Raw genomic sequence first — 230686 nt, forward strand, 5'->3', positions numbered from 1 at the left:
TGCAAAAAGTATGGCTAGACCAACAATTCTACCGCCCCGTTCAGGTTGAGTTTTACGACCGCAAAGGCGCATTGCTGAAAACCCTCTCGTTCGAAGACTACAAACAATACCTAAACCAATACTGGCGCGCACACACCATGTCGATGCAAAACCACCAAACAGGCAAAAGTACGGTATTAACCACGACAGATTTAGCGTTCCAGACCGGTCTTAAGGACAAGGATTTCCAAAAAAACACACTTAAACGTGCAAAGTAAGGCAAGAATATGAAAAGGATTGTGTTAACAGGAACGCAGTTATCTTTAACCTTGGCAGCGACCGTTGGGCTAATGCAGGTGTCGTTGCCATGTGTGGCGGCAGGTTTTAGCTCTGAGTTCGTAGAACAGGTCACCCCACAGCTAGCAGGGCAGGTTAACCTTGAACACAGGCAGTTCTTCAGTGACGGCTTACAAGGGCAGGATAAAGGGCAAAGCTCACTGGTGTTGCAACCGGAGTTTTACTGGGAGCAACAAGAGGGCAATGGCAGCTTTACCTTCACGCCGTTTTATCGCCTAGACAGCGAAGACGATGAGCGAACTCATGGCGATGTTCGTGAAGCTCTATATCTCAATTATTGGGACGATTACGAACTGCGCGCAGGTGTTGGCAAGGTATTCTGGGGTGTGACTGAATCAGCGCATTTAGTGGACGTAGTAAACCAAACCGATGCCATTGAATCGGTCGATGGCGAATCGAAATTGGGTCAGCCTATGGTGCACTTTACGTCCATCAAAGACTGGGGAACCATCGATGCTATGTTACTGCCGTATTTTCGTGAACGTACCTTTGCAGGGGAAGACGGTCGGTTAAGAACGCCCGTACCCGTTTCAGACGATGCGCTTTACGAATCATCGAAAGAAGAAAAGCACGTTGATGTGGCACTGCGTTATAGCCAAATGTACGGCGATTGGGATGTCGGTTTAAGCTACTTAGGCGGCACCAATCGCGACCCTTATTATCGTGTAGAAGGCAATGAGCTCAAGCCGTATTACGCGCAAATGCAGCACTTCGGGCTCGATGTGCAAGGCATTATGGGCGACTGGTTATGGAAGCTTGAAAGCATTTATCGCGACAGTTACGACAACCACACAGGTGTTGCGACAGGCTTTGAATACACATGGGTTGGGGCGCTTGAATCGTATTGGGATATTGGCTTTATTGCTGAATATCTGTACGACAGCCGAGGCAACAATGCCCAAAGTGTCGGTCAAAACGATGTGTTTCTTGGAGCGCGCTTCGCCTTGAACGATGAAGACGGGACCGAGGTGTTAACGGGCATTACTCAAGACTTAGATAACAGCGATGTCTACAGTGCAAAGCTCGAAGCCTCAAGCCGTATTAACAACAACCTCAAGTGGCGATTAAACGCGTGGTTGTTTGAGAACGAAACCCCAGAAGACTTGTTGTTCTTCGCGCGCAAGGACGACTTTGTCGAGATGGCATTGGAATATTATTTTTAGTCTTTACAAAAAGTTAGTATTTCCAAAAGGTTAGGTATTTCCAACAAGTTAGCATTTCCCGAAAAGCTAGCATTGGTTTCGTGAGGCGTTCTTGTTAAAGGGAACGTCTCAAATTTAAGATGAGCCATATTTAGAATGTTCAAAGTCGTATTTTTATAAAATGGATCAAACAATCGAATAGTCCCACAGGTAAAATGGTTATATTTTTCGAGCATCTATAACCTCCGAATATGCATGTGAAACGTGCTGGTGGTATCGGCCCTAAGGGATATATGAATTCATTCAATTGGGATAATAACTTTGAAACAGGCATTGGTGTTGTAGACGAACAACATCAATACCTTGTTGGTTTTATCAACCACTACGGAAACCTGTTGTCAGAGAATACTATCTCTATAGACGACATGAGCGTCGCTTTACTCGATCTCACACGCTATGCCGAATTTCATTTTAAAGAAGAAGAATCTTTAATGAGAGATTGCGGTGTATACGATTTACACATTGAAGAACACATCAAAGTTCATCGCATGTTTATGCGAGATATCTACAGCATGCAAGCATTCATCTTGGAAGAAGATCAGACGTCAGCACGACAGTTACTTGATTTCCTAATCCATTGGCTTGCATACCACATCCTCGGTATCGACCAAAACATGGCTCGACAAGTGGCCGCGATAGAAAAGGGGGCAACACCCCAACAAGCGTTTGAAGCAGAAGAAAAGCAAAAAGACTCGTCAACCATCCCTTTACTCGCTGCTCTTAACGGCTTATTTGAACAAGTCTCTGAGCGCAACAAGCAGTTGTTACGCTTCAACCAGTTACTCGAAGAAAAAGTCGAGGAGCGTACGGCAGAGTTAAAACAAGCGAACAAGAAACTTGAAGAACTGTCGTTAACAGATTCACTCACTAAATTACCTAACCGTCGCAGTGCTTTTAAACAGTTAGCGGTACATTGGCAAGACTCGAAAGAACTTGGCATGCCTTTAGTGTGCATTATGATTGATGCCGACCACTTCAAGCGCATTAACGACACCAGTGGCCACGATGCAGGTGATTTGGTGTTACAAACCCTCGCGCGTGAACTGAAAAATGCGTTTCGCAATGACGATATTGTGTGTCGATTAGGGGGCGATGAGTTTCTCGTTATTTGCCCAGATACCGATCTTAAAGGCGGTATGCACATCGCGGAAACGACTCGACAGAAAGTGTCTGAATTAGAGGTTGAAACCAGTAATCAAGTTTGGATTGGCAGTATTAGTGTCGGTGTGGCTGAAATAACCCAAGAATTCGGGTCCATGCATGAGTTGGTTAAAGCCGCCGATGAGTCCGTTTATTTAGCGAAAAACGCAGGTAAAAACAGTGTTTGCTCGATTCAGATATCGAACTCAGTTCATTTAAAATCTAGAGCGCAGTTCCATTCAGATTTAGAGCACGGTTCACTTTAGACTTAGACTTAGAGTTTAGTCCACCTCAGATCTAGAACGTAGATCGTTTTTAATTTAGAACATAACTCACGTCAGATTTAGAACACAGTTCACGTTAGTTTTAGAGCTCCGCTCGCTTCAAATCTAGAACCTAGCGACTTTAAATCTAGAGCCTAGCCGCTTTAAATTTAGAATCTAGCTCACCTTCAAATAAAGAAGTGGAACCAGTAATTGTTCCACTTCTTCTTATTCCTCATTAATATCCTGTTAAATTTGCCGTGTTTTTAGTCAATAACTTGCTCTTTTAGCGATTCAATTTGGCATTGGTAGCGTGTTTGATTACTATGTGTAGCTATCTAAAAAAACTAATCATCCGATACGGACACTACCAACTGGTAGATGAGGAAATGATGCAACATCTAGAAGAGATCATTGCTAATGCAACGACTGCTATTGATACAGCAGATTCGTTAGTCGCACTTGATGAAGTGCGAGTTCAGTATTTAGGTAAGAAGGGTGAATTAACTCTTCAACTACAAAGCCTAGGTAAACTTCCACCTGAAGAGCGTCGCACTGCTGGTCAAGAGATCAACAAAGCGAAAGGTGCTGTTCAACAAGCGATCGCAGCTCGCAAAGACGCACTTCAACGTGCAGAGCTTGAAGCGAAACTAGCTGAAGAAACTATCGATGTGAGCCTACCAGGTCGTCGCATTGAGAACGGTGGTCTTCACCCAGTGACTCGCACCGTTGAGCGTATCGAACAGTTCTTTGGTGAGCTTGGCTTTAGCACTGAGTCTGGCCCTGAGATCGAAGATGCATTCCACAACTTTGATGCACTAAACATCGCAGACGATCACCCAGCTCGTACTGATCACGATACTTTCTTCTTCAACCCTGATCTAATGTTACGTACGCACACTTCTGGTGTTCAAATCCGTACGATGGAAAACGGCAAACCGCCATTCCGCTTCATTGCTCCGGGTCGTGTTTACCGTAACGACTACGATCAAACTCACACGCCAATGTTCCACCAAGTGGAAGGTATGTTAGTTGATGAGAACGTAAACTTCGCACAACTTAAAGGCATTCTTAACGATTTCCTTTGTAACTTCTTTGAAGAAGAAGTTGAAGTGCGTTTCCGTCCTTCATTCTTCCCGTTCACAGAGCCTTCAGCTGAAGTTGACGTGAAACGTAAAGATGGCAAATGGCTAGAAGTTCTAGGCTGTGGCATGGTTCACCCTAACGTACTTCGCTCTGTTGGCATCGACCCTGAGAAATACTCTGGTTTTGCATTCGGTATGGGTGTAGAGCGTCTAACGATGCTTCGTTACGGCGTAAATGACCTTCGTGCGTTCTTCGAGAACGACCTTCGTTTCCTTAAACAATTCAAGTAATCTGGGGCAGTCAAAACTATGAAATTCAGTGAATCTTGGCTACGCGAGTGGGTTAAACCTGCAATTAACAGCGAAGAGCTAGCTCACCAAATCACTATGGCTGGTTTGGAAGTTGACGATGTAGAACCTGTTGCGGGTGTTTTCACCGGCGTTAAAGTAGGTAAAGTGGTCGAGTGCGGTCAGCACCCTGACGCAGACAAACTACAAGTTACAAAGATCGACATTGGTGAAGAAGAACTTTTAGACATCGTATGTGGTGCATCTAACTGTCGTCTTGGCCTAACTGTAGCAGTAGCAACAGTTGGCGCAGTACTTCCTGGTGACTTCAAAATCAAGAAAGCAAAACTACGTGGCGTTCCATCGCACGGCATGCTTTGTTCTTTCTCTGAGCTAGGTATCGACGTAGAGTCTGACGGCATCCTTGAGCTGCCAGAAGGCACAACGCTAGGTATGGACGTACGTGAGCTTCTAGAGCTTAACGACGTAACTATCGACGTAGACCTAACAGCAAACCGCGCAGACTGCTTCAGCATCCGTGGCCTTGCTCGTGAAGTTGGCGTACTAAACCGCGCAGACGTTACAGAGCCAACAGTTGAAGCTGTTGCAACAAGCATTGAAGACACAGTATCTGTTGAAATCAAAGCAACGGATGCTTGTCCACGTTACCTTGGCCGTGTAGTTAAGAACGTAAACGTGAAAGCGGAATCTCCAATCTGGATGCAAGAAAAACTGCGCCGTTGTGGTATCCGTTCAATCGACCCAGTTGTAGACATCACAAACTACGTGATGCTAGAGCAAGGCCAACCAATGCACGCATTTGATCTTGCTAAGATCGAAGGCGGTATCGTGGTTCGTCTAGCAGAGCAGGGCGAAAAGCTAACACTTCTAGATGGCAACGAAGCTGAACTAAACAGCAACACACTTGTTATCGCTGACCAAAACAAAGCACTAGCAATCGCTGGTATCTTTGGCGGTCAAGATTCAGGTGTTACGACTGAAACAACAGACGTACTTCTTGAAGCTGCATTCTTCGCACCGGATCACATCCGCGGTCGCGCTCGTGCTTACGGTCTTCACACTGATTCTTCTCTACGTTTCGAACGTGGTGTTGATTCAACACTTCAAGCAGCAGCAATGGAGCGTGCAACACAGCTTCTAGTTGAAATTTGTGGTGGTGAAGTTGCGCCAGTAAACGGCAGCGAATCTGAAGCTGATCTTCCTAAAGCAAACGTAGTTGCTCTACGTCGCGCTAAGCTAGACAGCCTACTAGGTCACGAAATCCCATCTACAGACGTAGTGGAAATTCTTACTCGCCTAGGTTGTGAAGTAGAGACGACTGAAGCTGGTTGGACGGCAACGTCTCCATCTTGGCGTTTTGATATCGCAATCGAGCAAGACCTAATTGAAGAAGTAGGTCGTATCTACGGTTACGATAACATTCCAAACCAAGCGCCTAAAGCGGCACTTAAAATGAATGACCACAAAGAAGCTAACCAACCGCTTAAGCGCGTTCGTGACCTTCTTGTAGACCGTGGCTACCACGAAGCAATCACATACAGCTTCGTAGAACCAGAACAGCAAAAGCTTGTTGTACCTGGTGTTGAGCCGCTAATCCTGCCATTCCCAATCTCTGCGGACATGTCAGCAATGCGTCTTGGCCTAATCCAAGGTCTTCTAAACACAGTTGTTCACAACCAGAAGCGTCAACAGTCTCGCGTTCGTCTATTCGAATCAGGCCTACGTTTCATCCCTGAAGCAACTGCTGAAAACGGCATGCGCCAAGAAATGATGCTTGCGGGCGTTATCTCTGGTACTCGTGGCGAAGAGCACTGGGACATTGCAACTAACACTGTAGATTTCTTCGATCTTAAAGGTGACCTAGAAGCCGTTCTTGAGCTTTCAGCAAACGAAATCGCATACAGCTTCAAATCTCTTTCTTCTGAAGCAAAAGAGCGCAACCCAGCACTTCACCCAGGTCAATCGGCTACGATTATGGCTAACGGCAAAGAAGTGGGTATCATTGGTACTGTTCACCCAGAACTAGAGCGTAAGTTTGGTCTTAACGGCCGTACTATCGTATTCGAAATCGAATGGGCAGCTATCAACACTCGCGTGCTTCCAGAAGCAGTAGCCGTATCTAAGTTCCCTGCAAACCGTCGTGATATCGCCGTTGTTGTTGACGAAGCAGTCGCTTCTGGCGACATCGTAGAAGCGTGTATCGCAGCGGGTGGCGAATTCCTAACAGGCGCTAAACTGTTCGACGTATACGTTGGTCAAGGCGTTGAAGAAGGTAAGAAGAGCCTAGCAATCGCACTTAGCCTACAGTCTGTAGAGCGCACACTAGAAGATGCAGACATCGCTGGTTCAGTAGATGCTATCGTAGCTTCAATCTCAGAGAAATTCGGCGCAGCACTTCGCGACTAATCTTTTCTGATAGAAAGAAAACCAAAGGCCTCGCATTGCGAGGCCTTTTTTGTTGGGTAAGGGAGAGGGTTAACTCAGTATTGGACATGTTTGTGTTTCACTCTCCATCGACACATTCTGGGCAATTTGTGAGTTACGAAATTTCCTTATTTTGTAAAACAAGGCTCAACTACTGGATATCAAAGTAGGAAGGGATGTCTTAGCTAATGACTAATTTAACGATATTACTATAAAGATAAACTTATGACAGCAATAAGCCGTAAGGGGAAACAGGAGCTCATTGAAGCTATTAAGACTCTTAACGTTAAGTGCAGTGGAAAGGAGTTCCACAAGGAGTTTTCAATCTATTCAAAGAGGATTGGGCAACTTGATAAGGATGCGGGAGGTGGGTTACGTGTGCGAGAGGAAGTGTTCCAGTCTTGTGGGATCGAATACACCCCCCTCGGCCTACAGTAGCTTATGCTTCGCGTTATGAACTTGTTAAGCTTCTTCGAAGCTATGTTTGTATGCACGGTTCACATACAGTCAGAAGACTAAATGAGACATGGCCTGCAATTCACAAGCGTATTTACTCTTTGAACTACACTAAAGAGTATCCGTTTAAAGTTTCAAATAGCATATTTTTGCTTGCAAACTATAAATTGGGCGATCAATCGGAGATTGAATGGAAGCCCAAAACACTCTTAAGGTTAGCTCGTCAGCTAGGTGTACGTCGTGATTTTGCGAACAGTTCTCAGCCAGGTGTAAAAAAGGCGTTTGAGGCTTATCAAACTTGGAGGAAGTTTGATAATAAAGACAACTTGAGCAATATCCAAAAGCGTAAACTCCAAGTGGCCAAACAGATGGACAGTCTACTTAAAATGAACACTAAATGGACCGAAGAGTCGCTGATGAAAAGTTTGAAAGGTTACGCCATCAAGGAGAGGTGGCACGAAGAGAACCGGGGCGCCTACACTTATGCCAAGCGTAAAGGGTTGATGAATTTAGTAGATCAATTTTTTTTAAAGCTCAGCCCTTTGGCAAACGCTCTAGTGACTTTGAGGGACGAGTCAGACTCTATCATCGAACAAGCTGCTTCAAAGGGTATAAAACCTTGGTCAGAGTTTAAATCGCGCAGTTATTCAAATATATTGCTCAACGCAGGTCTTAAAAACTATGTTTTGGCAGAGATATGCGGTGCGAGACATACCTACCAAGATAACGAAGTGCTTTTCGTTATTGCCGGTGCCTTCAACTCACTTCAAGAGTTTGCGCAATACATGCCTGCAGTTCGAATGGTGATTTGGCGACGCAAATTAGATGAGGAACTATACGAAACTCTCCCGCCTCAGAATTTACAAAGTGATTGTTTGTACATTTCAGAATTAGAGAACTTTCCATTGGGTGAGGTTGCTGAAGGGTGGGTCGCTTGTAAGATTGGTATAACGGTTAAGCAGTACTTTGACAAGAGACCTAAGGCCTCTGCAGCGAGTGCTAGTCGGGAGCTTGGAGTGGATATCAAGTCATCTTTAAAAGCTTTTGTTCCTGTGGGAGCTTCAATAGCAAGAGAGGTTGAAGCTGAGATGTTGAATAGTGAGTATGTACAAGTGTTTGTAGATCACTCCAATGTGACATTTGATGGAAAATCTGAGATACGCCTCATTCGTCGAGATAACTTAAAGCGTATTTGTGAAAAGTTGAATATGTATTCACTTGATGAGGAAAAGAGCATTATTCAATAGGTCCTAGACGCAAAACTGGTAAAAAAGCTTTGGTCAAATGTTGCTTTAATGCAATGGATTATTAACTATCAGAAACACATAAAGGGTATTTTTGGGTTACGTCGTCCCGCCAGCAAGGTTCTGGACAAAACCTTGTTACGAATCCCTTAAGCGCCGGACGTTTGGGGTAACTTCTACTAATGGGAAATCTCGAAATCATCAAAGAAAAGTCTGTTGCGGCAGAACGCCAACGTACACTTTAGAAGGTGGGGAAATCAATCTGGGCTGAAAAGAATCTAGCCCAGATATCATCTGAAATGCACCAATCCTCAAAACGGATAACTTTCAGAACAAGTCAGAATTGGTAGATTTAACGGGGACTTAAGCTCCCATTTGTATGTTTACTTACGTCAGTTTAAGATTGACATACATCTTTCTAGCAGGTCTTGATTGTTGATTATAACTATCTTCAGCTTTTTTCTCGTACGTGTGATGTTTTGGAACAACATTTTGATAGGATTGTAGTAAACACGCCCTCTGTAATCTAAAACATTACTGTCTGAGTAATAGAATAGGTTGTCTAAAACGATAGCTACGTTGTCAAACTCCTGACCAATTATGCCATGAGACGTCTGACAGGTTGTGTTTGAGTACTGCTCATGATGTTCATTATGATACTGCGAAGGAGTAAAACGAATCACCTCCCAGTCGTCACCACTTAAAGAGCGAATTTTCGATTTTGCATCATCAGCATTATCGAAGTATACAAAGTCGATGTTATGACTATGATGAATTGGTAGGTTCCTACTTTTGTCAAATAAACATTTGATAAAAGTAGCAATTTCTTTATTGGTTCTTATTTTTTCAGATAACTGATATCTAATAATTCCATCAATATTATTGATCTTTTCATCAATATCTCTTCGTGCTTCGCTATCAGACAGCGTTTGTAGTTGGTCATAACAAAAAACGATTTTCCCATTACTACTTCTAATTCCTTCAATTGTATTGTTCAGTTGATTCTCATAAATCCGTTGTGCTTCATCAATGAAGACCGCATCATAGTCAGCAACATCACGTCTTCTTAAATCCCTTATTGGAACGATATCCCAGCCATCTCTAATTAGAGTCTGATGCCCTTCATTTAGATAACCACAGTGAACAATTAGTGGATTTTTAGTTTGCTTGTATTCTTTGACTATATCGTATGCTAATAGCGTTTTTCCTGTTCCAGCACTGCCAACCAACGAGATGAACTTAGCGTCAACATTACCCAACTCTCTAAGTATGTTTTTCTTAATATCTTCCTGTTGATTAGTTAGAAAGTATTTATCAGCAACAAATTTTTCTGTGGAATTAAACGGTGACACTAAGTAGTTCGAAGGATTGAACTCGTGGTCTAAGTTGGAGATCTTGGAAACAACCATCGGTGTTAGGATACCTATCAGCGTTTGAATATCACTCAGAGCTAAGTTTTCATCATCATCTAACAAATATACTTCACCTGTGCTCGAAACATACGTGAAATTATGTACACATTCTCTCAAGTAACTGAGATAGTACTTATTCCTCTTTAGTTGCTTCTCTATTTTTTCTACCGTGCTTTCTCTTTTCAACTCAATGTTTAAAACGTAGTCTTCACCCACTTTGAGTAAGTCAAACTCTTTACCAATTTGAGGGATCTTATAACCTACATAGAACTGACTAAGAAAACTAGGTTGTTGCAAGGTGCCACAGATCGATTCCACTAATTGCTTGAGATCTTCAATCTCTGCGTCTTTGATATCGATGTCATGGAAGTCTACAAAGCGTCGAAAGGCTTCTCCCTCTAAAGAATTGAATGCTTGAACTAGCGATAAGATGTTTATGTCTTTCATTAAGTATCCTACTAACCAACCAATAAGAAACACGTAGTTATGTGTGTGAACTTATATTCTTGAATTCACCAGACAAAAGCAAGCTTAACCAATAAGAGCATCATTGTTTGATTTTGACACATAACCCATTTTTGGGAAAAAACGAGTTAGTAAAGTCACCATAGCATAAGAGTTGGTTATCTAAATCACTATTGACCCGTCTAAAGCTTCACACTTTATAGTGGCTACATTGATTGAGAGGGCGCTTTCTGTGTTCCCTCCAAAGTAAGTAGAGAGACACTATGAAACGTTTAATTCTAAACATCACATTCTTGGTATTCATGACGCTTAGTAGCATGAATGCCATGGCACATGATTCAACGATTAAGTACGGTATTGCGATATCTCAAGATGGTGAGCAAATTGCGTATGGCAAAAGCGGGAGTGGGGATACAGCATTGATCTTTATTCATGGTTGGAGCTTAGACAGCAGGTTATGGCAAAGCCAAGTGAGTGAGTTTTCAAAGCAGTACCAAGTGCTCACTATGGACTTAGTAGGGCACGGTAACTCATCTTTTAATCGCGAAGAGTACACCATGGTTGCGTTCGCTGAAGACGTGAAAGCTGTCATCGAGAAAGAGCAACTCGAATCCGTCATTTTAGTCGGCCATTCAATGGCAGGTGGTGTGATTGCAGAAGCCGCTAAACTGATGCCGAAAAGAGTGAAGGGCATTATTGGTGTCGACACATCGCAAAACGTTGCACTAGCCTTTTCACAAAGTGACCTAGATGCAATGACCAAACCGTTTGAAGCAGACTTCCAAGCGGGCGTTACTATATTCGTGAAAGACTCGCTACCAAAAGACGTAGACGCAGATTTACTTTATTGGGTAACGCAAGACATGGCATCAGCACCGCCAGCTATCGCGATAAACCAGTTCCGCCATTATCTAGGCCAATACGTAACAGGCCAAGCTCACCTCGTGTATGAGAACGTGAACGTGCCAGTGATATTGGTTAACGCTCGCCTATGGCCAACGGACTCAGAAACGAACAAGAAACACATCAAGGATTATAGCATTTACTACATTGAAGACTCAGGCCACTTCCCAATGCTTGAGCAACCACAGCAGTTCAACACAACGTTGATGAAAGCGGTGAAGTCAGTGAAGTAGGGCAGTTGTAGCTGTTAAAAGATGGGTGTAATCGTTGATAGATAAAACTAAGGCCTCGAGTTTGCGAGGCCTTAGTTTTTTAAGTTAAATCGATGGAGCCTGTCGATCTGATAGAGTCCATTATTTTTTGTCTTGAGATTCTTTATATTTTTTTGCAATCCACTCATGCAAATGAAGCCCCGTTTGACGCTTTAGGAATACACTGATACCAGCCAAAATTAACAGTCCAATTATTGTGCCCATAATCATCTCCACGCTTTGTCATTTTTTAAATTCATTTTAATCAATATGTTAGTGTTTTGATTAATCCATTGATTTCATCATTTTATCTATATTAAGCCCACCAAGATCCTCGAGGTTATTCTTAATCTCTTCATCGATTGATAGCTGGCGTTCCACTTGCTTTATTTCCTTCTCAAGAAACTTTTCAACTTCTTGAGATACGTTGAACATTAAGCCCTGTTCACGCGCTGCTTTTCTCGCTCGTTTAAGACGAACATCTAAGTCTGATGAGATTTTGATGTTCAGTGATACTTTGGATTGTTTTTTCTGTAATGACATATCGATTCTCAACTTTATCTAAAAAATACTATAAACTTTTCTACCTTTTTAGCAAGAAATCTTGAGGTTGACGGATTTAGGAGCGAACAAGAAACAGATCAAGGATTACAGCATTTATTACATTGAAGACTCAGGCCACTTCCCAATGCTTGAGCAACCACAGCAATTCAACACAACGTTGATGAAAGCGATTAAGTCAGTGAAGTCGGGTGGTTACACGTGAGAATAGGCTGATAATCCCCTCCTAACCTCCCCTTGGTTTACATCTCCAATCTCTTGTTGGTAACGGGGAAAGGGGAGGAACTGAATACCGATCGTGACAAGTACAGTTATATGTTCTCCCCCTCGAACGTTAATCTAATGAGATCGGTGAACTGCATTTGAGGGGGAGCTAGAGGGGGGAGGATTTGGTTTACTAGAATCGTTCTACGGGATTTCATTAACAGCGATAAGTCCGCGGCTTCGTTTTACTTGTTATTCAATCCAACTGGTACAGACCTGATTTGTACATCATCGTCAGCGACAAATAATAATCTCCAATGAATTTCTCAAAGAAGTAAAAGCTCTCTGAATACTTATTAATCCCAAAAAATAACATTCTAAAAATGATCGTGTAACAATTTGTTAACGAGCTGTATTGTCTCAGTGTTCTTTGTCTTTGTTGCATATCGTTACCAAGCCCAGAACATTCCATTATTTTGAGGATCTGAATATGAACGGAAAACTAAGAACGGCTTTATCGTTAAAACTTAAGAAGCAAGATATCTCTAACCAACCTCCAAGACTGGTGCGATCAAATGCTGCCTTTGAACCGAATCCAGCCCCGTCAGAACACCACAAGAAAGAGTCTCGCTAACTAGCTTGCTCCCTCTCGATAAGGCACTCGAGAGAGTGCTTTATTGAAGACGTATGCTGAGGAAAGGAATGGTTTATGAATAATATACAAAACAGTCTCTATGGTTTATTCGATACTCAAGGTGTGAGTCTTTCAAAAGAGTACAAGGATTGCATCGAGAAATATTTAGTATCTGATTTGTCTTTCACTTCTGAGATGATGAATGGTTTGGCTCGAACTATTTTTCAAAATAAAAAGATGATGGCTTACTACCTTTTGCACAATGCAATCGATGAAGCTAAAGGTGCGGCAAGGTTACGAATGATCGCAGAGCGGTATGCAGATGATGAATTAAGGCCGCTTATGTTGCGTCACTATAACGATGAAATGAATCATTCTACGTTGTTTGCCAGCCTTATCCCTTTTACTGGGTACGAGACAGAAACGCATGAACATGAAGTTCAATATGAGTTAGATAAAGTCATGAACTTTGACGATGAGCTCAAGACATTCCTCTTTAGGGTTCATTCTATTGAAATACGTTCGTGGCGTTTACTGTTACTGCATTTGGCGATCATTGATGAGTCTGACGATGATTACATGAAACAAATGCGTCCAACGATTCAAAAAATCTTAGAAGATGAAATGCAGCACGTGTGTTACACCGGACAATATGTCAGTCGTTGGTTACATGCTGAACCACATTTAAGCAAAGTTTTTGTTGAGTGCATTACTCACACGAATAAAGAAACATGGGAAGACCTTTCTTCGATGGCTTTATTCATGCGCGATCATATTCAAGACTTTCTTTTAGAATCGGCGGCTTAAATGACTCTCTGGCTTAGGGTTTTAACATCGCGGAGCTCATTCGCGATGTTGGTTATCATCGCCATCGCGTCAGTGATAGCGAATACGGGGTGGCGAGTCGTGATGAATAACTTCGCTGTCGACACTGTTGGTATGACTGGGGCTGATGTGGGTGTATTGCAGAGTGTTAGGGAAATCCCAGGCTTGCTTTCATTTACTGTCTTGTTTCTGTTGTTCATCGCTTCAGAACAGAGAGTCGCGGTATTGTCGGTTGCAACATTAGGGCTAGGCGTTGCCATGACAGGGTATTTGCCTTCGATTTATGGCTTCTATTTCAGCACGACGATCATGTCTATTGGTTTCCATTATTTAGAAGCGGTGAACAAATCACTCTCAACACAGTTGTTAGCGACTGAGAACTTCAGTGAATCAATGGGGGAAATTCGGTCTGCTGCCTCTTTCTTCTCGATGGTGACTTTTCTATGCATTATGGTCGCGAGCTATCTTTTTGACGTTTCAGATAAGGCCATTTTCTTTGCTTGTGGAGCGATATGTTTCTGGTTAGCGGTTTACTTGGTCACGTTTAAAAATACTCATACAGAGGTTAAACAACACACTAAACTCATTGTCCGACGTGAATACACGACCTATTACATTCTTACCTTTTTGAGTGGAGCAAGAAGACAGATCTTTGTGGCATTTGCTGGCTTACTGATGGTGACTAAGTTTCATTATACGATTGCGATGATGGCCACTTTATTTATGGTATCCAGCTTAGCAGCGACTCTTGCTCTACCTTATGTTGGGAGATTTATCGATCGAGTAGGAGAGAGGCAAGCTTTGGTCATTGAGTATGCCGCGTTAGTGTTAGTGTTTTTATCTTACGCATTTGTGGATGATCATTATGCGGCTGCGGGGCTATATGTTATCGACAGTATCATTTTTAGTTTTGCGATAGCTTTGAACACCTACTTTAAAAAGACAATTAGGGAAGATGAAGTGGCTTCAACGGCGAGTTTGTCATTCACGATTAACCATATTGCAGCGGTATTCTTACCATTTTTGTTGGGAATCATCTGGATGTCTGGTTATCAATGGGTGTTTGTTACAGGATCAATAATTGCTTTGATTAGCTTGTTGGTATCATTGACTATGGGCACGCAGCTTCATCAGCGGATTAATGGATTCGATAAGCTACAGAAACAATAGCGACACTCATCGAAACTACAGTATTTACTACGTTGAAGACTCAGGTAACTTCCCAATGCTAGAGCAACCAGAACAGTTCAACACAACGTTGATGAAAGCGGTTAAGTCAGTGAAGTAGGGTGGTTGCACGTGAGAATAGGCTGATAATCCCCTCCTAAACTCCCCTTGATTGACATTAATGAGAAAGGGGAAGAATTGAACAAAGTGAGTTAGTTAGTCGTTGGCGCAATCTCTCTTGTTTCACCAATTTTCATTGTCCATAGATTTTTGTCAGAAAATCCACTATCTCTTCCCGCCCTCTTAAAACGTATCGGAGGTTCAAATGCTGGCTCATCCGATAAACCGCTAATGGTTCCCCAGTGAGAAGCAATCAATGTTTTTGCGCGAACATCTATGCCGATAGAAACAGCCTCTTCAGGTGTGGCATGCGACATCCACAATAATTCCCTAGGCTCATATGCTCCAATAGGCAAAATAGCAAAGTCAAAGGAGCCATATTTCTCACCGACATTATTGAATATTGTTTCTGAGTAACCTGTATCGCCAACAAAAAGGAGACGATTTTGCACACTTTCAATAACCCAAGAGGCCCATAGCGTTTCATTATGATCAGATGTACTTCTTGCTGAATCATGAACAGAAGGCTCCGCTGTTATCTCTATTCCTGAAACTGACACTGACTTTCCCCAATCTAACTCAGTAACCTTGTTATACCCTCGTTCGGTAAAAAAAGACTTAAGTCCTAAAGGAACAACGACATGAATATTGTTTTTGTTTTCTAACTTCCTAACTGTTTGATCATCCAAGTGGTCATAATGATTATGTGAAACAATCACTATATCTATAGGAGGCAATTTATTTATAGGTATGGGTAAATCAACAAACCTTTTTGGTCCGGCCCATGAGACGGGGCTGGCGAATTTTGACAAAAAAGGGTCAGTAAGGATCGTCACTCCAGAGGTCGTAATCAAAAAACTTGCATGCCCTAACCAAGTAACACTATCGCTTTCAATAGAGTTTAAAAGTTGAAGAGACTCCTTCTCTGTTAGCTGATGTCCATCGGGGATATCAGGGACAAACACCGAGTCCCATGCTCTTTGCATATAAAACAAGCCCCCTTTAGGTGCGGCAGTTTCTACAAATGGGTGGTTCTGATAACCGTTGCTTGTATGATGGTTTGGCTCATCCACCAATGAAGGTTTTTGGGGGGATTCAGGCGAGTGTGAAGAACATGCAGATAAAGTAACTAAGACTAAAATGGCACTAATGAAAATTTTCGTATCGTTCATCATTGACTCTCTAAAACTCTTTATATGGTGATTCGATAATGTGCCAGTTTAAAATAAACTTAGCTATAACCACACTAAGTTAACCAACTGTTTGTTAACAACGAGCGCATTGTTAACGGCGAGCGTACTGTTAACAGCGAGCGTATAGCTCAAAACCGATTCTATCAACTTCAAGCCCGCAAAAACCAAAAGTGAATGCCTTTACGTAAGGTCTCTACAGACTTTTATTAAGTATCAATATTTCAATGAATTACCATACCTCGATGGTTTTGCACGTTATCTCATTTGTCATAGCCAAGTTCATAGTGCTCGTGAGTGATCCGCACCAATAGTTTTGGCCATTGACTTAACGGAGTTGAGCTGGCCAGAATCCAGTCTGGCTGGAGAAAATGATATTAGAAAAGATTGGTTAATCTGAGTCGACGTGTTTATTGACAAGGCTAGCAATTAGACTACGCTTTAATAACTGATAGAACATCGTCAGTGGAAAACGAACAAGTTTCAACGTAAACCGTAACACTGTAAAAGAAAGAAAAGATATGTACATTGTAGAAAAATAGAAAAGCCACTTTTTACATTAAGTGGCTTTTTTTTTGTCAAAAAAGATTATCAACGATAGCTTCAATTTTTAATGCAGATAACGAATCCAGTTTGAAAGTTAACAACAGAAAGAAGCAACCACTCAATCATTCTAATCTAGAGCTTAACGAAAACTTGGGATAATCGCCGGTATGCCCGGTAGAAGACCAACCAACGCCATCACACCACTTAGCACAATGAACATAGTGCCAGGCAACACCCAACGGCTCATTTTACTCAGTTCACTGCTACGTTCTTTACAACCGACTAAGCCTAAGTTGTCTAACAGCATGGTGAGAGCCCAGCCAAATGCAGGGTTAACGAGCGCTGAAGAAAATACAACAATCGCTGCCGATTGGGTGGTTTTCCCTTCACGCGTCATTTCCATTCCAGCTTCTAACAATGGAACAAATACCCCAACAATTAGCGCAACACAAAGTACAGGCTGCCATATAGCTAAATCCATCGGGTAACCCCAAACTGCGGCGATGATACAGAACAGAGCTGTTAGCAAAGCGCCTGCAGGAATAGGGCGTTTAGCAATCGCCGCGGGTACGATATAAGTACCCCATGAAGACGTAAAGTTAGTACCGCCGAGCAGAGAACCGAACGTTTGACGAATTGATGCCGTGGTCATGGTGTCGTCAATGTTCATGTGTACTTTTTCGGTACGTTCTGGATAGCTGATCTTTTGAAATACTTGATGGCCTAAGAAATCTGGTGACCACATTGCCACGGCTAGAATCGCAAACGGTAATACCACCATGAAATGTTCAATTGTAGGTAGGCCTAGCATCCAGCCTGTATCTTCTCCCCACCAATACATAGGGTTCATGTTAGGCAAGCCTGGCTCCGTGTGGAAAGCAAATGGGGCACCCATGGCAAATGCAATCGTACCACCCAGTAAGCAACTAAGAGGCACAGCTAACCAACGTTTACGGAAGTGTTCCAATAACGCGTACAAAATAATGGTGCAAAAGATCACCACAAAAGCGATGTGGCTCATGCCGATTCCCTCAGCCCAAGCGAACAGCTTTTTCACTTGAGAGGCGGTTCCAACAAAGCCAAGGTAGAGCAATAAGCCGCCACACACGCCTTTACTGGTGAGGTTGGCCAACATACTGCCACCTTTACTGATGGCTAAGATGAGGCCAAAAGCGCCAATCAGCAACCCAAACGCCATAGGGTGTCCGCCAGCTGCAACCACAATCGGGATTAAAGGAATGAGTGGGCCGTGTGTACCTGCGAGGTTCGCGGTCGGCAATAAAAAGCCAGAGAAAAGAATGATGAAAACAGAGGCTATGAGTAGTTCATAACGAACGTTTTCTAGAATGAAGTCTTCATTTAATCCGAGAGCCCCGGCAAAGGTGGCTGCAATGGCGCCCACCATAACAATCTTACCAATGGTCGCCGCCATCGCTGGGATGGTATCTTCTATTTCGAATCGATAATCTTTAAACGGCAAATTGGGACGCCAGCGTTTAGGCGCCATGATTTGTAACTCATGCTCTAAATATTGTTCGCGGGAATCAAATTCCGATCTTGGTTTGTGTTGTTGTTCATAAGTGAGTTCATCCTCACTGGTTTGAGGTTTATCTGCTTGTATATGTACGGACTCTAAAGTGCTGCTCATTTTGATTCCTTTCGTTCACACTCTAAGGCGTGTTATTCCAACAAACGTTATTGACTCACGCAAAGTCGTAAACAATGTGTCAACTTATAATTAAAAATTCATTAACATTTAGTTGTTAGTACCTTATACCAAACCAAAAAAAACAAATAGTCTCAGGTAGTTAGACATTAGTCGTAGAGTTGGACGACTAGTATTAGACACTGTAGATAGTATGTGTCTGTTTATTTGTAGGCTCTTAATTTCAGGAATAACAAAGTCACTTTCAACAAGAAATGGTTCGACTCTAAAGACCTAGAAATAAGTCCAACGACTTACGTTTGGTTGCATGCTTGGCTGCATTCTTGGTGCGATTGGATGGTGAACATCTTTTCCAGTTTTATGCTGGATATATTGGGTAATAAGCAGGGTAGGGATTGCCTCTAGTAACTCAATTTCTACGACGTTCGCCCCTGATAGTGTTAGAATCTCCGCACCAGAACTATCGAGAAACTAGGTATTTATAAACAATGTTTATCCATCACGTAAACGGCATCGACTGGCTGGTGATTACAGCTTTTGAAGAACTGAAACCGATGTTTATCGAAGATGCTGGTCCAATCCCAGCTTACTTCTCTACCGCCAGTGAATTGAGCCTGATTGATCAAGCCAAGCGTAGCTATGGGTTTTTGCCTAAACTCCGCGGTGTGATCACCGATACCGGCACGTATCAAAGTGAAAATCTTGAAGAAGATTTGAACCCACAGCTTGCGTGTATAGTGGAAGGGCGTGGCCGGGTGTTTATCTATCACGGCGACTATGTGGCTTTTGTGGATGACGAGCAAACCTTCATTACCCGTATGAACTGAGAGTGATTCAGTGAGTTGAGATCTGCGAATTGGTAAATCGGCGAGTTAGCTCCCCTAGAATTAAAAACTAAAGGATTAATACGATGGCAAAAACGGTCTCATTGGTACTTGGCAGTGGTGGCGCAAGAGGCTTGGTTCACGTTGGAATCATCCGTTGGTTAATTGAGCATGGCTATCAGATAAAATCCATCTCTGGCTGTTCAATTGGCGCACTTATCGGTGGTGTCTATGCGGCGGGCAAGTTGGATGAATTTGAAGAGTGGGTCACCAGTATCGACCAATCGGATATGGCGATGATGTTGGACTTTTCATGGCAATCGAGCGGTATCTTCAAAGGGGACAAGATCATCGACACACTGCGTGGACTGATCGGCGAAATTTCAATTGAAGATCTGCCTATCCCTTATACCGCAGTTGCTGCTAACGTCGCCGATGAAAAAGAGGTTTGGCTGCAATCAGGTTCTCTGTTTGATGCCATTCGCGCCTCTATCTCTTTGCCACTGTTTTTCACACCTCATGTCATCAATGGTGAAGTGCTGATTGATGGAGGAGTGCTCAATCCCGTACCGATTGCGCCTACCTTTAGTGATAAGACAGACTTTACTCTGGCTGTGAACTTAGGTGGCGAACCTGAGATGCTTCAACAGGAAGTGATACCGGTTTCCCTACCTACAAAAGAGAGTAATCTGCATGAGAAGGTGGTTCACTTTATCGATAATCTCGGTAGCAGTGTAAAAAGTAAAATGAGCTTCAATTTTGCTGCTTACGACATTGCCAACCAAGCGTTTGACGCGATGCAATCGACCATTGCTCGCCAGAAGCTGGCCGCTTATCCCGCCGATATTACGCTTGAGATCCCACGTAATGCTTGTGGCACCTTAGAGTTTGATCGCTCACAAGAGATGATAGACAGAGGCTACCATTTGGCACAGGCTAAACTGGGTAACCGGCTTTAATGTATTTGCTGCTGAATGAGAGTATTTATGGAAACTGAACTAAAAGAGCTTGAACTCCACGAGCTTATGGCAACAAAAGATGTCATCGTACTCACCAGCATAGAAGTGTCAGCTGTATCTTGGCTGATAGATTGCTATCAAGAGAATACTGATATCCAGATTATCGAGAACGCGCGCCAATTAGATAGCGAAGCGGTTTTAGCGCAATGTCGAAACATCTTGAGTGAAAGTAAAAAGGTGATACTTACCGCGCAGTTTCGCAGCCAACTGCCTATCATCAATCTCGCTTCACTGTGTAATGAGAAGCGCAAATCGTTGATCAATATTGAGTTATCCGGCTGGGACGAAGAAAAATGCCTTCCTCACTCTTTTAGCAGTTTCTAGGTCATACTGGCTTCTGGCTTCTGGCTTCTGGCTTCTGGCTTCTGGCTTCTGGCTTCTATCTTCTATCTTCTAGTTTCTAGTTTCTAGCTTCTAGCTTCTAGCTTCTAACTTCTAGCGGTTTATTGGTAACAGCAGTCGCTAGTCTTTAGCGTTTCTATGTTGACGTAAGCCGACAATTCAAGAGCTTCACTTCAAATGCCTTCCGCCATCAAGGTGCAAGGTTCTTCCTGTCATGTAGTGACTGGCCAAAACATACTTGATGCCATCTATTATTTCCTCAAAGCCCGCTTCTGTAGGGATCAGAGCTTTCTGCAGCGCTTTGGTTTTGTATGCCTCATCGTCATGTTCATTGAACTTAATCATGGCTGGAGAGAGCGTATTTACTTTCACCTTGGGAGCTAGCATTGCTGAAAAAGACAATGTCAGGTTGTTGAGTGCAGCTTTACTGGCCGCGTAAGCGATGTGTTTTTTACTGCCTTTTTCAGCAACGTAATCACTGATGTGGATGATGTCTGACGTTTTATCGCCAGACATCAGTTGGTCTTTGAGTGTTAAATTGAACAAATAAGGCACGGTCGCGTGAATCGTCATCATCTGATGCATGATTTGTGATGCATTTTCACTGGGGTTTTTCTTGTTCTCCGGCTTCCAGTCGGAAGCGTTATGTATGATGGCTCGAAGTGTCTTATATTCTTGACCAACGTAATCAAGAAAGCCCTCTAAGCTGCTTTGTTGATAAAAGTCTACCTGCTGCAAGTCGCCTCCACTATCGCGCAAAAGTTGCAATTGAGGATAGTCGCTGCGATATGTGCCAACCACTTTGTACCCATCCGCTAAAAGTTGCTGTGCCAGTGCGAAGCCTAGACGTTTCCCCACGCCGGTTATTAGTATCGTTTCACTCATCGCAAAAACTCAGCTCTGGTTTGAGGGTTAGTTTTGAAAATACCACCGAGCGCGGTTGTTGAGGTTTCAGAGTTTGCATCCATGACGCCTCTTGATTTAACGCAATAGTGAGTGGCTTTAATTGTCACGGCCACATTTTCTGTTTCGACTAGAGTCTGTATCGCGACCAGGATTTGCTGTGTAAGGCGCTCTTGGACTTGAGGACGCTGAGCAAAGAATCGAACAATACGGTTGATTTTAGACAACCCAAGTATCTTGGTTTCAGGGATATAGGCCACTTCTGCTAAACCATCGATGGTAATGAAGTGATGTTCGCACGTCGACGTTAAATCTATGTTCGATACCTTCACCATTTCATCAACCGACATTTTGTTGTCTATCACACTGATTTTTGGAAAGTTGTTGTAATCAAGCCCTGAAAATATCTCATGGACGTACATCTTCGCAATGCGATGAGGGGTTTCAGCGAGGCTGTCGTCGGTTAAATCCAGTCCAAGCGTACTAACCACTTCCGTTAAAAGCCCTTTGATGCGGCTGTACTTCTGACTAGGGTTCATTTCGCTCGGAGTCATTGGGGTTTCAAGTCCTTTTGCGAGCAAAGCTTCTCTTACTTTTTCGGCTTCTGTATTCAGCATGACGCACTCCTTATGAATTATTGTCGTTGTCTGCTTCATAACTCAGGGTGAGCGAAACAGAGTCGGCAAAACGTAGCGCATGAGGCTTGTCGATTCTCACTTGAGCGTATTTCACCCATGGGTGATCGATACAAATGCCGAGTACGTCGCTCGTCAATTTTTCTAAAAGCAGAAACCTTCCGGATTCGACGTGTTGAATGACCTTCTTGCATATGTTTTTGTAGTTGAGCGCGTTCTCCACATCATCAGAGAGGCAAAGGTTATTGGCGGGGTAGTGGATTTCTGCATTGATAACGATGTCTTGCTGCTTAGACTTTTCTTCTTCGTTGAAGCCGATGAAGGTTCTTAGTCTGAGATTTGTAATGGTGATAATGGCGTTGTGATTCATAACAGTGTCCAATCCTTAGAAAGTGAAGTCAGTTACGTGCTTGTTTTAAGAAAAGATCAGTAAAGCTCACGCGATTAAGAATTCAGTTGTCCCTTTCGCAATTGTTCCTGTTGCAGCCGTTCTTTTTTCAGTCATGCAAACGCAAAGTGAAACCGAGCTCGAAAGGGATGGGTTCGGTTTTCTGGCTCAACTGATCGAATCTTTCCCAGAGCTGTTGATATGAGATGTCTAGAGTGGGGTGGCGTTCTTGCGCGGCAATATCGACTAATGGCCTGAGCACAAAAGCGTACTCGGTGATTTCGCCTCTAGGCAGCTCTACGCCATCAATAACGCCGACTTGATTACCATAAAGAAGGATGTCGATATCCATCGTGCGTGAAGCATAGGCTTTGGTCTGACGCTTGCGATCGTTCTCTAATTCGATTTGATGCAGAATCTTAACCAGCTCTGCGACAGGCAGGTTACATTTGAACCCAACGACGAGGTTGAGGAAGTTATCCCCTTTGAAACCGACAGGCTCGCAATCGTAGAATTTAGAAATGTGTAGGGGCGCAAAGCGATCATGCAATGCTTTGAGAGATTCTGTGACGTGATGTTCGCGGTTAATGTTGCTTCCGATGCTGACATAGACGGTGGCCATAGTTTTCCTTCCTTTTAATCAGCCTATACGTCCAACTCACGATCAAGATCAGCAATGCATCCTCTTAAAGGTAGGAAGACAAAAGAAAAATACTGTTCTGTTACAAGTTTTTCCCGTTTTGAGCCCGACAAAAGGGCACCTGTGAGCTAGAAAGTGCCACGAGTCAAAGCTCGGCCTATGAAGGTATTGGATAACTATTTTGTCAGTGGTTTTGCTAAGTTAATAGAATACGGATTAGTTATAGCATCGAAAACACCGCTTTACTGAAGTTGGCTCGCCTCAAATAGAGGTGTATCTGGCTTTTCATCGTTACCCATGTCAAAGCTCATGACAACAATTCTAATCAGGAGGTTAGATTAATCTGGCCACAACATACAGCCATCAATCGAACGGGCAAAGCGATGTGTCATTCCAAGGCGCAGAACTAGACCATATTCTATGGTGTCACATATTTTAACTGTATTCAGGCAAACTCCCTCTCTTCCATGCCGCGATAAAATCATCTTCTTTTAAAGGCTTAGATAGTAAGAACCCCTGTACTTCCTGGCATCCTTTGTTTCGAACGTAATCTAATTGACTCACTGTTTCTACGCCTTCTGCAATGATATTGAGATCATAAATTTTGGCCATTTCAATGATCACTTCAATAAGCTGTTTGTCTGTTGATTCAGAGTCAATTGCGTTGACAAACATACGGTCGATCTTAAGCGTATCGATAGGATAATTTATCAGTTGGCTAAAGGCTGTATAGCCGGTACCAAAATCGTCAAGAGAAACCTTCACTCCGAGTTGTTTCAACGCCTTAAGTCTCTCAATATTCTGTTCATCTCCGGGTATAAAGCAGGTTTCAGTGATTTCCATTTCAATCATGTGGGCTGGAATCTCATAGCGCGTCAGTAACCCAGAAAGTACATTGACAAAGTCGGAATTATGGAGCTGCCAAGATGAGAAGTTAATCGCTAATGTACCATCAAAATTCAGCTCTTCTATCCAGACGGACAGCGTTTGCAGAGCATTTTCAAAAACCCAATAATCAATATGTTTAATTAAGCCTGACGATTCTGCTACAGGTATAAAATCCGCTGGACCGTAGGAAAGAAGAGCCTCGTGGCTTGTACGGATTAGAACTTCTGCACCTTTTATCTGACCTTTTTCGATATCATAAACTGGCATATAGGTTAGATAGAACTCGTTAGATTTAATCGCATCTTTCAAGTCTTCATTAATTTGAGTATGACGCTTTATTTCTCCATCCATCTCTTTTGAGTAGAATTGATAATGGTTTCTTCCCGCGACATTTTTGCAGGCATACATCGCTGAATCAGCATTGTTAACCAGTTCGGTGACAGAGTTAGCATCATCAGGGTAAACGGAAATACCGACACTGACCCCAATATCAAATTGAGTACCATCCACCTCGAAGCCGTCCTCAAAGAGAGAGAGAATTCGATGGGCAAATTCGGTAAGTATATCTAAGTCGTCCAATCCACCAACTATGATGGCAAACTCATCCCCAGATAGCCTGGCGAACTCAAGCTCAGAGATAGTTAGATTTCCCCACTCAAAATCAACAAAGCTGTCGACAAGGCGTTCTGAAAACACTACGAATAAGTGGTCACCAACATGATGTCCGTACTTGTCATTTACGTGTTTAAAGTTATCAATATCAAAGTATATAACGGCGCACTTTGTATCTGTTTCGGTGCAGTTACTCATTATACGCGTGATATCTAGATTGAATTTTTTCCTATTTGGTAAGCCCGTCAGAGAGTCTCTTTTTGCCAGATCATCGAGATCAGTAATCAAATTAATGTACTTATTGGTAAGGATGGAGACTTCGTCGTTACTTTTGGAACGCTCTATGTAGACTAAGCCATCATGATTTACGGACTCCACTTTCTTAGTCAGTCTCTCCACTGGCTTAATGATTTGTTTTACGATAAGCCACTTTAGTAGTAAGAAAGTGACAGCCGTTACTAACAAAACAATAACAGCGTAAAGAAGTTGAAAAGGTTTATACAACTTATTGAGGTGTATTTGAGATAGGCAAATTTTGATAGACCATAAGTCATGTATTAACTGAAAACCTAATTCATAGTCTGGCAGGGTAATATCTTTTATCTGTTCTTCGTTACCCAGCGAATACGAGGTGGCATTAGGTCTAAGTATCAGTTGAGCGTCAGGACCGAGCCTACTTTTCACAGACGCTTGAAATTCATCGTAGTGCCTGATTTTTGAGCGAACCACTGCAGTAAGTAATGTCTGCCCATAAGAAAAGGTTGGGACAGTAAAACTCTGCTCAGGTGTAAATGTTTTTACAACTAAAAATTCAGGGCCTTCAACACCATTGTTCAGTTTGTAGGTAGAAGCGTTAACGTGAGCCACACCTTTCAAATCTAATGCTTGTTGAATCGTAGCAAGGTGATCCGTCACAACCGTATCAGCAGAGTATTTTGCAAATGGATCCGACGTATTAAAGTAGATAAGCTCTTTGCCATTAATATCCACTAGAGCAAAGCTCTCGATCGTACTGTGATTGAGCTTTAATTGATTGATATAAGCCGTTAGCTCTTTCTCCGTGTAATATTGAGCAGTGTCATCATATATTTCAATAAGATACTTTTGAATGTAGTAGTTCTCTAGACTCATTCTAATCGCAGAATCGAGCTCTCTAAGCGCTTCATTAAGCTCATGAGAGATATGAGTAAGTTCACTTTGTAATTGTTCCGATAGCGACGAGTTCAGTTGCATTTTTTGACTGGTATACGAAAACACTCCGGCGATGGAGAAAATTACCACCATAACAGGGAGCAGAATATAATTGATCTTTAGCGACAGTTTCATTTTTTTGTTTTATATCTTTGGTTATGAATAACAAAGAGTATTTGGCTTCTCAGGTCTGAAGCTTCTTTGCTTAGTGTCTTATAGGTAAACGATGAACCGCTGTCTAATCCCGTTGGGAACAACTCTTCATCTAACAGATAATCATCAGATGCTAAGCCCAAGACGTGTCTGTTCGAGCTTGCGAACCACATCTCTTCTGCATTTAATGCCGATCTTTCAGGTGTGTTAATAAAGTTAAGGAACTCTATCGACGCTTTGCTAATAGGCCTGTCTTTATGGACACTAAAGCATTCATGCCACATCAAAGTACCTTCTTGAGGAATGGTATAGATCCAATCATCTTGCTCTGTATACGACGCTATTTGTTCTTTTTCTCCTGAATAGATAACGGCAACTTCCATTTTAGAGCCAGATTTTTTATCTAGAGCGTAGCCAATAGCCGCTCTTATTACTAATAGCTGTTCACGGACCTTCATTAACAGTTTGTACGCTTGTGCCAATTCGACTTCATTTTCGGTCATAGGATCGAACCCTAACGCCAATAATGCGATTGCAATGGTATCTACATCGTCATCAGGAATCACAACAGTTTGAGGGTGCTCTAATGCGTAGTCGAAAACGTCCATCCAAGAGGTTATACCTTCGGTAGCTCTTGAAGACCGAAATGCGACCCCCATGGTACCATTAGCGTACGGAATGCCATGCACCCCGCAAGCTCTGCGAGACTCCTCTGTAAAGTTTGAATTACCTTCCTTCAAAGTATTAGACAAATCCCCTAAGGTGCCTGCTTTGCCCAGTTCGCCAATGGTTTGCCCATCAATGATAAACAAATCATAGGCTAGGGCTTTACCTGAATACACCACAGCATCACGCAACATTTCATTTTCAAAATAAACTTGAGAAACAGTATGACCGTACTGTTCTTCAAACTCTTCTATCAGAATGTCAGAGATATAGTCTTCCCAAGTAAAAATTTTTAGCTCTTCGGCAAAACACCTAGCGGATAAAAAAATAGTACACGTTAGAGTAAAACAAGTTAAAAAACGCATCAGATACCTATTACTAATTGTTTTCGATGGTGTTTAACCATGACGTTGGTTTTGGCCTTATTTATCAAACATAGGCGTAATTGTGCCTCATCATTCAATATATTAGTGAGATGTATATTAGATATCGTGCAAATAGTTGATTTGTGGAACTAGAGTAGACATAGAGAATTGAAAGTGTAAAACATCGTTAAACGTTATTTTTCATATTGGATCAAATCGGAGCATGTTCTTTACTACAAACTCAAACTCAAACATCACCAACTTGCAACTCCACGTCGACAGTTTGCTTTGAGAAAAAGTACTGAAATTCCAGTAGCTCGATCTTCCACGGAGTAATTACGTTAATGCGGAATGGGGCAAAACATTTGTTGGTGCAGTTCAGGAATTTTGAAGAGCAGCCTCTAGCGCCCCATAAACCCCGAGCAAAAGCGAACTTCATCTATCTCACTGGCAATTTGGTCTTTGTTTTTACCTGACCGAAGGCGAAGCTGGATTCGATAGAAGCTATATTGGGTAGGCGAGTTAATTGCTCTGTAGATAGAATTAAGGCCTCGCGTGTGCGAAGCCTTTTTGTTTGTATCGAGCGGGAGTAGCAAAAGCCTCTTGAGGTTTTACTTGTCTAAATTGTGCTTAATTATCTGCTCTACCACACCATCCATCGTCTTTGAGCTAATCTCCGGCTTCAAATACAAGGAATGATACTCAACTCCTGTTCGGTCTATATAGGCGGCTTGTAAGCCAGCAGATAACGCACCATGAGTGTCCCAATCGTGAGTAGCGACAAGACGAAGGTTATCGACAGGCTCTTGTAAAGTTTCTGCTGCAAATTTATACACGTCTGAATTTGGTTTGAAACTGCCTGTTTCTTCAACAGAAATGACGGTGTCGAAATAATCTTCTAAGCCCGAGTTCTTGATTTGAGAAGTGATAAGGTCGAGGGATGAGTTGGAAAAAGCGACTGTTTTAAAACCGTTGTTACGCAATTTATGTAAAGATGCTTTGATATCAGTGTGCGGTGGTAGATTGGCAAAGGAAGTTAATAAGGCACCTTTGCTTTCGGTCGTTAAATCACACTTGTACCGCTGTGCAATAGCGTCGAGCGTTGCATTCGCTAATTCAGAAAAAGTAGATTTTACGTTTGTTGCGATGCAAACCGTTGAGGAGTGTAAAAGCTTTGAAAACCAGAGCGATAGTGCATCCTCACTGCTAAACACCGCTTTAAATTTAGGCTGTAATGACTCCAAATTTAAAACCGTTTCGTTTATATCAAACAGTATCACTTCTTTTTTCATGCGAAGAACCCAGAATTAATTGAATTTCATACTTACATAATCCGCTCTCATCACACCGTTTTCAACCTTGCTTTAAGTAACTTAAGCTTTGCTTCTAATTTGAAAAGGGGCAGGAATGAGTCAGCGATGAACATGTCACTCAAATCTGGCGTTGCTTAACGAGTAACAGGCAACGCCAAATCTAAGGTGAACTCTTTTAGCTTAATTTGCGGCTTCTATGGTGCCTTTGAAAGTGCTGTCTAAAAAGTCATTGATCTCTTGAGAGTGGTAAATTGAGATGATCTTTTTATACGTTTCATTATTTTTGTCTTCTTCTCGCGCCGCCACCACCATCACGGCTAAAGGTGCGTCTTTTTGTTCTAAGTAAATGCCTTGTTTCTTAGGGTCGAGTCCAGCCGACATTACATAGTTCATGGTAATTACAGCAGCATCTACATCGTCAAGAGAGCGGGGGAGCTGAGCGGCATCCACTTCAACAAATCGAATGTTCTTCGGGTTGTTAACAATATCGTTTAAAGATGCGTTGAAACCAGCGTTGTCTTTTAAAGAAATCAGTCCAGCATCTTCAAGTAGTAATAGCCCACGCCCGCCATTCGTTGGGTCGTTTGGAATCGCGATTCGTGCGTTATCTGGGATAGAGTCAAGCGAAGTGTACTTGTTCGAGTAAACGCCCATACGCATCAAAATTGAACGTCCGATAGAAACTAACTTGCTATCGTGATTGTCGTTAAAGTTGTCGAGAAATGGCTGATGTTGGTAACTGTTCAGTTGGATACTTCCATCGTCCAGTGCTGCGTTAGGTGTGATGTAGTCTGAGAATTCGACGAGCTCAATATTGATCCCTTGCTTTGCTGCTTCTTTGGCAACGGCCTGTACAACTTGTGCATGTGGGCCAACTGTCGCCCCAATCTTGATGACAGCCTCGTCTTTTTTTCCACATCCTGTTACACCAAATACGAATGCTAATGCCAACAGGGATGCTGTGATTTTTTTGTAGCGGTTCATGATAACTCCATTTAATTAACCAAAAGACATGTAGGCGTCTAGATGTCTATATTATCTATTTATACGATCGGGTCAATAGGTTTGTTAGAAGCAAAGCTAGATTGATATTAAGAGGTTAGATTGATATTAAGCAGCTAGGTGTACTTAATACCAGAACGTCGACCCCCCAAACCTATCTGTAGGGCAAGCCCATATAGCGTTGAGAAAACAAAGGCCTCGCACGTATGAGGCCTTTTGGGTTTCGTTGAATAAGGTATAGGGCAGTAACTTGGAACTTAAAGAAAACGGGTTCGGTAAAGCTGCCTATTAAGAAAGCTTTTTACTAAAGAACTCAAGTGTACGCGCCCACGCTAACTCTGCTTCTTCTTCAGCATATCGACCTGTTGAATCGTTATGGAAGCCATGATTCACACCGTCATAGATGTAAGCGGTGTAGTCTGCCCTAATCTCTTTGAGTTCAGCTTCATACTCTGGCCAAGTTGCATTCACACGTTTATCGATTCCCGCAAATTGGATGAGCAATGGCCCTTTAACATTTTTTCTTAAATCGGGTGCGGCAGGAGTGCCATAAAATGGAACGCCCGCATCCAGTTGCTCTGGCATTACCGCCGCCAACATATTTACGATATAGCCACCGAAGCAAAATCCGACTGCGCCTAGCTTACCGTTACTTTTTTCATGAGATTTCAAAAAGTTTGCAGCGGCGATAAAGTCTTCTTCGATTTTCTCTCTGGATAATGATTTTTGCATTGCTCGACCTTCATCATCATTACCTGGATACCCACCAAGCGAATAGAGTGCATCGGGTGCAAACGCAATAAACCCCGCGGCCGCGAGTCGTCTTGCCACGTCCTTTATATATGGGTTTAAGCCTCTATTTTCATGAACAACTAAGACAACCGGCGCATTATCCGCTAACTCTTTTGGTACCACTAAATAACCACGGCCTTCTCCGTATCCTTTAGGTGAAGGAAATGTCTCGTAGGTTGCTGTGATGGAAGGGTCATTGAAAGAAACTTGCTCTGCGTTTGCATAATTAGGAATTAGTGCAGAAGTTAATGTTGTCATGGTTAAGCCAAGTACAGCCAACCCAGATAGACGAGCCATAAATTCTCTGCGATCAATCAGACCGTGCGCATATTCGTCGTACCAATCAAATGCTTCTTGAGGGATAGACCGAGTTGGGGTTGATTGAGATTCGGTATTTTGATTTATAACTTTTCCTTGTTGTGAGTTGTTTGACCAATCAACTATAGTGGAAATTTTAATATATCTGAACGATCGCTCAATAACTTTTGAGCTATTTGTTATATCAAAGTACAAAAATTAGATGACAGTCAGATAAACGATCACTTCGAATCGATTCCCATGTCTTAGGTTTGTTTGACGGAATCAATCTACACAAGGTTTAGGTATGCGATTAAGTCAGTGAAGTTGGGTGGTGATTATTATTTGTTTTTGGGGAGGGTCTAGTTCTAAATTGACCTTTAAGAGCTAGGCATATTTACGGTCAATAGGGCAGAATGTTTCAATACAAACCGCTTGATTTTACTCTGGTATAATCATTTCCGATAGGGATCGCCTTAGCGCTATCAGAACCTTCTTGATGAGAGATAAAAAATAGATGTTAAGACTTTTGCGTCAGATAGAAAAATGGAAACTTGCATCGTTTAGTTTACTCATGCTCATTGCCGCATTTTTTATCTACAACCAGATCGGTAATCGTATTTCCCGTGCCGATGAGGCAACATTTTTGATCGGGCAACTGAATACTGTCTTGGATGCAGCGGAGCAATATTCTCATGACAATGGCTCTTTACCTCCAATTACTTCCGATACCGACACGAACTTCGGCTACTTAAACATCAATCACTTAATTGAAAATCCGGGCTTATCAACATGGCAAGGGCCGTACCTACCTTATGGCGATACATGGATAGGTGGTGATCAGTACATCGATCACCCAGATTACATAGCAACGCAATTACTGCTTAAGGAAAAGGGCAGCCAATGGGCACGAGGAAGCTCCGAGACAGGTTGTGAATCGTCGTCAGCAACCTGTTCTCTTGCGGCTTGTATATGGTTGGTACCAACAAAAGTGGCACAAGAAATTAATCAGATTGTGGACGGCAATGCGAGTATAGAAAGTTCGAATACGACCGGAAAAGTACGTTACGACAAAGCTGTTGGGGGTGCACTTATCTGTATGATTGGAGATGACTATCCAATGCCTTCTGCACAGTCAAACTAAGTAGTTTCTAATTATCTCACTGGCAGTTTCGTTTTTGTTTTTACCTGACCGAAGGCGAAACTGGATTCGATAGAAGCTATATTGGGCAGGCGGGTTAGTTGCTTGCGGATGAACTGCTCATAGCTTTTGAGTGACTCACTCACCACATGCAATAAGTAGTCGTGATTGCCCGTCATCAGAAAGCACTCTAACACCTCGTCAATCACTTCGATGTGCTGTTCAAAGTCTCGCATATTCTCTTCAGTTGGCTTTTCAAGTTTCACCAACACAAACACATTCACAGGCAACCCGCACGCTTCTTGGTCAACACAGGCGTGATAGCCACGAATAATCCCTTGCTTCTCGAGTGCTCGAACTCGGCGTAAACAAGGAGATGGCGACAGCGCCACGCGATCGGCCAACTCTTGATTGGTGAGCCGAGCGTTGCTTTGCAGTTCAGCCAGTATCTTCTTGTCGATCTCGTCCATTGGCATATTCCATCAATATTGGGTTTAGTTTGGCAATATTATTGCTCAAAGTGTATGTCTTACTTTGCAAATAGCAATTTTTAACATCTGCCCAAAACTAAAATTAAAGGAGGAACAACAAGCATGGAATGACTTAGCAATTATGAATACTTCAACTCAACTTAGCCCGCTGCGTAAAACGACCAAACACGAACAAGCAGAAGCCCTTGCCATTGAGCAAGCAAAGCACTTCGGTATCGATCCAAACAGTGATTACGGCGTCACGCTGATTGAACTGGCGACAACACTGTACAAAGCCAATACCAAGACTCACGACCTTTGGGCATTGACGGTTGACGGCCTCTCAGAACTCGATAAGAGTGACCGAATCGCTTGGTTTAACGCCAAACGCTTTTTGTCATTTCAGATCGCAAAGATCCTCGACAATCTGCAAAACCCAATGCGTGCCACTTACCAATCCATTGCCACTAATAATGGTAATTTTGCGTCTAAAGGTGCGTATCCTATCTTCGATAATGTCGCTGCTATATTCTCTGCAAGCCCTGTTATTACGCGCACCGCGACCTATTTATTTGCGTGTACAGAATGGATTGAAGATGCATTCAACGGTAAAGAGCCGCTGCACGATATTTACTCTCGTCTTCTCAATCCTACATCGATTTCACTGGCTAATCACATGGTTGATATTGAGGCAGGCTCTAGAGCCAACGAGTATCTCGCATGGAACTTTAACTCGGGGATGGCGGCTATTGATGGGTTGTTAAGCCACTTGCTCGGGCATGAAGACATTGTCTTGGCTTCACGCAATATCTACGGCGGTTCTTATCAGCTATTGGAAGATTGGTTTGGAAAACCTTCTAATCTGAATGTCGCGGTAGAGTGGGTCGATGGCTATTCAGGTGATGAGTTTGCGGCTCGTCTTGATGAGGTTGCCGATAAATACGCGGATCGCCTCGCCGCAGGTAAGAAAATCTACGTTTACCTAGAGTCACCGTGTAACCCGCATGGATACGTGTTAGATGTTGCTAGCATCAGCAAAGCTGGTCACGTTCGTGGTTGGGATGTGATTGTCGACTCTACAGTGGGTACACCATTACTGCATCCAGTACTAAAACGCGATGATGTGATGGAAAGACCCGATTATGTCATTCACTCCTACACCAAAGAGCTAGCAGGTTCAGGCACCACAACGGCTGGCGTAGTCATTGGTCGTAACGAGACCATGTTTGTGCCAAAAGGAGAAGAGGTCACCTGTAACAAACCTAACGGCGATGTGGCCACCATTCCATGGAACGAAACGCTGTTTTGGAATGTGTATTACATTAAGGGCGCATTCCTAGACGCAGACAAAGCGTTCGAAGTGCTCAATGGTATGAAAACCTATGAGATGCGCGTGGTGCAGAAAACCATTAATACTCTGACTCTCGCGAAGATCTTCGATGCTCACCCAGACATCAATGTGTCGTGCCCAGCTTTGCCAGATAGTGATAACTATGAACACTGCCAGAACAACATGTACTTGGGGTTACCTGCAGCGCTGTTTACCATAGACATGGAAGGCAACGGCGATCGGGCGCCAATCAATCGAGATGGGTTTAAACAGTTCTTCGACATGCTTGAGCCCGCAATCGGCATGCAAGTGAGTTTAGGGCAAACCAATACGGTGGCACTGTGCCCGGCACTGACTACGCATTCTGAACTCAGCGACGAGGCGCTCAATGAAGCAGGCATCAAACCGACCACAATGCGTATCTCTATCGGCTTGGAAGATCCTCGAATGTTCATTGCTCACATTATCGAGGCAGCCAAATTGTCAATCGACCGCAAACACGCAGACTTCTCATCGAGTTTCCCTAGTGGTAACAGTATCGATGAAATCTATATGCAAACCTATATGGATGTACATCAGAGGTTTGTGAAGAGCTTGCCGAAGTTCAGTCAGCTTACTCAGTAACTTAGGTCAGTAAGCTAAGCTGGCAATAAAGGTTAGCAAGAAAAGTCAGTGAAGTAGGGTAACTGTAACCGTTAGAGTGCAGTTATAATCACTAGATAGAAAAACTAAGGCCGCACGCGAGGCCTTAGTTTTAGAAAGCTCTCACTGTGTAGTTTCATCGAGTGCTATTTAATTGGTGCTTGGAAAGCGACTCTGTTGATGACTTATTACTGGGCGAATACTGAATAACAAAGAGCAAGAGCTCTAGAAAAGGAATGATTTTCGTAAAAAATAAAATTATTCGATTAAGATAGCGTTTAAGATCATATGGTTATGGTTTTTTTGGGTATTGTCATTCTACGTATTTTCAACATGAATGAATTATGAACGCTACTTTCATCCGCGATTAATACCACCTCCTGCATAGTACACCCATCAAAACAAACTATGACTCCTTAGAGGTTCTTATGAAAAACGTACTTATTGCTACTACACTGGTTCTGGCTTCAGGCTTAGCAACAGCAAACACTTTACCAGCAACGGGCGGATTTAGTGGCCCGACGGCTAGCGCTCCTGTTACGGTTGCTCAAGTCCTAGAAGCAAGAGATGATACCCAAGTTCAGGTGACGGGTAACATTGTGCACTCTTTGGGAGACGACGAGTACAAGTTTACTGATGGCAAAAACACAATTGTGATCGAAGTAGAGGATGAAGCTTGGGCTGGTTTGACGATTGCTCCAAATGACAAGATAACGATTGTTGGCAACGTTGAAAAAGATAGCTGGGAAGAGGCAACAATTGAAGTCGATAGAATTGCGATTGGTAGCTAAATCGAGTGAATGCAGTAGTAACTGAAGCGATAACTTAAACCTCAAAGGAGCTCATTGTGGCTCCTTTAAAGTTTTATAACTATGACAAATAGAGAGCATGTATTTACTTTGTGTTATTGCTCATAACTCATAACTCATAACTCATAGCTAAGTGCCATACCCGTCCAACATTAATTCAGTAAACAGTCTCCGTCTCTAATAAAGCTAGATTCTTAGGTAATAGACTGAATTTCGGCTGTACCAACCCATTTTTGTGTTTGGGACCAAATATAGCGGTGACTCATTTTGGGGAAAACGGTGAGAGCAGGAGCTAACTCACTGACGCAAAAAGTATCTGCTCCATTGGTTGTCAGCATGAAATGGCTCATGTTGAGATTACTCGGCAGAGAGACTCAAAAAACTGTCGTTAGAGAACGTTGTAACTCTCTCTGCTCACTCGTTTACTATTTAGGCTGGTGGCCAGTCTTCTTCGCAAGCTCTTGCATAGCCTCGGCAAACGTTGTTGTCCCGCCTTTAGCTTTAACCTGTACCACCTTATACCCCAGATTTTCCAGCGCTTGGCGCTCTGCTAAAACATCTTTATCATCTGGCTGACTGCCTTGTACTGGCTGATGAATGTAACACCCTTCGAGTTGACCATCTTCGACCAGTTGGTGGTGTTTTAGTGCATTGATATCAAAATTCATAGTAAGTCTTTTCGTTTAGAATGGAGAGTCTCTGTGGCAAGGCCGCGAGTATTTATAATTTGATTGTTTGTACAATACGGCATTTTAACCATAAGAAGCTAGTGTAAATACAGTAATCCAAAGGAATGTAGCTGGGTACGGTTTACTTCTTCAACCTCTTATTGATAGTCGGAAAGTGGAGTAACTGAATGCGAACGTTACAAGTGTTGCTGTATATTCAGCGATCAAGAATGATCTCCCCCTCGGTCGTTAATCTAAAGAGATCGTTGAACTTCATTTGAGGGAGAGTTATAGGGCGAGGTGTAGTGGTCTAATGATCAACTTGAATCTGAGTATTGGTCATCATTGCGATGAGACTGGCAATCCTTTTGCGCATCTCACGTCTATCAATAATCATGTCTAATGCGCCATGCTCTAATAGGAATTCGCTCTGCTGAAAATCTTCAGGTAACTTTTCTCGTACTGTTTGCTCAATTACACGACGCCCGGCAAAACCAATTCTCGCTTTGGGTTCACCGATATTGATATCACCTAACATCGCAATGCTTGCCGATACACCGCCAAAAGTTTGATCGGTCAATACGGAGATATAAGGGAGCTTTGCATCTGATAGTCGCATTAAAGCAGCACTTGTTTTTGCCATTTGCATTAAAGCCATGAGCGATTCTTGCATGCGCGCTCCACCACAAGCCGAAAAGCATACTAATCCACAGTTAGTCTCGATGGCTGCATTAACAGCATCAACAAAGCGAGCGCCCACAACGGCACCCATTGAGCCAGCCATAAAAGAAAATTCGAAAGCGCACGCTACAACAGGTAATCCTAAAAGCTCTCCCTTCAAGGCCACTAACGCATCCTTTTCTCCTGTGTTCTTTTGAGCAAGAGCCAAGCGTGCGGTGTAGCGTTTCTTATCCTTAAAGTTTAGTAAGTCTTTCGGTTCATGTTCACTGCCAATCTCAGTTCGCTCGCCGTTATCTAAAAAACTTTCTAAGCGACAGCGTGCGGACATCCTCATGTGGTGATCGCATTTTGGACACACCTCCAGATTTTCTTTAAGGGCTATCCGGTACAGAATCTGGTCGCAAGAGGGGCATTTTGTCCATACGCCTTCTGGAATATTCGCTTTACGCGTACTGATTATATTTTTCTTATCTAATAGCTTTTCTAACCAACTCATTGGAAACCTTATCCAGTTCACTTTTAATGATGAGCATTGTATAAGCCTGTTTCTGGTAATAAAGTGCCTAATACGGGCTTTATAATCCAATATGGTGGGATTATTGAAATGAGTGGGATTAATGGGAATGCTTGAGAAGATTGATCAACAATGGCTAAAAAGTTTTCACTGTGTCTATGAGAACAATAGCTTTAAGAGAGCTGCGGAGTTTCTGTGTTTGCCGACATCAAACGTCAGTCGTCATATCGCGTTGCTAGAAGAGCAGCTGGATGCTCGACTTTTTGATAGAACGACTCGCCGAATTTCTTCGACAGAAGCAGGGGACCACCTCTATCTACGAACTCAGCCATTGTTGGATAAACTCAATGATGCTCTTGAGGAGGTGACACAACACTCTCGTGAAGTCATAGGGCAACTCAATATTTTAATGCCAGACTCACCTGACTTGGCCCAAGCCGTCGTTTCGTTTTGTACTCAATATCCATCTATTTCATTATGTTGTGATACGAGTATCAGCCCTAAAGAGGACCCGCTTGACGGGTTTGACGTTATTTTGAGTTTTCATCGAGGGAAGCTAGAGGATAACAATTGGATAGCGAAAGAGATTAAGCGTTGGACTAGTGTTGTTGTGGCTTCACCCAAACTTCTTCATACATCTTCTAAGCCTTTTAAGATTACGGATTTGAAACATGTACCTTGCATTAGCAGCTTTACCGCGTTAAATGGTATGCCATGGGTATTTAAGAACGAAACAGGTCAGGTAATTACTCAAAGAGTAAAATCTGCATTTAAAGTGAATAGTGGACAACTCGCTAAAGCAGGTGCATTGGCTGGTTTGGGGCTTGCGATACTCCCTGCTGAATTTTGTCGCGATGAAATAGATACTGGCTCTTTGGAAGTTATAGAACTTGAATACAAACCTGAAGATTTGGTGCTGTACGCCTTTTATGCGTCGAGAAAGCACATAGCAAAAAAGGTTCCGATGTTCATAGAGCACTTACTACATCAAGCAAATCTAGACGGGCAAAAATAACAGAAAATGCGGAGGCTAGGGGCTCTTCCCTAGGTTAGAGATGTACTCACTATTTATGGATAAAACTAAGACCTCGAGTTTGCGAGGATTTTTGTTTTTCGGGTAGTGATAACAAACTTTTTGACATAAATGAGCTACAACTTCCTCTAAGTTGGCAATTCATAGATAACTAAAGGTATGGAAAGTCGCTTAATGTAGCGTCTAGTATTGATGGTGCAGATCACTGACAAGCATACGGACCTTCATGACAATATGCTTTTTCAAATATTTAAAATCATGCTCTCTAATGCCTATCAAAAAAAGCCCAAACAAAGGATTGGGCTCAATTCAATCATCATAAAACCATTGTCATGGTGGTTATATTCCGATTAATTTCCCCAGATTTGGCTTACAAACTCAGGATGGTCAATAAACGGATTACGATTCCCTTGGAAATCATGTACCGCCTTATTTCGGTCGATTTCTTTTTGGCTTACTGGATCTTCAGAATGCCAACGCTTTAGCATGGTAAGTAGCCAAGGTTCAAAAACGGTTGTATTGGTTCCATCCAGAACGGCGTCAGAGCTTGTAGAGTTCCCTTCCCAATTAGCGATTTCATTTTCATAGCGTGTTGCCATGTAGAAATATGCTCTTGCGAAATCACCTTTAAACTCATCAATTGGCTCAAACACCGTACCTACATAACCAAGAGAGTTCGCTGCACTGCCTAACTTAGAACCATTGCTTGATGTGTATGTCGCGCTACTCACCTCACCAAATGGCCAATTACTACGTTTCGAGTTAACGTAGCCGTCAGTGGCAAATAAATGGTGACCGTCAGAGTTCATTGGCTCGACTTTCCCACCAAACCAGCTTTTCGGGAATGAGTGCTCACGGTTGTAGCAATCACCTTCTTTGCTGTATTGACCACATTGATCGGCCACCTTAGTAAATTGGATTGAATCTGAGCCTGAAGGTTTCTCTGAATACATATCGAGAATCGACCCATCAGTGTCATAGTATGCGTCTAGGTCAGCCTCAGACACTAATGTCCAAATAGCGGTGTAACCCTGACTACTATGATTATCAATAATTTGATATAAGGCCGTTTTTAACGCAAAGCCCACTTTGCCTTCAGCGTCTTTGTAATACTCACCTAACACTGGTGGTTCAGTTGGTGGTGTAGTAGTTGAGCCACCAATCGTAAATTCTGTACTCTGACTTGCTTGGAAATCACCACCAGATGCCACAACGGTTCCGTTTACCGACAAACTGTATGAACCATTCCCCACACTGCAGCACATTCCATCTCCATAAGAGTCTGAGACTTCTAGGGTGTAGCTACCATCCGCTAAACACATTTCCACTTCATTGTTGGTGTTACTTTGATAGTCTGAACCAGAATAAAGAGTTTGAGAAACTGAGTTTTTGAGAGACCAACTGGTTTCAGAACCATAGTTATCCGTCACTAGCGTGAGTGCGGCACTTGTGTCATTGCAGCTTTGTGTTGGTGGAGTCTCCGTAGGCTGAAAGTTATCTAAATACACCACTTCCGAACCATCAAAACCTGCATCATCATAAAATCGTATGCCCACAACGATATCTTTAGTGCTGGTAGCGCTGTACGAGTGAGTTAATGCTTGCCACTGATTCGTTAAACTATTATTCGAGTAGCCTAAATAGCCATCAACAAAAAGGCGAGCTTTCACGTTACCTTCAGTGTGATAAACATCGACAGAGAAATCATAAGTTTTCCCTTGTTCAACACTTATCGTTTGAAGTAAATCGGTATTACTTTGAGTACTTGTATTCACTGTTACTTGTGCAGAGAAACTGCCGTTATTTACAGGGTCGGTAGAGAGGGAAAGTGCAATGCCGGAGTCAATCACACTCCATCCAGATGGTACGTTTCCTTCCCAGTTTTCGAAACTTCCATTTTGCATTTGCGCATACGCACTCGCTGAACAAAGTAATGCAACGCCACTTAGTGTTATTATTCTATTTATCATATAACCTTCTGTTTAATCGGATAAAAACCAACTAAGCTTAGAAAGTAATCAAAAGATGAATGGAGATTCGCATCACATTTATAAATGTAAGCATTGTCACTTTTATTAATATATGTGATGTAAAGCAATGTGGTATCGATCTGTCAAATGCTTTCGCGCGCTAGATTATTGAAAAAGGTTCATCTCGGCTTTCAAGGGAAATCCGCGATGAATCAAAAATAAGCACTTATCCACAAGCCCTGCCTACAGTAAATGTAACCTCTACTAGAGTTCGATCCCGTCCTTGCCTAACCAACTGAAAATTATACATATAATTCAGTTTGGTTCTAATTTCTAGTTGAAAACCGTGCAAGCACATGTTGCTTCCGATTCAAGGCACGTTATCAATCAAAAAATTCCTTTTAGTTTTCTATTATTCAATGGCTTAGAAATAGTTGAACAACATATTCGTGCGTAAGTGTGATTAAAGGTTAGTCTGTTGTGGATTAAAACATTTAGCTACATTGTTGGAACTCTAGACATCAGGAAAAGTAAGGCAAGTTGCAGGGTTTGAAACTGAGTTCAATCCCTCTCAGGCTCACTTTGGGGGCATAAGTGAGCTAGTCAATTCTCGAACTTAGTCAATGAAAATTACTTTTTAATATGGATAGACACTTAGATCGTGTATTGATATTGAAGATCAGTTTCATCTGAATCAGATGAAACTGACAGTGCCTTTGAGCGTTTCTACGCAATTGTAGGATTATTGTATCCAGAGCATTAGCCTGTCGCGCATTTCTCAATATTTACGACAGGCCCACTTTACTGCTGTGAATAGTTTATCAATGTCTCTCTGTAGAGTGAGAGTAAAGTATCGCTATCTACTTGAACGCCGACTTGTTGTGCAGGAAATAAACCCCATTCATCATTCATATAGTTACGTTGATCAGCTTTCTGAATGGTCATCCCTTCCGCTGGCCCATCTGTGACAACCCTGACCGGGCCATTACGACTTGTAAAAAGAGACGGTTGGATAACATAAGCAATGGCTGATGGGTCATGAACATGACAACCATTCATTCCTACTTTGTCAGAATAAAACTTTAAGTAGTAACGGCTAATGTCCCAGATGAACTGCCCAACTTCTCCAGCGTCATCTCGCAACTCATCAAGGTATTGACTGGTAAAAAAACTCTCCTCTGTAACATCGAGCCCGATAATGACTACTGGCCATGATGCCGTAAACACCTTATCGGCAGCATGAGGGTCATCATGAATATTCGCTTCGGCAAATGGTGTTACATTTCCTCTGTGGCCGTTTTCACCGAATGCACCACCCATAACGACCACTTCTTTTACCAAGTCGACGATGTCAGGAGCAGCTTCCAGTGCAAGTGCAAGATTAGTCAGAGGACCGACAGCCACAAGAGTGATCTCTCTAGGTTCAGCTCGAACACTGTCGATAATGAACTGATAAGCTGGCTTTTTAATCGCTTCATAATCTAGCGAACTTGGTGCCGTCACATCACCCAACCCCGTTTCACCATGCACAACAACCGTTGCTCCAACCGGATCTCTTAATAAGGGCTTATCCGAACCTTTTGCAACGAGTGCCTTCATACCGAATTTTTGCTTCAGATAGAGAGCATTTTGAGTGCCATTGTCTATCGTCGCATTTCCATAAACGGTCGTGATCCCCATTAGCTCAATATCTGGATGTGCTTCTGCAAATAGGATTGCCATTGCATCATCGATGCCCGGATCTGTATCTAGGATGATTTTCTTTGTCATATCAGCTTCTAATTAAACAGTTGAGAGGAGTAGACGATACCTAGAAAAAACACTGATGAACGTGACTTGAATCTCATGATGAGAGCAATTTAACTTAAACTCTCAAGGTTTGAATTGCTCGTATGAATATTGTACTCCGGTCATTTTGTTTCCGCCTTTTCTAAGGTATTAGTACCTTTAAAATATTGGAAAAATTCACCATGCCACTACAAGTTATTCGACAGTGATGGACCACCAGTAGAATAGAATGTTCGATACTAAAGAAAGTTATCACGATGTATGTGGTGAATTTAGTAATGGCTCGTAAATCAGTTGCTTACGGTGGGGTTTCTATTTTTAAGATTCCAAGATCAAAAGCGAAGTAGGTCTTGATTTGGAATGGATGCCATCTACAAATAATGATGTTGTAAACGTTATAAATTCTCTAAACGAATTGGTTTTGCACGGTCACTTAAGGCAATTAGGTCGATGTGGTCGTTATGACCATATATATTCAATAACTGAAAAAGAACGTAAGTATTGGAATGAGTTAAATAACAAGTTTTAGATACTCTTCTTTTTCCTAAAGGTGTGCCAAACACTTCGCTCCAAAAATACAGATCAAAATCTGAGTGGCTATTGGTGTTTAAGATCTTTGGTATTTAAGTCCTTTGATAGTTAAGCCCTGATTTAGCCTTCTAGATTACGTCTAACTAAATCGTGCATTTGTTTTACTGTCATCAGTGCTAACCAGATGATTTCTTCTACCGAGCGTTGACCCGTTGTAGAGGTTGGGTGGTCGGCATCGGTTTTATTGGTTAGTGCGGGCAGTTCATAGACGCGATTATCACGAATGGTATTGATTAACGCGTCCATCGCATCATGAATCAAGCTTTCGACTTGTTGTGAACCTTGGTATTGCGTGCCTTTCCTGACCAGCGGAATCAGCAAGCAGAGATAATGGCTCAACAATCGATAGTGACTCAGCATATCTTCATAATAGTGAGGATCGGCACGAGTGTGTTTTGGCTCTTGCTGCATCTCATTGTAAATCAGCTCAAGGTCGCTTTCGGCGGTTAGCATAGCGGCACGTTGCTTGGTTAGCGCAATATGGTCATGTTGTTCGGTGCCAATTTGCAGCTGTTCGTAGCAATACACAAATAAGCTTTTTGAACTATTAAGCGCTTTTAACGCTTGAGTGTGGATCTCTTTGCCTCGCCATTGCGGCCATAACAAGCTGTATCCGAGCAGGACAATCGCGCCCCCGACTATGTTGTCGATCAAACGTGGTGCTGCAAAATCGAGCCCTTGATGCGCCATGGTCTGATACACCAAAATCAATAGCGCTGTAATGCAACCAATGGCTAGCGAGTAATGGCGCATGATATTAAGCATTGCGACAGGCAAGAGGATAACGATAAGCGTATACATCGCGGTCGTTGGTACGCCAATGTGAATTAAAGAGGTCGCGAACAGCACACCAAGCGCTGTACCTAAACAGCGTTGCCACGTTTTACTGCGTGTCGCCAAGAAGCTTGGCTGAATCACCATTAACATCGAAATCAGAACCCAATCAGGGCGAATCAATTCAAAGTATTCCGCAATTCCAGCACCAAGTGCGAACATCAAACCGACACGGGTAACATGACGCCAAATCGGATTGCCTCGGCTTGGTAGGCGAAAAGACAACTCGAACGGCTGCACTTCAAAAGAACGTTCATAAGCGGGTTCATTAAGCTCAATACGACGGGAAATGTGCTTCACTGCGTATGCCCAATAACGAAAGCGGGGTTGGTCTTCGAGCTTGACCGCTTCAATCAAGTCATTAGCTTCTTGCTCTAATGAGCTTAAGTGCTTCACCTCTTCGTTTGTGTTGTGTAGAAGCTGTTTGGCTTTGTGTCTTAGTCTTTGCTGACAATGTTGGCTCCAAACCAATAGCAAGTCTCGTTTGTGTTTGCTGGACTGAAATTGGTTCAATAGATCGGGATTCGTTGTGTGGCTGCTGAGTATCACTTCAAACGTATCAAGAGCGAGGAACAAGGCTTGTCGAAGCGAGTTAGCATCTTCTTGTTTAGATCGAAAAGATTCAGATTGAAGAGCCTGTTGGAACAACTCGATGAGTTGGTATTTGATGCGTCTTTTCGGTGCATCACTTTCGCTACCTAACAAGAATGCTTGTCGATATTGGATGTAGTCTGCCAAGGCTTCGTAAATCGCGGACAGACACACGCGCAGTGCATAGTGCTTCCATAACGCAAACCAAAGCCAGCTAAACAGTGCAAAAGTAAGAGGCCCGAGTACCAACATAGGGTACAAGTTTAGCGCTGTGTTGGAATTGTGAAGTGAGAGAGTGACGACTGCTATCAATAGGCTCGACATGCCTAGCCGTGCCCAAAAAGGACCATTGACCGCAGCACTGGCAAGCAAAGCACCCATAGCACCATAAGTCATCCATAAAGGCAGTCCGCTTTTCAGCAGAGCGTAACTGATGGCCAGAGTCATGCCCCAAGCGGTTGCGGTAATCGCAAAACGTGTCCACCGCCTTGGCCCTGCTGCATCGAGGCCACTAATCAGGGCGGCTGGCATAGTCATGAGAGCGGTCATGGCGATAGTGGTTTGATTCGACAACACCCCTAAACCGAGAAACAGCACAATGGCACTGGTGGCGCGAAGCCCAAGGTTAATGGAAGGGGAGTACCAGACTTTACGCAAAATGGCAGGAGAAAACGTCATAGACCCTCGTTATTTGTTTGATCTTAATGAGTGTAACGCCAAACCTCTTCGCGTGCTGTCTTCAATCACAGATTGATAAATTGAATCGCTGCAAGCCTCTTCTATTGGCATAGAACGCTATATAGCTTGGTTTATTCGAAAGCGAATCCACAAAGTTTAAGACAGCAAGATTCAAGATAGAGGGTTCAAAAATAGACAGCTTGGTAGTCGATGGAATCAGGAGAGAACGAAATTCGACTTAATCCTATCTTGTCGCTGCGATTGTATTCATTGATCGAGTGGTCAAAGCCATAGGCTGTCGAAGGGGCCATATATTGAGTTATGCCTTGTTGTGCCGCCGTTATTCCATCATGGCCATGACCGCAGATCACGTCACGAACGCGATATTTCCGAAGCACGTTCATCACATCAGCATCGTTCTCTAGACAGATAGCTTTCATCCAATCAGCACCGACTGGAATGACAGGGTGGTGAACAACCACTATAGGATCATTGGCCTTTCTTAATTGTCGTTTTAGCTGAACCATGCCGCGGTTATCAATGCGCCCTGAACCAAGTGGGTGACGCGTATCCAACGGCTTGAAGCTAGAGTCCAGAAATACAAACTCTCGTTTACAGACAGTGGCTTTATTGGTGACGAAAATCGTCGATCCTTTTAGCTCTTTGCGCATTAAGCAAGAGTCGTCATGGTTGCCAGCAATCGCGTAAATAGATTGTTCGTTAATGTGTTCTCTAATGAACGCTTCTAATCGAATGTAGTCGCCAGATTTTGGATTACAACAAATATCACCAGTTAGAAAAATGGTCTTGCATGCTGTGTCTTTGCTGACGTATTCCAGGGCTCTCCGCAGGTTTTCATAGCTGGATTCATCTGAAAGATGACAATCACTGATTTGGTAAATGGTGTTCATTGCTGTTGTCCGGTTGTGCCATACGCATTATCAAAGGTGATAGAAAAATGCCTGCCAAATTGGCAGGCATTTATTGATGCTAATTTGCTTTAGGTGCTTTAGGTGCTTTAGGTGCTTTAGGTGCTTTAGAAGCTTCGTGTTGCTCGACCAAGAACGCAATGGCTTCATCGTTTAAACAAGACTTACTGACGTATTGGCGCTGTTTTCCAATATGAAGGATAAAACCTAAATCGGTTTGTTGCAGCTGGGAGATGTCAGTCCAAGCGATAGTATTGGTGTTTTTAGCGTTTTTATAACTTACGCCGTTAACGTCCCCCTGAAATACTACTTTGCTGCCAGCACCTGAGCTGATTTTTTGTCGCCATATCCACCAGGTTCTCTTGCAGTAAACGCTGAACGCTTCAATCACACTTAATACAATAAAGAACCAGCCAACGTAACCGTTAGGTAGTAGCTCAAACTCTAATAAAACCACACCAAAAATAAGAAACAGTATTCCTTTTAAATAGGCTTTTGGAAATTGAGTCGGAAGGCTAGTTTGATCATAACACTCTGTGAAAAACGTCTTGTCGAGGATGTACTCTGTGGTGAAACCGGGATCTTTAGACATGTCTGGCTACTTTAATGTTTTCTGTGAATGAGATTTCTATAAAGGGGCTGCTGCGCTGCAATCTCGCAATTCCAGCATTGTATCGCTTGTCGGTACTTTTCTTTAACGGTTTTGATGCTCTTTTGTAAATCAATAATACCGACGGGGTTTGCTCTCGGCATAGCTCACTTGTTTACCTGAATTTATATTAAAAATTGATATTAAATGATGGCTAAAACTAAGGCCTCGCGTTTGCGAGGCCTTGATGTGTGAGGAACGGGTGAAAAGGACCTCCGATTTATGGCTACGTATTAAAGCTCTACATGGTGAAAACAGGTGACATACCACTCTCTTGTCCGTTCATTAGTAGTAGGCCAATCAATACAAGTAGAACGCCACCAAAGAGTTGTAAGTAATGACCTGCGACTTTCAATGAAGCGTTATTGTTCTGGTTACCCGCTGCCAAATAGCGCTTCACTAGATGTTTGCCTGTTAGCGTCATCATTGCAATTAATGAGGTTGTTAATGCTGTGCCTACTGCCATTGCAAAGGCACTCAGTACGCCCATCCAATATAGGCCAACCATATTGGCGAAAAGCAGAACCATGATTGCTCCGGTGCAGGGTCTGATGCCAATCGTCACGATGATTCCCGCGTACTCTCGAAATGTTGAAGCTTTATTGATGGCTTCTGGATCAGCGACGTGTTGGTGGCCGCATCCACAGTCGGTATGAGAATGATCTGCATGAGTGTGGTCAACGGCTTGTAATGCGTTAGTCGGGTTCAACATAGCTGAACCAACAGATACAGATGAGCGAAGCGCTATTGGCGATTGGACTGTGCCTGGTGGACGAGCGGCCATTGTTGAAGGTGCATCGGCTGCTAATGTGGTGATGGCTTTCACTTTCAACTTTGGCTTACACATTGTGGTGTATATGTTTTTTAAAGCCTTCCAGCAGATCAAAGTACCTACCACGGCCACCAACGCAAAGCTTAATGAAACAAACATATTCGCTTTGTCATTCACCACTCGCATTGAAGCACTAAATCCCCATAGCAACACGCTTACTAATAAGATTGCGACCAGTGCTTGTAAAAACGCAGACACAATCGTCAGCACTAAACTGGCTTTCGCCTTAGTCGGGTGAGTCGCTAAATAAGTAGACACGATAACCTTGCCGTGTCCTGGGCCTAAAGAGTGAAGCATACCGTAGACGAAGCTGAATCCGATGAGGTAGCTGCCTGCGCCCCAAGGGTTAGACTTAGCTTCATAGAGTAGGTCGGCTAGCTCTGAGTTAACTTCTCTTTGCCATTGGATGCTAGAGATAACCAATGAAGGCCACATAGACCATAATTGATATGCGCCGACAGCAACCAGTAATAAAGCGCCGAGACCAATGAGGTAATAGTTTGTTTTGAAATGATTTTTCTGCATTTAACAAGAACCTGTATCAGAGACCTTTCTCATTGAGTGAGAGGTTAAATGAGTTTGAGTTAAGACGTTTACTGACTGAAACGAGCCGCAATGATTAAGACGCTGGAACCGCAGCACAATGAAGCTCAACCGATTGAGTAAACAGTTGGCCTAACGTGTTATCTGGGTCAGCATCGGCTGGTAAAGACATCGCATAACTCATCTGTTCTGGCGTTGGGTTGGGCTCGATTAATTCCAACTGACATTGTCTCGCTAGTTCAGGTGACAAGGTCACGTCGCTATTCGATAGCCACGACATGTCGACGAAGTAACTAGGGTCAAAAATGAGTACGCGGAGCGAGTCTCGTGTCACGGGTTTAGGCTTAGAAAGTGGTAGGTCAAATGTTAGAACCATTTTGGCTTTGTCACGCTCAAACTTGGCGTGTTCAGCAACTTGATATTTGATGGGCTCTTCACCATCATAAAAGTACGTGAAGTAGTGCTCATACTTCATGTTTTCAATAACAGACGCAGCGAGCTTTTTGAATGTTTCAGCTTCTGTATCGGCAGAGACATTTTCGCCATCCAACATGTACATGGATGTCATTGCATCAAAAGACCACTCCATAGAGAGACCGGTGATCATGCCATTCTCTCCCTCAATATGGGTTTTCATCTCTATCCAAGAGTGAGGGTGGGCATATAGATTTGGCGCAAAACACAGTAATACTAGGCCAAAAGGCAAACCCTTTAGAGAACGACAGCATGTCGAGAAACGGCTTACATAGCGAGAGAAGAAGCGATTGATTACATCGATTAGATTGAATAGCTGTTTCATGAGAACGAATGGTTATTAAGTGTAATGTTATAATATAACAATTGAGTGGGTTGTTCACATCAAATTTGTGTCATGTTTTGCCTGTTTACGTTTCTATTATCGGTTTCAATTCGGAGTTGCTTTTATTCGCAACTGCTTTAATTTGCAGCAATGCCCCGCAAGTGCGAGGCATTTTTTGATTGGGCATGGAGGGTACTAAGCCGCTTTTCTAGATCAGTCAGTGTTTGTTGGTAAACGGACTTTTAGAAGAACTTCTTAATCGCTTTTTCAGCACAAGCGACATCTAAATGGCCACCCGGAGCGCCACCCACACCAATCGCGCCAATCATGGCATTGTTCAGTTGTACCGGAACACCACCCGCTAGGAACAACAAGTTGTCGTCCATATTCTGCAAGGGTTGCATGATAGGTTTGTCGGCGATGAGTTTCATCAGGTTACCTGATGGCTGCTTCATGCTTGCCACTGTGAACGCTTTTTTGCGTGAGCTATCAAGAGTGTGGATGCCAGCGCCATCAGAACGTAGTTGAGCAATCACATTGCCCGACAAGTCGACAACAGTCGCAGAAACCTTGTAGCCATCGGCTTCGCATTGATTAACGGCTTCATGGGCAAGCTTGAAGGCCGCTTCTGATGAGATTTGAGTGAAAGAGACCGTTTGTGTTTCTGCTGCCATTGCATTGTGAGAAAGGCTAAGGAAACCAAGGGTTGCTGCTAGTACTGTTAGTTTTGTCGTTTTCATGTTTACTCCGTTAAAGCATCTGTTTTCAAAAAGCATCTGTTTTCAAAAAATATTCGTTTTCAAATTCCGAATTCTATTTTTTGTTTGTTTAGAAAGGGTGTTTTTAATCAACAGGTTCATACTAACGAATGCATGATTACGACTGGCTTTCTTGAACATTACAAAGTTGCAATGTTGGTTATATTCGAGAAAGGATATTGATAGAGTGTATTCAGACCACGGCAAATAAATAAACGGACGTTGATGAAAATACTATTGATTGAAGATGACATTCATATCGCGAGATTTTTGGTGAATGGTTTTCAGCAAGAAGGGATAACGGTGACGCACGCAACAGATGGTGTTGATGGATTACACGAGGCCGTAACCGCAGAGTATGACGTGATCATCCTCGATATCATGTTGCCAAAGAAAGATGGGTTTGAAGTGTTGGCTGAACTCAGAGGGCAAGGCTACGCGACGCCCGTCATCATATTAAGTGCCAAACACTCAGTGGAAGAACGAGTGCAAGGGCTACAGTCAGGTGCTGATGATTATTTGGTAAAACCTTTTGCGTTTCCTGAGTTATTGGCCCGTTGCCAAACCTTGGTGCGTCGAGGCAAGCAACCGACACCTCAGCCATTAGAATTGCATTACGGCCCGCTTAGCCTAGACCTACTTAAACACACTCTACAAAGAGATCAACAAACGATCACCATTAATCAGCGCGAGTTTATGTTGATGAAATTACTGCTCGAAAACCGAGAGGCTGTGATGTCGAAAACCGCGATTCTTGAGCATGTTTGGGGGCATCAGTTTGATCCGCAAACCAACGTGGTCGATGTTTTGGTTTGTAGGCTTCGCAGCAAAGTTGATAAGGGTTTTTCTAAGCCATTAATTCACACACTTCGAGGTGTTGGCTATGTCCTCAAGTCGTAGTATTGAACAGGCGCTCGCTAAAACACAGAGACATTTGTTGGTTCGCTTTATGTCGACCTTACTGCTCTGCTTGCTGCTGGTGGAACTGATTGTTGGGGCTATCTTCTTTTTCGACCTTTACCAAACGGAAAAGAAGATCCTTACGTCTATGTCGACCGAGTATCAGCGTATTTTGACTTACGATTCGAGTGAGCGATTGATTCATGTTTTAGAGGCGAATCCTCACCGGTTACTCGAAAACAACATTGCGGCGTATAAGCTTGAGAAGGGCGCTTCATCTGATGGTGTGTTTATCGCTGGTGTTCAACATTTATCGACAGAACAGTCTTTTTCTAGCTATCAAATTGATGAGAATCGTTCATGGTTAGAGAGCTTCATCTTGAGTCCCTATATGTCGTTGCCTATTGAAGGGGAGCAGTATGATTTCTGGTTGGTTTTGGATAACCGAGCAAGAGACTTTATCGCCTACAATCAATGGCTAATGACCTTATATGCGTTGCTTGCTCTCGTGTCCGTGACCGCAGTATTCACTCGTAACATCATCCAGAGTGCCATGTCTCCGTTAGTGACCTTTGGCGACCTGCTCGATAAGCTGAAAAAAGGGCAGTTAGAATTTCCTAGCACTAAAAATGAAGCCGAACCTGATTTACCGCAAGGGCTCAACGTGATCAGCTCTAGTGTCCATACTGCGGTTGCCAAGTTACAGCACGTGACGACAACCTTGAATACGACCGTCGATGCGATCGCTCATGATATTCGAACTCCTTTGTCGCGTATTACGTTAGCTTCCCAAACGGCATTGCTCAATAACGCCGACCAACAAGCGATGAAAGACGCATTGGCAGATTGTTCTGAACACGCCATGCAGGCAAGCAATATGTTAACCGCCTTGATGAAGTTGAACGACGAGCTGACCGGAAAGCGCATACCACAGAAAGTGCCGACTCAGGTCTCTGATGTGATTGCCAATGTGGTGAGCTGGTATGAAGATGTCGCAGAAGATAAACAAGTTGAGCTTGAGGTTGAGAGCGCTGATGCTCTTGTTATTCAGTCAGATCCTGACAAATTGACTCAGGTGTTGGTTAACCTTGTTGATAACGCGATTAAGTACACCGAGCCCGAAGGAAGAGTGACGGTCAAAGCCGAGCAAAGTTCAGAGGGTAAGATCGCGATAACCATCCAGGACACTGGTGTTGGTATTGAACAGAAATATCAGGATTTGATTTTCGAACGACTTTACCGAGTCGACAACAGCCGCAGCAATATCGAGGGGTATGGTCTTGGGTTATCTTTAGCGCTTGCCATGGTCGAGAATCTAGAAGGAACGTTAGTCGTTGAATCTGAACTGGGTGTGGGAAGTACTTTTACTCTTTCGTTGTAACAACGATTTATATCGTCACTTCTGTCTTTGAAATTTCAACTTTTACGCACAAAGAATGCCCCGCACTAGTGGGGCATTCTTGTTTTTGGGGAAGGGAGGCTCTTCATGAACAGGTTCGGGAGGTACAGTAACCTGCGCCAACCCTATTGGCTGCTTGTAGCTTGTAGCTTTTGATCTTACCTGTCGATCCAGTAAATCTTATTTTTCACATGATAGTTATTGGCATATGCCAATAATGGGGCGTATGCTGAACTTCTGATCATCAATAACAGGAAGTTACTATGTTATACGCAGTACCTTGTCGCGACCTTCATGTAGGCAACCATTTTGCTCGTTCCCCACAGATTGCGATTGTCGATGAACAACGACAAATAAAGCAGATTGTTCCTTTGGTTGAGTCCGACACCGCTTGCAATAAAAAGAAGCAATGGATCTCTGTCCTCCGTTCTTACGATGTGAAATCTGTAGTCGTCCGTCACATAGGGAAGAAGATGCTAGCGCACTTGTTCAACCACGACATTAGAGTCTTGGCATCAACAGGTAAGGCAGAAATCGGGACTTTGGATTTCGACAATCTACGGGAAGTGACCGATCTCGATTACGGTCGCGAACCTCGCAACGTTTGTCACAGTAAAAAAGGGCACAGTCAGAGAGAGTGCAGTAATAAAGGGAGTAGTAAGAAAGGCTGCGGTGAGGAAGGGCGCAAGAAAGACTCCGCGATTCTTATGGCACAGCCGAATCACTTAGGGGGTATTCGAGGGTTCCGAAAATGACCTTTATGTTGACGCTATTGGGGTTTGTCGGAATCGTCGCGTTGATGGCGATAGGTGTGATTTTTTCTCGCAAGCCAATCAAAGGCAGCTGTGGAGGGCTTGCGCAGTTAGATATTGAGCGTGAATGCAATTGCAAAGATGTGTGTGAAGGGCAGAGTCGAAAGCTGTATCAGATCTCTGAGCCATCAAGCTAAGTATCGAGAATTCACTGTCGTTGAGCTAACTAACGTTGGGCTAGTTCGCGAGTTAAGCGCTTTGAATCACCAACGCGTGACCGTTGACGATGCACTTGGCGACTTTGGCTCGTGCACGCTTGATGATGTTGCCGAACGTTTGGCGAGACACCTGCATTTGTTCAGCGGCTTCAAGTTGGCTCAATCCTTCTTGATCAGCCAAGCGTAAGGCTTCTAACTCTTCTAATAGCAATTCTTCTTTATGAAGCTCGTCCATAGGAACGCCATTAGGCTTAAAGCAAGAGTAAGCCGCTCGGGTGCATAACTGGCGATGTTTTTTTGGTCGAGCCATATCAATCTCTAGGTATTTAAGGTTAAAAGGTAAGTATGAAGGTTTTTATTCCACACAACCATCGGCGTTGCCAAGTGTGCAGCCAAGGTTTTTTCGCAGACAGCCCCATTTGTTTTGAAGCCGTTGGCGAGCGCGAGACTTTAGTCAATCATAAAGCCTTGGCCAATCATGAAGCTTCAATTAAGAGTGAAGCTTTAGCTAAATATAAAACCAGGGCCAAGATTGTACCAACAGATAAAGCTGAGGGCTACGATGGCATCATGCAGGGTGGCATTGTCACTGCGTTACACGACAGTGCGATGCTGCATTGCTTGTTCCAAAATAACATCACTGCAATGACGGTGAGTTTGTCGTCTCGCTTTCATCATCCTATTTCTATTGGTCAAGAACTGGAAGTTCGTGCCCAATGGGTCAAAAGCAGACGTAATATCTACTTCCTTGAAAGCCAAATTACGCAGTGCGGAAAGTTATGTTCGTCGGCACAAAGCCAGTTTATGTCATCCCACTAGTTATCGATCTGATGTTCCCTATGCCGTTAGTTTGTTACGCCCATTGTTTTGCACAATAAATAGAGGTTTTCTATAGTTAAGGTAATAACGAATAAAGCTAGGGCAGTATTGAATTTATCATAATCTTTCTTCACTTCTGATCGCGCTGATGTGTGTTCATTAGTCGAGCCTTCGTACTCGATTCAATTCATTGCTGCCTTCTTCTGGAGGGCTGCTGATGCACAAATATTTCAAATCGACACTCCGATACGGTGTCACTTCAATCGTTTCTCTTTTTTTATTCTTCAGTACTTTTGCCTCTTCTTCTCCACTTAAAGTCGGTGTTTACCCGTGTCCTCCTTTTGTGATCAGTTCGATGGAAAGTCAATGGAATGGCCTGAGTGTCGAGCTTTGGGAACAGATCGCTAAAGAAATGGACGTTGAGTACACGATAGAGAATCACCGTTTGGATGAATTACTCAATGCGATTGAAACAGAGCAAATCGACATCGGTGTCTCTTGTATTTCAATCACCCCAGAGCGTGAGTTGTTCGCCGACTTTTCCCATTCCTTTTATGAAACTCACCTCGCTATCGCAGTGAAGAAGCAAGGTTATCTTCATACCTTACACGCCATTTTCTTAAACCCTGCATTGTGGCTGATCATTGGCGTTATCGTCTTTATCTCTGGTGTGATTGGTGCCTTTTTCTACGTATTGGAGCACGGTGAAAATGAAAAGCTCTATTCGATGAAAAGCCGAACGGGCCGTTGGTTAGAAAGTTTCATATTGGGTTTGCTTTTTATCACTCGAGGCCCATTCAATTATTTTGAGTTTAAGAGCTTAACCGGACGAATTGCTACGGTGTTCATTGGTGTGCTGAGTATGCTGTTTATCGCCAGTATTACTGCGGTATTAGCCAGCAAGCTTACGCTCAGCCAAGGCTCTTCACATATTAAAGGCGTGAATGATCTTGCGGATGTTGAAGTAGGGGCAAAAGTCGCGACGACTTCTTCTTTGATGCTCACAAGCTTTGGTATTCGACACAAGAGTTATATCGATATGCCAAGACTGTTGGCGGCTTTAGAGGAAGGCGAAGTGGAAGCGATTGTCGCTGATGATGTGGTGCTCAAATATATGATCGGTAATGGCAGAATAAGCGGGCAGTTCGATGATCTAGAGGTGTTGCCGTATCAACTCGAAAAGCAGAATTATGGCTTTATCATCACTGAAAACAACTCGTATGAAGAAGAAATTAACCGCGCTCTTCTGAAAATTCGTGAGTCGCGAAAGTGGCGTAAAATCTTGGTCGACTATTTTGCAGATAAGTAACCGAGTTTAACTGCTAACTCTCAAGCATTCTAATGTCTCTCCCTAGAGTTGTTCTGAACCAGAGGCTTTGTTCTTTTTGAAATATTTGAACGCTGTCCAAACGACATAAGCCGCAACGCCCACAATCAATGCAGAGCGAAGGAGAATAGGCGCATCATGCTCAAGTTGACCAACATGCGGCACAATACTGGCAAACAGTCGACTGGTAAAAAACAGCCCCATTACTAACATAACAATCTTATTCATGTGACCTGCCATTCAATTGGGTAAGTTGTACAAAACGTGTGATGGGTCGATTACACGGCCAAAAACGATTCTGCTCGAAATAAAAGCATGCGCTTCTCAAGAGCGCCCGTCAACGCGATATCAGCTTAAAGCTAGTAAGCTAAAGTTTCGTTTTTGGAAGTGATTTGTTCTGCTGTTGGAGTTTCGAGTTCAAGACTGTTGTGAGGTCGATGACACCTTTCTGTGAATTTGATTTTCCGGAATTATTATTCTGATTTATGATCGCATGCAATCTAGGGGGGACAAATGTCCTCCTCTTTGTTTCTATCGGCGCAATAAGATAGGTGCTACAAAAATCAAATAATAAAGGACACCCCGATGGACCTATTCGCCCTACTTGATATCAATAATACCTTAGTCAATATCCCAATAGGGGATGGCTACGCGATGAGCTGGATTGAAGCATTCGGCACGGTGTTTGGCCTGCTTTGCATTTGGTTTGCAAGCCAAGAAAAAACCATTAATTACCTGTTCGGGTTACTGAATGTCACCTTATTTGCGGTTATCTTTTTCCAAATTCAGTTATACGGACTGTTACTTCTTCAACTCTTTTTCTTCTGCGCTAACATTTACGGCTGGTACGCATGGACACGCCCTAATGAGCAAGGTGAAACGCTAGAAGTTCGCTGGTTGAGCCAAAATAAGCTGGTGGCAACAGCCGCAGCGTGTGCGATTTCGATTGCCTTGCTTACTATGTACATCGACCCATTCTTTTTTGCGCTGGCAAACATCGCGGTTGATAGCCTGAATCTATTTGGTGCTGATTTAACGGAACCAGTACTTGAACCTGATGCGTTCCCATTCTGGGATGCAACGATGACCATTCTATCTATTGTTGCTCAAGTTCTTATGACACGTAAGTATGTTGAAAACTGGATACTTTGGATTGTGATTAACATTATCAGTGTTGGTATTTATGCGACGCAGGGCGTGTACGCAATGTCTGTTCAATATGCAATCTTAATGTTCATTGCGGCAAACGGTACTCGTGAGTGGGCACGCACAGCTAAACGAAACAGTGATAAATCGTTAGCTCAAGCAACGGCTTCTTAGGAGTGAAGATGGCAAAGCAACCTCATATTGGCGTTGATGAAACGCAAATTGCTCCGTTAGTCATTGTTTGTGGTGAGCCTGATAGAGCGAATCGAATCGCGAGCTTGCTAGAAGATGCAGAGATGGTTTCTGAGAACCGCGAGTATCGAGTCTTCACTGGTACCTATCAAGGGAAGGCGATATCTGTTTGCAGCACCGGCATTGGCGCACCTTCAATGATCATTGCCGTCGAAGAGCTTAAGTTTTGTGGTGTGACTCATATCGTCAGAGTAGGGTCTGCAGGTGCGATGCAGTCACAGATTGGGCTTGGTGAGCTAATTATTGCAGAGGGTGCGGTTCGCGATGAGGGTGGTTCTACCGCTTACGTTAAGCCGTCGTATCCCGCCTATGCAAGCTTCTCTCTGCTTAAAGAGCTAGACAAGTTCTTGCAGCAGCAAACAACACCTTACTATTTGGGTACGGTCCGCTCACACGACAGTTTTTATACCGATGACGAGCAGGCGCTTTGTCAGTACTGGAATGGTAAGGGCATTTTAGGTGCAGACATGGAAACATCCGCGCTGTTTACCGTGGGGCGCTTGAGAGGGATTAACGTAGCTTCTATCTTGAACAATGTTGTCTTGTACGAACAAGATGTAAAGGAGGGCGTTGGGCAATATGTCGATGAGGCAGAGGCAATGATGCAAGGAGAGCGGCTAGCATCATTAGCGGCACTGGAAGCATTAATTACTCAATAAGAGCCTCAATAAATGCAAGACGAAAGCGATGGGAGACCGTCGCTTTTTTATTGGGTTCTCTCCTGTGGTTTAAGTGGTTACAATCGTTTGAATATAAACAGCAGTAATGCAATGAGAGAGTAAGTATGAAGATTGCACCATACTCAAGCGGACGCTTTAAAAGCTACTTAGAACAAAAAAGCTCTGAATTTAGAGATCTCATCTACCAACACCAAGTTAACTCTCGTTACTTCAATCAAAACGATGAAATTCTGCGTCAAGGCGAGCAACTTCAGTATCTTTATGTAGTGCCCGCTGGGAGAGTCTCTATGAGTATTTCTGCGGCTAATGGGCGACGCTTTCAATTGGGGGAGGTGAATTGTGATTATCATATATTTGGCGAGATGGAGTTCTTCACTCAAACGCCCTGCCAATGGAATGTCGTGGCAGATGAACACATGCAGGTTGATGTCATTTGCATTCAGAAACTAGCAGAAGTACTACATGAAAATCCGGAGATGATGTTCTTCTTTGCCTCTGCATTAGCGGAAGATTATCAAGACTCTATGGGCATTTACACTAACCGTCTTTTACACTCAATTACCTACAACATTGCCTACGACTTATTGGTTCAAAGCCAGACAAATACTGTGTTAGGCGGTTTCGATAAAGTGAATCAAGAAGCGGAACGTTTTGGCACATCGAGCAGAGTATATCGAAGAGCGGTTAAAGACCTATTAGACAAAGGTTTCATTAGAAAAGGAGACCAAGGGTTGGAAATTGTCGACCAGCAAGCGCTCCGAGCCTTTATTGATTCGTATGAGTAAGAAAAAGAATGACTCAAGTTGAAAGGGAAATTTGAGTGAAATCAGAAAGGTAAGTGCAGAGCTGCTTCTCGATTCTAAGGCCCCGTATTATGAGGCCTTGTGTTTGTAACAAAATAAAGAGCGAGCGCCAGAAAGTAGTACCTATTTAGAAGGCAGTTGTTAGCTAAACTGAACTTGAATGTTGTGGCTCATTTTGTTCTTTAGCTCTTCTTCATACTGATCTAGCCACACATACCGCTCACGATATAACTTACGTTTTTGGCGTTTCAGAGCCTCAAGGTCTTTCCTGTTTGGGTTGATCGGTAGACGATAAAAATAGTCATCGTGTACCTGTCCATCGTGCTCTTCCCATAAACTATCGTACTTAAGGCTGATGTCTTTGTTTTTCTTGCCGTAGCGTAATGAGTTCGACACATGGCCAGATTCTTTTACCGCATAGATATTTTCGATACCTAAGCTAATGGCTAACAGTCGTAGTGTTTCTACCATGAAGGATTTAGGTCTTAAACCGTAGAAAGCTTTTGTGAATGTACGGCTAAATCCATTGTCATTGGCTCCACCCTGAATACCACCGATGTAGATGCTGTTGTCGAAAACAGTGAACGAGATGCTATACATTTTTTCGAGTAGAGAATTGGTCAATGAAATTGTCAGTTCACCTTCTTTTCTCGCGTTTCGTTCAAAGCTGAGATTAACCAGATAAACGTTGTCATCTATCTCTAGTTTTAAAAGATTGAGTCTTTCATTATAGATTTGGTGTCTAGCTTCTGTTACGAAGGTTTCTTCAAACCAGTCGTAGTGCTTGGATAAGATTTCTATCTTTTCTTTATTGCTAAAGCCAGTACATAAGTAGGGAGTTACAAATTTGGATAAGAAGTTAGGCTGTTTGATAAATAACAGCTTTCTCTCTTCAGAGTTGAAATTTTCACTCATTTTTCTAGTGGCTGAATAGTAAAACAGGGCTCGAATAGTAAACTTAATTATCGCCTTGTACTTACCCTTATTTTTATGGGTATTGGCTTCTATTCCCATGCGAACGACATTCATAATCACCTCAAAAAAGAAACGCTGCACCAACACATTAGTGTTGCGAACATTTCCCTGACTCTCATAACTAACAATGAAAATGATGATAGTGAAAAATGCGATTTGGGTATGTATGGGTATGTATGACAATGTAATTAAGTCAGTTACTTAACGTTCAAATTTTGGGCGGCTCTTACGCTTAACGCGGATTGATAAATGCAAAAAGTAACATTTACAAAACGATCGTGTAACAATTGACTGGCGAGTAGTATGCTTCCTAGTACCGAAGCTTAGTTTCATATGACTGATTTTTCGGAGTAAAGATACTTTTGAGGAATTAAACATGGCAGGAAGCATATCACCGCGCAGTTACGGTCGTTTTTTGCGATAGCGTTAACTACTTATTTTAAGAAAACCGTCCGGTCAAACGAAGTGGCGTCCACGGCGAGTCTTTCGTTTACTATCAATCATATCGCGGCAGTATTTCTGCCATTCTTATTGGGAGTGGTATGGATGTCTGGCTATCAATGGGTGTTTGTTACAGGAGCTATTATTGCATTGCTGAGCTTTTTAATCTCGTTGACTATCGATACCAGATTGCATCAACGTATTAATGGAGTGACTGAATTGCAGAAAGAGGTCGCTTGAAAGGGTTAATCGGTATAAGCACTTGTATTAGTGAAGCGCTGTTTCATAAATCAAAAATGCCACTACAAGGCTGCAGTGGCATTAGAAGAATAACAAACTATAACTCTAACAGTTTTGCCAGTTCACGCTCTTCCATAAGCTCTTCAATGCGTTGACGAGTTTTGGGCGTTTCGGCTTGTGCTTTGGTTGACTTGCCTGCTTTTTTACTGCGGCTAGCTTTAACTTTTTCTTTGGTTATAGACATAGTAATCTTCCTTGGATTCTGCTTTGAGATCGTATTTACTCTAAGCGTTACATGACTCTTTTAGTGCTTTACCTGCTTTAAACGCAGGCGTTTTTGATGCTGAGATTTGAATCTCTTCTCCGGTTCGTGGGTTACGACCAGTGCGAGCAGCACGAGAATTAACTTTGAAACTACCGAAACCAAGGATGGCAACATCATCACCCTTAGCCAATGTATTAGAGATACCTTCAACAAGTGCGTTTAACGCTGAACCTGCTTGATCTTTTGAGATGTCTGCTGAAGTTGCGATGTGTTCAACCAACTGAGATTTGTTCATATTCTATATTCCTTATTGAGTACGACTGGCGCTTAACTTTAAGGCCAAGCTTGTTCTATCTTAGCAATAAGGGCTGAAATAGTGTTAACACCTAGGCAGGGTTTTGTAAAGTAATCAACAAGATTGAGCGTTAAATCATCTTTCAGTATAACCGAATGCAGTTCTTTAGCTATTGGTAATTTAAATGCTAGCTATCAAGCTAGTATGAGAAAGGTGAAAGTAATCTCTCATTTTTTGAGAAAGCTGATCATAATTCAGCATATCACTTGTCGGATAAATGAGAGAACAGAAACAAAAAAGCCCAGCGAATGTGCTGAGCTTTTGGTGTGTGTTTCTATTTTAAGACGAGACACTAAGTTAGTTCGGTAAGATCTACTTAGTAATAAAGATTTTCTCTGTTTCTAGTGACGTCATAGCACGAACTTGGCGCCAAATGTAATAGAAAATGCCTAACATCATCAGCATGCTAGGGATAGCTATGGCTGGGTAGCTGTAAAGTGTCAGTTTACCAAGTTCTTCATTAAAGGCTGCAGTACCAGCAGGGCTTGTCACAATCCAAGTTGCTAGGAAATAGTTCATCGCAGAAGAGAAAGCGAAGGTACTTGCGAACATGTAGTTCGATGTCATTAGACAACGATCAAACTTTGCTTGGTTACCGAACTGTCTTAAACGCTCTTCAATAAGAGAGATGTTTAACAGAGCTGGCGTAAAGATAACTTTTTGGATAAACGGGTAGCGAGTGAAGGTCGAGCCAAGGACCGCTAAACCAATTAGGCCAGGTATTAATGCTTCTTTTAGTGCTAACCAACGAGTATCTAGTTCGAAGAAACCAATGCCACCCGTTAATAGTACGCTGACGAAGCCAAGCGCAGCGATGAAGTTAAACTTCTTGTTGCGGATTAGCTCCATACCACCGTAAGCGATAGGGAAAGCAAGGGCGACAAGCAGTGCTAGACCGGTTCCTAGGTGCTCCTCTCCACTGAACTTCATTAAGATGAATGACGGAAGAAATACGTTAAAAACGATTTCGAAAAGAGGGTTCGATTTTTTGTTTTCTGTGTTACTCATAATTTCTAAATACATTATGTTATGGATTTATTCTCAGGGATTGTTGTTTACCTCGCCCAAGATGTAAAGCCTTAACACGTCATGCTGTGTAACGACATGTGACATCAACGACATCTCTGAGCCTGTCTCACGTTGAATTCAAGACTTTACGCATTCTAGTTTTGGATGCTCTTAGGTATCTCGACTAAACGAATCAAGCAACGTTTCATAATCAGGCTTGTTTGCCAAACTCTCAATGCTTATAAGTGTCAGTACGTCTGCGAACGGAGAAAGGCGTAAAAAATCGATGATGTTGCGGCTGTCCACTTCATCAAACAATTCAGTATGTCGAAACTGGACGTAATCTAAAGCGACATGGAGATACAAGGTGGCCAAGTTGTCGCTCAAAAGGAATTCTAGTCCTTGTTCTTTTATCTCTTGGTCAAGTTGCTCTAGGGCGGCAACGATACCTTCTTGCCCTCTATGGATAAGCGCATTGTCACTGTCTGCATAGCGAATCAATGCCGCGGTTCTAAACGCGATCTCCATTAACGTCTTTGCTGTTCCTAACGTTTGCATTTCATTGGCACGACTTAACGTTACCTGACGTAGCGTTTGAGGTTGGTACGTTTCAATTAGGTATTGGCAAATGCACAAGCTTTCCGTCAGTGCTGTTTCGTCTTCAAGTTTGAGTGCTGGAATTAAACAAAACGGATTGACGCTTTTTAGGTTGGCCGGGGAGCTCCATGGATCAACCCAAACAAAAGACAAAGGAGAGCAGCGTGTTAGAAGCGCAGTTGCTGCGACTACACGTGAAAACGGGGAGGTTTCATTTAAGTAGAGTTGCATGATAATCCTTTATTGCATTCGTCAGATGAACTGAGGAAGTTAGCTTAGGTCTAGGTCAATGTTCAGGCTTAGAGTGGGTGACAGTCATTAAGGTACACACCGCAGACAGCATCAAAGCAGCAGTACTAACGGTGAACAACACGTCGTATGAAGCCATATGATTTAAGTAGTACGCCATCAAAAGCCCAACCACACCTTGTGATACAGCAAAAGAGAGTGTCATTCCTGCCCACGCTTTGGTATGCAGTTCATAGCCTACAATCTCCAACGTGTAAGTCGACACAAGTGTTACCGTTCCCGGCGTGAAAATACCAACCAGTAATGAAGAAATTAACAGCGCGATAGGATGTGTACTAACAAGCGGTAATGCGACGCCTAAAGCCTTGATGCTAAATGCAATGCAGAGGGATTTTTTAAGCCCTAACTTGTCTCCCAAGACACCGGTAATCAATGGTCCAATAGCGGCGCCAATACCAAAGGTTGCCCAGAACAAACCACCGCTGCTGAACGACATACCCAGTTCTCGCACGATGTAATCTACCCAAAATAAGGTATGGGGTAAGTAGCCGATAGCATCGAAGGTATAAGCCACTAGAATAAGCGCAACGCTGATTAATTTTGGCTTTGAGAGCTGAGAGAAGGAGGATTTTATATAAGGCGCTTTAGACGTGTTAGGTTGGGTTTGCCATGCATTCCAAGTCAGTATCGTTGTGACTAATGCGATGACTCCCATGCCAACCCAAGCCGACACCACACTAAAATAGATCAGTACTGGGATTAATGTGCCTGATAACATAGCACCAAGTCCAATGCCTGAAAATATTACTCCGCTGACACGCGCCTTCACATCGGGATTAAACTTTCGGACAATCACTGGTGGGGCGACAACCATTAATAAGGCACCCGCAATTCCAGCCAAAGTTCGCCAAACATAGAACCATGTTAAGGGCGCTTCTTGTAGCGCACAGCCTAAGTAACTAAAACTGCTTATCAACATAGCGAATCGAATTAACTGCCCAGCACTAAAGTAACGCAGCAGTATGTTGGCAGCAGGTGCACCCAATATGTATCCAAGAAGGGTCGCGACACCAAGGTAAGATGCATCACTTTCGCTAAACCAACCACTTTGAATGAGAGCCGGCATTAATGCTATATAGGCAAACCTACCGATCCCGTTGCCTATTAGAGTCGCCCCCATTCCAGCCAAGCTGTCTCGATTAACGATGTGTTTATTCAGCATGAAAAGGGCTCTTTTTAGGTTCAGCTAGATGTTCTAGCACTAGGACAAGATCTTTGTTTAGTTTTGCATACTGACATCATTCGCCATCAATATCACTAGGCGGTTAGTCATATAATTTGCTCATCTAAAACCGGTTTGAGATAGGTAAATAGCGAGTGTGTTTAAACACTTAGGTGGATGTGTTGTTCTGCCGAGGATAAGGCAATAAGCGATTGTTTTAATCACCGCAGATTTGAGTGATCAATTGTTAGACTAAAGTTGGACGATCGACCGACTTAATTGAATATGAGTGATTTGTTTATCTAGATGACTTGCCGGCTCTAACTCACATTCACCCACCTTAAACGATAGATGAATGTGAATTAAGAAAGATCTAACTGGGTAGGTGTGAACCCATTATTTATCGAAGAGCAGATTGAAGCTTAAAGGGATTTTGTCGGAAATCGCTAACCCACCAACGGTAGCTGATAGCTTGTTCAAGTTGTCTGTCGATATTCCAAAATCAGCGCCATTGACGATGATTGTCGAGGCTGAACTGACCATCACTAACTCTTCTGAAGGAACGACTAAAACGGGAAAATCAATCGTTTTTGTTACGCCGTGCAAGGTAACCTCCGCTGCAATGGTTGTTCTTTTTGGGTCACCAGACAACATTGACGGTTCAACTTTTCCAGAGATTTTTACTTCAGGGAAAGTCATCGATTCAAAGTAGAGCTCATTGAGCCTCTGATCGCGAATAGCGACGCCAGTACTCACACTTTTCACGTCCAACAATATGGCAAATTGACCCTCTTCGGTAAGACCACCAGATAAAGGCTTGATGGATGCGGGCTCAACAACAAACTGCTTCTTGATAGTTGCGAACGTAATATTCGATAAATTGGGGTCTAACGTGTAGCCCGTTTCCGCTAAAGATTGAGCTGAGATAACGATGCATAGGAGGCCGAGTGTAGAGATTAGTTTTTTCATAAGTTGTCACCACATTGATGAATTCACAAGTTTAACGTTCTCGAGTCGTGCATTTTTGGAGTCTTTATTTGAACTAAAGATAAATTAGAAAAAGATAGATAGAAGCTTAGTTCAGCATTGATCAAATTACCTGACGAAGGTAGAGCATCGCCATATTATTGGAACCATGATCGGCAAAGTTACTTGTGTAAGTTTAGTTATGTTATAACATAACTAAAATCCGACATTACTGTGAACGACGTTTGCAGTATTAAAAGAGAAACGATAAGCAAGCATCAAGGAGATGACGTAATGAATGCCGTGTCAACCAAGCCTTTGATAACGAATAGTAATCAGCCACTTAACATTAGTTCCGTTGTGAGTATCAAGGATCAGGCGAATCATAATCCAGGACTTAGCGCTTCTGAGCAGCCAACGGTATTAGCGGATATCTACCAAAGCGATATTAATATAGCGGTATGGCAGCGACAGTTTGATGAAGATTTAACTATGGCAATTAGTGAATTCATCGCCTCGAATCCTAGCTTCAGTAAGTCTATTAGCCTGTCACCAGACAACGCTTACGATAAATTGGAATTTGCTACCGACGGAACCGCTTCTAAAGCGTTATTAGAAAACATGACAGAGCTGGTGGATATGTTCTGTTGTTTGTTCGATCTTGAAGAAGTAGGGCTCCGTTTGGCGGTTCTGAATAAAGCGATGTGTCCTCGTTTTCATTTTGACCAAGTTCCTTGCCGCTTAGTGACAACCTATCACGGCGTTGCGACTCAATGGCTGCCAAACGAATCGGTCGACCGTTCTAAGCTTGGCCGTGGAAGTAACGGACAGCCTGATTCTATTTCTGGCCTGTACAGTGACGAGTCTGACATACAGAAAATGGCCAGTGGTGATGTTGCGTTATTAAAAGGGGAGCGTTGGAGTGGCAATGAAAATAGAGGCCTTGTTCACCGCTCACCAGTTACGTCATCAAATGAGACACGACTGTTGCTGACTCTAGATTTCGGTTAGTAAGCTTTTTATGAGATGAGATGAGATGAGATGAGATGAGATGAGATGAGATGAGATGAGCAAGCGGCTTAAATACGGCTTGCTCTTATTCATTTAAGCGAATACGCGGATGCGGTGGTTGTCTGGGTCAACTGCGAGGAAGTTAATGCCGTAAACGGACTCTTCTGGCGCTTGCCCAAACTGGATACCTTTTTCTTTCCATGCTTTATAGAGGTTTTCCAGTGTCTCTTTGTCAGCAAGAGGCATAGAAAGCTCAGTACCGCCACCCTTGATGTTACTTGCTGGTGTTAGAACGTCAGCCTGCTTGAGTGTTATTTTAACGTTGTTTGCAAAGTCTAGAACAGCAAAGGTCGGTGATAGAAGCTTTGGTTCGCAATCAAATGCTTTCGCATAAAAGCCCATGCTGCGGTGAATGTCAGTGACATAAAGAACAAATGAATCGATGGTAAACATAATAGCTCCTGAAATGTTCAATTGGATTTGCCGTGTTGGTTTCAGTTAACTCAGCTTTTGTCTTGAGCCCGATTTGGGACCACGGCAATGTATCGAACCCCTGTGACATTTTTTGTCAGTAGTGAATCACTTTATCTGTAATGCCTTCTATGTTCTGCCAATCTTTGAGCAAGTCATGACGTGGGCGCTGATACTTTTCTTCTAGGATTTTCCATTCAGCCATTCTATCGAGCCTGAAATTACGATATGCACTTCGCGCTTCACACCAAGCGACCAAAACGTAGTGCTGTTCGAATAAGCCAATCAACATTGGCCAAACGATTCTTAAACTCACATTAGCTTTTGCGTCTGTGTAATGAATCTCAGCTTTACTCTGCTGCTTAATTGCTAGCTTGATATCTGACAGTTCGATGGTTAACTCTGCAACCTCAATGATTGAAGCAACACGCACAATGTCTTCATTGCGTTTGATCTGATGATCAGCAGGTAACACCGCTGAAATTTTGGCAATGGCATTTCTAGCCGATTCACTGAATTCCCCATTGGCTTGCTTGGCTACCCATTCAGCGCCAAGCCTTAATGCTTCCAATTCTTCCGTTGAAAACATCATCGGAGGGAGAGTGAAGGTCGGTTTCAACTGATAGCCAACTCCTGCTTCACCATCAATTTCAGCACCTTGTGCTTGCAGCGTCACGATATCGCGATAAATGGTGCGAGTACTTACGTTCAGCTTGGAAGCCAGGTGACCAGCTGAAACTGGGTATTTATGACAACGCAGTAATTGGAGTAGGTCAAAGAGACGTTGGCTTCGGGACATGGAAAACTCGGATTGCATAAAGACAATTAAGATTAATACATCGAAAAATATAACTCTATCCATAATCCATTATAATTTAACGGGTGTTTTCATCTGGAATTTGAGCCAATGTTTCGTCGCATTATATTTGCGAAACTATTTTTTTAAGTAGGCGGCTCATCTCTTTTCGTTCATCTGGCTCCAATATACCTAAATATTCTTGATTGATATGAACGGGAATTGGCAAAAGCTCTCTTCGGATAGCGCGCCCGTCCTCTGTTAAATAAATATTGAACGAACGACGACTATTTGGGTCGAGTCGTCGTTCAATCAAACCAAGACGTTCGAGCTTATCCAAGGTTCGAGTCGTGGTCGAATTTTCTACTTTAGATTTCCTAGCGATTGCTCGTTGAGTTATTCCTTCTTTTTCCCACAAACACATTAAGGTAGGCCAGAGAGCGTTCGTTAATCCGTGTTTTCTAAGTTCCGAGTCGAATGTCTTCGCTGCATCGTGTGCAATTACATGGATCAACCAACTAGCAGTTTGCTGTCTATTAAACACTTCATTCATTGATTCGTTCCTATGCTCCAAATTAAATCGGTTAAATTTATGCCAATGCAACCAGAATAACGGTAAACATTGCAGCTAAAGCAAGTACAAACAACGCACGCCATTGCGATACAAACGCTACGCTTCCATTAAATTGGATTTGTGTTTGAAAGCCTGTGATCATCGCCCAAGTTAATGGTTTTGAACGTAATTTATAGAAAAGAACGGCAAAGACGTGTACACCAACCAGAGTAGGAAGAACTTTTATCATGGCAAGGTGAACGTTTTCTAATACCGAAAACACGGAGTCATTCAACCAAATATTTGCATAGGGCAAGTGGTCAAGAAATCCAGCTAAGGCTAAACCTGAGACACACTGAAGAACTAAAGCCAGTAGCAGTGTTACAACCATCCAACCACCTGCAGGGTTATGACCCGGCTTTGTTTTTTCTTTGCCTTGTAGATAGTGAATAACCGATCTTGGTGAACGTAGAAATTGTCTGAATCGGCTTGTTTCACTGCCAACCCAACCCCAAATCAATCGCCAAATGATCAATGTCATGAGTGCCAACCCCAGTTGAATATGGGGTCCATTACCAGAAATACCCGATGCCATTAAACCTATAAAAAGCGCGGCTTGAGCCCAGTGATATAGGCGAGTTGATAGATCCCAAATTTTCATAACTTCATTCTCTCTACTGTGTTTGTTTATTTAATATATATTCCATTTGCATTAATTTACACAACAATAGTTGCAACCGCAACTATTGTTGTGTAAATTAATCCCGTCAGAGAAAAACGGAACATCGAAACGAATCATCGATTTCTGTATCGAAACCAAATAGAAAAGCTATACGAAGCGAAGAGAGAGCAATATGAACAAGAGAATGATGCACAAGAGATTGGTGAGCCTACTGTGTACTACAACCGTTTTACTGAGTACCCACGCTTTGGCCTCACAAGGCGATGCTAGTCAAGGTCATGCAAGTGAAAGTAATTCTTCACAAGATCATTCAAACCAAATTGAGCAGCGCCAACACACATTTACACAAGTTGAAACCTTAGTCGAGAAGGCCAATGACACTTTGGATGGCGATGATACTCATTGGCAGACGCTCGAAGACACGAGCTTTGAGCTAACAACTCACAGTCAGGCGTTATTGACGTCATTTCCGTTGGGCAGCCAAGAGGGGAGTAAAGCAAAAGAGAGTGTTTGGAGTGACCCTGAAAAATTCAATCGTCTCCTAACGCAAATGGATCAGGGTTTTCAGGAACTTTACCAAGGTAGTCAACAAGGTGATGCATCACTAGCGGAATCAGGATTAGAAGCAGCGCAAGATACTTGCAAAAGTTGCCATCGCTCATACCGCTCTCGTTGGTAGCGTTGTTTTAACAATTCAACCAACTCGACCAGTTAAATTTAATTAATTACATCTTTATCAGCCAAACCTAATCAGCCCAAAAGGAACAAAACATGAAAACTATTACATTTACCGCATTTGCAGCTTCAATCTTATTTTCTACCTTTACCAGCGCAGCAGACTATGCCGTTGAACTGGAGTGGAATACAAACAACTTAGAACAAGTCCTCGACAATATGCCGGAACAAAAAGCTGAATTCAGTAAGCTGATTGACCAAGGCGAGATAAAAGATATGTATGTATCGCATAGTGAGATTGATAGCCGTTCGGTGCAGTTACTGCGTTTTGTTATTGAAGCGAATGACTCACAACAGGTCCAAGCCAAATTGGCTCACCTACCTCTTTATAAGAAAGATTTGGTTAAAATTGCCAAAATTATTCCGCTAGGCTCAAAGTGGTTAGACAATACGCCAGACTACAATAACTACGGCGTCACAATTACATGGAAGCAGGGAATTGAAGCCCTTGAAATAGATCGTGTGCTTAGCATTGATTTACAAAGAGTGATCAGTCTCAACCAAGCTGGGCTTGTGACATCCTCATATCTTGATACGCAAAAACTTGAGAACAATGTTGTTCGACCTGTGTATTCGGTTTCTTTTATTGTTAAGGATGCGCAGCATGCAAAAGAGCTAAGTCACCAATTTGAAGCTGTTACGTTGGGGTATGCTGATGTGAATGTTCAATATTTGGGTTACAAGCTTTCTTTGACGAATAACAAATAATAGTTGCTGATTGAGTGCTGATTATTAACGAATAACCCTAATTATTGATAACAGCACCAAACTTACTCAGATACTCAGATACTCAGATACTCAGATACTCAGATACTCAGATACTCAGATAAATAGACAGACAAGCAAACAAATATAAAAGCGGACAGTATGAATAATCGATTGATCAATTTTCTAAACGAAATCGGCACCATCATGTATGTGGGCGGTATTTTTTCTCACATTGTAATCGGCGCTACGCTAGGCCACGAAACTGCCGAAACGGCTTACCATGTTGGTACTTATAAAGAGTTGAGTGCATATATTCTGATTTTACCAGGGTTAGCATTAAAGTTGTTTGCTGATTTATATTGTTACTTTTCTACAAAACAGAAGCCTAACTGGTTAAAAATGAAACTTGTGATGTTAGCGTTTTTGAGCGTCAATGCATTCGTGTTCTTGGTGCCGATGATGCCTGAAATGGTAGAGCTTGCTAAAGCATCAATACCTCAAGGAAAGGTAAGCCAAGCGTACCTAGACAAAGCTAAAATTGAAGAGCTGATCGGTATGTCTAATGCGCTTCCGCTGCTTGCAGAGTTAGTACTAGGTTCATTCAAACCGAAGCTATTTGGTGAAAGAAAAATCAAAAGCTAGAAAGTGAATTTTTCAACACCTCACCTATTTAAAGTCTCAATTTGTAGAGGTTATTAGTTTTCAATAAGTAATCTAAGTGTTCGGATATTAATATTGACCAGACAAGAAATTATATTTAGTCAATGTCAGTAGGAATAAAGAGGACTGAACGTCATACGTTGGGTCCTTTTTTATTTGATGTATCAAGCGTACTGAGAAAATAGAACGCATTCGATAAGTCATCCCCACGAGAGATTGTCAGAAATGATTTATTGAGGAGTGGCGGGCTATTTACTCCATGAATATGCCACTGTACGTGCCCTCGTTCACACATATCAATAATTCAATCCTCTGATTGGTTCTATTATTTATTTTAAAGCGTAAAATATATTCAGCTTGCAACCGTCTTGGTAACAAATTTGTCGCCACGGTTTTTTACTTCCAAATTATAGGTTTCCTATGTTCAAGAAACTCTCGCTTAAAAATAAGCTAGCGATATCAGCTAGTATGGCCATCATCCTGGGGGGGATTTTGGTTGAGGCCCTTTCTTTTCGTGCTTCACTGCAAAGGTTGGATATTGAAGTTGAACAGCGCTTAGAGGGCGCATCGGCTTCGTACAATCAATATGTATCGGATTGGATCTTATCCAAAGAGCGTGCGCTTACTTCTCTTTCGAAAGAGTCCAAGCAAGACAGCTTGGTGACTCATCTAAAACAGGTTCGTGACTCGGCCTCTTTTGATAATGTCTTCTTGGCATTTCCTGATGGTTCGCAAAAGAACGCGAACGGAGTAGTACTGCCGCCGGGTAATGATGATCCCCGTTTATGGGGTTGGTACACCAATGCGGTAGCGAACCCAAGTAAGGTGTTCATGGATAACCCAACGGTTGCTGCAGCAACTGGGGCGAACGTTGTTTCATTAGGAACAGCAATGCAACTGCATGGGCAACAGGTTGTGTTGGGTGCTGATGTAGAAATTACAGACATCTTAAACAGTCTAGAGCAGGTGATTCTTCCAGGTGAAGGTTACATGTTCATCGCGACCAACAAAGGCACGGTTTACACGCACCCTGACACTAAGTTACTGAACAAGAATATCAGTTCACTTGGGTTAAATTTCTCCGATGTACAAAAGGCTCTGACTAGCGGTAAAGACACTTCTATCGAACTGAATGGCAGCGACTATGTTCTGTACGCACGTGCTATTGACGGAACGAGCCTGATTACAGTTAGTGTTGTTAATCATGACTCTCTGGTTGCACCGTTATTTGATGCAGTGATTGGTCAAGTTTTGGCTACACTGCTGGTCGTTATTGTATGTACCATACTGTTTAACGTTTTGTGTACGATTCTATTCCGTCCGTTGAACCACGTATCTCAAGCATTGGCGCAAATCGCGAATGGTAGTGGTGATTTAACTCAACGTATTCATGTAGAAAACCAAGATGAAGTGGGCGAGTTGGCTCATAACTTCAATACCTTTGTTGGAAGCTTACAGCAGTTGATTGGCCATATCCGTGGGCAGTCAGAACAGCTAAATAGCCAGTCAGAGCAAAGTACTCAACGTGCGAACCGTTCTGTGGACGAGCTTAATCATCAACAGCAAGAAATCACAATGGTGGCAACGGCTGTAACGGAAATGGCCTGTGCAACTCAAGAGATTGCATCGCATGCCGAGCAAACAGCAAAAGCGGCACAAGACTCAGCGACAAGCACTAACAGTGGTCACGCTCTGGTAGTCGACACTAAAGGTTCGATTAATAACTTGGCCAATGAAGTGAACGAAGCGGGTAACGTGATCAGCGAACTTAACAAGCACGCTCAAGAGATCTCAACAGTATTAGCGACAATCCAAGGCATTGCAGAGCAAACCAACTTGCTTGCTTTGAATGCGGCGATTGAAGCGGCCCGTGCTGGTGAACAAGGTCGTGGCTTTGCTGTGGTTGCTGATGAAGTACGTGTGCTTTCGCAGCGTACCCACTCTTCAACGGAAGAGATAAAATCAACCATTGATATTCTGCAGCGCACAACGGCGCAAGCGGTTGAGCTGATGGAGAGCAGTTCTAAACTGGCGATACATTCAGTAGAAGATGCAGACAGAGCTTCGCATGCGCTTGAAGAGATCAACACGGCGGTTGCTTTGATCAGCGATATGGCGACTCAAATTGCGACGGCTGCTGAAGAGCAAACACACGTGACGGGTGAAATTACCCAGAACATTACGACCATTAAAGATGTCACTGACCACTTAGTTGTGGGTGCTCAGGACAGTTTAACTGAGTCGAACGAACTTAAGAGTCAAGCCGCTGGCTTAAGTGACAAAGTGGCGACTTTTAAGCTTGCTTAACTGGTTTACTCACTGATGCCTGATCAGTGAGTGCGCGGTAAGCAATAAGCCAAAGCGACGTACATTACGTCGCTTTTTTTGTGTCTGTGAACAATAGAATTCTTTACTAATCCGCTTCTGAAAATTCTCTAAGCGCACTCATTGCGGCTTCAGCTTTGTCTTTTTGAACGAAGATATGATCGTGATAATAGCCTGCAATCACATTGGCACTAATGCCGTATGAGCCAAGTTTAGTCGCAAAAGCAGCCGTTAATCCAACCGCTTCGAGGCTCGAATGTACCGATAAAGTGATCAGGCCAAATACACCGTCGAAGTCTAGTTGAGCTTTGGTCGCAACTTCTTCTTTCAGAACCAGTGTTAAGCCTTCTTTTTCACGAAAGGTCGCTACTGGGTCGAGTTGAACATAATCTGCCAATCCCCCGTCTACAGTACAAAAAACGTAATCACCTTCAATGAGCTCTGGTGACATGGACTTTAGCAGAATGTTTAAATCGGTAATGGCGGTCATCGTCTTTTTCCCTGCGTAATCGCGTTTGTTTATGGTGTTGGATAATGCAGCCAAGATAGAATTTAGCTTTGCATAAGTAAAATTAATAATACTTATTCCACATCAGTATCGTTAATGAGAGAGTTTATCTACCAGCTTGTCGACTGTTCCATCTCGTTAGACAGGTGATCGATAAAGGCTCTTAACAGCGGTGTGATTTGTTTACGCGTCCCATAAACCGCGTGTACACCCAACGTTTTAGGTTTCCATTCAGAGAGTAGAGGAACCAATAGCCCGTTTTCAATTAAGCCTTCGACTGAAGGAAAGGGCAGTAAGCAGATACCGTTGCCTTTGAGTGTGGCAGACAACAATACCTCGGAGGTGTTGGCGCTGAAATTCCCTTTGATTGGCACTGATTCCAGTCCATTCGGGCCTTTAAACGTCCACGCGGTTTTACCAAAGTAACTGAATGACAAACAGTTGTGGTGCGCTAAATCTTGTGCGTTTGATGGCGTACCTTTCTCTTTTAGATATTGAGGAGATGCGCAAATCACCGAGCGACATTCACCTAGCTGCTTCGCGACAATATTCGGTGTTAGTTCGTTGGTAATGCGAATTGCCAAATCGATGCGTGATTCAACAAGATTGACTGTTTGATCAGTAGAAACGATATCAATTGACACCTCTGGCCATTTATCGATGAAGCGACCGATCACGTCCATCAAGAAGCTATCGACAATAGAGTAGCTTGCGGTAATACGCAGTTGACCTTTTAAGTGTTCGCGGCTTTGGTTTCGAATACCCGCTAACGACGCTTCAAGGGCAAGTAGTTCTCTTGCGACTTCTAGTGTTTCTTTCCCTGCACTGGTTAAGCTCAAGCTTCGAGTGGTTCTATGAAGCAAGCGTGTGTCCATCCAGCTTTCGAGTTCCCCCAAATAGCGAGTGACTTTGGTTCGAGATAGCTCAAGGTGCTCTGCTGCTGCACTCAAACTGCCACGTTCAACGATGGTGACAAAGACGTTCATTGCCTCGAGTTTATCCATTGTTCTAATTACCCAACGATTTTCGAATCTAATAGTTACCGGAAAATTAGTATATGTCCGAAAATCGCAACAGTGAAAGTTAATTTGATGTCTATTTCATCTAAATCCAATTAAATAAGATGTTTGCACACTCAATGAGTTGACATGCGTTCAGCTCGAAATAACGGAATCAAGCTATGAAAAAGTTATCTAAAATCCTTCTATCGAGAACCGCGCTTTTAGGAACGATGAGCCTAGGAGCAATGTTGGCAGCATCGAGTGTTGTCTCTGCTGCTGAACTAAACATCACTCATTACAATCCGGGTGAAAACGCGATATTCCCCGCAAGCTCTGTGCTGGTTTCGGGAGAGAAAGAAGTGATTTTGTTTGATGCGCAATTTAGCGTCGCAGATGGGCAAAAGCTGGTGGATCAAATCAAAGCGACTGGCAAAGAGTTGTCGATGGTTTACATCAGCAGCGGCGACCCAGATTTCTACTTTGGCTTAGAACCGATTGTTGCGGCATTTCCAAACGTTGAGGTCGTTGCCAGTGAAGCGATCGTTACTCACATCAAGCGTACAAAAGATGCAAAGCTAGAGTACTGGGGGCCAATCTTAGAAGATAACGCACCATCTAAAGTCATTGTCCCAACCGTTCTTAATGACACCACGTTGAACCTCGAAGGTGAAACCATCGAGGTGAGAGAAATTAACACGCATCAAGCGTACCTGTGGGTGCCGTCTGAGAAAACGGTGTTTGGTGGCGTGTCGGTGTATAGCGGTGTACATGTATGGATGGCAGATACTGCATCGAAAGAGATTCGTAGCCAGTGGTCACAATCATTGGATCGCATGAAAGCACTTGAGCCAGAGGTTGTAATTCCGGGTCACTATTTAGGTGAAATGCCAACAGGTGCTAACGGCGTTCAATTTACGATGGATTACGTGGCAGATATTGAAAAGGCACTGGTAAGTATAAGCAATCCAACGTCTGTTGATATCAGTGATTACATGAAGAAAGCATACCCACAATTTAAGGCAACAGAAGGCGACCTAGAACTGGGTGCCAAAGTGCTAAGTGGTGAGATGGAGTGGCACTAAGTTCATTCTCTCGGTTGTGTCTCAGAAAAGCTTGAAGATTGTGTGCTAGATTTAAGTTGATACACAACTGGAGATATCGATGATCTGGCTTTCGGTGAAAGTACTACAGATTGGACTTGTCTATGGATACAGGAAGTATCAAAAAACGAAAAGAGCTCCAGCTTAGGGGCTCTTTTTTTTGATGTATTAGAAGTATGTGGAAAGAAAACTCACCATTGTCCGGTTTAATAGTCAGTATCTAAATTGACTCTGAAATGTCACATCATCAATAAGCGAATTTATGTTGAAAATAGACCCCATTACCCCTCACATCGGTGCTCGTATCCATGGAGTCGATCTTGCCAGATGCAGTGCGAATGAACTCGATGAGGTTTATCAGGCGCTGATTACCCATCAAGTCATCTTCCTAGGTGATCAAGTACTCTCACCAGAACAACACTTGATGATTGCAGAACGTTTTGGAAGGTTAGAACCTGCGCATCCTTTCTTTCCTTGCGTGGAAAGTGCACCTCAGGTCAGTGTGATTGAAACAACGCGTGGCAATGCCCCGGTGGAAAGCTATTGGCATACCGATTTAACGTGGCGTAGCCTGCCATCTAAAGCTTCTTTGTTGCATGCTCAACATATTCCAAGCGTCGGTGGAGACACTATCTGGTGCTCTATGACCGCTGTATTTGATTCATTAGATGAAAGTATGAAAGCAAAACTGAGGGGCTTATCGGCGACTCATTCGCTGGTGGCTTTTGAAGGCATAGAGTCGGATCAGATTGAGCTTGATTGGCATAAGTCGTTAATTAAAACCGCACATGAAAATCCACCAGTGATTCACCCGGTTGTTCAAATTCATCCTGAAACGGGTAAAGAGACGCTCTATATAAATGAACAATTTACTCGTTATATCAATGAACTCGACCGACAAGAGAGTGATGTTTTACTTAACCAACTGTTCGAAATTGCACGCTGCCCTGAATTTCAAGTTCGTTTCAAATGGGACAAGGGAGCAATGGCTATTTGGGATAACAGGGTAACGCAGCATTACGCGGTGATTGATTACGGCGATACCCCAAGAAAGATGCATCGCGTTACAGTGACATAATGGTAAGTAAGAGGGGTAATTGGTGTAAGCGCTAGCGGACAAACCTTAGGAACTCAGGTTTAGTGTCTGAATTAAAGTATAAAACAGAGACTTCATTCATCTAAGTCAATAATTAAAACAAAAGCGTTGATACATATTTGATTGAAACCTCACTGATCGGAGGTGATTTGTAATATAATCGACGCCAAAATATAAGAATAAAAATTAAACCATAGAATTAGTAAACGTTAGGGCTTAGAGAATAAAGAATTTCGTATGAACGCTATTCGTAAAGTTTATCAGTACGCAGAACCAAACCTTACTCTCGTGGGTTGGATGGGCTTTGTCGGCTTCCCAATTTACTACATAGTGTGGGAGTTCTTGTTCCCTCAACCTTATGAAAACTTAATGCTGCGCTTGTTTTGCTCAGTGTTGTTTTTCGGCATTATCTATCGCAATAGTGTCCCATTTGAATGGCGAAAATACCTTCCGGTTTATTATCAAGTCGCCGTAACCCTCTGCTTGCCGTTTTTCTTCTTCTACATGTTACTAATGAATAATTGGTCCAATGTTTGGGTTATGTCATTCATGTCTGCCATTTTCCTCCATATTTTATTAGTGCACGTGACGAGAGTGATGTTTGCACAAACCTTTGCCGGTATTGGGATGGCGACCTTGTGCGCTTGGATTGCACAAGGCTTCTACCTAGAACTCACAATGGATTGGACGCATGTGCCAATCTTTTTGTTTATCTACTTATTTGGTAACTTGTTCTACTTCCGCAATCAGATGGAACACGAGAATAAGGTGTCGTTGGCGAAATCTTTTGGAGCCGGTATCGCGCACGAGATGCGAAACCCCCTGAGCGGTTTGTTGACCTCTATTGATGTTATGCAGTCCATATTGCCGAACCCTAAAAGTGGTGATCACAAAGGGCAATATGCTTTAAGCAACGAAGAAGTCATACAGTTACGTGAAGTGGGCGATGAAGCGATGGAGATCATTCACTCAGGTAACGAGACGATTGACCTGTTACTGACTTCAATTGATGAAAACCGAGTATCTCGATCTACCTTCAAGAAGCATTCAGCTCAAGCGGTGATTGAGGGTGCGATAGACAGCTTTAACTACAAGCGTTCAGCCGATAAATCAGCAATCTCTTTAGATGTACAGAGTAACTTTGATTTCTTGGGTAGCGACACTCTGTTGAAGTACGTGATGTATAATTTGTTCAAGAACGCATTCCACCATCGCAGCCCTGAAGATTTTCATATTCATGTCACCATGTGTAGTGATGAATTGGCCAATCAAATAATGGTTACCGATAACGGGTCAGGCATCTCAAATGATGTGATTCGACGCATTTTCCAGGACTTTTATACTACTGGCCAATCGGGTAATTACGGCTTAGGTTTGCCATTTTGTCAGAAGGTAATGCGCTCGTTTGGTGGTGAAATTAAATGTCAGTCTGAAGTGGATCAATGGACACAGTTCACGATGACTTTTCCGTCTTTGTCTTCCCATTCGGTGAAAGAAATCAAGAATGAACTGACTAAACTTAAGACTGTGCTAATGGTGAGTGACCAGAAAGTTCTCACCAATAAAATGACTGAGGTAGCCCGTTTTATGGGGTTTGAGCTCACGGTGTTGGATGTAGCATCAGCGCTTAAAAATAAAGAATACCAGTTCGAATTCGACTTGATCTTCGTTGACATGGAGAGCTTGGATTTAAGAGCAAGTTGCCTCGATAGGATTGAATCTTTACTTTCATTCACTGAAGCTCGAATCATCTATTTGTATGAACATCACCCAATTAAACGTGTCCGAAACGTTGCTTTTGAACCTATTTGGGTGGAAACACAAGTTTGGCTACTGAATACCAAGGCGACCATTGAACGCTTACTTTTCGACTCAAACTATGTGATGCCATCAGTTTCTGTAAAACCGTTAGAGGCTACCAATAAGCGCACGATCATGGTGGTCGATGATAACGAATCTCTGCGCCGATTTACCGCGATGTTATTGGAAAAACAGGGTTTTGATGTCGTGCAGACAGAAGATGGACAACAAGCCTTAGACGCGTTGGATAGCGATGATATCGATTTAATTCTGATGGATATCGAGATGCCAATCATGGACGGTGTTGAAGCTTCTCGTCGAATTCGAAGCGCTAACAAAGCATACTCTTCAGTGCCAATTATTGCTCACACGGGTGACAGTTCTCCTGTGACATTGGAAAAAATGGAATCATCAGGCATGTCAGATTTTATTGTGAAACCGGCAGACAAAAATCGACTGTTCGACAAAATTGCTCACTGGATTTAGTGAATGCCATAGGTTGAAGCACACGACCATTTTGTCAGCGAACAAAGACACAAGAAAGAGCTCAGCGAAATGCTGGGCTCTTTTTGTATCGCGACATGATAGCGTCCATTCAGTCCTGCCGTTTATATTGATTATCGGAAGGGGTCTTATCTTTCAAAGAATCCTGTTGTGTGAATTGCCCTTACAATCACACGAACTCTAATTCCGGATGATTGTACGCCTCATGACAAACCGTGAGCACATGGTCAATGTCTCGTGGTGTCATGTCGGCATTCACTGAAAATCGGATTATGTTCTTGTTCTTCCCCGTCGCGGGGCGGCAGAACACAGCACCGAACACATCACGCTGTTCAAGGAAGTCGCGCACTCGCTCGGTGTTTGTTTCACTACCACACTCTAGTGCCACTATTTGAGACTCGCTGCGGATGTTAAAGCCAATCCGTTTGAGGCCAGTAGTAAGCGATTTAGCGCTTTTGAATAAGGCTTCTCGTTTGTCTTCTGAACCTTTTATGACCTCTAATGTTTTCTCTAAACGAACCACCTCTTGTGGTAACACGGTCGAGCTGAAAATAGCTGGATACGCGACAAAAGGTAAGGTTTCTGAAAGCTGCTTTGGCCCAAGGATAGCACCTGCACGATAGGCAAAGGTTTTAGCCAAGCTAACGGTAATAAAGTCGACTTGGTTAGTGAGGCCCAATGCGTGAACTAAGCCAGCACCATTTTCTCCATGCGTACCCAGTGAATGCGATTCATCAACGACAACGGCACAATCAAACTCTTGCGCCATTTCGTAGATGTCGCGTAGTGGGGCGATGGTGCCGATGGTGCTGTAAATCGAATCGACCACAATAACGCCTGAGCCGTGGCGCTCTAGCTGTTTGCGCAGGTGATTCATATTGTTATGCATAAATGGATGGGCTATTGCACCAGCCGCGCGAATACCTTCCCACAGCGACATGTGTGCAAAAAAGTCGATATACACAGGCGTAGCTGGCGGACAGATAGTTTGAAGTAATCCAATGTTGGCCGCCCAGCCAGATTGAGAAAGCAAACAACTTTCCATACCCACATAGCTTGCGAGTTCGGTTTCAAACGCAGGTTTAGACTCTTCATCTTGCAGGAAAATGGCCGACATCACCACGTTGTCATCGTTTTCACTGATCGCCGCTTGGTGAGCTTGTTGGATCTGCTTGTTGTGCGACAGGGCTAGGTAATCATTGCTCTGCATGACAACGGCGTTGCACGGTGGACGTTTACCCAACACCAAGTGTTTCTGACTTTGGTTCTGGGTAATCAGGTCTTGAATATAGAAGTTCAAGCGTTCTTCAATAAAGGAAGGTAATGGTTTTTTTTTGGTTTTATCACTCATAATAGTTCTCTTCAAATACAGGATAACGCCAGCGCTGACGGTTGTATATTGACGATTAAAAGTGAGGTGTCATTAGTCAAGTTGCATAATTTTGTGCGTGCTTGCAAACTCAGTATTTAAGGGTTTTGAGGCGAGTGAATTTCCTTACGGTTCGGGGCTTTAACCTAGTTTAGATGGGAATAATAGCCTTCTTTTTTATGATAAAAGGCTATTAAAATTTGGTGCTCGAATGGCTATGAAAAGGTCGATTATGAAAAGCTACGGTGTGCTAGCTTTGTTTATTAACTAGTACGTATTACCTATGAATTAGCACGTATTACCTATGAATGTGAATCAGTTCTATTAAGTCGTCTAATTGCTGCTTGGCTTTCCCATCTAACGAGTATCCAATATTGATGCGTAAGCAATTGCTGTAAAGGTCGAGAGTGCTGAACAGGTGTCCAAGCCTGATATCAATGTTCTGGTCGGCAACTGCCTGAGCAAAGGTTGATTGGTTCAAGTTGGGTATTTGTAACCAAAGCACCATGCCACCTTGTGGGTTACTTATCTTCACATCTTGAGGAAGATGCTGAGCCAAATAGCTTAGATATTGCTGGCGTAATGAAAGGATTTGAGCACACCTTCTTCGAATGTGTTTAGCGTATTGGCCTGATTCGATAAAGTCAGCAACCGCAAGCTGAGTGGGCAGAGCAACACCATAGCTTGCTGCCGAGAACTGAGCCTTGTATTCGTCTAAATATCTTCCCGGTAAGCACCAACCTAAACGATAACTTGGCGACAGGCTTTTCGATACTGAACCACACCACAGCACGTACCCACCTTTGTCATAGTATTTTGCTGGCAGTGGCGTGTGTGAGGAATAAGAAAGCTCCAGATACACATCATCTTCAATGATTGGTACTCGATAGTGATTCGCCAATTCAGCCAGTTTTTGTTTTTGACTGGCCGACATATTGATCCCTTGAGGATTCATATGTGAGGTACAGAAGATAGCGGCATCCACACGCTTGTTTTTCAGATGTGTTTCCAACTGTTGTAGGTCGACACCATCATCCAAAGACGGGATCTCGATGATTTTTCGCGACATTTGTCCGAGCAATTCCAGAATACCGTTGAAACATGGCGAGCTAATAGCGATGGTATCACCTTCTTTGGTACACGATTCAAGAGCAGCTTTAATCGCCGACATGCAGCCAGCAGTGATCACCATTTCTTCTGGTGAAAAGTGCACATCGAGCTTGGCGAAGTGGGTAGATAAAGCCTGTCTTAGCATCGGATCGCCCTGTGTATCAGGGTAATGGTTGAGCCTGCCGCCCATCCGTTTGATTGAGCGACGAAAGCTGCGTTCCAACTCAATGGTTGTTTGCTCATCGTTGGTGGTACTGGATACACCCAAAGGACCATTGGTGGTGTTATGTGTCGAAGAGGTTGGTTTAACGATGGATATTTTGCTTTCAAACTGTGCCCACTCAGGGGTTGAATGAGAAGGTTTATGTGGCGAAACAAAATACCCAGCTTGAGGTCGAGAATGTATCCAGCCTTGTGATTCCAGTTCTTGGTAACAGCTCACCACGGTCGACATGCTGATGGCCTGTTGCTTGGCCAATTGACGCAGCGAAGGCATGCGTCCGCCTTCCGGTCTTTTGCCGGTTTCTATCTCATCGATAAACTGATTGGCTAGCTTTCTGTAGATGCTCATTGTCACGACCGTTATTAACTGTACTGGTTTTTATTATAAAAATTGTATCTGTACTGGTTTTGTTGTTCAAGGGATACTCATTCAAAACAAAGGAGGGGTGAGTATGAAAAGAAATGATTTGTTGTTAGCGGTATTCGTTATGGCAATTTGGGGGGTCAATTTCTCGATGATCAAAATGGGTGTGACCAACGTTCATCCATTATTGGCCACTGCTGCGCGTTTTTCGCTAGCGGTGATTCCGGTGATATTTTTCGTGGCGAGACCTAATGTTGCTTGGCGCTACTTAGTCAGTTATGGCTTTGTGTTCGGTGTGGGAATTTGGGGTATGGCTTCATGGTCGATTACTGCGGGTTTGTCTTCCGGGCTTTCATCGGTATTGCTTTCAACCAACGTATTAATCGGCATGGCGGTTGGCGTGTGGGTGTTCAAGGAGAGTGCTTCCGTTCGCAAACTAATGGGTGCGATGCTAGCCATGTGTGCGTTAGCAGTGTTGGTTTCGGCAGCAACGGGCAACGTGACACTCAATGGTGTTATCTTGATTATGATAGCGGCATGCAGCTGGACCTTGATGGGCGTGATTGTTAAGGCATCTAAAACCACTCAGGCTTTTGCATTTAATGTGTGGGGGATGCTGTTTGCTCCGCTGCCACTGGTGTTATTTGCCGTGATGTTACACGGTGACCAAATTATCTGGCAGGGTATTGAACAGTGGGATTGGAACACTACGATTGCCGTGTTGTTTCAGGCTTACCCAACCACGCTATTTGGTTACTGGGTGTGGAATAAGTTGTTGATCCAATATCCGTTAAGTACGACCGCGCCGCTAACCTTGTTAGTGCCTATCTTCGCATTGATCAGTGGCTACTTTATGTATGACGAAGTACTGTCAGTCGCCCAAGTTGTCGCATCGGTGCTGTTCTTAGTCGGGATTGGCTTAATCGTGAAACCTGCGAAGACACCGAGCGTTAAAACATCAGATAGCGCAGACGATAATGGAAAGCTTGTTAAGCAGTCGTGATTTGATTCGCTGCAAAGAAGCACGATGTAGATTAATCATCGAAACTACAGTGTTGAATAAAAACGAAGGCCTCGCAATTGCGGGGCCTTTGTGTGTATGTTTCACAATGAGTTATCGTTTCCATATTGAATTTTTGTGTCTACTTAGGACTATCTAGTGCCTGATTACGAAGTGTTCTGGAGAAATGAACTCATTGTTGTTATGTTATATCGTAACAATAAAGCAAGGGTGACTTGCACTTTCGATATTTGGAAATCAATGACATGGACAACATTAATCAAGTCTTACTGGTTGCTGGAACACACGGTAACGAGCTCTCAGGAATCTATTTAAACAAACTCATCAAAGAGCGTTTGTATGCCGCCGATCGTTCAACGTTTTCGACTACTTCTGTTACCGCAAATCCTAAAGCGGTAGAGCAGAACGTTCGATATGTTGATACCGACCTAAATCGTCAGTTTTCTAATGCTAACAACGACGATACTTCAGGTTTAGCTGAGTACACAGTCGCACGACAGTTTATAGATAGACACGCAAGCAAAGAGCAGCAATTGATCGTGGATTTGCACAACACGACCAGCAATATGGGAGCGACATTAATCTTGCTTTCCAATGATGCTTTCTACCAAAAAATGGGCGCTTACGTGAAACAGCGAATGCCAGAAGCCAATATTCTGTTTGAAGATAGAAAGCCTTGGGATGAGCAGCCTTACCTTTGCACAACAGGCAATTGTGGAGTGATGATTGAAGTTGGCGCTCAGGCACATGGCTCACTTAAGTTCGATACTCTCAAACTGATGAAGCAGATGCTGACCATGGTTCTTGATTACGTTGAGAAGCATAACCTTAACCAAGTACAAGCGTTAGAAGACTACAGCGCCTTCTTCTATGTTGAAGAGGTCAATGTTCCACTTGGTCCCGATGGTATGCGAGTAGCCACAGTACACCCAGCGATCTGTGGTCGAGATTTCGAGGTAGTGAAGCAAGGGGAGCCTTTGCTCGCGACTTTCTTTGGTTATGATATCTATTGGGAGCGCGAACAAGATATCTATCCCCATTTCATTAATGAAAGTGCTTACGCTAAAGCCAACATTGCAATGGCACTGGCAGAAAAGCGTTTGGTTTCGGTGAGTTAGTGATTTACACATAGCTGATTGGTTAAAAAGCCCTATGAATGTATCAATCCATAGGGCTTTGATTTTAGGGTGGGATAAGGGTTAACCAGTTCTGGTTAAATCTGACACGCCAACAATTGGTTCTCTAGGTCACTATCTATGCTTTGGCCTATAACCTCAATTCTGGTTTCATTGCATTCATCAAGTTCACACTCTGTTAGACCATCTTCCGTTAAGTTGTAACCAAAGATGCCGCTTTGAGTGATGAACACCGCTTTCATTCGTTCGGCTTTGAGTCCAACTAATACATTAAGCAATTGCTGACGGTCGAACAGTTTGTCAGCCGCGAATCGCCAACCAATACTTTCAAACCCTTCACCTTGGTTGCTCGCCTTTATCATGCCGCTTTCTGGCATCGGTAATTCAGAAGCGAGTGGCTTATCTTGTTTATGATCATGGTGGTGATGGTGCCGATGAGCTTGATGATGGTAAAAGCTGGTGTTTCCATCAAACTCGTCTGAAGGGATCTTACCGTGATGGGCAAATATTAGCTTGGTGTCTGGGTGACAAACCTGTGCGACGTACTCAGCCAGTTTTTCTGCATCGCCACTTTTGTAGAGGTCGACTTTATTACCCACAATGGTGTCGGCAATGGTGATTTGCTGATTGAAGGTATCGTGTTCAGAATAGCGTGTGTCAGAAAGCTTGCGGGCATCAACCAAAGTAATGTTTTTCTGCAGTGACAGTACTTTGCGATAGTGCTCTGAAGACAAGACTTCTAGCACTTCTTTAGGGTGACCAAGCCCGGTTGGCTCAATCAATAAGCGATCAGGTTTTGCCTCAGACAGCAGTTGATTCAGTGCGATCTGCATCGGTAAACCAGCCGCGCAACACATACAGCCGCCAGGCACTTCACGAATAAACACTTGTTGTTTGCTGTCGTTCCCTTGGATCAAACTGCCATCAACGCCAATTTCTCCAAATTCGTTCACCAAAATAGCCCAGTTTTCATCAGCGGGCTTATTCTTCATTAGGTTGAGAATCGCAGTGGTTTTACCCACGCCGAGAAAGCCGGTAATGATATTGGTTGGAATACCCAAGATAGGCTTTTTATCAGAGCTCATTGGCAATTCTCCGATAACCTTGCACAAGGGTATGGTTTGCTGAAACGACCGATTCTGAAAACGCAGAATACTCAGGTGGGACCTTGGAGATATTGTTCAAATCAAACCCTGAGCCAATATTGGTCATCGGTGGTACGTGGAAGTTCTCGGGTAAGTCATGCCCGTCTACCACGCAGTTATGGCGAATCACACAACCTTTGCCAATCACCGCATTAAAGACCACAGAGTTGAAGCCAATAAAAACGTCGTCACAGACCTCGCAAGGGCCATGAATAATCGAGCGATGGGCGATGGATGAACGTTCACCAATGGTGACGGCAGCGCCAGCTTTTGAGTGAATAACCACACCGTCTTGAATATTGGTATCACGCTTGATTACGATGGCTTCCATATCGCCTTGTTCATTGATTTCGTCAGCACGAATAACGGCGTAAGGGCCAATAAACACGTTATCATCAATGATGACCTTGCCACAGATGATGGCCGTTGGATCAATGAAAGCGGTCTCCGATACTTTTGGCATATGGCCGCTTGGATTTCTTCTTAACATATTGAGCTCTTTTATTTTTTCGTAATGCCACTGGGCATACCACCATTGATGGCGCTGGGCATTTATGTATCGACGCATTCATCGCACACGCAGTTAATCTCCAATTGAGGGCTGACCACGGTGAAACCTTCTTGTTTAATGTGGGATTGAAGCCCGTGAATCATGGCAGGGTCGATGGTTTGCTCGCTGATTTTGTCGCACTTTGAGCAAATTAAAAATTGAGGGATACCATGCTCATGTTCGCAAAGGATATGGTCGCAGAGGATGTATTTGTTGGAGACTTTAAGTTTGTGCGCTAAGTGATGCTCTTCAAGAAACTCCAACACCCTATAAACCGACATTGCTTGAACATGCTGGTCAAAGTGCTCTTTACAATAATCAACGATTTCATAGGCTGACAGCGCTTTATTGGCATGAATCAAGGTTCGCAGAATTAACTGTCTTTTGGCCGTAAATTGTTTGCCACTGACTTTACAGCCCTGTTTTACATGTTCAATGATCGCTTCAATGTCTCTCATTCAATCTACATAATTAATGACAATATTGATATGTTATAACATATCAATTTGAAGTATGGAACGTACTTTTTCTTTGTGGGTGTCTAGGATAAATACTCAGGGTGATGAATATTAGTTTTGGCTGAGGTAGGTAATGAAAAGACTCGCCAAGCAATCATGGCGAGGGCTTACGGAATAAGGAGCATGCTGAAATTTTTAAACCAAATTTACTGGCGCTTTGAGTGTTGGGTGGAAAATACCCTTGGCGCCCATGTCGACAATGGCATAGTCGTTGACTCCTTCAGTCATTCGGTTGTGCGACTGACTAATCTTTAGTGTTTTTAACATTAACTCCTCAAGCTTAGCGTTATATTCTTTAAATTCGTCTTCGGTCAGCCTAAGCCTGGCAGTAATAAAGTAAGCCTGTTTGTTACGTGCATCGATATATTGCACGGCCTGTTTTAATGCATCTATGACTTGATTTTTGAACGTGACGCTAAATTGCGCTTGTTCAGAGAAAGCTGTATTTGTAGGTACAATGACGTGGAATTTTAAGCCAGATAACATCGTTATTAGTTTTAACTGTTCAAGTTTCCTGAGGTAGATATGCAGTGATGGTTCGTTTAAATCATAACTGGCCATTAACTGTTGAGCGTTTGCTCCTTCATTTACAATATCTTGGAAAATAGTAAATAACGGCGGCTCTTTACAGAAGGCTGCATCTTGCTCATCCGTAAATAGTGATACCGAGGCTAATGCTTCTTCTGCTTCTGTGATAATGGCTGATAGAGGAAGCTGAATTAATTCACATATCTTTTGTAACTTCAAAATAGAGAGCGATTGATGGCCGTTCAGCAATCGTTTAATGCTTATTTCGGAAGTTTTTGTGAACTCTGAAACTTCTTTATAAGAGATACCCGCCTTTTTTAAATGGCGTTTGATTGTTGTGCAAATTTCGTCGTCAAGTGCGTCCATTACTCTATACCATCGCTATTTCATACACCTAAGGTAGCATAAAGTGTCACTTTTATTATTCTCTTTGAAATGTAAGCGATCTTTTTTGATACTTCCTTTCGGTAATCAATACTATTTGAGAGGTTGCGATGAATTTAAGGTTAGGGAATATCAATGTTGTTGTCACTGGAGGTTCTAGTGGAATTGGGGCGAAAATAGTTGAAGGCTTTGCTAACGAAGGGGCGAATGTTTGGTTCTGTGGCCGTTCTCAACATCGGATAGATAAGCTGCTTAAACAACTTGGAAAGGCGCCAAAGCAAGTGGTCGGAAAAGTGGTCGATGTCCATAATTTGGTACAAATGAAAGCTTGGATCGAGTCAATTCCGAATATCGATATTTTTGTTCCCAATGTAAGTGCACTCTCTGATGAATGGGAAGATGTTCTGCAAAAAGACATTGCAGCCACGCAACAGGGTATTGCGTTAGTTTTACCTAAATTGCTTGAGTCGCGTTGCGCAGCAATTACCTATATTGGGTCGAAAGCGAGTGGATATACAGTTTGTAACGCCAATGCTTATGGAGCAGGGAAGGCCGCGCTTGCCCATTATATGAAGTCCTTGTCTTTGACCTACGTTCGTAAGGTGAGAGTCAATACTGTTTCGCCTGGAGACACATATATTGCTGATGGTTTATGGGGGCGGTGTAAGCGTGAAGAGCCGGACACTTTCCAGAAAGTTATCGATAGAAATCCAATGGGTCGCTTAGCTACCCCTGAAGAAGTAGCCAACGTGGTGACCTTTATTTCTAGTCCTGCTGCGAGTTTTGTTTCTGGGGCAAACTGGTACGTAGATGGAGCATCGACCAGCCATGTTCAATACTAGCCGTATCGGCTAGGTTGTTTATGCAAAGGTGAGCTTTATTATGTTAACTTCTAAACAAGTGACTCCGTGGGAAGCGTAACTCAGTAAGGTTTTATTCAGGCTAATTCGAATTAAATGCTGAAATGATACAAATCTCATATTTAATAACGCTTATTTAATAACCTCTGTTGAGTCCGATATCAAATCAAGTCGCTGATTTTATTGGGTATAGGATAAAAGTCTCAAAAATTATCATTTAGGTCTCTAAAGTATTAAATTCTATTTTTAGTTAATTAATAGGCATGTTGTTCTATTTGATGGTGGTTAAGTAGATGTTTTTTAGCCATATATGTGAATTTACAAGCGACTTATCTTTCTGATTTGAAAGAATAATTAAATAGTTGAGATAAAAAAGTTGGCGAAAATCAGAAGCTTGGCATACACTTTCCTTGTAAACGACCTTATCTCATTGATTGAATAGGGTAAATGCTTTGGCGCTACTGGCGATGGTAGCAATGTATAACATAGCTTTGAGGAAAGTTTTATGGCACTCACTAAAGCCGATTTGGCTGAGAACCTGTTTGAAACACTCGGATACAGCAAGCGGGATGCCAAGGAAACGGTTGAAGTGTTTTTCGAAGAAGTTCGTAAGGCACTTGAAAATGGCGAACAGGTAAAACTGTCTGGTTTTGGTAACTTTGATCTTCGTGAGAAAAACGAGCGACCTGGTCGTAACCCGAAAACTGGTGAAGACATTCCAATTTCTGCTCGACGTGTTGTTACTTTTAGACCGGGACAAAAATTAAAGGCCCGAGTCGAGAATATTAAAATCGAGAAGTAGCCAAGCAATAGACCACGCCTAGCGTGGTCTTTTTGTATCTATCCCAAGGAAAAACACCCATTCAATCTCTAACGGCTTTAACTTCCAAATTCCAAACCCAATCCTAGATTCACCATTCACCATTCACCATTCACCGTCATTATGCCCATCTCTTTAGATTCGTTGATTTCACGGTTGGTTCTCAACCCCACAGCTTAAGACTGATGTATTTCCGAGCCTGTCATAACTTTATCTGCACCATATACTTTTAAAGTTCACCCAATTGTCTAGTTTGCTTCTTATGCTTGTACTAGGAACTCAGTGTAAACAGATACAAAAAACACTAGACCGATCGGTTTGTTTTGTTTATTGTGTCAGCAGTACAGAGTGAAAGGGTGGCTGAAAATCAGGAAATTTCTGCACAGAGCCTTTCAAACAGGCAGTTCAAAGAGAGAATCGCATCTATGACACTAGCATTGGAAAGTTATCTATTCATTGGGTTTTCAATGGCGCTATTGAGTCTTTGGAAAACGTATTCAGGGCCTGCTCTGGCAGCGCTCATGTCATATTCATACCCTGAAATGCTATTATTTAATCTACTTCCCGCATTACTGGCAGCTTATGTTGGGTGGAAGGTCGCGCCAGTTTATTCGAGCATTTTTAATCGCCACAAAACCGTTGCTTTTAAGCCCAAGCTGAGACGCTTTATGAAGCGATGGAATAAATATGGTCAACTTACGATGGCTGTTTTAGCCCCTGTTCTGGTGGGAATTCCAAGCTACACCTTTGTTTCGAAGCGGCTTAATCAAGGTTGGAGAAAGACGTTCGCCATGCTGACGTTGTCGATCTTAGGTTGGAGTGGTTTGGCTTATGGCTGTTTCTTGTTACTCGATGTTGAGCAGTACATTGCCATCGAAAGCATCATACCTAACGCAATGCTTGAAGAAATTAAATAGTACACAGTAAGTGTTAATCGACTAAATGGTGAAACTAATATGAACAAATCAATAATTATTGCTGGTGCGAGTGGCCTAGTCGGTAAAGAAACGCTTGCTGCACTGCTTAAAAGTGATGAGGTAAATCGCGTTTATGCATTGTCTCGACATCGATTGGCTGTTGAAGGTTCTAAGTTGACTCAAGTGATTGACGAAGCGCTGTCAGTCTCTCCAGACATCACAATGGATCAACCGCCAGAGATTGGCATCATTGCTTTGGGTAGCACGATTAAGAAAGCTGGCACGAAAGAAAAACTGCGCGAAATTGATGTCCATTTAGTCACAGCTACCGCTGAGAAAATGCAGCAGCTTGGCGTAGGTCACATCATTGTTGTGTCATGCCTTGGAGCGGATATTAACGCTCGTTCCCATTACCTTCGTTGCAAAGGTGAGATGGAAGCAAAGGTCGAATCTCTGGGTTTTGAACAAACGACTTTTTTACATCCCGGGCCTTTAGCGGGCGACCGTGATGAGAAAAGAACGGATGAAAAATTTCTGCAAGGTTTATTGAAAATTGTTAAGCCGCTAATGATCGGCAATCTAAGTAAATATGTCCCGATTGAGTCGTCTGTTATTGCTCAAAGCATTTTGACGATATCGATGATGCCCCATTCCAATCAGGTTGAAAGATTGAACTCGGTTGCGATGAATCAGCTCATTTCTTAGCGTGAATCTGCGTTCACTCTACTGATACTGATACTGTATAGGTATAGGTATAGCTTTGTTGGGCATGTGATTAAAAATTAAGAGGTTATCAATGAAAAACTGCTCTTTAATGATGTTGCTGGCGTTACCTTTGATGGGATGTGAGTCAACAGTTGATCCCATTGCTTATGTCTCTGAGCTACAAGCCGTCGATCAGAATGCTTTGACCGTCGAAGCTAATGCCCAAGGGCAAAATTTAGATCATGTGCTGACTATCGACCATTCTCGTTTAGCGGAACAAGCAGGAGAGTATTTGGCTCCAAGTCGTGTGGATTTCTACACCAATGACGCTCTTAATACCGCATTACTAAAACTCAACCCGGAAGTAGGACTCGATCTGCCTTTTCGAGTTTTAAACTACATGGAAGGCGGGATTCAAAAGACGGTCTACACAGACGCGGAGTTTATTCAAAAAAGACATGGGATCACAGATGAACCCACGCTTACACAATACCAACTGCAGGTTGAGCAGCTTGTTCGTGGGCTAGACAACGTTTCTGCGGTTAATAGTGACACCTTAGAGCAAGGGTATGGCATTGAAGCGCTTGAATCTAATTATGACTTTGAGACGACCTTAAAGAATATTAAGCGAGATGTTCTTGAACAAGATGACACGGTTTGGTTTATGAATTGGGACTACAAGGCTCAGGCCGAATCGATTGGACAATCGATTCCTAAAGCAACTTTGTTGGTGTTTGGAGGGCCAGCTCCTGGCGCGACCGCGATGACTGATTTTCCTAGCATTGGTCTAGATGCTTTTGGTCAAAAGGTTCTTGTTATCGAGCAAGGGGACAAGGTTATTGTGCTCTATAACGACATTGTCGAGATGTCGGAACTGCATTACGGTGATAACGCAATATCTCACAAGATCATTAACTTTCGATTAAGCAAAACCCTTGGCGGATCAGTATCGAAGTAGGGGGTGTTTTTACTAGAAGCGCTATTTGTTTGCTAAGCGGTTCCAGTAAGTCTGTATATCTATATCTATATCTATATCTATATCTATATCTATAGTTTACCAATTACCAATTACCAATTACCAATTACCAATTACCATCGCATGAGCTCTGTTTACGCCCGTCAAGCAGAGATCTTATGTCTAGTTATTCTCCACAGTCGATCAATACCTGCCATTTCAGCTCAGTCATACAACTTTGTTCCCAGCACCTTATCTTGTATCCATACATCGATGCCCGTCTTTATTAATTACCCGTGCATTTAAAATGGACAGCTAGGCAGTATGTATTCAATGCGTCTTATTTGTTTTTTAAATCCGTTCAGTGAAATTGAACAGAGGTTAAATCTAATTGAATTTAAATCACTCGAGTGATTTGCTGTAATGCGCTCAATAAACAGCCAGTTAATCTGTTTTGTTGATCTAAATCTAAGGAGAAGCTTTGCGTAAGTCCGCTTTAGCTTTGATGTTACTCTTTTTATCGACTGTCGCTTCGGCAGCGGAGTACCAGCAACTCGCCAAGATGTGCATTGCTTGTCATGGCAGTAACAACGACACCTCGTTTCCCTCTATCCCTAACCTTAGGTGGCAAAATCAAGTCTACCTTACTGAGCAACTGACTGACTTTAAAAGTGGTAAGCGTGAGGACAAAACGATGTCCAAAGTCGCGCAACTATTGTCAGAAGAAGACATCAAGAAGTTAGCCAATTACTTTTACCAACTGAATAACACAGGGTCACCGCAATGAGTTTAGATAGAAGACTGTTCCTTAAAGCCGCGCTTTCAGCAACCGCAGTATCTGCATTGCCGGTGTCGTGGGTATTTGCCGCAAATCGCCCTGAAGGTTTAACTGCACTGGATATCAACGCATTAACGTGGGCAAAAGCTGAAGATCTACCGGATTACTACACCGTTTTAAATACCAACCCTTTGAATGCGTATCCGCCAGAAAGTATGCTTGCGCCAGCCGTGACTCCTGCTGATGTTCCCTTTGTTCGTTGGAATGGCTTGATGCCTGATTTTACGGAGATGGACCCTGATACTTGGACCTTCGAGGTGAAAGGTGAATCGGTAAAGCAAAGCAAAACCTATACGATCGCAGAGTTGAAATCGAAGTTTAAGCATCATACTCAAAGCTTGGTTTTAGAGTGTGGTGGTAACAGCCGTAATAACTTTTATCCAAGCACCAAAGGCAATCAATGGAGCAATGCTGGCGTCTATTGTTCGCAGTGGACAGGTGTGTTGCTGAGTGATGTGCTTAAAGACTGTGGAATTAAAGATGATGCGGTTTACGTCGGTAACCATGGCTTTGATAAGCACTTGAGTGGTAAAGGTGAGGCGATTTCACGTGGCGTTCCTATTGCAGCTGCGATGAACGATAACGCCTTAATTGCATGGGAAATGAATGGCGAGCCGATCCCTTATCTCCATGGTTATCCACTACGAACGGTATTTGGCGGCCGACCGGCTTCTGTGTCTCAGAAATGCACAACAGGCATCAGTATCCGAAACAAGATTCATGATGGGCACAAGATGGCGGCTCCTGCTTATCAAGTGCCTAAGAACCCAATCGCCCCGGGTGAGAAAGTGAATAACAAAGATTTCCGAATCATTGAAGAGATGATTGTGAAGTCGCTAATTACTTCTCCAAAAAGCGGGACAGAGTTTGCCCTCGGTAAGAAGGTTAAAGTCAGTGGTCATGCTTGGGCTGGGTTAAGAAGCGTAGAGAAGCTGCAAGTGAGTTACGATTACGGTACTACTTGGCATGATGCGAAGCTGAACAAGCCAGCAAATAAGGGCGCGTGGCAACAGTGGGAAGCCGATTTAGACCTTCCTACGACCGGTTATTACGAGATTTGGACAAAGGCAACCGACAGTGAAGGCGATAGCCAGCCAGTCGTACAACCGCAATGGAACCCTAAAGGTTATCTGTTCAATGGTTGTCACCGTATTGCTGTAAGAGTGTCGTGATGCTGTCTATTTCCAATAAGCCTATTGATGGCAGTTCTAAACTTACTAATTTGGTTGATGGCCACTCATTTCATGCAGACTCAACTCCTGCCAGCAAGCGCAGTTACCGTAAAGGCATAATGAGAGCGGCATTAGTGTGTAGTTTGTTAACGTCGATGCTTGTTCATGCTGATGAAGTTCCAGAGAATCCGAAAGAGTATTACGGCGTAGACAAAACGTCGGGTCTAATTATGGCACCCGGTTGGGAGACCGTGAAAGGGCAATGTAACGCCTGCCATACTAGCTTAATCGTTGCTCAGAATAGCGGTAACCGAGAGCAATGGCGTGAAACCATTCAGTGGATGGTCGACACTCAAGGGCTGTGGGATCTGTCTGATACTTGGGATCCGGTATTGGATTACCTCAGTACCTACTATCAAGACAAAGGCATCGATATGAACAAGTATCGTCGTAAGCCTATTGATAGCGCCTTGATGCCACCTATGCCGGGAGACATCCTATGATCATCAATCGATTAAAGCGGACCTCTCTTACGAATGGAATTGTTGCGAATGGAGCTGTTGTTAATAGAGCTATAGTTAATAGAGTTGTTGCAAATAGAGCTATTGCGATAGCCGCTGCAGCAGTAGTTTTGTCGCTGTCTGCGTGTACTGATGAAAAGCCGAGCACTGAAGATAAAGTTGCCTCGCGAGTCGAATCATTGGGCATGGAGTCGGAACCAGCGCCGAAGCTTAAAGCGGAAGCTAAAACTGAGGTTGAAACTCTTGTCGATAGCAAGGTAATCACTGAGGATTACATTCCGAGCTTAGTTGCAGGTGAAAAGTTGGTTCAGAATCTATGTAGTCAGTGTCATGGTGACAAGATCATTCCCTTCGTACAATCTTATCCAAACATCAAAGGTCAGAAAGCAGGGTATATTCTTAAGCAGCTGCGCAATTTTAAAAGCGATGAGCGCCAAGATTTGTACATGCAGTCGGTGGTGAAACACCTTTCGGATGAAGACTTACAAGATGCGGCGGCGTTTTATAGCACGTTGAAGCCATTGGATTTATACAATCGCACTAAAGAGTATTATCACCAATAGGTGAGGCTTTCTGGGAAGTTGGTTAAGTAGGTTTTTACGAGATTCGATAGGTAAAACAGTAAATAAAACAAAGGGCTGCGATTATGCGGCCCTTTGTCGTTGTTGTTTGTGATAAGCGTTTATGCCAGTGGTTAAGCCGCTTTGATGTGCGTGGTAATGTATGGTTGCCATGCTTGTTGATAAAGCTCTAAAGATTGGCGTCTTAGGCTATTAATTTGTGCCGCTTCAATGTCATTGATAGGGCGTTGTTCTGCAATTGCGTGACGCTCAATGCCTTGGATGATTTCGTAAAGCTCGTGCTCAGGGCCACTTTTCACATCAGCAATCGCTTTTAAGTGAAGTTGAACCTCTGCAATGATGTTGGTCTTTGGCAAACGAACCAACAAGTTAAGGTCACGGTAACCAGAGTCGGCTGGTGATTTAAACTTGTTTTTCAGCTTAACAACGTCTGCTTCACGGCTTAGCGCTTCGTAAACTTCAACCAAGCTCTCTACATCGTTCGCGATGATAGTTGCACGGGCTAAGTCCGTAATTTTTGTCACATCACCATCAAGCTCAAGGGCGATTTTTTCTTCTGCACGAGCTTGAGATTTAACGCCAGCAAATAGCGCTTCAGAATTGGTGAGTAGGGCAGTACTTTTACAGATAGTTTCTAGTTCAGCTTGGCCTTGATGTGCTTTGCTGTACAGAATATCGAAGTCGGTGTAAGGCTGAGTCGGGCGTGAGTCGAAGGCTTTGATGCCGTAAAGGCCACTCAAACTATGACGGAATACGTTTGATGAAACTTGGTTTTGCGCAGGAGTGCGCGTTTGATCAGTCGAACTTGTTGAAACAGGTGCTGCTGCGAATGCAGGCGCTCGGCTCAATACCAATAGCATTAGGGCCGTCGTACGGAGAAATACACTCATTCAAACTCCAAAATACAAGGTTACAAAAACGGGTAGTCAAAAGGGGTAACCAGTAACGCATAAGAGTAAAAACAGCTTAACTAAACTCACTACATATTAAATGGGGCTAGCTAAGACAGAAACCAACTCTAACGTTTAATATTGCTTTAAAATGTGAAGATATAGACAAATAATCCAACCGTTAGTTCCACAATTATCAGAACTTTGAACTTAGCCAGTTTCTGATTTTATCGAAACCAATGTGGTACTTTAAACCAAGCTAAGGTTGCTCTTACCTCTCTATACTGTACCCTTGTATTATGACTGTTTAACATGAACGAAAGATGAATAATCCTGAATTTTGGCACAATAAATGGGCAGCCAACCAAATTGGTTTCCACCTCGAAGATGTAAACCCACTTCTGATTAAATTTTGGGAAAAGACTGAGCCTAGCTACGAGAAGAGTGTGTTTGTTCCACTTTGTGGCAAAAGTGAAGATCTGATTTGGCTAGCTTCAAAGCATGAAGATGTTCAAGGTGTCGAGTTAAGCCAGATAGCGGTTCGCGCATTTTTTGCAGAGCACCTTTACACCCCGACTGTGACTCAAATCAGTGGTCAGCACGAGCTGTATCAATTTGATGAACTGAACATCTACACGGGTGATTACTTCTCAGCGCCAATCCAGCCTGTCGATACCATTTATGATCGCGCGTCTTTAGTCGCATTGCCTGAAGAGATGCGAGTGCAGTATGTAGAGCGTTTGAAACAACGACTGAAACCGGGTGGTAAGATCCTTCTAGTAACTCTGGATTACGACCAAAACGAGATGGCAGGGCCTCCGTTTAGCGTACCTAAACTAGAGATTGATCAGTTGTTCGCGGGATACAAAATCACATTGTTGAATCAAGATATTGCAGACGATGAACATCCGAAGATTGCCAAAAAAGGCTTGTCTCGATTTAGTGAAGAAGTGTACTTGATTGAGTCAGACGCTTAAGCGCAGTGAACTCTCTAGCGAAAAAACCGCTTCAATAAAAAAGATAACACCAACAAAAAGACGGGCTCGATAGCCCGTCTTTTTTATTGTTCAGAATGGAATCGCTGGTTAGTAAATTACTTTTACTTTAGAAGCACTCTCAATTGCATCTTCAATCGCTGTCTCAGTGCTGTTGCGACGAGTCAGTGCCACACCTAGACGACGGCGACCATCGATATCAGGCTTACCAAACAAGCGAACTTGCGTTTGTGGTGCGTCTAGAGCTTCTGTAAGACCTTCAAAACGAATATTGGTTGAAGTGCCTTGACCAAGGATAACCGCTGATGCACATGGACCGTATTGCGTGATTGATTTGATCGGCATACCAGTAAAGGCGCGTACGTGCAGTGCGAATTCCGATGAGTCTTGAGACATCAGAGTCACTAAGCCAGTATCGTGTGGGCGAGGGGACACTTCGTTGAAGATCACGTGGTCGCCTTTAACAAACAGCTCGACGCCGAAGATACCGTGACCACCTAGTGCATTAACCACTTGTTCAGCGGTGTATTGCGCGGTTTTAAGTGCATTGTCTGACATGACTTGTGGCTGCCATGACTCACGGTAATCACCATCTTCTTGGCGGTGACCGATAGGCGCACAGAAATGAACGCCATCAACAGCGCGAACGGTTAGAAGCGTAATTTCGTAATCAAAGTCGATGAAGCCTTCAACGATTACGCGACCCGCGCCAGTACGACCGCCTTCTTGTGCGTAGTCCCAAGACTTTTGAATATCTTCTTCTGTTTTGATAACGCTTTGGCCTTTACCTGAAGAGCTCATTACTGGCTTAACAACGCAAGGCATGCCCACGAATTCAACAGCGGCAGCGAAGTCTTCAAAGGTGTCCGCAAAGCGGTAAGGAGAAGTGCTTAGCTTTAGCTCTTCTGCAGCTAGGCGACGGATACCTTCGCGGTTCATCGTTAGCTTCGTCGCATTTGCAGTGGGAACGACATTTAAGCCTTGAGCTTCTAGCTCTACCAACTTGCTGGTGGCAATAGCTTCAATTTCAGGAACCACATAATCTGGTTTTTCAAGTTCAATGACTGCTTGCAGTGCATCGCCGTCTAACATGTCTAATACATGGCTACGATGTGCAACTTGCATCGCGGGTGCGTCTGCGTAACGGTCACATGCAATAACTTCCAAGCCTAAACGTTGGCACTCGATAGCAACTTCTTTGCCGAGTTCACCTGAACCTAATAGAAGTACACGAGTAGCATTTTCACGAGTAGCAGTACCAAACATAGAAATTCCTTCCGATCTTTTGAGCGATTGATTGAAAACGGGGTGATCATACTTATTTCAACGATAAAAGCAAACGTTTGCGCAAGTTGTTGCGTTAATTACAGGTATAAAAAAAGCAGCCCCGTTAAATAGGGCTGCTTATTTAAAGTTTTGTTAATTAGATGTACTTAGATTGCTAAGTAAGTCACTGGAATGTCGGGATTAATCGCTTCTAATGTAGATTGCGTATCCGCTAGGTGGCTGATGCTACCTTCGGCAATTTCAACCAACGCTGCACTTTCAATCTGTTCAAAATCGAAGCCAGCCAGTTTAAGTTGAATCAACGCCACTTGTAGAGGTGGTAAGCTCGGGTTGAACGCTGCGTTTTCAGCGTAAGCACCGGTGAAAACCTCACCCGACGTCAATTGCAGTGAAACACCACTTAGGTTTTTGGTGTATGGAGCATGGCTGCGGTTTAGTGCTGCTAGCGCTTCTACAACAATAGGCGTTGTTTCTTCAGTCGTGTGCTTATGATCAAGCTTAGTCATTAGGCCAGTCGTCACACCTAAATCAGCAGGGCCGAATGAGTCTGGCAGGTATTCTTGCAGAGACATTTCATCACGTTGTGGCAGCTGAACTTTAAGTTCTTTTGCTGTGGTCAGTTCGTTCATGAATTGACGACAGTGACCACAAGGGCTGAAATTGATTGTGATATCAGAGATACCTTGCTCGCCTTTCATCCAAGCGTGGCTGATTGCAGATTGCTCGGCGTGTACTGTTTGGCCAAGTTGAGCACCAGCGATTTCAAGGTTTGCACCAAAATACAGAGTGCCAGACAAACCACGCACGATTGCACCAACATAAAAGTCAGATAACGGAGCGTAAGAATAGGCTGCGGCAAAAGGAAGTAGCGCAATACGTAGCTCGTCATCCGCGAAACCACTTGCTTGCAGTAGGCTAGCAAATTGTTCTGGAGACAATGTCGCGTCAAAGTTGTCTGCTAATACGATGTCACTCAAAAGTGCTTTGATTGCTGTTGGAGCACTTTCCAGCGCCAGGGTAATACGACTGTTCATGTTGAATCCTTAATTGACCTTAGGCTTTAATTCTATGCAATGCTCAGGAATTTTCTGTGACTTTGATCACTACTGTGTTGTTGTTGTTACATTGGTTTGCATAATTAGAGTGAGGTCACAGATGAAATCGATTGCAAGAGTAAAAACTACCATTGATATCGCACTTATTGCTTGAAATTGAGTTTGGTTTGTCACGTATTGATGAATAAATGTGAGAAAAAAGCCCAAGCTACCACTGAAATAATCAGGTTATGCTTGGGCTTATTGATATCTGTAACGCTTAAAAGTCGCGAACCAGTGAGTTTAGCTATTTACCAACTCATCGATTAGAGCGCGTATAAACTGTAATCAAAGTGGTTAAGAATAGAACCAAACCACGAGCGAAAATATACTCGGTGCAATGATTGAGGTGATAACCCCACAAAGAACCAATGCCAACGAACTGAATGCAGCATCTTCCTGATTCTTTTCAGCACAGGTCGCAGTACCTAAAGCGTGAGACACGGTACCCATGGTTAAACCACGCGCGATAGGGCTCTTAATGCCAATGAGATTGTAGATTGGGTAAGCAAAAATTGCCCCAAACAGACCGACAATCAATACTAGTATTGCCGCAATTGCTGCTTCACCACCTAAATGGCTCGATACTTCCATCGCAATTGGTGTGGTGACTGATTTACCTAATAAACTCGCAATCAAACTTAAGTCCGCTTTAAAAGCCACTGCGATTAATGCTGTCGTTGTCATCGACATCACACTGCCTAGCGTGCAAGCGAAGGTAATGATGCGCCAGTTTGCTCTGATTTGAGGTAGCTGTTCGTAAAGCGGGTAAGCAAGTGCAACAACCGCAGGCTGCAGCATATAGGTAATCCATGTGTTGTCTGCATAGTAAGTCTCAAACGGTACTTTGAAGAACGTGAGTATCGGAATGATGATACCAATGCTGATCAGCAGGGGATTACACAGCGGTGAGTTTACTTTTTGACTTACCCAGCGAGCAAACAGGAATACCACGATGGTGAGTAGAATCCACATGATCAGTTACCTCTCGATAGCAAGCGGTCTAAGAACCATGATAAGGACACCAACACCAGTAACGTGCCGCCAACGGCGCTCGCCATAATTGGCAATGCGTTCGCGATGAGCATGTCGAAGTGATCCATCAACCCAACACTGATCGGAACAAACAGTAAGATCATTAGGCGGATAATCAAGCTTGCACCGGGTTGTACCCAGTGCGAAGGAACAATACCAATCACCATGGCGGCAAACAGAATCAACATGCCAAAAATACTGCCTGGGATTGAGGTATCCAAAAAGTGCTGTAACGCGTTACCTGCTGTAAGTGCACCTATGATTAAGGTGAAGGAGATTAAGCAGTAAACCAGTTGGATCAATCTTTCTTTCAAAGTGTTACGTCTCTTGATAGTGGAATTAGCTAGCTAACTTTTCTACGTATTGATAAACCGCCTTCAAGATAGCCATTTTCTTCTCGTCGCTTTCATGTTCATGCGCGAGGTTTTCAAGGTTGAGCATGTACTCTTCTAAACGGCTCTCATAAAACTCACGACAATGGTTCGCCCATTTCAATTGCTCAGCTTCGTCGAGCGTCCATGGGAAATGACGAGCACGGTAACGGAATAGTAACGGTTTAATACGTTCATCACCGAAGGTGATATCTAAAGCTGCCAAGTTATTTGGGTCAGTTTCGCGAATGATGTTCATCGCTGTTTTATCAGCAGGTGAGAAGAAACCGTCGTAAAGGTGTGTATCAACATCATCACTCTTTTCGTACTCTCGCTCTTGTGAGTACAGGCCGATCAGTTTTTCGCGGATCTCTGGGTGTTCGCGCAGCAGTGCCAAGTTCTTCAAGCATTGTTGGCGATCAATACCGATGGTTTCGGCATTTTCAGCCGTCAGCGTTTTGGCTGGAGCAAGAATAGGGCACTTGTTCAGTTGAACCAATTTGATTGGTACGGGTAGCTCGTCTTCACCCAGTTCACTGCGTTTGGTGTAGAGTCTGTCTCTGAGTTCATCAGCGTCCAGTTCTAACAGTGGGCTTGGATCTTTGGCTAAATCAACCACGATAACGGCATTTTGATTGGTTGGGTGCCAAGCCATAGGCACAATCCAACTTGTGTAGTTGCAGTCACGGCCAAACATGCCCGAAACGTGCATCAATGGTGTCATGTTTACAATATCAACCAGGTCATTCAGCTTACGCTTATGACGCATGTTGTAGAGGTAATCAAACATCTTAGGTTGTGCAGCTTTCAGCTTCTTCGCTAACTCGATGGTCGCAACAACATCGGCCATCGCATCGTGCGCGTTCTCGTGTTCAATGCCATTTGCCACCGATAGATGTTCCAGTTTGAAACTTGGGTAACCTTCTTCATTTGGTGGCCAGTTGATACCATCAGGGCGCAGTGCGTGAACAGCGCGCATTACATCGAGTAGATCCCAACGTGAGTTACCGTTCTGCCAGCTCCACGCATACGGGTCGATGAAGTTTCGGTAACAAGTGTAACGCGTTACCTCATCATCGAATCGAATACTGTTGTAGCCAAGGCTTGTGGTGTTTGGTTTCGCTAACTCAGCATGGATCTTAGCGATAAACTCTGGTTCAGGAAGACCTTGTGAAGCCGCTTTCTGTGGTGTGATACGGGTGATCAGCGCAGCTTCAGGCGCAGGGAGGTAATCAGCAGGAGGTTGGCAATAGATAACCAGAGGCTCTCCAATAACATTGAAATCTTGGTCGGTACGAACACCCGCAAACTGACTCGGACGGTCTTTTGCTGGGCTAACGCCCCACGTTTCGTAATCAAAAAAGAAGTAGGTCGGCTGATTATCTGAACTCATTGAATTTCCTGAACAGCAAGCGCGGAACGTTTACTGTGGCTGAAGGTTAGTTTTGTTCAGTATCTGATAGTATGCGGTACGCGTGCAACCCAGATCACAAATAAATTGCCGGAAAACGGTGCTTTACTATTCAATCGAGTCGGTGGGGAAGGTTTTGAATCCAATTGTGGCTTTTCTATGGTCACAATTCTGCCTGTGTACCTCTGTTTTCCCTATCTTTTCACCTTAGCTGTTGTAAGGCGATGAGTCGGGTTTGAGGTTTACCGCGAATGAGTTTGTTTGTCTTTTACTCTAAAGCTGTGTGATTAGAAACATCTCGTTGTTTTTTGACTGGTGGCTAATCGGCTGTACCTGTAGCTGTACCTGAGGCTAATCCGCTGTGCTTGTGTCTAAACCGCAGCGCAGATGTCTAATCCGTAGCACAGATGTTTAAACTGCTTCACTTGCCTGTCTTGGCTCTGTCCAATCAAGGTGTTTTTCGCAATACAATCCTCTTAGATTTAATTAATTTTTCGGTATTTATGATTGTCGGGGTTAATTTTACTGGAGTGTTATGTTTGTCTCATTTTTAATACTTTCTATAATCCGTGTTTGAATTGGATATAAAGAAAGCTCTAATATTTCATTTTCATTACAGTTTATTTTAATTGTCAGTATGTTTCATTTTTGAGACTGCATTGCAACACGGTGATCTATATAGTAGTTAACCTGAATATAATAAGGGTCTATTCTTGTCCTTTATTTTAGGGTTGCTTTAATTAAGGTCTTTTTATAGAAATAATTACGTACAAAAATAAAGGAGTTAAGTGTAAAACCAGTTTTATATATAATTGGTGAAAATGAACCAATACCATCATTATTGTTAGTGTTATTTATATCAATTTGCGTGATCTTATTCTCACTGCGCCTCATTTCTTTATAAATAAGTGTCAATGTATATATTTTCTAAATAGGATTGTTGTTACTTAATTGTTAACTTTGATTGACTGTTAGGTAACCCTAATAATAAAGCCGATTTTATATAAAGGATTAAAAAAATGAACAAAGTCTTTAAGGTTGTTGCTGTATCTGCACTTTCTATCTCTTCAGCGAACGTTTTCGCTGTGAGTGACACTTTTGATGCAACACTAGAAGTAAAACAAGCAATTACAATGACAAAAACAAGTGATCTTGACTTCGGTATCATCACTTCAGACAACACAACGGACGTTGTTATCGCTCAAGGTGATGCTGGAGCTGCGGCATTTACTCTTTCTGGAGAATCTGGTGATGCAGTAACAGTAAGTATTTCTGATACTAACTTGGTTAACGGCGTAAATACGATTGCAGCTGAATTTGACTTTAATAACGCTATTACTCTTACCGGTGGTACTGCGGCTCTTAATATTGGTGGTACTGCACGTACTTCAAGTGCGACATTAGTTGCTGGTACATATACTGCTAACGTTGCAGTAGATGTTACTTACCAGTAATTAAATGAAACCAGTGTAATATTGTGGCTGCTATAAAGCAGCCGCTTTTACTATGAGTGTTCTATTCAAATACGCGATTTATATTGGTCTGATGATTTACTCCAGCCCTTTTCATGCACTTGAAATCATTCCTGAGAATATGGAAGTGAAATTTCCGGGTATGTATATCTCTGGGTCGGGCCAGAATGCGGATTCAAACCCATCCAATAGTCAGGTTTATGTGGTTCGTTTTTATGTTGAAGGTGAGCCTGGTAAAAAAATCGTGGTTTCTCTCCCTTCCAAGCAATATCTAAACCATTCTCGTAAATCCAAACGCCTGCGTATTAGAAAGTTCTATTTTGGTTGTGGCTTATCAAAGCGTGGTAGAGCCAAAATCAAAGGGAATGGAAGAAGCAAATTATTGTGTATTGGTGCCAAAGTGAAAATCGGCGCTAACCACCCAGCAGGCCTTTACACCAGTACAATCCCTTTTGAGGTTAATTATAAATGAAGTTGTTTATCTCATGTGTTCTCGGCTTAATCTTCACAACACAAGCCTATGCTCAGTTACTCATCGCACCGACTCGTTTTGTGCTGGATGCCGACACTTCGGTGACTGAAAAAATCGTCGTCGAAAACAATTCAGATCAACCTATTCGCTTGGAGATAAAACCGATTTATCGCCCGGTAAAGGCGAGTGGCTTAGTTCGAACTGACGCTAATATCGCGCAATCAGAAGATATCGCGAGTTGGATTAAAGTGTCACCACCAATAATTCGTGAACTTAAACCCAATCAAAGACGCACGGTTCGCTTACGTATGAATGCTTTACCTGCTGACATGGCTGATGGTGAATATCGTGCTTACTTGTGGTTTTCTCCAATAGCAAAAGCTGCAGAGCTATCAGACATTGCGTTATCTTCAAGTAAAACCAACAGTGATGGTTCAGCCTTTCAACTGAACTTTCACATCAACAGTTATGTACCCGTTTATGTTCAGAAAGGTGAGCAGGTGCAAGATGTTAAGTTTGCGTGTGACAACCAAAGCATCAAGATTCGCAACGATGGAAACTTTCAATTTACTGCGAAATTGAATGTTGATGAGCATAGCGAAAAAGTGGTGCTACTTCGTAATGCTGAATTAACCAAGCCTTTTCCTAAAGGCTCAAAGATCTCACTGGTTCAGAACGAACAGCCTCTGTACGAATGTGTTCTGTAGTGCTCGTTTCATTGAAGCGAACTCTGTAAAAGCCAGTGTTCAATTGCATGGTTTGGCGACTTTTGTTGCTCGCTTCACTGCTTCCTTTTGGTGCGTATTCGCAATCTGAAGCAGAAAGTGAGGCGAGTGAGCTTTATCCAGCCCATGTTGAAGTTCGAGTCGGGAAAGTGGGGGATAGCTTTTATCGTGTCATGATGGATGACTACGAAGAACCCTTCATTTCGATATCCAATGCCGCTTTTTATCTGCTCGAAATGAATGGTCAGTGTGATGAAAGCGGATATTGCGAACTGTATTTGCCTCAAGATGTGGGAAGAGAATCTCCTCCGTACATTCTAGATACCGAACAAGCCATTTGTTATCGCGATGACAACAATATCCAGTCGATCAAATATCAAGTCATCGACTCAGAAACTTACATCCACTGGTACAGCTTACAAGCTTGTATCCCGGCAAAAGTGCGTTGGGATATTGATGATTATCGGCTCACCGTTACTCCTGAATTCAGTTCATTGACTGAACTGGAAGCCGCTATTTCTAAGATGAAAAATGAATCACGTAAGAAGGCCGAGGATCTCAAGCGATCTGAAAGCACGCCAGCTTTCGAACCTGTTGCCGCCGTGGGTTTGGCGACTCGCTTAGCGACTTCGGTTTATCACGACAGTGAAACTGGCGGTGATGTTTACGCAATCTCAGACACCATATTAAGCACTGAACACTCTTTGTCTCGCTTGTCGATTGATTCACGAGAAGATAACCCCATCGTTTATTACAACATTGCGGTAGAAGCTCATGACGGTGAAGGCTCTTTGGAAGTCGGCCATGTGTTATTAGATGGCAGCGTATTTACCGTGAATCAAACCCTCGAAGATGGGCTCTATTACACCAACCGAAAGCGACAGACAGAGTTCGGCAACCTTCAACTCGAACGAACTACTCAACCTAATATCAGCATCGATGTTTTAGTCAATGGCATTTATCAAACCACTTATCGCTCTGATGAGTTTGGACGCTTCGTGGTTGAAGAAGATAACATTTCCCCAGGTGACACCATCAAGTTTCGCTACTACTTATCGAAAGGTGTCTGGCAGGAAGAAGAGATCACCGTTGCCGGTTTAGAAGATGCATTTCTGCCAAGCAACGAGTGGGGTGTACAAGTGGTGGGCAATGAAGGTGCAGACCGAGCTGGCGCTGTGTCGCTCGAATATGGGCTTGCCGATTACTTCACTGTGGGTAGTGCCTTTATGAGGCAAAATGGCAAAGACTTGATTGGCGTTCAAGGACGATACTTACCGGCGCATTGGTTCGCGGGTCATATCGGTTGGTTACCTGAGTTCAATCGCTTTCCAATGGAGTTTGATATCTTGATCAACGGCGATCAGTCGGCATCGATAGAGCTCAATAAAACCGATGAATTGGACTTAGAGTCGATGGAGTACGATGTGTTCAAATACAACCTGTCGCTTGCCAATCTAACGGCCTTTTTAACGGTAAGGGATGATGAAGATGAGTTGCGCGTTGAACCCAAGTTGAACTCGAAAGTGGCTCGTAATCTGTTTGTCTCATACGCCGGTGACTATCGATACACCAAAGCTTCCCATCAAGAAGACTATCTACACACGATTGGCTTGGCCAAAAGCGGTTTTTCGGATACATCGTGGAATATTTCTGGAACCGTTGATGGCTCTGGTCATCATGAACGAACTGAATTATCCCTAAGGAATGCCTGTAAAGAGTGCCTGCTAGATCCTCTAGAGGTTTTTCAAGAGCTCACGACGAACGTATCGGCTCGCTATCAAAAGCAGGAGGTTTCGTTTTCCGCCTCTTTAGAAGCTCGTGTGAACCCTTATTTACTCTTTAAGCTAGAAGGAACCGAAGACCAATACGGTGTTGAGATGACGACCGAATTCGGTGCTAAAACTTACTTTGACGAAAGTATTGGTGAGTTTGTTGAGTGGAATCGATACAACCATTCTAAGCTGACGGGCATTGTCTACGATCACCACAAACAACCCATACAAGGCGTAAGCCTACAAATCTTGGACCAACGAGCGGTCAGTGATGCAAAAGGCCGATTTGAATTCTCAAGTGTTCCGGCTCGAGATAATCTACCTATCTATATCGATGAAGGGGCACTCGACCTTAACCTCACGCCGATTCAAAACCCTGTATTTGTAAACACTAAGCAAGTCGGGCTAACTCATGCTCACATCGAAATGGTGGTGTCATTTGGCGTCGATGGCACAGTGGAAGGCGATCTAGAAAACAGTGCTTATCTGCACTTTAAACACATCCAGAAAGGTACTGAGTATTCGAGCGAGATTGAGAGCGATGGTTTTTACATGGTAGAGGGGCTCATCGCGGGCAAATACATTGTGACTTTAGAAATGGGAGACAAGCGATACGTGCAGGGTGCCGACTTGAACGGCGATTTCTGGGTAAGCGACCTCACATTCAACCTCATTGATTTTCATAAGGTGTACTAAATCCGATCGCTTTGATTAGTCTGACGGAGGCGAGAGTATCAATCGTACTTTCTGTTTCATGGTTAACTCTCGGTTCTTCAAATCTTTGAATATGGCCTTCCATTCTTGAAAGGTGACCACTATCGGGTTAAAACTGTTCACTGGCTTAGTGACGCCGTAACGCACGGTTTCAACTTCAGGTTCGAACGTACCAAACAACTTATCCCAAATGATCAAAACGCCGGCGTAGTTCTTATCGATGTATTGCGGGTTTTTGCCGTGATGTACTCGATGATGCGAAGGGGTGTTAAAGATGTATTCAAGTGGCCCCAAGTTTCGTATCCATTGTGTATGGACAAAGAACTGCAAACCTAGGTTGAGAAGCACCACAAAGATGACCCATTTAGGGTCGAAACCGATGATGACGAGCGGTACCCAAAATAGCCACATCCCAGCAAGTGGGTACATTAAGCTTTGACGGAAAGCCGTACTGAAGTTCATCTGTTCTGAGCTGTGGTGCGCGACGTGTGCTGCCCACATCCAGCGAACACGATGGCTTGCTCTATGGAACCAGTAATAGCAAAAGTCTTGCAACACCATCAACACAATGAAACTCAGCACGCCCATTTCAATGTCTATTAAACGCCAACCAAACATTAAGAGATACAACTGCACGACCAATAACCCGGTGATCAAATCGGAGAGTTGATGCATTCCCGCAAGCGTGAAGTTACACATCACCTCTGAAAGTTTATAGCTGGAGTTATCTGGTAGTCGACCTTGTTTCTGACCGATAAAATACTCAGCCAACATGCACACCACGAATAAGGGCGCTAATACCAGCAGTAGCCATTCTGGGTGATTGATTAATGCGTCGATATTCATGTTTTATCCTTGTTGAGTCGCCATACGTGTTCTTAGTATCAAGTTTACTTAGACTTGCTCGCCTGAGATTCAATCAGCAGAATTACGTTACCAGCGAGCAAAGTGATCTTCTGTTAGGCCAAGAACACCATCGAGTCGATGTGTCACTCCATTGTTGTCTTCAATCGAGCCAGAAAAGTGACCAATGAACTGACGAAAGTTACTCTTTAACAGCCATAAATTGAGCTTTTCGCTGCGGTTATTTAAGGGCGTAAAGGTCAGGTTTATACGTCCATCTTGTGATGTTATCTGCCAAGGCAAGTTCGTGTCTTGGCGAATGAACGTAAACTGTACCGGGTTAAGCAAGTGTCTGGTTCCATTGACCCATAACACGTTTTCGCAGCCTCCGGTTTCATTCACGCCCGCCGCGAGGTTTAGGCCAATATCTGTGCCATTGGATTGCGTGTTGATACTTGCCCAGCGCCAACTGGTCTCACGCCTCATGTAACCCGATGAAAAGTCATAACCGGCACGAGCTTGAGTGAGATCGAGTGATTCTCCTTTGATTTGGATGTCGCCGCTGATGCGCAAAGCATTGTGCTTTTGGGTGTAAGTCCAACCTGAATAGCCCGTTGGGCTGCACATCGCCAAGGGCAAGCTATCGGTTTCAGGCTCTAAAGCGATATCGGCCGTTATGAGTTTGGTATTCAAGCGAACTCGCCATTGTCCGTCTTCAATATCAAAGGTGATGCTTTGATCTGCAATGCTTGTCTTTCCTTCGAATGGTGAAGGCGTTACATGCTTATCAAAGCCTAATGGCCTCAACCAAGATGACTCTTCCAGATGGTTGTTTTCTACGTCGTACAGATAACAAAATGCCGATCCTAAGTAGCGAATATCCGCGATGGCCACGCCGATAATGTGCGTGTCGGTGACGATGCTGACAAACTGGAATTGCTTGTAGTTGAAGTGTTTCTGCCAAGGGTTTGCTTTTGAATCCATCGAGTTTCGGTAGTCAAAGTTCTCGATGTTCAGGTGCTTTGGGATGCCATCGAAATGCCCAATGAACGGCTGACCATTAGAATCAATCAAACTGTGTGGGGCTGGATTTGTTTTTATCATTGCGATGGTTCACATTATTTTAACAATTAAAGCCATTGTGCGATGAGTAGCGTAGAATTGGGAGGTCATATTCGGACAAGAGCGCGTTACCAATCACGATTTTGTCAGCAGTGTTGTTAAAGCTGAGTAGTCATGTTTATGGGAATGGGTTAGATATAAGGAGAGACGCTTGGAGATTATCGCGGAGTATAAGCCAACCGGACATCGGCATCAGTTGGGGACATTAGATATCGCGCTGCTGTTGAATACCTTAGAGCAACGAGGTCTCGATATTGAAAGGCTACTCATGGACGTGGGTTTAGAAACCATGGATTGGCAAGACCCGAATGGAAAGCTGACTTACGCTGATAAACTTGCGTTGTTTAGCGCGGCTAATCAGAGTTTTCCTCACGATGGCTTAGGGCTTTGGTTGGGTGAACACGCTAGCTTGAGCCATTTTGGTGTGTTGGGTTATGCGCTATCGACCAGTCAAAATGTCGCGGAGGCCATCAAGTCGGGCTTTAAATATCTGCGCCTTAATGGTCCTATCTTCTCGGTTAAATTGTTTCTAGATTCCGAGCAAGCGGTGATTCAGATTGAGAACACCTTGGAAGTGGGTGATCTCCTTCCTTTCTGCAGTGAGTACTTCTTAAGTTCAATTGTCTCTTTGTTCAAAGAACTTACTGGTCATGAGTTGGATATTCATACTTTGGCTTTGCCTTACGCTCGTCCCAATTACACCAAGCTTTATGACAACCGCTTCCAGTGCCCGGTGATTTTTGAGCAAAACTATTGTGAACTGCGTTTTGATGTCTCGGTTTTATCACAAACCTTATTGACTCATGATGCTACGACACTGAAGCGCTATCTCGCGTCTTGCCAGTCGATAGTGGAAACGCTGGACTCTGAGCATCTGCTGACTAACCAGATCAAAACGATTTTTTATCAAACTGCAGGCAGTTTCCCGAATATTGAACAACTCGCTGACGAATTTGGGTGTAGCTCTCGCACGCTCAGGCGAGAGCTAGTGACCCATGATTCCAGTTATCAAATATTGCTTACCGAAGTTCGAGTGGAACTCGCTAAAGAACTATTGCTCGGTACAACCATGAGCATTGATGACATCGGTGAAAGGCTCGGTTATAGCGACCCTGCAAACTTCAGAAGGGCGTTTAAAGGTTGGCTCAATAAAACGCCTGCGCAGTTTCGTGACGGTTTAAGTTAAAGCGTTACTTGCTAAAAAATTGCTCCCTGAAATCGGATACTTGCTGCTGATAGTAACTGTCCCAATCTTGTTGAGTCCAAGTGGCATAACTTGAGGAACGCTGAGAGCCTAAGATCGCTTTGAGCTGATCCAGTTGCTCGTGGTAAGTCATCACTGTTTGTTGCTGTTGCGCGACTTGCTGTTCTCTTGCGGTAATGTTGCTGGCCTGCATTTCATCTAGGTAGGTCTCTTGAAGGTCGGCTTTGACTGATACTATCTCAGCAGGGCTATAGCTGCTGGGTATCAAAGAGACTGCCAATTCATATTTTTGAAGCTGTGTTTCGGCGTTTAACGTGTCCGTATTGTTTTGCCATTCACTAAGCAAACCTTGATAGTTGGCCAAAAACTGGCTCGCTTCGTTTTCTTTAAGGGTGTTTGCGTCGAGCGTAAAACCTAGATGCGCAAACTGGTCTGCGAATAGCTGGTGGGCCAACTCTCCCCATACTTGCTGTGCAGATTGTTTGAATAGGGCAACACGCTCTTCAATAGTTTCTATCGATTCTAGTGGGATAGTGCTTTGGGTTAATTGCCAGTCGACTGATAGCTGTGGATAGTCGCTCAGTAACTCAAACCATATACTCGGCAACTCTGATTTCAATCGTGCGAGTTGCTCAGTGCAGTCATCGCGTTGTTTGCAAAGCGCCCAGAACCCATCGAGTTCATCGAATAGAGCTTTACCTTCAAGTTCGCTTAAGTTTTCAACATGCGTTTCTCCGCCCGATGATTCTGCCTCGGCTTGTTTGTTCTGCGATGCTGCATCTCCCGAACTGGCGGTTGCAGTTGGCGTGGAATTATCGTCATCAGTTGTCGTAGAAACACGCGACTTAGCTTCTGTGTGTTGAGCAGAAGATAGCGGTGTTTCGTTCGTTTTTGATGACCACGAATAGCCAATAATGCTCGCCGTTAAGACGAGCATTATGATTAATATAACTCGATGCATTATGGGTTCACCGAGTTACTTGATGACAGCGCTAACAGGGAAGTGGTCTGAAAGGTTGTAGTGCTTCCATAACTTACTGCTTGTTGAACGAGGAACATCAACGCGGTTATTGTTGTGAGTTTTTTGTGCGTACTCCGAACTCACCACTACGTAATCCAAGTATTCGACGTTTTCCCCGCCAGACATAGGTTCGCCTGCAAAGTTGTTGATGCGAGGATCAAAGGTGGAAGCGGTATAACCTGAATACTCAGGCTCAGCGGCTTGCAGGTTAGCGAACATCTGTTGGTAGTCGCCTGGGAACTTCAGCTTGTTCACGTTGAAGTCACCGCTGTAAATAACCGTTTCTGAGGTTGCTATTTCCAGTGATTGAGCAAGCTGACGCATCTGTTTAAATTGACGCTGTCGGTAGTCACGAGCGGTATCCGTATCGAACGACGCGGTGTGAGTGCCAAACACATGGTAAGCCTGACCATTTTTGATGACCTCAGCGTAATTCACGCCCTTATCAGCGAAACAATCTGTGCCTGTACAATCAGGGAACACGTATTGCGCTTCGTTGACAATAGGGTAGCGGCTCACAATGATCACACCGCCGTCATAGATGTTAATCCCGTCTTTATCGAGCATTTTGGTTTGATAAGGATACTCCTTCGCAAGCTCACGCAAGAATTCATCTCTGCCGTTAGCAAACACCTCTTGTAGCGCCAACACGTCATAGCCCTTTACGTATTGAGGGATCAGGTCATAGCGGTCACCAATATGTGAAGCGATGGCAGGCAGCGCCCAGATGTTATAAGTCATGACTTTGAGTGTATTGGCATCTGGCTCTGGTTGCTCATCCACTTTTGGTGGAGTGATGGTGTAATAAATATCATCGTAGCGCGCCGTAGAATCGGCTTTAAGCGCTAGCTCTGCATTAACCCCGAATGCATCGGTTGTACTGCGATGAATATTACGATCGTCATGCAACGTTAGGTTGACGTCTGCGGCACTCAAGCCATGTTGCAGTGTCGAGTTGTACCAATGTCCCTTCATGGTTTGGTTGAGCGTGACACTCTCACCCACAGCGTTCGATACCATAGTGTCAAACTCATAGGTCTTCCCAGATTTCACACCAGTCCAGCGATTGAAACTGATCAGCTTCTTCGTCTCCCAAGGGCCAATCTGTTCAACATGTTGCTGCCACTCATCACCGAATTGAAGCTGGTCGGTACCCGTGTGATTGGTTTGAATCGTCATTAATTGGCTAGTGTTATTGGTCAGGTACACATCGGTATCTGCAATAGCCGAGGTTGAAATGAATGAAGCTGATGCAAGTATTGCACTCAGGCAAGTCCATTGAGTTTTCATTTTCACGTTATCCTTACTGATTGGTTTAAAGAATAACGTAGTAAAGAGTTGTGACATTGGAGTTATAACTCTATGGGAATTATCCAAATATTAGATATATGCCATGGTTTTATAAATTAGACTACTCATTGAAAATTAACATATTGCTTTGTCGGAATGATAAGTGATACGCGCGCACGCTAAAAAATAGAGGAACGATTTGGGTTTGAGGGTAAGTCACTAGTGGTTGTTTTCGTGGAAATCATAGGTCGGTAAATAACCAGAAATGGATGCTGTGAATCACGATAAGGGAAAACGCTAACCGCCTTGCTCTATCAGCATAAATTTTGCCATTGTTCAGTAAACAGATTCCTCAAAAACAGGTATGATAGTGTCGTTTTTAATCCTGAACTGGGAAAGTCATGGCAAAGTTAACACTCCAAGAGCAAATGCTTAAAGCTGGCTTGGTAAATGAGAAAAAATTAAAGAAGGCGAAGAAGGGCTCTAAAAAGTCTCGCGTTCAGTCTCGTGAAGCAAAAGCGGCAGCAGAAGAAACTAAACTGGCGCAGCAAGCGAAAGACAAAGAGTTAAACCAACAGTTGAAAGAACAGCAGTTGAGCAAAGAAATTAAAGCTCAAGTGAAGCAACTGATTGAGATGAACAAGATCGAACAGAAGAACGGTGAGATCAAATACAACTTCACCGATGGTACGCTAGTTAAATACCTTTACGTAGAAGACCTGACTCAAAAGCAACTAAGTAAAGGTATTCTAAGTATCGCGCGTCAAGGCGAAAGCTATGTTGTTATTCCTACTGCGGTAGCGAACAAGATCGCGATGCGTGACGAAGAATCTATCGTTGATACTCAAGCTTCAAGCTCTGATGAAGTAGACGAAGATGATCCGTACAAAGACTTCGTGATCCCAGATGATCTAATGTGGTAGTCCTCGACTAAATCACTATCTAATTCGTCAATTACTTGTGGCGTGAAGAAGTATTAAAAGCCCCGACGTGTCTTACATCGGGGCTTTTTCAATGTTGGCAACTGCATAGAATTATTTACGGGCTCATCTGAACCGGTCATGTCTCTATATTTGAGAAATAATTCATTGCCGGTGTCTCACTTACGACCGCTTTACTGGTAAGTAGCTAAGTAGCTAAGTAGCCAAGTAGCCAAGTAGCCAAGTAGGTAAGTAGGTAGGTTACCTACTAAGGCTTTGGCCAGCTAATCGGCAACAATGTCTGCGATGTCGAAAGTTGAGTCTTGTTGGTTGTTTTTAAGTTGATGATATTCGAGCTGATATTGCTCATAGCCATCAAAATAGCAGTCGCCGATTTCATTGCGTGGGCAAATTTGTACATCGTCTCTTGCGACCAGTTCAGTTGAACAAGATGGGCAATGTTTCATAGATCCTCCTGATGGAATCCCAGTGTATAACCGACTCCATTAACTCAAACTTTTGTTTCGTTGTGATTTCATTTTTAAGTCAAGTAGCGGGTTTATTTGTCATAACCTCGCTACTTGTTGCTGTGCTTGGCCACAGAAAGGAGCAGCGATATAAGGTGCTTCGTGTTCGACAATGCTGTTTATTGGATGCTACATATATTGAAGCGAGAGCGGCTACCTCCACCTAGCATTTTCACATTCTCTTTGTTGCTAAGTGCCTTCCAGGCGGTACTTTCTTCTGCACTGAGATTTGAAGGTTGATAATCTAAGTTAGCGTATCTGGATACAACCACTTGTTTATCCATGCTTTCAGATAGGCTATCGATTACATTAGTTGTCACTTTCCCATCGGAGTAGGCCATGACCAAAACTTCATCATTTTCCTCAAGCGCTGAGACTAACGTGCTTTCATTGTCTTTGCTGTATTGAACATCACTGTAACCTTGGTCTGCGTCTGTCTGTTTGCCTGAAATTGAACGATAAAGAAGGCTCTTTTTACGTTTCTTTAAGGAGCTAAGTGGGGTCTCATTCTGCTTGCTATAAATATTGACCACTTTAATATCGTTTTGAGCAGCGTATTTCAGAATTGAACTTTGGTTTCCGAGTCCTCTGCGTGTTAGCGCTGGTGAATTTTGCAAGCTTTGAGATAAGCGTTGTTCGGTAGCATCAACGATAACAATCGCAGGTTTGTTACCTTCACTTATCGATTTCTTTAGTACTTGTCTAACTTCGATATGTGCCATTTTCCCTTCTACAGTATCCCAGTTCGGTGCATGCTGAGGTGTTGCGGATGGTCTTGTTTCAAGCGTATATGGCTTGTAGTCGTAGTGCTCTTTCGGCCAATAAGTATTTCTTTTTGCTTTTCCAAAATCGTCAGCCAAATGAAATTCACTCACGATCTTTTCATTCTTTAAATACGCCTTAGGTTTTTCTTGTCCTAGCGCTTTCCATTGGAAGTACATCTCTTCACGAAGGTGGATGATTGACTGCCTGGCACTACTGATTTCCGTAACGGGATCTCGACCGTGTTCAGCATTGTTGTAGTGAGTAATTCCTGTGGTCTGATATTCATAATTTGGAATCACATACTCTGTCGCTTTATTGGTGTCTGGGTGACGGTGAGACAGAGGCGCATTACCTTGAGGTACGGCACCAGAAGAGAAGTCTCTCGCATGAATGAGTTCATGCCCTAATGCGACGGTTTGATCAAACGGTGTCTCTGTTCCTGGAATATTGACCATCTCCGTGGTGGAGAAGTAAACCGTATTCGAGACCCCCTTACCATTAAACTGTCGCTGCCAAGCTAGCGAGGCCTTTTGTTGATCTTCAAATATAGAGGGTATCGTCTCAAAGAGTCTTCCTGGTCCTTCTGGTTCTCTTATCACAGTGACAACCGTAGTATTAGAGTGGTCGATCCCCATTGTATGTTCAATTAATGGTTCAACATCGTCGTGAGGCGCATTGACCGGAACGTAGGTAGCGATTTGTCGTAAAATTTCTCGTCCAGTTTGTGACAACTGTAGCTTGCGGACTAACACGCTTATATCTGCAAGGTATGCGTCACTCTTTGTTTGTACGTAGAGGTTTCTAGACATGCGATAAAGTTTACCGTGGGTGTCTGAGTTGTACCCAGCAATCACTTTTACGCCATCCGGAGCGTCATAAAAGAGGCCGAATTCTGAGCCTTTTCCAGCATATACACTCATTGGGTCAACAAGCATTAAAAGTACTGAAAGCGTTAAGAACATTCTATTTTTCATTGGCTTATTCCTCTAATGCGATTTGTAATTCAATCCAATCTTCGAGTTCTTTCAGGAGCAGATGGTTGAGATGTGGGAGCATGGTGAATTCTTCTTGTTTAATGATTAACCCAAGCTGCCCAATCGCAGACTCGAGATTTCCTTGGCTCAACGCTATTTTTATGTTCGCGAGTTGGGTCCAGAGGGCATGTGAAGATACATAGCCTACTTGTTGTCCCAGTTCATCTTGATGCTCATCGGAAAGGTAGCTCAGGTGCAGAGGGGAAAGCGTGCTGTTGAACAGTTGATGTTGACTGTTAGGAGATACATTGAATTCTGACAGCTGATGTTGCGCGATTTGTAGATAGAGCGAAAGGTCGCCTAATAAATATTGAAGTTGGTTGGCATTCGTCGTCTTCATTGCCTTTTCAATGATGCTTTCAATAGCGCTTTGAAAGTTTTGATCAAAGTTAGTGCTTGGCTGCGACATCACGTCATCGAGTATGTCTGCCATTTTAGGGGCATAAAACCTAAGGTTTGCTGCAGAGTATACACTTGGATACGGTAACGAGTAATTGAGAGAGCGGATGTAAGACATTGAAATAGCGAGCTTGAATTGAGGTTGAATAAAATGTTTAAAAATTTCATATTGTTTGATTTTATCTAACACTCCGCCGCTCGGTCGCTCTGTTAGCAGCAGTTCATACCAACGGCTAATCTCATACCAACTTTTACGAACATTTGGATCAGAGCTGTCAATTCCTTTGCTATCTAAGTATTCGCTGAAAGGCGTTTGGTAGCTAAGAATCTGGATGTTCGCTAACTCGGACACTAGCTCTTCAAATAGTTTATTCGAGGACTGGCCAGATATATAAGCGCTAGCGGTGTTGATCAGCTGAGTTCTAAATAAGCCTACTGGCCAACCATTAACAACCCTCGATGCAATATGCTGTTCGACATTAAATTCTACCTTTTTTAGCAACAATTCGGATAACTCAGGATCCTTTTTAGGGTGGTAAGTATCGTACAATGGACCAGAGTCTTTACATGCATCTAGAGAAGCTTGAATACCGCCTGGGGCAATGGAAGGAACACCCCAGCAAGTTCTTGCGGGGCGGACTTCTACAGTTGCTGTACTGAGTTGTTCCTCGCTCAGGTAATCGATATCCCACATTTCTTTCGCATACTCTCTCAATCCACTTTGCCTTACTTGAAATTCCAATATACTTCGGTTGATTTTGCTGTGTGTAATGATCGATACCACGTGAGGCTTTGACCTTTCTATGAGCCGTTTAATTGTGTTCTCTCTATGTGTGGATAGTCGGCGCAAAGCAATTTCAACAAGTTCTTTTTTCTTGCTATGTATATTCAAAGCGAGCTCGTTATAGTCATCTGCGTTCAGTTTATTAATCAGATCATCGATGCGTGCTGGTCCTTCAATGCGAATACAGCGTTCGAGCGCTGTTAAAGAGTCTTGAGCATTTTGGCATAGCGGCTGGTGTAGATTTGAATTAGGGGAAACATGTCCGATTGACTTCAACAGTTCTAAATCAATTCGTGCCATTTGTTTAGATAACTGCCTGTCATACGCTGAAGCTAACCGGCGATACTCAGTGTCTGCTTCAAGAAGTAGGTTATCTATATACATAGAGGCAGTGAGCTTGACATGATCGTCGTATTTATTGATGAGTTCGATGGCATCTTGTTTTGAATGATGGAAACGAGAAAATTCTGATGAGTGGTTGGTAAACACGTAATGCGATTGGTTTTCAAATTCGGTGATTTTTTCTTTGGCTGAGAAGTACTTAATGTCATTCGATAATAGGTTTAGCTCATCACCAACTAGAGGAATGAGAGAAAAAATAGAAGCCGTTTTGTCGAGTTGAGTCGAAGATTCTTGAGAGAATGTTTGGACCATGTTGTCGACCCAAAAGCCCACCGCAACAGCATCTCCGATTGGCCCTAAGACTTCCAAAGTAGAAGAACCGGCCTGACCCAACCGATTGATTAGGCTTTCTTGGCTCAACGAGCTTTCGAATGTTTGTGGGACGTTAGCCAACGCTTTTTCTGTTTGTGGCCATGCTGATGTGAAAGATTGCGTGTGCGCATCGTGTTCAAGTTCGCCTAACGCAGTACCAAACTGTGGTTCCAAATAAAGCTCATTTCGAGACCATAAAGAGGCACGGTCATTGTTTATTGCGTCTAGTGATTGGGTATCCTGAACTCCATTGCTTAAGCAAAGCGCGGCTGACATGGGGCTGTATAGTATGGCGACAAACCGCCATAACGTGTTTTTGTTTTTCATAGTTAACTTTTTCTTGGAGTGAATAGCTGGCCGTATTTATCGAGATAAAGGTTCACCCATAAACAAGAGCCTCGTTTGGGTGCCGATACGCAGGAGTGTTTTGGCTTTTTTGATTGAGGGGTTGCAAAAAGCTCACCACCAGTGTGGTGAACCTAGATTGGGGAATATGAGTTTGCTTACTGCTGCACAGGGTTAATCACAAGTTGAGCATCTAGATACCCAAGTTGAGCGAAAGTGTCAGGGTTGAAATCAGTCACTATTTTAATATCACCCGCGTAGTAGGTTTCGTGATTGTTGAACGTCGTTGTATCGAATGAATCAACAGAATGCTCAGCGCCGATATCTATCATCCCTGAATATTGAGATGCAGCACTGAATTGACCAGACACGTGAGAGTAGAACGGACGCACACTGGCACCTGCGGCATATTGCATGCTACTCAGCCCATTTGTGTTGATTGCCCAACTCCAGTCCCACCATTTCATTTCACCAGGTATATAGCGATGGTCCCATTGGTAGCGAATATTGGCTTGCTTTTCGCTGTTGGTGCCCATCGTAAAGGTGTGCGAGACAGTAGGGCGGTTTGTTGGGTGGGAGCTTAGCGCATTGCCGCTATAACGGAGGAAACCTGTGAAGTTCACGTCGTAACTCATGCTCGTTTTGATACGGTATGGGTATGAAATGGTAGAGCGCAAGAACTCAACCTGAAAGGGAAGTACTGAGTTCGCTGGTACAGTGATGATGGCTTGTAGGTCAGTCGGCTCAAAGCGAGAGCCACTGTTGGTATCAGAGAAACGCTGGCCTTCTTCTAGCATGACTCTTACCTCTGTTTTTCGAACTTGCGGCCAATGAAAGGTCTCATCAATGGCGACTGAATCAGCAAGGTCGAAGCGCTGTGTTTTACTCCATTGTGTTGATTGCTTAAAATGAAGGTCAACGACGATTTGTTTCGGCTGATCAGTCTTGTTAATAGCATAAGCTGTAAGGGTGTTGACCAGCTCTTGGTTAGTTTCTTCTACCGAGCCGTGCCAAAACGCAGTGTTATCGAGTACGTAAGAGAAGTTATCGACAGTGATGGTTGTCTTCTCATTACAACGCTCACCGGTACAGCTTCCATTGTTATTCCCTTTGATCTCCCAACCATTGTTAAGCGGTTTTATTGCCATATCTTGACCGACGTAACGCCCGTTATTGCCGCTAACCCAAGCGTAACCAAGACTATGAGCCAAGTAACTTAGCGGCCTGATAAAGTTCGTGTCGTCATTGACTAAAGCTCGTTGAACTTCAAGGTTACTATTCTCTTGGATAGCTTGTGCTTCGTAGTATGGCAAGCCCGCTTCTGGTGTATTGGGGTAGCACCAAGTGCTATCGCTTGGTTGACCTGGTTTAATGAGGCCATGGTAGCCGGAGCCCATGATCACCCAATCATGCTGAAGGCCAACAACGTCCCAAACATTCATACGGGATATCAGTGCTGTTTTATGTTCTTGAGCTTCTGAATTGTTGAGAGCGCGATAGTCGAAACGACAGATATCTTCTCCAAGTTTATCTAAGACGATTTGGTCTGAGTATATCTTCGCATGAGCAGTAAAAGAGATTACCGATAGGGCAGTGCTAAATAGAATGGTTCTACTGACGTTAATCATTAATAAGTTCCTAAATGCCATTATTTGGCTATTTTTATTAGAATCGAGTTATTAGATTTTATTGATATTATTTAAAGCCGAGGGTTACTAGCGGGGTGTACTCTGTCATATAAAACAATGCCAAAAATACTGAAATGAATTGAAAATAAATACTTATAATTATCAATTGGTTATGTTGATTGGATTGTTGTTTTATAAAGGATTATTGCGATTGTTTTCAATTAGTTTCAACTATCAAAATATTAGGTGGTTGATTGTTGAACGTTTATATTTTCGTAGCCTGCTATTTGGAAAATTGGCTGAGTGATTAGCTAGCAGGAATGGTTGCCGAACGGCAAGAACAGACGTAAATGAGAATAAGAAATGGTGTTGTGATAGGCAGGATCAAAAAATGCAGCCAATAACCTTTCGGTTGTTGCTGCATCTTTGTTTTATATGGCTCTAGTTAACTCAATTGAACGTGTTTAAGCATCACCTGGCTGTTCGCGTTTACTGTTCCAACCCATAAAGTTGTAGATGTTGTAACGAGCAAAGCCTATCTGTTCATGCAAAGCAAAATCTGTGACCGCAAAGTTGTACCATAGTGGCAACCACGAAACTTGAGCTGCCATATAATCGGCTCTTACTGGAATAACATTTAAGCCGAAGTGGTTGAAGTAGAGCTCGCTGCGACGAATATGCAGGCCAGACGAAACTAACACAATGTTATCGAATTTATGATGCTTCATTAGGTCACTAGTGAGCTGTGCATTCTTCCAAGTGTTTACGCTATTTGGCTCTTGAATGATGTCACGTATTGGAACGCCAAGTCTCAGCAATTGTTGTTGATAAACTTCTGCTTCAGTTACACCATTATTTTGTGCATCGCCACCACTGATGATAACTGTGCATGTGGTTTGGGTTTTGGCGCAATCTTTATATTGGCTTGCCGCTTCGTTGATTCTGCCGAAAGAGAAAAAGGCTGGCTCGAACTCTTGCGTGCTTTTAATTAACTGCGTTCCCGCGCCCAGAAGAACAATAGCGTTATTGCCAGACCATTGGATATCAGGCTTACTTTCGTAATCAGTTTGTAGGTCGTTCAGTAAGTAACGAGGAATTAAGCCTGAACCAATCAACACAAATGACGATATAAGAACAAGAGATAAAAACAGAGAGGTTTTTCGCCACTGAAGTAAACGTGTAAAGCCTACGAATAGCAGAAGAAGTAATAATATAATAAAGCTCATGAGGATCCTGTTATCGAACTGGTGCCAAGATGATGTGACATACTGAAGCGGTGCATCATATATCAGTTATGTTAATCATTCATAGATAACTCATTGTATTATTGAACAAATGCACGATTTCTTTCTATCAAGAACAATCATCGATGAGAGCATTCGAAAAAAATCGCTTTATTATTGTTCGATAATCCCATTCTAAATATAGGTATATAAATCAAGAAAGTTAATTAAACCTTATTTTGTGTTATATAATTTATATGTTCATCGGTTGCCATTTCTTCAACTCGTTAACTCAGCTCTCGTATTCTTAAACTACCAAACTACCAAACTACCAAACTACCAAACTACCAAACTACCAAATTATAAAGCTCTCAAGTTTTCAAAGTAATGCTGAACAAATTTAACGAACACTTGGTGTTTCTTTGCAGGATAAATAACTTGCGGATAAAAAAGGTAAATACTGTTGCCTTGTTGCAGGCATTCATCAAGCAGCACTTGCTCTAATTCTCCAAGCTCGACCTCTTTTGCGACGTAATAACTTGCGATACGGATGATGCCACTGCCAGCCATAGCTTGTTGCTTAAGTAAGTGGTTGTCATTACTTGAAAGCCAGCCGGACACATCAATATTTGCCGATTTTAAAGGCCACTCGGTTTGGTGCAGCGTTGCTAAGCATTGATGGTCATTTAAGTCGTTGGCATTGTTGGGGCGGCCAAACTGATCAAGATAGCCGGGAGTCGCGACTAAATCATGCTGATAGCTAATCAAGTGTTTCGCCACCATGTTGTCAGGTGGCGTATTGGTGGCGCGAAACGCGATATCGATATCATCTTGGTTGAGATTAAAGTTGGTGTAGCTACTGTTTATCTCGAAGCGGATCTCAGGGTATTGTTGCCTAAACTGTTGGCAGATATCGAATAGATATACCTCAGTAAACATCTTTGGCGCAGTGAGGCGTAATAGACCTTTTACGATGTCATGTTGCTCCGAAACGCTGCGTTCAAGCTGTAAGACTTGCGAGCGAATCGTTAAGCCTTGTTGTAACGCGCGGTCGCCTTCTTGGGTTAAACGAACACTGCGTGTGGTTCTGACCAAAAGCGGGCACTGTAAGTCGTTCTCTAAACGTTTGATCTGCTCAGAAAGGTAGCTCTTAGAGATACCGAGCTTTTCGGCTGCCTTGGTAAAGTTGAGTTGCTGAGCAAGTTCTACAAACAGGATCAGTCGTTCTATTCTTTTGTGTTCGTTCATTTGCGCGTTCCTACCTATCTATTGTTCGTCATATCAAACAATCATTTCGTAACTAGCATATTCTGTTTTCTTAAAAGAACAATATGATAGAAGCATATTTCTGGTCAGCAAATCTTCTAAGCGAGAATCGATATGACGAACAGCATTGAATCTACAAACAAAACGAATGAGAAAAAGAGTATCCCGTTATCAAATTATTTGCCGAATGTTGGCCAAGTTGCCTATGGCTGCATGGGGTTAGGTGGTGGCTGGAATGATAATCTAGTGACAAGTGCGGATGTTGCTCAAACACGAAGCGTAATCGACACAGCATTAGAATCGGGTATTAATTTATTCGACCATGCGGACATCTATACCTTCAGCAAAGCTGAGCAAGCCTTTGGTCAAGTATTACAGCAAGCTCCTGAATTACGTGATCAGATGTTCATTCAATCTAAGTGTGGGATTCGTTTTGAAGGCGAGGGGAATGTTGGTCGTTATGATTTCTCGGCTGATTGGGTTGGTCAATCGGTAGACGGCATCTTGAATCGTTTGCATACAGAAAAACTCGATGTGCTGTTATTACATCGCCCTGATCCTTTGATGGAACTCGATGAGCTGGCAAGAGCGTTAGAGCACTTAAAAGCGCAAGGTAAGGTCGATTTCTTTGGTGTGTCGAACATGAACAGCCATCAAATTCAGTACCTACAATCTACGCTCGGGCAGCCCATTGTCGCGAATCAAGTTGAGATGAGCTTAGCCAAGCTGGATTGGTTGAATGATGGGGTGATGATTAACTCGCAAGGGCATCATCAATCAGATTTCGCCACAGGCACACTAGAACATTGCCAAATGAATAACATCCAACTGCAAGCTTGGGGCTGTTTGGCACAAGGTCGATTTGCTGAGCAAGGTTTGTATTCAGAACATGAAAACGTGAAAAAGACGGCGCACTACGTGGCTCAGTTAGCGAACCAATATGGGGTAGAAAGTGAAGCGATTGTGTTGGCATTTTTGCTTCGTCACCCTGCTCGTATCCAACCTGTTATTGGCACAACAAACCTAGAGCGAATCAAAGCTTCATCAGTAGCTACTCAGATAAACCTGTCTCGTGAAGAATGGTACAACCTATACGTGTACTCACGTGGTCAAGCACTGCCATAAGGAATGAACATGTTGAATCAAAAGATCGCACAACAATTGGTGTCTAACGCTCTCAATATTGCCGAGCATAATCAACAAGCAATTGCGGTGAGCGTGTGTGATACGCACGGAGAGTTATTGGCGTTTATTCGCATGGATAATGTGAGCGTACAAGCCGGATTGTTAGCACAGAACAAAGCTTATACATCTGCAAGAGACAGACAGCCAAGCGGTAACTTAGGCGCTTGGGCGAGAGAAACCGGTAAAGACTTAAGTTACTGGACCGACTCAAAGATCACTGGCTTTAAGGGCGGTGTTCCCATTGAGATAAAGGGGCAGGTGATTGGCGCAATTGGCATCAGCGGATTGAGTGAAGATGACGATGAAGCGCTCGCCGAAAAAGTGATCGAACGAGTGCTCTAAGCGCTGTTGCTTGTGAAGTAACTGAAGCTAGATACAACAGATAATAAAAAACCGATGCATGTGCATCGGTTTTTTTGTTTAAAGAGACTCAAGTTAATGAATCAATTGAATCAATTGAATCCATTAAGCGTTCGCTTGTTCTAGATCCTGTTGCTTGTCTTTCTTACCCAATAGGCGACTTGTGATCGTACCGGCTGTCATTGCACCAGATACGTTAAGCGCTGTACGTGCCATATCGATAAGTGGTTCGATAGAGATAAGCAGTGCTGCAATCGTTACTGGAAGCCCCATAGCGGGTAGCACGATAAGTGCCGCGAATGTTGCACCGCCACCCACACCCGCGATACCGAATGAGCTCACTGTAATGATAGCAATTAGAGACAGAATGAAGTTGATGTCCATTGGGTCGATACCAACCGTAGGCGCAACCATGACTGCTAGCATTGCAGGGTAGATACCCGCACAACCATTCTGACCAATCGTCGCACCGAAAGTAGCAGATAGGTTAGCAATCGCTGGTGGCACATTTAGCTTAGTGATTTGAGCTTCAACGTTCAGTGGAATCGTTGCAGCAGAACTACGTGAAGTGAAAGCGAACGTTAGGACCGGCCAGATTTTTTGGAAGTACTCTTTCGGGTTTACACCAACAAAAGAGACCAACACACCGTGGACAACAAACATCAGGATGATTGCGACGTAAGAAGCAACGATGAAACCCAGTAAGCTTAGGATGTCAGAAGCACTTGATGTTGCTACAACTTTCGCCATTAACGCAGCGATGCCGTATGGCGTGAGTGCCATGATCATCTTAACTAAGCGCATAACGATAGATTGCGCAGCGTCAACGAAAGTACGGATCGGTGATTCTAGCTCTTCTTTCTCAGCCATTACTTTACGAGCAGCAATACCTGTTAGAACGCCGAAGATAACAACCGCAATGATAGACGTAGAGCGAGCGCCCGTTAGATCTGCAAACGGGTTGGTCGGAATGAAACTAACCAGCATTTGTGGAATGGTTAGGTCTGAAACACTTCCCATGCGGCTTTCTAGTGTTGCAATACGAGCTGTTTCACGAGCGCCCTCTGTTAAGCCTTCAGCAGAAAGGCCGAATGCTTGCGCCACTGCAATACCAACAATCGCAGAGATCGCTGTTGTGGCGAGTAATACTGAAATAGTGATACCAGAAATCTTGCCCAGTGAACCGCCTTTTTCAAGCTTCACTACAGCCGCAATCATTGAAACCAAGACTAATGGCATGATTACCATTTTAAGCAATCCAACGTAACCACGACCAACGATGTTTACCCAGTCTAGCGTCTCTTTGATGATGGGATTGCCTTCACCAAATAGCAGCTGTAGACCAAGACCAAATGCACTACCAAAAACTAAACCAAGTAAAACGAGGCGAGAAAGTGTGTTTTCTTTTTTCTGCTGTCCGTAGAGAAAAAAGAGGATACCAGTGAATACCGCTAAGGCAGCGATAGCTGAAAATGACATTTGTTTTCCTTATGAATAACTCTAAATCAATTAAGCACCTAGATGTATAGGTGTCAGTACTGCTGCTAAAATAACGTTCTGTTACAAAACGTAAAATAAGGAAAAGTAATTTATTAGAACGATTAGTAATATCCACTCAATGGGATGGGTGGATATTCAACATTGTGATGAATAGGTGAGCTTTTTAGCGATATTTTGCCAATAAATTGAGCATGTCACTTGACGAGTAAATTTCGGTATTTTTAAAATTATTTTCGAATAATCGGAACAACATTGCCTTCGCGACGTCTTCCGCTTGAATAGGGCGTAGGTTTTTGAACTGACCAAACATAAAGGGAGAGACTAAAGGAAAGATGCTTTGCAGGAGTTTTTCATCGGCTCTTGGTTCATCACGTTCACCAACCAGCGGCCCCGGACGTGCGATGAAAAGCTGCTTGAAGCCAATACGTTTTAAGTTTTGCTCCATTTGCCCTTTGCAACGAAGGTAGTGTGAATAAGAATCTGGTGAAGCGCCATAGCTCGAAACAACGGCAACGCGTTGTACTCCAAGAAACTTCATCGACTGTGCAACCTGGCTAACCAATTCAACATCGACTTTGCGAAGTGCTTCTTTTGACCCTGCCTTTTTCTTCGTCGTACCTAAGCAGATAACGCCAAGTTTAGGCGTCGCATTCGTATCATCCCAACTCGTGACTTGCAGGTCATTATGAATGAGTGTGTGGAGTTTATTGGAGTCAAATTGTGCATGGAGTGATCTTCGGGATAACGCATAGATATTGTCGACCGCGGGCTCATCAATGAGCTGCCTCATCACATGATGACCAATTAGCCCTGTTGCACCAGCCACAACAACCGATGTTTTGTCTCCAGCAATGCTCATTCTAATCCCTTATTCACTCCACAAGTGCTTGTTTAATATAAACAGTGTTTGAATTTTAAGCGAATAAAAGTTTGTTAAACGAGTGGTCAGTAGTGTGTGGGGAGTCGCCTGTTTATGGAAAAAGAGATGGTTTAGTTTGGCTTGACGCATAAGCATGGTCTGAAGCATTAGTACGGTATGAAACATAATTGTGGTGTGAAATATAAATGCGGCGTCAAACATAACAAAGCCCGCTGGGCGACGGGCTTTGTTACTTACTTTGCTGCTTTCTAGGTGAAGGATAGTGGGATTTTCCTTACCTTTTTGCTGGTTTTCTTACTTGATTTATTTGGTTTTCTTTTACTTGAGTTTGGAATCATTACACCTCCTAAATCGTTGTTCTGTTTTGTCTTTCAATCGATTGTCTTTCTTTGTGTAGCGACAGTATTGTGGGTGTTCACTGTATGGGTACTTATCAATGGAGAGATTAACAAGTACTTTAGATAAAGCATAAACGATGCCAAAATGTAAGTTATTGATAAATCTATTATCAGTATTGTAGGTGTTTTAGGATTCGTCAATTTGATTGTCAATTTGAGAAAAACTCAGCGAGATCTGTTTAAATTAAGAACACTCTCTACGGTTTCTGTTGATTAGGCATAGATACAGCATTGCTTAACACGTAAACTGAGTCGTAATTCACATAGACCAAGGACGTGCTATGAACCTCAAGCTTGATACTCTTGCTCCCACTCAGGTTTATCACCTGATGACACAAACTGTTGTGCCTAGGCCTATTGCATGGGCATTGACGGAATCTTCTGAACAAGAGTACAACCTAGCGCCTTTCTCTTATTTCACGCCTGTTTCTAGCAATCCGCCGCTACTGATGTTGTCGGTCGGAAAGAAGCCATCGGGCGAAATCAAAGATACCACCCGTAATGCCCTAGAAACGGGTAAGCTAGTGATTCACATTGCTTCTTCAAGTTCTGCCGAAACAATGACAGCAACAGCAGCCACTCTCGATCATGGTGATTCTGAAGTCACCGCGAATGATATTGAGCTGGTTGAATTTGAGGGCTTTTCTTTACCGAGAGTAAAAGAGTGCGCGGTCGCTTTTGGCTGCACCTTGTACGAAGTAAAAGAAGTTGGAGAGGTGCCACAAAGCCTTATCTTTGCTCAAGTCGAAACCGTGTACATTGCCGAAGACGTGATCGATAAAGAGAGTGAACGTCTTAAGATTGATGCGCTGGCATTGGATCCACTGTCGAGACTTGGTGGTGGTGAATACGCGACGCTTTCTAATGTGTTCTCTGTTGCTCGCCCAAAATAGCCAATCCTAAATTAACGTACCTAGAATAAGCGTTTTTAAAAACTATGTTAGATACCCAATACTCACAGTCCATCCAACATCGCATTGACCAAAAAACCAAGCCACTCGGTGCGCTTGGCCTACTAGAAAAAGTCGCACATCAATTAGCTCTGATTCAAAGCCAAGGCAAAGAAGCCGCGGTTGAACATATCGAATTGAACAAGCCAAGTATTATCATTTTTGCTGGCGACCATGGCATAGCAGATGAAGGTGTGAGTATTGCTCCAAGTGCCGTGACACAGCAGATGGTGTTGAACTTCTTAAGCGGTGGCGCGGCGATCAATTGCTTCTGTGCGGTGAATAATATCGATATCACGGTAGTCGACACGGGGATATTGTTGCCTGTGGAATCTGACAGTGACATGTTGATCTCTCAGCGCTTGGGTACGCGAACCAATAACTTTGCCAATGAAGCGGCAATGAGTTTAGAAACGGTTGAACGTGGCATTGAACTGGGTACAGAGCTTGTATCTAGAACCATTTCGAATGGCACCAATATCATCATGTTTGGTGAAATGGGCATCGGTAATACCAGCAGCGCATCAGCGATCTTAAGTGCATTATCGAATCGTGCTGCAGCGGAGTGTGTCGGCCTAGGCACTGGCATCAACAATGAACAGCTTGCACGTAAAGTGGCTGTGGTTGAGCAAGGTGTTGCTCGCTGCAAAGGCTTGGACCTTAAAGAAGTTAAAGATATTAAAGAGGTACTAGCTCAGGTCGGCGGTTATGAAATCGTTCAAATGGTCGGTGCTTTCCTTGGCGCTTATCAAGACAAGACCCCTGTACTGGTCGATGGTTTTATCGTGTCAGTCGCTGCGTATGTCGCGACTTTAATTGAACCGAGTTGCCGTGATTACATGATCTTCGCTCATCGGTCTGAAGAGTCAGGGCACAAAATTCTATTGGAACAGCTAGACGCTGAGCCTCTGCTCGATCTTGGATTGAGACTAGGTGAGGGCACTGGTGCTGCGCTAGCTATGCCCATTATTCGTGCGGCAGCCGAGTTCTATAACAACATGGCGAGCTTCGAAAGTGCTGGAGTCACTGTTTAATGAGTGATGCATCAGAAAGATCGTTGAAAGGCCGAGTTACTTATCAGTGGGAGCTGTTTGCGCTGGCGATGGGTTTCTTTTCTCGCTTACCAATGCCGAAGAACACGCCCTATTCATCAGAGCGAATGAATCGTTCTGGGCGCTACTTTTCAACGGTTGGTTTGTTACTTGGTGTTCTTTGTGGCGGTGTGTTCTTGCTACTTGATGCCATATTGCCGAGTGCGGTGGCGATCTTTTTGATGATGAGTTTTAGCTTGATGCTCACAGGTGCTTTTCATGAAGACGGCTTAACCGATATGGCGGATGGTATTGGCGGCGGCATGACCTTAGAACGCCGTTTGACCATTATGAAAGACAGCCGAATTGGCACTTATGGCGCGTCTGCACTGGCTATGGCTCTGCTTGGCAAGTGGGTGCTATTGAATGAACTGGTGAACATGACAGCCTTGTTTATGGTTATCGTTACCAGTTATACCTTTAGCCGTGCAATTGCTGCGTCACTTATCTATGACATGCCCTATGTCAGCGATTTAGATACCAGTAAAAGTAAGCCATTGGCCAATAAGCAAACTAGGGGCGAACTTGTCTTTCTATTGCTTGTTGGCGTTCTGCCAAGCCTGTGGGTTGGTCTTGAATTCGCTTTGGTTTTATCTGTCGTCGCTTATCTGTTCAGAACTGGTTTCAAAAAGTGGTTAACGGCTCGAATTGGCGGCTTTACCGGCGACTGCTTGGGGGCCGCTCAACAGTTGATGGAGTTACTGATTTACCTTGTATTCATTACTGCATTTTACAATGGCTTTCTATAACGGTTTCCTATGACAAACACAAATCAAACTATTCAATCAAGCCAGCGAAACAGCCACCTGGTATTGGGCGGAGCTCGTTCTGGCAAGTCGAGTTTTGCAGAGCAACAAGCATTATGTGCGTTTGAAGCATGTTCAAATGGACGCCTCAATTATATTGCGACAGCGACATATCTTGATGATGAAATGCGAGAACGAATCACGCACCATCAACAACGTCGTGGCGAGCAGTGGATTGAGCATGAAGTACCCGTCGAGTTAGCCTCGAAACTGCAGTCTTTTGATCAAGATGATGTGGTGCTGATCGACTGCCTAACATTGTGGTTGAACAACATCATCTTTGAACTGGGTGATGACGCGACTAATGAACAAGTGGAAGCAGTGGTTGAAGCCTTGGTCAAAAGCGTAGAGCAAAGCCCAGCGCAAATTATCATGGTCTCTAACGAAGTCGGTTTAGGTGTGGTACCTCTGGGTAAAGTGTCGCGCTTGTTTGTCGACAATGCGGGGCGAATGAACCAAGCATTGGCTCGCGTTGTCGAACGAGTTACATTGATCGCCGCAGGATTGCCACTGCACTTAAAACCATCTAATCAATCGCTTGATACTCAGGGTTAGGTCGCGCACATGGTCAATGGAACAACCAAAAACATCTATTTGCTGAGACACTGCAAGGTTGAAGGGAAAGCAGCACTGAATGGTTTATCTGACGTGTTGGTTAATCCAAATATTCAACAGCGGATTTATGATGCGTTGGCTCAGAATGATGTCGCTTTCGATGGTGTTATTACCTCACCATTAAGACGATGCAGTGACTTGGCAAACCTATATGCACAACGCATGTCGGTGCCTCTGTCTGTTGCACCAGATTTCCAAGAAATGAACTTTGGTGAAGTTGACGGGGTCGCATTTGATGAACTTGAAGACAAGTGGGCGATGCTAGACACTTTCTGGCAAGATCCCGCAAATCATCAACTGACTGGTGCGGAAAGTTTACAGAGCTTCCATGACAGAGTAACTCAAGCTTGGTCGCAACTTTTGAATGATCCAAGTGACAATCTACTGCTGGTTACTCATGGTGGCGTAATTCGAATGTTATTGGCGCATTGCCTTGATATTGATTGGAAAAATCCGAGTCTCTATTCGAAGCTATCGATAGAAAACGCGTCGATAACTCATATTCAAGTCACTCAGTTCGCACAGAGTTTTATCAGTGTAAAGTCGATAGGGTTGCCTGTTCTCTGAGTGTTAAAAATACACAGTTTTAAGAATTAACAATCTATTAGAACTGTAGATAGAAATAGAAATAGAAATATAAATAGAAGTATAAAGCGGCGTTTACAGTCGCTATACCAGATTGGTATTACTACCTACGTGAAAGGAATTTAGTCATGACAACTCCAAGTTGGGATTTAAGCATTGCTTATCGCGATCTTGATGATGCAAAAATCGAACAAGACATCGAACTGATTCAACAGTGTATTGAACTGTTGTACCTGCATGTTGAAAAGCGTCATATTATCCTAGCGATGCAAAACGCCATTCAAACTTCTGAAGCGGCAGGCACGTTACTGAGCACGATCAACACCTTCGCTAATTGCCACGCATCGGTAGACGCGACGCACACAGAAGCCAAAGCATTACTTGGTCGTGTAGCGAAGCTGAACTCTGAAATGTCTCAAGCGTTTAGCCCTTACGAAGACACGCTAATTCACGCAGAACCTGAATTTTTGAATGCCGTATTAGAGCATGATAGTGCCGATGTAGCAGGGCAACGCTTTGCTATCGAAAGCTCACGTAAGTTATCAAGCAGTCGACTCAGTGTTGCTGAAGAGCAGTTATTAGCCGCGATGAAGGTTGATGGCCGTGACGGATGGGGGCGTTTATACGATAACCTAACCGGTTCTTTAAAACTGTCGCTAAAGCTGGACGGTGAAGAGGAAGCTCTAGGCTTTTCACAAGCCGCGAGCCTGTTGTACGGCAGCGAATTCGACAAACAAGAACCGGCATGGCGCGCGGTCCAAGGTGCGATGAAAACGCATCAAGAGTCTTTTGCTTCGATCCTAAACGCATTGGCTGGGTGGCGACTGACTGAAAACAAAAAGCGCTCAAAAATAAGCGACGTACATTTCTTTGATCCAAGCCTACATGGCAGCCGAATTGTTCCAGAAACCCTAGACACTATGATGTCGGTAGCGAAAGCCAATCGCGCAGTAGGCCAAAAGGCGGGTCTGTTGATGGCAAGAGTTCACGGCTTAGATGAAATGAAGCCTTGGAACCATTTAGCCGCGATGCCACCGCTGGGTGACAGTGAATCTAAGGTCTATCCATTTGATGAAGCGATCGAAGTGATCAAAACCGCCTTCGCCGAAGTCAATCCAGAGATGGCAGATTTTGTCGCATTAATGGTTGAGAACGGCTGGATTGATGCCGCACCAGCAGCCAACAAACGTTTAGGCGCGTACTGCACTAAGTTTGCCGCGACACGCACGCCACTTGTATTCATGACATGGAGTGGCAGTCGCTCTGACTTAATGACACTGGCACACGAGTTGGGCCACGCATTCCATAACTGGGTAATGAAAGATATGCCGTTGTGTCAAACTCGCTACCCAATGACGCTAGCAGAAACCGCTTCAATCTTCGCTGAAAACATCGTTCGTGACCACTTGTTACAACAAGCACAAACACGCAATGAGAAACTTGAAATGCTGTGGGAAGAGCTTTCTTCTTCTTTGGCATTAATGGTGAACATTCCCGTTCGTTTTGAGTTTGAGAAAGCCTTCTACGAGCAGCGTGAAAAAGGCGAGCTCACGGCTCAGCAGCTGTGTGACTTGATGGAAACAACTTGGAAAGAGTGGTACGGCGATGCAATGACAGAAGCCGACCCTTATTTCTGGGCGAGCAAGTTGCACTTCAGCATCTCTCAAGTGAGCTTTTATAACTATCCATACCTGTTCGGTTATCTGTTCAGTAAAGGTGTTTACGCTCAGCGCGATGCGAAAGGTGAGCAATTCTACGGCGATTACGTGTCATTGCTTCGTGATACGGGCAGCATGATGGCGGAAGAAGTCGTTCAGAAGCACTTAGGAATGGACCTGACTCAAGCTGATTTTTGGCAACAAAGCATCGATATGGTCAAAGTTCAAATCGATGAATTTGAAAGATTGCTCGATCAGGAAGATTAATTGATCTCAATCTGTTCATGGCAGGTAAGAGCTGTGTTAGCTTACGTGGCTCTTATCTTGCTGACATGACTTGAGAAAAGCTGAGACAACCAAAATTGCTTTAAATAGAAAAAGTTATTTGGAACAGATGTCGGTTAGTAAAGTCAGCAGGTAATATAAAAATATATGGGTAGTATTTGTGAGTGATAACGGAGTTTCTATTGATAAGTGCGATCCTAGCAACACAATTTCTATGTACAATTTATTAACATACGGCCGTGCAATTAAGGAGTAACGCATGACGAAGACCCTCTTTCGCCAATCATTTCTTTTTGACAGCCTAGATCTTGAGCAAGAAGTGGTTGCAGGACAGACCGTACTGAGTAACGGTGTTCAAATTAAGCTTCATCGACGCGGTGTATTGGAAGTGATTCCCGTTGAGTATAATTCTGAAACCAAGAACATCATCTTTTCAACAGGTGTTCATGGCGACGAAACTTCACCAATGGAGCTGATTGATAAGCTCATTGAGGATATTGAAACCGGCTTCCAAGTAGTGACTGCAAGATGTTTGTTCATCATTGCTCACCCAGAAGCAACCAATGCGCATACTCGTTTTCTTGATGTGAATATGAACCGTCTGTTTGATGAAAAACAGCACGAGAGTAATCGAGAAGTGGATATCGCGAAGAACCTTAAGTACTTGGTTAATGAGTTTTACAAGGAAACGGTACCTGCCACTCGTTGGCACTTAGATCTGCACTGCGCAATCCGTTTATCTAAGCATTACTCGTTCGCGGTGAGCCCTAAGGTTCGCCACGAAGTACGTAATAAAGAGCTTTTCGATTTCATCAACAGTGCCCACGTTGAAGCTGTGTTGCTGTCGAATGCACCAACGAGCACTTTCAGTTGGTACAGCGCTGAAAACTTTGAAGCGCAAGCACTGACAATGGAATTGGGTCAGGTCGCAAAAATTGGTGAGAACCAACTTGATAAGCTCACTGCTTTTGATTTGGCAATGCGTAACTTGATTGCTGAAGCTGAGCCTGAACATCTGCCTAAGCGAACTATCATGTATCGTGTGAGCCGCACTATTGTTCGTTTGCACGATGACTTTGATTTCATGTTCTCTGATTCTGTAGAGAACTTTACCGCGTTCAAGCACGGTGAAGTATTTGGTCATGATGGTGATAAGCCATTGATGGCGAAGAATGAAAACGAAGCCGTGGTATTCCCAAATCGCAACGTGGCCATTGGTCAACGAGCTGCCTTGATGGTGTGCGAAGTTGAAACACGATTCGACCACGGTCAGCTTGTGTACGATTAATACCGAGTCGGGTTTAAGCGACTAAAACAACTGCTCAACTGGTTGAAATATCAAGGTTCGCATTACGGTGTGAGCCTTGAGTTTATTTGGGTATACAGGTAAGGTTACGCGAACATTTTCAAAGTAGCTTGATATGGATTTCCAACAACTTCTTCACCAAAAACAGCGCAAATGGACGCGAGCCATTTATCTGATGGCAGCACTGCTTGTCGCGCTGAGTGCAATTTACCTAATGGTTGGCGATCTCTTCATTTCCCCTCTGGGCACTTTGTCCACGTTAGAACAAAAACTACTGATTGATTTACGCTTACCTCGACTATTGGCTGCTATTGCTATTGGGGCTGGTTTAGCTGTATCTGGCGCAAGCTTACAAGTCTTATTGGGCAACGTATTGGCAGAGCCAGGTGTGCTCGGCATTTCTGGTGGCGCAAGTTTGGCGATGGTTATCGTACTGTTCTTCTTGCCGTTTGCTCCTACACCAGAACTGTTCATGATTGCCGCCGTTTTAGGTTCACTTTGTTTTACCGTGATTCTAGTGAGCATGGTAAAAACGATGCGACTCACCACGGCTAAATTACTGCTGGTGGGTGTAGCGCTAGGTATTCTTTCTGGTGCGATGGTGACATGGGCGTTCTATTTTAGTGATGACCTCAGCCTACGCTTATTGATGTATTGGCTAATGGGCAGCTTGGGTGGCGTCACTTGGTACCAACACTCGCTCACTTTAGTGATGATCCCCGTGATTATTTGGTTGTGCCTGCAAGGTAGTAAGCTAGATAAGTTAATGATTGGCGAGACTCATGCTGCACAGTTAGGCGTGAACGTTCCGAGATTACGCTGGCGCTTGATCTTCGCTGTGTCTATTTTAGTCGGCTGCGCGGTTGCCTTAGGCGGCGTGATCAGCTTTGTTGGCTTGGTTGTGCCACACTTGTTGCGCTTAGCGATTGGTACTGACAACCGATACCTTCTTCCTTTGTCTGCCGTTGCCGGTGCAGCATTGCTTGTATTTGCTGATATTTGTGCAAGAACTTTACTAGATTCAGCAGAACTACCCTTGGGTGTGATGACCACCAGTATCGGTGCGCCTATCTTCATTTGGATGTTAATTAAAAATCATGATTCAAATTAAGAGCCTGAGCGTCGGCGCTCGTCTATTACCACTATCATTTGAGCTAAAGCAAGGGCAGGTGACTCACGTTATCGGCCCGAATGGGAGTGGCAAAAGTACCTTACTAGAAGCGATATCTGGCATTGGTGATGGCTACAAAGGTGATATAAAGCTCGACGGACAAGACTTGTCAGTATTATCACTGCAAGACTTATCATTACACCGTGCTTATTTGTGTCAAAGCGCAAAGCCTGCCTTCAACTTAGAAGTGTTCCAATACCTTGCGTTGTCACTGCCAAGCTCCTCACACGGCCTTGATACTGAAATCAACGCAGCTTTGGACGAAATCAGCCAGATGCTAGACATTGCAGACAAACTTCATCGTTCCATTCAAACCTTGTCTGGTGGTGAATGGCAACGCGTTCGTTTGGCGGGAATGTGCCTGCAAATTTGGCCGACGCTTAACCCATACGCGAAGCTGCTGATCCTCGATGAACCCGCAGCTCCACTAGATATTGCGCAAGAAGCCTTACTCTACAAACTCATTGAACGAGTGGCAGATAAGGGCATCACCGTGATCATGGCCAACCACGACCTGAACCGGACCTTAAGGCATGCAGACCAAGTGTTGTTGCTCGACAAAGGTGTACTTCAAGCATCAGGTCGTGCAGAACAAGTTCTTACGCCGGAACAGCTAGAGTCCGTGTTTAACACAGAAGTTAAAAGTATCTCAGTCGATAATCAAAATTATCTGTTGTTTGGTTAAGCCTTTATCGTTTGGGGAAGACGGTTGAATCTTAGGATTGGAAAGCTCGGCAGTTATCGGGCTAACATCATCTCATATTCAACCATCATATCTGGCATCCCTAAACGCTGAACATAGCGCAACGTGCCTGTCGCTGGTTTTACTTCAACATCCCCTAAAAACTCTTCCCAGACATGAGCAATGCCTTCGAATTGATCAGAGTTTACTTCGTTGGTAAATGTCCAATCTGTCCTGACAATGTCGTTAACACTAAAGCCAGCTTCTTCTAAGAATGCCTTCATTTGGTCTAAAATCAATCGTGTTTGAGCAACAGGATCATTAGGGTGTTGAGTAATAAAGTCCGGGTTACAGTCAGCATGTCCTGTTACAAAGAATACTTCGCTGAACTCACTTAGTTTCAGCCCCCAACTAAACGCATTGCTCATATCGGGTAGGTTCTTATTACGAAAAGCTTGTTTAATGGCCATTTTATATCCTCTCTACTTGATAGTGTTTACAGCGAAACTTCCAATACGATTTTGCCACGAGCACGTTTCGATTGACTTAACTCCTGTGCTTGAGCGGCTTTAGATAGTGGGAACACCTTATCGATGTTCACTTTAATTACGCCATCATCAATTAAAGCGGCAATACGTTGTAGATCTCTGGCATTGGGTGAAACCCACCAACGTTGAAAATTGACGCCTAGTTGCAGTGGTAATACGCTTTCAATGTCATCTAACAGTGAAACTACGTTGCCACCTTTTCGTACAACTTCGAGTGAACGCTCCGCGATGCCATCACCCCCAACAGCTACGAGTACAGCATCTAACTCATCAACTAGGTCTTCAAAGCGCTGAGTTTGATAATCAATGAATTGATCGACCCCTAAAGCCGTTAAGTAGGCTTTGTTGCTGGCTGATGCTGTTCCGATAACATAAGCACCGAGCGCTTTCGCTATTTGAACCGCAAAGCTGCCAACACCTCCGGATGCATTGTGAATAAGGACACGTTGACCGGCTTTGAGTTGGCAGCCTTCAACAAGTGCTTGCCATGCTGTTGTTGCGGCCAATGGCACAGCTGCAGCGGTCACGATGTCGAGAGACTTGGGCGCTCTTGCTACTAAATCACTATCGACAGCAAGATATTCGGCGTAGGCGCCTTGTTCAGAAATGGGCGTATATACATAGACCTGCTCCCCAAGTTTAAGGTTGCTTACATTGTTGCCTTTTTCGACAACTTGCCCTGCTGCATCCCAGCCAACAATGAGTGGCATTTCATGTTGACCGCTAGCCTGTAAGAATCCCTCTCTTACCATCCAGTCGACAGGGTTTACCCCCGCGCCTTGTACTTTGATCAGCACTTGATTTGGTGTGATGGTGGGTTTCGCTATATCGCCGAACGTTAAGTTCTGCGCACTTCCATACTCTTCTAAATACACTGCTTTCATCGTATTTCCTTATAAGTGAGTCATCTGATTTGTTTTTCTAACAGCGGGTTAATCTGTTTGTGGAACTCACTTTGCCCAACTTGTTACTTATCGTCTAATTGATGATTGGTATAATATGCATTGATTAATATGATGAGTTTGTCGATACTCATTCACTAACTCCCTGTGTAATTAGGCAAGTAAGATGGCTAATGTCGATCTGAATTTAATGGTTATTTTTGATGCAATCATGCAGGAAAGCTCGATTACCGTGGCCGCAGAACGATTGTCGATGACGCAACCGTCGGTATCGAACGCAGTCTCTCGAATGCGTTACGCTTGGCAAGATCCTTTATTCGTGAAACAAGGAAGAGGGGTTCGCCCAACCCCTTACGCCGTCGAGTTATGGAAAACGATTGGTGAGCCGTTAGAGGCAATACGGATTGCAACTGAGCGTGATGAGTTTAATCCTGCGACGTTAAAGCGCACGTTTAGAATTGCGACCACAGATTGGATGGCAGATCTGTTTTGGCTGCCGTTAAAGCAACGAATAGAGCGTGAAGCGCCTGACGTTAATATTCACGCCGTACCTTACAACGTCAATGGAGAAAAGTTATTGCTCAGTGCCGATGTCGATATGGTCTTGGATTACTTCGAAGGCAACTCAGCTCAAGTACAAACTCAGCATCTATTTGATAATCACTTTGTGTGCGCAATGCGTGCCGATCACCCGTTGGCTAGTGAAGAGCTATCGCTAAGTGCTTTTGCTAGTGCTGATCATTTGTTGCTCTCGTTATCAGGTGAGGCGACAGGCGGGGTAGACATGCTACTAGGACAGAAGGGAATGAAACGGCGCATCGCCATGACGGTGAACCACTGTTACTCCATACCTAGGTTGTTAATCAATACTGACATGATCACGACGATTCCATTACCGATAATATTGGAGAGCGTGAGCAAAGGAGATCTGGTGATTAAGAAAACGCCATTCACCATGCCGCCGGGGCCCATCTCGATGTCTTGGCATGTGCGCCATCAACGTGACCAAGGTACGTTATGGTTGCGTGAGAAAGTGCTTAGTGTTCTGAACCATGGTTTACCTAAGAATTTACTTTTTGGTCCGTTTTAATGAGAAGCGGTGCAAAGAGTATTCGTCTCGAAATTGCTTTTTCGCATTGTTAATCAGTATATTACTGACGTTATATATAGAGCATCGTCATAAAGAGTGACATTCTAAGTGTTGCTCAAATCTGAACAACACTTGATGTGATATTTGTAAATTGGAAGGGGAATTAGAGTGTTTAGATATATTCAGCGACGAAGGATCAAAAAGGTTATTAAGCTACTGTCTGCAAGGTTGGTAAAGAGCTATGGAAGCCGTGACTTTTTCTCGATTGGTCAGGTAGAAACGAGTTCTCGTGAATTGAGTAAGCGCCAACAACAAATCGCATTGGCTTTGTTTGCTGATCCGCAAGATTTAGATGTTGAATTGGTTCCCACTATCCAACTGTTACGTAATGATGTGTCTAACGACTTCTTCGGCGGCGAAGACTACACCGCACGTGATGTGCTCAACCTCTTGGGTGGAAGCGGCTGGAAGGGCGGTTGTATGGACGACGACATGTCACATCGCATGGGCATGCATAGCCGTTATTAATGCTCTTCTCATTATTTAACTTCCTGTATATCCCCAAAGCGGCTTAATCATAAAGTCGCTTTTTTATTCATTTTGAATGATGTTCCCTCAATCAACACAGAATACTGAGATCCAATAATTCGAAGCAACATCATCTATCTACAACGCTTTTGTTTGAGTTGTGTGACTCTGATTCCTATCAATATAAAACCTGCTGTCATTGATAAAATTGACGTATATATTTTTCGTTGTTCTTCAATAAAAAACTATAAACCTTCGAACTGCAATTCAGGTTGGTAAGTGACCAATTGATGTTGTGTGCAGGGTAAAATAATAGAGAGTGGGAAAGTGACAACAATAAATAATAATATTCTAAAAGTAGCAGTAGGTATGGCTATGCTATCGAGTGTGCCGTCAGTGGCAAACGCTCATGGTTGGTCTGAATTTCCAAGCGCACGTCAGAACACGTGTTACGAGCAAGGCGGGGTTTGGTCAGGTACACCACCAAATGCTGCATGTGCTCAAGCAAAAGATATTTCTGGTTCATACCCGTTCGTTCAACGTAACGAGTACGCGAAAAATATTCAAGATTTCAACAACATCAATGCTGTAAAAGCGGCGATTCCTGACGGCACTTTATGTTACGCCAATGATTCGCAAAAACGCGGCATGGGTGCACCTCATACAGGCTGGACTCGCACCGAGCTTAATACTGGTACATTTGAATATGTATTCAATGCGACTGCACCACACAACCCGTCATTCTGGGAATTCTACCTAACGAAACCAAACGCAGACCTGAGCAAAGGCCTAGCGTGGGGGGACTTAGATCTTATCCAAGAAGTGGGGAATGTTCCTGTAAGCGGTGGCAAATACCGTATCAACGTGACGATTCCTTCAGACCGCTCTGGTGACGCAATCTTATACGTACGTTGGCAACGTGACGATGCCGCGGGTGAAGGCTTCTACAACTGTTCTGACATCACTATCGCGGGTGGTACAACCCCTCCACCAGAGCCAGGTCCTGAGCCTGATCTAGTCCGTGGCGACCTGTTTGTTTCTGACCAGTTTGGTACGCCAGAAATTGGTGATACGGTTAAATACGACATAACCAACAAGTATGGTGAAGTAGCGCGTAGCTTCGACATCGCTATCGACGCTTTAAACGTTAATGATTGGGCTCGTTTGTTGGCTTCAGAAATTAATGGCTGGCATGAAGAGTTTAAGGATGGCGCGATCTTCATTGGTGACTGGCATGCTGAAATGCAGCACTACATGTACTTCCAAAACGATCCTTCTCGTAACTTCTTTAACTCAAAAGATAGCCGCGCTTCTGGTCAGTTAACGCTGATTGATGGTGGCGACGGTGGTGTTGAACCACTGAAAGGCGACATCTACGAGCTAGTGAAGAGTGACAACGTAGTGAATGCTGGCGACAAAGTTGTGATTGCAACAAGCGAAGCGGCAAATCTAACTCAGACACAAGGCTCTTCAGTAAGCATTCAAAATAACGGCACGGCTTCTATCATGGTTGATACCACGGGTATCACGGCTAATGAAACTTTGTCATTCATGGCTAGTTCTATTGAAAGTGACAGTGTTGAAACCTTCACGTTTGAAGTGATTGCTGATGACGGTGGCGTAACACCAGACCCAGATCCAACGCCGGATCCAGATCCGACTCCTGACCCTACGCCAGACCCAGGCACTTGGGACTCATCAGCAACTTACCTAGGCGGTGAAGTCGTGACTTACTCAAACCAGTATTGGAAAGCACAGTGGTGGATCCAAGGTGGTACAAACCCTAAAGCGACCTACGAAAATGATCAGTGGGGCGTGTGGCGTCCAGCTAACTAATCTTAATTAGCGTTAGTTAGTTAGCTTTAAAGTAATAACCAAGGCACCACACTTTTTGACGAGTGTGGTGTCTTTTCTTATGGGAGAGATAAACAAGTCGACCGTGAAGAGAATTGCGTTTAGGGTAGGGCTTTGGTTTACCTCGAATGCTAAGTTCACCTCGAATGCTTTGAATATCGGGAGTTCGGGAAGCTTAAGCGCACTGGATAAGAAAGAACTTTTTGATGAAAAAATCACAGATACTCGCCAATACAATTAAGAATCAGATAGAGCAAAACATCTGGTTGAGTGGTGAGAAGATCCCATCAATTAGAGACGCATGTAAGCGCTATAAACTCAGTATCGAGACGGTGCTGCAGGCGTATCAACAGCTCGAAGACCAAGGCTATGTGCGCTCAAAGCCTAAGTCTGGCTATTTCGTGTTACCGCGTAGAAATGTATTCACCTCAGAACACGCGCAACAGAAAGTCATTAAGCCGTATCCCGTTAAAATCAGCGATCTGCTTTACGATGTACTTCAACGAGCCAAAGATCCTAGCATCATTCCACTGAGCTCGGCATTCCCAGATCCTGCTTTGTTTCCGCATCAAGCATTGTCGCGCAGTTTAGCTAATGCTAGTCGTCAAATGCCAGATAACAGCATGCTCACTAATTTACCGCCAGGCAGTGAAACGTTACGCAGGCAAATCGCCCAACGCTATCAAGTTCAAGGTTTGAACGTCCTACCTGACGATATCGTGATTACTTCTGGAGCTATGGAAGCCCTAAATTTATGTCTGCAATCTTGCACGGAGCCGGGTGATTTAGTCGCGATAGAGTATCCTGCGTTTTACGGAGTGTTACAGGCTATTGAAAGACTAAACCTCACTGCCGTAGAGATTCCAACTGACCCTGAAACTGGTATAGATTTAGATGTGTTGGAATCGGTGTTCGCTTCAATGGACATCAAAGCGTGCTGGTTTATGACAGAATCGCAAAACCCAGTGGGTTATTCGATGAGTGATAACAACAAGCAGCGATTGGCCGAGTTGGTGAATCAACATAAGATCCCGATGATTGAAGACGATGTGTATCGAGAACTGCACGTCGGTAATCAAAGCTCATTGCCTGCTAAAGCCTATGACACTGGCGAGCAAATCATGTTGTGTGGTTCGTTTTCCAAATCATTGTCGCCCGGCTTTCGAATCGGTTGGGTAGTTGCAAGGAAACAAGCGTTAAAGATTCAGAGATTGCAGCACCTTTCGACGCTCTCAAGCAGTATTCCTATCCAACTTGGACTGTCTCACTACCTGACGTTTTACAGTTATGACAACCATCTTAAAAAACTTCGCAAGCTTTTGAATGAAAGGAAGAAGGCACATATTGCATTGTTAGAATCTAGCTTACCTTCAAGTGCGATGGTGCATAAAAGCCAAGGTGGCTACTTCATTTGGATAGAGTTGCCTCACTCTGTTTGTGTTGAGAAGCTGTATGAGTTAGCCCTTAAACAAAACATCTCTGTCGCACCGGGAATCATATTTAGCAGTGACAAAAAATTCTCTCATCACATTCGTCTCAACTGTTCGTACGCTTGTGACGACAAAATAGCAGAAGCCATTCGAACGCTAGGCGGCTTGATTCAGGCAATGGAATTGCAAGCCAATAGTTGCAGCTAAACTCTGACCAGTCGTTCGCCTAATAAGTAAATCTGTTCTGTTTTTTAACAATCAATCTGTTCTAGTTTGGTTCGCGAGAACTGTGCTGAAATACGCTCCAATTCTTAATATGAAAGCCATCATTATGATGTTTGGAGCTTAAATGTTTGATGTAGTTGAATTGTCGCGTTTGCAGTTTGCGTTAACTGCTATGTTTCATTTTCTTTTCGTCCCTCTGACTATCGGTATGTCGTGCTTACTGGCGATCATGGAGTCGATCTATGTACTCACCGGTAAACAAATTTATCAAGACATGACTCGCTTCTGGGGCAAACTGTTCGGTATTAACTTTGCATTGGGTGTCACGACTGGTTTAACCATGGAGTTCCAGTTCGGCACCAACTGGTCTTATTATTCTCACTATGTCGGCGATATTTTCGGCGCACCTTTAGCCATCGAAGCGCTTGTCGCGTTCTTCTTAGAATCCACCTTTGTCGGCTTATTCTTTTTCGGTTGGGAAAGGCTATCGAAACGCCAACACCTTGTAGTGACTTGGCTGGTGGCTCTGGGCTCGAGCTTTTCTGCACTGTGGATTTTGGTTGCAAATGGTTGGATGCAAAATCCAATTGGATCAGAGTTCAATTACCAAACCATGCGTATGGAAATGACCAGCTTTGCCGAAGTGGTGCTCAACCCTGTCGCTCAAGTTAAATTCCTGCATACCGTGGCCTCAGCGTATACCTGTGGCTCGATGTTTATCCTTGGTGTGAGTTCATATTACTTACTGAAAGGTCGAGACATCGCATTTGCAAAACGTTCTTTCGCTGTGGCTGCATCTTTCGGAATAGCTTCTATCATTTCGGTAATCGTACTTGGCGATGAATCTGGTTATGAACTGGGTGATGTCCAAAAAGTAAAACTCGCAGCGATTGAAGCGGAATGGCACACCGAGCCTGCACCGGCTGCATTTACATTATTTGGTTTACCAAACCAAGAAGAAGGTAAAACCGACTTCGCGGTAAAAATCCCTTATGTGATGGGCATTATTGCAACGAGATCTTTGGATGAACAAGTGACGGGTTTACACGATTTGCGCGATCAGCACCTGGTCCGTATTCGCAACGGCATTATTGCATATGACTTGCTAGAGCGTTTGCGAGCGGGCGATACGTCTGATGAAACAGAACAAGCCTTCGACCAAACTAAGCACGACCTCGGTTATGGACTGCTACTCAAGCGTTACACCGATACCGTAACCGATGCGACTGAACAGCAAATCCAACAAGCGGCAGATGATTCCATTCCAACTGTCTGGCCACTTTTCTGGTCATTCCGAATCATGGTGGGTTGTGGCTTCATTATGTTGTTTGTCTTTGGTGCAGCCTTCCTGCAAACCTACCGTAAAAACATTACGCAAAAGCCTTGGTTACTGAAAGCAGCGCTATGGTCAATTCCATTGCCTTGGATTGCGATTGAAGCTGGCTGGTTTGTTGCGGAATACGGCCGTCAGCCTTGGGCTGTGGGTGAAATTCTTCCTGTGACGGTCGCGGCATCTTCGCAAACCGTTGAAAACCTGCTTACGTCTCTTGCTCTCATTATCAGCCTATATACCGTATTTATCATTGTTGAAAGTTACTTGATGATTACCGTTGCTAAAAAAGGTCCAAGCAGTTTAAAAACGGCTCGCTATCACTATGAACAAAATACAACTTCACTTGAAGCCAAATTGGCACAACAAGTTCAACAATAAGGTGACTGACTCATGTTCGAATATGACACATTACGTTTAATTTGGTGGGTTCTGATTGGTGTACTGCTGATTGGTTTTATGATCACCGATGGTTTTGATATGGGAGTGGGGGCGTTGTTACCGTTTATTGGTAAAACGAACGCTGAAAGACGAGTCATGATTAACTCCATCGCGCCCCATTGGGACGGCAACCAAGTTTGGTTAATTACCGCAGGTGGTGCGTTGTTTGCGGCTTGGCCTCTGGTTTATGCGACATCGTTTTCAAGCCTTTATGTGGCGATGTATTTGGTGCTTATTTCATTGTGGTTGCGTCCTTTGGCGCTTGAGTATCGAGCAAAGATCGACAGCGATCAGTGGCGACGGGTGTGTGACCTAGCTATCTCTTTCTCAGGCTTCTTGCCACCTATCTTGTTCGGGGTGGCGTTTGGCAATTTGATGCAAGGCTTACCTTTTACGCTCAATAGCTTTTTAATGGTTGAGTACCATGGTTCGTTTATCGATTTGATTAACCCATTTTCGCTTTTGTGTGGTCTGGTTGGGTTATTGATGGCGCTGTTACAAGGCAGTGCGTGGTTGATGATGAAAACCACAGACGCAGTGTACAAAAAGGCAAGAACGGTGACGCAGGCGAGTGCTGTATTTGTCGCTTTCCTTATGGTGATTGGCTGTATGGCGATAAACCATATTGACGGGTATCTAATAGTCAGTGCGATGGATCATAGCTCGGCTTCGAATCCTTTGAACAAAGAAGTCGTCAAACAAGCAGGTGCTTGGTTAACCAACTTCGATACGTACCCTTGGATGTGGTTTGCGCCGATCGGCAGCGTGACCATTCCTTTACTGGCTTTAATTGGCGCAAGGTTGAAATGGGATGCGATTGCTTTTATTAGTTCAAGCCTGACTAACGCTTGCATCATCTTAACGGCTGGTTTCTCGATGTTCCCGTTCATTATCCCGTCTAGCGTTAACCCGAGTAATAGCCTAACGCTGTGGGATTCAACCTCCAGTGAACTGACCTTGAATATCATGACAGGCGTGGCGTTTGTGATGGTGCCAATCATTCTGTGTTATACCGCGTTCAGTTATCGAACCATGTTTGGGCGACTTGATAGCGAGTATGTCGAACGTAATGGCCATTCACTGTATTAAGGAGTTTTTCATGTGGTATTTTGTTTGGATATTGGGCTTATTTCTAGCCTCTGCTTTTGCGGTTTTGAATGTCATCAGCTTAGAAAAAAGTGACTCAGAAACGGAGTTATGATTGACACTTTAATTCATAAAAAGACCAGAAGCATGATGCTCTGGTCTTTTTTATACCTTTAAATCATGGCTATGCTGCTTTATTAGTTAGTGGCACAAAATGGTAAGACTCGAATCGAGTGAATGACTAGAATTATCTCAAACGAAACAAGTGAATTAGGGCGGATTCTAGTCACTTTATCTTATTCGAATGGATGCTTTGAAAGCTCGAAAGAGGATTATTTTATGTACGAACTAACACTGATTCTAAGCCTAATGATGGGTGGAGCTGATAGCACAGCAGAAATGGAAGTTAACACCCAATTTACGACTCTTGAGCAATGTAATGAAGAAGGCGCAGCGCTAGCTGAGAAGCTAAATGCAACAGACCTAAAAGTCATGCAAGTTCAATGTGAGCGTGATTAACTAGATCAAGATGAACTAGTTCATGATTAACCAGAGCAGAACTAGTTAGATCATGACGAACCAAAGCTAACTAACTCCATAGATTTGGCGGCATGGGCACACCCGAGGTGCCCATATCGAATTACCTCCAGTTTAACTAACCTTGATTCCTCAAATGTACTTCTTCAGATCATCCACATACATTCCCCACATCAGTCCCAATAAAAACAATTTCATCTAACCTATTGTTAAATATTTACTATTTGATAGTGTGTCTAGGTGCACATTAAGGATGTGTTTCATATTTAGCGATGAAAATAGTAGGAGTTGCGATGAGTATTATAGTGAGACGGTCTGAACCGTCAGATGCAAAGGGAATCAAAGAAGTTTACGAATGCACTAATGCTTATACCGGTACGCTGCAACTCCCAAATCCATCTCTGGAAAGCTGGCAAAAACGAATCTCTAATATGCCTGACAACGTGTACTCGTATGTCGCGATGATCGACGATGAGATTGTTGGCAACTTGGGAATGGAAGTGTGTGTGAACCCAAGAAGACGACATGTGGCTTCATTTGGTATGGGTGTTAAAGACGATGTGTTAGGCAAAGGTGTGGGTAGTCAGCTGCTCGCGACCGCGATCGACTTGTGTGATAACTGGATTAACATCAAGCGAATGGAGTTAACGGTGTACACCGATAATGAAAGAGCGATCAGTCTGTATAAGAAGTTTGGTTTTGTTATTGAAGGAGAGTCCGCAGGGTTTGCTTTCAGAAATGGCGAATATGTGGCGGCTTACCACATGGCTCGACTGGTATAGCACTTGGCTACACAGTTAGAATTTACGGACAGATAATAAAACGCCACGTTATTTAAACGTGGCGTTGGCTATTCAAATTAGCTGAAGCTTTTAACCGCTTCAGTATTAACCTTAATTAAGCCGTTAGTGGCTCAAGGTTCGCAGGACGGTAGTGTACTGATTTTAGTACTTTACCTTGGCGAACCGTTTTACCTTCCGATACGAAATCTTCCGCACACTTAGCGATGATGTATTCGCCTTTTTGAACCGCCATCAGCTTGATGTTCTGCTCAGCATAGAAAGCTTCTGTTTCAGCGTATTCTTTTTCGTTGCGACATACTTTGCTCATGTTACTTGAGTGTACTTCGTCCCAGCAAGGTAAGAAGTCAATTGAGCGGTTTTTAGAAACATTCAATAGCAGGTCGATCAGGTAGCTGATTGCTAGGTTGTCTTCAACCTTAGCTTGGCCAAGGTGAACCAGACGCCCCATCAAAACATAAACGCTGTCTACAATAGCGTCCGCTTGTTCGATTTTTGAGTCAGCTTCTGCAAGTTCTGTTAGTTCTTCGATCGCTAGAGAGGTATGTAGCGTATCGCCTTTTTCGTCCATTGTTTCAGGAGCAGCAACAGGCAGATCAAAAGTACTGCGGAACTCTTCAATGTCGCGGTAAAGGTGATCGTAGATTTCTTGGCTTAGTTGAGAAAGGTTCATTTTCCTATCCATTCTGTTTCGTTAATGGATCATTTTATCAAAGCTAGGAATAGGGTGCTAACGCAAAGTCGAAGAAGTCGACTTTTATTCATTGGACCAATGAGGTATTTTGCATACAAACCAATTGATTATTAGGTTTTTTTACACTTTACTCTTCTTCATATACCAAATAGTGATGTTGTCATTAAATTCGACAGTTGTGAGATCCCAGTTATGCACCAAGCCAGTGAAAGCGAAATTGTTATACGCCGCTTGTATCAAATTACCAATGACTATCGAAAAGGTTTCGATAGTCAGATCGCTCAACTGCTTATTATGGGACTCGAACGCTTTGATTTAGATATTGGTATCCTGTCGAAAGTAGAAGGCAACCGCTATCGAGTGGAACATTGCATTACCCCTGATGGCGTGGAACTGCACACCGGCGATATTTTCGATTATCGTTCGACCTATTGCGAAATTACGTGTAAATCAATCGGCCCTATCTGCATTGAACATTGCGGTAAACACGATAAATATGCAACTCATCCTGCTTATCAGTCTTTTGGGTTAGAGTCTTATATTGGTATCCCGATTTTCGTTAATGACGAGCTTTATGGCACCTTAAATTTTTCAAGCCCGGCTCCTTATCATCGTGAATTCAAGGAGTTCGATATCGACGTTATGAGGTTAATGGCCTCATGGATCGAAGTGGAACTGGTTAGAAGACAGCAAGAGCGAAAACTCAAAGAGCTGAATGAGAAGTTAGAGTACCAAGCTATGTACGATCCTTTGACACACTTGCCGAATAGACGTTGCTTGTTCAAAACGTTGAACGCAGAAGTGGAGCAGTTAAAAGGATCTTTAGGAAAGGGAACCTTAGCGGTTGTCGACATCGATTTCTTTAAACAGGTTAATGACGCTTATGGTCATCAAATGGGTGATGTTGTATTAAAGAAAGTGGCGAACGTGCTGAGCAATAACACTCAAGAGGGTGAATTTGTGGCGCGCTTTGGTGGCGAGGAGTTCATTCTTTGGTACCCCAATAAAACACCAAGTTGTGTTGAAGATAAGTTCATGACTCTTTTAAAAGAGATGAAGAAAATTACACTGGATAGAAAGCCTGTCACTATATCAATCGGCGCGTGTCATTTTGAGTTGAGTACAGGGGATACCAAAGGGGAAAGGATGTCGGCGTTAGATAAGCTCATCAAAGTTGCCGATGAATGCCTGTACATTGCGAAACAAAATGGACGAGATCAGTTCATTTCTCGTCCATATCATCAAGAACGCTCAGGAATATGAGCCATCTTGTTAGCGATTAACTGGACGATTAACTGAACAGGTAAGGGAACAGTTGACGACGTTCTTCCGGCGTTAAGGATTCAACTCTCGTGATGTTGGTATCAGGAATCGCTTCAGGGTTAGGGTAGTGCTTCAACACTTTTTCCATACTCGCTTCACGAATCAAATGGTAAACCGGATACGGAGAGCGGTTAGTCAGATTTTCATCGTCTTCTGGATCCGCACCACCAAAGCAATAGTCTGGGTGGAAGGTTGCCACTTGGTAAACGCCTTCCCAATCTTCTTGCTTGATCAACGCTTCAATCCAATCAATGAACATGTTGTAGTCGAAGAAATCTTGCAGCATGTTAGGTACAACCACCAACGTCGTCTCTAATTCTGCGACTGGCGTGTTATCTAACTCTACGAAATGCGTCATGATGTCTTGCAACAACGCTTCTTCCGTATTTGCTTCACTCACAAAGATCTTAATCTGTTTATTACGTTGTGGCTTGGCTGCGAATGGACACAGGTTTAGGCCAATAACGACATCGTCTAACCACTGTTTTACTTGGTCGTGGATGGTTTGAAGATCTGTGCTTTGAGTGTTCGACATAACAGGTTCCGAAATGAAATTTTGCGTAGGATATCAGAACGGACGTCAATCAAAAGCAATAATTGAGTTACAACCTCTGTCGCACTTATGCTTGTGCGAGTTTAGAGGCCGATACTTGAAGTTGTTTTAATTGGTAGACCCAAGCAAATATCGCAACATAGAAGATTGAACCACCCGCAATCACGCCATTCCAACCGAACAGTTGCCAGCAATACAAGAGTAAGAAACCACCTAAGCTCCCGCCAATGTAGTAGTGAACTAAGTAAAGTGCAGTTGCCGTCGCCTTAGCGCTTGGTGCTTTTTGACTTACCCAAGAGTAGGCAAGGGTATGGGCGAAGAAAGCGCCGCCACTAATCAATAACAAGCCTGCTAACATGAACGGGACTTTGTCGACGGCAGAAATTAGCATTCCGATTAAGCTAATACACACGCCCATCAATATTCCGCTTAACGGGTCAAAACGAAGTGTCCATTTGTTGGAGAGCTTAGAGCTTACCGTACCGGCTAAGTAACATAGGAATATCAGTGAAGCTAAGCCAACAGGCACTGAGTGAGGTTCGGATACCAACCTAAAGCCCATTACCGAATACAGGTTAACGAATAGGGCGAAGTTAGCGCCACCAATCAACATCGCGAGCCACAAGGTACGGTTTCTTAAGTGCATCACAACCGAGCGGTTATGATGAAAGAACAACCCTTTTTGAGGTTTGAAGTTTTGTTGGTCAGGCAGGCTATACGCAATATAGAGAGCGCCGATTAAGGAGCCGACCACGAAAAACAATATCGTAGCGTGCCAGTCAAAGTAATCCGTGATTAAACCTCCAAGGACACGTCCGAAAATTCCACCCAATGAATTGGCTGCAATATAACCGCCGATCGCGACTGCGAATGCTTTGGGTGATAACTCTTCGACCATATAGGCAACCGCCACGCCCGCAAAAGCAGCGACTGCGATTCCCATGAATGCTCTGGCAATAACAAGTTGTAGTAGAGTGGTTGTGAACACCATGCTCAATCCAATCAAAGGAATAGCGAACAGACTGAACAGAATGATGGGTTTTCGGCCAAAGGTTTCAGAAGCGATTGCCCAAGGCACCAAGCTAATCGAAAGGCCAAGTGTTGTCGCGGCAAACAGCCAGTTGATTTGAGTTTCAGATACTTGGAAGTGCTCCGCCATGTGCGGCAAGATAGGCTGAAAGAGGTAAAGGTTACAGAAAATGATAAACGAGCCAATCGCCAATGATTGGGTGATGCGTTTGTATTGAGGACTGCCTTTATCAAACATTGACGTTGTGCCTGCGCGAGTTAGTAAGCTATTTGTGAACAAGTTATCAGTACAGGTTCGATTAAAGAAATATATTAAAGATATCGCCTCCATATATAAAATATATCGCCATGCTTGAATCAAAACCTCTTCGACATTTTCTGGCTGTTGCGCAGTTTGGTAACTTCACTCAGGCCGCCAAAGCGCTGCACATCGCACAGCCTGCATTGAGTATTTCCATTAAAAAGCTAGAACAGACACTTGAGTTGATTTTATTCCGTCGTGGAGATAAATCCGTCACTTTAACGGAGGAGGGCAAAGTACTGTTTGAGCATGCAAAGCGAATCGCCCAGCAGTTTGATGATGCTCAGCTCGCGATGAATGAACTGAAGGGGCTAGAAAAAGGCGAGGTTCGATTAGGCGCTCCAAGTATGATGGGAAGTTACTTTTTCCCCCAAGTCGTGATGGCATTTAAAAGCCAATACCCAAATCTAAAGTTGACCTTGATTGATGCTGGCACCGCATCGATTCGTGAAATGCTGTTAAACGGCGAACTCGATATTGGTGTAATTAATCATGAGAACGTCCCTGATGATTTGGAAACGGATCATCTGTTAAGTTCTGAGATGGTCGCCGTTGTCGGTAAGGAGCATCCGCTAGCACAACAGCCTTCGATGACCTTTGAAGAATTCTTTGCTCAAGAGCTGATCATGTTCAAATCGGGCTATTTTCACCGTGATTTTATCGATGCGACTTGTAAAAAATACGACCTCGATATGACCATTGCGTTTGAAACCAACTTGCTCCCGATGATTCTTTCTATCGTTAAACAAGAGTTTGCGATCACCGCGCTGTTGAGCTTAGTGACAGAATATGAAAAAGACGTGATAGGCGTGCCATTTAAAGACCCTGTAAAACTGAATCTATCGTTGGCCTGGAGAAAGGAAGGGTATTTGTCGAAAGCCGACAGAACCTTTATTGATTTCGTTAAGCGATATGTGTGATTGAGTAAGATTTAAATAAACAAAGCCCGAGTATCCTCGATTGGATATTCGGGCTTTGCTGTATAGAAGTATGACTGGCTCAGAACACGTTAGGTGTTCTTTGAGTTATACATCTTATCGAAGTTTTTCTGATTCCAGCCGACCATCACTTGGTCACCGATTTTCAGCACAGGGATAGAGCGAGCACCCATCGCCTGTAATTCTTTACGGCCACGCTGCATTTTTGCATTCGTTAGGCGATATTCAATTTTCTTCGAATCCAAATAGCGTTGTGCATCTTTACAGTGCGGGCATTTGTCTGCGACGTACAATACAACACGTTTCATTTTTACAATCTCTTTTTGAGTGTAGCTCTTGGTGAATCTCGCTAAAGTGTAACGAATCCTAGGTGAATAGAAAAGTGTGATCAGTTACACTATGTGGCTCAATTTTCAAGACCACAACATATTGTCGTGGTGTAACTTGTACGGTCTTTCAGCATGCATCCTTCTTTACGCTATATTCAAGGCTACCCGAAGCACATTCTCGACCCGGTAACTCAACTTGTTGAATCAGGTAAATTGGTGCCGTGGTTTGAAGCTCGCTACCCAAAGAATCATGAAATCAAAAGCGAGAAAGCCCTGTTTGACTATGCGATTGAGATTAAAAATCGCTACATGAAAAAAACGCCACCGATCAGTAAAGTGATTTACGACGGCAAGATACACCTAATTAATAATGCATTAGGTCTGCACTCTTACGTCGCGAAGAATCACGGTGGAAAGATCAAATCGAAGAACGAGATTCGTATCGCCAGTGTTTTTAAAAATGCACCAGAACCTTTGCTGAGAATGCTGGTGGTGCATGAACTGGCGCACATCAAAGAGAAAGAACACGACAAAGCCTTTTACCAACTATGCTGTCACATGGAGCCGGAATATCATCAACTTGAGTTAGATGCCCGTTTATTCATGATGTATTTAGACTTAAAGAAGTAGCCCAATGAGCCAATCACAAAATAGAACTACGCTAAGCCTGTCGAAAAACAGTACCTCATCAACAAAAACAAAAGACAACCAAGCTGATCAAGGTAACCGTAAGCACGGGGATATTAAGCCAAATGCCGGCAAGCCAAGCAGCGACAAGCGTATTTCTACAAAGAACACATCAGACCGCAAAAACAGTGCTCCCAAAGGTGCTGACAACAACAAAGCAAAGCGACCTTTTGCAAAAGATAGCAAAGGTAAACCGGGTGCGAATAAAGGATCATCGAATAAGGGTTCTTTCAATAAAACTGCTTTTAACAAAAACGCAGCCCAGAAAAGACGCTCGACTGAAAAGCCCCAAGGTGGATTGCACCCAAGAAACCAACATACAGGTCGCTATAACTTCGAGTTATTGGTTGCAGCATTGCCTGAGCTAAAAGAACACCTGATCAAGAACCCGGTGGGCGAAGACACCATTAATTTCTCTGATCCATTAGCCGTTAAGCTACTTAACAAGGCTTTACTGGCGCATCACTATGGCGTTAAGCATTGGGATATTCCTGCTGGCTACTTGTGCCCGCCAATTCCTGGCCGTGCAGACTACATTCACAGAGTGGCAGATATCCTTAATAGCGATGGCCAAGGTGAACCTTATAATCATGCTTCTGTGAAAGCACTAGATATTGGTGTTGGTGCAAACTGTATTTACCCAATCATTGGTGCGACAGAGTATAAGTGGCGTTGGACAGGTACTGATGTCGATTCAGTATCCATCAAAACAGCGAACTTCATTGCGGAAAGTAACCCTAATCTAAAAGGTAAGATTCGAGCTCGCCTGCAAGCCGACTCAGAATCTATCTTTAAGGGCGTGATTAAGGATAATGAACGTTACGATGTCACAATTTGTAACCCTCCATTCCATAGCTCTCTAGAAGAGGCGGAAAAGGGATCACAACGTAAACTGGATAACCTAGCGGCAAACCGTGCTAAGAAAGCCGGTCAGTCGTTCAAGCCAGAAACGAACAAGAAGCCAGTTAAGTTAGACAAATCAACTAAGCAAGAGAAACCAACCTTAAACTTTGGTGGCCAAAAGTCTGAACTTTGGTGTCCGGGTGGTGAAGCGGCTTTCATCATGAAGATGGCGAGAGAGAGCCAGCTTTTTGCTACTCAAGTATTGTGGTTTACGACATTGATCTCTAAGAAAGACAACGTTGATATGGTTCGTTCAGAGCTTGGCAAGCTGAGAGCTAAACAAGTAAAAGTGGTTGAGATGTCACAAGGCCAGAAGGTGAGTCGCTTTATCGCATGGACCTTTATGGACGACGAACAAAGACAAGAGTGGATTGCGCTTAAATAACAGACTGTACTTAGTTAAGATATTAAGCTGAAATTACGAACGGGCTTGTTGTTAACGCAACAAACCCGTTTTTTATATCTATCGCATCGACTCTAAGCTTAGTTAGCCTTAAACGGAGAGCAGTTCGTCTAATTTACTTTGGTATTTCTGTTGAAGTGCACGGTTACCCGCTTTCTTTTCGAGTTCGACCAAGATTTGAAGCGATGGAATTTGATAGCCATAACGTTGGTGGAATTTGAATAAGCGGAGCCTAGCGTCATTGTATTCGGCCTCACTGACTTCAATTTTAGAAAGCTGTAGTACGGATCTAGCTCGATTTGGGTCGTGGTCAATCGCACGAGAGAAGTAGTATTTTGCTTGCTCGACCTCTCCGGCCTTAAACGCGCAGAATGCCGCATTTTCATAACTTGCAGAGACGAGATAATAATAGGGTTGGTCGATGGCACGGTTAAAGTATTTATCGGCTTGCTCGTATTCGCCCTGTTTACACAAGAATGTACCGTAGTTGTTCAATACATTGCCGTTTCTTGCGTCTAACCTCAGCGCTTTCTTATAGGCGTCTCTTGCTTCGTCAACTTCCCCAACTTGTTCGTAATAGTGCGCAATGGAAAGGCGAGCTCGATAGTAGCTAGGTGCGTGTTTGATGGCGAGTTCTAGGTTCTCACGTGCTCTCACCATATTCCCTTGTCCCATATAACCCAAACCTAATTCAATACGAGATTCAGACATCGCAATAGGGTCGCTTTCAATCTTTGGCGGTCCTTCAGTGACAGAAACGCAACCGACCAACGAAAGAGAAGCGAGTAGTATCAGGCTCGATAACGAAAGGGGGCGGTGTAATGAAATAGGTTTAGATAATAACGGCTTGGCGGGCATGTGAAGCTCCTTATGAACACCAACCCATCATATGAAATCAAACCCATTGAAGTGGTAAATCTATTATGGAATGCGACTCAAACACCATAAAAAAACCGTGTCCAATTTGGTGTTTATCAACAACCTACTGAACACGGCTTTATGTGTTTGTGAATCGGAAGAAAGAACTTAATCGTCTTTGGTAAAATTGTCTTCGCTGAAGTGATCCAGATCGTAAGGCGTTTGTTGGTAAACGCAGTAGTTCAACCAGTTTGAGAATAACAAATGCCCATGACTACGCCAGCTTGCTACCGGCTTATTATCTGGATTGTTGTTCGGGTAGTAGTTGATTGGAATCACGGGTTCCATGCCTTCGCCTAAATCACGAACGTACTCACCGTGTAATGTATGCGCATCGTATTCAGGGTGACCCGTTACAAACACGTTTCGCTTATCTTTGGTCGCCGCCAGATATACGCCAGCCACATCAGAAGTCGCAAGAACATCAAGGTCGGTATGCTCGGCTAAGTATTCCTGAGAGAAATCTGCATAGCGAGAGTGCGGTGCTAAGAAGGTATCGTCAAAGCCACGTAGAAGCGGGTGGTAAGGGTGATGAATCTCGTGATTATAAACACCAGAAAGCTTCTCTTTGCGAGTGCGCTTTGGCAAATCATACAGTAGTTTCAAACCAGCCTGAGCCGCCCAGCACACATACAAGGTTGATGTCACGTGCTTGTTTGCCCATTCCATGATGGTTTTTAGGTGATCCCAGTAGATCACATCTTCAAATTGAACCAAGCCAAGCGGTGCACCAGTAATGATCAATCCATCAAAGTTTCTCCCTTTGACCATTTCAAATTGGCGGTAGAAGTTATCAAGGTGTTCAGTCGGTGTGTTCTTGCTTGGTCGATCATCAATGCGTAGCAGCTCTACATCCACTTGCAATGGACTGTTCGATAGTAGGCGTAAGAATTGAGTTTCAGTTTCAATCTTCTTCGGCATCAGGTTGAGGATCAAGACTCTAAGTGGACGAATTTCCTGTGTCGATGCTCTTGATAACGGCATCACGAAGATGTTTTCTTCACGAAGAACATCAGATGCTGGCAATTGGTCTGGAATGCGAATAGGCAAAGCTTTCTCCCTAAGCTAGATATGTAGACGTCTATACATCTAAATCTATAGTAGTTTGGTACGCTTGTCGATATACAAAATGGATAGATGTAAATTATTTGTGTTTTCTATCAGAAGCCATCTTCCGACGTCGGGGGAGTCTTATAATGTTTTACGACTACCCGAGTAAGGCATAAGTGCTTGGTTCTGTTATGTAGAACTAGGCAGTTATCAGAGCAAGCGGCTAGCATTTACGATAAACTCATGTTTTCGAATTAGCCTGTAAAGTGACAAATGAAGTTAATACTCATTCGAGGGTTGCCCGGTTCTGGCAAGTCAACAAAAGCAAAAACCTACGATGCATTGCATGTCGAAGCGGATATGTATTACGTGAATGAGCAAGGTGACTACCATTTTGATCCAAGGCAGCTACAGCAAGCTCATGAGTGGTGTCAGAACACGGCAGAGAATGGCTTGAAGCAAGGGTTGGATGTTGTTGTTTCGAATACCTTTATTAAGCATTGGGAAATGAAGGCTTACCGTCAACTTGCAAGAAAATACAAAGCTGACTTGATCATCGAAGTATGCCGAGAGCAATATGGCAGCATTCACGACATCGAACCGTCAGTGATTAAGCGCATGGCAAAAGATTGGCAAGAATAGCATCGTTCTTCCTCTGCTTGCGTGGCTGAATGGCAAATAGAATTAGATGAATAGAACAACTCCAAGGTAACGATTGAAATGGCAAAGCGCTCTGTTGTGGTCGACATGACATCATACGGGATCTACACAACGTGGGATTCCAAATCTAAAGACCTTCCAAAAATCCAAGAGTTCACCACCATTGTTGGTGCTGAAATCGACGTAGAGTTTGGCTATATCTTGAATATCAAGAAAGCCAAAGGTGAAAAGATCCGCTACTGCATCTATCACCCGGATATCACCACAGACAAGGGTGAAGTGCTCGAACCGTTCGATGGTGAAGAGCATGTCGGTAACAACGACTGGGATTTCTACTTAGGTGACACCATCTGGGCGCCAGTCTCGAACAAGCTAGGCAAGTGGCGCATGACCGTGGAGTTAAAAGGCAACATCATTGCCGATAAGACATTCGACCTTGTTGCAAAAGACGAAGGCCAATTCTGGAAGCGTAGGGGTTTTTAGGCTAGAACTTCTGGCTAAATTCAGGCACAAAAAAGCCGAGTCACATGTGAACTCGGCTTTTTGATATTAGCTAAATGGCTTTCACCACCTAGTTACCAACTAAGATTATTGTGTTACGTAAGCCACTACAAACTCAGTGATTGCAACCATGTCTTTCACTGCAATGTATTCTTCAGTGGTGTGAACTTTCGCCATACCAGTAGAAAGGTTAACCGTTGTTAGGCCTTTCGCGTTGAAGTTGTTTGCATCGCTACCACCACCAGTGCGTTTAGTGTTCGCCGTTACGCCAAGCTTCTCAAACGCTGATTTGATAGAAAGAATATGCGGGTGATCGTCTGCAATCACGAATGCATCGTAAGCACGAGTAGATTCGATTTCTACTTCAGCGCCGAACTGCTTCGCACTCTCTTGGAATGTAGAGATCATGTGCTCAACTTGAGCCGTTAGCTTTTCGCCGTTTAGAGAACGCGCTTCAGCTACGACTTTAAGCTCTGGCATTACGATGTTAGTCGCTTGACCGCCTTCAACAATACCGACGTTTGCTGTCGTTTCTTCATCGATACGAAGTAGGTTCATCTTAGTGATTGCGTCTGCTGCCACTTGAATTGCGCTGATGCCTTCTTCTGGCGCTAAACCAGCGTGAGCAGGGCGACCTTTGATCTTCGCAACAATCTTCTGCTGACCCGGAGCTGCGTTTACGATGGTGCCAATTGGGCCACCTGTATCAAGTACGATAGCGTGCTCAGATTGAATGTAAGACATATCGAAATTCAGAGAACCGAATAGACCGCCTTCTTCGAATACGGTGAACGCGATTTCTATGGTTTTGTGTGCTTGGCCTTCAGCTTGGATTACGCGAACCGCTTCCATAATAGCTGCGATACCAGACTTATCGTCGCCACCTAGAATTGTGTTACCTTTTGAACGGATGATACCGTCTTCGATGATTGGCTCAATGCCGATACCTGGCGTTACTGTGTCCATGTGGCAACTGAATACTGTGCTGCCTGGAAGAGTGCCATCTAGACGAGCGTAGATGTTGAAACCGTTAGACACTTCTGTAGGGACAGCCAGTTTGTGAACTTCAAAGCCTAGTTCACCAAGTTGTTCAGCCAAAGCTTCAGCAATCGCTTTTTCATTACGAGATTCACTATCAATTTTCACTAGATTGCAGAAATGTTCTACAAGACGTTGTTCATTAATTTGGGTCATTGTTAATTCTCATTATGCTTCCGCTTGTTCTAAAGAAGCCGCGGAGGAGGAACAGGAAAATTACTATAACGCCAATGAGGTAGATGATTATCTGAGTTAAATCAAGAAAGTTGCCTGATTATTCTAATTGATGAGAAAAAGCCAACTCAGATTCTCCAATGCGCAGGATTTTAATCTGTATATCTGTCGGGTATAATGTTTAACCGCTTTGAAAAAACGTCGATGAAATTGGAATGTAATCAATAATGGCACTGATAAATGAATAGAAACAATGTGTTAGGTTCATTCCTTTTAGTGGTGCTAATGAGTGTTGTGCTAGGGCTGTATTTGCTCTATCCAACTTATGACGATGATTTAAAGCACATTCGCCCTGAAAATCCGAGTGTTTATAGTCCAGAGAAAGAGTTATTACTCTCTCAATACGGAGCTACATTGATTGATATTCTCGATGTGTCTCGTGGTGATCCTAATCTAGCTGCCCAACAACTAGAGGCTCTGCGAGCTAAGTTCCCCCATCAAGATAAAGCCATCTATCGTGCCTACGAATTGATGATTTTGTCGAACCTCGCCCAACACAAGCTGGATACCGAAGCGGTTTCAGAATACGTCAGACAGATTAAAACACTCGCACAACACGAACATATGGGTTGGCTAAAGGCCCAATCTCTTGTTGAACTGGCGATCGAATACATCAGTAAGGGCGAGCTAGCGGAATCTGAAATCCAAATCAGAGCAGCGATAGATATCGCGGAATCACTCCACTATGAAGAGTTGTTGATTAAGGCCTATAACACGGCTGGTGTCATCAATAATATTCGCAATGACTTTCCTGAAGCTCAATATTTTTTCCATAAAGGCTTAGACCTTGGCAAGAAGTACCCTCAACACATCTATAACAGTAAGTTAGTGTCTAATATGGCACTGCTTTATATCTATTTAGAAGACTGGCCTAAAGCGCTCAAGTTGATTAAAAGAGCTAAAAGACTCTATTACAAGAGTGGACTACTCGAAGCTTCTACCATCGGTGTGCTGCATGTAAATGAGTCTTTTGCTTATCTGCGCAGTGGTGATTTGGTTAAAGGCCGAGAGGCGTATCAAAGTGCGGCTAAGCTCAATGGCGATAATGTGAGTGAGCGATACAAAATCATCTTGTTGAAAGCAGAGAGTGATGTGTTGTTGGCGGAAAAGAACTTTGAGTTAGCACGGCAGGTCGCAAATTTGTGTCTCAGATATCCGGGAGTGGACAAATACACACTTCAACTGGGTCAGTGTTACTTAAACAGAGCCTTAGCAAATATCGGTTTGAACCGAGATAATTTTGTCTTTGCTGATCTTAAGCGATCGTCTGCAATGTTCGACGTTGTGGGTACTCGCAGTTGGAAAGTCCTCGGTTTAAGAACACTTGCTGAATATTACGATTCGAGAGGCGACAGCGAAAACGCACTTCGTTACTTTAAACTCTACTACAAAGGTAACAAAGCGCTGTTGTTTGATAAGCGTCAGAGCGATATCTTTTTACTAGAGCAAGATTTCACCACGGCATCATTAGCCCAAGAAAATGAACTGCTTAACGCAGAAAAAGAGCTTGGTGAGCTGACGTTAGATAAGCAGCAGTTACGAAATCGAATTGTTGTCGCGTTGGGAATAATGGTGATGATCAGTGTCGCATTGTTGTTGATAAGGCTTCGCAGCATTCAAAGTAAAAATAAAGCGTTGGTCACCCAATCTACAACGTGTGCGCTAACGGGTTTATACAACCGACGCTATCTAGAGCAGTTGTTAACTCAGCCAATGACATTTAATACTTCACGGTTTGGAATCAGTTTAGTTATTTTAGATCTTGACCACTTTAAGCGCGTTAATGACACCTTTGGACATGATGTTGGTGATGAGGTATTGGTGGAAGTCGCAAGGCGAGTTAAACAACATTTGCTTCCGAATGACGTAGTGGCTCGCTGGGGTGGTGAAGAATTTGTCCTGTTGCTATCTGGATCCGTCGATCCTGAGCAACAATTGAACGTTATCCGTTTAGGCATTGCTGAAACGCCAATTGATACGCACTCCGGCTCTTTAGACCTCACCACATCGATAGGGGCGTCGATTGGTATTGCTCATGAGCAACTCAATCAAGATACTTACAAGAAGTACCTCAAAGCCGCGGATGATGCATTATATCAAGCGAAGGAGTCGGGTAGGAATCAAGTCATCATCGCTGAAAGTTAATCGCTAATCAGGAAACAAAAAGCCATTCTGATCTTCGTGAGATAAGAATGGCTTCTGGAACACTCTGAGATCGCTAATATCAAAATTTGAGTGAGAAGTGGGGTTTACTTAGCGATATGTCGAGTTTATTTATATCAACATTTTCTAAATGAGTTATTTAGCGGCACCTTGCAGCATTTCAACCAGTTCGCCCTCTGTAGCCGGTTCTCTTGCCAGTTCAATCACCGCGGAAGCACCGCCTTTTAACATATAAGCTCGAGTTCCGCAGTGGTCATAGTGGAACCATTTACCGTCTACACATACGTCCGTATAACATCTTGGGTCTTGTTTGAGTTCCATATCAATTTCCTTATTAACATTTGCCTAACGTTTTTCAGACTAGTTGATCACAAATTCAGGTAAATTGATCTAAATCAATCTAGAGTGTAATTGATGATTTGATTATCAAATAGGAGAAGTGTGTCTAGCGTATGAGCGACCTCTTGTTGATTACAGCATTCAAAGGTCGTGATTATGGTTGGCAACTCTCGCTCTTTTGCTTGCCACGTGAGGCTTTTCTACATACGCTAGCCACTCTCTTAATCCCTATACAGACGTGATTGTGTTGGAAAATGACTAATATCTTTATCGTTGTAATTGTTCTGGTTGTGTTCTTTTACTTTATCCAAAAGTATCTAGTGAAGCATGACGACACCAAAGATCATGCTTATCAGAAAAAAGGGTCGTTGATGTCGGCGCAACAGGCGACATTTTATAACGCACTTAAATCTGCAGTGGGTAACCATGGCGAAGTGTTTGCCAAGGTCAGCATGTCGAACGTTCTTGTTCCTGCTAAGGCGAACAACAAGAAGAATTGGTTTATCGCCAACAACAAAATCTCACGTAGCTACTTTGATTTTGTCGTCTGCGACCCGCGAACGTTAGAGCCCCGCGTGATCATCGAACTTGATAACGGCAAAGAGCTCAACAAGGGAAAGGCCGATCGAGAAAAGCTACTGATCCACGTGTGTAAATCGGCAGGCTTGCCACTGATTGGTGCATCTATTAAACACAGCTACCAAGTGAGCCGTTTGAAGAGGTTACTGGCAGCACACATCGATTTAATCGAGCCATCAAAAGAAGTTCGATTCTGTAAGAAGTGCGGCAGCCCGATGATCATCAAACTGGCCAGCCAAGGCGATTACAAAGGCCGACGATTCTTCACTTGTAGCCGTCAACCAAACTGTACGTATACAGAGAACTACAACGTTGTATTCGATGTGGATGAAGATTCTAACTAATATCTTGAGTTAAAATGCTTTATTAGAGGGGTAAGACACGAAACAGGCAGATGTATATAGCTATTGAACTAGAGGCGAAATGTGATCTACTTCAAGCCATTGATCTGCTTTGTGTTTAAAATTTATTCTGATTGTTGTTTTTAAAAGCAAACGAACCGTTTTGTGCAAATTTATCCTTGCACGCTACCCATTCACTCGTTATTATCCATCTCGTTCTGAAGCGTTAGCCACTTAGTAAAGCGGTTAGTTAAGTTTCAAAGCATTGCCCGCTTAGCTCAGTTGGTTAGAGTACTTGCATGACATGCAAGGTGTCACTGGTTCGAGTCCAGTAGCGGGCACCACATTATACGAAAGAGCCCACCTAGTGTGGGCTTTTTTGTGTCTGTAATTCCTTGTTTTATCAGGCTCTTAGCCATTTTTTGGTCCCAAGAGATCCCATGATGTGTTGTAAAATCCACCGTTTAAAGTAACACTGTTAGTAACACTACAGGAAATATGGATTGGTGATGTTACTATGGCTAGGAAAACAACCCCATTAACAGCGACTCAGATCTTACAAGCAAAACCAAAAGAAAAGGAATATAGCCTGCTCGATGGTGATGGTCTTGCATTGAGAATAAAGCCCAATGGTTCCAAATTGTGGCTCCTTAACTATTACCGTCCAATTACTCGTAAACGAGCAAACCTCAGTATTGGTAAATACCCATCTGTATCGCTTGCTAAAGCTCGAACCAAAGCTATTGAAGCTAGAGAACTACTTGCTGATGGTATTGACCCTAAAGAGCACCGTGACACTACTCTTAGAGAAAAACAGTTAGAATTGTCGAATACGTTACAGTCGGTATTTGATGACTGGCTTGAAGTTAAGAAAACAAGTGTCAAAGAGCAAACGGCCAAGAAACTAGAACAAAGAATTGAGAAGTACCTCTTACCTGACCTTGGTAAGTTACCTCTTGGTGACATAACTGCCCCCCAAGCGATCAAGACAATTAAACCCATTGCGAACCAAGGTAAATTAGAAACAGTAGGGCGATTGTGTCGCAACCTCAATGAGATAATGACCTTTGCAGTAAATACGGGTGTGATTGAGCACAACAAGCTCGCAGGTATTGGTAAAGCCTTTGAAACTGCCAAGGTAACCAATCAAGCTTCGTTAACTCCTGATGAACTTCCTGAACTCCTCAAGACCATAAGCTATGCATCGATTAAACCTATCACTCGCTGCTTGCTAGAATGGCAACTTCACACCATGACAAGACCTGCTGAAACGGCCGGGGCACGTTGGGATGAAATTGATAGAGAAAAGATGCTTTGGGTCATTCCTGCTGAACGAATGAAAAAGGGAAGAGTGCATACTGTCCCTTTAACAAAACAAACTCTAGATCTATTGGAAACCATTGATTTCATCACGGGTGATAGTGAATACCTATTCCCTGCTGACAAAAGTAACAAAAATCACATCAACAAAGAGACAGCAAATAAGGCATTAGTAAGAATGGGCATGAAGGGCAGGCAAACGTCTCATGGTTTACGCGCATTAGCCAGTACCACTCTAAATGAACAGAACTTTGATCCAGACATTATTGAAGCTGCACTTTCTCATGTGGATAGGGATAAGGTAAGAAGCGCATACAACCGCACTGATTACCTTGAACGTCGTAAAGTTCTAATGGCGTGGTGGAGTGATCATATTGAAGAAGCTGCAACGGGAAGCTTGTCGATGAGTGGTAAAAAGAGCCTTAAGGCTGTGGGTTAGGTTGATTAGCTCCAAGCATAACTGAGTGTCAATACCATTAATATTTGAAAATTTCCCATGATGTTATCTCGTGCATGAGAAGAACGTTGACATCGACATCATTTTCCAGTTTTTATTGAGTCCGACACTCTGCTATTTTTGCTATTAATAGCATTAATAGCCCTCTTTATCGCTAGCTCACAAGGATGATGGTTTGAGATTTATCAACAAGGTTTTTTATAAGTTGAGAGACATTGATACGAAAGTGTCAATGAAGGATAAGCTGAAAACGTGTCTTGAGCTCGATATACCGCTGTTAGTTGATGTACCCAATGGTTACAACGTATGGGGCATTGATAAGCAACTGGATGAACTGACAAGGCAAGATGTTGTTTTAAGTGAAAGCGATTATTCAAAAAAAATCATGCTCATGCATCATCTTTTGGAAGGAGAATATCTCTCTCGTGTTAATCCACCCAAAATTAACACTCTTTTTTTAGGAGCATCTACATTAGTTGCTGGTGTTGAATATCTACAAGTAACAGAAAGTGATACGAAAAAGCTTTTAGCTTCTGAAAATATCACGACTGATACATTCAAAGGTGTGGTTACTTTCGATGACAAAGAGCAACGCTTTGCCTTAAATGAGTCAATACCTGTTTCTCCTTATGATTTTAAGCTTGGGAGTAATACCGATAATGGTCATCCCATAATGCAGAAAATTAAAAATGGGATGAGTAATTCGCGTTTTGTACTTTGTGATAAAGCAACACGTAGTAACAATGATTTTAACTTTCCAATAGGAAGTGAACTCAATTTATCAGTGAGCTTGTTAGAAGTCGTTATTAGAGAAAGTGACGTTTCAAAGCTGGTGTTCAACGAGGAAGATTACCAACAGAGCGCATATTACCTAGAACCGGAATACCATGCATCTACTGCATTACGGGAGCTATCGAATTGTGGGTATGCTCTGTATGTTAAAAACACATCCGTTGTCTCCGGTGGCTGTTCAGGCTACCTATTTCGCAATTTTAAGAGCTTTAAAAAAAAGGGAGAGCGTGAAGCGGGAGCTTTTCTGATTAAAGACAAAACAGGTAAAAACTTCAATCTTGTCAAAGAAGTTTATAGTCACCACTGGCTATCAGATACTAAGCTGAGCAAGAAAAATGTACAAGAAATAGCCAGGAATGTTTTAGATGAACTACATGAAGTTCTTGATACAAATGACACATATATTCATGCAATAGAATTAATTATCAGGCCAGATAAGTACAAAAAATTAAAATAGTAAAAGAGTCGTAGCCCTTTTGTATAAAGGGCTGGGGTGAGTTTTTATGCTGAAAAATCAACTCCACTCCTTTTTGTAACTTTGTCCTTTAATGTTTAATGGCACCTTAAATCAACTAAGGAGCTTTAAATGTTATCTACTCACTCAGAACTTCGTTCAAACCAAATTCTTCGACTTAAGGATGTCATGTTAATGACGGGCCTTTCTCGGTCGACTATCTATGACAAACAAAACCCTTCATCAAAACGTTTTGACCCTTCATTTCCTCAGAAAATCAAACTAGGCGCAAGAGCGGTAGGTTGGTTGATGGGGGATATGCAAACTTGGTTAAATTTGATGAGAAACAACTCTATCGCAGGGCGTGATTAGAGAGGTGGTTATCAAAATTTAATCATTTTATGTCGTTATCGATAGGAGTACACATGTTATATCAATTTCCAATTTCGTCGGAGGCCTTTCCCATTGTCTCTGCGTCATCACTAATCACTAAAGCCTATATGGAGGCTAAATCCATCACGCAAGCGCCTGATTCGATGATCTATATGACCGCTATTAGTTCCGTTTCACTCGCATTGCAAGGCGTTATTGATGTAGAAATACCCACGGGAAAAGTAAGCCCTGTCTCTTTAATGGGGTTAACGATTGCAGAATCAGGAGAGCGTAAATCATCGGTAGAGAATCTATTCACAAAAGGAATCAAATCGTTTCAGAAAGAAAATATCGAATGCTATCAAACACAGTTTAGGGAGTACCAAATTCAACTTGAGTTGCATGAAAAAAAAGTCGCTCGTATAAAAAAGTTAGTCAATTTAGATGATGAACTTGAATGTGAGTCAATGGCAAAGCAGTTACTCGAACTCGAAGAAAAAAAACCAATTAAACCAAAACTCGATTTGCTCTCATATGAAGATAGTACTATTGAAGCATTGCTGAGTGGTCTCAGTGAGAATGTACCAAATGCTTTTCTTGGGTCTAGTGAAGGGGGAGTATTACTTAACAGCCGAGCGATGGCACAAACGGCTAGCCTAAATGCAATTTGGAGTGGTGATGATGTTACTGTCAATAGGAAAACAACAGGATCATATACGGTAGAAAGCGCTCGGTTAACCGTTCATATAATGACTCAATCAAGTGCGCTAGATCGCTTTATAAAAAAATCAAAGGATAGTGTGCGTGGTAACGGATTCTTGGCTCGTCTTCTTGTTTGTGCGCCATCATCCAATATCGGCTTTAGACAGTCTACAGGGATAGGTTACTCACGAGCCGGTATACAGGCTTTTAACGATAAGCTTTATCATTGGCTATCGGAATCCCAAGATATTTTTGATTACACCAATAGAAAAATCGTTCGATTCTCCAATGAAGCTAAAAAAATATGGCAGGATGTTTACAACGATATTGAAGTAAAGATGAGACCTAACGGTATCTTTCAGCAAGTTGCAGATCATGCCTCAAAGTTACCAGAAAATATAGCTAGGTTAGCCGCTTTAATTCATTGCTTTAATGGTGACTTAAATGATGAAATTTCTGCGGAAACACTCCTAGAGTCAATTTATTTAATGAGCTATTTTTCTGGTCAGTTTGTGAAAGTGTTTTCTGCCCCTCCGAAATGTGCAGTAGATGCCCAGAATTTAATACAATGGTTTCTAACGCTTTCAAATTCAGGCGTTAGATATATTAAGCGAAATGATATTTTTCAATTTGGGCCATATGGGACAAGAAACAAAAAAAACCTAGAACAAGCATTAGAGTATCTAAAACCCAATTATATATTAAGTGAAATTATGATTAAACCAAAGACAAGGGTCGTCGATCTCTTTCCTAACTATCAACATGATGAGGCTAAACTTATTCTTGATTTGGGATTGAAGCCTTATATTTGATTTACATTATATTGCTTAATTATCAACGTAATAATGCCGGGTTAATAAGTGAAAAATATAGAAATGTAAGTAGGGGGTTTTATGCATAAGTCCAGAGTAATAAGTTAGCAAAAACCACTGGGTTAAACCTCAAAACAATAAATAGGTATCTATCTATTCCCTAGTTTAACTGTTGGTTAAGCCAGATTTCTTGTCGGTTATAGTAATATATATATCTTTTGTTATTATGAATTTCTTATTATTCATTCCTTAAGAGTTAAGTGAAGTAGATATTGTTATTGCTTGTTTTAAATAATAGGTATTAAGTTGAAATGAATTTAATTAAAACAGGAGTGTTCAATGGTTACCGTGTGATATTTAAACATGGTCCATTAATACAAAGAATATTAATGGCGAATGAACTAATGATGGTTAAATCTTTGTCTGATCATAACCGTCTTCTTGTTATGCGCTTTGAGCTGAAGTTTCCTAAAGGTTACTCAGGACCTACTGAGATAATATCGAAGTTTTTTGATTCTCTTCGTTTTAAAATCAAATATGACTTAAGAAGAAAAAGTAAAAATAGGAATCGTAAAGTTAATTGCAACATTAACTACGTATGGGTAAAAGAGTTGAGTGGTAACGAAGGTTGGCATTACCATGTTGCTCTAGTTCTAAATTACAATGTGTATAAAGGGTTTGGAAAGATTGGTAGTACTAGAAATAATACCATTAATCGTATTTCAGAGGCTTGGGCGAGTGCAATAAAATGTAAAGTGAATGATGTGAAGGGGTTGGTTCATATTCCAAAGAAAAATCCAGTATATGAATTAAATAAGAACTCCTCCTCATTTTATGACACATTTTATGCTGTAATGTTTAGGTTAAGTTATTTGGCGAAGTTAAAAACAAAGCCTTATGGTGGTAATGCTAGGGTGCGTTTTTACGGGACGAGTAAGAGTTAACTTTCTGTAGAGTATTTATGGTATATATATGAGTCAGTGCAAAAAAAGAGGTGTCAAATAACCTCTTTGGGAAGTCAAACTATAGACATTGGATTGTTTTATTGTTTCGTTGTTTCATTTTGGTTGTTATCCACGCTTGAATTTCATGATCTACCCAAGCAACAGAGCGAGCGCCTAATGATACGGGGGGCGGAAATTTCCCTTCGTTGAGATACTTGTAAAGTGAAGACCGTGATATACCCGTAATCTGAATCACCTCTTTTAATCGCATAAGGCGACTCGTAGTTGGTGGTTGCTTAATATTATTCATTTCGTTGTTCATAATACTAACTCCCTAAAGTCATTATCAATGTCATCTTGTGTCACGCCAATGTAGCGCAGCGTGACACCTTCGGAGCTATGGCGAAGCATTCGCATCACTCGTGCAATATCTTTGGTGCTTTTGTATAAGTGGTAGCCTCTGGTCTTTCGCATTGAGTGAGTCCCCAACGGAAAACTAATATCTTCACCAATTGATGAAAACGCTTGGCTAACAGATCGACGACTCAATGGGTTGGCAGCTTTGTTTATCGCTTGTTGGTTTCGATAGGACTGAAATAAATAGATGTGGTGTGGATTCTCCTTTTTAATGCGGAGGATGATTTCTAAGCTTCTCGGGTTTAATGCAATCTGGGCCATTTTGCCCGTTTTAGATTCACGGATGGTTAAACGGTCTTCTTCTATGTCGCTAAACTTAATCGCCAACAAATCAGAAATCCGTAAAGCGAGATTAATACCCACATTCCAGATATCTGACATTTGCTTACTATGCCGTATTTCTAATAAGTGGCCGATGAGCTGGATAGTGTCGCGGTTTTTCACCGCTTGAACTTCTGCCATAACGCAGCTTCCTTTTTTCGATGAAAATGATGATTAGAGGAACTTCAAAGCAGGCCAGAAACTAAAAGCCTTGTTCCATAAGGGATGTCAAGTTCCCAAATTGCTAAAATGGGAACTTGAATGCTTTTTAGCTCTTGGTGACTCTGATTTGGTCAAACACACCATCAGATAAATACTCCAAAAAGTTACCTTCCCATGTTCGATAGAAAGATTTCACTTCTCGATGTGCTAAAGCACAAGGTGCTAAAAACATCTGCCTGAATATGTTGCTCTCAATATTGAAATCTAGCTCGATGGCTAACTCTGGATAGGCACCTCCAGAATAAGCGAAGTCGGTGATGTAACAGAATCGCCACTTATCACCTTCATTGCGGATCATGATTTCTACTGGATGATACCCACCAGCTTCAGCGCTATAACTCGTGTCCCGAAAGTTAATGGTTAATAAATCACAGTCGTTATCCCCATTACCTTGTTGAACTTGTTTAGTGATTACGTTGTGAAAGCGAGTCGAGATAGGCAGCACACAAGGGTGAAACTGCATCGTTTGAAATTTGGTTGCGACTGGCATGGTATGCCTCCTTGGTTAGTAGTTATGGGATTGATGATTCAGTGGGCGTGTCTATATTGACGAGTGTTGCTTGTATACCGTCAAAGGAGCCTTGTTGAATTTGCTTGAGGAAAGACCGTTCATAGCTTTGATACAAGCTTGTTACTTGTGGCTGGTGGAGTTCACAGTGTTCAATGTCTGGCTGATAAAACCATCCACGTAGAAAATTGAAGTAGAGCTCGACCTCCATTTTTTCGGTTTGCTCGTTTGGATAAGCAAAGCTAGTGACAAAGACGATGCACCAACGATTGTTGTCTGATTGATTTATCGATCTGTTGAGTTGGATCTCTACGGGGTGAAAACCGCTGCGGTCTTGGTAGTAGCTCGATACTCGAAAGTTAAGGGCTATCCGTGATGCAAAGGTAGGGATATCTAATTGCTCAACAAGGACATTGAGGTATTCCACTAGCAGTCGATGCGGTGTGGTTTGGCTCATAACAAACCTCGCTCAGCAAAAGATACGCATTGCTCACCTACGATGACATGATCCAATACTCGGATATCAACCAATGCTAAAGCATCAGAGAGACGTTGAGTGATCCTCCGGTCAGCTTGTGATGGCTCAGGTGAGCCGGATGGATGATTATGACCAAAGATAACCGCCGCCGAGTTGAGTAGTAATCCTTCTTTGACGACTTCTCTTGGATAAACGTTAGCAGCATCGATGGTGCCAAAAAACATCTCTTTGTATTCAATCAGTTGGTTTTGATTATCAAGAAACATCACGGCAAACACTTCCCTGTCGTAATGTGCGAGTTTCATCTGTAGATATTGTTTAGTGTTTTCTGGACTGGTGAATGAGCCGGCCCTAGAATACTTGGCTGCTAGCATGGTTGCTGCGGTCTCTAGAATTTGACGAAGCTCTTTAGGCTCGTTTGACGTGTAATGATTTGAATGCATGTGCTTTCCTTCTTGTGCGTTAAAGGTATGTGCATCCAAGTAATATGTGGTTAAAAAATAATGGAATCATTCCCCATAGAAACAGCCCAACTACGTTGAGCCGCTTCAGGTTATGGGTGCTGTTTATCTTGTCGTTTAGCCCAGTTGTAACCGCTCACAACGCCATAGATGAACAATTCGATTAGCACCTTAGTCGGTTGGTGGGGATTCACAATTCGCCTCCTTGTTGATGTGGTACAAACCCGCGCCAACGATAAAGCCAGCAATGAAAACAAACGGCATAAGTGCCTCCTGTTTAGTTTGATTTAAGAAAAGAGCATGAATGCAAGCCTGCGAATCGCTGGCTTCAGACAGATAATGTGTGATTGAAAAAAGTTGGAGTGTGCTGAAGGATAGGTAGTAGAAATAGAGAATAGCCCTCTTGAGTAAACAGAGAACAGCCGCTAAGCGAGGGAAATCAAGTCATACTTTGAAGGTGGTAAAATACAAAGACTAATCGTGGTTAAGTCAACAATAGAAAATGTTATTAACAATATTAACATCATAACTCGAGGGGCAAGAGGATTGAGTGTCTTCAAAATCCAGCAAAGCTCTTGAACGATCCAATCGAATTGCAGATGGCTTTAAAGTCAGAGAGTGATTGAATAGACCTCTTGTATCTAAGGGGGATAAGTTAGTATTTGTAACCAAGACAAAGTTTAACGTGGACTCACTCGGAGGAGTAATTGTGTTAATATCGCGAGCACGAATTTTTGATGTGTAAATGGTATGAAAGATAAGATAAATTCTTGCGTAGCAATAGATACTGAAGGCCCGTTGTATTGTGAACCAATTACGATACATGAGATTTCGGAGCTAAGTACACTTAGTGCGACTCCCAAGTTCTGTGCAGAATTTCAATTTACGATTGAGGTGCCACCTGTAAGTAATGAAATCGCCTCACATAAGTTTGACTTTAAAATTGCAGATCTGACACCGTTTGTAGCGATATTATCTGCAGCTTTTGTTGCGTACAAATTTGTTGCTGAGCGTAATGAAGCAAGAAGAAAAGACGAAATTTCGAAGCTAGAAGATAGTTTAAAAACGTTGTATGGCCCTTTAAAAGAGCTCAGAGAGGAATCTAAAAGGCTCTACGAAATCTTTGCGGTCGATCTTAAAGACCAACACATGGCTGAGTTTAACGAGCGCTTTAGAACATTAACGTTTTTACGTCAAAACTCTCCGGATGCTCTCCCTGAGTATGATTTACAAGTACTAAAGCACATCATCGATATCTCTCGAAAAAATATAGATTTCATTGAAGCAAATGGTTGGGCGATAGAGTCGACCGCTTTATCAACTTTGTTAGGTAACTTATGTGCCCACTTTAGAGTTATGGAGATTGCTTCAGATGGCAAGCTAGTTGGGGCCTCGAACACATTTAAAGATATCGTTTTTCCATTAGAGACTGACGGCGCTATTGATAATGAAATTAAAAAAATTCAACGAAAGATTGAATCTTTATCTAAACAAAATAGACACCCAACAAGGTCATGGTTTATGAATAAACTAAAAAGAGTTAGTTCTACTATAGAATTTTATAATGAAAATGCTGATTCGTATTATTTACAAACCAATCATATAGACATGTCTCCATCTTACGAAGCGTTTAGAAAATATCTTAGACCGGGCGGTAGAGTTCTAGATGCAGGCTGTGGTGTTGGTCGTGATACTAGATTCTTCATATCAAAAGGTTACAAAGTTCATTCTTTCGATCTTTCAGAAAAAATGTGCAAGATTACAAGTCGTTACCCATTCTCTTTTTGTGAACAAATGTCATTCTTAGATGTAGATTTCTACGAGCAGTTTGATGGTGTTTGGGCTAACGCATCGCTCTTGCATCTAACCCCCAAAGATTTAGGGGAAGCACTCAAACGTTTAGTCAGATCATTAAGCTTAGATGGAGTGCTATTTGCATCTTTTAAAACAACCGATAACTATGTAAAAAATGACAAAAGGAAGTTTTACTTTCATACCTCGAGTATTTTAGAGGAAATTATTAGTTCTGAAAACTTGGGAATAGAGCTAATCGAAACTTGGAAGTCGTTTAAGAACAACGATGAAACACAAGAAGCTTTTGAATCATACATTTGGAAGAGAGTCCAATAAGCCTGTTACTGATGAATGAAGGTTGATTGATACAAAATACAAATAAAACCAAGTCCTACTGATTGCCAAAGCAGGGCGGGAGAGGCTGTAACAGATTCTGCGTAACTGTCATTTAGTTAACGTACTTTTCGAGACGTTCCTCGAACTCGATAATAAACCGACTTATAGCTTGATGCCATTTTTTAATTGGTATCACCCATTTCTTACTGGCGTCTTTGATTACTCGGTACACCATTTTGGTTACGGCTTCACCATTAGGGAAGAGCCTCCGCACGCTGCTGAGATACCCGATATCATTGGCTGTGTAGATGGATTTACTGAATACATCGAGAAATGAGTTGAGGGCTATTTTGTACTATTGAGACTAAATGATTTATTTCCAAAAATGTGTTTTGAGTATTAGAAGGGAGCTATCGCTCCCCTATATGCCGCCAGTTTAAGTGATGCTACTTAGTACAGTCATACCACCCATCACCACTGCCACACTCATACTTGAACGTCCCATTAGGGTAAGAAACAAACCGATAGTGCATTGTCATATCGCCATTGGGCATTTCAGTCGGCACATTAGTTCGGTGCTCAGATACGTTACTCTCACCTTCTTTATAGCGTTTAGTGTGCTCCCACCAATCTGCCCCAACAGAATCTTGATCACCATAGACTTGCGGTAGTGCTGCGATATCAGCATTTAATGCACCAAGGTCTATACTCGCCACATCATCACTGAACCCTAACCAGTGAGCATATTCACTTGGCACAGTATTCCACTTGTAGCGGCTTCCTTCTTCATCGTACACACCACTCACTTTCGCAGTCGAAAGCGTCATGTTTTGGCTATCAGCAGCATCACTCAAACCAATCTCATTACACTCCAATTCACTCAGATCGTAGAACGATGACTTGTTATTCATACCGTACTGGTTGTCAGTGTCAGCCTCGTTTGAAAGTAAAGTTTCTGACTTACTGCAAATGTAATCGTCAAAGCTTGGATCTGAACTCATGTTACGGTATTCATTCACATAACCCACCGTACCAAAATAAGTGACACTGTCTTCTTGTAGGTAGTTTCTAATCAAACGTTCGGGTAGCCAGTTATCATCTACCGCATAGACGGATTCAGACCAGAAGCTACCTTGACGTATGGAAATCGATTTGTACCATAATTGTTCATCATCTTGGCGTTGCCAGTCCGTTGGATCGTTAAGGTAGTGAGCCACGTTGATATGTGCATAAGGGTACTGAAGCGATAATTCATAAGTCTCTTCAAATGAAAGTTGAATGGATGCCATAAGCTGCTCAGCAATATCGTAGACCGCACTGTTACCATCCGCTATGTAATCACTCCACAGCTCTTCCTCTGAGATATTGAAATGCCAAACTAAGTCACCTGCTACGTTACGCATGGCGTCTTTTATGGCATTGCGGACTTGTTCATTGTCTTTCACTAGTTCACAGCTATACGCTGCCCCTTGCTCTCTTTCAACTGTCTGCTTCGCTGACTCCCACAACATTGTGGTGAGTGGAGTGATGTTAACAGAGCCATTCGTTACATCTTCAGGCAACGTGAATGCTGGTGGAAGATTAAGTACATAAGCTTGATCCACTTCCCCTAAGTCTTCATCAATAGCTCCTACAGGCACATCTACGATCGCTGGGACGTAGTCAAGACAGGCTCGCTGTTCTTCTGTGGTGTCACCTTCGATAGTGAACACACCACCAGCCTCAGTGATAGCCGATGGCTCATCAGGATCTGCAACACCATTTGAATTAAAATCGTAGTGAACCGTGGCACCAACGATATAGCCATCAATAGCACGACCGGATAACAATGTAGTGTTCGATGGTGATGAAGGCTCAGATGAACCTCCACCGCCGCAACCAGCAAGGGTAGCACTTGCAATAAGCACAGAAACTAATGTCATTTTCATAGGAATTCCTTTTTATTAATAGATTGGTTTGCAGGGATAAATACATAGAAAACAAAAGCGGCTTACTTTCGTAAACCGCTAATGATGGGTATTAAACGAGTGGTACTAGCAAGCACATCGGCACGGGGGCATATCGCAAATGTCACAGGTTGAACTGTGGCTACCTCCGCAATATTCACAGCTAAATGAAGCTAGGCAACGGTGCTTGTTAAGTAATGGTCGAATCGCTTTAATGGTCATGAACTTCTCTCCCCGTCTATGTCGTAGTGGATCACATAGAAAGACGGTAACCCTATGTGACATCCCTGTTTTTTGTCAGGTTATCAATAGGTTGGGCATCTGGTGTCGCATAGGGCCGTACTAAGTGAGACCGATATCGCTATTTAGAGAAGTGGTTTGAAGTTGGGGGTTTTTGACTGACGGCGGTATAGGTTGTTGTTCTACAAAGGTGATGTGGGTTTTATGTGCTTCTAGCCACGCCACTAACGGTGGTGTATTGGAAACCGTAGCAGTGATGTGTAAATACGTATCGAACTCAGAAATTCGTTGGTCGCTGGAAAGTGGTGTTTGGTAGAGGTGCTCACCAGCTTGCTTCGTAATGGTGAATTCGAGTGTATAACGCTCATGCACTGTATTGGTGTATTCCGATGCTGACTGTTGCAAGTCAAAGCCTTCTGGGTAAGCAAATGTGAAGGTTGATAATGTGACTTTGTGAATCTGGCTGACATCAACAAAAGTAGTGTCTTTATCTCCCTTCTGGCGGTACAGCAATATCAATGTATTGTTTTGCTGTGAAAGGCCTAATGGCATGACATCTTTTCTGTATTTCTCTCCTTCAGAGTAATAGTGTAAGTTTAACCAACGGTTGTGGTAGAGCCCTTGACTGATAGCTGCGTAAGCATCAAGGCTGATATTACGCCTTAGTTCATAAGTGCCTAATAAATCTACTTTTCGTAACCATTGGGACTCTTTTGAGTCCTGAGCGATTGATTTCAGTTGGTAATTAGCGTCTTCAAATAACGAGTGAAGAGTATGGGATATATGGGCAGGGATTAAGTAGTGGAAGTGAGACTCAGCCAGACACAAAAGTAGTGCCTCTTGAGTACTGGAGCCAACAAGAGATTTAGTTTGCTTTCGCTGGTATCCATAAGGTTTATCACGGGTATCTCGGTCAATATCAAAATACTCAAGTAACACATCAAGGTTACGTTGAATCGTTCGAATATCTCTATCAATACCAATCTCTTGAAGCTGTATTTTGAGCTCAGAAGCAGTGACTTTGTGCCAATACGGTATGCGCTTGTATAGCTCAAGCGCTAATATCATATGCTGACGAGTGCTCACATGAGTGGTTTTACTCATCGTGCACACCTTTAGCTAATCGGATCAAAATAGAGGTGACGTTATAACGATGTTGGAACAAGTCACTCTCACTCTGTTTATAGCAAGAGACGAAGCTCTACACGCTAGGCTTTAAGGTGAGTTGATTGTATGAGTAGCTTGGGCATCTGGTGTCGGATGAAAGAGTACAATTGAAATTAATTGAATAATCGAGGTGGGCATAATGAACTCCTATGCTGGTGGATACATAGGAGTGATATGTGTGTGAAATTTATTGGATTGAATAATTGAAAAGTAGGAGAAGAGTTTGAGGCTTCTCCATATTCATAACGTTACCGCTCTTTGGACTCAGCTTGCTTCAATCTGTCATTTATAGATGGGTCTTCAAAGGTGACGGCATCAGGATCTGAGTAAGCAGGGTCGTTAACCATATCTGAATATAGCTGTTCGGCATCGTCTGCGGATGTACCGTTTTTTATCCACTGAGTAATGGTTTCTTGTTGATCTAATGAATTGTCGTAAGGCAAAGGAATTTCTCCGTCGGAAATGTGTTTGTATTCCTTACCTTGGTGCTAGTTAGTTGAATTTAAAGTCCTCTAATCTAATATTATTCAACAAAGCTGTAAACTGAGTGGGTGGTCACTTAATGCGTAAAAATACGCAACAGAGTACGTATCTTCACGTAGAGTGCTGTCCACTTTCCATTAGTTTATGTGGCCATTTCTTGAAATAGAAAAGGCTGCCAATGGAAAAAGAGGTAAAACTACTTGATGTGATTAATCAACTAGCGGAAAGCAAACTGTTCGAGATAACCGTATTGACTGGGCCTCGCACCTATCTCATGACTGGCTTAAAAGCTCCCCCTGTAAGAGTTGCTTTGCAGCAGTGACTGGTACTATGAGTGTTGGCTAGGTACATGGTTTAAGCAGTTACACTCTTTTTTCTGTAAGTAAAGAGAGCTACCCATAAAGTCCGTTACCTTACAGCCATAACCTCAATCTAATAGAGCTGCTGTGGATAGTAATGAGTGAGAAGTCGAGAATTAACATTTAATTCAAAACAAACGTGATTTCAAAGCAATAAGAGACCAATTCCTTACTGTGAATCATCTAGAGAACGCAAGTTTTGTTAACGTCTGGAATCAATGTTCATTTTCAGTTGTCCAAGCCTGCATCTTCAAGTCGATTGGCGATAAGTTTGTTAATCATTGGCGCCCACCTATTTAAAAGGCATGGTTCAAAGGATCAAGTCTCTGATAAATCTTAAGATCTCATTATTTCGCAAAAAACATAAAAGATGTGAATTTCTTCAGGAAAAATTAGCGGAATATGAACACGCACACACTAAATTAGGTAGAATGCTGAGTTATACAGTATTGAGTCTGAGTAACAGCGTAAGCTATCCTGGTTATCACCTGTACTTCTGTCTACCTAATATTTTCATGGGGTTATAAAACTTGATTGATTTACGAACCGCACTAAGTGTGATGTCAAAATCGTCGCCATATGCAGTCTCTACAGAGCGAGACGCAACAATATCAACCGACTTAGATGCTGTAAAAAAGTATCTTTATGTACAAACAGATATAGAGGCTGACTTTGTTAAACAATTGAAAGGACTATCCTCAACCGATAAGAAAATCATTTTTTTGTGTGGTAGTAGTGGTGATGGCAAATCCGAAATACTGACAAAGTATAAGAAAGAGTACCAAAATAGAGCTGACTTCCATCTCGATGCAACCCACAGTTTTCGTCCGAGTGATTCGGCTATTGAAACACTGGATGAACTGTTTACTGAGTTTAACACTACACCGAAGCCGCTAGTTGTAGGCATCAATACAGGTATGTTGGGTAACTATGCTGAAGAAGGCGCGGTGACCGAAGTAACATCATCAATCAAAGCCTTTTTAGAGAAACAGCCGACCTCAGAAAATCATATCTTTTTAGATTTTGAAGACTATCCTAAATTTACGTTAGAAATTGACGGTCATACATCTAAGTTTGCAAAAGAGCTGCTTAAGAAAATTACTGAAAAAGATGAAAACTTAATTCGCCAATACTTTGATGTTGAAATGCACAAACAAAGCCCTGATAAAAAGCTTTGTGCAAACTATCAATTACTAGGGCGTGAAGAAGTTCAAGATGTCATTGTCGATCTATTGTTCAAAGCGCGTTTAATGAAAGATCAATTCTTAACGGCGCGAGCATTATTGGACTTCATTTTTCATCTGCTTGCTGGACCTGGCTATTTGTTTGATAACCTATTCAAAAAAGGTGAAAACGAGCTGACCAATATTATTTCAGACTTTGACCCATCGATTCAACGTACACAAAAAATCGACAAGTTCATTTTGTCTCACTCATTGCAGCTACCAGACGTTAACTTTGACGATTACAAAACCGCATTGACTGCTTTTGGTATACGAAGGGGGCTAAATTCCGAGTCCTACTTGCGATTGTTTTATATTCTAAGAAAGTCGGACTATGGGAATGAATACCATAAGCAGTTTTCGAATGATTTTGATGAGCACCTAATAGACAATTACTCAGAAGTTTGGCAGTTGCATACTGCTTTCGATAGCTCACCAGAGCAAAAAGAAAAACTGCGCCATTTTTATCGTCAAACAGCGATCACAGCTATCCATAAATATAACAATCGAAATGCACCTAAATTGGCGAAAGGGGAGTTTTTCATTTCTGAGCATAATGGGTATTTTTTAGCTTCATCCCTAGAGTTAAAGGCTGACGTTAAAGCGATTAAAAATGACCACAAAAAAAATACTGCCTATTTCACTGCTTATTTTCGAGTTGGGGATAAAACCTTATCGTTGATGGTCAATATCAATTTGTTGAACTTAATGCAACGTATCGTTTCCGGTTATCGGCCTAACAAACATGATAAGAATACTGTCGTGTTACTGGATGAGTTGGTTGATGAAATTGCGGATATCGCAAATAGTGCAGATACCCTATATATCGTTGGGAAAGGTAACAAGCAATACAAAATAACCAACGTAGATAATGAAGATTTTGAGGTGAGTGGACTATGAGTTTAATGCTAAGAGCTGACTTGCCCCAGTCTAAAGATGGGGTGAAAAATAACACTTTAACTACCTACTTCCCAATTAACACAAAGGATAGAAAAGATATCTTTAATTGGGACAGTGTATTAGGTTATGTGGTTAAAACATCATATCGAAAAGAATTGTACCTAGAAAAATTAACTGATGATGAAAAATTAGCGATTAAAGAGGGTGGAACAACTGAATCAGAAATAGCGCTCGCAACATTTAAGTTGAGCTGCGAGCATAGTTTTAAAACAAAGTTAGATGAAAGTGATTTCTGGCCCATCCTAGAAAAAATGTACTTTGAAAATGACCAGCTTTTTAAAATATCGCCTGAGTTTTTATTGTTTAAGACTATTAAGCAGAAAGGCAGTGCAAGGGATGCAAGCTTAGGTGGAATGTTTTCTAATTTATTGCAAAACTTCTTCTTTAATGAAAAACCAAACAATCAATTTAACTTCTTAGAGGAGCAGCTGTACTCAGAACTATTGAAGTTAATGAAGCCAAGCAATAAAGAGAAAGATGGAGTTTTGACTTTTTCTGAACCGAGTGAAGCGCCATATCTACCATTTATAGCAAAGCAACTACAGCAAGACCTTCGTTTTCTAGGCAAAAGACCTAAATACCTATTATCAATTTTCAAAGAGTTTTTACACCTTTACGCACATCTTTATACGGCGCAGCTAGCGCTTAATTTAAAAAGGTGGCAGAAGGGGGAGCCGGTAGCGCAATTATGTTATTACATATTAGACAGCGAAAAAGCCAGTGATGAGCGTTATCTGATAAAAGATTATGGCTTTAAACAATTGTCAAAGTCGTTGTGGAATATCTTTCCGTACCTCTCAATGAATGAAAGCCTGCAATCTAAAAAGATTGATAATGCAGTGAACACCATTCAGCCATTATGGGCCTTAGCTCAAAATCTCCAGCAAACTCCTAGCTCGGCTACTTTACTGAAAAACTATGCACAGGCATTTAAAGAGAGTCGAGATTTACACCTCGACTTGAGTGACAGTGAAAACCCACATGATGTGCTAGCAGATTTACTTCAGTTGAGCAGAATGCAGTTTGGTTCAAAAGAAACGCGTCATGAGATTAATAAGCTTTACGTCAAAGCAACAGAATCTGAGTTTTGTAGCCATTTTGCACAATCCCGTGGCCGTGCTGGTCGCGTATTAGTATTTAATCAGGACTATCTATTGTTATTAACCAACTTAGCCATTGGTGAGCAAGATAAACTTCGTTTCCACGAGTTAATCAAAGCCTTTGAATCAAGAGGTGTATTTTTCGATAAACAGAGCCAACAAGCCTTAATTAGATTCTTTGAACGTATTGGTAATGTTGAACGTATGAGCGATAGTGGGGATGCAGTCTATGTTAGAAAAACAATTTGAGATCTTTTTAACTGAGCAGTTTTTAAAGTTAAACGAGACAAAACTGCAGCATGGTTACCGTTATCAGTTCCAATCACCGGATAACAAGAATAGCCAGCGTTTATACAATGCGTTTATCCAAAAATGTGATGACCAATTAACGGTCAAAAACACTACCATCAGAGCATTGAAGTGTGGTAGTACCAAGCTTTTACCTGTACTACACAGTGAAAATGACATTGGTTATTCTGAGAACTTTATCTCACATTTACGTGATGAAGTGGCTGGACAGCAAGGTAATTTTAAAGGTACTGCATTGTTAGTTATTCATAACAGCATGCTAGACACACTAATCAACTCTGCTGAAGATATCGCTCAAGACAATAGTGTTTGGCACCCAGAAAAAATCAAAGATGCTTTAAAAAGTCTAATCGATCCCAACGCAAAAGACCGCAAAGTTTCTGAATGTTTGCTAGATCACCGTTTTTCACAAATAGTGGATGATGGTGCAACCATGTTTGGCTTTGAAGAGCTTTACACAGCGATCTTAGATGGGGATTTGAAGTTTCATGAGCTTGGTTTGTTAGATGACCCTGAAATATTGAATTGGAGTGGTAAACCAGAGCAGATTAACAACCGTTTAGAAGAAAATAAAAAGCTATTTGATCGTATCAATACAGTAACTGAACGTTTTTCAACAGAGCTTGAAGAGAAGTTTGCGGAGAATGATTTTAGTGAAAAGTTTGTTGCTAAACATTTTAACGATGAAAATTTGGAAAGTTGGAAAACAAAGCTTACTTTTGCTGATTGTTTAAATGAGAAAAAAAATAACGTAAGCAATGTCCTAGAGCTCGAGTCGATTGATTCTCAGCAAATAGATAAGCTAGCTAAGAAAAGTAAATCAGATAGTAAAGCAGGGAAACGTGAACAACATATCATATTGCCGTTGCAGCAGGGCCTGCAGAGCTTTGATCTGTCACTTACCTTTTTAGGTGGTAAAGTCGAGAAAAATCAACTTAATCTACAGCATACCAAAGATCCAAGCATTGAGATCCAGCAGCCTAATAATAGTGGTGGAAAACGTAGTAAGGTTACTGTTACGGGGGCATTTACAGGTGAGCCAACGTATTTTAGTTTGGTCTTAAAAAGAGATAAAACAGCAGAGTGTTATAAATTCCGTGTTTTGGTCTTAACAGCAGATAGTTTTTACTTACCTTCGTTTGAAAATATCTTCCTAATTGAACCAAATAAAAAACGTATAACGCTACAAACAGAAGATAACAGCTTTGTAATTGCAGAGCAGGGCAATAAAGCTAAACTAGAGCAGTCTGGGCAATTATTCGACAATCAAGAAATCAAAGAGATCGACTTTGAATTATTAGCTAATGAGTCAAATGATGTGGTCTTTGAAGTGACTAGTCCGGTTGGTAGCTTAGTCTTTAATGTCGAAGGGGCTGTAGCGTCTGATTCACTCTCGTTGCCGCTCATGTTAGATACAGACCGTTTCGTACATCTATTTAACGACGACTATTTTGCATGCTTTAACCGTAACAAAAACAAAGTGCTACTAGACAATAAAGAAGTTGCACCTAAAGGGCGACGTTTAACACTGTTACAACGTGAAGCAGACTTTTTAGATAAGCAGTTATTAAATCAACATGTTGACCCACAAAACAGCGTAGAGCTAAAAGCGATTGAAGCAAACTACCCTGAAGTTTACCTGTCATACCTAAAGTTATTTGAATACTGCACAATCAATAAAACACTACCGAGTTTATCTAGTTGGGGTGACGAGTTTAGAAAGGTTGTCTCTCAATTGGTTGATGCATACAACCAAGCGATAGCTGAAATTGGTTATGATGTAATGTTAACTAAAGCAGAAAAACTGCTCGTTAATATCGGGTATGCACAATATCAAGAAAACGAAGAATATCGGGAATATATAACTCCATTCCACCCCTTAGTGTTGGCTTATCACTTGAGCCTAGCTGAAGCAATAGTTAGTGATAACATCAATGATAACAGCAGTTTTAAAACACTACCCAAAGTGACGTTAAAGCGCTTGAATGCGCGTGGTTTATTGCCTTTTCTGTATCACCCTAAACATGAGTTTGCTTTTACCAAGCTAGAAAAAGATAACTCTATGTGGCTTGAGCTAGTGCCTCATCAAGAAACAAGTTACAGCTACGTACGTAAATTGGTGAAAGATAAGGTCACAGAGTTTAAAGATGCCTTTAGTTCACTATTTACTGCAGGTAGCAAAGCCACACTGATTATCAACTCGGTAAATAACCATAAAAATGTTGAACTGTTTATGGGGCTGGTGGATTACGTTAAAACGCAAAAGGACAAAGTCTGCCATATTCATGTGAACTTATACGATGATAAAGAGACACGCTGCGAATTTGACCGTTTTGCAGAAACAGCCAGTTACGACGAGTTGAAAAGGTTATATGGATTAGATAAAGGAGCACTGAAAGAACAAGCTGATGCCATTATCGACCTATTACGTACACGCTTAACTTACAGTAAGTTTCGTAACGATGAATGTGAGACTAAACCGCAAGCGTATGCACACCTAAGTTTTTTCAGAAATCATCATAAAGTAGAGCCAACAGATGTAAACGTTCTAGAAGAGCTTAGTGGCGTAGTTTGTCACGGCTTATTGGCGGGCGAAGCAGCCGACAACAAAGAGGAAAGCTACTTCACTGCATTTGGTTTGAAGAGTGTTGAAACTAAAGATAATTCGCACCTTAGTATGGCGCAGCGCCTTAATGGTTTGATTAAACCTGCCCGTAAAACGAATGTGCAACATGGTCGTGCTAACTCTTTAGCTTTAGCGGTGAGTGATGACTTTAAAACACTACTTGAGCGCTCTTACGATAATTCAATTTGGACCACAATTATTGACCCTAAAGTCACCTTAGACTTTTTTGAAAGCGCTAAAGATATGGTGCTGATCCATTACTCAGATAATTACACTAACTCAACCAACTACGATGCGATCACAGTTACCAAAGAAACGGACCTGTATAAAAAAGTATTAGAGCAGGACGAAGGTGGCATTATTGAGGAGTTCAATGCCTTCAACGGTGAGTGGTTACTCAAAATGATCACTGCTAATAGCAATGAGCGAAAAGAGAAAAAGGGTATTATTGGCGCCTATAAATACATCAATTGCTTATTAGCAAAGTCCGATATTATTTGGGTTCCGTTATCAGTTGCTGAGATGGTTCGTGTAGCCGGTAATATTGGCTTGAAAATGAATGACAGTGATTTTTCACGTAATGTAAATGGTTACAAATCCGGTGCAATTTCAGACGATGTGCTGTTTGTTGGTTTTAAAGACAATCAACTTTACTTACTTCCACTTGAAGTAAAAGCAGGGCTAAAACAAACTCACAATAAAGGGGTAGAGCAAGCCAAAGAGCTAAAACGTTATTTAACTGAAGATATTTTAGGTCGTGATGATTTAGCAGGGCATCTTTACCGCGGTTTGTTTATGCGTCAGATACTGATGCAGATTGATAAATACAAACTGTATAACCTTTATCAACCAGATTACTTTGAGCCACTCTTAAAACAACGGGAATGGTGGCTGCAGGGCGATTTCCAATTAGTTGAACTGCAAGAGTACCCTGAAGGGTTCTTGGTAGCGATGGTAGAGAATGACACCTTCTTTGAAGCAAGCTTTGAGGAGGTGAAAAATATTCTTAAAATTCAACTACCAAGCGCTAGTTTAAATCACTTAGTAAGTACTCGGCTAACAGACCTAATGGCAGATGCTTGCTCTGATACATTAAGTAATATCCCAGAGCAATATCTGTTAGCTGAAACTACTCATGTAAAAGTGGTAACAACTAGCTCTGTAGAAAATAGTAATGAGATTGTTAATACTAAAATTGAACCTGAAGAGGTCATAAATACTCCAACAGTTGAGCGATCGTCAGAAAATCAGACAATTAACGTGCCGGATTCAACCGTAGCGCATGATCCAAACGATAACCTAAAGGTCCTGGTTGGTCATAATGTACGTGATGATGGGGCAGTTTTCTGGGAACCGACTAATACTGCCAAATTCATGAATACCAACTCTGGCATTATAGGAACAATGGGCACGGGGAAAACACAGTGTACGAAAGCGGTAGTGACACAGCTTTATCGTGATCAACATAAAAATGTAGATGGCAGTCCAATTGGAATTCTGATTTTTGATTACAAATCAGACTATGTCGATGATAAGTTTATAAATGCCACTAACGCGAAGAAATTTGATTTAGATTGCTTGCCATATAACCCATTAAGTTTGTTTGGTGATAAGGCAAAGCTTCCTGTTCATACCGCGAGTGCATTTGCTAACACTATGACACAAGCATTTGGTTTAGGTCCTAAGCAACAAATGCGTTTGAAAAATCTAGTTCTTGATGCTTATGAGCTGAAAGGGATAGATCGCTCTAATAAAAACACATGGTCGATACCAGCACCTACATTAAGTGATGTGTGGGATGTATATATGGGTCAAGACAAAGTTGAACAAGATTCCTTATACGCGGCACTTGATAGCCTGGTTTCTTTCGAAATTTTTGAGCCTGACGCTAATAAAGTAAAAAGTTTATACGATCTGATTTCAGGGGTAACAGTAATTGAGCTAGCCGGGTATGACTCAAGCATTCAAAACCTGGTCGTCGCGTTAACGCTAGATTTGTTTTATTCACAAATGCAGAAGAATGGGAAGCCTGAAGTGCAAGGAGATTTCCGCCAAGTGACCAAATTGGTGTTGGTGGATGAAGCTGATAACTTTATGTCTCAGAACTTTCCAAGTTTACGCAAAATCTTGAAAGAGGGTCGTGAATACGGGGTAGGTGTGATTCTATCAACGCAAGATATTACCCACTTCAAAACCAGTGAGAATGATTATTCAAGTTATGTCCTGAGTTGGATTGTTCACCGTGTCTCACAGATAAAAAATCAAGATATCAAGTCGATTTTTAACAAAGATGATAAGCACGAACAAGAAAACTTGATGAAGTCTATTCGTGAGTTAGAAAAACATTACAGTCTCTACGTAGATGGCGATAAGAAGATAACTAAGATTAAGGACAAAGCATTTTGGGAGCTACTTAGTGACGCCTGAAGAGCTTAAAGAAGCAGTTTTGGGTGTTAAGCGTTGGTCGCGTAGTGACCAACGTGCACCTAATAAGCCAATTATGATGGCGTATGTTTTGTCTCAGTACTTTCATGGGCATCATCAGTTCTTCTTATATGAAGAATCGTTCCATAAAGAGGTGCAAGATCTATTAAAGCGTTTTGGGCCTCAACGCTCCATTTATCATCCTGAATACCCATTTTGGCGTTTAAAAAATGATGGTTTTTGGGAGGTAAACAATGATGAAGATTGCAAGTCTCGTAAGAGTAATACAGACCCATCGAAAGCTGAGTTATTCAAACATGGAGTAACCGCTGGCTTTAACGACCAAGCTTATGCCGTTTTAAAAGGAAATCGACAATTAGCTATAGAGTTGATTGAACTGATTCTAAGTGAGAGTTTTCCTGAAAGTATTATCCCTGATATTGCTGCACAGTTGGGTGTTGAGTTAGTAACACGAAATGTACAAAAGCGCGATCCTAATTTTAGAAAAGAAGTACTCCGTGCTTATAACTATCAATGTGCAGTGTGTGGCTATGACGTTAAAATGGATGAAGTGACTGTTGGTTTAGAAGCTGCACATATCAAGTGGAAGCAGTTTAATGGTCCTTGTGATGTAAGTAACGGGCTAACACTCTGCGCAGTGCATCATAAAGCTTTTGATAAAGGGGCATTTTCAATCACAGAAGATTTGAAAGTGAAGCTGTCAGAAAGCCTTAATGGTGGAGAGCAAGCACAACGTCTATTTTTTGATTTTGAGGACCAATTAATACGATTACCCAAAAGAGACAAGTGGTTGCCAAACGTAGAGCATTTGAGTTGGCATCAAAAAGAAGTATTTAAGTAACTCAGGTAATTAAATTACTAATAACTGTATAAATAAGGTAATGAAATGGTTGTTGAAACGCAAATTGATGCAAGTCCAACAAAAGAATTTTTTATTGAAATGTTAACTCGAGATATACCTCTTGATCGCTCAATTCTTGATTTGATTGATAATAGTGTTGATGCTGCTAAATCAAATGGGACTAAGGAACCTGAAATAAGAATTACAATGAATGAAGATAAATTTCTTATTTGGGATAATTGTGGTGGAATTCCTTTAAAAATAGCAAAGGATTATGCTTTCCGATTTGGAAGACCAAAAGAAAGAGAAAATACATCGTTTTCGGTAGGTCAGTTTGGGGTTGGAATGAAGCGAACTTTATTTAAGTTAGGTAATAGCTTTCGTGTGATGTCTAATTCTGAAAATAATCTATTTTCTGTGGATGTGGATGTTCAGCATTGGAAAGGATTGGATGAATGGAAATTTAATTTCACAGAACAGATTGCCGAAAGTTTGGGTTGTGGTGAAACGATAATTGAAGTTAACGATTTATTCCCATCGGTTTCTGATCAATTTAATCTTGAAAATTTTGTTTACATTTTAGGTCGAGAGTGTTCCGTTGCTCACTTTAAATCGATAAACTCTGGTTTGAAAATATATATAAATGACAAGTTGGTCGATAATTTTGAAATTAAGCTAAAGTCTTCAGAAGAATTGAAACCAGTCAGTTTTAATTTCGAAAAATCTACTGTTAAAGTTAAAATTACAGCTGGAATATCAGAAAGGAGTTTGAAGGATGGTGGTTGGTATATAGTTTGCAATGGGCGACTAATATCTTCTGCAGAGCAAACCACTATCTCAGGTTGGCGCCTTGACGGTATTCCACAATATCATCCTGATTATGCTTTTTTCCGAGGGATTGTAGAGTTTGAGGCAGATGACTCGAGCTTGTTGCCTTGGACAACAACAAAAACAGGTGTTGATAAAGATAACTTCATATATAAAGCTGCGTTATTCGAAATGAAAAAGGTAATGAGAGAAGTTATTCCATTTCTACGACTTAGGGCTAAAGAAGATAAGGATTTTAAAGACAACTATATTGAATGTAAGCCTTTAAATGACGCAATCGAGGTTGCTCCATTATTACTGACTGGCGATATTGGTGATGAAATGAGTTTCACCTTCCCCGAACCTGCAATTCGCAAAGCTAAACCTAGCGAAGCAACAATACAATACAAGGTTTCGCTAGAACAGTTAAGTGCAGTAAAAAAATCACTAGGGGTTACTACCAATTATGAAGTCGGAGAAGAGACTTTTAAATATTATGTACAGTATGAGTGTGATTAATGAGTAATAGTGGGAAACTGATTAATTATGGCGTGAGGCCTGCTAAAAACATCGAAAGAAAGATGATGAGAGATATGTTTTTACGCTTGTTTCCTTTTTGCCCTCTGCCTGAATATCAATATGTTGGTTTGGGTGCCAAATACTTCGTGGATTTTTTCTTATTCCATAAATCATTGCACATTGACAAAATGATTAGTATCGAAGGGGATACTAATAACCGGAAAAGGTATCATTTTAATAAGCCGTTTGATTGCATTGATATTAAATTTGGGCATTCAAATACAGTTCTTCCAAAAATTAATTTGGATTCAAAAAGCATCATTTGGATGGATTATGACTCTCGATTTAATATAAGTATGTTGGATGACTTATCTATCGTCATATCAAAACTACAAAGTGGTTCAATTTTTTGTTTAAGTTATAACTCAGAAGTATACACACGTGATGAGTTAAAAGATTCTTCTGGAAAATTAGCTGCCGATGCTTATAAACAAAAATTTACCGAAATAGTTGGTGAAGATAATATTCCGCAGTCATTTGATGAACGAGGTTGGACAAGACAAAGCAACTTTTCAGGTTTTTTGTATAATTCAATAATTGCAAGACTGAACCGATCATTACAAGAAAGAAATGATCGACTAATAAATGATGAAGAAAAACTGCACGTTAAGCAAGTTATGTATTTCGATTATGCAGATGGTAGTAGGATGGAAACATTAGGATTTGTATTATATAAAGTAGATGAACTAAAATTAGTTGATGCTTGTAACTTTGAAGGTTTGCCTTTTTTTAAATCTGGAAAGGAGAGTTTTACAATTAAAACCCCAAACTTAACACAGAAAGAAATTAGACACTTGTCAGAAAAGATGCCAAATTTTGATATAAGTCTTCTAGATCAAAATATATTTTCTGTTAAGGATGTTACTGCTTTTAGTGAATTGTATAAATATTTTCCTGCATTTAATGAAATTGAAGTAATGTAGAGGGTATAGCTTACAGGAATGTTATTGCTTAATAGTGAAGCAATTCCATTTTTAGGTTAGGATTCAAACAATGGTCATATTTACCATTGTTTGAATTTTGGTATCTGGCTATAGTTTACTTGCAAGCACTTCTATAGATTTATGATTTCTCAGTGACGCAATCCCATCTTCAACATGAGCAGCCCAAGCTTGTTGGTATTGCTTTGTATCCAGTTCAGGGTAGTACATCTTTAAAACTAGCTCAGTCACATCACTGGTTTCACCTAGCCATGTAAACTTATCCAATACTAATGAGCCATCGAGTTTCGCTTCGATGAGGTTGTACCTAAAATCACTCTCTACAGAGCGAAAAAAAGCAATACGCGCGGATACGTTTGGAGTAATCCCTGTATAGCCTTTTAGCTTCTTCAATTGTTCTTCCGTAGTGCGAGTCAAGTTCATGCGATTAGGTAGCATTATACAGCCTCCTTAGTTGGCTCTTTCCAGAAGTAACCTTGTTTCAGTGATGAAGACTTGGTTGCACCATCAAAGCAGATTTCGTAAGTGCGCGCGATATCATCTTGAATCATGCTGGTATAATTCTTATCAATCTCGGTATCCGTCGACAATATAACCACTTGATGACTTGCTATAGGGAAGTAGTTTTCTACTAGCTTATCTCTGTGGTGCGAATCCAAACGCCCGAGTGGAGTATCGATAATAATTGGCAATTTGCGACCTGATGTTTTGCCTAGCGCTTCAAGGATTGAAATCGCGTAAATTTGCTTTTCACCTGCTGACATCGCTTTGCGATTGATCTTAATACCGTGCTCGTCGATTAACTCTACATCGAATGTTACTGGATTAATCGTTGCTGAAATTTTTAAATCTTCTTTTCGTGCAAGATTTTTATATGAAGCCACAAATTCGGATTCAAGTTGTTTTACGCGAGCTTTAGTTAATTGCTCTGAAAACTTTTCTAGAAGTAGCATTGCATTTTGGGCATTAGCGACACTGCTATCTTTATTAGCCTGATCTTTATTTTTGTCATGAAGTTTTTGAATTTGTTTAGCTGTTTCAAGTGCTAAGCGAAGTTCACGTTTCGCTTTTTCTAACAAGTCATGATACTTGATAATCAGTTTTTCTTTCTTCTTATCAAGCTCTCGTACATCAGAAAATAAGCCTTGGACCTGCTCTTGTTCTGGTGCGCGTGCAATATTGTTAGACGCATTATCGATTTCATCTTCAACTAATTTTAAGCGAGTTCTAGCTTCGTTAAATCGGTTGAATGAGTCCGAAGATTGCTGGTTTACTTGGTAGTCTATAGTCGCCGATTGACGGTCTGATATATCAAGTAATAGATCTTGCTGTGAAACATCACCTAAGTGGTCCGCAAGACTATCAGTGATGGCTTCCATTGCTGCTGGAGCTGAACTACTTAAGTTGAAGGATAGCTTAGCTCGTAGTGTCTCAAGGAATGAATCTAACTCTTGGCCAAAGTTTTGTTTTTGCTTGATGCTCTGTTCTTGCTTGATCTTCTTAAGTAATGAAAATATTGTATTTGGAGCAAGTGAAAACGGTAAGCTAGTTTCCATTTCCATACGGATCTGTTTTTCTAACTCAACTTTCTCTTTTAATAACTCATCAACTTTTAGTGTTTCGGCTTCACGAGTTTTTGCCCATGCGCCACCACTTTGTGAAAGTTTGTTCTCTAAGTTGAGAATGTCATTTGATGTGAGCTCTATTTGAGCGTCAATAATATCCGCTTCTCCACGTAGTTTTTCTGAATTACGCTCATGTTCTATACGCTTGGTATCGAGCGAATCCATTTCTTCGCGGATTGATTGAGTAAGCGTCGAGGAGCCTTGTTTCTTTAGGTAAATACCTAAATCACTCTTAAGCTTCCCAATAACATCTAGCCCTAGTAGGCGACGAACTGCAGTCTTTAAAACCTTCCCTGATTCATCTTCAGCCAAATCAGCGATTTTTTCACCATCAAAGAAGAAAAGATCAGCGATGCCAGTTGGGATTAATTCGTTTAAGAAACCTTGGCATTGTTCGTAATTGAGCTCGGGAATGGGAACGCCATCTTTTTCGAGGCACAAATTGTCCTTCTTGTCTTTTTTCCAACCACGAATCACTTTGTATGTGTTTTCTTCACCGTTTTGGCTGTATTTAAATTCAAGTTCAATAGATGCATTGTCTTGAACACCACCGTGCCCAACACCCTTATGGATCAAATCACCTAAAGCTTCAACATACTCGCTATTCGACATCAATTGGCCAAACGATTGACGACCAAAAAGAGCCAAACGAACGGCAGTAAGAATTGATGTTTTACCTGCACCGTTTAAGCCACCGAATAAAATGATCGGGCGTTCGGTGCCTTCAATAGCGCCGTTTAAACTAAGACGAGCAGGTGCCGGACGTAAATCTATTTCGTGGTATCCACGAAATACTCTGAAGTTGTTTAACGTTAATTTAGTAATCAGCATGACTTTAATTAAAACTCTTTTAGTAGCTGCTTATCGATATCAATCAATTGTTGATTGTAACGGTCAATTTCTTGCTGGTGAATATCAAACTCTGCCTTGCTTTGTAGTGAGGCATGCTTTTGTTTGATCTCTTCAAGGCTTCCCCAGTCTTGTTTCAGTAGTGAAGCAATCTTATTGTTGATTCCGCTACGTCGACTTAGACCTTCCATCGAGACTTCAAGCTCAATTAGCTTCATTATCATTTCAGGTGCAATATCGAAATCTTCACTGAGCTCGTTGATAATTAAGGCATCATCTTTACCAAAACTTGCATTGTCGTCATAAACCCAATCAAGATCGTATCCGTAAACCTCATTGAAAATAGTCGGTAGGGAGTCATCCCAGTCAGGCTCGTTTGGATCGTGGATCCACTCTTGGCGAATGGCATGTAACTCTGGAACCGTTATAAGTTCAATTTCACGACCTTCAGATTTGTATTTCTTATCGAGCTCCAACAATTCACGCAACCACTGGCGACGATATTTTAGCCAGTAAGGGCCGGGAATAAATCGAATTAAATGCCAAGCAAGTTCTGTAGGGTTCGGGTGAGCAGGGGTGCTTTTAACTAACTGATAGGAGTAGTGTTCAAGTAAGTGACCGTCTTGATACAGTCGAACTTGGGTTCCATCATCAGAAATTTCAAGGTGTTGGCCTTCGCCAAGAGTAATGCTACTTTTTACATCCTCAAGAGTTTTTAGCTCGTTACCTTTGTATGATGCTTGGTTTGTCACTTTCCCTGTACGACGCTTAAAGTTTCGGTATTCATCCTTATTTTTTGGAATCCCCGTTTCAGCGAGCATATCCCTGAATTCTAATAAAGGTGACATCCAAGATTCACCGTTTTGAATCAAACTTTCCATAGCGCGGTCTTTAGTTACCACGGTACATGTCCAGCATCCAAAACGAGAATTACCACAAGATGGGGTGGTTTCGTCAATAACCATTGGGCATTCCCCCTGGCCTGAAGAGTCTTTATAAAGATTCCAAAGAACTAAGTTTTTCCCTCCCCAAGGGTTTTCCCACTCAAGATCGTACCGATTGCTCCAGATGTTTTTGATGCCATAAGGTGTTTTTTCGGTTGTTAGATGGCAGAGCCTTAAAATTTTCCACACGTCATCAACACCCCAGGTATCGATGGGTGTAAAGATAAACGCATTGGAAAGAGTTGTATGGCGAGCCAGACGAGAGCCGTCAATTTTATGCTTTGCAATTACTTGAGCACGAGAAGCACTTTCATCACTACGCGAACCTAAAACCACAATAACTTCATCAAACTGAGATACTTTAGATTTGATGAAATCACTGACAGGGTTTATTTTCATTCGCTCTGTACACCATCGGAAAGAACGTGTGGGTGCAGGGTAACCTTTGCCTAATAGACTAGACCAAAAGGTTTGAGAATCTTCAGGGACAACTTTGTGACAAGTGATCGGCAGGTTGTCTCGCTTGGCCCCTTTGCTAATAGCGTCTAAAGAATTGTTAATATGATTAACAACCACAGGGGTTTCGACAAGCGTATCGGAGGTCACAACAAAAACAGGTTTTGAGCGTTCTTCCTCTTTAAGGCCAAGTAGTGCCATATAGATCAAGGTCATTATTGCAGATGAGTCTTTACCTCCGCTGTAACCAATCACCCACGGTCTTTTATCTGCACAATAAACACGTTGTACGTCAGCAATATAGTGACTGAGTTTATTGTTTGCGAAATCTTCAGTGTTGATAAATTCTTGATATTCTTCGGCGAGATCTTCCGCCAGTTGTAGCTCGTGTATCATGATAACTGCTTCTCTAGAGCTTTTTCTTCTGGGGTTAGTGGTAACCCAAGTTCAATTTTTAGTGCGTTGGCAGTTAGCTGAATATTCATTGTCGACTTACTCAGTTTGCCATGGTTCATACTGCGTTTTATCCATTCAGGATTGGTCTTTAGCCAGTCTACGTCAGCTAGTTTTTGTAATTTCTTTTTCCAATCTTTAGGCTCTTGGCACAGAAGGTGTTTTCCTAATACGCCAATGGCATGTAAACCAACACCGTGTGCATGCAAGTACTCTTGACGAAGTTGTGCTGGTGAAATTTCTTTATCGATAACTAGTTGCCAATCTTTGATGTACCGTGTCACTTCTTCCCAAAATTCCGCAGCTAATTTTTTTTCTTCTTCGGTAAAGCCGTCTTTTGGTCCTTTGCTTAAAAGTGCTCTAGTAGATTGCTTAATGCTGCTTAAGGTAAAAAGCTTATTCGATTTAGGACTGATGTTGGATTTTTCCATTTCGGTTAGACCAACAAATGGCTTTATATTTTTTGCCAATTCTCTTGCTAGTTCTGAACTTTCATCACGATGATCGTACAACGTGCCCAACGATGGGCTTGGTTTAACCGCATATTTATTTAAGTCCGCGAACATTTGTTGGCTGCGGCCCAAACCTTCATCAATGAAAAACAAAACAGGGATATTGTCTTGGCCTAAATCAGGGTTTTCTCTAAGTGCTTCTTCAATTGCTTTGCGTCGGTGTTGCCCATCATTAATCAAAATTTGAGCATCCATAGGGATCTTAAGTGTTCCTAGATTTGGTGCTCCATCATGATCATCGAACGATATATCAACACCTACCGATGCGGTCAAAGCGGAGAAAACGTATTCTTTGGGATTGTCTAACAAGTATTTGACCATCTCAGGAATGCGAGTTTTATTTAGGGTTCTTTGAGCTCTCAGCTCTGGTGGAACGTCATCTTCGTTGTAGCTGAAAATTTTAGGGATAATCCTAAGAGGGCAAGTCGCAATATAGAAAGGGCGTCCTGCTTGAATACCTCTGACGGCAGGGAAAGAGTAACAGTAGCCTGAATCCTGATTTAGCATATTAGCCTCTATGTATGTCATTTCAATATGACATACATATTAGTCGGTATGTTATTTTTTGACAAACTAAAGTTTGAGTTTGTTATGTTATGGCTCGTTTTGTGCGATAAATAACATGAGTATGCCAAAATTAGCGTTGTATTTTACAGCGATGTAATTGAGATTTCCATGTTTTACCTAATTTTTATGAAGGTTTCTTCGTTACCAGATTGAAGCCTTTAATGTGCTTCTTGTGTTTACCTAGCAGCGCTTCAAACTCCGCTCTGTTCATTTGCGCTTCTTCATTAGAATCATAATCCATTAGCAACGCTAAACGCTGGTCAAAACTTTTCTGTTTTTTATACTTCTTATCGTCAGTTTGCATGTATAAGTGTTTGTTGAGTAGTGGCGGCCTACGCTGTTCATTTACGTAATCGAAGAAGTCGATGTCTTGCTCAGCCATCTTGATTTTTATACGCTCAGTTAAAAAGGGCACCGACTTTTCAAAGCCATCATAAGCGGCTAGGGTGAGTTTTCCTGATGTGATGTGAATCTTTATGAGGTCTATTTCTTCATCCAGTTCACCATACATTTGCAATCCTGAACCTACGTATACTCGTAGCAGTAGTGGTAAATCATCGATAAGGTCTCGATGTAGGATCAGTGAGTGCCCTTCGTTTAGCAGGCTTGCTGGTAGTTGGCCGTGTGCTTTCTCGCATTGCTGATGAATTAAGTCGGTGTCGGCAATCGCAAACAGTAATTCCGCAGCCAGGTTGATTGCGGTTTTGTAATCATCAAACAAGGCTTTGATGTCGCGCTTTAGGGGCTCTGGTTGCTGCGTATAGGGTTTTCTTTTCTCAAACAGTCCCATAGCAAAGTAGAGGAGAAGATCTTCTTTTCGGCTCTTTTCTGCTTGTTCAAATTCTTTGGTATCAAACATCTCTTGTAGTAAGTTGAAGATTTTTCTGTGTGAGCCTATTAACTCAAGAATTTTGTCAGATTGTTCAAATTCATCATTTGCAGGAATACGCCCTAGCTCTAAACAGGTATTCCAAAAGTTATTAAACAAGCCTTGATGTTGAGTAATAAGCAGTTTGGCTTTGTCTTTGGCTTCAATAGGCTCTGGTGACGTCAGTTGCTGCCATTTGTGGTGGCGTTTGTATTTACTTTGCAGGTACAGTTGCTCTTCCAATTTGTCTTTGAAGATATAAAAAATACCAGGCGCGACGGTAATTGCGTCTTCTTGTAGGCTTCTCTCTATGTACGCTTTGATTTCTGATTGCGCATAGTATTTTTGGAAGGTGTTACGAGAGGTGATGACCCCATCTTTATAAGGTTTGAACTGAGCAATATAGTTTTCGTTAGCCAGCATGACAGAAACCACCATAAACTTGTCTGCTAGCTCCCATGCGTCTAGTAGGGCTTCGAGTCTGTCATCTTGGTCTTCTATTACGTTAAGAACAAACCCTATGTTTACGATATCAGAACTGGATTTGTCGTTGTCGGGTTGAAAGTTCGGATCCCAACCCAGAGCGTCGAGGCCATGTGCTTCGAGCTCTCTTAAATCGTCTCCGCGGCCACAGCCATAATCGAAAATTGAGTGTTCGCCTTTTAAGTAGCCATGTTTAACGAGAGTCTTCATTGGTGCGGAGAGTTCATGACGCACGATGGCCGTTCTGTACCTATCAATCCCAGTTTCTTCTTGCGTTGTTACAGAGGAGCATCGGAATAGTCGACCATCGACAAGCTCGTAACCATTGCGTGCTATTAGGTTTTCCCAAGAACGTTTAAAACCAATCAAACGGCTGTTTTTGTACAGACCTGCATTCTCGCCTTCTTGTGTGAGTGAAACGAAATGTTCGTAATATTCACTTGTTGGTAAAACCATGGTCTCTTTTCTATGTAAGATCGGTGGGTTTTCAGAGTCGCGATAACCTGTAATTTTGTGGCTTAGTTTAGAGAGGTCGACATTGAGGCTTTGTTCTAATGCGGGATAGGAATCAGTATAAAAATTAGGGTAGTGGAGAAGAGATAAACGGAACTCTTTTTTAAACAGCTTAACGAGGTTCCAGTCTTCTTCATCTAAGTTAACAGCTTTTGCTACGGCAGGAATGAACTGTATCAGTGCAGTAGGTAGCGCACTGAATGCATCTTTATGAAGGTAAATCGCATTGGGCAGTTGTTTGCCTATGTTAACCTCAGCCACTAATTTAGAGAATTGATTCACATCCATGTTAGTTGCTCTTTTTAATGTTTATTAGTTTAAATTACCGAATAGATGCTGTGTGCATTTTAGACATGTCTGTTGATGAGTTGTGAGTTCATGGCGAATTCTTCCAAGAATTGAAGATTCTTAACTATAGTGTTTAGTAATGTCTTTTCAATACCCCCTAAGGCACAACTATGTTGCTTCTATCACTTTTCTTCATCACGGTTATTGGTTTTCTAGCCCAAACTACCGGGCTTTGTATGGTGCGAGGAGTGAAAGAAGCGACAAGCGGAAAACCAGTGTTTTTGGTCTCAATTCTTTTAAGCGGGTCGTCTGTTTGGTTAGCAATAGCTATCGCATATTTTCTGGACCAACCTATTCGCTTGAATAGTAACTTTCCCACGATATTGACGGCTCTTGGAGGGTTTACTTTTGGTTTAGGAGCGGCATTCAATGGTGGGTGCGGTGTATCTACCATTAGTCGTTTTGCCAGAGGTCAGATCATGATGGTAGCAACAATTCTAGGTTGGCTGGTGTCATGGCTATTATTCGTTGATCTCTTTACTGATAGAGCAGGGAAGGCATATTTAATCTCCCCTGTTTTGCACATAATGATACTAATTTGTTTATCAGTAGTACTACTTGTTGTTGCTTCAAAAAGTGATACTAAAACTCGTAAGCTTTGGTTGTCTATGCTGGGGATCGGTGTCATGGCAGGGCTAGTATTTATTTATGAACCTCATTGGACTCCCAGTGGGTTGTTAAAATCTGTCGGGCTATCTGTATGGAATGGGAATGGAGCTGCTTGGCCAAGATCTGAAAGGTTCTACTTATTCTTTTTTCTTGTGCTTGGCATGGCCATAGCGGCTTTTGTAACGAAATCATTTAGGTTTGAATTTGTGTCATTGATTCAGCTAACTAAGCATTTCTTTTCAGGAACATTAATGGGATTGGGAGCTGTTATGGCCGGTGGCGGAAACGATTCACAGTTACTAGTCGCATTACCTGCGCTATCAGCTGCTGGTCTTGTCGCTACATTGAGTATTGTTATTGGTATTTTTATAGGATTGAAGTTGTTGGATAAATGAGGTGTTAGTAGTGTGCCATTTATCTATTTTAGTGCCGACGCTCTTCAGCTAGGTAGCCACTATTCATTGTTACCTACTCCAATCGATTCCGAAACGTGCTTTCAAACAAGGTCTTGTAAGGCCTATCGTATTATTATCAAAAGCATCGCACCTAGTTTGGAATATTGGATATTCCAGCCTGACTTTGGTGGTTGCGATAGAATCACTATCTAATTGTAATGTGACGTAAAATGATAAGTTAGGAAGCCATCCAAAGGTTACCCTAGCTTGTTCTCTTTGGCTTTTCTCTGTTCTTTCTAATTATACAAATAGGCGAGTTCTAACTATGGCAGGTGCTTCAATAGATGCGATTGGTGTGATCAACCAAATCAAAGATAATTTGACCGATCGCTATGATAATGGTTTTCCAGTGCTTAAGGAGATCATTCAAAATGCCGATGATGCTGGTGCAAATACCTTAACAATAGGTTGGAGCCAAGGTTTTAAAGACGCCGATAATGAACTGCTTAATGCTCCAGCGATTTTCTTTGTCAATGATGCGCCTCTAGAAGAGGAGCATCGCGATGCGATCTTGTCTATTGCACAAAGCTCAAAAGCCGCTTCAAAAACATCTGTTGGAAAGTTTGGGTTAGGTATGAAAAGCTTGTTTCACTTAGGTGAAGCTTTCTTCTTTATGTCGGAACAGTGGCTACAACAAACTTGGGCTGCTGATGTGTTTAATCCCTGGGATAAGTATCGCCCTAAATGGAACGAATTCGATCGTTCAGATAAGTTACGTATCGAAAAGCAATTAGCACCTTTGCTTGGCGAGAAAGACAAACCATGGTTTATCGTGTGGGTTCCACTGAGAACTCAAGCCCTTGTTGATGCCAAAAACAACAATATGATTATCAACAATATCAGTGATGGCCATTCCTTACCTGATTTCTTCTCTGAACAACATCTAGCTGAAAAAACATCTGAAATCTTGTCTCAACTCAAACATCTCAACGACATCGTTTTTTATAAGGAAACGTTACGTGGTGAGTTTGAAACTATTACGCACATTACTTTGGAGCCAGAGTCGAGTCGAAGCGCTTTTAATGGGGAAGAGATACTTTCTAACGGAAGTATTAATGCGATGTTCAGCGGCCAAATACGTGCCCAAGTACAAGATAATAGCCATGTTTTAGAGTATGCGGGATGTGAGCAGATCATCGCTGATTCACGATTGAAAACACTGAAAACGGCAGAAATGGGCTGGCCTAAAAGCTACCAGTTTGATAAGCACGCACAAGAGCCTGTAGAGGCACTGGATAAGGCTGAGCAGCATGCAGCGGTTACCTTTTCGCGTTATAAAACCACTGGGCAAGCGTATTTACGAGCCAACTGGGCTGTTTTTCTACCTCTTGCAACTACTGATGAATTAGTCTCGGTTCCCATTGATGGTGACTATGATTATAACCTTTACCTCCATGGTTATTTCTTTGTCGATGCTGGTCGAAAAGGCTTACACGGACATGAACAATTAGGTCAATCGGTTAAGCTTGACGAAGTCAAAAACGACGAGAAGCGTCTAAGAGAGGTATGGAATGTAATTTTGGCCAGTGAAGGGACGTTTAATCTGGTCTTAAGTGCATTAGATGCATTTTGTCGTCAATTTAATCTTTCTCATAAAACTACTTCAACTCTAACTGAAGCACTGCATCAGCTATTTGTAACGAAAAATACTTACAAGCGTGAAGTCGTAAAACCAAATAACTGGTTACTTGATGTCGATGAAGCTCAAACGTCATGGAAGTTACTTGATTCACTAGCGCATTGTATACCAATACCTAAACCTCAAAATAATGATCAATCACGTATTTGGTCTACGTTGCCAATATTAAGACAACTTTTGAAAAGTAAAACCTTATATCAGAAGTGTGGGTATGAATTTTTGACCACACGAAATACCGATACAAACTGGACGCCTACACTTGTGGCAGAAGTGTTAGGTGAAGATATAAATCATGTGTTTGAAAAGTCCATTTATATTGAGTATTTAAGTCAGTTTGTTGATTTAGTGAGCAGAGAGATTACTGAGGTTGAACTCAATACCTTGTTGTTACCTTTATTCAAAAAAACCTTAGCTGAGCAACCTTTAGTAGAGCTTTCGACTAATAAAGGACTGGTGGCTGTTTTGCTTACACACCTTAGTAAAGATCAATCAGTGGCTATCCCGATTGATAAAGATGATCAAGATATTTGGGATGTGCTCTCGGGACTAAAGACAGACAAATTATTGGTTCCGAGATTTATTGCCACAGATAGTGATGGTGAATATGCAGTTCTGGCACAGGATGAGCTGTTATCTCTGCTCGCTTGTATAGACACCTATATCAATCAGCACCAGTCTAACTTTAGCCAACAACAGTCCTCAGCTTGCGATAGGATAATCGACTTTGTTATTTCTAATGCTGACTCTAATATTGAGATCAAGATTTCGACGTTTTTTCAGCTATGTAGACACCTGAAACTGTTCAAAGTCGATGCCATTGGCTCGATTCAAAAAACCAAATATCGCTCTTTGAATGAATTATTGGACTTGAAAAGCAAGCGACAGCTATTTGTTAAAAGGGGCGAGCGAGCATTTGGGATGGGGTTCGCTAAAGAGTTGGCGTCAGCAGTGCCTGATATCGAGCTGTGTTTCTTGAATCAAAAGCTGGTAAGTATGTTAGAAGAGTTCAAAGAAATTGGTGGCTGCACAGAATCCAATTGTTTATCTCTGCTTGCTACGTATCCAGCCCTCGGTTCCAAGTCAGGTCGTTTGACATTGCTCAAAGAGTTGTCTGATGAGTTTAAATCGCTGGATGAAAAGCGAGGTTTGCGGTATCTGATTCACGGCAATAAAGAGGATGACCTCAAATATCCTCTTTGGAAAAGAAACAAAACCACAAAAGCCGTGTGGATGAAAGTATGGAAGATGTGTCAAACAGGCGAGCTCCCTGGTTGGTGTCAATTGGACCCAGAATTTGAACAGGTATTGAGAGGTCCGCATGAAGAGTTTATCGGTATTAAGGAACAGTCTTACCAAGGCATTATTGATGTCTATCGGTTAGCGTTACCTATGTGTGACTTTTCAGCGTTTGATGACTGGGAATTAAAAACACTCCTGTCTGATATAGGGGCTGAAGAGCAAAAGGATTTATGGCGTTCAATGCCGATACACCTCACTAATACCGGGGAGCATGTAACGATAACTACTGATTGTTTGATGGAAGGGAGCTCGGACGTACCGTCTGGATTAAATGTCACTATCATTCAGCGCTCTGAACTAAGTGAAGTTGCAGCATGTCAGAAAAAGTGGGTAAACAATGGCCAACCTATTGAACTAATTGATATTGCATTGATGCAAGAACAGCCAGCAAACTTCGCCTCATTCATTCTTGAACAGCTGTGCATTATTCGAGATGAGAAAACGGACGTTTCCGATGAACTTCACGGAAAAATTGAGGAAACACCGTGGTTAACACTAGAGGAACCAAATCATTGTGTTGCACCTAATCAAATATTGAAGTTTGGACTGAGTGAGCTACCTGCTTCAACAAAATTATGCAGTGCTTCAGACAGCATGATTTATCATATTTCACAATTGTCTAATGGACTTGTTCAAGACAGTCAGACTAAAAGCGAATTGGAACGCTGGATTATAAATAACAAGGCTGCAGTTGGTACACGATTGGTCTCTGAGGCTGCGAAAAAACAAAACTACGCTTTGGGCAAGTTGGAAACCGTGACAGAAACGGTTGTTGTACAAGCGTGCTGTATTCCATATTTGTCGGAAAATCTTGTCGGTTGGCTGCTTCTTTCCGAGCTGTTTGAGTCCAACTATCTTGTACCTTCAGAAAATAAACAACAAATGCTATGCAATGAAGTCGATGCTAGTATTTTGTTTACTTCGCTAGAAAAAATTGCTGACCGTGGTCAGGATGATTTCGCAGCTGAATTAAGAACACAACTGCTTGGTGCACTGTGTAAAGCGCAAGCCGGTGTCGAGTTATTGCCTCAAGTACGCTTTCGAAATCAACTTGGAGTATATGTTAACGGGTCAAACTTAGTGTCTGACGTCCCTCAAGTGGCACCAAAGTTTCTTATCGATCCCGTTGAATATAAAGTCGTTGAACCCTATTGCAGTAAGTCATTTGAGCAGAGCTCTTCGAATCAGGCCACAAACATTGTTGAAGATGGTAGCAATGCAGAAATACTGAGAAGTTATTTTGAGGATTGGGAAAGGCGTGTACCAATGGACGCTATTGCCACTTTTATGACGCTGTTTACCAAGCAAGAAAGTGTTGAAAGTTTGGCAAAGGGTTATCTAGTGAATAGCAACTTTGAAGCGATTCGTAAAATATATCAGAACAAGTGGGACCCGATTAGCCGAGGGAGAGGGCCGTATTCTGGTCAGCCCTTTAATACCTTATACAAAAGTATCGACTTTGAATTGTCGATATGTGCTGAAAACGCGACATTTATGAATTCCATTTTTGGTCATCGAGTTGAGGTTGAGCTGATAGGAACACCAAACTCGCTGCTTATACACCAAAAATCTAACGCCAAGCTCAAACGGGTTGAGCTTAGAAAGGTGGATACAAACAACATTGATAAGGAGCGTTTGATTCGTCTGTTGGCGAAAGGCGTGGAAGATCTATTCCAAGAAGTATTTGGCGCTGTCTTGCGTTTTGAAAATGATTTTCTCAAGAGTTTTGGGCACTCAGAACAAACGGATATTCAAGTGACCCGTCAAATTATACTCAATAATTTGGTGCCTTTGTTGGAACGTTTACAGGTAAGAGAGGAAGGGCTGTCGGACTTGCAACTTGAGTACAACAGGGAAACTCGAGTGCTTGCGTTAGCGGACCAATCGGTGAAGCAAGATCGGACTAAACTTTCAGTAGTTCTGGCTAAAATACAAAAGGTGATGGAAGATAATGCCAAAGTTCAAACTCTAGTGCTTAATTCGGTACGTAAAGAGATTAGCAAGCATTTTCAGTACTCTCCAAATAGTGTTCCTTTTGAGCTGTTACAAAATGCTGATGACGCATTGAGTGAACTTTCAGATATGACCAAAGGTAAAGCTGAGATTGTTCCGAGATTTGACGTTAATCTCGAAAATGGCAATGAATTAAATTTCTGTCATTGGGGGAGAGAAGTTAACTACTGTTCGAGTAACTATTCAGCTGGAAAAAATAGGTTTGAACGCGATTTAGAGAAAATGGTGAGCCTGAATGTTTCTGACAAAGCCGAAGGTAAAACAGGTAAATTTGGATTAGGCTTTAAGAGTGCACTATTGCTTTCAGACACGCCACGTATTGTGAGTGGTGATATTTGTGCCGAAATTCAAGCAGGGGTTCTACCCAAAATACCAGAAAAAGCACTAATGGCATCGTTGACAGAAGCCACAGAAAGGTACGCGTTCAATAATCAAATTCCAACTCTGATTCAACTACCAAATTGTAAAGTACCAACAGAACAATTAGCGTCGATTCTAAGGCGCTTTGAGAGTAGCGCGGGCCTTTTAACAGTGTTCTCTCGCCATGTTCGCCAAATTAATATTAACGGTAAGCGTTTCGAATGGATGGGTGCAGCCGTTAACAATCTGCAGGGGGTAGCAATTGGTGACGTCAAACTGCCAACAAATAAGGCCACTCAAGGCGAAGTAAACCTTCGAAGCAGTAAGGTACTTTCGGTGACGACTGCTTCTGGCCAGTTTATATTTGCGTTAGATAAAAGTGGCTTGGTTTCTTTGGCGGACCGAAAGAAGCTAAGTAGCTTCTGGGTACTCAACCCTATTGATGAAGAACTCAAACTAGGCTTTTGTATTAATGCTCAATTTTCGGTAGACATAGGTCGGTCTCAGTTAGCGGTTGATAATGATGACAACATTGCGTTGGCTAAGCTGCTAGGGCAGGAGCTTACTGTGGCCTTAGAGGAAATGTATCAGAGATCATGCCAGTATTGGGATGAGTTTGCAGAGGAACTGGGACTAGGTGAAAAAGCAACATTTACTGGTTTCTGGCGAACGGTTTGGAATGTAATTACGACACAATGGCCCAATCAACTAGGTGATCATAGTTCGAAAGCTGAATTGATAAAGAGTATGTTCACTTGCTCGAATGGCCTTATTGATTTCTATAAACGTCATCCAGCACTTCCGACGAAACTTGCTGGTGAAGAAAGTAAACTAATCGATCTGAAAAGTGTTGAAATTGGAGCAGGACGTTTGCTCAGTGCTGTATATTCTTCTCTATCTGGGCATGAGCGACTATCTAGGTTATCTGAACAAAATCGAATCGTTTCTAATGAAGTTTTTGATGTGCTTGAGCGAATAGGATTTTCACCACTTAGTGGTAACCTAAAAAAACTGGAATTAATTGAACTCATTAAAGACGATCTTCCGAATTATGAAGTTCCACCTACAAAAGCGTCTTATTACGGTCGCTTGTTCGACGGTAACTTTGAAGAGCGAATCTCAAAGTCTAATGCCACCATATCAGAGACACGAGAATTAAAAGAGCATTTCTCGCAAATGCGTTTTTTGAACAACAATAAGATTGGCGTTTATGTTCCATCTAACAAGTTGCTATTTAAGGGAGTAAACGAATACAGCTTATTGAATCGTTTTGCACCAACCACTTCGATTCTCAGCGAGGAATACGACAGTGATGGTGAAAAACTTGCTAATTTAGCTCGCTCTGAATCCGAGTTCGAACCTTATTCTTGGGCACATCAGATAGAAAGTGACGATAAAGGCAAGGGTGGAAAGCAAGACGGTTTGTGTTCTTACATAGTTGATGGAACCCACACTGCGACCCTGCTCAGCAAGCTAAAACAATCTCGACCTCATTTCCTCAAAGAGGGTATATTTGACCCTAAGGTTCTTGATAAATGGCAATGGGATATTGATAAGCAGTCTCGCTTTATTCGCCTTTGGATCGACTCTGAAGCTGATAAGGCGCAACACGTCAGAAATGCCCAGAAAGAGTTTGTTCCTAATGTTGATGATAGTAGCACTATCCTAGAGAACATCGTGGAGTGGTGGAACGAAACAAAGGATTACCACTTAGTTGAACACGATAAATTGCTGTATGCCCAATCTATGCCATGGGAATTAATGGCAGAAGATTTTGCTTTAGAGCAGATAGAAACACGAAAAGGTTGGTTAAAGTTGTTCTACCTAGGCTGTTGCCAAACCTTGGCTTATTCTAATGACGCAGCGAATAGAAATGTCATTGAATGGTTTGAAAATCATGGGTGGTGGGACAAGTTAGCTCAACCTGGTGGGCCAAAGCCGGACTATTGGAACCAATTGATGGAAGAGTACCTGAAAACAGCGAAGGTTAATGAGCGCTATAGAGTATGGGTACAGATTCTACCTTTGTATCGTTTTGCTACAAAGCTAACAGACTATGTTAACTTGTTTAGGAATGCATCGTTCATAAATAACCTCAATGACCTATTGCAGCCCAATAGTTCAAGCCTACTATCCGGCTCGGGTATTGATGTCGCTGAACTCAAAGGAACGTTAGGAATTGGAATCAATTTTATTCTACGAGAACTCACAAGGCACTATGTTATCGAACAGGAATTTAGCTCTTCGACTCATAAATATGCATTTGTTTTACCTCTGAGGCTTAGAACCTTGTTAAACAAAATCGGAGCTGGTTTAAATACAGAAGCTAATCCGACTAATTCAGAGCAGCTCTATAGTTTTTTCTTAGAAACGCTTGTTGAAGATGATAGCCACTTTGGACTGAGTTTTGATATCCCTTTTAGAGTACTTTTGAATGATAGAAAGGCGTTTAAGCGCTGCTTTGATTTTGAGCCATTAGATTTAGGTGAGGCTGAACATGGATAACGTAGCACGCGTCAATCATCCGAAATTTGGATTAGGGAAGATTGAATTTGCCAAACAAGAGACATCACTGGTCAGATTTGAACACGGTTTTGAGGAGTGTTTAAACAGTGATCTTGAGCCTGTTGCTGATCTCAAATCAGATATTCAGTCTGGGAATGCCGTGAAAGCTACGGATCTGGCTTTAAAGTCTTTAGCGAGCTCACTCAAGAGTATCAATGAAAGTTGGAGTGTTTTCTCGAAGTCGAATATCAATTTGTTACCTCATCAGCTATGGGTTTGTCATCGTGTACTCAGGCAGTGGCCAACCAATCAGTTAATCGCAGATGATGTAGGGTTGGGGAAAACGGTTGAAGCGGGGTTGATTCTTTGGCCTTTGATTGAAAGAAAAAAAATCAAGCGTTTACTCATATTGACTCCTGCGCCTTTAGTTGAGCAATGGCAACTGCGGATGCTTGAGATGTTTGATATTAGGTTAAGCATGTATGCACCGGAAAATGACACTGATCGAGTGGATTATTGGGGTGCAAATAATATGGTTGTGGCATCTCTACCCACGTTAAGAAATGACAAAAATGGTCGGCAAGAGCGCATGCTCAATGCCGAGCCTTGGGACATGCTTATTGTAGATGAAGCACATCATCTGAACTCTACAGAGGATAAAGGCGGAACTCAGGGATTTAGGTTGATCCAGAGCCTTGTTGATAACGGTAAGTTTGAGTCTAAGTTATTTTTCACTGCAACGCCTCATAGAGGGAAAGAGTATGGCTTTTTCTCGCTGCTTCAATTGTTAAGACCAGATATTATCAACGCTAGGAAAATGTCTGAACATGAAATGCGTCCATTTGTGAAAGATGTCTTAATCCGAAACAACAAACAGTCGGTGACGGATATGAATGGCGAGCGACTTTTCAAGCCATTAACGGTTTCCTCACGAACTTATGCGTACAGTGAACAAGAGCAGAACTTCTACGATCTACTCACGAAGTTCATCGTTTCTGGTCAGGCATATGCCTCCTCATTGAGTTCTCGAGATCAGCGAGCGGTAAAATTAGTACTAACAGCGATGCAAAAGCTGGCTTCAAGCTCTGTTGCTGCTATCGAGCGAGCATTAAAAGGTAGGATTGAGAAACAAAAACAAGGTCAGAAGCGACTTGAAGATATCGAACAGTTACAAAGTGAGTTAACTGAACAGTTAGAAGTGGATGATTTGGGAGCTGCAAACCCTAGTTTTGCTGAAGAGCTGGCTCTTTTAGAAATTGAATTTATCGAAACCTCGACTCGTGTTCAGTTAATGACTGATGAACTTCCACGTATTAAGGAGCTGCTGCAAGCCTGTCAGGATGTTGAATTTGAAACTCGAATTACGACTATTTTAGATATTCTGGAGACAGAGTTTAAAGATAGAACCGTTGTGTTCTTTACTGAGTACAAAGCAACACAGTCTCTATTGATGGGGGCGTTAAACAAAAAATATGGGGACGGTTGTGTAACTTTCATCAACGGCGAAAACAAGTTGTATAACGTGGCTACTCAACAAGGAGAGAGTGCCGATTACAATACAGACCGTTATACAGCCGCAAAAATGTTCAATGAAGGCAAAGTGCGTTTTATTATCTCTACTGAGGCTGGTGGGGAGGGGATTGATCTTCAAAAGAACAGCTACTCCATGATCCATGTAGATCTACCCTGGAACCCTATGAGGCTTCATCAGCGTGTAGGACGTCTCAACCGTTACGGGCAACAAATGCCAGTGGAAGTCATTACGTTACGGAATCCAGATACAGTAGAATCCCGCATTTGGGATTTACTAAATTCAAAGATTGACCTGATAATGCGCTCAGTTGTTGGTGCAATGGATGAACCAGAAAATCTTATGGAGCTTATCCTGGGTATGGCTGATAGTTCCCTCTTTAATGAGCTATTTGCAGAAGCTGTTATACGGGATAATCCAGACTCATTGGCTTCTTGGTTTGACCATAAAACTAAAACGTTTGGTGGAGAATCTATTGTACAGAAGGTGCAGGATTTAACAGGACGAGCCGAACGGTTTGATTATCAGGACTTAGAGGATGTTCCTCGTTTGGATCTTGCTGACATGAAGCCATTTTTTACCCAAATGTTGGCTATGAATCAGAGACGCTACAAGTTTGACGAGCTAGGTGGGATGTCATTTATTACTCCCGTTAGTTGGTTAGGTGAGTTCCGAACCAAGCGATCTTACGACCAGATCTACTTTGACCGTAAAGCTAAGCAAATAGATAGCCAAGCAGATATTATGGGGTTCGGCCATCCGATGTTGTCTAAGGCAATTGCTCAAGGTGAACAAATTTCGGGAAGCTTTACTTACGTTGAAAACCTAGCGAATGATTTGATTATATTCAAGGTTCAGGACCAAATCACAGGTACAGATGCGTCGGTGAAAAGCAGCATAGTTGGAATTACAGTTGATGCGGAGATGCATTGCTATATTTTGAAAGATGAAGAGCTAATTCATTTGTTAAACGATATTGTGAAAAGTAGCGCTTTAGAAGGTGTGGGGAAAAAGCATAGTGAAATGCTATCTACTCTTGAAGTTGCAAAAGGTTTCTTGTCTGAGCATGTATCTCGCCTAGGGTTACCGTATAAATTGCCTGCTTTAGAGCCTTTGACTGCCTTTTATAAAGCTTAAAAGTTAAAGATATACCTTAATCTATAACTCAAATAGTACTTACTAAGAGCTGGGAGCGTAGTATTTTATTGCTCTAGACTAGGTGGCATGAGGTAGTTTTTAGGTCAGTTTTTTCCAAAGTAACACCAGAAGTAACATCTTAAAACTCTATTTTTATATTATTTAATTTAATCAATTGGATAAGTTGGATAATAGAGTCCAGTAGCGACCCAATTCGTTCTTTATGAACAATCAGCAAGCCCACCTAGTGTGGGCTTTTTGTGTCTGAAATTCATTGCCTGCAAAGCTTTTAGGCTTTGGTCTCCAAGGCTCTAAAGTGTGATGGTCAATTAAAATCCATTCGGGTTGTCAATAACGTATAGCCAACCTCCATCTATATACTTCATCACTTCGAGAGCGGTGCCTTTGGAGCCTCCAACTATCTCCCAATCAGACCTTATGAGAGCCGTATTGCCGTTAATATGGATAGACACATCATGGGTGAGCATTTCAACGTCACCTTGAAGGTAACTTTTCAATATAGGCTTAATGGCCTTTGGCCCTCTAGCAAGGTTACCCTGATTATCTAGGACGAATATGGCGTCTTGATGGAACAGAGTGCCTAGTCCGTCGATGTCTTGTTTTGAAAAGTATTCAGCGAAAAGTTGGTGCAGTTCTGTTGGTGACTGCGGTTTTTTGTAATCTGTTGATGCGTAAGAATAGAAAGTTATTAAGTTTAAAACTACGAATAGAAGTATCTTCATGGAACCACCTGCTTGTTTGTGTTTTAGGTTGAAGCCATAATAGATAGGGTGATTACTAAAAGAAATTAGCTACCTAAAAGTAACTAATTACCTTTGAGTAACTATGAAATTGATGATTTGGAAAAGCTGAGAGGTAAATATGAGTGAACAGGGTAAGCAACCTGAAGGTTACTGCAGCGCTGATAAATATTTGACACTGATTTCTACGAAGTGGACTGCTCACATTGTTTGGTTGCTAGGTCAGAGTAGCGAAATACGTTTTGGACAAATTCAAAAGCAGTTGGCTCTAGTGTCCAGTAAAGTTCTTAGTGAAAGATTGAAGTTACTCAGCAAAGAAGGTTTCATTTGGCGTAGGCAAGAAGAAACCGTTCCAGTGACGGTATATTACGGTCTGACCAAAAAAGGAAAAGAGCTGGCGGATATTGTTGATATCATCGTGAAAAAATCGGATAGCTGGAATTAGTCTAACGTAATGGTTGTAAAGCTATTCTGATATTCAACGTCATTACTATGGTGGATTTTTCTGTGTGCATGGTTTAGGCGGTTCTTTTCGATATTTAGTGACAAACGAAGTCATAGGTTAAATATCGAATACGTTTAATAGGTTAGTTTTTAATTAGATTTAATCACAAAAACATGTGAGGCTAAATAATGAAAAAATACCAGTGCATATGTTGGTTAATGCATGCCGGTCTTGGTATTAGTATTTCGTATGTTTATTTTAGATATATATTAGGATGAGTCATCGTATTGAAATATCACACTCGAAGCTGAAGCGTGCAATAGAGTGTGATTGTTAGATTTCAACAGAGTATTATTGAGTCAAATCAGCAACAAATGTTTGCTTGTAACTGGCAGTAGTTTGCAGCTCTTTTTTGATCCATTGGTTGAACAAGCTAAAGTCAGAGTGTAATTGCCAGAAGAGGGATGCAATAACTCGCTTACCAAAAAAATCAGGGTGGTCTGTAACTACTTTAAGTTTACTATTTTCTACACTTCCCTCTATGAGAAACCCCGGTAAAAAAGCGATACCTTTTTGAGCCTTACATAGATCGATGATGGTTCCTAAATCATCCAGTCGCCATAAGTTATACGATGCTATGTTTGACAAGTTAAGCAGCTCTTCACAACCATCCATTAATAGAACTCGTTGTGATGGTGCTTGAGACTTAAAGGTTATCAGGTCTTCATGAGCCACCCACCAACAGTTGACGTGAAACAACTCCTCTATATTGAAGTCGTAATTTGTCTTGTGATAGGGGTTACCTAGGGCTAAATCTATCTTCCCTTCATTTATATAGTTACCTAACACGAAACTGGGTTTAGTTACGACAAGTAAATCAACGTTAGGGAATGCTTCTGAAAATGCTAACAGTGTTTTCTTTACATTATTATTAAACACTAATGGGTCTATGCCTACCCGATAGACTATCTGGTCAGATATATTCATTTGCTGTGCGATCGTGACTAGATCACGATATTTCGATACCACAGGTAAAGATAACTGGAATAGTCGTTTTCCCTTCTCTGTTAGCCAAACTTTAGAGTGTTCTCTATTAAATACATTGAAACCTAAATCGGACTCAAGATTTTGAACAGCTGTGCTAACGGTTGATTGTGACTTGCCAAGCTTGCGAGCAGCAGAGCTAAATGAACCTTCCTCAACTACCGCTATGAACGAAATGATATTTTCGAAATGTAGTTTCATGATTCGACTAACCTTTTGACACAAATAAATTATATTTTTTATGGTTTGTTGATTTGAAGAACAATAGCGTGATGATAATTGTATTTCAACAAGTTTTATAAGGAGTAATAAAACTGGGTAAATTAATTCTTAGATTGGTTCCAAAGCTTATATAAAGTTTAGATAAGTTAAAATATTGACCAATGTCTTACTTTTTCAAGTTTATAAATTTGATTTAATATTGTCTTGTGAGGCTGATCTTATATATAACTCATTGTTAATTATGATTTTGTTTTTAATTCCTTTGTTTTTAATGTGTTTATTTTGATCATTTTTTACACGACCTATAGATTGAATCGATAGGGGGTATTTTCCATAGATTGGTGGTGCTAATTATAATGGCGACGAATTTTCAACAGCCCTTATAGGAAGACATAATAATGATTACTAAGCTATACGTTAAAACAAGCATGTTTCTATCACAATTCAAGAACGATGAGCGCGGAGTAACGGCAATTGAATATGGTCTTATTGCGGTAGCAATGGCTGTATTAGTAACTGCAGCAGTAGGCCCTACTGGTTTTATTGGAAAACTTGAAACAGCTTTTGCGCAAGTAGCTACCGCTATTGGTACTGCTAGCAAGTAACATCAAGCCTTATTGGCTAACGTAGAATTTATCGAAAGATAGTTGTGCCAGACCTATGTTTTCATTGGTCTGGCTCAGTTAATTGGGAATGCCAATTAATACATGCTAACGCCAATCCATATAAATTTAGGCAATATTTCCAATTTTGAGTTTTGAAGTGTATTTACTAATTTTGGCAATCGTGTGTGTCTATGTATCGGTTACCGATTTTCTCTATCGAAAGATACAAAATCACGCATTGTTGATATTACTCTTTTTGCAATGTTTTCTGTCACCGTTAGACATTCAGATTATCAGTTTTTTACTGGTGTTAGGGGGAGGGCTAATTCTTTACGCCCTGATTTGGATTGGAGCCGGTGATATTAAATATGCCGCGGTTCTATCACTTACCATACCTCTTAGCGATTTACATTGGGCGTTTGTTATGACGGCTTTTGCTGGCGGATTTTTAGCCGTTATTTATCTCGTCAATAACAAGTTGGTAAGTAAAAAGCGAACAAGAAAAGCGTCGAACGACCAACAAGGTATTCCATATGGGATAGCAATTAGCGTTGGATTCTACTTGGTAATTTTAACTCAAAACACGCCACATATATAAACCTCCAAGAATGAGAACATTATGAGATCTCGACTGGTATTACTTGTTGCCATTGCTGCCTTAATAGTTGGCGCGCTAGGCGTTGTCGATTTATTGAAGAGTGAACCCAAAGCGACCACGATTGCTGAAGTGGTGGAAAAAAAGAACGAAGAGCATGTTGCCGTTTGGATGACCACGGAACCTTATGAAAAAGGACGTGCGATCGATGCGCAAGGTGTCGTAAAACAACAACTCCCTCTTAGTGAAGCATTAATGCTTGGCGTCAGAGAAGACGCACAAATCAGCTTTTCACCCTCCATTTTGCTCAATCGCAGTCTTAGCGCAGGTGAGGTTGTGCTACCTGAATATCAAGTGATGCCTGGCCAGCCCGGATACATCGATCTTTTGATCACGGAAGGTATGACGTTATACCCACTTAAAGTCAGTGACAAAAACCTAATCAACGATTACATCCGCCCAGGAACGTCCATCGATATCCTCACTGTAAGCTCTCCAAACGATAATTTAGCTGGAAACCTCGATAAGCCGAAGCGCTTTAGAGGGGTAAAGGCTTCGATGTTTCTTAAAAACGTCAAAGTACTCAACATTGGAAATGACGCAACTGGCGACAGTTCTATTACCGCTCGCGCTCCGAGTAAAGAGGACGGACTGACCACGGTGGTCATCGAAGTTAGCCCCGACGAGTTACCAAAACTTGCGCTAGCACAACGAACAATGCACATCGAAATTTACCGAAGCCAAACCTACACGCAACCTGAGTTCGCGGAGGTGCGCAATATTATCGATAACTATACCGGGATTGCTGAGTTACGCGGTAATGAGAATAACCCTAGAGAGGCGTTGTAATTATGATTCATGATCGAATCAAGCAAGCACTGCGTGTTTCCATTCTAGCGCCGTTGATTAGCTTACTTTCTATAACAAACACTTTTGCCGCCGATCGTTCCATCACGCTCAACGATGGTCAGCACATCCAATTAAAAAGCCCAATTGGACAAGTGTTCATTAATAACCCCGATATCGTCGACTACAAAATAATCAACGACAACACACTTGTTGTGTTCGCCAATGCTATTGGGCAATCACGACTGATCGTCTACGGCATTGATGATGATGTTCTGCTTTCAGACCGCATTATTGTTGATTTGGATTTAACTGATATTAGACGCCAAATTAAATTCCATTTCCCTGATGCCAAAGTCAAGGTTCAGTCTGTGGGAGAGCAAGTCGCCGTAAGTGGTCTTGTTGATTCCGAAGCGACTCGTGACGACATCTATCGTTTGGTTGCCACTCTACTTGGACGAGAAAAAACAGAGAAATGGGACAAAACGGTGAAGCTGGAGTTTAAGTCCGACAACTCAAATTATGAAGAGCCCGAAAGTATGGTGTTTGCCCGCAACATGACGTGGGAAGGGATCATCGAACGTATTGAAGTCGCAACGACCCAACAAGTGAACGTCAAAATCTCAGTGGCTCAAGTCACCGAATCATTTGGACAAACTGTTGGTGTTGATTGGAGCTCCGTCGGTTCAAGTGTTGGCGAATTTGTTTTCGACCAGTTCGATGCAGCAAACTTAAGTACGTTAATTACTGCATTAGGTAATGACCAGATTGCTGAAGTTCTGGCTGAACCCAACTTAACCGTGCTATCTGGTGAGTCAGCAAGTTTCCTTGTGGGTGGTGAAGTGCCCGTTATTGTGTCTACCAATAGTAACGTGAACATTTCATTCAAAGAGTTCGGCATCAAACTCGACCTTACTGCAAAAGTACTTAGCCAAGACAGAATCCGCATGCAATTAGCGCCAGAAGTGAGCGAAGTTGAAGGCTATGTCGAAGCGGCAGGAATCAAAGTTCCGCAACTGGCTTCACGACGTGCGATGACAACCGTAGAGTTAGCCGATGGCGACAGCTTCGTCCTTGGTGGCTTGATGAGCAGTGCCGATTTGGAAAAAATGCAAAAAATCCCTTTTGTTGGTGATATTCCAGTACTCGGTGCCGCATTCCGAAAAGCAACCACAGAAAGAAAACGAACTGAATTGATCATCGTTGCCACTGTGAATCTTGTAGAGCCAATTAAGCCGAAAGACATTCAACTGCCTTACATCAAGAAGACGTCTACTTTGGCGCGTTGGCTAAACATTAAGTGGGATGGCAAGTCGGTGACATCTTCTGATGCAACGATTCGCTTGTTGTCGCAAGGAGGGTTTATCCAATGAAGAAATTACTATTAATGGCGTTATTAACCACGTCACTTTTAGGCTGTGCCTCTGAGCAATACTTTGTTGGACATGGTGCTGAAGCCTTGGTGTACAAAGAGCATCACAGCTTTGAGTTTGCGATGAAAAACCGAGCTGAAACCACCAAGCAGATTACCGCTTTGATTCAAGATATTGAATCAACGGACAAAGAAGCCACTTATGTCGTGGATTACAAATCAACCCGTAGTAAACAGATGTTGCAAGAGATCTTCGATCAATATCCGTCGCATGTCATCGCGCCACAAAGAGTCTCGTATCGAAACGCTCCATTGTTGCCGAGCGACTTAAAGATTCAGGTGACCTTAGCGCGTTTGAAGACTCAGGAATGCGCACCAGCACAGATTCACGTTCGATTGAGGCAGTCAGATTGCTTTGCTGAATCGATGCGTTTGAAGCAAGTGGCTTACAAGTCTCGATTGGTAGGAGAGCAATAATGTTTGACCTGACTAAAGCGTTAACAACAAAGGCCAAGCCAGTGCAAACCGGAACGACAGGGGTTGCCGGATGTACTTTGTTCTATCAATCTCAAGAGTGTTTAGATCTTGTTCAAGAAGTCTTTCGATTTGAAGGGTGGAATGATCCTGCATGTGTTAAAGCCAAAGCGGGTTTGACCAAACTGACAGAGCAACAGAGTAGCCATATCGTTATTTTGGAACTTAATGAATCGACCAATGTTGTTGAGGATGCTAAAGCCTTTGCCAGCAAACTACCCACACACAAAGGCGTGGTGGTGATTGGTAAAGAGGATGCTATTTCTACGCTTCGTTCTCTTAAAGACATGGGTTTTTACTACGTGTTCTGGCCGGTGAATAAGCAGGAGTTTGCTGACTTCTTAAACCACGTTAGCAAGAACCTGAAGACGTTCTCTGGTGTGAGTCAAAAACGTAAAGCGAAGCGCGTGGCGATTGTCGGTTCAAAAGGTGGCGTTGGCGCATCGTTTATCACAACTGAGTTGAGCTCACTGTTATCGACGCAAGGCTCGGACACGATTCTCGTCGATCATCAATATGCGGATACCAACATTGATGTTTTGCTCGGCCTAAAAGATTTTAAGCCGAGAACCATCGACGAGTTCACGGCACCATTGCATGAAATGGATGAAGAAGGGGCGTTGAGTTACCTCATCAATGCTCGCAAGAATTTACGACTGTTGGCGATTGATGGCGACATGAGCCAAAGCGATGTTCTTAATTACAACCAAACCTTGTGCGAGTTGTTAGCGCGCAACACCAATTTCATTATCGAAGACTTTTCTGGTGGTGTGGATTTCAAAGTTGAACCTCAACTCTTGGTAGAAAACTTTGATGTGGTTGTGTTGGTTTTAGACGCATCAGTGTCTTCAGTAAGAAGTGCAAAACGATTGTATGAAAAAGTCTCCAATTTGCAGCTTTCGCTATCGTCGCGTACTCGTGTGATTACGGTGGTGAACTACCATCGCCCAGAAAATGCATACGTCTTACAAAGGCCTGATCTTATTAAGTATCTAGGCGCAGAAGTTGATCTCGAAGTCGACTACTGCAAAGCGCTGGCGCATATCATTATCGATGGAAAACGCGGGCATAAGCATGATCGTCATATTAGTCGTTCTATGGAACAGTTGGTGAAGCTGATTAATGGTCAACCTATGGACCAGAAGGGCATGAACTCTTGGTTGAAAAAGGTGCGTGCTAAATGAGTTCTAACAAAGACTTATACCTCGCGTTTCGTGGCCAGATATTTGAAGCCCTAGATGCAGAAGCGGTTCAGAAAATGAGCCGCAGAGATCTTGAATCCCAAATACAAGCGGCGGTTGATTTGCTAGCAAATAGCTACCAAAGACCAATCACCTCGATGATGAAGTCAGGCTTGGTGAAAAGCCTGATTGATGAACTGTTTGGCTTGGGTCCTTTACAGCCCTTGGTCGAAGATCAGTCCATTTCTGACATCATGGTGAACGGACCCAACAACATCTTTTTCGAACGACACGGTAAGGTGAAAAAGTCCGAAGTCTCGTTTGTGAATGAGGAACAGTTGTTAGCCATTGCTAAGCGTATTGCCTCACGTGTCGGAAGACGTGTCGATGAACTTTCGCCGACGGTCGACGCCAGGTTAGAAGACGGCAGCCGTGTGAACATCGTGATTCCTCCCATTTCGTTGGATGGTACTTCGATCTCTATTCGTAAGTTCAGAGAGCAGAACATCGGCTTTGAAGATTTGATTGGCTTCGGTTCTATGTCTCCAGACATGGCGCGAGTGTTGATGATCGCTTCTCGCTGTCGAATCAATGTGTTGATTTCTGGCGGTACCGGCTCAGGTAAAACCACGCTGCTCAACGCATTATCTCAATACATTGCCGAAGATGAACGTATTGTCACCATTGAAGATGCGGCTGAACTGCGCCTGCAACAACCCAATTTAGTTCGACTCGAAACACGTACCTCGAGTGTTGAACAAACTGGAGCGGTGACTCAGCGTGAGTTAGTGATCAATGCACTTCGTATGCGTCCAGACCGCATTATTCTTGGTGAGTGTCGTGGCTCTGAAGCGTTCGAAATGTTGCAAGCCATGAACACCGGACACGACGGTTCGATGTCTACATTGCACGCCAACACGCCGCGTGATGCGATTGCTCGTGTTGAATCGATGGTGATGATGGCGAACCTAAATCAGCCTCTTGACGCGATTAGAAGAACGATCGTGAGTGCCGTTCAAATGATTGTTCAGGTTAACAGGTTGCGCGATGGGTCTCGTAAGATCACAAGCATCTCGGAAATCGTCGGCCTAGAAGGCGATAGCGTAGTAATGGAAGAGATCTACCGTTTTCGTTATGACGACGCGCATTATGGAGAAACCGTAAAAGGCGAATTCGTCACCGACGGCATTATGCAGCGATCTGAGCTTGTGAAAAAAGCGCAATTCTTCGGGCTCTACGAAGAGCTGAAAGCATCGTTTAAGGGGGCCTAGCATGCTTTGGCTTTCGTTAATCCTCTTTGCGTTTGTGCTGCTTTTGATCCGAGATTCAAAGGTAAAAAAGGTCAATCAGTTTTTCAATATTGAAGAAGTAGAAGCGGAAAACTTCAATGCCATTAACGTCAAGTCTTTGGTTCGTAAGCAAAACTGGCAAAAGTTCAAAGAGTCCATATCACCCACGTTAATGGTGTTAGGCCCGCGTTCTTCTCTTTACATTGCGCTCTATATTACGGGCAGCATAATCGCATCTTGGTACATCGTTGTTGAATTGCTATCAATCACCAATACGTGGTTAGTGCTGGGCTCATCTATGGTATTTACCCTATGTGGTTATCGATTCCTGGTTACAAGAAGACGTCGAGAATTTGAGAATACGTTCCCTGATGCGTTGAATATTTTAATGAGTGCGGTAACTGCTGGTGACAGCTTAATGCAAGCTATTAGCTATGTAGGCGATGTAATGCACAACCCGATTGGTCGCGAATTTAAGCTAATGGGCGACCGACTGAAGTTGGGTGAGTCACCTGAAGTGGTGCTTAAACGTTCGTGCAAAAACTATCCTTATCCGGAGTTTCTGTTTTTTACCGTGACGATCAGGGCGAATATCGCGCGAGGCGGCCAACTCAAAGGCGTGTTGGCGCGGCTGATTAGGGTTTTGGTTGACTCTCGAACGCTAGAGAAAAAGAAAATGGCGATGACTTCAGAAGCTCGAATTTCCGCCAAAATAGTTGCGGCTATTCCTCTGATTTTTATGCTAATTCTCAACTACGTTAATCCCGATAATGTGGAGTTTGTTCTCTACGATCCAGAAGGAAGGCTGGTACTGTTTTATGTGCTGGGTAGTGAACTGTTCGGTCTATTTCTTGTTTGGTTGTTAGTGAGAGGAGTACGCGCATGATGTTATTGGCTTCCCTTATTGTGTTGTTTTTTTCGCTACTGTTTCTGATTATCGATTCTATTCGCAAAGAGCAACGACATAAGAAGGTTGCGCTCTATATCGGGGATAATTCAGCTCGTACGCCTTCACGCGTAAATCGCTTTTTTGTTCGTTTTGGTAAAGAACATCGACAAGAACTCGAACAAAAAATGATTGAGGCGGGTTATTACAACACGGATTGGGCCAAATTCTATTTTCCGGCCAAGTTGTTGGTATTAGCGTTGGTTTCAGGCTTGGTGCTGTTAGGGGATATGACATCCACCAACAAACTGATCGTGGTTATTTTCTCGTTGATCGGCGTCATTGTCGTCCCAGATACAATGCTTCAAATGCGCCGCAAGATGTTGATCAGTCGAACCTCAGCTCAACTGCCGTATTTGCTCGATATGATGTCGGTATGTGTTCAAACCGGTATGACGATTGAAGCGGCGCTGGTTTATTTGGGCAAGGAGCTGGCTGAATTTGACTCAGACCTTTGTTACCAGATTGAGCGCACATCTGATTCTGCAAAAATACACGGACTAGAGAAAGCGCTCAATGATCTGAGTGAACGTATCCCGACGCCTCCAGTACGAAGCTTTGTACTGACCATCATTCAAAACCTGCAATACGGCACATCCGTGGCTCAGGTGTTAAGTGATCTCGCAGAGGACATGCGAAAAGTCCAAATTCTTACGGTCGAGGAAAAGGTAGGTAAGCTCTCTGCGAAGATGAGTGTCCCATTGATCCTCTTCATCATGTTCCCGATCGTTATCTTGATTCTCGCGCCGAGCATCATGCAAATGACATTGAATATATAGGGAGACGACGAGTGATTGGAAAACGTTTTTGTCTCATTTTGTTGTCGATGAGTGTGTTAGCGGGCTGTCAATCGGCCCCCTCACCACAAGACCTACAGCTTGCTGACGTGACTAGCATGGAAAAAGTGAAGAACTATGACGGCTTGATTAGTTATTACAAAGCTGAGTTAGAGCAAGGCTCCGAAGACCCAGAGGTAAAAGAGAAACTGGCGTGGGCATATTTCAACAAAGGGGATATCGAATCGGCAGACTTCTATGTTCAACACTTGCAAAAAGAGGGTGTTGAAAACCCCAATTTGTACCAGTTAGAAGGACAAGTGTTTGATGCTAAAAATGACGTTGAAAGTGCCATTGCCGCTTATCTCGCTTCTATAGAGACGGGAAATACAACGGGTCAAATTCACGTCTTGCTGGGTGTGTCGTACACCAAGGTTGGAAGATTCAATGAAGCGTACCAAGAGCTCAATCGAGCACGTTTACGCGGTTACGACGATGTCGTTGTTAAGAACAACATTGCGATGATTCAAATGGCCAGTGGCGAGTACCAACAAGCGATAGAAACGTTAGCTCCGGTTTTAAAAGAAGACCCGGCGAATAAGATCGTTAAAGCGAACCTAGCTATCGCACTAATGAAAACCCAGCAAATCGACTCAGCCAAAAAGTTACTCAAAGGTGACTTCTCAGCAGAAGAGATCCAGAGCATCGCCGCTGAATTAACTCAACTAGGAGTTAATGATGAAGCTTCTTAATAAACAGAAGGGCGTCACGGCGATTGAGTTTGTGTTGGGTGCACTTGTTCTGTTTTTCGCCACCTTTGCGATCTTCGAATCAAGTTACCAAATCTACGTTGTGAACATGACCGAGTATTCGCTGAGAGAAACCATCAGGAATACCAAAATATATGAAGGTAAAGGGATCAACGAGCAGTACGAAACTAAGTTCAAATCGTTAATCGAAGATGATGACAATCTATGGAGTTTCTTAATCGATAGCTCAAGGTTCTCTATCGCAGGTCAGTACTTCAAAACCTATGATGATTTTATCGCGAACAGGGGGCACTCTGATCAAGGGTTGAACTTTAATTACAACTTAGCCGAGATCACCGTGACCTACCGCTACACCCCAGTCATTAAACTGGCTGGTGCTGCGGATAGGGATATTTCAAGCACTATGGTTTTGAACTTAGAACACGAGGGGTGGAAAGATGACGCTCCGTAAGCAACGTGTGCTTTCTAAAAGGCGCCAGCAAGGTTCGTACACCATTGAGTTAGTTTTCATTCTTGTGGCCTTATGGGGCGTTTATTTGTTTGGAGCAGACTTGAGCTATCAATTACTCGCGCGCGCCAAGCTTGATCGATCCAGCTTTGCCTTAGTCAATGTTATCAAAGAGCGTACTCGTTATTTTGAAGCCGATGTATTGGCAGGACAAAACCTACCTGTAACTAATTCAGAGTTAGAAGACATGGCTAAAGTGGCAAGTCGAATGCTCAATACACCAGTCGATAACGTGGCGATCAAGATAGAGTCATTGACCAATAAAACGAATGTCGCTGAATTCTCAACCAGCAAGTACAGAAGCTTAAATTGCCAAACTGATTCGATTCTCGATCATGCAGATTTAGCGCCGGTAGAAAAGGGCGTTGTGTATCCACTGTACAGAATCAGTCTGTGTGAAGAGCAAAGTTCTTGGTTCAAGCCCTTCTTCAACGGTGGCACCAGTACCACGGTTCAGATTGGCTCTTCTTCAATAATGCCTGGGAGATAAGGAAATGAAAATGCAGCACGATCGCCATATCAATCGCCAGCATCTCAGTCTCCAAAGACAGCAAGGGGTTGCCGCGGTTTGGATGGGCTTATTGCTTGTTCCAATCATGGGCATGACTTTTTGGGCGGTTGAGGGCACACGTTATGTACAAGAGACCAGCCGACTCAGAGATTCAGCAGAGGCTGCGGCGATAGCGGTAACCATTGAAGACCTACCAGATCAGGCTCGTGGGCTCGCGACCAAGTATGTCGAAAACTACGTGCGGGACATCAAATCAACCAACCTCTCAGCAGTCCGACTCCGTCAAGCGGAAGATGAGGGGGCTGGGGTTCTGGAATATATCCAATACACCGTGAATGCCAAGACGACGCACGACTCTTGGTTTGCGAGTAGCTTTATCCCTTCGTTTGATCAGCAGCAAGACTTAGCGGGACGTTCGTTAGCGAGAAAGTACCCGGTTTACCTTGGTGATAACAACATCGATATTGTGTTTGTGTCGGACTTTTCCGGTTCAATGAACGACAGGTGGGGTTCAAGTCGACACATAAAAATCGACGATCTAAAGACAGCCATCGATGAAATGTCCAGCAAAATCCTTTGCACATCGATTAAACAGGACTATGTCGATGGAGAGTGGAAATACGTTTGTGATGAGCCCGGAGAAGATACAACCGGAGACAAGCTGCTTAATCGAGTTGGCTTTGTGCCTTTTAACGTTCGAACTAGGGAGATCGTCTCAGGAAATCAAGCTCGGGCGACTAGCCAGTTGAGCTACAAAGATAACTATAAAACGAACGTATCACCTTATTCCTACAACGATGTTAACTGGGACTTCTGGCGTACGTATTCGCAAAACCAAGTGATCAACTGTGCCAATTGGCAATCATATTGTCCCAATCCGAAAGCGGACAATCGACTGTATGCGAAACGCATTCAGGATGTGATTTATCAAGATAATTACTTGGTTGCCGATGTCTACAACTACGTTGATTTTCCGAGTTCGGTATCGACGATGTTTACGGATAAGTCGGGGTTACAGCCTGATTTTTATAGTGTGAGTGGAACAAATTTATTTAACGCGCATGGTTCTTCCAATTCATCGCAGTTTTCTAATATTCGCCTATCGAACAAGCTCTCAGATTTGGACCCGATTAACTCTATGTGGGCAGACGGTGGCACTGCGGCTTTTCAAGGTATTTTGAGAGGTTCTCAGGTTCTTCATGACGGTGACCCGAACAGTTCCGATCAAGAAGAGCAGCAAATCTACAACAAGAAAATCAAGATGCTGCTGATCTTAAGCGATGGGCAGGAGAGTCCGAATAACGGCATCCTCAAAAGGTTAGTCGATAGAGGCATGTGTGACAAAGCAAGAGAGGAAATACCGGGCTTATACATAGGTGTTATTGGTATCGATTTTCGAGCTTCTCAACAAAGTGGTTTTCAAGACTGCGTTGTCGACCCAAATGAAGACATCATCGACGTATCTAACTTAGATGAATTGATTGAAAAGATAGAAGAACTCATCCGTAAAGGCTCAAAAACAAGCGGAATCACTAAGTTGTATTAGAGGAAAATATGAAAAAGTTAATGATCAGTTCAATCGTCCTATCGACATTGCAACTTAGTTTTATCGCTCATGCGGAAGAAGGTATCAGTGTTTATTGCGACACCGCATTCAGTGAATATCAACATAGTGTAAGAGTCGATAGTGTCGTCGGCATTGCACAACACAGACAGGGCTTTCTACAAATAGAGCAGCCGTCTGACAGCAGTGAGCTAAAACAAGCGTTAGCAGGTCAATCCAATCTAGGTATGAACCAGTCAGGATGTAAGACTTGGATCAGTAACCAAGAACGTCAAGGGTTATTAGCACGCCTTCATTTTGGATTTGACCAACACAACTTAACGCCGATGGGCAGCAAAGCACTGAGCCAACTTGCAGGCGAGTTAAATACTAACGGCAGCGCAATTACGGTGGATGGACACACTGACAGCACCGGCGCAGAAGGTTATAACCAAGCATTGGGGCTTCAAAGAGCACTGACGACATCGGATGGTTTAATCGCGGATGGTGTAGAAAAGAATCGCCTTGTTATACGCTCATTTGGTGAAAGTAAACCTATTGCGTCCAACGCAACGTCAGAGGGTAGAGCCAAGAATCGACGCTCAGAAATTTGGGCCTCTGCGAATGATGCTTCTGAACTAGAAAACTAGGATGTAGGGTTTGGTCGTTACTTGGCAATAACCGCCCTAATCTATCGGTCTTGGAATTTTTGTTACAACGTACTCTAATGAATGTTCAATTAAGTTTAACTGTCTGACACAAAAGAAATATTAATGCTTTTTGATAAAATCTCTTCTGAAGGGATGCAAAGAAATATCGATGTCGATACTTGGATATCTATATTGGATAATATACGAGACATAATGGACGCATCGAATGCGGGCATCATCATGATCTCTGATTTGAGTTGCTCTGGTTCTGAGAGTGTGTGGAGCTCCTCAAACATATCGTGTAACCAACATAAGAGCAAAATTAGCCTCTTTTGTGAGTATGTACATAACGAAAATCGCACGGTCTATTTGAGTGGTCATGCTGGTGGTGATTCCGTTTCTGCGATTGGGGCGGATGCCTATAAGTCGTTTTGCGGCGTCCCGGTAAGAGATATCGATGGCGAAGTGTTTGCGGTGCTCTTGGTTTTTGATTTAAGCCCAACAGCGTATACCGAGAGCCAAGTTAGCTTGATTGAAAACATATCGACTCTATTGCGTTCTGAAATTCTATTAAAAGAAGAGAGCCGGATTTTATACAAAAACAGTCACTTTGATATCATGACAACGCTGCTTAATCGAAGGGGCTTCTTCCATGAATTCAACAAAGCAAACATCAGCGATGGAGAGATCGTTTGTTTGTATTTCGACTTGGATAATTTGAAGTACATCAATGATACTTATGGCCACTTCAAAGGTGATGACTATATCTCTGGCTTTGCGTCATGCATAAAAAACAATGCAAAGTACAACATCATATCGGCTAGGGTCGGTGGTGATGAGTTCATCGTCGTCATACATTCAGAAGAGGCTGGTTATGTTTCTGAGTTGATCAATAAAATCCACACTGAATTTCATGACTTCATTGAAAGCTTTCGTTGTGATGATGAGGTGCCACTCGGTTTTTCATATGGTTGTGGTATCGCTGACTCTCGCAGTCTCAACATCATAAATCTAATCAAGTCTTCCGATGACAACATGTATCTCAACAAGAAGAACAAGATTTAGATGCTCGTGACAGACACAAAAAGCCCACTAGTGTGGGCTTAGATGTAGATGTAGATGTAGATGTAGATGTAGATGTAGATGTAGATGTGGGTCTAATAGTCTTCTAAACTAAGCTCGAATGATCATTTGCTCGCGCTCAGGACCTACCGATACCATCACGATTGGCACGCCCATCAACTCTTCGATGCGAGTTACGTAATCTTGTGCCGCTTGAGGAAGGCTTTCAAACGTGCGGCAGCCAGTGATGTCTTCATCCCAGCCAGCCATATCTTCATACACAGGTTTTAGCTCAGCCGTTTGTGGCCAGATTGGGTTCTCAGTATGTTCACCTGAGTAAGCCGTACAGATCTTAAGTTCAGATAGACCAGATAGGCAATCAATCTTAGTTAGTGCGATTTCAGTCGCGGCTTGCAGGTCAACACCGTTGCGAGTAGCTACTGCATCAAAGTAACCCATATCACGTGGGCGACCCGTAGTTGCACCGTATTCGTTAGAGCTTTCGCGGAAGCTGTCTTGCTCTTCCATTGCTGTAACTAGCGTGCCAGTACCAACAGACGAACTGAACGATTTAGCAACAGCAATAACACGCTCAGGGCGAAGGGCAGGTAAACCGCTACCAATGCCTGCGTAAGCTGCGGTTACATTCGAAGACGTTGTCCAAGGGTATTCACCGTAGACAAGGTCACGGCCTGCACCTAGCTGAGCTTCAAACAGTAGGTTCGCGTCTTGCGATTGTAGTGCTTTTAGCGGCTCAGTCACGTTGCAAATGAACGGGCGCCAAGCTTTAGTCACTTCAAGTAGCCATTCTGTCATTTCAGAAGCTGTCTGAGTGAAATCACATTGAGGGTATAGCGCTTTAAGTTGAGGCATCTTCCAATCAAGCAGGAATTGAATGCGTTGCTCTAAAATCTCGGGTTGATTAAGCCAACCCACAAGAATTCCTTTCTTCATTACACGATCGCCGTATGCTGGTGCAATACCTTGACGTGTTGAGCCGTAAGCGCCGTCACCCAAGCGCTCTTCTTCAAGCGTATCTTCAAGGGCATGTAAAGGGAGGCACAGTGTCGCACGGTCTGAAATCGCCATCTTAACTTTGATACCAGCCTCTTGAACTTCTGCAATCTCTTGAGTTAGCGCAGCAGGGCTGATCACCATGCCAGGGCCAAGAACCGCCGTACAATCAGGATTAAAAATACCACTAGGTAGTTGGTGCAGTTTGAATGTACCGAAGTCATTTACCACAGTATGACCTGCATTGTTTCCGCCTTGAAAACGAATGCTAGCAGAAGCTTGGTCTGCTAAAAAATCGACGATGCGGCCTTTGCCTTCATCACCCCAGTTTGCGCCCACAACAACGATAGATGGCATAATTTTTCTCCTAACTGATTGAGAAATCATGTTAGGCCCACAAGGTGGATAAGAGAAATTAATTATCTTTATTATCTTGATAAGGATTTCATATATCCTTAAAGTCTTAACCTACAAACGAGATTCCCCATTGCGTTCGTTCCTCATTGTAGAGAATTACGAGAACTGGGACAGAAACTTTAAAACAACCGTCATTCCAGAACCGAGGGACGAGGTATCTGGAATCTCAAGCCACAAACGAGATTCCCTATCACGTTCGTTCCTCACTACAGGGAATGACGATGTGGGGGTAGTCCCTCACTGTAAGGAATGATGTAAGTGACAAGAGAGAGGACATGATGCTTGATATCAATTTGTTGAAGACGTTTGTGACGCTCGCGGAGTACAAACATTTCGGGAAAGCCGCCAATGCGCTTCATATGACACAGCCCAACGTAAGTTTACACTTAAAGCAATTAGAGCAAACCACGCGCATTAAGTTGATAGAGAGAAGTCCATTTCAACTGACTCAAGCAGGCGAAAGGCTATTAGAGACAAGCCAAAGAACGTTACTCGAACTTCAGATTTGTCAGGCTGATCTCAATGCGATTAACGACCTCAAAATTGGCACTTTGACTATTGCTGTCAGCGACATCATTTCTCGATTCTTGTTGATTCGCCCTTTCCAGAAGTTCAAAGCGCAATATCCGGGTATCGATCTCACGTTGCTGAATACCACATCATCTCAAGCATCGAGTTTGGTCAAGAATGCTCAGGCGGATCTTGGCTTTGTTATTGCGAAAGAACAGCACAACGAGTCATTGTATTTCACTAAGCTGCAGGAGCTTTCTTGGTGCGCGCTAGGCGATGGGTTTGATTCTCAAGGGTCAGATAGTAAGATAAAACATCAGGTTAAAGGAACAGAAGATGATTCTGAGCTCACCTTAATTCTACTTGGCCACGATACAAGAACCCGTGACTTCATTGATGAAGGTTTACCAAGCTTGAATCTACCTAACCACAGAATCATGGAAGTAGGGAGCGTTGACGCTCAAATCGACTGGGCGGAAGCGGGATTTGGTGTGGCGATTGTTCCTGAATTTGCGGTATCCACCAAGCAGCATCTGCATTCGAAAGTGACACCGTTGATGAACTTTTCTAGCACCAGTCTTGGTTATATTGTTCGGCAGAACCAAGTGTTGTCGAAAGCCACCAAGCAGTTGTTAGGTTGGGTGAATGATGAGATTACTCTGTTGCAAAACCAATAACTCCTTCTGATTTCAGTAGCCCACCTCGTGTGGGCTTTTTTGTGTCTGCAAAGCGCAGCTATTTCACCACCTAATAGGCTGTCGAGCTAATTAGATCTCCCTATAAATTATTACTCTCCCAAATCAGAGCCTCAAAATTCATCGTTGACAATGTTTGATAGTCAAACTAAATTCCATTTATTGGTTTGATAATCAAACTACTTGTAAATCAAAGCACTTTTTTAGCAAGATTAATCAGTAACGACTCCTAACATTGAACACACGAGCTAAGGACGCCATTTTGAGTTTTCCAACACGTCATCAACACAACTTCTCTTCACACAATCAGCAAGGTGAAAAGCGTACTTTCTACGTTCTCTTGTTAACTATCATCACCATGGTGGTCGAGATCGTTGCCGGTACTATTTACGGCTCTATGGCGTTACTTGCCGATGGTTGGCACATGGGGACGCATGCTGCAGCGTTTGGTATCACTTTATTTGCATACCGATATGCGAAGAAACATGCCGAGAGCGAACGTTTCTCTTTCGGTACTGGCAAAGTCAGTGTGTTAGGGGGCTACACTAGCGCGATTGCATTGGGTATTGTGGCATTATTGATGCTGGTGGAATCAGTGCATCGTTTATTTAACCCACAAGCGATTCAGTTCAATGAAGCGATCATCGTTGCCTGTATTGGTTTAACCGTGAATGTGGTGAGTATGTTTTTACTCGGTGATCACCATCATGACCACGGACAAGAGCATGGCCACAATCATAGTAAGAATCACGGTCATTCACATAGTCATGATCACGACAGCGACCATGGTCATAAACATGGTGTGCACCACGGACACCATCATGATCACAACCTACGCGCAGCCTACATGCATGTGTTGGCGGATACTCTAACTTCGTTGCTTGCGATTGTTGCGCTGCTATTCGGTAAGTTTTACGGTTGGAACTGGTTAGATGCAGTTATGGGTATGGTTGGTGCTGTGGTTATTGCGAAATGGACCATGAACCTAATGAAGCAGACAAGTCCAATCTTGCTTGATGAGAATATCGACCAAGATTATCGTGATTCGGTAACTGAAACACTGACGCCATACGCGGCGGTAACCGATTTTCACATGTGGAAGGTGAGCGGGCATCACTACTCAGCGGCGATTACTCTTGAATCAAACAGTGATAAAACCGTCTCTGAATATAAACAAATGCTCGCCAAGTTTGATAAGATTAATCATCTTACTCTTGAAGTGCATTCAAACGACCATGCGAAATATAGAACAGCTTAACCAAATACTGACTGAGTTCTACGATAAAATGTCTTCGTGGGAGCAATCTGTTGTCAAAGAAACGGGTTACTCCTTGGCGCAAGTACATACTATCGAAGTGCTTGGTATGCATGGCGCGTTAAGAATGAAAGAGCTCGCAGAAAAGCTCGGCATCACTACGGGCACGCTCACCGTTCAAATCGAAAAGCTGGTTAAAGCAGAGCTGATCGAGCGTCACGAACACCCAACCGACCGTCGAGCGATAGTCGTAGCGTTGACCGATGAGGGTCAGAAGATCCACGTTCACCACAATCAGCTTCACTTGAATCTTGTTAATGAACTCACACAAGAGTTCGAAGAAGATGAGAAAGCCGTATTACTAAAATGCCTGACTAAGATGGTGAAAGCGTTTTAGTTTTTAGTGAGCACAGAGCACAGAGCACAGAACTTAGAATCAAGAGTCAACAACCACGAACACAAATAAATGGACTGTACCTGAATAGGGACGGTCCATTTTTTATGAATCTAAGATATTGAGCTTCATTTAGTCTCCTCTGATCAGCCAAAATAATGTCATTGAAAGCAATAAGGCCAATAAAGTACGAAAGCTTTTTGATTCAAAGCCTTACGTAGTCTGCTGTTCAAGCCTTGTACGACCCGTCAAATAGCTGCCTCCCAAATCTATAATTCAACTAATGTACATGTTGCAAATCTGTGTTATTGATAATTTTAACTTTAGTAATGATTTCATTGGCAGCTCAAATCCAATTGAGAACAGCACGAGTTAATCACTATATAAGCAACCTGGGTTATGCAAGCGACTAGAGCTAGATAGACAAATTAAGTTAGATAAATATAAAAACAAGATAACAAAAGTTACAAAAAAAACTTAGATACCCATAATTAGATTAGTAAAGACGAGTCACATATATGAACATAAAGAAAAAGCTCTATTCATTAGGATTGTTTTCCATTTTCGGCATGATTGCATTGCTGTTTACCACATCACAATTCGCAGACACCACCGCTCAAATGAGCGAAGCCAAACAAATCACCAAAGAACTTGAAGTGCGACTACTTAATCTTCGCCGTAACGAGAAAGATTTCCTATTACGTAGTGATATGAAGTACCTCGCCAAGTTCGACGTAAACTACAATAAATTCTTAGCGTCTGAATCTGAGCTCAATGCAGTGCTCAGTGATTTAGGTTTAGCCAACAGCGCACACCTACGTGAAGATATTGAAACCTACCACACAAGCTTTGTTAACTTAGTAAAAGCGAGTGAAGTGTATGGGTTAGCACGTGACAAAGGCTTGCTAGGCGAGTTTCATACTTTGCTCGATAACATCAGCGCGACAGCCAGCGCTGAACAAAAAATCGAGCTTTACCTGTTCAATGACTTAATTGAAAAGGGTGAGTTTGATCCGAGTGTTCTTTCTATTACCTCTAGTGCTGGAAGCTCAACTGCTTTGATAGATGCTGCGCGCCAAGTGGTTGAACAGAAGCGAGTGATTGGCTTGAAGCACAACGAAGGTCTGCTTGGGCAAGCTCGTTCGGGTTCTCATGCTATCGAAACTCAATTTAAAGAGTTCTCAGCGGTATTAGCGCAAGAAACCCAGCAACAGATGGACAAACTATCGCTGATCAACAACATCCTATGCGTCACGTTACTTGTGGCGATCATTCTGTTCAGCTGGTTAATCGTCCGTTCTATCATTGGTAAGATAGAGTCATTACTCTCGGTAATCCGCAACATTGTCGATTCTAACGACGTGTCTATTCGTTCACACCTAGACGGTAAAGACGAACTGAGCACGCTAGGCCAATACTTCAACCAATTGCTTGATCAACTTGAAGGGCTTATCGCGGCATCGCAATCTAAATCACTTCAGCTAACACAAAGCACATCAAACATGCATGATGAGCTTGAATCGGTCATCAAGCAGTTTGAAGTGCAAGCTAACCACACATCGACCATGACGACATCGGTACAAGAGATGGTGTTAACGATTGGCGAGATCTCAGAAAGCACATCAGTTGCGGCTGAAGGTGTTCATCAAGCAAAAGTGAATGCCGATAAAGGCCGTGAAGTGGTGGTAGATACGATCAGCAACATTACTCAGTTGTCTGAACGCCTTTCTAGCAGCCAAGATTCGATCAGCTCATTGAACCATCATGTTGATCAAATCGGCGATGCAGTAAACATCATCCAAGGAATTGCAGAACAAACCAACTTGCTGGCACTGAACGCAGCCATTGAGGCAGCACGTGCCGGTGAACAAGGCCGAGGCTTTGCCGTGGTTGCCGATGAAGTTCGTGCTCTTGCAAGCAGAACGCACCAATCAACGACTGAAATTACCAGTGTAGTAACGGCAATTCAAAGCCAAATGAACGCTTCGATGACCGAAATTGGTGAATGTAACCAACAAGGCCAACTGACTTTGAAAGATTCGGAAGAGCTCGATGCTAGCCTGCAGCTTATCTTAAGCGACATGGAAAGCATCCAGGGCAACTCTGAGCGTATTGCATCAGCGATTGAAGAGCAGGGTGCTGTTATGGCACAAGTGAGTGACTCAATCACCGAGTTAAACACCATCTCAAGTGATAACAACGCTTCGGCGCAACATTGCTTAGTTGAAGTGGATAAAGTCGCAGAGCAAGCCCATGAGATGGATAAAGCGGTGGCGCAGTTCAAGACTTCTTAAAATTTAGAGTAAACTAAACCAAAGGCGTGGATCATCTGCGCCTTTTTTGTGCCTAAAATTCAACTAGATAAATGACGAGAATAAAAACGGCCCGATCTGGGGGAAGATCTGGGCCGTTATATTACGTATTTAAAGGGGAATTACTTATTTCGGCCTTCCAGCACATCCAGTGCCAGCTCAACCGCTTTATCAATATTGTCGCATCCCGCTAACTTACCTGAGCTGATAGGACCAAGCACGTTGGCGTATAACGAGATCTGCTTATTAAATGGCAGGCTCAACTGCTCATATAACCGCTGTCTAATCTCGGCATGTTGCTCAGGAGCGTGAGCAGCAAGGCTTTTCAAAGTGTCATAAACAAGAGTGGTGGTAGTGTTCATATGGCGCTTTATCTTTGAGTGGGGGATTTCTATTTTAATATCATTTGGGTACAAGTTGCTGTGATATATGTCATACAATAAGTCAAATAAGCTTAGGGTGAGCATTTTGGTCTTAACTGACAAGTGAGAAATCATCAATGATTTTTAACGCACCTGAAAAATCATTGTTTATGTTGAAAGAATGTTGAAATGCAATGACTTCACAACCACTAGCTAAACCAGCCTGAAGTCCTGGAGCCGAGTCTTCAAAGATAATGGTTTTACTTGCGGTTACATTTAATCTAGATAGCGCCAACAAATAAGCTTCCGGATCTGGCTTGTGCATTGAAACATGCTCTTTAGCGATGACAAGATCAAACAAGTGCTCAAGTTTACAAGCTTTCAGTATTTGGTTAGCCATCCACTGTTGCGCAGAAGTTACAACCGCACATTGCTTACCAGAAGATTTTAGTTGCTGTAGAAGGCCAACAACACCTTTATTGATAGATAATCTTTGTGAAAGGAGTAATTGATAATGTTCCTTAAATTTTTCGTTAAACTCTTGTCTCTCTGGTTCGATTCCTCCAATTTTGAAAAAATACTGAACGACCTTTTCCCATTTCATACCCATTACATTTTGATAAATACGGTAGTCAACGATGGAACCATAGTCTTTACAGGTCAGCGCTAATGCTTGGCCTTTGAGCGGCTCGGAGTTTACTAATGTTCCATCCATATCAAAGATAAAGGCGTCGTAATAAAGGTTTATTGGTTCCATTTCAATACGTTAACTCAGGATTAATTCGTTAATGGTGGGTAGCATTCAATAATCTCGACGCCATCGTCTGTTTCTATCGTGATATTTTCAATGCCAGCCGGACAGAAAAATTTATCGTACTTATGGAGTACTAAAATTTCTTCGTCTAATTTAATCGTGCAACTGCCAGCAGCAATAACACCGACATAAAAGTCGCTCTCAGATTTGGTGATGTTGCTAATGACTTTTGTGCGACAAACTCGATATCTGTCGGTTGTTTTGTCATCAATGAGAGACTCTTTTACCGATCCGTCAGCATAAGCTGTTAATAGTTGAGGTGTCTTCTTGTTCTGAGTTGCCACAGCTTCAACCGACTTCTCTGAATAGTCAAAAACATCAAGGCAAAAGTCCAAATCTCGCTTCATGTAGCGAGCTTCTTCAGGAAGTGTATAACCGGCTCGTTCAAACTCAAATCGAACAGCCCAGTCCGATGGTTCCATTATCTCAATCATTAGAATGCCTTCGCCAATCGCGTGAGGCATTCCTCCTGGAATAAAGTAACACTCACCAGGAGAGACTTTGATTTTTTCGAAGCAAGTTTTCAGTCGGTTAATATCTTGTTCAACAATGATCTCTTTCAACGTTTCTTTAGTCGGAGGCGTCTGAAATCCGAGATAAATATAAGGATCATCAATCTCTTCACGAACTTGTAAAATATAGTAGGCTTCAGCCTTACCTGAATTTGAATCTAGGTGCTTTTGGGCAAACTCTCTGGTTGGGTGTGCTTGGAAATGTAAGCGAATTGAAGAGTCTAGAAACTTAATCAAAACCATAGGGTTAGAACCGAATCGACTGAAGTGCTCTTTACCTAAAAAATACTCAGGATCTAGATCTAATAATTCGGCGAAATCGAGTGAGTGATCGCCGATAATCGCAGTTGATTGACCTTCACTGATTGTTTCTCGACCTGGGTTAACAGCTTTAGTGACCGATGCAATCCAGTCTTCAGGAAAATGAGAGTCGACCGGAACGCTTTCGTTATTAATTTGGTCTAAAACCTTACCACCACTGTAAGAGCGCCAAACGCGGTTTTGACCAAATCGAATCAACTTATTTTTGTATTCCATGCCTAGCCCTTTAAGTTCAGTGTTTTTGTTAAGTTATGTAAAGTTTGCATTGCACCAACCTCTTGAATACATTCGAAAAGGTCGACTATCTTATTTACGAATTCGGCATCTGCAAGAAGGCTAGATTCAAAAATACCATCAATGCTTAATAAAGAAATGACAGCTTCACGAGGCGTTTTACTTTCTTGTTTGATTTGCTTGAACACGCCAGCCATTGGATCATGAACCTCGATAGCATCGCCGTTGTCATCCGTGCCAATCACATAAGCCATCCACCCTGCAATGCCCAACTCTAACCAAGTCGTTTGAGCAGCATTTTCACGGTTATATTTGAGAGATTCACAAAATCGTGGTGGTAATTTCTGACTTCCGTCCATTGCTATCTGAGAGGTAAGATGCTTCAAATTTGGGTTAGAGAAACGTTCAATCAGCGAATCTGCGTAAGCTGCAATGTCAGTTTCCTTTGGTAACGACAATGAAGGCGCTTGCTCATTCATCATGAAGTCTAGGATCACCTTCTTAAAATATGGGTCTGAAATCGCTTCTGACACATACTTATAACCACTCAAGTATCCCAAGTACGCAAGAAGTGAGTGACTACCATTTAGCATGCGTAGCTTCATCTCTTCAAAAGGTATGACATCATCGACAAATTGCGCGCCCACTTCATCCCAATTTGGTCGACCAATTGCAAACTTATCTTCTATTACCCATTGTCGAAAAGGTTCACAAGCGATGGCACATGGATCCGAGTAGCCGATAGCTGTTTCTATATAAGATAAGCTTTCTTTACTCGCCGCTGGAACAATACGGTCAACCATAGTGTTTGGGAATGTGACATTAGCCTCTATCCAAGAATACAACTCCAAGTCGACCAATTTTGCAAAACTAAGAATAGCCGACTTCGCTACTTCTCCATTGTTTTGAATATTGTCGCAAGACAATACGGTGAACGCGTTAATATTCCTTTCTTTTCTGAGTCTTAAACCTTCAACGATATAACCGATGGCGGATACTGGACGAGAAGGTGAGTCGAGATCGAGCTGGATGAGACGATTGTTAACATCAAGAGAGCCAGTACTTGGTTCAATGCAATAGCCTTTTTCTGTG

Annotated in this window: 210 protein-coding genes, 1 tRNA gene and 3 pseudogenes (2 of these 214 only partly in view); 119 read left to right on the plus strand and 95 right to left on the minus strand. The window is 42.6% G+C overall.

The genetic code is table 11. The features are described from left to right. The 6 genes from DUN60_RS04830 to DUN60_RS04865 form a co-directional block, all read left to right on the plus strand. A protein-coding gene (locus tag DUN60_RS04830) for an outer membrane lipoprotein-sorting protein (RefSeq protein WP_244212215.1) crosses the window boundary here: on the plus strand, positions 1-257 show its 3' end. It extends 499 nt beyond the left edge of the window; 257 of the gene's 756 nt are visible here — the last part of the coding sequence; the start codon falls outside the window, past its left edge; it ends in the stop codon at positions 255-257. 9 nt (positions 258-266) lie between these two features. Beyond that, entirely contained in the window at positions 267-1499 is a 1233-nt protein-coding gene (locus DUN60_RS04835; protein WP_114633317.1) for a hypothetical protein, read from the plus strand. Positions 1500-1771: 272 nt separating this feature from the next. Further along, positions 1772-2944: a GGDEF domain-containing protein gene (locus DUN60_RS04845; RefSeq protein ID WP_244212203.1), complete on the plus strand. Its 1173-nt coding sequence runs from the start codon at positions 1772-1774 to the stop codon at positions 2942-2944. A gap of 389 nt (positions 2945-3333) precedes the next feature. Further along, the gene (pheS, locus tag DUN60_RS04850; RefSeq protein ID WP_004734764.1) at positions 3334-4317 is read left to right on the plus strand and encodes a phenylalanine--tRNA ligase subunit alpha; all 984 of its coding nucleotides are present in this window, start codon (positions 3334-3336) and stop codon (positions 4315-4317) included. An 18-nt stretch (positions 4318-4335) separates the two neighbouring features. After that, the gene (gene pheT / locus DUN60_RS04855) at positions 4336-6741 is read left to right on the plus strand and encodes a phenylalanine--tRNA ligase subunit beta (RefSeq protein WP_102513803.1); all 2406 of its coding nucleotides are present in this window, start codon (positions 4336-4338) and stop codon (positions 6739-6741) included. 575 nt (positions 6742-7316) lie between these two features. Then, positions 7317-8462 (plus strand): hypothetical protein, encoded by a 1146-nt coding sequence (locus DUN60_RS04865; RefSeq protein WP_208638349.1) that lies wholly within the window; start codon positions 7317-7319, stop codon positions 8460-8462. 389 nt (positions 8463-8851) lie between these two features. Here DUN60_RS04865 and DUN60_RS04870 read toward each other — a convergent pair whose 3' ends face one another. Then, positions 8852-10318, minus strand: coding sequence for a DNA/RNA helicase domain-containing protein (locus DUN60_RS04870; RefSeq protein WP_114633321.1), 1467 nt, complete (start codon positions 10316-10318; stop codon positions 8852-8854). Between the two features lie 281 nt (positions 10319-10599). On the opposite strand from DUN60_RS04870, the gene DUN60_RS04875 reads away from it, so the two are divergent. Further along, the gene (locus tag DUN60_RS04875; RefSeq protein ID WP_114633322.1) at positions 10600-11472 is read left to right on the plus strand and encodes an alpha/beta fold hydrolase; all 873 of its coding nucleotides are present in this window, start codon (positions 10600-10602) and stop codon (positions 11470-11472) included. A 120-nt stretch (positions 11473-11592) separates the two neighbouring features. Here the strand turns inward: DUN60_RS04875 and DUN60_RS24880 are convergent, their stop codons facing one another. Together DUN60_RS24880 and DUN60_RS04880 are read right to left on the minus strand one after the other, a co-directional pair. Further along, the gene (locus DUN60_RS24880) at positions 11593-11715 is read right to left on the minus strand and encodes a hypothetical protein (RefSeq protein ID WP_258183960.1); all 123 of its coding nucleotides are present in this window, start codon (positions 11713-11715) and stop codon (positions 11593-11595) included. A 60-nt stretch (positions 11716-11775) separates the two neighbouring features. Continuing rightward, positions 11776-12033, minus strand: a complete 258-nt coding sequence (locus tag DUN60_RS04880) for a hypothetical protein (protein WP_017074558.1) — start codon at positions 12031-12033, stop codon at positions 11776-11778. Positions 12034-12103: 70 nt separating this feature from the next. Between DUN60_RS04880 and DUN60_RS04885 the strand changes: the two are divergent. The 5 genes and pseudogenes from DUN60_RS04885 to DUN60_RS24530 all read left to right on the plus strand — a co-directional run. Next, positions 12104-12256 (plus strand): annotated as a pseudogene (locus DUN60_RS04885) (alpha/beta fold hydrolase); the annotation flags it as partial. A gap of 489 nt (positions 12257-12745) precedes the next feature. Beyond that, entirely contained in the window at positions 12746-12889 is a 144-nt protein-coding gene (locus DUN60_RS24420; RefSeq protein ID WP_157938716.1) for a hypothetical protein, read from the plus strand. Positions 12890-12964: 75 nt separating this feature from the next. Next, positions 12965-13696, plus strand: coding sequence for a GTPase (locus DUN60_RS04890; protein ID WP_102551805.1), 732 nt, complete (start codon positions 12965-12967; stop codon positions 13694-13696). A 45-nt stretch (positions 13697-13741) separates the two neighbouring features. Then, positions 13742-14884, plus strand: a complete 1143-nt coding sequence (locus DUN60_RS04895) for an MFS transporter (RefSeq protein WP_114634299.1) — start codon at positions 13742-13744, stop codon at positions 14882-14884. 10 nt (positions 14885-14894) lie between these two features. Next, a pseudogene (locus DUN60_RS24530) lies at positions 14895-15002 on the plus strand (alpha/beta fold hydrolase); the annotation flags it as partial. A 91-nt stretch (positions 15003-15093) separates the two neighbouring features. Here DUN60_RS24530 and DUN60_RS04900 read toward each other — a convergent pair. Both DUN60_RS04900 and DUN60_RS04905 read right to left on the minus strand, forming a co-directional pair. Then, complete coding sequence (locus DUN60_RS04900) at positions 15094-16176, minus strand: MBL fold metallo-hydrolase (RefSeq protein WP_114633324.1); 1083 nt, start codon at positions 16174-16176, stop codon at positions 15094-15096. A gap of 700 nt (positions 16177-16876) precedes the next feature. Beyond that, entirely contained in the window at positions 16877-18385 is a 1509-nt protein-coding gene (locus DUN60_RS04905) for a DUF3360 domain-containing protein (protein ID WP_114633325.1), read from the minus strand. A 506-nt stretch (positions 18386-18891) separates the two neighbouring features. Here DUN60_RS04905 and DUN60_RS04910 point away from each other — a divergent pair. The 3 genes from DUN60_RS04910 to DUN60_RS04920 all read left to right on the plus strand — a co-directional run bounded on the left by DUN60_RS04910 (position 18892) and on the right by DUN60_RS04920 (position 20570). Next, positions 18892-19230 carry a cytosolic protein gene (locus tag DUN60_RS04910; protein ID WP_114633326.1) on the plus strand — a complete coding sequence of 113 codons (339 nt, stop codon included), beginning with the start codon at positions 18892-18894 and terminating at the stop codon, positions 19228-19230. Between the two features lie 83 nt (positions 19231-19313). Then, a complete protein-coding gene (locus DUN60_RS04915; RefSeq protein ID WP_017106187.1) occupies positions 19314-20186 on the plus strand; it encodes a patatin-like phospholipase family protein in 873 nt (290 codons plus the stop codon). A gap of 15 nt (positions 20187-20201) precedes the next feature. Continuing rightward, a complete protein-coding gene (locus DUN60_RS04920) occupies positions 20202-20570 on the plus strand; it encodes a hypothetical protein (RefSeq protein ID WP_114633327.1) in 369 nt (122 codons plus the stop codon). Positions 20571-20756: 186 nt separating this feature from the next. On the opposite strand, the gene folM is transcribed toward DUN60_RS04920, so the two are convergent. The 10 genes and pseudogenes from folM to DUN60_RS04975 all read right to left on the minus strand — a co-directional run bounded on the left by folM (position 20757) and on the right by DUN60_RS04975 (position 30541). Beyond that, positions 20757-21473, minus strand: coding sequence for a dihydromonapterin reductase (gene folM, locus DUN60_RS04925; protein WP_114633328.1), 717 nt, complete (start codon positions 21471-21473; stop codon positions 20757-20759). Then, positions 21470-22108 carry a GTP cyclohydrolase I FolE gene (gene folE / locus DUN60_RS04930; protein WP_114633329.1) on the minus strand — a complete coding sequence of 213 codons (639 nt, stop codon included), beginning with the start codon at positions 22106-22108 and terminating at the stop codon, positions 21470-21472. Before folE ends, folM begins: the two co-directional genes overlap by 4 nt. Before the next feature lie 10 nt (positions 22109-22118). Beyond that, a complete protein-coding gene (gene folX / locus DUN60_RS04935) occupies positions 22119-22496 on the minus strand; it encodes a dihydroneopterin triphosphate 2'-epimerase (protein ID WP_054546529.1) in 378 nt (125 codons plus the stop codon). A 127-nt stretch (positions 22497-22623) separates the two neighbouring features. After that, a complete protein-coding gene (gene folK / locus DUN60_RS04940) occupies positions 22624-23136 on the minus strand; it encodes a 2-amino-4-hydroxy-6-hydroxymethyldihydropteridine diphosphokinase (protein WP_114633330.1) in 513 nt (170 codons plus the stop codon). 453 nt (positions 23137-23589) lie between these two features. Further along, positions 23590-25980: a putative bifunctional diguanylate cyclase/phosphodiesterase gene (locus DUN60_RS04945; protein WP_114633331.1), complete on the minus strand. Its 2391-nt coding sequence runs from the start codon at positions 25978-25980 to the stop codon at positions 23590-23592. After that, the gene (locus DUN60_RS04950) at positions 25977-27029 is read right to left on the minus strand and encodes a polyamine ABC transporter substrate-binding protein (protein ID WP_114633332.1); all 1053 of its coding nucleotides are present in this window, start codon (positions 27027-27029) and stop codon (positions 25977-25979) included. The genes DUN60_RS04945 and DUN60_RS04950 overlap by 4 nt, the downstream gene beginning before the upstream one ends. A 439-nt stretch (positions 27030-27468) precedes the next feature. After that, positions 27469-27564 (minus strand): annotated as a pseudogene (locus tag DUN60_RS04960) (Lrp/AsnC family transcriptional regulator); the annotation flags it as partial. A 76-nt stretch (positions 27565-27640) separates the two neighbouring features. Then, the gene (locus DUN60_RS04965; protein ID WP_114633334.1) at positions 27641-28321 is read right to left on the minus strand and encodes a haloacid dehalogenase type II; all 681 of its coding nucleotides are present in this window, start codon (positions 28319-28321) and stop codon (positions 27641-27643) included. 201 nt (positions 28322-28522) lie between these two features. Next, a complete protein-coding gene (locus DUN60_RS04970; protein ID WP_114633335.1) occupies positions 28523-29326 on the minus strand; it encodes a MetQ/NlpA family ABC transporter substrate-binding protein in 804 nt (267 codons plus the stop codon). A 306-nt stretch (positions 29327-29632) separates the two neighbouring features. Then, positions 29633-30541 (minus strand): dienelactone hydrolase family protein, encoded by a 909-nt coding sequence (locus DUN60_RS04975; protein ID WP_114634300.1) that lies wholly within the window; start codon positions 30539-30541, stop codon positions 29633-29635. A 409-nt stretch (positions 30542-30950) separates the two neighbouring features. Here DUN60_RS04975 and DUN60_RS04980 point away from each other — a divergent pair, with 409 nt between their 5' ends. Then, positions 30951-31577 (plus strand): type II secretion system protein, encoded by a 627-nt coding sequence (locus DUN60_RS04980; RefSeq protein ID WP_114633336.1) that lies wholly within the window; start codon positions 30951-30953, stop codon positions 31575-31577. An 11-nt stretch (positions 31578-31588) separates the two neighbouring features. On the opposite strand, the gene DUN60_RS04985 is transcribed toward DUN60_RS04980, so the two are convergent. Then, positions 31589-32044: an Lrp/AsnC family transcriptional regulator gene (locus DUN60_RS04985; RefSeq protein ID WP_065205430.1), complete on the minus strand. Its 456-nt coding sequence runs from the start codon at positions 32042-32044 to the stop codon at positions 31589-31591. 142 nt (positions 32045-32186) lie between these two features. Here DUN60_RS04985 and DUN60_RS04990 point away from each other — a divergent pair, with 142 nt between their 5' ends. Together DUN60_RS04990 and DUN60_RS04995 are read left to right on the plus strand one after the other, a co-directional pair. Continuing rightward, entirely contained in the window at positions 32187-33998 is a 1812-nt protein-coding gene (locus tag DUN60_RS04990; protein ID WP_114633337.1) for a PLP-dependent transferase, read from the plus strand. Positions 33999-34444: 446 nt separating this feature from the next. After that, positions 34445-34807 carry a NirD/YgiW/YdeI family stress tolerance protein gene (locus DUN60_RS04995; RefSeq protein WP_114633338.1) on the plus strand — a complete coding sequence of 121 codons (363 nt, stop codon included), beginning with the start codon at positions 34445-34447 and terminating at the stop codon, positions 34805-34807. A gap of 443 nt (positions 34808-35250) precedes the next feature. Here the strand turns inward: DUN60_RS04995 and DUN60_RS05000 are convergent, their stop codons facing one another. Both DUN60_RS05000 and accD read right to left on the minus strand, forming a co-directional pair. Further along, positions 35251-35493, minus strand: coding sequence for a hypothetical protein (locus DUN60_RS05000; RefSeq protein WP_114633339.1), 243 nt, complete (start codon positions 35491-35493; stop codon positions 35251-35253). Between the two features lie 310 nt (positions 35494-35803). Further along, the gene (gene accD / locus DUN60_RS05005; RefSeq protein WP_114633340.1) at positions 35804-36670 is read right to left on the minus strand and encodes an acetyl-CoA carboxylase, carboxyltransferase subunit beta; all 867 of its coding nucleotides are present in this window, start codon (positions 36668-36670) and stop codon (positions 35804-35806) included. Between the two features lie 121 nt (positions 36671-36791). On the opposite strand from accD, the gene DUN60_RS05010 reads away from it, so the two are divergent. Continuing rightward, positions 36792-37703, plus strand: coding sequence for a LysR family transcriptional regulator (locus DUN60_RS05010; protein WP_114633341.1), 912 nt, complete (start codon positions 36792-36794; stop codon positions 37701-37703). Between the two features lie 368 nt (positions 37704-38071). Here the strand turns inward: DUN60_RS05010 and DUN60_RS05015 are convergent, their stop codons facing one another. The 8 genes from DUN60_RS05015 to DUN60_RS05050 form a co-directional block, all read right to left on the minus strand. Continuing rightward, positions 38072-39691 (minus strand): endonuclease, encoded by a 1620-nt coding sequence (locus DUN60_RS05015; protein ID WP_114633342.1) that lies wholly within the window; start codon positions 39689-39691, stop codon positions 38072-38074. Between the two features lie 801 nt (positions 39692-40492). Next, positions 40493-41461, minus strand: a complete 969-nt coding sequence (locus DUN60_RS05020) for a nucleoside hydrolase (RefSeq protein ID WP_114633343.1) — start codon at positions 41459-41461, stop codon at positions 40493-40495. Between the two features lie 669 nt (positions 41462-42130). After that, positions 42131-44173 (minus strand): FUSC family protein, encoded by a 2043-nt coding sequence (locus tag DUN60_RS05025; RefSeq protein ID WP_114633344.1) that lies wholly within the window; start codon positions 44171-44173, stop codon positions 42131-42133. A gap of 185 nt (positions 44174-44358) precedes the next feature. After that, positions 44359-45084 (minus strand): metallophosphoesterase family protein, encoded by a 726-nt coding sequence (locus DUN60_RS05030; protein WP_114633345.1) that lies wholly within the window; start codon positions 45082-45084, stop codon positions 44359-44361. Positions 45085-45163: 79 nt separating this feature from the next. Beyond that, complete coding sequence (locus tag DUN60_RS05035; protein ID WP_114633346.1) at positions 45164-45694, minus strand: YcxB family protein; 531 nt, start codon at positions 45692-45694, stop codon at positions 45164-45166. A gap of 298 nt (positions 45695-45992) precedes the next feature. After that, on the minus strand, positions 45993-47108 hold the full coding sequence (locus DUN60_RS05040; protein ID WP_114633347.1) for a nickel/cobalt transporter: 1116 nt from the start codon (positions 47106-47108) through the stop codon (positions 45993-45995). Positions 47109-47202: 94 nt separating this feature from the next. Next, positions 47203-47925 carry a DUF1007 family protein gene (locus DUN60_RS05045; protein ID WP_029405013.1) on the minus strand — a complete coding sequence of 241 codons (723 nt, stop codon included), beginning with the start codon at positions 47923-47925 and terminating at the stop codon, positions 47203-47205. A 242-nt stretch (positions 47926-48167) separates the two neighbouring features. Further along, positions 48168-48665, minus strand: coding sequence for a GlcG/HbpS family heme-binding protein (locus tag DUN60_RS05050; RefSeq protein WP_009846975.1), 498 nt, complete (start codon positions 48663-48665; stop codon positions 48168-48170). A 243-nt stretch (positions 48666-48908) separates the two neighbouring features. Between DUN60_RS05050 and DUN60_RS05055 the strand changes: the two genes are divergently transcribed. The 4 genes from DUN60_RS05055 (at position 48909) to nqrM (ending at position 51931) form a co-directional block, all read left to right on the plus strand. Further along, the gene (locus tag DUN60_RS05055; protein ID WP_017077938.1) at positions 48909-49583 is read left to right on the plus strand and encodes a response regulator; all 675 of its coding nucleotides are present in this window, start codon (positions 48909-48911) and stop codon (positions 49581-49583) included. Beyond that, positions 49567-50964, plus strand: coding sequence for a sensor histidine kinase (locus tag DUN60_RS05060; protein WP_114633348.1), 1398 nt, complete (start codon positions 49567-49569; stop codon positions 50962-50964). The genes DUN60_RS05055 and DUN60_RS05060 overlap by 17 nt, the downstream gene beginning before the upstream one ends. Positions 50965-51245: 281 nt before the next feature. Next, the gene (locus DUN60_RS05065) at positions 51246-51737 is read left to right on the plus strand and encodes a NifB/NifX family molybdenum-iron cluster-binding protein (RefSeq protein WP_114633349.1); all 492 of its coding nucleotides are present in this window, start codon (positions 51246-51248) and stop codon (positions 51735-51737) included. Then, complete coding sequence (gene nqrM, locus DUN60_RS05070) at positions 51734-51931, plus strand: (Na+)-NQR maturation NqrM (protein WP_114633350.1); 198 nt, start codon at positions 51734-51736, stop codon at positions 51929-51931. Before DUN60_RS05065 ends, nqrM begins: the two co-directional genes overlap by 4 nt. Before the next feature lie 52 nt (positions 51932-51983). Here nqrM and DUN60_RS05075 read toward each other — a convergent pair whose 3' ends face one another. Further along, positions 51984-52262: a DUF134 domain-containing protein gene (locus DUN60_RS05075; protein WP_004734814.1), complete on the minus strand. Its 279-nt coding sequence runs from the start codon at positions 52260-52262 to the stop codon at positions 51984-51986. A gap of 35 nt (positions 52263-52297) precedes the next feature. Here DUN60_RS05075 and DUN60_RS05080 point away from each other — a divergent pair, with 35 nt between their 5' ends. Both DUN60_RS05080 and DUN60_RS05085 read left to right on the plus strand, forming a co-directional pair. Further along, positions 52298-52771 carry a PaaI family thioesterase gene (locus DUN60_RS05080; RefSeq protein WP_114633351.1) on the plus strand — a complete coding sequence of 158 codons (474 nt, stop codon included), beginning with the start codon at positions 52298-52300 and terminating at the stop codon, positions 52769-52771. A 217-nt stretch (positions 52772-52988) separates the two neighbouring features. Beyond that, positions 52989-54080 (plus strand): transporter substrate-binding domain-containing protein, encoded by a 1092-nt coding sequence (locus DUN60_RS05085; RefSeq protein WP_017080621.1) that lies wholly within the window; start codon positions 52989-52991, stop codon positions 54078-54080. A gap of 42 nt (positions 54081-54122) precedes the next feature. Here DUN60_RS05085 and DUN60_RS05090 read toward each other — a convergent pair whose 3' ends face one another. Continuing rightward, the gene (locus DUN60_RS05090; protein ID WP_004734817.1) at positions 54123-54326 is read right to left on the minus strand and encodes a hypothetical protein; all 204 of its coding nucleotides are present in this window, start codon (positions 54324-54326) and stop codon (positions 54123-54125) included. 357 nt (positions 54327-54683) lie between these two features. On the opposite strand from DUN60_RS05090, the gene pnuC reads away from it, so the two are divergent. The 3 genes from pnuC to DUN60_RS05105 all read left to right on the plus strand — a co-directional run bounded on the left by pnuC (position 54684) and on the right by DUN60_RS05105 (position 56961). Beyond that, on the plus strand, positions 54684-55418 hold the full coding sequence (gene pnuC / locus DUN60_RS05095) for a nicotinamide riboside transporter PnuC (RefSeq protein ID WP_114633352.1): 735 nt from the start codon (positions 54684-54686) through the stop codon (positions 55416-55418). 8 nt (positions 55419-55426) lie between these two features. Then, positions 55427-56155: a nucleoside phosphorylase gene (locus DUN60_RS05100; RefSeq protein WP_114633353.1), complete on the plus strand. Its 729-nt coding sequence runs from the start codon at positions 55427-55429 to the stop codon at positions 56153-56155. A gap of 125 nt (positions 56156-56280) precedes the next feature. Beyond that, on the plus strand, positions 56281-56961 hold the full coding sequence (locus DUN60_RS05105; RefSeq protein ID WP_114633354.1) for a Crp/Fnr family transcriptional regulator: 681 nt from the start codon (positions 56281-56283) through the stop codon (positions 56959-56961). A gap of 159 nt (positions 56962-57120) precedes the next feature. Here the strand turns inward: DUN60_RS05105 and DUN60_RS05110 are convergent, their stop codons facing one another. The 7 genes from DUN60_RS05110 to DUN60_RS05135 form a co-directional block, all read right to left on the minus strand. Then, positions 57121-58008 (minus strand): VirK/YbjX family protein, encoded by an 888-nt coding sequence (locus DUN60_RS05110; RefSeq protein WP_162808208.1) that lies wholly within the window; start codon positions 58006-58008, stop codon positions 57121-57123. 724 nt (positions 58009-58732) lie between these two features. Continuing rightward, positions 58733-58879, minus strand: a complete 147-nt coding sequence (locus DUN60_RS24535; protein ID WP_004734823.1) for a hypothetical protein — start codon at positions 58877-58879, stop codon at positions 58733-58735. A 40-nt stretch (positions 58880-58919) separates the two neighbouring features. Further along, positions 58920-59195, minus strand: coding sequence for an HU family DNA-binding protein (locus tag DUN60_RS05115; protein WP_004734824.1), 276 nt, complete (start codon positions 59193-59195; stop codon positions 58920-58922). Between the two features lie 372 nt (positions 59196-59567). Continuing rightward, positions 59568-60263: a VC0807 family protein gene (locus DUN60_RS05120; RefSeq protein ID WP_017075154.1), complete on the minus strand. Its 696-nt coding sequence runs from the start codon at positions 60261-60263 to the stop codon at positions 59568-59570. Positions 60264-60434: 171 nt separating this feature from the next. Then, entirely contained in the window at positions 60435-61091 is a 657-nt protein-coding gene (locus DUN60_RS05125; protein WP_114633356.1) for a glutathione S-transferase family protein, read from the minus strand. 55 nt (positions 61092-61146) lie between these two features. Next, complete coding sequence (locus DUN60_RS05130) at positions 61147-62331, minus strand: YbfB/YjiJ family MFS transporter (RefSeq protein ID WP_114633357.1); 1185 nt, start codon at positions 62329-62331, stop codon at positions 61147-61149. Positions 62332-62727: 396 nt separating this feature from the next. Next, positions 62728-63300, minus strand: coding sequence for a YceI family protein (locus tag DUN60_RS05135; protein WP_114633358.1), 573 nt, complete (start codon positions 63298-63300; stop codon positions 62728-62730). A 291-nt stretch (positions 63301-63591) separates the two neighbouring features. Here DUN60_RS05135 and DUN60_RS05140 point away from each other — a divergent pair, with 291 nt between their 5' ends. Continuing rightward, positions 63592-64308, plus strand: coding sequence for a DUF1826 domain-containing protein (locus DUN60_RS05140; RefSeq protein ID WP_114633359.1), 717 nt, complete (start codon positions 63592-63594; stop codon positions 64306-64308). Positions 64309-64401: 93 nt separating this feature from the next. Here the strand turns inward: DUN60_RS05140 and DUN60_RS05145 are convergent, their stop codons facing one another. The 4 genes from DUN60_RS05145 to DUN60_RS05160 form a co-directional block, all read right to left on the minus strand. Then, entirely contained in the window at positions 64402-64761 is a 360-nt protein-coding gene (locus tag DUN60_RS05145) for a VOC family protein (RefSeq protein WP_114633360.1), read from the minus strand. 115 nt (positions 64762-64876) lie between these two features. Further along, a complete protein-coding gene (locus DUN60_RS05150; protein ID WP_114633361.1) occupies positions 64877-65578 on the minus strand; it encodes a helix-turn-helix transcriptional regulator in 702 nt (233 codons plus the stop codon). A gap of 121 nt (positions 65579-65699) precedes the next feature. Continuing rightward, positions 65700-66128 carry a MarR family winged helix-turn-helix transcriptional regulator gene (locus tag DUN60_RS05155; RefSeq protein ID WP_114633362.1) on the minus strand — a complete coding sequence of 143 codons (429 nt, stop codon included), beginning with the start codon at positions 66126-66128 and terminating at the stop codon, positions 65700-65702. 37 nt (positions 66129-66165) lie between these two features. Further along, entirely contained in the window at positions 66166-66789 is a 624-nt protein-coding gene (locus tag DUN60_RS05160) for a cytochrome b/b6 domain-containing protein (RefSeq protein WP_054546491.1), read from the minus strand. Between the two features lie 193 nt (positions 66790-66982). On the opposite strand from DUN60_RS05160, the gene DUN60_RS05165 reads away from it, so the two are divergent. From DUN60_RS05165 to DUN60_RS05180, 4 genes are all read left to right on the plus strand, one after another. Further along, a complete protein-coding gene (locus DUN60_RS05165) occupies positions 66983-67489 on the plus strand; it encodes a cytochrome c (RefSeq protein WP_114633363.1) in 507 nt (168 codons plus the stop codon). Positions 67490-67581: 92 nt separating this feature from the next. After that, on the plus strand, positions 67582-68253 hold the full coding sequence (locus DUN60_RS05170; protein WP_114633364.1) for a YciI family protein: 672 nt from the start codon (positions 67582-67584) through the stop codon (positions 68251-68253). Between the two features lie 159 nt (positions 68254-68412). Further along, positions 68413-68895 (plus strand): hypothetical protein, encoded by a 483-nt coding sequence (locus tag DUN60_RS05175; RefSeq protein WP_054546489.1) that lies wholly within the window; start codon positions 68413-68415, stop codon positions 68893-68895. A 438-nt stretch (positions 68896-69333) separates the two neighbouring features. Then, entirely contained in the window at positions 69334-71220 is a 1887-nt protein-coding gene (locus tag DUN60_RS05180) for a methyl-accepting chemotaxis protein (protein WP_114633365.1), read from the plus strand. A 106-nt stretch (positions 71221-71326) separates the two neighbouring features. Here DUN60_RS05180 and DUN60_RS05185 read toward each other — a convergent pair whose 3' ends face one another. Together DUN60_RS05185 and DUN60_RS05190 are read right to left on the minus strand one after the other, a co-directional pair. Next, positions 71327-71728 carry an ACT domain-containing protein gene (locus tag DUN60_RS05185; protein ID WP_054546487.1) on the minus strand — a complete coding sequence of 134 codons (402 nt, stop codon included), beginning with the start codon at positions 71726-71728 and terminating at the stop codon, positions 71327-71329. A gap of 128 nt (positions 71729-71856) precedes the next feature. Continuing rightward, positions 71857-72750 carry a LysR family transcriptional regulator gene (locus DUN60_RS05190; RefSeq protein ID WP_054546486.1) on the minus strand — a complete coding sequence of 298 codons (894 nt, stop codon included), beginning with the start codon at positions 72748-72750 and terminating at the stop codon, positions 71857-71859. A 176-nt stretch (positions 72751-72926) separates the two neighbouring features. On the opposite strand from DUN60_RS05190, the gene DUN60_RS05195 reads away from it, so the two are divergent. The 3 genes from DUN60_RS05195 (at position 72927) to DUN60_RS05205 (ending at position 77229) form a co-directional block, all read left to right on the plus strand. Continuing rightward, positions 72927-73829, plus strand: a complete 903-nt coding sequence (locus DUN60_RS05195) for a Vmh family MBL fold metallo-hydrolase (RefSeq protein WP_114633366.1) — start codon at positions 72927-72929, stop codon at positions 73827-73829. Positions 73830-74109: 280 nt separating this feature from the next. Continuing rightward, complete coding sequence (locus DUN60_RS05200; RefSeq protein WP_114633367.1) at positions 74110-74925, plus strand: TauD/TfdA dioxygenase family protein; 816 nt, start codon at positions 74110-74112, stop codon at positions 74923-74925. A 255-nt stretch (positions 74926-75180) separates the two neighbouring features. Beyond that, positions 75181-77229: an ATP-binding response regulator gene (locus tag DUN60_RS05205; RefSeq protein WP_114633368.1), complete on the plus strand. Its 2049-nt coding sequence runs from the start codon at positions 75181-75183 to the stop codon at positions 77227-77229. A gap of 187 nt (positions 77230-77416) precedes the next feature. Here the strand turns inward: DUN60_RS05205 and cqsA are convergent, their stop codons facing one another. Then, a complete protein-coding gene (gene cqsA, locus DUN60_RS05210) occupies positions 77417-78598 on the minus strand; it encodes an alpha-hydroxyketone-type quorum-sensing autoinducer synthase (protein ID WP_114633369.1) in 1182 nt (393 codons plus the stop codon). Between the two features lie 316 nt (positions 78599-78914). Next, positions 78915-80297 (minus strand): aminotransferase-like domain-containing protein, encoded by a 1383-nt coding sequence (locus DUN60_RS05215; RefSeq protein WP_114633370.1) that lies wholly within the window; start codon positions 80295-80297, stop codon positions 78915-78917. A gap of 103 nt (positions 80298-80400) precedes the next feature. On the opposite strand from DUN60_RS05215, the gene DUN60_RS05220 reads away from it, so the two are divergent. Together DUN60_RS05220 and DUN60_RS05225 are read left to right on the plus strand one after the other, a co-directional pair. Continuing rightward, on the plus strand, positions 80401-81315 hold the full coding sequence (locus DUN60_RS05220) for an EamA family transporter (RefSeq protein ID WP_114633371.1): 915 nt from the start codon (positions 80401-80403) through the stop codon (positions 81313-81315). 263 nt (positions 81316-81578) lie between these two features. After that, positions 81579-82451, plus strand: coding sequence for an aspartoacylase (locus DUN60_RS05225; protein WP_114633372.1), 873 nt, complete (start codon positions 81579-81581; stop codon positions 82449-82451). 95 nt (positions 82452-82546) lie between these two features. Here DUN60_RS05225 and DUN60_RS05230 read toward each other — a convergent pair whose 3' ends face one another. From DUN60_RS05230 to DUN60_RS05245, 4 genes are all read right to left on the minus strand, one after another. Beyond that, complete coding sequence (locus DUN60_RS05230; RefSeq protein ID WP_114633373.1) at positions 82547-83554, minus strand: CobW family GTP-binding protein; 1008 nt, start codon at positions 83552-83554, stop codon at positions 82547-82549. After that, the gene (locus tag DUN60_RS05235) at positions 83544-84104 is read right to left on the minus strand and encodes an LbetaH domain-containing protein (RefSeq protein WP_054546477.1); all 561 of its coding nucleotides are present in this window, start codon (positions 84102-84104) and stop codon (positions 83544-83546) included. The genes DUN60_RS05230 and DUN60_RS05235 overlap by 11 nt, the downstream gene beginning before the upstream one ends. Before the next feature lie 62 nt (positions 84105-84166). Beyond that, positions 84167-84622 carry a Fur family transcriptional regulator gene (locus DUN60_RS05240; protein ID WP_114633374.1) on the minus strand — a complete coding sequence of 152 codons (456 nt, stop codon included), beginning with the start codon at positions 84620-84622 and terminating at the stop codon, positions 84167-84169. Between the two features lie 195 nt (positions 84623-84817). Continuing rightward, a complete protein-coding gene (locus DUN60_RS05245) occupies positions 84818-85576 on the minus strand; it encodes a helix-turn-helix domain-containing protein (RefSeq protein WP_114633375.1) in 759 nt (252 codons plus the stop codon). Positions 85577-85704: 128 nt separating this feature from the next. Between DUN60_RS05245 and DUN60_RS05250 the strand changes: the two genes are divergently transcribed. The 9 genes from DUN60_RS05250 to DUN60_RS05290 all read left to right on the plus strand — a co-directional run bounded on the left by DUN60_RS05250 (position 85705) and on the right by DUN60_RS05290 (position 92945). Next, complete coding sequence (locus DUN60_RS05250) at positions 85705-86436, plus strand: SDR family NAD(P)-dependent oxidoreductase (RefSeq protein WP_114633376.1); 732 nt, start codon at positions 85705-85707, stop codon at positions 86434-86436. Positions 86437-86959: 523 nt separating this feature from the next. Next, on the plus strand, positions 86960-87256 hold the full coding sequence (ihfA, locus tag DUN60_RS05255) for an integration host factor subunit alpha (RefSeq protein ID WP_004734853.1): 297 nt from the start codon (positions 86960-86962) through the stop codon (positions 87254-87256). A 443-nt stretch (positions 87257-87699) separates the two neighbouring features. After that, the gene (locus tag DUN60_RS05260; protein ID WP_004734854.1) at positions 87700-88191 is read left to right on the plus strand and encodes a hypothetical protein; all 492 of its coding nucleotides are present in this window, start codon (positions 87700-87702) and stop codon (positions 88189-88191) included. A 39-nt stretch (positions 88192-88230) separates the two neighbouring features. Beyond that, positions 88231-88896: a Rossmann-fold NAD(P)-binding domain-containing protein gene (locus tag DUN60_RS05265; protein ID WP_114633377.1), complete on the plus strand. Its 666-nt coding sequence runs from the start codon at positions 88231-88233 to the stop codon at positions 88894-88896. Between the two features lie 91 nt (positions 88897-88987). Next, positions 88988-89854: a DUF302 domain-containing protein gene (locus tag DUN60_RS05270; protein WP_114633378.1), complete on the plus strand. Its 867-nt coding sequence runs from the start codon at positions 88988-88990 to the stop codon at positions 89852-89854. Positions 89855-90332: 478 nt separating this feature from the next. Beyond that, positions 90333-90638, plus strand: a complete 306-nt coding sequence (locus DUN60_RS05275; protein ID WP_114633379.1) for a c-type cytochrome — start codon at positions 90333-90335, stop codon at positions 90636-90638. Further along, positions 90635-91861 (plus strand): sulfite oxidase, encoded by a 1227-nt coding sequence (locus DUN60_RS05280; protein WP_114633380.1) that lies wholly within the window; start codon positions 90635-90637, stop codon positions 91859-91861. Before DUN60_RS05275 ends, DUN60_RS05280 begins: the two co-directional genes overlap by 4 nt. Further along, on the plus strand, positions 91861-92364 hold the full coding sequence (locus DUN60_RS05285) for a hypothetical protein (protein ID WP_054546469.1): 504 nt from the start codon (positions 91861-91863) through the stop codon (positions 92362-92364). The genes DUN60_RS05280 and DUN60_RS05285 overlap by 1 nt, the downstream gene beginning before the upstream one ends. Beyond that, positions 92361-92945, plus strand: a complete 585-nt coding sequence (locus DUN60_RS05290) for a c-type cytochrome (protein WP_114633381.1) — start codon at positions 92361-92363, stop codon at positions 92943-92945. Before DUN60_RS05285 ends, DUN60_RS05290 begins: the two co-directional genes overlap by 4 nt. 131 nt (positions 92946-93076) lie before the next feature. On the opposite strand, the gene DUN60_RS05295 is transcribed toward DUN60_RS05290, so the two are convergent. Further along, complete coding sequence (locus DUN60_RS05295) at positions 93077-93853, minus strand: RelA/SpoT domain-containing protein (protein ID WP_017077978.1); 777 nt, start codon at positions 93851-93853, stop codon at positions 93077-93079. Between the two features lie 323 nt (positions 93854-94176). Between DUN60_RS05295 and DUN60_RS05300 the strand changes: the two genes are divergently transcribed. Continuing rightward, positions 94177-94830, plus strand: coding sequence for a thiopurine S-methyltransferase (locus DUN60_RS05300; RefSeq protein WP_114633382.1), 654 nt, complete (start codon positions 94177-94179; stop codon positions 94828-94830). A gap of 108 nt (positions 94831-94938) precedes the next feature. Here DUN60_RS05300 and purT read toward each other — a convergent pair whose 3' ends face one another. From purT to sbcB, 5 genes are all read right to left on the minus strand, one after another. Further along, positions 94939-96114 (minus strand): formate-dependent phosphoribosylglycinamide formyltransferase, encoded by a 1176-nt coding sequence (gene purT / locus DUN60_RS05305; protein ID WP_017077980.1) that lies wholly within the window; start codon positions 96112-96114, stop codon positions 94939-94941. 167 nt (positions 96115-96281) lie between these two features. Next, positions 96282-97169 (minus strand): cytidine deaminase, encoded by an 888-nt coding sequence (cdd, locus tag DUN60_RS05310; RefSeq protein ID WP_114633383.1) that lies wholly within the window; start codon positions 97167-97169, stop codon positions 96282-96284. 357 nt (positions 97170-97526) lie between these two features. After that, a complete protein-coding gene (locus DUN60_RS05315; RefSeq protein ID WP_012604141.1) occupies positions 97527-98204 on the minus strand; it encodes an LrgB family protein in 678 nt (225 codons plus the stop codon). 2 nt (positions 98205-98206) lie between these two features. Beyond that, positions 98207-98578: a CidA/LrgA family protein gene (locus DUN60_RS05320; RefSeq protein WP_004734867.1), complete on the minus strand. Its 372-nt coding sequence runs from the start codon at positions 98576-98578 to the stop codon at positions 98207-98209. 25 nt (positions 98579-98603) lie between these two features. Further along, on the minus strand, positions 98604-100028 hold the full coding sequence (gene sbcB / locus DUN60_RS05325) for an exodeoxyribonuclease I (RefSeq protein ID WP_114633384.1): 1425 nt from the start codon (positions 100026-100028) through the stop codon (positions 98604-98606). Positions 100029-101065: 1037 nt separating this feature from the next. Here sbcB and DUN60_RS05330 point away from each other — a divergent pair. From DUN60_RS05330 to DUN60_RS05345, 4 genes are read left to right on the plus strand one after another with little or no spacing between them, the layout of a single operon-like run. Further along, positions 101066-101500 carry a DUF4402 domain-containing protein gene (locus DUN60_RS05330; protein ID WP_004734871.1) on the plus strand — a complete coding sequence of 145 codons (435 nt, stop codon included), beginning with the start codon at positions 101066-101068 and terminating at the stop codon, positions 101498-101500. Between the two features lie 52 nt (positions 101501-101552). Continuing rightward, the gene (locus tag DUN60_RS05335) at positions 101553-101990 is read left to right on the plus strand and encodes a DUF4402 domain-containing protein (RefSeq protein ID WP_004734872.1); all 438 of its coding nucleotides are present in this window, start codon (positions 101553-101555) and stop codon (positions 101988-101990) included. Next, positions 101987-102697: a fimbrial biogenesis chaperone gene (locus tag DUN60_RS05340; protein ID WP_017090896.1), complete on the plus strand. Its 711-nt coding sequence runs from the start codon at positions 101987-101989 to the stop codon at positions 102695-102697. The genes DUN60_RS05335 and DUN60_RS05340 overlap by 4 nt, the downstream gene beginning before the upstream one ends. Positions 102698-102744: 47 nt before the next feature. Continuing rightward, a complete protein-coding gene (locus tag DUN60_RS05345; protein ID WP_114633385.1) occupies positions 102745-105183 on the plus strand; it encodes a carboxypeptidase-like regulatory domain-containing protein in 2439 nt (812 codons plus the stop codon). A gap of 15 nt (positions 105184-105198) precedes the next feature. On the opposite strand, the gene DUN60_RS05350 is transcribed toward DUN60_RS05345, so the two are convergent. Then, on the minus strand, positions 105199-106047 hold the full coding sequence (locus tag DUN60_RS05350; protein WP_114633386.1) for a sterol desaturase family protein: 849 nt from the start codon (positions 106045-106047) through the stop codon (positions 105199-105201). 87 nt (positions 106048-106134) lie between these two features. Next, complete coding sequence (locus DUN60_RS05355; protein ID WP_114633387.1) at positions 106135-107148, minus strand: DUF2804 domain-containing protein; 1014 nt, start codon at positions 107146-107148, stop codon at positions 106135-106137. A 169-nt stretch (positions 107149-107317) separates the two neighbouring features. On the opposite strand from DUN60_RS05355, the gene DUN60_RS05360 reads away from it, so the two are divergent. After that, positions 107318-108352, plus strand: coding sequence for an AraC family transcriptional regulator (locus DUN60_RS05360; RefSeq protein WP_114633388.1), 1035 nt, complete (start codon positions 107318-107320; stop codon positions 108350-108352). Positions 108353-108356: 4 nt separating this feature from the next. On the opposite strand, the gene DUN60_RS05365 is transcribed toward DUN60_RS05360, so the two are convergent. Both DUN60_RS05365 and DUN60_RS05370 read right to left on the minus strand, forming a co-directional pair. Next, positions 108357-109307 carry a chromosome partitioning protein ParA gene (locus DUN60_RS05365; RefSeq protein WP_114633389.1) on the minus strand — a complete coding sequence of 317 codons (951 nt, stop codon included), beginning with the start codon at positions 109305-109307 and terminating at the stop codon, positions 108357-108359. 39 nt (positions 109308-109346) lie between these two features. Beyond that, complete coding sequence (locus DUN60_RS05370) at positions 109347-110681, minus strand: sphingomyelin phosphodiesterase (protein ID WP_114633390.1); 1335 nt, start codon at positions 110679-110681, stop codon at positions 109347-109349. Positions 110682-111082: 401 nt separating this feature from the next. On the opposite strand from DUN60_RS05370, the gene DUN60_RS05375 reads away from it, so the two are divergent. Then, positions 111083-111604, plus strand: a complete 522-nt coding sequence (locus DUN60_RS05375) for a DUF2058 domain-containing protein (RefSeq protein ID WP_004734880.1) — start codon at positions 111083-111085, stop codon at positions 111602-111604. A 281-nt stretch (positions 111605-111885) separates the two neighbouring features. Here DUN60_RS05375 and DUN60_RS05380 read toward each other — a convergent pair whose 3' ends face one another. The 6 genes from DUN60_RS05380 to DUN60_RS05405 form a co-directional block, all read right to left on the minus strand. Then, a complete protein-coding gene (locus DUN60_RS05380) occupies positions 111886-112068 on the minus strand; it encodes a hypothetical protein (protein WP_017077989.1) in 183 nt (60 codons plus the stop codon). Positions 112069-112247: 179 nt separating this feature from the next. Continuing rightward, positions 112248-113867 (minus strand): M91 family zinc metallopeptidase, encoded by a 1620-nt coding sequence (locus tag DUN60_RS05385; protein WP_114633391.1) that lies wholly within the window; start codon positions 113865-113867, stop codon positions 112248-112250. Positions 113868-113871: 4 nt separating this feature from the next. After that, on the minus strand, positions 113872-116151 hold the full coding sequence (locus DUN60_RS05390; protein WP_167409359.1) for a hypothetical protein: 2280 nt from the start codon (positions 116149-116151) through the stop codon (positions 113872-113874). A gap of 176 nt (positions 116152-116327) precedes the next feature. Beyond that, positions 116328-117797, minus strand: a complete 1470-nt coding sequence (locus tag DUN60_RS05395; RefSeq protein ID WP_114633393.1) for an aerolysin family beta-barrel pore-forming toxin — start codon at positions 117795-117797, stop codon at positions 116328-116330. Positions 117798-118261: 464 nt separating this feature from the next. Further along, on the minus strand, positions 118262-119023 hold the full coding sequence (locus tag DUN60_RS05400; protein ID WP_114633394.1) for a YdcF family protein: 762 nt from the start codon (positions 119021-119023) through the stop codon (positions 118262-118264). A gap of 357 nt (positions 119024-119380) precedes the next feature. Beyond that, positions 119381-120268, minus strand: coding sequence for a LysR family transcriptional regulator (locus tag DUN60_RS05405; protein WP_114633395.1), 888 nt, complete (start codon positions 120266-120268; stop codon positions 119381-119383). A gap of 132 nt (positions 120269-120400) precedes the next feature. On the opposite strand from DUN60_RS05405, the gene DUN60_RS05410 reads away from it, so the two are divergent. Together DUN60_RS05410 and DUN60_RS05415 are read left to right on the plus strand one after the other, a co-directional pair. Further along, positions 120401-121411: an aldo/keto reductase gene (locus DUN60_RS05410; protein WP_114633396.1), complete on the plus strand. Its 1011-nt coding sequence runs from the start codon at positions 120401-120403 to the stop codon at positions 121409-121411. A gap of 9 nt (positions 121412-121420) precedes the next feature. Further along, entirely contained in the window at positions 121421-121813 is a 393-nt protein-coding gene (locus DUN60_RS05415) for a GlcG/HbpS family heme-binding protein (protein WP_114633397.1), read from the plus strand. A gap of 123 nt (positions 121814-121936) precedes the next feature. Here the strand turns inward: DUN60_RS05415 and DUN60_RS05420 are convergent, their stop codons facing one another. Continuing rightward, positions 121937-123310, minus strand: a complete 1374-nt coding sequence (locus DUN60_RS05420; RefSeq protein WP_017077997.1) for an L-cystine transporter — start codon at positions 123308-123310, stop codon at positions 121937-121939. A gap of 184 nt (positions 123311-123494) precedes the next feature. Then, a complete protein-coding gene (locus DUN60_RS05425) occupies positions 123495-124190 on the minus strand; it encodes an NAD-dependent epimerase/dehydratase family protein (protein ID WP_054546449.1) in 696 nt (231 codons plus the stop codon). A 700-nt stretch (positions 124191-124890) separates the two neighbouring features. On the opposite strand from DUN60_RS05425, the gene DUN60_RS05435 reads away from it, so the two are divergent. The 9 genes from DUN60_RS05435 to btuD all read left to right on the plus strand — a co-directional run bounded on the left by DUN60_RS05435 (position 124891) and on the right by btuD (position 133761). After that, positions 124891-125502 (plus strand): flavin reductase family protein, encoded by a 612-nt coding sequence (locus tag DUN60_RS05435; RefSeq protein WP_114633399.1) that lies wholly within the window; start codon positions 124891-124893, stop codon positions 125500-125502. A gap of 44 nt (positions 125503-125546) precedes the next feature. After that, positions 125547-126593 carry a nicotinate-nucleotide--dimethylbenzimidazole phosphoribosyltransferase gene (gene cobT, locus DUN60_RS05440; protein ID WP_114633400.1) on the plus strand — a complete coding sequence of 349 codons (1047 nt, stop codon included), beginning with the start codon at positions 125547-125549 and terminating at the stop codon, positions 126591-126593. Next, positions 126593-127399 carry an adenosylcobinamide-GDP ribazoletransferase gene (locus DUN60_RS05445; RefSeq protein WP_114633401.1) on the plus strand — a complete coding sequence of 269 codons (807 nt, stop codon included), beginning with the start codon at positions 126593-126595 and terminating at the stop codon, positions 127397-127399. The genes cobT and DUN60_RS05445 overlap by 1 nt, the downstream gene beginning before the upstream one ends. Before the next feature lie 9 nt (positions 127400-127408). After that, entirely contained in the window at positions 127409-128011 is a 603-nt protein-coding gene (gene cobU / locus DUN60_RS05450) for a bifunctional adenosylcobinamide kinase/adenosylcobinamide-phosphate guanylyltransferase (protein WP_114633402.1), read from the plus strand. A 9-nt stretch (positions 128012-128020) separates the two neighbouring features. After that, the gene (gene cobC / locus DUN60_RS05455; protein WP_114633403.1) at positions 128021-128638 is read left to right on the plus strand and encodes an alpha-ribazole phosphatase family protein; all 618 of its coding nucleotides are present in this window, start codon (positions 128021-128023) and stop codon (positions 128636-128638) included. A 146-nt stretch (positions 128639-128784) separates the two neighbouring features. Then, on the plus strand, positions 128785-130581 hold the full coding sequence (locus DUN60_RS05460) for a M3 family oligoendopeptidase (protein WP_114633404.1): 1797 nt from the start codon (positions 128785-128787) through the stop codon (positions 130579-130581). A 277-nt stretch (positions 130582-130858) separates the two neighbouring features. Then, on the plus strand, positions 130859-131887 hold the full coding sequence (locus DUN60_RS05465; RefSeq protein ID WP_114633405.1) for a succinylglutamate desuccinylase: 1029 nt from the start codon (positions 130859-130861) through the stop codon (positions 131885-131887). Between the two features lie 133 nt (positions 131888-132020). After that, the gene (gene btuC / locus DUN60_RS05470) at positions 132021-133016 is read left to right on the plus strand and encodes a vitamin B12 ABC transporter permease BtuC (protein ID WP_004734896.1); all 996 of its coding nucleotides are present in this window, start codon (positions 132021-132023) and stop codon (positions 133014-133016) included. Further along, positions 133003-133761, plus strand: coding sequence for a vitamin B12 ABC transporter ATP-binding protein BtuD (gene btuD, locus DUN60_RS05475; RefSeq protein WP_114633406.1), 759 nt, complete (start codon positions 133003-133005; stop codon positions 133759-133761). Before btuC ends, btuD begins: the two co-directional genes overlap by 14 nt. A 53-nt stretch (positions 133762-133814) precedes the next feature. Here btuD and DUN60_RS05480 read toward each other — a convergent pair whose 3' ends face one another. Then, positions 133815-134228, minus strand: coding sequence for a RidA family protein (locus tag DUN60_RS05480; protein WP_017090921.1), 414 nt, complete (start codon positions 134226-134228; stop codon positions 133815-133817). A 26-nt stretch (positions 134229-134254) separates the two neighbouring features. Continuing rightward, positions 134255-135190 (minus strand): NADP-dependent oxidoreductase, encoded by a 936-nt coding sequence (locus DUN60_RS05485; RefSeq protein ID WP_114633407.1) that lies wholly within the window; start codon positions 135188-135190, stop codon positions 134255-134257. 184 nt (positions 135191-135374) lie between these two features. On the opposite strand from DUN60_RS05485, the gene DUN60_RS05490 reads away from it, so the two are divergent. From DUN60_RS05490 to DUN60_RS05530, 9 genes are all read left to right on the plus strand, one after another. Next, a complete protein-coding gene (locus DUN60_RS05490) occupies positions 135375-136298 on the plus strand; it encodes a LysR family transcriptional regulator (RefSeq protein WP_114633408.1) in 924 nt (307 codons plus the stop codon). Between the two features lie 168 nt (positions 136299-136466). Then, positions 136467-136826, plus strand: a complete 360-nt coding sequence (locus DUN60_RS05495) for a DUF6559 family protein (RefSeq protein WP_114633409.1) — start codon at positions 136467-136469, stop codon at positions 136824-136826. 369 nt (positions 136827-137195) lie between these two features. Continuing rightward, positions 137196-138662 (plus strand): lytic polysaccharide monooxygenase, encoded by a 1467-nt coding sequence (locus DUN60_RS05500; protein WP_479688298.1) that lies wholly within the window; start codon positions 137196-137198, stop codon positions 138660-138662. 224 nt (positions 138663-138886) lie between these two features. Continuing rightward, positions 138887-140317 (plus strand): aminotransferase-like domain-containing protein, encoded by a 1431-nt coding sequence (locus tag DUN60_RS05505; RefSeq protein ID WP_162808209.1) that lies wholly within the window; start codon positions 138887-138889, stop codon positions 140315-140317. A 142-nt stretch (positions 140318-140459) separates the two neighbouring features. Beyond that, the gene (locus DUN60_RS05510) at positions 140460-142046 is read left to right on the plus strand and encodes a cytochrome ubiquinol oxidase subunit I (protein ID WP_114633412.1); all 1587 of its coding nucleotides are present in this window, start codon (positions 140460-140462) and stop codon (positions 142044-142046) included. A 12-nt stretch (positions 142047-142058) separates the two neighbouring features. After that, positions 142059-143195, plus strand: coding sequence for a cytochrome d ubiquinol oxidase subunit II (gene cydB / locus DUN60_RS05515; RefSeq protein WP_114633413.1), 1137 nt, complete (start codon positions 142059-142061; stop codon positions 143193-143195). A 10-nt stretch (positions 143196-143205) separates the two neighbouring features. Further along, complete coding sequence (gene cydX, locus DUN60_RS05520; RefSeq protein ID WP_017109819.1) at positions 143206-143307, plus strand: cytochrome bd-I oxidase subunit CydX; 102 nt, start codon at positions 143206-143208, stop codon at positions 143305-143307. A gap of 224 nt (positions 143308-143531) precedes the next feature. Next, complete coding sequence (locus DUN60_RS05525) at positions 143532-143711, plus strand: hypothetical protein (RefSeq protein WP_017095358.1); 180 nt, start codon at positions 143532-143534, stop codon at positions 143709-143711. Positions 143712-144022: 311 nt separating this feature from the next. Continuing rightward, positions 144023-144511: a GNAT family N-acetyltransferase gene (locus tag DUN60_RS05530; RefSeq protein WP_017068284.1), complete on the plus strand. Its 489-nt coding sequence runs from the start codon at positions 144023-144025 to the stop codon at positions 144509-144511. A 115-nt stretch (positions 144512-144626) separates the two neighbouring features. Here DUN60_RS05530 and DUN60_RS05535 read toward each other — a convergent pair whose 3' ends face one another. Continuing rightward, positions 144627-145202 (minus strand): nucleoside triphosphate pyrophosphohydrolase family protein, encoded by a 576-nt coding sequence (locus tag DUN60_RS05535; protein WP_065605306.1) that lies wholly within the window; start codon positions 145200-145202, stop codon positions 144627-144629. A gap of 213 nt (positions 145203-145415) precedes the next feature. On the opposite strand from DUN60_RS05535, the gene DUN60_RS05540 reads away from it, so the two are divergent. Continuing rightward, positions 145416-146486, plus strand: coding sequence for a sensor domain-containing diguanylate cyclase (locus DUN60_RS05540; RefSeq protein WP_114633414.1), 1071 nt, complete (start codon positions 145416-145418; stop codon positions 146484-146486). 28 nt (positions 146487-146514) lie between these two features. On the opposite strand, the gene DUN60_RS05545 is transcribed toward DUN60_RS05540, so the two are convergent. Both DUN60_RS05545 and DUN60_RS05550 read right to left on the minus strand, forming a co-directional pair. Further along, on the minus strand, positions 146515-147081 hold the full coding sequence (locus DUN60_RS05545) for a DUF1415 domain-containing protein (RefSeq protein WP_114633415.1): 567 nt from the start codon (positions 147079-147081) through the stop codon (positions 146515-146517). Between the two features lie 85 nt (positions 147082-147166). Then, entirely contained in the window at positions 147167-148366 is a 1200-nt protein-coding gene (locus DUN60_RS05550; RefSeq protein ID WP_114633416.1) for an MFS transporter, read from the minus strand. 110 nt (positions 148367-148476) lie between these two features. Here DUN60_RS05550 and DUN60_RS05555 point away from each other — a divergent pair, with 110 nt between their 5' ends. Next, positions 148477-149349, plus strand: a complete 873-nt coding sequence (locus DUN60_RS05555; protein WP_017066171.1) for a LysR family transcriptional regulator — start codon at positions 148477-148479, stop codon at positions 149347-149349. An 89-nt stretch (positions 149350-149438) separates the two neighbouring features. Here the strand turns inward: DUN60_RS05555 and DUN60_RS05560 are convergent, their stop codons facing one another. After that, positions 149439-149675 carry a glutaredoxin family protein gene (locus DUN60_RS05560; protein WP_004734934.1) on the minus strand — a complete coding sequence of 79 codons (237 nt, stop codon included), beginning with the start codon at positions 149673-149675 and terminating at the stop codon, positions 149439-149441. Positions 149676-149828: 153 nt separating this feature from the next. Here DUN60_RS05560 and DUN60_RS05565 point away from each other — a divergent pair, with 153 nt between their 5' ends. Together DUN60_RS05565 and rlmF are read left to right on the plus strand one after the other, a co-directional pair. After that, the gene (locus tag DUN60_RS05565) at positions 149829-150326 is read left to right on the plus strand and encodes a YgjP-like metallopeptidase domain-containing protein (RefSeq protein ID WP_004734935.1); all 498 of its coding nucleotides are present in this window, start codon (positions 149829-149831) and stop codon (positions 150324-150326) included. A gap of 4 nt (positions 150327-150330) precedes the next feature. Next, positions 150331-151671 (plus strand): 23S rRNA (adenine(1618)-N(6))-methyltransferase RlmF, encoded by a 1341-nt coding sequence (rlmF, locus tag DUN60_RS05570; protein ID WP_114633417.1) that lies wholly within the window; start codon positions 150331-150333, stop codon positions 151669-151671. A 108-nt stretch (positions 151672-151779) separates the two neighbouring features. Here the strand turns inward: rlmF and pilW are convergent, their stop codons facing one another. Both pilW and metA read right to left on the minus strand, forming a co-directional pair. Continuing rightward, positions 151780-152547: a type IV pilus biogenesis/stability protein PilW gene (pilW, locus tag DUN60_RS05575; RefSeq protein ID WP_114633418.1), complete on the minus strand. Its 768-nt coding sequence runs from the start codon at positions 152545-152547 to the stop codon at positions 151780-151782. A gap of 168 nt (positions 152548-152715) precedes the next feature. Beyond that, entirely contained in the window at positions 152716-153657 is a 942-nt protein-coding gene (gene metA, locus DUN60_RS05580; RefSeq protein ID WP_004734938.1) for a homoserine O-acetyltransferase MetA, read from the minus strand. A gap of 273 nt (positions 153658-153930) precedes the next feature. Between metA and DUN60_RS05585 the strand changes: the two genes are divergently transcribed. Further along, a complete protein-coding gene (locus DUN60_RS05585) occupies positions 153931-154299 on the plus strand; it encodes an ATP-binding protein (RefSeq protein WP_009846914.1) in 369 nt (122 codons plus the stop codon). Between the two features lie 78 nt (positions 154300-154377). After that, positions 154378-154800, plus strand: a complete 423-nt coding sequence (locus DUN60_RS05590; protein WP_114633419.1) for a DUF3859 domain-containing protein — start codon at positions 154378-154380, stop codon at positions 154798-154800. A gap of 105 nt (positions 154801-154905) precedes the next feature. Here DUN60_RS05590 and DUN60_RS05595 read toward each other — a convergent pair whose 3' ends face one another. Then, positions 154906-156012 (minus strand): M20/M25/M40 family metallo-hydrolase, encoded by a 1107-nt coding sequence (locus DUN60_RS05595; protein WP_114633420.1) that lies wholly within the window; start codon positions 156010-156012, stop codon positions 154906-154908. A gap of 258 nt (positions 156013-156270) precedes the next feature. On the opposite strand from DUN60_RS05595, the gene DUN60_RS05600 reads away from it, so the two are divergent. Continuing rightward, positions 156271-158235, plus strand: coding sequence for a tetratricopeptide repeat-containing diguanylate cyclase (locus tag DUN60_RS05600; RefSeq protein WP_114633421.1), 1965 nt, complete (start codon positions 156271-156273; stop codon positions 158233-158235). 153 nt (positions 158236-158388) lie between these two features. Here DUN60_RS05600 and DUN60_RS05605 read toward each other — a convergent pair whose 3' ends face one another. Then, positions 158389-158574, minus strand: coding sequence for a hypothetical protein (locus DUN60_RS05605; RefSeq protein ID WP_004734943.1), 186 nt, complete (start codon positions 158572-158574; stop codon positions 158389-158391). A gap of 272 nt (positions 158575-158846) precedes the next feature. Between DUN60_RS05605 and DUN60_RS05610 the strand changes: the two genes are divergently transcribed. From DUN60_RS05610 to DUN60_RS05640, 7 genes are all read left to right on the plus strand, one after another. Continuing rightward, positions 158847-159515 (plus strand): DUF2726 domain-containing protein, encoded by a 669-nt coding sequence (locus DUN60_RS05610; RefSeq protein ID WP_004734944.1) that lies wholly within the window; start codon positions 158847-158849, stop codon positions 159513-159515. 264 nt (positions 159516-159779) lie between these two features. Beyond that, positions 159780-159856 (plus strand) — tRNA-Val (locus tag DUN60_RS05615). 173 nt (positions 159857-160029) lie between these two features. Then, positions 160030-161271, plus strand: coding sequence for an integrase domain-containing protein (locus tag DUN60_RS05620; RefSeq protein WP_114633422.1), 1242 nt, complete (start codon positions 160030-160032; stop codon positions 161269-161271). 250 nt (positions 161272-161521) lie between these two features. Beyond that, positions 161522-162538 carry a hypothetical protein gene (locus DUN60_RS05625; RefSeq protein ID WP_244212205.1) on the plus strand — a complete coding sequence of 339 codons (1017 nt, stop codon included), beginning with the start codon at positions 161522-161524 and terminating at the stop codon, positions 162536-162538. 129 nt (positions 162539-162667) lie between these two features. Then, the gene (locus DUN60_RS05630; protein ID WP_102516813.1) at positions 162668-162907 is read left to right on the plus strand and encodes an AlpA family phage regulatory protein; all 240 of its coding nucleotides are present in this window, start codon (positions 162668-162670) and stop codon (positions 162905-162907) included. Between the two features lie 53 nt (positions 162908-162960). Then, positions 162961-164421, plus strand: coding sequence for a YfjI family protein (locus tag DUN60_RS05635; RefSeq protein WP_114633424.1), 1461 nt, complete (start codon positions 162961-162963; stop codon positions 164419-164421). Between the two features lie 311 nt (positions 164422-164732). Next, positions 164733-165365: an inovirus Gp2 family protein gene (locus DUN60_RS05640; protein WP_231110203.1), complete on the plus strand. Its 633-nt coding sequence runs from the start codon at positions 164733-164735 to the stop codon at positions 165363-165365. Positions 165366-165444: 79 nt separating this feature from the next. Here the strand turns inward: DUN60_RS05640 and DUN60_RS05645 are convergent, their stop codons facing one another. The 5 genes from DUN60_RS05645 to radC form a co-directional block, all read right to left on the minus strand. Continuing rightward, complete coding sequence (locus DUN60_RS05645; RefSeq protein WP_114633425.1) at positions 165445-165687, minus strand: AlpA family transcriptional regulator; 243 nt, start codon at positions 165685-165687, stop codon at positions 165445-165447. After that, positions 165684-166244 (minus strand): tyrosine-type recombinase/integrase, encoded by a 561-nt coding sequence (locus tag DUN60_RS05650; RefSeq protein WP_114633426.1) that lies wholly within the window; start codon positions 166242-166244, stop codon positions 165684-165686. Before DUN60_RS05650 ends, DUN60_RS05645 begins: the two co-directional genes overlap by 4 nt. A gap of 127 nt (positions 166245-166371) precedes the next feature. Then, entirely contained in the window at positions 166372-166815 is a 444-nt protein-coding gene (locus DUN60_RS05655) for a DUF2787 domain-containing protein (RefSeq protein WP_065099390.1), read from the minus strand. 22 nt (positions 166816-166837) lie between these two features. Then, on the minus strand, positions 166838-167290 hold the full coding sequence (locus DUN60_RS05660; protein WP_114633427.1) for a DUF2787 family protein: 453 nt from the start codon (positions 167288-167290) through the stop codon (positions 166838-166840). Then, positions 167287-167754, minus strand: coding sequence for a RadC family protein (gene radC / locus DUN60_RS05665; protein ID WP_114633428.1), 468 nt, complete (start codon positions 167752-167754; stop codon positions 167287-167289). The genes DUN60_RS05660 and radC overlap by 4 nt, the downstream gene beginning before the upstream one ends. 768 nt (positions 167755-168522) lie before the next feature. Between radC and DUN60_RS05670 the strand changes: the two genes are divergently transcribed. Both DUN60_RS05670 and DUN60_RS24425 read left to right on the plus strand, forming a co-directional pair. Then, on the plus strand, positions 168523-169902 hold the full coding sequence (locus DUN60_RS05670; protein WP_114633429.1) for a class I SAM-dependent methyltransferase: 1380 nt from the start codon (positions 168523-168525) through the stop codon (positions 169900-169902). A 172-nt stretch (positions 169903-170074) separates the two neighbouring features. Then, positions 170075-170239: a hypothetical protein gene (locus DUN60_RS24425; protein WP_162808210.1), complete on the plus strand. Its 165-nt coding sequence runs from the start codon at positions 170075-170077 to the stop codon at positions 170237-170239. Positions 170240-170348: 109 nt separating this feature from the next. Here the strand turns inward: DUN60_RS24425 and DUN60_RS05675 are convergent, their stop codons facing one another. The 3 genes from DUN60_RS05675 to DUN60_RS05685 all read right to left on the minus strand — a co-directional run bounded on the left by DUN60_RS05675 (position 170349) and on the right by DUN60_RS05685 (position 173698). Then, positions 170349-171830, minus strand: a complete 1482-nt coding sequence (locus DUN60_RS05675) for a hypothetical protein (RefSeq protein ID WP_114633430.1) — start codon at positions 171828-171830, stop codon at positions 170349-170351. A gap of 360 nt (positions 171831-172190) precedes the next feature. Further along, positions 172191-173192, minus strand: coding sequence for a helix-turn-helix transcriptional regulator (locus DUN60_RS05680; protein WP_114633431.1), 1002 nt, complete (start codon positions 173190-173192; stop codon positions 172191-172193). A 311-nt stretch (positions 173193-173503) separates the two neighbouring features. After that, entirely contained in the window at positions 173504-173698 is a 195-nt protein-coding gene (locus DUN60_RS05685; RefSeq protein WP_114633432.1) for a hypothetical protein, read from the minus strand. A 932-nt stretch (positions 173699-174630) separates the two neighbouring features. On the opposite strand from DUN60_RS05685, the gene dptF reads away from it, so the two are divergent. From dptF to DUN60_RS05715, 6 genes are read left to right on the plus strand one after another with little or no spacing between them, the layout of a single operon-like run. Then, a complete protein-coding gene (dptF, locus tag DUN60_RS05690) occupies positions 174631-176220 on the plus strand; it encodes a DNA phosphorothioation-dependent restriction protein DptF (RefSeq protein ID WP_114634301.1) in 1590 nt (529 codons plus the stop codon). Continuing rightward, a complete protein-coding gene (gene dptG / locus DUN60_RS05695) occupies positions 176217-177629 on the plus strand; it encodes a DNA phosphorothioation-dependent restriction protein DptG (RefSeq protein ID WP_114633433.1) in 1413 nt (470 codons plus the stop codon). The genes dptF and dptG overlap by 4 nt, the downstream gene beginning before the upstream one ends. Next, positions 177610-182742 carry a DNA phosphorothioation-dependent restriction protein DptH gene (gene dptH / locus DUN60_RS05700; RefSeq protein ID WP_114634302.1) on the plus strand — a complete coding sequence of 1711 codons (5133 nt, stop codon included), beginning with the start codon at positions 177610-177612 and terminating at the stop codon, positions 182740-182742. Before dptG ends, dptH begins: the two co-directional genes overlap by 20 nt. Then, positions 182732-183601 (plus strand): phosphorothioated DNA-binding restriction endonuclease, encoded by an 870-nt coding sequence (locus DUN60_RS05705; protein ID WP_114633434.1) that lies wholly within the window; start codon positions 182732-182734, stop codon positions 183599-183601. Before dptH ends, DUN60_RS05705 begins: the two co-directional genes overlap by 11 nt. Positions 183602-183646: 45 nt before the next feature. After that, on the plus strand, positions 183647-184927 hold the full coding sequence (locus tag DUN60_RS05710; protein WP_114633435.1) for an ATP-binding protein: 1281 nt from the start codon (positions 183647-183649) through the stop codon (positions 184925-184927). Further along, the gene (locus DUN60_RS05715; RefSeq protein WP_114633436.1) at positions 184927-185910 is read left to right on the plus strand and encodes an O-methyltransferase; all 984 of its coding nucleotides are present in this window, start codon (positions 184927-184929) and stop codon (positions 185908-185910) included. The genes DUN60_RS05710 and DUN60_RS05715 overlap by 1 nt, the downstream gene beginning before the upstream one ends. Positions 185911-186018: 108 nt before the next feature. Here the strand turns inward: DUN60_RS05715 and dndE are convergent, their stop codons facing one another. The 5 genes from dndE to DUN60_RS05740 form a co-directional block, all read right to left on the minus strand. Continuing rightward, positions 186019-186366, minus strand: a complete 348-nt coding sequence (dndE, locus tag DUN60_RS05720) for a DNA sulfur modification protein DndE (RefSeq protein ID WP_114633437.1) — start codon at positions 186364-186366, stop codon at positions 186019-186021. Continuing rightward, positions 186366-188384 (minus strand): DNA sulfur modification protein DndD, encoded by a 2019-nt coding sequence (dndD, locus tag DUN60_RS05725; protein WP_114633438.1) that lies wholly within the window; start codon positions 188382-188384, stop codon positions 186366-186368. Before dndD ends, dndE begins: the two co-directional genes overlap by 1 nt. Positions 188385-188392: 8 nt before the next feature. After that, complete coding sequence (locus tag DUN60_RS05730) at positions 188393-190198, minus strand: DNA phosphorothioation system sulfurtransferase DndC (RefSeq protein WP_017104391.1); 1806 nt, start codon at positions 190196-190198, stop codon at positions 188393-188395. Next, positions 190195-191274, minus strand: coding sequence for a DNA sulfur modification protein DndB (dndB, locus tag DUN60_RS05735; protein WP_017104390.1), 1080 nt, complete (start codon positions 191272-191274; stop codon positions 190195-190197). Before dndB ends, DUN60_RS05730 begins: the two co-directional genes overlap by 4 nt. 184 nt (positions 191275-191458) lie before the next feature. Then, positions 191459-193486 (minus strand): DNA phosphorothioation-associated putative methyltransferase, encoded by a 2028-nt coding sequence (locus DUN60_RS05740; protein ID WP_114633439.1) that lies wholly within the window; start codon positions 193484-193486, stop codon positions 191459-191461. A gap of 170 nt (positions 193487-193656) precedes the next feature. Here DUN60_RS05740 and DUN60_RS05745 point away from each other — a divergent pair, with 170 nt between their 5' ends. The 3 genes from DUN60_RS05745 (at position 193657) to DUN60_RS05755 (ending at position 205094) form a co-directional block, all read left to right on the plus strand. Then, a complete protein-coding gene (locus tag DUN60_RS05745) occupies positions 193657-194550 on the plus strand; it encodes a YeeE/YedE thiosulfate transporter family protein (RefSeq protein WP_114633440.1) in 894 nt (297 codons plus the stop codon). 325 nt (positions 194551-194875) lie between these two features. Then, the gene (locus DUN60_RS05750) at positions 194876-202426 is read left to right on the plus strand and encodes a sacsin N-terminal ATP-binding-like domain-containing protein (protein WP_114633441.1); all 7551 of its coding nucleotides are present in this window, start codon (positions 194876-194878) and stop codon (positions 202424-202426) included. Then, positions 202419-205094, plus strand: coding sequence for a DEAD/DEAH box helicase (locus DUN60_RS05755; protein WP_114633442.1), 2676 nt, complete (start codon positions 202419-202421; stop codon positions 205092-205094). The genes DUN60_RS05750 and DUN60_RS05755 overlap by 8 nt, the downstream gene beginning before the upstream one ends. A 329-nt stretch (positions 205095-205423) precedes the next feature. On the opposite strand, the gene DUN60_RS05760 is transcribed toward DUN60_RS05755, so the two are convergent. Then, positions 205424-205837 (minus strand): YybH family protein, encoded by a 414-nt coding sequence (locus DUN60_RS05760; RefSeq protein ID WP_114633443.1) that lies wholly within the window; start codon positions 205835-205837, stop codon positions 205424-205426. A 139-nt stretch (positions 205838-205976) separates the two neighbouring features. On the opposite strand from DUN60_RS05760, the gene DUN60_RS05765 reads away from it, so the two are divergent. Then, on the plus strand, positions 205977-206300 hold the full coding sequence (locus tag DUN60_RS05765) for a winged helix-turn-helix transcriptional regulator (protein WP_004733958.1): 324 nt from the start codon (positions 205977-205979) through the stop codon (positions 206298-206300). A gap of 351 nt (positions 206301-206651) precedes the next feature. Here DUN60_RS05765 and DUN60_RS05770 read toward each other — a convergent pair whose 3' ends face one another. Further along, a complete protein-coding gene (locus DUN60_RS05770; protein WP_054546413.1) occupies positions 206652-207545 on the minus strand; it encodes a LysR family transcriptional regulator in 894 nt (297 codons plus the stop codon). A 419-nt stretch (positions 207546-207964) separates the two neighbouring features. On the opposite strand from DUN60_RS05770, the gene DUN60_RS05775 reads away from it, so the two are divergent. From DUN60_RS05775 to DUN60_RS05845, 15 genes are all read left to right on the plus strand, one after another. Continuing rightward, positions 207965-208171, plus strand: coding sequence for a Flp family type IVb pilin (locus tag DUN60_RS05775; protein ID WP_114633444.1), 207 nt, complete (start codon positions 207965-207967; stop codon positions 208169-208171). 157 nt (positions 208172-208328) lie between these two features. Next, complete coding sequence (locus DUN60_RS05780; protein WP_114633445.1) at positions 208329-208769, plus strand: A24 family peptidase; 441 nt, start codon at positions 208329-208331, stop codon at positions 208767-208769. Positions 208770-208790: 21 nt separating this feature from the next. Beyond that, positions 208791-209615, plus strand: coding sequence for a Flp pilus assembly protein CpaB (gene cpaB / locus DUN60_RS05785; protein ID WP_114633446.1), 825 nt, complete (start codon positions 208791-208793; stop codon positions 209613-209615). Further along, entirely contained in the window at positions 209615-210985 is a 1371-nt protein-coding gene (locus DUN60_RS05790; RefSeq protein ID WP_114633447.1) for a type II and III secretion system protein family protein, read from the plus strand. The genes cpaB and DUN60_RS05790 overlap by 1 nt, the downstream gene beginning before the upstream one ends. Further along, a complete protein-coding gene (locus DUN60_RS05795; protein ID WP_114633448.1) occupies positions 210982-211461 on the plus strand; it encodes a hypothetical protein in 480 nt (159 codons plus the stop codon). The genes DUN60_RS05790 and DUN60_RS05795 overlap by 4 nt, the downstream gene beginning before the upstream one ends. Next, positions 211461-212702, plus strand: a complete 1242-nt coding sequence (locus DUN60_RS05800; RefSeq protein ID WP_114633449.1) for a CpaE/TadZ family protein — start codon at positions 211461-211463, stop codon at positions 212700-212702. The genes DUN60_RS05795 and DUN60_RS05800 overlap by 1 nt, the downstream gene beginning before the upstream one ends. Next, positions 212699-213970, plus strand: coding sequence for a TadA family conjugal transfer-associated ATPase (locus DUN60_RS05805; protein ID WP_004733950.1), 1272 nt, complete (start codon positions 212699-212701; stop codon positions 213968-213970). Before DUN60_RS05800 ends, DUN60_RS05805 begins: the two co-directional genes overlap by 4 nt. 1 nt (position 213971) lies before the next feature. Next, the gene (locus tag DUN60_RS05810) at positions 213972-214874 is read left to right on the plus strand and encodes a type II secretion system F family protein (protein ID WP_114633450.1); all 903 of its coding nucleotides are present in this window, start codon (positions 213972-213974) and stop codon (positions 214872-214874) included. Beyond that, a complete protein-coding gene (locus tag DUN60_RS05815) occupies positions 214871-215713 on the plus strand; it encodes a type II secretion system F family protein (protein WP_114633451.1) in 843 nt (280 codons plus the stop codon). Before DUN60_RS05810 ends, DUN60_RS05815 begins: the two co-directional genes overlap by 4 nt. A gap of 47 nt (positions 215714-215760) precedes the next feature. After that, complete coding sequence (locus DUN60_RS05820; protein ID WP_114633452.1) at positions 215761-216462, plus strand: tetratricopeptide repeat protein; 702 nt, start codon at positions 215761-215763, stop codon at positions 216460-216462. Beyond that, positions 216449-216931, plus strand: coding sequence for a TadE/TadG family type IV pilus assembly protein (locus tag DUN60_RS05825; protein ID WP_017087824.1), 483 nt, complete (start codon positions 216449-216451; stop codon positions 216929-216931). Before DUN60_RS05820 ends, DUN60_RS05825 begins: the two co-directional genes overlap by 14 nt. Beyond that, the gene (gene tadF / locus DUN60_RS05830; RefSeq protein ID WP_114633453.1) at positions 216918-217478 is read left to right on the plus strand and encodes a tight adherence pilus pseudopilin TadF; all 561 of its coding nucleotides are present in this window, start codon (positions 216918-216920) and stop codon (positions 217476-217478) included. Before DUN60_RS05825 ends, tadF begins: the two co-directional genes overlap by 14 nt. A 10-nt stretch (positions 217479-217488) precedes the next feature. After that, entirely contained in the window at positions 217489-219045 is a 1557-nt protein-coding gene (locus DUN60_RS05835; RefSeq protein WP_114633454.1) for a TadE/TadG family type IV pilus assembly protein, read from the plus strand. An 8-nt stretch (positions 219046-219053) separates the two neighbouring features. Then, positions 219054-219692 (plus strand): OmpA family protein, encoded by a 639-nt coding sequence (locus DUN60_RS05840; protein ID WP_114633455.1) that lies wholly within the window; start codon positions 219054-219056, stop codon positions 219690-219692. Between the two features lie 123 nt (positions 219693-219815). Further along, positions 219816-220757, plus strand: a complete 942-nt coding sequence (locus DUN60_RS05845; protein ID WP_114633456.1) for a GGDEF domain-containing protein — start codon at positions 219816-219818, stop codon at positions 220755-220757. Positions 220758-220865: 108 nt separating this feature from the next. On the opposite strand, the gene DUN60_RS05850 is transcribed toward DUN60_RS05845, so the two are convergent. Then, complete coding sequence (locus tag DUN60_RS05850) at positions 220866-222125, minus strand: adenylosuccinate synthase (RefSeq protein ID WP_017080681.1); 1260 nt, start codon at positions 222123-222125, stop codon at positions 220866-220868. Between the two features lie 335 nt (positions 222126-222460). Between DUN60_RS05850 and DUN60_RS05855 the strand changes: the two genes are divergently transcribed. From DUN60_RS05855 to DUN60_RS05870, 4 genes are all read left to right on the plus strand, one after another. Further along, entirely contained in the window at positions 222461-223372 is a 912-nt protein-coding gene (locus tag DUN60_RS05855) for a LysR family transcriptional regulator (RefSeq protein WP_114633457.1), read from the plus strand. A 280-nt stretch (positions 223373-223652) separates the two neighbouring features. Next, positions 223653-224648 (plus strand): CDF family Co(II)/Ni(II) efflux transporter DmeF, encoded by a 996-nt coding sequence (gene dmeF, locus DUN60_RS05860; RefSeq protein ID WP_114633458.1) that lies wholly within the window; start codon positions 223653-223655, stop codon positions 224646-224648. Continuing rightward, complete coding sequence (locus DUN60_RS05865) at positions 224626-225042, plus strand: MarR family winged helix-turn-helix transcriptional regulator (RefSeq protein WP_102552130.1); 417 nt, start codon at positions 224626-224628, stop codon at positions 225040-225042. The genes dmeF and DUN60_RS05865 overlap by 23 nt, the downstream gene beginning before the upstream one ends. Positions 225043-225608: 566 nt before the next feature. After that, complete coding sequence (locus DUN60_RS05870) at positions 225609-227333, plus strand: methyl-accepting chemotaxis protein (RefSeq protein ID WP_114633459.1); 1725 nt, start codon at positions 225609-225611, stop codon at positions 227331-227333. Between the two features lie 140 nt (positions 227334-227473). Here DUN60_RS05870 and DUN60_RS05875 read toward each other — a convergent pair whose 3' ends face one another. From DUN60_RS05875 to DUN60_RS05890, 4 genes are all read right to left on the minus strand, one after another. Continuing rightward, positions 227474-227713 (minus strand): PAS factor family protein, encoded by a 240-nt coding sequence (locus DUN60_RS05875; RefSeq protein WP_114633460.1) that lies wholly within the window; start codon positions 227711-227713, stop codon positions 227474-227476. Between the two features lie 112 nt (positions 227714-227825). Continuing rightward, complete coding sequence (locus DUN60_RS05880) at positions 227826-228470, minus strand: HAD family hydrolase (protein ID WP_102270572.1); 645 nt, start codon at positions 228468-228470, stop codon at positions 227826-227828. Between the two features lie 20 nt (positions 228471-228490). Continuing rightward, entirely contained in the window at positions 228491-229576 is a 1086-nt protein-coding gene (locus DUN60_RS05885; RefSeq protein ID WP_114633461.1) for a class I mannose-6-phosphate isomerase, read from the minus strand. 2 nt (positions 229577-229578) lie between these two features. After that, positions 229579-230686 carry the 3' portion of a mannitol dehydrogenase family protein gene (locus DUN60_RS05890; protein ID WP_114633462.1) on the minus strand. Its footprint extends 347 nt past the window's final position, so 1108 of the gene's 1455 nt are visible here — the last part of the coding sequence; its start codon lies beyond the right edge, outside the window; it ends in the stop codon at positions 229579-229581.

The organism is Vibrio splendidus, assembly GCF_003345295.1.
In the GTDB taxonomy this organism is placed as follows: Bacteria; Pseudomonadota; Gammaproteobacteria; order Enterobacterales; family Vibrionaceae; genus Vibrio; species Vibrio splendidus_K.

Excerpts from the sequence above, each read along its gene's own strand:
- DUN60_RS04835 (WP_114633317.1), top strand. The coding sequence starts at position 267 with ATGAAAAGGATTGTGTTAACAGGAACGCAGTTATCTTTAACCTTGGCA.
- DUN60_RS04845 (WP_244212203.1), top strand. The coding sequence starts at position 1,772 with ATGAATTCATTCAATTGGGATAATAACTTTGAAACAGGCATTGGTGTT.
- pheS (WP_004734764.1), top strand. The coding sequence starts at position 3,334 with ATGCAACATCTAGAAGAGATCATTGCTAATGCAACGACTGCTATTGAT.
- pheT (WP_102513803.1), top strand. The coding sequence starts at position 4,336 with ATGAAATTCAGTGAATCTTGGCTACGCGAGTGGGTTAAACCTGCAATT.
- DUN60_RS04870 (WP_114633321.1), bottom strand. The coding sequence starts at position 10,318 with ATGAAAGACATAAACATCTTATCGCTAGTTCAAGCATTCAATTCTTTA.
- DUN60_RS04875 (WP_114633322.1), top strand. The coding sequence starts at position 10,600 with ATGAAACGTTTAATTCTAAACATCACATTCTTGGTATTCATGACGCTT.
- DUN60_RS24880 (WP_258183960.1), bottom strand. The coding sequence starts at position 11,715 with ATGGGCACAATAATTGGACTGTTAATTTTGGCTGGTATCAGTGTATTC.
- DUN60_RS04880 (WP_017074558.1), bottom strand. The coding sequence starts at position 12,033 with ATGTCATTACAGAAAAAACAATCCAAAGTATCACTGAACATCAAAATC.
- DUN60_RS24420 (WP_157938716.1), top strand. The coding sequence starts at position 12,746 with ATGAACGGAAAACTAAGAACGGCTTTATCGTTAAAACTTAAGAAGCAA.
- DUN60_RS04890 (WP_102551805.1), top strand. The coding sequence starts at position 12,965 with ATGAATAATATACAAAACAGTCTCTATGGTTTATTCGATACTCAAGGT.
- DUN60_RS04895 (WP_114634299.1), top strand. The coding sequence starts at position 13,742 with ATGTTGGTTATCATCGCCATCGCGTCAGTGATAGCGAATACGGGGTGG.
- DUN60_RS04900 (WP_114633324.1), bottom strand. The coding sequence starts at position 16,176 with ATGATGAACGATACGAAAATTTTCATTAGTGCCATTTTAGTCTTAGTT.
- DUN60_RS04905 (WP_114633325.1), bottom strand. The coding sequence starts at position 18,385 with ATGAGCAGCACTTTAGAGTCCGTACATATACAAGCAGATAAACCTCAA.
- DUN60_RS04910 (WP_114633326.1), top strand. The coding sequence starts at position 18,892 with ATGTTTATCCATCACGTAAACGGCATCGACTGGCTGGTGATTACAGCT.
- DUN60_RS04915 (WP_017106187.1), top strand. The coding sequence starts at position 19,314 with ATGGCAAAAACGGTCTCATTGGTACTTGGCAGTGGTGGCGCAAGAGGC.
- DUN60_RS04920 (WP_114633327.1), top strand. The coding sequence starts at position 20,202 with ATGAGAGTATTTATGGAAACTGAACTAAAAGAGCTTGAACTCCACGAG.
- folM (WP_114633328.1), bottom strand. The coding sequence starts at position 21,473 with ATGAGTGAAACGATACTAATAACCGGCGTGGGGAAACGTCTAGGCTTC.
- folE (WP_114633329.1), bottom strand. The coding sequence starts at position 22,108 with ATGCTGAATACAGAAGCCGAAAAAGTAAGAGAAGCTTTGCTCGCAAAA.
- folX (WP_054546529.1), bottom strand. The coding sequence starts at position 22,496 with ATGAATCACAACGCCATTATCACCATTACAAATCTCAGACTAAGAACC.
- folK (WP_114633330.1), bottom strand. The coding sequence starts at position 23,136 with ATGGCCACCGTCTATGTCAGCATCGGAAGCAACATTAACCGCGAACAT.
- DUN60_RS04945 (WP_114633331.1), bottom strand. The coding sequence starts at position 25,980 with ATGAAACTGTCGCTAAAGATCAATTATATTCTGCTCCCTGTTATGGTG.
- DUN60_RS04950 (WP_114633332.1), bottom strand. The coding sequence starts at position 27,029 with ATGCGTTTTTTAACTTGTTTTACTCTAACGTGTACTATTTTTTTATCC.
- DUN60_RS04965 (WP_114633334.1), bottom strand. The coding sequence starts at position 28,321 with ATGAAAAAAGAAGTGATACTGTTTGATATAAACGAAACGGTTTTAAAT.
- DUN60_RS04970 (WP_114633335.1), bottom strand. The coding sequence starts at position 29,326 with ATGAACCGCTACAAAAAAATCACAGCATCCCTGTTGGCATTAGCATTC.
- DUN60_RS04980 (WP_114633336.1), top strand. The coding sequence starts at position 30,951 with ATGTTAAGACTTTTGCGTCAGATAGAAAAATGGAAACTTGCATCGTTT.
- DUN60_RS04985 (WP_065205430.1), bottom strand. The coding sequence starts at position 32,044 with ATGGACGAGATCGACAAGAAGATACTGGCTGAACTGCAAAGCAACGCT.
- DUN60_RS04990 (WP_114633337.1), top strand. The coding sequence starts at position 32,187 with ATGAATACTTCAACTCAACTTAGCCCGCTGCGTAAAACGACCAAACAC.
- DUN60_RS04995 (WP_114633338.1), top strand. The coding sequence starts at position 34,445 with ATGAAAAACGTACTTATTGCTACTACACTGGTTCTGGCTTCAGGCTTA.
- DUN60_RS05000 (WP_114633339.1), bottom strand. The coding sequence starts at position 35,493 with ATGAATTTTGATATCAATGCACTAAAACACCACCAACTGGTCGAAGAT.
- accD (WP_114633340.1), bottom strand. The coding sequence starts at position 36,670 with ATGAGTTGGTTAGAAAAGCTATTAGATAAGAAAAATATAATCAGTACG.
- DUN60_RS05010 (WP_114633341.1), top strand. The coding sequence starts at position 36,792 with ATGGGAATGCTTGAGAAGATTGATCAACAATGGCTAAAAAGTTTTCAC.
- DUN60_RS05015 (WP_114633342.1), bottom strand. The coding sequence starts at position 39,691 with ATGATAAATAGAATAATAACACTAAGTGGCGTTGCATTACTTTGTTCA.
- DUN60_RS05020 (WP_114633343.1), bottom strand. The coding sequence starts at position 41,461 with ATGACAAAGAAAATCATCCTAGATACAGATCCGGGCATCGATGATGCA.
- DUN60_RS05025 (WP_114633344.1), bottom strand. The coding sequence starts at position 44,173 with ATGACGTTTTCTCCTGCCATTTTGCGTAAAGTCTGGTACTCCCCTTCC.
- DUN60_RS05030 (WP_114633345.1), bottom strand. The coding sequence starts at position 45,084 with ATGAACACCATTTACCAAATCAGTGATTGTCATCTTTCAGATGAATCC.
- DUN60_RS05035 (WP_114633346.1), bottom strand. The coding sequence starts at position 45,694 with ATGTCTAAAGATCCCGGTTTCACCACAGAGTACATCCTCGACAAGACG.
- DUN60_RS05040 (WP_114633347.1), bottom strand. The coding sequence starts at position 47,108 with ATGCAGAAAAATCATTTCAAAACAAACTATTACCTCATTGGTCTCGGC.
- DUN60_RS05045 (WP_029405013.1), bottom strand. The coding sequence starts at position 47,925 with ATGAAACAGCTATTCAATCTAATCGATGTAATCAATCGCTTCTTCTCT.
- DUN60_RS05050 (WP_009846975.1), bottom strand. The coding sequence starts at position 48,665 with ATGAAAACGACAAAACTAACAGTACTAGCAGCAACCCTTGGTTTCCTT.
- DUN60_RS05055 (WP_017077938.1), top strand. The coding sequence starts at position 48,909 with ATGAAAATACTATTGATTGAAGATGACATTCATATCGCGAGATTTTTG.
- DUN60_RS05060 (WP_114633348.1), top strand. The coding sequence starts at position 49,567 with ATGTCCTCAAGTCGTAGTATTGAACAGGCGCTCGCTAAAACACAGAGA.
- DUN60_RS05065 (WP_114633349.1), top strand. The coding sequence starts at position 51,246 with ATGTTATACGCAGTACCTTGTCGCGACCTTCATGTAGGCAACCATTTT.
- nqrM (WP_114633350.1), top strand. The coding sequence starts at position 51,734 with ATGACCTTTATGTTGACGCTATTGGGGTTTGTCGGAATCGTCGCGTTG.
- DUN60_RS05075 (WP_004734814.1), bottom strand. The coding sequence starts at position 52,262 with ATGGCTCGACCAAAAAAACATCGCCAGTTATGCACCCGAGCGGCTTAC.
- DUN60_RS05080 (WP_114633351.1), top strand. The coding sequence starts at position 52,298 with ATGAAGGTTTTTATTCCACACAACCATCGGCGTTGCCAAGTGTGCAGC.
- DUN60_RS05085 (WP_017080621.1), top strand. The coding sequence starts at position 52,989 with ATGCACAAATATTTCAAATCGACACTCCGATACGGTGTCACTTCAATC.
- DUN60_RS05090 (WP_004734817.1), bottom strand. The coding sequence starts at position 54,326 with ATGAATAAGATTGTTATGTTAGTAATGGGGCTGTTTTTTACCAGTCGA.
- pnuC (WP_114633352.1), top strand. The coding sequence starts at position 54,684 with ATGGACCTATTCGCCCTACTTGATATCAATAATACCTTAGTCAATATC.
- DUN60_RS05100 (WP_114633353.1), top strand. The coding sequence starts at position 55,427 with ATGGCAAAGCAACCTCATATTGGCGTTGATGAAACGCAAATTGCTCCG.
- DUN60_RS05105 (WP_114633354.1), top strand. The coding sequence starts at position 56,281 with ATGAAGATTGCACCATACTCAAGCGGACGCTTTAAAAGCTACTTAGAA.
- DUN60_RS05110 (WP_162808208.1), bottom strand. The coding sequence starts at position 58,008 with ATGAATGTCGTTCGCATGGGAATAGAAGCCAATACCCATAAAAATAAG.
- DUN60_RS24535 (WP_004734823.1), bottom strand. The coding sequence starts at position 58,879 with ATGTCTATAACCAAAGAAAAAGTTAAAGCTAGCCGCAGTAAAAAAGCA.
- DUN60_RS05115 (WP_004734824.1), bottom strand. The coding sequence starts at position 59,195 with ATGAACAAATCTCAGTTGGTTGAACACATCGCAACTTCAGCAGACATC.
- DUN60_RS05120 (WP_017075154.1), bottom strand. The coding sequence starts at position 60,263 with ATGAGTAACACAGAAAACAAAAAATCGAACCCTCTTTTCGAAATCGTT.
- DUN60_RS05125 (WP_114633356.1), bottom strand. The coding sequence starts at position 61,091 with ATGCAACTCTACTTAAATGAAACCTCCCCGTTTTCACGTGTAGTCGCA.
- DUN60_RS05130 (WP_114633357.1), bottom strand. The coding sequence starts at position 62,331 with ATGCTGAATAAACACATCGTTAATCGAGACAGCTTGGCTGGAATGGGG.
- DUN60_RS05135 (WP_114633358.1), bottom strand. The coding sequence starts at position 63,300 with ATGAAAAAACTAATCTCTACACTCGGCCTCCTATGCATCGTTATCTCA.
- DUN60_RS05140 (WP_114633359.1), top strand. The coding sequence starts at position 63,592 with ATGAATGCCGTGTCAACCAAGCCTTTGATAACGAATAGTAATCAGCCA.
- DUN60_RS05145 (WP_114633360.1), bottom strand. The coding sequence starts at position 64,761 with ATGTTTACCATCGATTCATTTGTTCTTTATGTCACTGACATTCACCGC.
- DUN60_RS05150 (WP_114633361.1), bottom strand. The coding sequence starts at position 65,578 with ATGTCCCGAAGCCAACGTCTCTTTGACCTACTCCAATTACTGCGTTGT.
- DUN60_RS05155 (WP_114633362.1), bottom strand. The coding sequence starts at position 66,128 with ATGAATGAAGTGTTTAATAGACAGCAAACTGCTAGTTGGTTGATCCAT.
- DUN60_RS05160 (WP_054546491.1), bottom strand. The coding sequence starts at position 66,789 with ATGAAAATTTGGGATCTATCAACTCGCCTATATCACTGGGCTCAAGCC.
- DUN60_RS05165 (WP_114633363.1), top strand. The coding sequence starts at position 66,983 with ATGAACAAGAGAATGATGCACAAGAGATTGGTGAGCCTACTGTGTACT.
- DUN60_RS05170 (WP_114633364.1), top strand. The coding sequence starts at position 67,582 with ATGAAAACTATTACATTTACCGCATTTGCAGCTTCAATCTTATTTTCT.
- DUN60_RS05175 (WP_054546489.1), top strand. The coding sequence starts at position 68,413 with ATGAATAATCGATTGATCAATTTTCTAAACGAAATCGGCACCATCATG.
- DUN60_RS05180 (WP_114633365.1), top strand. The coding sequence starts at position 69,334 with ATGTTCAAGAAACTCTCGCTTAAAAATAAGCTAGCGATATCAGCTAGT.
- DUN60_RS05185 (WP_054546487.1), bottom strand. The coding sequence starts at position 71,728 with ATGACCGCCATTACCGATTTAAACATTCTGCTAAAGTCCATGTCACCA.
- DUN60_RS05190 (WP_054546486.1), bottom strand. The coding sequence starts at position 72,750 with ATGGATAAACTCGAGGCAATGAACGTCTTTGTCACCATCGTTGAACGT.
- DUN60_RS05195 (WP_114633366.1), top strand. The coding sequence starts at position 72,927 with ATGAAAAAGTTATCTAAAATCCTTCTATCGAGAACCGCGCTTTTAGGA.
- DUN60_RS05200 (WP_114633367.1), top strand. The coding sequence starts at position 74,110 with ATGTTGAAAATAGACCCCATTACCCCTCACATCGGTGCTCGTATCCAT.
- DUN60_RS05205 (WP_114633368.1), top strand. The coding sequence starts at position 75,181 with ATGAACGCTATTCGTAAAGTTTATCAGTACGCAGAACCAAACCTTACT.
- cqsA (WP_114633369.1), bottom strand. The coding sequence starts at position 78,598 with ATGAGTGATAAAACCAAAAAAAAACCATTACCTTCCTTTATTGAAGAA.
- DUN60_RS05215 (WP_114633370.1), bottom strand. The coding sequence starts at position 80,297 with ATGAGCATCTACAGAAAGCTAGCCAATCAGTTTATCGATGAGATAGAA.
- DUN60_RS05220 (WP_114633371.1), top strand. The coding sequence starts at position 80,401 with ATGAAAAGAAATGATTTGTTGTTAGCGGTATTCGTTATGGCAATTTGG.
- DUN60_RS05225 (WP_114633372.1), top strand. The coding sequence starts at position 81,579 with ATGGACAACATTAATCAAGTCTTACTGGTTGCTGGAACACACGGTAAC.
- DUN60_RS05230 (WP_114633373.1), bottom strand. The coding sequence starts at position 83,554 with ATGAGCTCTGATAAAAAGCCTATCTTGGGTATTCCAACCAATATCATT.
- DUN60_RS05235 (WP_054546477.1), bottom strand. The coding sequence starts at position 84,104 with ATGTTAAGAAGAAATCCAAGCGGCCATATGCCAAAAGTATCGGAGACC.
- DUN60_RS05240 (WP_114633374.1), bottom strand. The coding sequence starts at position 84,622 with ATGAGAGACATTGAAGCGATCATTGAACATGTAAAACAGGGCTGTAAA.
- DUN60_RS05245 (WP_114633375.1), bottom strand. The coding sequence starts at position 85,576 with ATGGACGCACTTGACGACGAAATTTGCACAACAATCAAACGCCATTTA.
- DUN60_RS05250 (WP_114633376.1), top strand. The coding sequence starts at position 85,705 with ATGAATTTAAGGTTAGGGAATATCAATGTTGTTGTCACTGGAGGTTCT.
- ihfA (WP_004734853.1), top strand. The coding sequence starts at position 86,960 with ATGGCACTCACTAAAGCCGATTTGGCTGAGAACCTGTTTGAAACACTC.
- DUN60_RS05260 (WP_004734854.1), top strand. The coding sequence starts at position 87,700 with ATGACACTAGCATTGGAAAGTTATCTATTCATTGGGTTTTCAATGGCG.
- DUN60_RS05265 (WP_114633377.1), top strand. The coding sequence starts at position 88,231 with ATGAACAAATCAATAATTATTGCTGGTGCGAGTGGCCTAGTCGGTAAA.
- DUN60_RS05270 (WP_114633378.1), top strand. The coding sequence starts at position 88,988 with ATGAAAAACTGCTCTTTAATGATGTTGCTGGCGTTACCTTTGATGGGA.
- DUN60_RS05280 (WP_114633380.1), top strand. The coding sequence starts at position 90,635 with ATGAGTTTAGATAGAAGACTGTTCCTTAAAGCCGCGCTTTCAGCAACC.
- DUN60_RS05285 (WP_054546469.1), top strand. The coding sequence starts at position 91,861 with ATGCTGTCTATTTCCAATAAGCCTATTGATGGCAGTTCTAAACTTACT.
- DUN60_RS05290 (WP_114633381.1), top strand. The coding sequence starts at position 92,361 with ATGATCATCAATCGATTAAAGCGGACCTCTCTTACGAATGGAATTGTT.
- DUN60_RS05295 (WP_017077978.1), bottom strand. The coding sequence starts at position 93,853 with ATGAGTGTATTTCTCCGTACGACGGCCCTAATGCTATTGGTATTGAGC.
- DUN60_RS05300 (WP_114633382.1), top strand. The coding sequence starts at position 94,177 with ATGAATAATCCTGAATTTTGGCACAATAAATGGGCAGCCAACCAAATT.
- purT (WP_017077980.1), bottom strand. The coding sequence starts at position 96,114 with ATGTTTGGTACTGCTACTCGTGAAAATGCTACTCGTGTACTTCTATTA.
- cdd (WP_114633383.1), bottom strand. The coding sequence starts at position 97,169 with ATGAACAGTCGTATTACCCTGGCGCTGGAAAGTGCTCCAACAGCAATC.
- DUN60_RS05315 (WP_012604141.1), bottom strand. The coding sequence starts at position 98,204 with ATGTGGATTCTACTCACCATCGTGGTATTCCTGTTTGCTCGCTGGGTA.
- sbcB (WP_114633384.1), bottom strand. The coding sequence starts at position 100,028 with ATGAGTTCAGATAATCAGCCGACCTACTTCTTTTTTGATTACGAAACG.
- DUN60_RS05330 (WP_004734871.1), top strand. The coding sequence starts at position 101,066 with ATGAACAAAGTCTTTAAGGTTGTTGCTGTATCTGCACTTTCTATCTCT.
- DUN60_RS05335 (WP_004734872.1), top strand. The coding sequence starts at position 101,553 with ATGAGTGTTCTATTCAAATACGCGATTTATATTGGTCTGATGATTTAC.
- DUN60_RS05340 (WP_017090896.1), top strand. The coding sequence starts at position 101,987 with ATGAAGTTGTTTATCTCATGTGTTCTCGGCTTAATCTTCACAACACAA.
- DUN60_RS05345 (WP_114633385.1), top strand. The coding sequence starts at position 102,745 with ATGGTTTGGCGACTTTTGTTGCTCGCTTCACTGCTTCCTTTTGGTGCG.
- DUN60_RS05350 (WP_114633386.1), bottom strand. The coding sequence starts at position 106,047 with ATGAATATCGACGCATTAATCAATCACCCAGAATGGCTACTGCTGGTA.
- DUN60_RS05355 (WP_114633387.1), bottom strand. The coding sequence starts at position 107,148 with ATGATAAAAACAAATCCAGCCCCACACAGTTTGATTGATTCTAATGGT.
- DUN60_RS05365 (WP_114633389.1), bottom strand. The coding sequence starts at position 109,307 with ATGCTCGTCTTAACGGCGAGCATTATTGGCTATTCGTGGTCATCAAAA.
- DUN60_RS05370 (WP_114633390.1), bottom strand. The coding sequence starts at position 110,681 with ATGAAAACTCAATGGACTTGCCTGAGTGCAATACTTGCATCAGCTTCA.
- DUN60_RS05375 (WP_004734880.1), top strand. The coding sequence starts at position 111,083 with ATGGCAAAGTTAACACTCCAAGAGCAAATGCTTAAAGCTGGCTTGGTA.
- DUN60_RS05380 (WP_017077989.1), bottom strand. The coding sequence starts at position 112,068 with ATGAAACATTGCCCATCTTGTTCAACTGAACTGGTCGCAAGAGACGAT.
- DUN60_RS05385 (WP_114633391.1), bottom strand. The coding sequence starts at position 113,867 with ATGAAAAATAGAATGTTCTTAACGCTTTCAGTACTTTTAATGCTTGTT.
- DUN60_RS05390 (WP_167409359.1), bottom strand. The coding sequence starts at position 116,151 with ATGAAAAACAAAAACACGTTATGGCGGTTTGTCGCCATACTATACAGC.
- DUN60_RS05395 (WP_114633393.1), bottom strand. The coding sequence starts at position 117,797 with ATGATTAACGTCAGTAGAACCATTCTATTTAGCACTGCCCTATCGGTA.
- DUN60_RS05400 (WP_114633394.1), bottom strand. The coding sequence starts at position 119,023 with ATGAGCTTTATTATATTATTACTTCTTCTGCTATTCGTAGGCTTTACA.
- DUN60_RS05405 (WP_114633395.1), bottom strand. The coding sequence starts at position 120,268 with ATGAACGAACACAAAAGAATAGAACGACTGATCCTGTTTGTAGAACTT.
- DUN60_RS05410 (WP_114633396.1), top strand. The coding sequence starts at position 120,401 with ATGACGAACAGCATTGAATCTACAAACAAAACGAATGAGAAAAAGAGT.
- DUN60_RS05415 (WP_114633397.1), top strand. The coding sequence starts at position 121,421 with ATGTTGAATCAAAAGATCGCACAACAATTGGTGTCTAACGCTCTCAAT.
- DUN60_RS05420 (WP_017077997.1), bottom strand. The coding sequence starts at position 123,310 with ATGTCATTTTCAGCTATCGCTGCCTTAGCGGTATTCACTGGTATCCTC.
- DUN60_RS05425 (WP_054546449.1), bottom strand. The coding sequence starts at position 124,190 with ATGAGCATTGCTGGAGACAAAACATCGGTTGTTGTGGCTGGTGCAACA.
- DUN60_RS05435 (WP_114633399.1), top strand. The coding sequence starts at position 124,891 with ATGAACCTCAAGCTTGATACTCTTGCTCCCACTCAGGTTTATCACCTG.
- cobT (WP_114633400.1), top strand. The coding sequence starts at position 125,547 with ATGTTAGATACCCAATACTCACAGTCCATCCAACATCGCATTGACCAA.
- DUN60_RS05445 (WP_114633401.1), top strand. The coding sequence starts at position 126,593 with ATGAGTGATGCATCAGAAAGATCGTTGAAAGGCCGAGTTACTTATCAG.
- cobU (WP_114633402.1), top strand. The coding sequence starts at position 127,409 with ATGACAAACACAAATCAAACTATTCAATCAAGCCAGCGAAACAGCCAC.
- cobC (WP_114633403.1), top strand. The coding sequence starts at position 128,021 with ATGGTCAATGGAACAACCAAAAACATCTATTTGCTGAGACACTGCAAG.
- DUN60_RS05460 (WP_114633404.1), top strand. The coding sequence starts at position 128,785 with ATGACAACTCCAAGTTGGGATTTAAGCATTGCTTATCGCGATCTTGAT.
- DUN60_RS05465 (WP_114633405.1), top strand. The coding sequence starts at position 130,859 with ATGACGAAGACCCTCTTTCGCCAATCATTTCTTTTTGACAGCCTAGAT.
- btuC (WP_004734896.1), top strand. The coding sequence starts at position 132,021 with ATGGATTTCCAACAACTTCTTCACCAAAAACAGCGCAAATGGACGCGA.
- btuD (WP_114633406.1), top strand. The coding sequence starts at position 133,003 with ATGATTCAAATTAAGAGCCTGAGCGTCGGCGCTCGTCTATTACCACTA.
- DUN60_RS05480 (WP_017090921.1), bottom strand. The coding sequence starts at position 134,228 with ATGGCCATTAAACAAGCTTTTCGTAATAAGAACCTACCCGATATGAGC.
- DUN60_RS05485 (WP_114633407.1), bottom strand. The coding sequence starts at position 135,190 with ATGAAAGCAGTGTATTTAGAAGAGTATGGAAGTGCGCAGAACTTAACG.
- DUN60_RS05490 (WP_114633408.1), top strand. The coding sequence starts at position 135,375 with ATGGCTAATGTCGATCTGAATTTAATGGTTATTTTTGATGCAATCATG.
- DUN60_RS05500 (WP_479688298.1), top strand. The coding sequence starts at position 137,196 with ATGGCTATGCTATCGAGTGTGCCGTCAGTGGCAAACGCTCATGGTTGG.
- DUN60_RS05505 (WP_162808209.1), top strand. The coding sequence starts at position 138,887 with ATGAAAAAATCACAGATACTCGCCAATACAATTAAGAATCAGATAGAG.
- DUN60_RS05510 (WP_114633412.1), top strand. The coding sequence starts at position 140,460 with ATGTTTGATGTAGTTGAATTGTCGCGTTTGCAGTTTGCGTTAACTGCT.
- cydB (WP_114633413.1), top strand. The coding sequence starts at position 142,059 with ATGTTCGAATATGACACATTACGTTTAATTTGGTGGGTTCTGATTGGT.
- cydX (WP_017109819.1), top strand. The coding sequence starts at position 143,206 with ATGTGGTATTTTGTTTGGATATTGGGCTTATTTCTAGCCTCTGCTTTT.
- DUN60_RS05525 (WP_017095358.1), top strand. The coding sequence starts at position 143,532 with ATGTACGAACTAACACTGATTCTAAGCCTAATGATGGGTGGAGCTGAT.
- DUN60_RS05530 (WP_017068284.1), top strand. The coding sequence starts at position 144,023 with ATGAGTATTATAGTGAGACGGTCTGAACCGTCAGATGCAAAGGGAATC.
- DUN60_RS05535 (WP_065605306.1), bottom strand. The coding sequence starts at position 145,202 with ATGAACCTTTCTCAACTAAGCCAAGAAATCTACGATCACCTTTACCGC.
- DUN60_RS05540 (WP_114633414.1), top strand. The coding sequence starts at position 145,416 with ATGCACCAAGCCAGTGAAAGCGAAATTGTTATACGCCGCTTGTATCAA.
- DUN60_RS05545 (WP_114633415.1), bottom strand. The coding sequence starts at position 147,081 with ATGTCGAACACTCAAAGCACAGATCTTCAAACCATCCACGACCAAGTA.
- DUN60_RS05550 (WP_114633416.1), bottom strand. The coding sequence starts at position 148,366 with ATGTTTGATAAAGGCAGTCCTCAATACAAACGCATCACCCAATCATTG.
- DUN60_RS05555 (WP_017066171.1), top strand. The coding sequence starts at position 148,477 with ATGCTTGAATCAAAACCTCTTCGACATTTTCTGGCTGTTGCGCAGTTT.
- DUN60_RS05560 (WP_004734934.1), bottom strand. The coding sequence starts at position 149,675 with ATGAAACGTGTTGTATTGTACGTCGCAGACAAATGCCCGCACTGTAAA.
- DUN60_RS05565 (WP_004734935.1), top strand. The coding sequence starts at position 149,829 with ATGCATCCTTCTTTACGCTATATTCAAGGCTACCCGAAGCACATTCTC.
- rlmF (WP_114633417.1), top strand. The coding sequence starts at position 150,331 with ATGAGCCAATCACAAAATAGAACTACGCTAAGCCTGTCGAAAAACAGT.
- pilW (WP_114633418.1), bottom strand. The coding sequence starts at position 152,547 with ATGCCCGCCAAGCCGTTATTATCTAAACCTATTTCATTACACCGCCCC.
- DUN60_RS05585 (WP_009846914.1), top strand. The coding sequence starts at position 153,931 with ATGAAGTTAATACTCATTCGAGGGTTGCCCGGTTCTGGCAAGTCAACA.
- DUN60_RS05590 (WP_114633419.1), top strand. The coding sequence starts at position 154,378 with ATGGCAAAGCGCTCTGTTGTGGTCGACATGACATCATACGGGATCTAC.
- DUN60_RS05595 (WP_114633420.1), bottom strand. The coding sequence starts at position 156,012 with ATGACCCAAATTAATGAACAACGTCTTGTAGAACATTTCTGCAATCTA.
- DUN60_RS05600 (WP_114633421.1), top strand. The coding sequence starts at position 156,271 with ATGAATAGAAACAATGTGTTAGGTTCATTCCTTTTAGTGGTGCTAATG.
- DUN60_RS05605 (WP_004734943.1), bottom strand. The coding sequence starts at position 158,574 with ATGGAACTCAAACAAGACCCAAGATGTTATACGGACGTATGTGTAGAC.
- DUN60_RS05610 (WP_004734944.1), top strand. The coding sequence starts at position 158,847 with ATGACTAATATCTTTATCGTTGTAATTGTTCTGGTTGTGTTCTTTTAC.
- DUN60_RS05620 (WP_114633422.1), top strand. The coding sequence starts at position 160,030 with ATGGCTAGGAAAACAACCCCATTAACAGCGACTCAGATCTTACAAGCA.
- DUN60_RS05625 (WP_244212205.1), top strand. The coding sequence starts at position 161,522 with ATGAAGGATAAGCTGAAAACGTGTCTTGAGCTCGATATACCGCTGTTA.
- DUN60_RS05630 (WP_102516813.1), top strand. The coding sequence starts at position 162,668 with ATGTTATCTACTCACTCAGAACTTCGTTCAAACCAAATTCTTCGACTT.
- DUN60_RS05635 (WP_114633424.1), top strand. The coding sequence starts at position 162,961 with ATGTTATATCAATTTCCAATTTCGTCGGAGGCCTTTCCCATTGTCTCT.
- DUN60_RS05640 (WP_231110203.1), top strand. The coding sequence starts at position 164,733 with ATGAATTTAATTAAAACAGGAGTGTTCAATGGTTACCGTGTGATATTT.
- DUN60_RS05645 (WP_114633425.1), bottom strand. The coding sequence starts at position 165,687 with ATGAACAACGAAATGAATAATATTAAGCAACCACCAACTACGAGTCGC.
- DUN60_RS05650 (WP_114633426.1), bottom strand. The coding sequence starts at position 166,244 with ATGGCAGAAGTTCAAGCGGTGAAAAACCGCGACACTATCCAGCTCATC.
- DUN60_RS05655 (WP_065099390.1), bottom strand. The coding sequence starts at position 166,815 with ATGCCAGTCGCAACCAAATTTCAAACGATGCAGTTTCACCCTTGTGTG.
- DUN60_RS05660 (WP_114633427.1), bottom strand. The coding sequence starts at position 167,290 with ATGAGCCAAACCACACCGCATCGACTGCTAGTGGAATACCTCAATGTC.
- radC (WP_114633428.1), bottom strand. The coding sequence starts at position 167,754 with ATGCATTCAAATCATTACACGTCAAACGAGCCTAAAGAGCTTCGTCAA.
- DUN60_RS05670 (WP_114633429.1), top strand. The coding sequence starts at position 168,523 with ATGAAAGATAAGATAAATTCTTGCGTAGCAATAGATACTGAAGGCCCG.
- DUN60_RS24425 (WP_162808210.1), top strand. The coding sequence starts at position 170,075 with ATGCCATTTTTTAATTGGTATCACCCATTTCTTACTGGCGTCTTTGAT.
- DUN60_RS05675 (WP_114633430.1), bottom strand. The coding sequence starts at position 171,830 with ATGAAAATGACATTAGTTTCTGTGCTTATTGCAAGTGCTACCCTTGCT.
- DUN60_RS05680 (WP_114633431.1), bottom strand. The coding sequence starts at position 173,192 with ATGAGTAAAACCACTCATGTGAGCACTCGTCAGCATATGATATTAGCG.
- dptG (WP_114633433.1), top strand. The coding sequence starts at position 176,217 with ATGAGTTTAATGCTAAGAGCTGACTTGCCCCAGTCTAAAGATGGGGTG.
- dptH (WP_114634302.1), top strand. The coding sequence starts at position 177,610 with ATGTTAGAAAAACAATTTGAGATCTTTTTAACTGAGCAGTTTTTAAAG.
- DUN60_RS05710 (WP_114633435.1), top strand. The coding sequence starts at position 183,647 with ATGGTTGTTGAAACGCAAATTGATGCAAGTCCAACAAAAGAATTTTTT.
- DUN60_RS05715 (WP_114633436.1), top strand. The coding sequence starts at position 184,927 with ATGAGTAATAGTGGGAAACTGATTAATTATGGCGTGAGGCCTGCTAAA.
- dndE (WP_114633437.1), bottom strand. The coding sequence starts at position 186,366 with ATGCTACCTAATCGCATGAACTTGACTCGCACTACGGAAGAACAATTG.
- dndD (WP_114633438.1), bottom strand. The coding sequence starts at position 188,384 with ATGCTGATTACTAAATTAACGTTAAACAACTTCAGAGTATTTCGTGGA.
- DUN60_RS05730 (WP_017104391.1), bottom strand. The coding sequence starts at position 190,198 with ATGATACACGAGCTACAACTGGCGGAAGATCTCGCCGAAGAATATCAA.
- dndB (WP_017104390.1), bottom strand. The coding sequence starts at position 191,274 with ATGCTAAATCAGGATTCAGGCTACTGTTACTCTTTCCCTGCCGTCAGA.
- DUN60_RS05740 (WP_114633439.1), bottom strand. The coding sequence starts at position 193,486 with ATGGATGTGAATCAATTCTCTAAATTAGTGGCTGAGGTTAACATAGGC.
- DUN60_RS05745 (WP_114633440.1), top strand. The coding sequence starts at position 193,657 with ATGTTGCTTCTATCACTTTTCTTCATCACGGTTATTGGTTTTCTAGCC.
- DUN60_RS05750 (WP_114633441.1), top strand. The coding sequence starts at position 194,876 with ATGGCAGGTGCTTCAATAGATGCGATTGGTGTGATCAACCAAATCAAA.
- DUN60_RS05755 (WP_114633442.1), top strand. The coding sequence starts at position 202,419 with ATGGATAACGTAGCACGCGTCAATCATCCGAAATTTGGATTAGGGAAG.
- DUN60_RS05760 (WP_114633443.1), bottom strand. The coding sequence starts at position 205,837 with ATGAAGATACTTCTATTCGTAGTTTTAAACTTAATAACTTTCTATTCT.
- DUN60_RS05765 (WP_004733958.1), top strand. The coding sequence starts at position 205,977 with ATGAGTGAACAGGGTAAGCAACCTGAAGGTTACTGCAGCGCTGATAAA.
- DUN60_RS05770 (WP_054546413.1), bottom strand. The coding sequence starts at position 207,545 with ATGAAACTACATTTCGAAAATATCATTTCGTTCATAGCGGTAGTTGAG.
- DUN60_RS05775 (WP_114633444.1), top strand. The coding sequence starts at position 207,965 with ATGATTACTAAGCTATACGTTAAAACAAGCATGTTTCTATCACAATTC.
- cpaB (WP_114633446.1), top strand. The coding sequence starts at position 208,791 with ATGAGATCTCGACTGGTATTACTTGTTGCCATTGCTGCCTTAATAGTT.
- DUN60_RS05795 (WP_114633448.1), top strand. The coding sequence starts at position 210,982 with ATGAAGAAATTACTATTAATGGCGTTATTAACCACGTCACTTTTAGGC.
- DUN60_RS05800 (WP_114633449.1), top strand. The coding sequence starts at position 211,461 with ATGTTTGACCTGACTAAAGCGTTAACAACAAAGGCCAAGCCAGTGCAA.
- DUN60_RS05805 (WP_004733950.1), top strand. The coding sequence starts at position 212,699 with ATGAGTTCTAACAAAGACTTATACCTCGCGTTTCGTGGCCAGATATTT.
- DUN60_RS05810 (WP_114633450.1), top strand. The coding sequence starts at position 213,972 with ATGCTTTGGCTTTCGTTAATCCTCTTTGCGTTTGTGCTGCTTTTGATC.
- DUN60_RS05815 (WP_114633451.1), top strand. The coding sequence starts at position 214,871 with ATGATGTTATTGGCTTCCCTTATTGTGTTGTTTTTTTCGCTACTGTTT.
- DUN60_RS05820 (WP_114633452.1), top strand. The coding sequence starts at position 215,761 with ATGAGTGTGTTAGCGGGCTGTCAATCGGCCCCCTCACCACAAGACCTA.
- DUN60_RS05825 (WP_017087824.1), top strand. The coding sequence starts at position 216,449 with ATGAAGCTTCTTAATAAACAGAAGGGCGTCACGGCGATTGAGTTTGTG.
- tadF (WP_114633453.1), top strand. The coding sequence starts at position 216,918 with ATGACGCTCCGTAAGCAACGTGTGCTTTCTAAAAGGCGCCAGCAAGGT.
- DUN60_RS05835 (WP_114633454.1), top strand. The coding sequence starts at position 217,489 with ATGCAGCACGATCGCCATATCAATCGCCAGCATCTCAGTCTCCAAAGA.
- DUN60_RS05840 (WP_114633455.1), top strand. The coding sequence starts at position 219,054 with ATGAAAAAGTTAATGATCAGTTCAATCGTCCTATCGACATTGCAACTT.
- DUN60_RS05845 (WP_114633456.1), top strand. The coding sequence starts at position 219,816 with ATGCTTTTTGATAAAATCTCTTCTGAAGGGATGCAAAGAAATATCGAT.
- DUN60_RS05850 (WP_017080681.1), bottom strand. The coding sequence starts at position 222,125 with ATGCCATCTATCGTTGTTGTGGGCGCAAACTGGGGTGATGAAGGCAAA.
- DUN60_RS05855 (WP_114633457.1), top strand. The coding sequence starts at position 222,461 with ATGATGCTTGATATCAATTTGTTGAAGACGTTTGTGACGCTCGCGGAG.
- DUN60_RS05865 (WP_102552130.1), top strand. The coding sequence starts at position 224,626 with ATGCGAAATATAGAACAGCTTAACCAAATACTGACTGAGTTCTACGAT.
- DUN60_RS05870 (WP_114633459.1), top strand. The coding sequence starts at position 225,609 with ATGATTGCATTGCTGTTTACCACATCACAATTCGCAGACACCACCGCT.
- DUN60_RS05875 (WP_114633460.1), bottom strand. The coding sequence starts at position 227,713 with ATGAACACTACCACCACTCTTGTTTATGACACTTTGAAAAGCCTTGCT.
- DUN60_RS05880 (WP_102270572.1), bottom strand. The coding sequence starts at position 228,470 with ATGGAACCAATAAACCTTTATTACGACGCCTTTATCTTTGATATGGAT.
- DUN60_RS05885 (WP_114633461.1), bottom strand. The coding sequence starts at position 229,576 with ATGGAATACAAAAATAAGTTGATTCGATTTGGTCAAAACCGCGTTTGG.